Source organism: Qipengyuania sp. Mu-71 (assembly GCF_036867055.1).
GTDB lineage: Bacteria > Pseudomonadota > Alphaproteobacteria > Sphingomonadales > Sphingomonadaceae > Qipengyuania > Qipengyuania profunda.
The window spans coordinates 112,796-335,665 of the sequence record NZ_JBAJHR010000002.1 but is presented as its reverse complement, the minus strand read 5'-3'; the positions used below and the strand labels follow the sequence as shown (position 1 = coordinate 335,665).

At 64.8% G+C, this 222,870-nt stretch carries 227 protein-coding genes and 2 tRNA genes (2 of these 229 only partly in view); 100 read left to right on the top strand and 129 right to left on the bottom strand.

The genetic code is table 11. From position 1 onward, the window contains the following. The 4 genes from V6B15_RS13485 to V6B15_RS13470 all read right to left on the bottom strand — a co-directional run. Positions 1–1,178 carry the 5' portion of an efflux RND transporter periplasmic adaptor subunit gene (locus V6B15_RS13485; protein ID WP_334201617.1) on the bottom strand. 25 nt of this gene lie to the left of the window's left edge, so 1,178 of the gene's 1,203 nt are visible here — the first part of the coding sequence; its start codon is at positions 1,176–1,178; its stop codon lies beyond the left edge, outside the window. Positions 1,179–1,427: 249 nt separating this feature from the next. Continuing rightward, positions 1,428–1,691 carry a GlsB/YeaQ/YmgE family stress response membrane protein gene (locus tag V6B15_RS13480; protein ID WP_253520796.1) on the bottom strand — a complete coding sequence of 88 codons (264 nt, stop codon included), beginning with the start codon at positions 1,689–1,691 and terminating at the stop codon, positions 1,428–1,430. Positions 1,692–1,829: 138 nt separating this feature from the next. Further along, the gene (gene sciP, locus V6B15_RS13475) at positions 1,830–2,129 is read right to left on the bottom strand and encodes a CtrA inhibitor SciP (RefSeq protein ID WP_253520798.1); all 300 of its coding nucleotides are present in this window, start codon (positions 2,127–2,129) and stop codon (positions 1,830–1,832) included. Further along, positions 2,126–2,419 carry a hypothetical protein gene (locus V6B15_RS13470; protein ID WP_334201616.1) on the bottom strand — a complete coding sequence of 98 codons (294 nt, stop codon included), beginning with the start codon at positions 2,417–2,419 and terminating at the stop codon, positions 2,126–2,128. The genes sciP and V6B15_RS13470 overlap by 4 nt, the downstream gene beginning before the upstream one ends. Before the next feature lie 105 nt (positions 2,420–2,524). Here V6B15_RS13470 and mnmA point away from each other — a divergent pair, with 105 nt between their 5' ends. Continuing rightward, a complete protein-coding gene (gene mnmA / locus V6B15_RS13465) occupies positions 2,525–3,679 on the top strand; it encodes a tRNA 2-thiouridine(34) synthase MnmA (RefSeq protein ID WP_334201615.1) in 1,155 nt (384 codons plus the stop codon). Here the strand turns inward: mnmA and V6B15_RS13460 are convergent. Next, the gene (locus V6B15_RS13460; protein WP_334201614.1) at positions 3,676–4,020 is read right to left on the bottom strand and encodes a hypothetical protein; all 345 of its coding nucleotides are present in this window, start codon (positions 4,018–4,020) and stop codon (positions 3,676–3,678) included. The genes mnmA and V6B15_RS13460 overlap by 4 nt on opposite strands. 29 nt (positions 4,021–4,049) lie before the next feature. Between V6B15_RS13460 and V6B15_RS13455 the strand changes: the two genes are divergently transcribed. Next, positions 4,050–5,177, top strand: coding sequence for a serine hydrolase domain-containing protein (locus tag V6B15_RS13455; RefSeq protein WP_334201613.1), 1,128 nt, complete (start codon positions 4,050–4,052; stop codon positions 5,175–5,177). Here the strand turns inward: V6B15_RS13455 and V6B15_RS13450 are convergent. Genes V6B15_RS13450 through pdxH form a run of 3 tightly spaced genes read right to left on the bottom strand, consistent with a single transcriptional unit; the run spans position 5,174 to position 7,508 of the window. After that, positions 5,174–5,971 (bottom strand): PhzF family phenazine biosynthesis protein, encoded by a 798-nt coding sequence (locus V6B15_RS13450; protein WP_334201612.1) that lies wholly within the window; start codon positions 5,969–5,971, stop codon positions 5,174–5,176. The two genes, V6B15_RS13455 and V6B15_RS13450, sit on opposite strands and share 4 nt — an antisense overlap. Next, entirely contained in the window at positions 5,968–6,903 is a 936-nt protein-coding gene (locus tag V6B15_RS13445; protein WP_334201611.1) for a cation diffusion facilitator family transporter, read from the bottom strand. The genes V6B15_RS13450 and V6B15_RS13445 overlap by 4 nt, the downstream gene beginning before the upstream one ends. Beyond that, positions 6,900–7,508, bottom strand: a complete 609-nt coding sequence (gene pdxH, locus V6B15_RS13440) for a pyridoxamine 5'-phosphate oxidase (RefSeq protein ID WP_334201610.1) — start codon at positions 7,506–7,508, stop codon at positions 6,900–6,902. Before pdxH ends, V6B15_RS13445 begins: the two co-directional genes overlap by 4 nt. Before the next feature lie 191 nt (positions 7,509–7,699). Between pdxH and V6B15_RS13435 the strand changes: the two genes are divergently transcribed. The 3 genes from V6B15_RS13435 to fabI are packed head-to-tail and all read left to right on the top strand — an operon-like array spanning position 7,700 to position 10,482. Beyond that, positions 7,700–8,650 carry a DnaJ C-terminal domain-containing protein gene (locus V6B15_RS13435; RefSeq protein ID WP_334201609.1) on the top strand — a complete coding sequence of 317 codons (951 nt, stop codon included), beginning with the start codon at positions 7,700–7,702 and terminating at the stop codon, positions 8,648–8,650. 18 nt (positions 8,651–8,668) lie between these two features. Then, positions 8,669–9,676: a YihY/virulence factor BrkB family protein gene (locus V6B15_RS13430; protein ID WP_253520824.1), complete on the top strand. Its 1,008-nt coding sequence runs from the start codon at positions 8,669–8,671 to the stop codon at positions 9,674–9,676. After that, on the top strand, positions 9,673–10,482 hold the full coding sequence (fabI, locus tag V6B15_RS13425) for an enoyl-ACP reductase FabI (protein ID WP_334201608.1): 810 nt from the start codon (positions 9,673–9,675) through the stop codon (positions 10,480–10,482). Before V6B15_RS13430 ends, fabI begins: the two co-directional genes overlap by 4 nt. Before the next feature lie 26 nt (positions 10,483–10,508). On the opposite strand, the gene wecC is transcribed toward fabI, so the two are convergent. The 10 genes from wecC to V6B15_RS13375 form a co-directional block, all read right to left on the bottom strand. Further along, positions 10,509–11,774 (bottom strand): UDP-N-acetyl-D-mannosamine dehydrogenase, encoded by a 1,266-nt coding sequence (gene wecC, locus V6B15_RS13420; RefSeq protein WP_334201607.1) that lies wholly within the window; start codon positions 11,772–11,774, stop codon positions 10,509–10,511. 92 nt (positions 11,775–11,866) lie between these two features. Then, positions 11,867–12,991, bottom strand: a complete 1,125-nt coding sequence (wecB, locus tag V6B15_RS13415; RefSeq protein WP_334201606.1) for a non-hydrolyzing UDP-N-acetylglucosamine 2-epimerase — start codon at positions 12,989–12,991, stop codon at positions 11,867–11,869. Positions 12,992–13,032: 41 nt separating this feature from the next. Further along, positions 13,033–13,605 carry a hypothetical protein gene (locus tag V6B15_RS13410; protein ID WP_334201605.1) on the bottom strand — a complete coding sequence of 191 codons (573 nt, stop codon included), beginning with the start codon at positions 13,603–13,605 and terminating at the stop codon, positions 13,033–13,035. 91 nt (positions 13,606–13,696) lie between these two features. Then, positions 13,697–14,224 (bottom strand): demethoxyubiquinone hydroxylase family protein, encoded by a 528-nt coding sequence (locus tag V6B15_RS13405; protein ID WP_253520838.1) that lies wholly within the window; start codon positions 14,222–14,224, stop codon positions 13,697–13,699. Further along, the gene (locus tag V6B15_RS13400) at positions 14,221–14,697 is read right to left on the bottom strand and encodes a disulfide bond formation protein B (protein ID WP_334201604.1); all 477 of its coding nucleotides are present in this window, start codon (positions 14,695–14,697) and stop codon (positions 14,221–14,223) included. Before V6B15_RS13400 ends, V6B15_RS13405 begins: the two co-directional genes overlap by 4 nt. Before the next feature lie 16 nt (positions 14,698–14,713). Next, positions 14,714–16,054 carry a S41 family peptidase gene (locus V6B15_RS13395; protein WP_334201603.1) on the bottom strand — a complete coding sequence of 447 codons (1,341 nt, stop codon included), beginning with the start codon at positions 16,052–16,054 and terminating at the stop codon, positions 14,714–14,716. A gap of 105 nt (positions 16,055–16,159) precedes the next feature. Then, a complete protein-coding gene (locus tag V6B15_RS13390) occupies positions 16,160–17,371 on the bottom strand; it encodes a murein hydrolase activator EnvC family protein (protein WP_334201602.1) in 1,212 nt (403 codons plus the stop codon). Positions 17,372–17,389: 18 nt separating this feature from the next. After that, the gene (locus V6B15_RS13385) at positions 17,390–17,812 is read right to left on the bottom strand and encodes a 23S rRNA (pseudouridine(1915)-N(3))-methyltransferase RlmH (protein WP_334201601.1); all 423 of its coding nucleotides are present in this window, start codon (positions 17,810–17,812) and stop codon (positions 17,390–17,392) included. A 209-nt stretch (positions 17,813–18,021) separates the two neighbouring features. Beyond that, a complete protein-coding gene (gene rsfS, locus V6B15_RS13380; protein ID WP_253520848.1) occupies positions 18,022–18,441 on the bottom strand; it encodes a ribosome silencing factor in 420 nt (139 codons plus the stop codon). A 57-nt stretch (positions 18,442–18,498) separates the two neighbouring features. Then, on the bottom strand, positions 18,499–19,161 hold the full coding sequence (locus V6B15_RS13375; protein WP_334201600.1) for a nicotinate-nucleotide adenylyltransferase: 663 nt from the start codon (positions 19,159–19,161) through the stop codon (positions 18,499–18,501). 327 nt (positions 19,162–19,488) lie between these two features. Here V6B15_RS13375 and V6B15_RS13370 point away from each other — a divergent pair, with 327 nt between their 5' ends. Together V6B15_RS13370 and V6B15_RS13365 are read left to right on the top strand one after the other, a co-directional pair. Next, on the top strand, positions 19,489–20,574 hold the full coding sequence (locus tag V6B15_RS13370; protein ID WP_320181222.1) for a M23 family metallopeptidase: 1,086 nt from the start codon (positions 19,489–19,491) through the stop codon (positions 20,572–20,574). A 16-nt stretch (positions 20,575–20,590) separates the two neighbouring features. Continuing rightward, complete coding sequence (locus V6B15_RS13365) at positions 20,591–20,980, top strand: bactofilin family protein (RefSeq protein WP_253520860.1); 390 nt, start codon at positions 20,591–20,593, stop codon at positions 20,978–20,980. A 64-nt stretch (positions 20,981–21,044) separates the two neighbouring features. Here the strand turns inward: V6B15_RS13365 and V6B15_RS13360 are convergent, their stop codons facing one another. The 6 genes from V6B15_RS13360 to V6B15_RS13335 form a co-directional block, all read right to left on the bottom strand. Continuing rightward, entirely contained in the window at positions 21,045–22,718 is a 1,674-nt protein-coding gene (locus V6B15_RS13360) for a long-chain-fatty-acid--CoA ligase (protein ID WP_334201599.1), read from the bottom strand. Between the two features lie 95 nt (positions 22,719–22,813). Then, positions 22,814–23,539, bottom strand: a complete 726-nt coding sequence (locus tag V6B15_RS13355) for a DUF1013 domain-containing protein (RefSeq protein ID WP_334201598.1) — start codon at positions 23,537–23,539, stop codon at positions 22,814–22,816. Between the two features lie 104 nt (positions 23,540–23,643). Further along, positions 23,644–24,717 carry a glycosyltransferase family 4 protein gene (locus V6B15_RS13350; protein ID WP_334201717.1) on the bottom strand — a complete coding sequence of 358 codons (1,074 nt, stop codon included), beginning with the start codon at positions 24,715–24,717 and terminating at the stop codon, positions 23,644–23,646. 5 nt (positions 24,718–24,722) lie between these two features. Beyond that, positions 24,723–25,619, bottom strand: coding sequence for a UDP-2,3-diacylglucosamine diphosphatase (locus V6B15_RS13345; protein WP_334201597.1), 897 nt, complete (start codon positions 25,617–25,619; stop codon positions 24,723–24,725). A 103-nt stretch (positions 25,620–25,722) separates the two neighbouring features. Then, entirely contained in the window at positions 25,723–26,337 is a 615-nt protein-coding gene (locus V6B15_RS13340; RefSeq protein ID WP_320181225.1) for a glutathione S-transferase family protein, read from the bottom strand. Then, on the bottom strand, positions 26,330–27,316 hold the full coding sequence (locus V6B15_RS13335; protein ID WP_334201596.1) for an NAD(P)H-quinone oxidoreductase: 987 nt from the start codon (positions 27,314–27,316) through the stop codon (positions 26,330–26,332). The genes V6B15_RS13340 and V6B15_RS13335 overlap by 8 nt, the downstream gene beginning before the upstream one ends. A gap of 134 nt (positions 27,317–27,450) precedes the next feature. Here V6B15_RS13335 and V6B15_RS13330 point away from each other — a divergent pair, with 134 nt between their 5' ends. The 5 genes from V6B15_RS13330 (at position 27,451) to V6B15_RS13310 (ending at position 33,511) form a co-directional block, all read left to right on the top strand. Then, the gene (locus V6B15_RS13330; RefSeq protein ID WP_334201595.1) at positions 27,451–27,651 is read left to right on the top strand and encodes a DUF1192 domain-containing protein; all 201 of its coding nucleotides are present in this window, start codon (positions 27,451–27,453) and stop codon (positions 27,649–27,651) included. 128 nt (positions 27,652–27,779) lie between these two features. After that, a complete protein-coding gene (gene clpA, locus V6B15_RS13325; protein ID WP_334201594.1) occupies positions 27,780–30,167 on the top strand; it encodes an ATP-dependent Clp protease ATP-binding subunit ClpA in 2,388 nt (795 codons plus the stop codon). A 69-nt stretch (positions 30,168–30,236) separates the two neighbouring features. Next, on the top strand, positions 30,237–31,244 hold the full coding sequence (locus V6B15_RS13320; RefSeq protein WP_334201593.1) for a ligase-associated DNA damage response exonuclease: 1,008 nt from the start codon (positions 30,237–30,239) through the stop codon (positions 31,242–31,244). A 2-nt stretch (positions 31,245–31,246) separates the two neighbouring features. Further along, positions 31,247–32,839 carry a cisplatin damage response ATP-dependent DNA ligase gene (locus tag V6B15_RS13315; RefSeq protein ID WP_334201592.1) on the top strand — a complete coding sequence of 531 codons (1,593 nt, stop codon included), beginning with the start codon at positions 31,247–31,249 and terminating at the stop codon, positions 32,837–32,839. A 30-nt stretch (positions 32,840–32,869) separates the two neighbouring features. Further along, entirely contained in the window at positions 32,870–33,511 is a 642-nt protein-coding gene (locus V6B15_RS13310) for a YoaK family protein (protein ID WP_334201591.1), read from the top strand. Here V6B15_RS13310 and V6B15_RS13305 read toward each other — a convergent pair. The 6 genes from V6B15_RS13305 to V6B15_RS13280 are packed head-to-tail and all read right to left on the bottom strand — an operon-like array spanning position 33,508 to position 38,082. Continuing rightward, on the bottom strand, positions 33,508–33,786 hold the full coding sequence (locus tag V6B15_RS13305; RefSeq protein WP_334201590.1) for a DUF167 domain-containing protein: 279 nt from the start codon (positions 33,784–33,786) through the stop codon (positions 33,508–33,510). The two genes, V6B15_RS13310 and V6B15_RS13305, sit on opposite strands and share 4 nt — an antisense overlap. Next, a complete protein-coding gene (locus V6B15_RS13300) occupies positions 33,767–34,342 on the bottom strand; it encodes a gamma carbonic anhydrase family protein (protein WP_334201589.1) in 576 nt (191 codons plus the stop codon). The genes V6B15_RS13305 and V6B15_RS13300 overlap by 20 nt, the downstream gene beginning before the upstream one ends. After that, complete coding sequence (locus V6B15_RS13295) at positions 34,339–34,896, bottom strand: GNAT family N-acetyltransferase (RefSeq protein WP_334201588.1); 558 nt, start codon at positions 34,894–34,896, stop codon at positions 34,339–34,341. The genes V6B15_RS13300 and V6B15_RS13295 overlap by 4 nt, the downstream gene beginning before the upstream one ends. Beyond that, complete coding sequence (locus V6B15_RS13290; protein WP_334201587.1) at positions 34,889–35,446, bottom strand: GNAT family N-acetyltransferase; 558 nt, start codon at positions 35,444–35,446, stop codon at positions 34,889–34,891. Before V6B15_RS13290 ends, V6B15_RS13295 begins: the two co-directional genes overlap by 8 nt. Beyond that, the gene (hemB, locus tag V6B15_RS13285; RefSeq protein WP_334201586.1) at positions 35,439–36,437 is read right to left on the bottom strand and encodes a porphobilinogen synthase; all 999 of its coding nucleotides are present in this window, start codon (positions 36,435–36,437) and stop codon (positions 35,439–35,441) included. The genes V6B15_RS13290 and hemB overlap by 8 nt, the downstream gene beginning before the upstream one ends. Positions 36,438–36,474: 37 nt before the next feature. Continuing rightward, entirely contained in the window at positions 36,475–38,082 is a 1,608-nt protein-coding gene (locus V6B15_RS13280; protein WP_334201585.1) for a M23 family metallopeptidase, read from the bottom strand. Positions 38,083–38,283: 201 nt separating this feature from the next. Here V6B15_RS13280 and V6B15_RS13275 point away from each other — a divergent pair, with 201 nt between their 5' ends. From V6B15_RS13275 to V6B15_RS13240, 8 genes are all read left to right on the top strand, one after another. Beyond that, entirely contained in the window at positions 38,284–40,788 is a 2,505-nt protein-coding gene (locus V6B15_RS13275) for a helicase-related protein (protein WP_334201584.1), read from the top strand. 13 nt (positions 40,789–40,801) lie between these two features. Then, positions 40,802–41,059 (top strand): RNA-binding S4 domain-containing protein, encoded by a 258-nt coding sequence (locus tag V6B15_RS13270; RefSeq protein WP_253520923.1) that lies wholly within the window; start codon positions 40,802–40,804, stop codon positions 41,057–41,059. 51 nt (positions 41,060–41,110) lie between these two features. Then, positions 41,111–41,449: a ferredoxin FdxA gene (fdxA, locus tag V6B15_RS13265; protein ID WP_253520928.1), complete on the top strand. Its 339-nt coding sequence runs from the start codon at positions 41,111–41,113 to the stop codon at positions 41,447–41,449. Between the two features lie 12 nt (positions 41,450–41,461). Further along, positions 41,462–42,244, top strand: coding sequence for a YihY/virulence factor BrkB family protein (locus tag V6B15_RS13260; protein ID WP_334201583.1), 783 nt, complete (start codon positions 41,462–41,464; stop codon positions 42,242–42,244). Between the two features lie 227 nt (positions 42,245–42,471). Further along, complete coding sequence (locus V6B15_RS13255) at positions 42,472–43,005, top strand: CarD family transcriptional regulator (RefSeq protein WP_050601467.1); 534 nt, start codon at positions 42,472–42,474, stop codon at positions 43,003–43,005. Positions 43,006–43,161: 156 nt separating this feature from the next. Continuing rightward, positions 43,162–43,899, top strand: coding sequence for a head GIN domain-containing protein (locus V6B15_RS13250; protein WP_334201582.1), 738 nt, complete (start codon positions 43,162–43,164; stop codon positions 43,897–43,899). 117 nt (positions 43,900–44,016) lie between these two features. Next, on the top strand, positions 44,017–44,829 hold the full coding sequence (locus V6B15_RS13245; protein WP_334201581.1) for a head GIN domain-containing protein: 813 nt from the start codon (positions 44,017–44,019) through the stop codon (positions 44,827–44,829). A 53-nt stretch (positions 44,830–44,882) separates the two neighbouring features. After that, positions 44,883–45,215, top strand: coding sequence for a hypothetical protein (locus tag V6B15_RS13240; protein WP_334201580.1), 333 nt, complete (start codon positions 44,883–44,885; stop codon positions 45,213–45,215). On the opposite strand, the gene V6B15_RS13235 is transcribed toward V6B15_RS13240, so the two are convergent. Further along, entirely contained in the window at positions 45,212–46,141 is a 930-nt protein-coding gene (locus V6B15_RS13235; RefSeq protein WP_334201579.1) for an L-threonylcarbamoyladenylate synthase, read from the bottom strand. The two genes, V6B15_RS13240 and V6B15_RS13235, sit on opposite strands and share 4 nt — an antisense overlap. Positions 46,142–46,188: 47 nt before the next feature. On the opposite strand from V6B15_RS13235, the gene V6B15_RS13230 reads away from it, so the two are divergent. Then, positions 46,189–47,928 (top strand): acyl-CoA dehydrogenase, encoded by a 1,740-nt coding sequence (locus V6B15_RS13230; protein WP_334201578.1) that lies wholly within the window; start codon positions 46,189–46,191, stop codon positions 47,926–47,928. Position 47,929: 1 nt separating this feature from the next. Here the strand turns inward: V6B15_RS13230 and V6B15_RS13225 are convergent, their stop codons facing one another. Further along, a complete protein-coding gene (locus tag V6B15_RS13225; protein WP_334201577.1) occupies positions 47,930–49,390 on the bottom strand; it encodes a PQQ-dependent sugar dehydrogenase in 1,461 nt (486 codons plus the stop codon). A gap of 76 nt (positions 49,391–49,466) precedes the next feature. On the opposite strand from V6B15_RS13225, the gene V6B15_RS13220 reads away from it, so the two are divergent. Beyond that, a complete protein-coding gene (locus V6B15_RS13220; RefSeq protein ID WP_334201576.1) occupies positions 49,467–49,949 on the top strand; it encodes a GAF domain-containing protein in 483 nt (160 codons plus the stop codon). A 124-nt stretch (positions 49,950–50,073) separates the two neighbouring features. Next, complete coding sequence (locus V6B15_RS13215) at positions 50,074–51,024, top strand: hypothetical protein (protein WP_334201575.1); 951 nt, start codon at positions 50,074–50,076, stop codon at positions 51,022–51,024. Positions 51,025–51,077: 53 nt separating this feature from the next. Here the strand turns inward: V6B15_RS13215 and V6B15_RS13210 are convergent, their stop codons facing one another. Genes V6B15_RS13210 through V6B15_RS13185 form a run of 6 tightly spaced genes read right to left on the bottom strand, consistent with a single transcriptional unit; the run spans position 51,078 to position 56,930 of the window. Continuing rightward, positions 51,078–52,052: a ParB/RepB/Spo0J family partition protein gene (locus tag V6B15_RS13210; RefSeq protein WP_334201574.1), complete on the bottom strand. Its 975-nt coding sequence runs from the start codon at positions 52,050–52,052 to the stop codon at positions 51,078–51,080. Continuing rightward, on the bottom strand, positions 52,049–52,840 hold the full coding sequence (locus V6B15_RS13205; protein WP_334201573.1) for a ParA family protein: 792 nt from the start codon (positions 52,838–52,840) through the stop codon (positions 52,049–52,051). The genes V6B15_RS13210 and V6B15_RS13205 overlap by 4 nt, the downstream gene beginning before the upstream one ends. Further along, positions 52,837–53,472 carry a 16S rRNA (guanine(527)-N(7))-methyltransferase RsmG gene (gene rsmG / locus V6B15_RS13200; RefSeq protein ID WP_442969029.1) on the bottom strand — a complete coding sequence of 212 codons (636 nt, stop codon included), beginning with the start codon at positions 53,470–53,472 and terminating at the stop codon, positions 52,837–52,839. Before rsmG ends, V6B15_RS13205 begins: the two co-directional genes overlap by 4 nt. Beyond that, positions 53,469–55,319: a tRNA uridine-5-carboxymethylaminomethyl(34) synthesis enzyme MnmG gene (gene mnmG / locus V6B15_RS13195; protein WP_334201571.1), complete on the bottom strand. Its 1,851-nt coding sequence runs from the start codon at positions 55,317–55,319 to the stop codon at positions 53,469–53,471. The genes rsmG and mnmG overlap by 4 nt, the downstream gene beginning before the upstream one ends. Positions 55,320–55,379: 60 nt before the next feature. Continuing rightward, positions 55,380–56,651, bottom strand: a complete 1,272-nt coding sequence (mnmE, locus tag V6B15_RS13190; protein ID WP_334201570.1) for a tRNA uridine-5-carboxymethylaminomethyl(34) synthesis GTPase MnmE — start codon at positions 56,649–56,651, stop codon at positions 55,380–55,382. 15 nt (positions 56,652–56,666) lie between these two features. Then, entirely contained in the window at positions 56,667–56,930 is a 264-nt protein-coding gene (locus V6B15_RS13185; RefSeq protein ID WP_320181246.1) for a DUF6489 family protein, read from the bottom strand. 96 nt (positions 56,931–57,026) lie between these two features. Between V6B15_RS13185 and V6B15_RS13180 the strand changes: the two genes are divergently transcribed. From V6B15_RS13180 to V6B15_RS13170, 3 genes are read left to right on the top strand one after another with little or no spacing between them, the layout of a single operon-like run. After that, positions 57,027–57,725, top strand: a complete 699-nt coding sequence (locus tag V6B15_RS13180) for a dienelactone hydrolase family protein (protein WP_334201569.1) — start codon at positions 57,027–57,029, stop codon at positions 57,723–57,725. Beyond that, positions 57,725–59,341 (top strand): FMN-binding glutamate synthase family protein, encoded by a 1,617-nt coding sequence (locus tag V6B15_RS13175; protein WP_334201568.1) that lies wholly within the window; start codon positions 57,725–57,727, stop codon positions 59,339–59,341. The genes V6B15_RS13180 and V6B15_RS13175 overlap by 1 nt, the downstream gene beginning before the upstream one ends. Then, entirely contained in the window at positions 59,338–59,739 is a 402-nt protein-coding gene (locus V6B15_RS13170) for a nuclear transport factor 2 family protein (protein ID WP_334201567.1), read from the top strand. The genes V6B15_RS13175 and V6B15_RS13170 overlap by 4 nt, the downstream gene beginning before the upstream one ends. Here the strand turns inward: V6B15_RS13170 and V6B15_RS13165 are convergent. The 4 genes from V6B15_RS13165 to hemE all read right to left on the bottom strand — a co-directional run bounded on the left by V6B15_RS13165 (position 59,734) and on the right by hemE (position 63,218). After that, a complete protein-coding gene (locus V6B15_RS13165; protein ID WP_334201566.1) occupies positions 59,734–60,255 on the bottom strand; it encodes an AAA family ATPase in 522 nt (173 codons plus the stop codon). The two genes, V6B15_RS13170 and V6B15_RS13165, sit on opposite strands and share 6 nt — an antisense overlap. 13 nt (positions 60,256–60,268) lie before the next feature. Beyond that, complete coding sequence (gene rho / locus V6B15_RS13160; RefSeq protein ID WP_253520987.1) at positions 60,269–61,534, bottom strand: transcription termination factor Rho; 1,266 nt, start codon at positions 61,532–61,534, stop codon at positions 60,269–60,271. Between the two features lie 181 nt (positions 61,535–61,715). Next, on the bottom strand, positions 61,716–62,159 hold the full coding sequence (locus tag V6B15_RS13155) for a CopD family protein (RefSeq protein WP_253520990.1): 444 nt from the start codon (positions 62,157–62,159) through the stop codon (positions 61,716–61,718). Between the two features lie 33 nt (positions 62,160–62,192). Next, entirely contained in the window at positions 62,193–63,218 is a 1,026-nt protein-coding gene (gene hemE / locus V6B15_RS13150) for a uroporphyrinogen decarboxylase (RefSeq protein ID WP_334201565.1), read from the bottom strand. A 377-nt stretch (positions 63,219–63,595) separates the two neighbouring features. Here hemE and V6B15_RS13145 point away from each other — a divergent pair, with 377 nt between their 5' ends. The 9 genes from V6B15_RS13145 (at position 63,596) to V6B15_RS13105 (ending at position 69,512) form a co-directional block, all read left to right on the top strand. Continuing rightward, positions 63,596–64,381 carry a pyruvate, water dikinase regulatory protein gene (locus tag V6B15_RS13145; RefSeq protein ID WP_253523060.1) on the top strand — a complete coding sequence of 262 codons (786 nt, stop codon included), beginning with the start codon at positions 63,596–63,598 and terminating at the stop codon, positions 64,379–64,381. Next, on the top strand, positions 64,378–64,983 hold the full coding sequence (locus tag V6B15_RS13140) for a Maf family protein (protein WP_334201564.1): 606 nt from the start codon (positions 64,378–64,380) through the stop codon (positions 64,981–64,983). Before V6B15_RS13145 ends, V6B15_RS13140 begins: the two co-directional genes overlap by 4 nt. After that, on the top strand, positions 64,980–65,834 hold the full coding sequence (aroE, locus tag V6B15_RS13135) for a shikimate dehydrogenase (protein ID WP_334201563.1): 855 nt from the start codon (positions 64,980–64,982) through the stop codon (positions 65,832–65,834). Before V6B15_RS13140 ends, aroE begins: the two co-directional genes overlap by 4 nt. Continuing rightward, positions 65,831–66,445: a dephospho-CoA kinase gene (gene coaE, locus V6B15_RS13130; protein ID WP_334201562.1), complete on the top strand. Its 615-nt coding sequence runs from the start codon at positions 65,831–65,833 to the stop codon at positions 66,443–66,445. Before aroE ends, coaE begins: the two co-directional genes overlap by 4 nt. Before the next feature lie 41 nt (positions 66,446–66,486). Next, positions 66,487–67,182, top strand: coding sequence for a DNA polymerase III subunit epsilon (dnaQ, locus tag V6B15_RS13125; RefSeq protein ID WP_334201561.1), 696 nt, complete (start codon positions 66,487–66,489; stop codon positions 67,180–67,182). 78 nt (positions 67,183–67,260) lie between these two features. Then, positions 67,261–67,830: a ribosome hibernation-promoting factor, HPF/YfiA family gene (gene hpf, locus V6B15_RS13120; RefSeq protein ID WP_253521007.1), complete on the top strand. Its 570-nt coding sequence runs from the start codon at positions 67,261–67,263 to the stop codon at positions 67,828–67,830. Positions 67,831–67,848: 18 nt separating this feature from the next. Then, positions 67,849–68,313, top strand: a complete 465-nt coding sequence (locus V6B15_RS13115) for a PaaI family thioesterase (protein WP_334201560.1) — start codon at positions 67,849–67,851, stop codon at positions 68,311–68,313. A 5-nt stretch (positions 68,314–68,318) separates the two neighbouring features. Then, positions 68,319–68,654 carry a DUF1491 family protein gene (locus V6B15_RS13110; protein ID WP_334201559.1) on the top strand — a complete coding sequence of 112 codons (336 nt, stop codon included), beginning with the start codon at positions 68,319–68,321 and terminating at the stop codon, positions 68,652–68,654. Positions 68,655–68,855: 201 nt separating this feature from the next. Next, positions 68,856–69,512, top strand: coding sequence for a cell wall hydrolase (locus tag V6B15_RS13105; protein WP_334201558.1), 657 nt, complete (start codon positions 68,856–68,858; stop codon positions 69,510–69,512). A 60-nt stretch (positions 69,513–69,572) separates the two neighbouring features. Here the strand turns inward: V6B15_RS13105 and xth are convergent, their stop codons facing one another. The 3 genes from xth to V6B15_RS13090 form a co-directional block, all read right to left on the bottom strand. Beyond that, complete coding sequence (gene xth, locus V6B15_RS13100; protein WP_334201557.1) at positions 69,573–70,346, bottom strand: exodeoxyribonuclease III; 774 nt, start codon at positions 70,344–70,346, stop codon at positions 69,573–69,575. Between the two features lie 97 nt (positions 70,347–70,443). Further along, on the bottom strand, positions 70,444–70,773 hold the full coding sequence (locus V6B15_RS13095; RefSeq protein WP_334201556.1) for a HesB/IscA family protein: 330 nt from the start codon (positions 70,771–70,773) through the stop codon (positions 70,444–70,446). Between the two features lie 31 nt (positions 70,774–70,804). Continuing rightward, positions 70,805–71,236: a CBS domain-containing protein gene (locus V6B15_RS13090; RefSeq protein ID WP_334201716.1), complete on the bottom strand. Its 432-nt coding sequence runs from the start codon at positions 71,234–71,236 to the stop codon at positions 70,805–70,807. 113 nt (positions 71,237–71,349) lie between these two features. On the opposite strand from V6B15_RS13090, the gene V6B15_RS13085 reads away from it, so the two are divergent. Further along, positions 71,350–71,640: a hypothetical protein gene (locus V6B15_RS13085; RefSeq protein ID WP_253521026.1), complete on the top strand. Its 291-nt coding sequence runs from the start codon at positions 71,350–71,352 to the stop codon at positions 71,638–71,640. Here the strand turns inward: V6B15_RS13085 and V6B15_RS13080 are convergent. From V6B15_RS13080 to V6B15_RS13065, 4 genes are read right to left on the bottom strand one after another with little or no spacing between them, the layout of a single operon-like run. Next, positions 71,637–72,011 (bottom strand): (2Fe-2S) ferredoxin domain-containing protein, encoded by a 375-nt coding sequence (locus V6B15_RS13080; RefSeq protein WP_334201555.1) that lies wholly within the window; start codon positions 72,009–72,011, stop codon positions 71,637–71,639. The genes V6B15_RS13085 and V6B15_RS13080 overlap by 4 nt on opposite strands. 16 nt (positions 72,012–72,027) lie before the next feature. Continuing rightward, positions 72,028–72,495, bottom strand: coding sequence for a DUF2497 domain-containing protein (locus tag V6B15_RS13075; RefSeq protein ID WP_334201715.1), 468 nt, complete (start codon positions 72,493–72,495; stop codon positions 72,028–72,030). Between the two features lie 52 nt (positions 72,496–72,547). Continuing rightward, complete coding sequence (locus tag V6B15_RS13070; RefSeq protein ID WP_320181257.1) at positions 72,548–74,029, bottom strand: TolC family outer membrane protein; 1,482 nt, start codon at positions 74,027–74,029, stop codon at positions 72,548–72,550. Next, the gene (locus tag V6B15_RS13065; RefSeq protein ID WP_334201554.1) at positions 74,030–74,632 is read right to left on the bottom strand and encodes a protein-L-isoaspartate O-methyltransferase family protein; all 603 of its coding nucleotides are present in this window, start codon (positions 74,630–74,632) and stop codon (positions 74,030–74,032) included. It abuts the gene before it with no gap. Between the two features lie 155 nt (positions 74,633–74,787). Between V6B15_RS13065 and V6B15_RS13060 the strand changes: the two genes are divergently transcribed. The 3 genes from V6B15_RS13060 to V6B15_RS13050 all read left to right on the top strand — a co-directional run bounded on the left by V6B15_RS13060 (position 74,788) and on the right by V6B15_RS13050 (position 78,348). Further along, positions 74,788–76,305, top strand: coding sequence for a fumarate hydratase (locus V6B15_RS13060; RefSeq protein ID WP_334201714.1), 1,518 nt, complete (start codon positions 74,788–74,790; stop codon positions 76,303–76,305). 77 nt (positions 76,306–76,382) lie between these two features. After that, positions 76,383–77,606, top strand: coding sequence for a sensor histidine kinase (locus V6B15_RS13055; protein WP_334201553.1), 1,224 nt, complete (start codon positions 76,383–76,385; stop codon positions 77,604–77,606). Beyond that, positions 77,599–78,348 (top strand): LytR/AlgR family response regulator transcription factor, encoded by a 750-nt coding sequence (locus V6B15_RS13050; RefSeq protein ID WP_334201552.1) that lies wholly within the window; start codon positions 77,599–77,601, stop codon positions 78,346–78,348. The genes V6B15_RS13055 and V6B15_RS13050 overlap by 8 nt, the downstream gene beginning before the upstream one ends. 86 nt (positions 78,349–78,434) lie before the next feature. Here V6B15_RS13050 and V6B15_RS13045 read toward each other — a convergent pair whose 3' ends face one another. Beyond that, positions 78,435–78,728 carry a UrcA family protein gene (locus V6B15_RS13045; RefSeq protein ID WP_334201551.1) on the bottom strand — a complete coding sequence of 98 codons (294 nt, stop codon included), beginning with the start codon at positions 78,726–78,728 and terminating at the stop codon, positions 78,435–78,437. 195 nt (positions 78,729–78,923) lie between these two features. Between V6B15_RS13045 and V6B15_RS13040 the strand changes: the two genes are divergently transcribed. The 5 genes from V6B15_RS13040 to V6B15_RS13020 all read left to right on the top strand — a co-directional run bounded on the left by V6B15_RS13040 (position 78,924) and on the right by V6B15_RS13020 (position 81,214). Further along, a complete protein-coding gene (locus V6B15_RS13040) occupies positions 78,924–79,190 on the top strand; it encodes a hypothetical protein (protein WP_334201550.1) in 267 nt (88 codons plus the stop codon). After that, positions 79,163–79,804, top strand: a complete 642-nt coding sequence (locus V6B15_RS13035; RefSeq protein ID WP_334201549.1) for a diacylglycerol/lipid kinase family protein — start codon at positions 79,163–79,165, stop codon at positions 79,802–79,804. The genes V6B15_RS13040 and V6B15_RS13035 overlap by 28 nt, the downstream gene beginning before the upstream one ends. Next, on the top strand, positions 79,762–80,082 hold the full coding sequence (locus tag V6B15_RS13030) for a hypothetical protein (protein ID WP_334201548.1): 321 nt from the start codon (positions 79,762–79,764) through the stop codon (positions 80,080–80,082). Before V6B15_RS13035 ends, V6B15_RS13030 begins: the two co-directional genes overlap by 43 nt. Further along, entirely contained in the window at positions 80,072–80,932 is an 861-nt protein-coding gene (locus V6B15_RS13025; RefSeq protein ID WP_334201547.1) for a metallophosphoesterase family protein, read from the top strand. Before V6B15_RS13030 ends, V6B15_RS13025 begins: the two co-directional genes overlap by 11 nt. Before the next feature lie 84 nt (positions 80,933–81,016). Next, positions 81,017–81,214, top strand: a complete 198-nt coding sequence (locus V6B15_RS13020) for a hypothetical protein (RefSeq protein ID WP_253521046.1) — start codon at positions 81,017–81,019, stop codon at positions 81,212–81,214. Between the two features lie 73 nt (positions 81,215–81,287). On the opposite strand, the gene rpsI is transcribed toward V6B15_RS13020, so the two are convergent. From rpsI to V6B15_RS13000, 4 genes are all read right to left on the bottom strand, one after another. Then, complete coding sequence (rpsI, locus tag V6B15_RS13015; RefSeq protein ID WP_253521048.1) at positions 81,288–81,812, bottom strand: 30S ribosomal protein S9; 525 nt, start codon at positions 81,810–81,812, stop codon at positions 81,288–81,290. Continuing rightward, complete coding sequence (gene rplM, locus V6B15_RS13010) at positions 81,812–82,291, bottom strand: 50S ribosomal protein L13 (protein ID WP_263605618.1); 480 nt, start codon at positions 82,289–82,291, stop codon at positions 81,812–81,814. The genes rpsI and rplM overlap by 1 nt, the downstream gene beginning before the upstream one ends. A 168-nt stretch (positions 82,292–82,459) precedes the next feature. Then, positions 82,460–83,182, bottom strand: coding sequence for a hypothetical protein (locus tag V6B15_RS13005; RefSeq protein ID WP_334201546.1), 723 nt, complete (start codon positions 83,180–83,182; stop codon positions 82,460–82,462). 97 nt (positions 83,183–83,279) lie between these two features. After that, positions 83,280–84,314 (bottom strand): COX15/CtaA family protein, encoded by a 1,035-nt coding sequence (locus tag V6B15_RS13000; protein WP_334201545.1) that lies wholly within the window; start codon positions 84,312–84,314, stop codon positions 83,280–83,282. Between the two features lie 142 nt (positions 84,315–84,456). Here V6B15_RS13000 and V6B15_RS12995 point away from each other — a divergent pair, with 142 nt between their 5' ends. From V6B15_RS12995 to V6B15_RS12985, 3 genes are all read left to right on the top strand, one after another. Beyond that, positions 84,457–84,861, top strand: coding sequence for a MerC domain-containing protein (locus V6B15_RS12995; RefSeq protein WP_253521058.1), 405 nt, complete (start codon positions 84,457–84,459; stop codon positions 84,859–84,861). 9 nt (positions 84,862–84,870) lie between these two features. After that, a complete protein-coding gene (gene thiS / locus V6B15_RS12990; RefSeq protein WP_301298828.1) occupies positions 84,871–85,842 on the top strand; it encodes a sulfur carrier protein ThiS in 972 nt (323 codons plus the stop codon). Between the two features lie 93 nt (positions 85,843–85,935). Beyond that, positions 85,936–86,463, top strand: coding sequence for a hypothetical protein (locus tag V6B15_RS12985; protein WP_334201544.1), 528 nt, complete (start codon positions 85,936–85,938; stop codon positions 86,461–86,463). Between the two features lie 33 nt (positions 86,464–86,496). Here V6B15_RS12985 and V6B15_RS12980 read toward each other — a convergent pair whose 3' ends face one another. From V6B15_RS12980 to V6B15_RS12970, 3 genes are all read right to left on the bottom strand, one after another. Further along, positions 86,497–88,299 (bottom strand): AMP-dependent synthetase/ligase, encoded by a 1,803-nt coding sequence (locus V6B15_RS12980; protein ID WP_334201543.1) that lies wholly within the window; start codon positions 88,297–88,299, stop codon positions 86,497–86,499. A gap of 93 nt (positions 88,300–88,392) precedes the next feature. Further along, entirely contained in the window at positions 88,393–90,108 is a 1,716-nt protein-coding gene (gene ggt, locus V6B15_RS12975; protein ID WP_334201542.1) for a gamma-glutamyltransferase, read from the bottom strand. A 10-nt stretch (positions 90,109–90,118) separates the two neighbouring features. Continuing rightward, positions 90,119–91,147, bottom strand: a complete 1,029-nt coding sequence (locus V6B15_RS12970) for a quinone-dependent dihydroorotate dehydrogenase (protein WP_334201541.1) — start codon at positions 91,145–91,147, stop codon at positions 90,119–90,121. 373 nt (positions 91,148–91,520) lie between these two features. On the opposite strand from V6B15_RS12970, the gene V6B15_RS12965 reads away from it, so the two are divergent. The 9 genes from V6B15_RS12965 (at position 91,521) to V6B15_RS12925 (ending at position 98,520) form a co-directional block, all read left to right on the top strand. Then, positions 91,521–92,420 carry a hypothetical protein gene (locus V6B15_RS12965; RefSeq protein ID WP_334201540.1) on the top strand — a complete coding sequence of 300 codons (900 nt, stop codon included), beginning with the start codon at positions 91,521–91,523 and terminating at the stop codon, positions 92,418–92,420. Between the two features lie 91 nt (positions 92,421–92,511). Further along, a complete protein-coding gene (locus V6B15_RS12960) occupies positions 92,512–92,922 on the top strand; it encodes an SUF system Fe-S cluster assembly regulator (protein ID WP_253521074.1) in 411 nt (136 codons plus the stop codon). Continuing rightward, on the top strand, positions 92,919–94,400 hold the full coding sequence (sufB, locus tag V6B15_RS12955; RefSeq protein ID WP_334201539.1) for a Fe-S cluster assembly protein SufB: 1,482 nt from the start codon (positions 92,919–92,921) through the stop codon (positions 94,398–94,400). The genes V6B15_RS12960 and sufB overlap by 4 nt, the downstream gene beginning before the upstream one ends. Then, the gene (locus V6B15_RS12950; RefSeq protein WP_334201538.1) at positions 94,397–94,924 is read left to right on the top strand and encodes a DUF559 domain-containing protein; all 528 of its coding nucleotides are present in this window, start codon (positions 94,397–94,399) and stop codon (positions 94,922–94,924) included. The genes sufB and V6B15_RS12950 overlap by 4 nt, the downstream gene beginning before the upstream one ends. 1 nt (position 94,925) lies before the next feature. Beyond that, positions 94,926–95,687: a Fe-S cluster assembly ATPase SufC gene (gene sufC / locus V6B15_RS12945; RefSeq protein WP_320181275.1), complete on the top strand. Its 762-nt coding sequence runs from the start codon at positions 94,926–94,928 to the stop codon at positions 95,685–95,687. Then, positions 95,680–96,438 (top strand): SufD family Fe-S cluster assembly protein, encoded by a 759-nt coding sequence (locus tag V6B15_RS12940; RefSeq protein ID WP_334201537.1) that lies wholly within the window; start codon positions 95,680–95,682, stop codon positions 96,436–96,438. The genes sufC and V6B15_RS12940 overlap by 8 nt, the downstream gene beginning before the upstream one ends. Before the next feature lie 53 nt (positions 96,439–96,491). Then, positions 96,492–97,664, top strand: coding sequence for a cysteine desulfurase (locus V6B15_RS12935; RefSeq protein ID WP_334201713.1), 1,173 nt, complete (start codon positions 96,492–96,494; stop codon positions 97,662–97,664). Further along, on the top strand, positions 97,661–98,161 hold the full coding sequence (locus tag V6B15_RS12930) for an SUF system Fe-S cluster assembly protein (RefSeq protein WP_320181277.1): 501 nt from the start codon (positions 97,661–97,663) through the stop codon (positions 98,159–98,161). Before V6B15_RS12935 ends, V6B15_RS12930 begins: the two co-directional genes overlap by 4 nt. Beyond that, complete coding sequence (locus tag V6B15_RS12925; protein ID WP_334201536.1) at positions 98,161–98,520, top strand: HesB/IscA family protein; 360 nt, start codon at positions 98,161–98,163, stop codon at positions 98,518–98,520. Before V6B15_RS12930 ends, V6B15_RS12925 begins: the two co-directional genes overlap by 1 nt. 18 nt (positions 98,521–98,538) lie before the next feature. Here V6B15_RS12925 and V6B15_RS12920 read toward each other — a convergent pair whose 3' ends face one another. The 3 genes from V6B15_RS12920 to V6B15_RS12910 form a co-directional block, all read right to left on the bottom strand. Then, positions 98,539–99,468 carry a hypothetical protein gene (locus V6B15_RS12920; RefSeq protein ID WP_334201535.1) on the bottom strand — a complete coding sequence of 310 codons (930 nt, stop codon included), beginning with the start codon at positions 99,466–99,468 and terminating at the stop codon, positions 98,539–98,541. A 61-nt stretch (positions 99,469–99,529) separates the two neighbouring features. Beyond that, a complete protein-coding gene (locus tag V6B15_RS12915) occupies positions 99,530–99,952 on the bottom strand; it encodes a hypothetical protein (protein WP_334201534.1) in 423 nt (140 codons plus the stop codon). Beyond that, positions 99,945–100,637 carry an EI24 domain-containing protein gene (locus tag V6B15_RS12910; protein ID WP_334201533.1) on the bottom strand — a complete coding sequence of 231 codons (693 nt, stop codon included), beginning with the start codon at positions 100,635–100,637 and terminating at the stop codon, positions 99,945–99,947. The genes V6B15_RS12915 and V6B15_RS12910 overlap by 8 nt, the downstream gene beginning before the upstream one ends. Positions 100,638–100,749: 112 nt before the next feature. Here V6B15_RS12910 and V6B15_RS12905 point away from each other — a divergent pair, with 112 nt between their 5' ends. Continuing rightward, positions 100,750–101,745 carry an adenosine kinase gene (locus V6B15_RS12905; RefSeq protein WP_334201532.1) on the top strand — a complete coding sequence of 332 codons (996 nt, stop codon included), beginning with the start codon at positions 100,750–100,752 and terminating at the stop codon, positions 101,743–101,745. 164 nt (positions 101,746–101,909) lie between these two features. On the opposite strand, the gene V6B15_RS12900 is transcribed toward V6B15_RS12905, so the two are convergent. Together V6B15_RS12900 and purD are read right to left on the bottom strand one after the other, a co-directional pair. After that, entirely contained in the window at positions 101,910–103,058 is a 1,149-nt protein-coding gene (locus tag V6B15_RS12900) for a tetratricopeptide repeat protein (protein WP_334201531.1), read from the bottom strand. 47 nt (positions 103,059–103,105) lie between these two features. Further along, the gene (gene purD / locus V6B15_RS12895; RefSeq protein ID WP_334201530.1) at positions 103,106–104,380 is read right to left on the bottom strand and encodes a phosphoribosylamine--glycine ligase; all 1,275 of its coding nucleotides are present in this window, start codon (positions 104,378–104,380) and stop codon (positions 103,106–103,108) included. Between purD and xseA the strand changes: the two genes are divergently transcribed. The 4 genes from xseA to V6B15_RS12875 all read left to right on the top strand — a co-directional run bounded on the left by xseA (position 104,379) and on the right by V6B15_RS12875 (position 108,014). Further along, positions 104,379–105,836 (top strand): exodeoxyribonuclease VII large subunit, encoded by a 1,458-nt coding sequence (gene xseA / locus V6B15_RS12890; protein ID WP_334201529.1) that lies wholly within the window; start codon positions 104,379–104,381, stop codon positions 105,834–105,836. The two genes, purD and xseA, sit on opposite strands and share 2 nt — an antisense overlap. 24 nt (positions 105,837–105,860) lie before the next feature. Then, entirely contained in the window at positions 105,861–106,070 is a 210-nt protein-coding gene (locus V6B15_RS12885) for a DUF2093 domain-containing protein (protein ID WP_253521116.1), read from the top strand. Positions 106,071–106,237: 167 nt separating this feature from the next. Further along, positions 106,238–106,990 (top strand): M23 family metallopeptidase, encoded by a 753-nt coding sequence (locus V6B15_RS12880; RefSeq protein ID WP_334201528.1) that lies wholly within the window; start codon positions 106,238–106,240, stop codon positions 106,988–106,990. A gap of 43 nt (positions 106,991–107,033) precedes the next feature. Further along, a complete protein-coding gene (locus tag V6B15_RS12875; protein ID WP_334201527.1) occupies positions 107,034–108,014 on the top strand; it encodes an esterase-like activity of phytase family protein in 981 nt (326 codons plus the stop codon). 56 nt (positions 108,015–108,070) lie between these two features. On the opposite strand, the gene rpmB is transcribed toward V6B15_RS12875, so the two are convergent. Then, positions 108,071–108,361: a 50S ribosomal protein L28 gene (rpmB, locus tag V6B15_RS12870; protein ID WP_334201526.1), complete on the bottom strand. Its 291-nt coding sequence runs from the start codon at positions 108,359–108,361 to the stop codon at positions 108,071–108,073. 157 nt (positions 108,362–108,518) lie between these two features. Between rpmB and V6B15_RS12865 the strand changes: the two genes are divergently transcribed. Continuing rightward, positions 108,519–108,974: a nucleoside deaminase gene (locus V6B15_RS12865; protein ID WP_334201525.1), complete on the top strand. Its 456-nt coding sequence runs from the start codon at positions 108,519–108,521 to the stop codon at positions 108,972–108,974. 127 nt (positions 108,975–109,101) lie between these two features. Here V6B15_RS12865 and V6B15_RS12860 read toward each other — a convergent pair whose 3' ends face one another. The 6 genes from V6B15_RS12860 to V6B15_RS12835 form a co-directional block, all read right to left on the bottom strand. Then, complete coding sequence (locus V6B15_RS12860) at positions 109,102–109,815, bottom strand: ribonuclease T2 family protein (protein WP_334201524.1); 714 nt, start codon at positions 109,813–109,815, stop codon at positions 109,102–109,104. Beyond that, positions 109,802–110,236, bottom strand: a complete 435-nt coding sequence (locus V6B15_RS12855; RefSeq protein WP_253521126.1) for a hypothetical protein — start codon at positions 110,234–110,236, stop codon at positions 109,802–109,804. The genes V6B15_RS12860 and V6B15_RS12855 overlap by 14 nt, the downstream gene beginning before the upstream one ends. A gap of 90 nt (positions 110,237–110,326) precedes the next feature. Further along, the gene (locus V6B15_RS12850; RefSeq protein WP_334201523.1) at positions 110,327–110,752 is read right to left on the bottom strand and encodes a hypothetical protein; all 426 of its coding nucleotides are present in this window, start codon (positions 110,750–110,752) and stop codon (positions 110,327–110,329) included. Between the two features lie 43 nt (positions 110,753–110,795). Beyond that, positions 110,796–111,656, bottom strand: coding sequence for a carboxylating nicotinate-nucleotide diphosphorylase (gene nadC, locus V6B15_RS12845; RefSeq protein ID WP_334201522.1), 861 nt, complete (start codon positions 111,654–111,656; stop codon positions 110,796–110,798). A gap of 96 nt (positions 111,657–111,752) precedes the next feature. Next, positions 111,753–112,550, bottom strand: coding sequence for a LytR/AlgR family response regulator transcription factor (locus V6B15_RS12840; protein WP_253521134.1), 798 nt, complete (start codon positions 112,548–112,550; stop codon positions 111,753–111,755). After that, a complete protein-coding gene (locus V6B15_RS12835; RefSeq protein ID WP_253521136.1) occupies positions 112,547–113,779 on the bottom strand; it encodes a sensor histidine kinase in 1,233 nt (410 codons plus the stop codon). Before V6B15_RS12835 ends, V6B15_RS12840 begins: the two co-directional genes overlap by 4 nt. 82 nt (positions 113,780–113,861) lie before the next feature. On the opposite strand from V6B15_RS12835, the gene V6B15_RS12830 reads away from it, so the two are divergent. Further along, positions 113,862–114,473 (top strand): HD domain-containing protein, encoded by a 612-nt coding sequence (locus V6B15_RS12830; protein ID WP_334201521.1) that lies wholly within the window; start codon positions 113,862–113,864, stop codon positions 114,471–114,473. A 4-nt stretch (positions 114,474–114,477) separates the two neighbouring features. Here the strand turns inward: V6B15_RS12830 and V6B15_RS12825 are convergent, their stop codons facing one another. The 9 genes from V6B15_RS12825 to V6B15_RS12785 form a co-directional block, all read right to left on the bottom strand. Continuing rightward, positions 114,478–115,164: a DsbA family protein gene (locus tag V6B15_RS12825; protein WP_334201520.1), complete on the bottom strand. Its 687-nt coding sequence runs from the start codon at positions 115,162–115,164 to the stop codon at positions 114,478–114,480. Positions 115,165–115,181: 17 nt separating this feature from the next. Continuing rightward, positions 115,182–116,561 (bottom strand): M48 family metalloprotease, encoded by a 1,380-nt coding sequence (locus V6B15_RS12820; protein WP_334201519.1) that lies wholly within the window; start codon positions 116,559–116,561, stop codon positions 115,182–115,184. 11 nt (positions 116,562–116,572) lie between these two features. After that, positions 116,573–117,475, bottom strand: a complete 903-nt coding sequence (locus tag V6B15_RS12815) for an alpha/beta hydrolase (RefSeq protein WP_334201518.1) — start codon at positions 117,473–117,475, stop codon at positions 116,573–116,575. An 8-nt stretch (positions 117,476–117,483) separates the two neighbouring features. Further along, complete coding sequence (locus V6B15_RS12810) at positions 117,484–118,587, bottom strand: phosphatase domain-containing protein (protein ID WP_334201517.1); 1,104 nt, start codon at positions 118,585–118,587, stop codon at positions 117,484–117,486. A gap of 60 nt (positions 118,588–118,647) precedes the next feature. Further along, the gene (locus tag V6B15_RS12805) at positions 118,648–120,654 is read right to left on the bottom strand and encodes a hypothetical protein (protein ID WP_334201516.1); all 2,007 of its coding nucleotides are present in this window, start codon (positions 120,652–120,654) and stop codon (positions 118,648–118,650) included. Positions 120,655–120,756: 102 nt separating this feature from the next. Continuing rightward, the gene (locus tag V6B15_RS12800) at positions 120,757–121,113 is read right to left on the bottom strand and encodes a DUF2141 domain-containing protein (protein ID WP_334201515.1); all 357 of its coding nucleotides are present in this window, start codon (positions 121,111–121,113) and stop codon (positions 120,757–120,759) included. A 95-nt stretch (positions 121,114–121,208) separates the two neighbouring features. Next, positions 121,209–121,925 carry a sterol desaturase family protein gene (locus V6B15_RS12795; protein ID WP_334201712.1) on the bottom strand — a complete coding sequence of 239 codons (717 nt, stop codon included), beginning with the start codon at positions 121,923–121,925 and terminating at the stop codon, positions 121,209–121,211. Between the two features lie 49 nt (positions 121,926–121,974). After that, complete coding sequence (locus V6B15_RS12790; protein ID WP_334201514.1) at positions 121,975–122,454, bottom strand: MmcB family DNA repair protein; 480 nt, start codon at positions 122,452–122,454, stop codon at positions 121,975–121,977. Between the two features lie 94 nt (positions 122,455–122,548). Further along, entirely contained in the window at positions 122,549–122,947 is a 399-nt protein-coding gene (locus V6B15_RS12785; protein WP_253521161.1) for a hypothetical protein, read from the bottom strand. A gap of 296 nt (positions 122,948–123,243) precedes the next feature. On the opposite strand from V6B15_RS12785, the gene V6B15_RS12780 reads away from it, so the two are divergent. Beyond that, a tRNA-Arg gene (locus V6B15_RS12780) sits at positions 123,244–123,320 on the top strand. 479 nt (positions 123,321–123,799) lie between these two features. Here the strand turns inward: V6B15_RS12780 and V6B15_RS12775 are convergent. From V6B15_RS12775 to V6B15_RS12730, 10 genes are all read right to left on the bottom strand, one after another. Next, a complete protein-coding gene (locus tag V6B15_RS12775) occupies positions 123,800–126,946 on the bottom strand; it encodes a type I restriction endonuclease subunit R (protein WP_334201513.1) in 3,147 nt (1,048 codons plus the stop codon). After that, positions 126,943–127,632: an abortive infection family protein gene (locus tag V6B15_RS12770; protein ID WP_334201512.1), complete on the bottom strand. Its 690-nt coding sequence runs from the start codon at positions 127,630–127,632 to the stop codon at positions 126,943–126,945. Before V6B15_RS12770 ends, V6B15_RS12775 begins: the two co-directional genes overlap by 4 nt. A gap of 12 nt (positions 127,633–127,644) precedes the next feature. Beyond that, complete coding sequence (locus V6B15_RS12765) at positions 127,645–128,949, bottom strand: restriction endonuclease subunit S (protein WP_334201511.1); 1,305 nt, start codon at positions 128,947–128,949, stop codon at positions 127,645–127,647. Continuing rightward, positions 128,949–129,788 (bottom strand): ORF6N domain-containing protein, encoded by an 840-nt coding sequence (locus V6B15_RS12760; RefSeq protein WP_334201510.1) that lies wholly within the window; start codon positions 129,786–129,788, stop codon positions 128,949–128,951. The genes V6B15_RS12765 and V6B15_RS12760 overlap by 1 nt, the downstream gene beginning before the upstream one ends. Beyond that, positions 129,778–131,388: a type I restriction-modification system subunit M gene (locus V6B15_RS12755; RefSeq protein ID WP_334201509.1), complete on the bottom strand. Its 1,611-nt coding sequence runs from the start codon at positions 131,386–131,388 to the stop codon at positions 129,778–129,780. Before V6B15_RS12755 ends, V6B15_RS12760 begins: the two co-directional genes overlap by 11 nt. A 230-nt stretch (positions 131,389–131,618) precedes the next feature. Further along, on the bottom strand, positions 131,619–131,873 hold the full coding sequence (locus V6B15_RS12750; RefSeq protein ID WP_334201508.1) for a helix-turn-helix domain-containing protein: 255 nt from the start codon (positions 131,871–131,873) through the stop codon (positions 131,619–131,621). Between the two features lie 637 nt (positions 131,874–132,510). Further along, a complete protein-coding gene (locus V6B15_RS12745) occupies positions 132,511–133,440 on the bottom strand; it encodes a HEPN domain-containing protein (protein ID WP_334201507.1) in 930 nt (309 codons plus the stop codon). A 362-nt stretch (positions 133,441–133,802) separates the two neighbouring features. Then, positions 133,803–135,173 (bottom strand): tyrosine-type recombinase/integrase, encoded by a 1,371-nt coding sequence (locus tag V6B15_RS12740; protein WP_334201711.1) that lies wholly within the window; start codon positions 135,171–135,173, stop codon positions 133,803–133,805. A gap of 301 nt (positions 135,174–135,474) precedes the next feature. Then, positions 135,475–136,554 (bottom strand): copper resistance protein B, encoded by a 1,080-nt coding sequence (locus V6B15_RS12735; protein ID WP_334201506.1) that lies wholly within the window; start codon positions 136,552–136,554, stop codon positions 135,475–135,477. Then, positions 136,551–138,242 (bottom strand): copper resistance system multicopper oxidase, encoded by a 1,692-nt coding sequence (locus tag V6B15_RS12730; RefSeq protein ID WP_334201505.1) that lies wholly within the window; start codon positions 138,240–138,242, stop codon positions 136,551–136,553. The genes V6B15_RS12735 and V6B15_RS12730 overlap by 4 nt, the downstream gene beginning before the upstream one ends. 80 nt (positions 138,243–138,322) lie before the next feature. On the opposite strand from V6B15_RS12730, the gene V6B15_RS12725 reads away from it, so the two are divergent. Continuing rightward, positions 138,323–138,592, top strand: a complete 270-nt coding sequence (locus V6B15_RS12725; protein WP_253521168.1) for a metal-sensitive transcriptional regulator — start codon at positions 138,323–138,325, stop codon at positions 138,590–138,592. 144 nt (positions 138,593–138,736) lie between these two features. Here the strand turns inward: V6B15_RS12725 and V6B15_RS12720 are convergent, their stop codons facing one another. From V6B15_RS12720 to V6B15_RS12680, 9 genes are all read right to left on the bottom strand, one after another. Then, positions 138,737–140,035, bottom strand: a complete 1,299-nt coding sequence (locus tag V6B15_RS12720) for a sugar MFS transporter (RefSeq protein ID WP_334201504.1) — start codon at positions 140,033–140,035, stop codon at positions 138,737–138,739. A gap of 111 nt (positions 140,036–140,146) precedes the next feature. After that, a complete protein-coding gene (locus tag V6B15_RS12715; RefSeq protein ID WP_334201503.1) occupies positions 140,147–142,531 on the bottom strand; it encodes a glycoside hydrolase family 3 protein in 2,385 nt (794 codons plus the stop codon). Between the two features lie 78 nt (positions 142,532–142,609). Next, positions 142,610–143,809: an MFS transporter gene (locus V6B15_RS12710; protein ID WP_334201502.1), complete on the bottom strand. Its 1,200-nt coding sequence runs from the start codon at positions 143,807–143,809 to the stop codon at positions 142,610–142,612. Then, a complete protein-coding gene (locus V6B15_RS12705; RefSeq protein ID WP_334201501.1) occupies positions 143,806–144,867 on the bottom strand; it encodes a LacI family DNA-binding transcriptional regulator in 1,062 nt (353 codons plus the stop codon). Before V6B15_RS12705 ends, V6B15_RS12710 begins: the two co-directional genes overlap by 4 nt. Positions 144,868–144,932: 65 nt before the next feature. Next, positions 144,933–146,435, bottom strand: coding sequence for a tryptophan halogenase family protein (locus V6B15_RS12700; RefSeq protein ID WP_334201500.1), 1,503 nt, complete (start codon positions 146,433–146,435; stop codon positions 144,933–144,935). Continuing rightward, positions 146,432–147,463 (bottom strand): cupin-like domain-containing protein, encoded by a 1,032-nt coding sequence (locus tag V6B15_RS12695; RefSeq protein WP_334201499.1) that lies wholly within the window; start codon positions 147,461–147,463, stop codon positions 146,432–146,434. The genes V6B15_RS12700 and V6B15_RS12695 overlap by 4 nt, the downstream gene beginning before the upstream one ends. Beyond that, entirely contained in the window at positions 147,456–148,175 is a 720-nt protein-coding gene (locus tag V6B15_RS12690; protein ID WP_334201498.1) for a SapC family protein, read from the bottom strand. The genes V6B15_RS12695 and V6B15_RS12690 overlap by 8 nt, the downstream gene beginning before the upstream one ends. A 2-nt stretch (positions 148,176–148,177) precedes the next feature. Next, positions 148,178–149,728 (bottom strand): tryptophan halogenase family protein, encoded by a 1,551-nt coding sequence (locus tag V6B15_RS12685; protein WP_334201497.1) that lies wholly within the window; start codon positions 149,726–149,728, stop codon positions 148,178–148,180. Between the two features lie 112 nt (positions 149,729–149,840). Next, positions 149,841–152,867, bottom strand: a complete 3,027-nt coding sequence (locus V6B15_RS12680; protein ID WP_334201496.1) for a TonB-dependent receptor — start codon at positions 152,865–152,867, stop codon at positions 149,841–149,843. Between the two features lie 507 nt (positions 152,868–153,374). Between V6B15_RS12680 and V6B15_RS12675 the strand changes: the two genes are divergently transcribed. Next, entirely contained in the window at positions 153,375–154,412 is a 1,038-nt protein-coding gene (locus V6B15_RS12675) for a diacylglycerol/lipid kinase family protein (RefSeq protein WP_334201495.1), read from the top strand. Then, positions 154,409–155,305, top strand: a complete 897-nt coding sequence (locus tag V6B15_RS12670; protein WP_334201494.1) for a hypothetical protein — start codon at positions 154,409–154,411, stop codon at positions 155,303–155,305. Before V6B15_RS12675 ends, V6B15_RS12670 begins: the two co-directional genes overlap by 4 nt. On the opposite strand, the gene V6B15_RS12665 is transcribed toward V6B15_RS12670, so the two are convergent. Next, entirely contained in the window at positions 155,296–155,793 is a 498-nt protein-coding gene (locus tag V6B15_RS12665; protein WP_334201493.1) for a DUF2141 domain-containing protein, read from the bottom strand. The genes V6B15_RS12670 and V6B15_RS12665 overlap by 10 nt on opposite strands. Before the next feature lie 273 nt (positions 155,794–156,066). On the opposite strand from V6B15_RS12665, the gene rpe reads away from it, so the two are divergent. From rpe to V6B15_RS12620, 9 genes are all read left to right on the top strand, one after another. Then, a complete protein-coding gene (gene rpe, locus V6B15_RS12660; RefSeq protein ID WP_334201492.1) occupies positions 156,067–156,729 on the top strand; it encodes a ribulose-phosphate 3-epimerase in 663 nt (220 codons plus the stop codon). Further along, entirely contained in the window at positions 156,726–158,588 is a 1,863-nt protein-coding gene (locus V6B15_RS12655; RefSeq protein WP_334201491.1) for a heparinase II/III family protein, read from the top strand. The genes rpe and V6B15_RS12655 overlap by 4 nt, the downstream gene beginning before the upstream one ends. A 6-nt stretch (positions 158,589–158,594) precedes the next feature. Then, positions 158,595–160,181, top strand: coding sequence for a bifunctional phosphoribosylaminoimidazolecarboxamide formyltransferase/IMP cyclohydrolase (purH, locus tag V6B15_RS12650; protein ID WP_334201490.1), 1,587 nt, complete (start codon positions 158,595–158,597; stop codon positions 160,179–160,181). Positions 160,182–160,304: 123 nt separating this feature from the next. Next, positions 160,305–160,436, top strand: a complete 132-nt coding sequence (locus tag V6B15_RS12645; protein WP_301298842.1) for a hypothetical protein — start codon at positions 160,305–160,307, stop codon at positions 160,434–160,436. After that, positions 160,436–161,116 carry a peptide-methionine (S)-S-oxide reductase MsrA gene (msrA, locus tag V6B15_RS12640; protein WP_334201489.1) on the top strand — a complete coding sequence of 227 codons (681 nt, stop codon included), beginning with the start codon at positions 160,436–160,438 and terminating at the stop codon, positions 161,114–161,116. The genes V6B15_RS12645 and msrA overlap by 1 nt, the downstream gene beginning before the upstream one ends. A 37-nt stretch (positions 161,117–161,153) precedes the next feature. Further along, a complete protein-coding gene (locus V6B15_RS12635) occupies positions 161,154–161,621 on the top strand; it encodes a Fur family transcriptional regulator (RefSeq protein WP_320181340.1) in 468 nt (155 codons plus the stop codon). A gap of 79 nt (positions 161,622–161,700) precedes the next feature. Further along, entirely contained in the window at positions 161,701–163,623 is a 1,923-nt protein-coding gene (dxs, locus tag V6B15_RS12630; protein WP_334201488.1) for a 1-deoxy-D-xylulose-5-phosphate synthase, read from the top strand. 149 nt (positions 163,624–163,772) lie between these two features. Beyond that, on the top strand, positions 163,773–164,570 hold the full coding sequence (locus tag V6B15_RS12625) for a crotonase/enoyl-CoA hydratase family protein (protein WP_334201487.1): 798 nt from the start codon (positions 163,773–163,775) through the stop codon (positions 164,568–164,570). Positions 164,571–164,643: 73 nt separating this feature from the next. Beyond that, positions 164,644–165,417, top strand: coding sequence for a hypothetical protein (locus V6B15_RS12620; RefSeq protein ID WP_334201486.1), 774 nt, complete (start codon positions 164,644–164,646; stop codon positions 165,415–165,417). A gap of 7 nt (positions 165,418–165,424) precedes the next feature. On the opposite strand, the gene V6B15_RS12615 is transcribed toward V6B15_RS12620, so the two are convergent. The 5 genes from V6B15_RS12615 to V6B15_RS12595 all read right to left on the bottom strand — a co-directional run bounded on the left by V6B15_RS12615 (position 165,425) and on the right by V6B15_RS12595 (position 171,054). Beyond that, positions 165,425–166,108, bottom strand: a complete 684-nt coding sequence (locus V6B15_RS12615; RefSeq protein WP_334201485.1) for an NnrU family protein — start codon at positions 166,106–166,108, stop codon at positions 165,425–165,427. A 78-nt stretch (positions 166,109–166,186) separates the two neighbouring features. Beyond that, the gene (locus V6B15_RS12610; protein ID WP_334201484.1) at positions 166,187–166,690 is read right to left on the bottom strand and encodes an FKBP-type peptidyl-prolyl cis-trans isomerase; all 504 of its coding nucleotides are present in this window, start codon (positions 166,688–166,690) and stop codon (positions 166,187–166,189) included. A gap of 4 nt (positions 166,691–166,694) precedes the next feature. Next, positions 166,695–167,987, bottom strand: a complete 1,293-nt coding sequence (locus V6B15_RS12605; protein ID WP_334201483.1) for an amidohydrolase family protein — start codon at positions 167,985–167,987, stop codon at positions 166,695–166,697. Next, positions 167,984–169,363, bottom strand: a complete 1,380-nt coding sequence (locus V6B15_RS12600; RefSeq protein WP_334201482.1) for an amidohydrolase — start codon at positions 169,361–169,363, stop codon at positions 167,984–167,986. Before V6B15_RS12600 ends, V6B15_RS12605 begins: the two co-directional genes overlap by 4 nt. 107 nt (positions 169,364–169,470) lie before the next feature. Next, a complete protein-coding gene (locus V6B15_RS12595; protein WP_320181347.1) occupies positions 169,471–171,054 on the bottom strand; it encodes a peptide MFS transporter in 1,584 nt (527 codons plus the stop codon). 202 nt (positions 171,055–171,256) lie between these two features. Between V6B15_RS12595 and V6B15_RS12590 the strand changes: the two genes are divergently transcribed. From V6B15_RS12590 to V6B15_RS12575, 4 genes are all read left to right on the top strand, one after another. Further along, entirely contained in the window at positions 171,257–171,598 is a 342-nt protein-coding gene (locus tag V6B15_RS12590) for a GntR family transcriptional regulator (protein ID WP_334201481.1), read from the top strand. Positions 171,599–171,646: 48 nt separating this feature from the next. Further along, positions 171,647–172,027 (top strand): integration host factor subunit beta, encoded by a 381-nt coding sequence (locus V6B15_RS12585; RefSeq protein ID WP_263607306.1) that lies wholly within the window; start codon positions 171,647–171,649, stop codon positions 172,025–172,027. 68 nt (positions 172,028–172,095) lie between these two features. Next, positions 172,096–172,180 (top strand) — tRNA-Leu (locus V6B15_RS12580). A 172-nt stretch (positions 172,181–172,352) separates the two neighbouring features. After that, a complete protein-coding gene (locus tag V6B15_RS12575) occupies positions 172,353–172,985 on the top strand; it encodes a PilZ domain-containing protein (protein WP_253521228.1) in 633 nt (210 codons plus the stop codon). A gap of 34 nt (positions 172,986–173,019) precedes the next feature. Here V6B15_RS12575 and msrB read toward each other — a convergent pair whose 3' ends face one another. The 4 genes from msrB to V6B15_RS12555 all read right to left on the bottom strand — a co-directional run bounded on the left by msrB (position 173,020) and on the right by V6B15_RS12555 (position 177,265). Beyond that, positions 173,020–173,517: a peptide-methionine (R)-S-oxide reductase MsrB gene (gene msrB, locus V6B15_RS12570; protein WP_334201480.1), complete on the bottom strand. Its 498-nt coding sequence runs from the start codon at positions 173,515–173,517 to the stop codon at positions 173,020–173,022. Between the two features lie 82 nt (positions 173,518–173,599). Next, complete coding sequence (locus tag V6B15_RS12565) at positions 173,600–174,940, bottom strand: cytochrome P450 (RefSeq protein ID WP_334201479.1); 1,341 nt, start codon at positions 174,938–174,940, stop codon at positions 173,600–173,602. Positions 174,941–175,076: 136 nt separating this feature from the next. Then, on the bottom strand, positions 175,077–176,288 hold the full coding sequence (locus tag V6B15_RS12560) for an ABC transporter permease (protein WP_334201478.1): 1,212 nt from the start codon (positions 176,286–176,288) through the stop codon (positions 175,077–175,079). Then, positions 176,285–177,265, bottom strand: coding sequence for an ABC transporter ATP-binding protein (locus V6B15_RS12555; RefSeq protein WP_334201477.1), 981 nt, complete (start codon positions 177,263–177,265; stop codon positions 176,285–176,287). Before V6B15_RS12555 ends, V6B15_RS12560 begins: the two co-directional genes overlap by 4 nt. A 66-nt stretch (positions 177,266–177,331) precedes the next feature. On the opposite strand from V6B15_RS12555, the gene queG reads away from it, so the two are divergent. Further along, entirely contained in the window at positions 177,332–178,372 is a 1,041-nt protein-coding gene (queG, locus tag V6B15_RS12550; protein ID WP_334201476.1) for a tRNA epoxyqueuosine(34) reductase QueG, read from the top strand. On the opposite strand, the gene V6B15_RS12545 is transcribed toward queG, so the two are convergent. The 11 genes from V6B15_RS12545 to V6B15_RS12495 form a co-directional block, all read right to left on the bottom strand. Beyond that, complete coding sequence (locus V6B15_RS12545; protein ID WP_334201475.1) at positions 178,369–179,502, bottom strand: CaiB/BaiF CoA transferase family protein; 1,134 nt, start codon at positions 179,500–179,502, stop codon at positions 178,369–178,371. The two genes, queG and V6B15_RS12545, sit on opposite strands and share 4 nt — an antisense overlap. 23 nt (positions 179,503–179,525) lie before the next feature. Then, positions 179,526–180,752: an NAD(P)/FAD-dependent oxidoreductase gene (locus tag V6B15_RS12540; RefSeq protein ID WP_334201474.1), complete on the bottom strand. Its 1,227-nt coding sequence runs from the start codon at positions 180,750–180,752 to the stop codon at positions 179,526–179,528. A gap of 70 nt (positions 180,753–180,822) precedes the next feature. After that, on the bottom strand, positions 180,823–185,511 hold the full coding sequence (locus V6B15_RS12535; protein WP_334201473.1) for an NAD-glutamate dehydrogenase domain-containing protein: 4,689 nt from the start codon (positions 185,509–185,511) through the stop codon (positions 180,823–180,825). 176 nt (positions 185,512–185,687) lie between these two features. After that, on the bottom strand, positions 185,688–186,665 hold the full coding sequence (locus V6B15_RS12530) for an LLM class flavin-dependent oxidoreductase (RefSeq protein WP_334201472.1): 978 nt from the start codon (positions 186,663–186,665) through the stop codon (positions 185,688–185,690). Next, the gene (locus tag V6B15_RS12525; RefSeq protein WP_334201471.1) at positions 186,662–187,501 is read right to left on the bottom strand and encodes a tetratricopeptide repeat protein; all 840 of its coding nucleotides are present in this window, start codon (positions 187,499–187,501) and stop codon (positions 186,662–186,664) included. Before V6B15_RS12525 ends, V6B15_RS12530 begins: the two co-directional genes overlap by 4 nt. Then, complete coding sequence (locus tag V6B15_RS12520) at positions 187,498–188,241, bottom strand: alpha/beta hydrolase (RefSeq protein ID WP_334201470.1); 744 nt, start codon at positions 188,239–188,241, stop codon at positions 187,498–187,500. Before V6B15_RS12520 ends, V6B15_RS12525 begins: the two co-directional genes overlap by 4 nt. A gap of 40 nt (positions 188,242–188,281) precedes the next feature. Next, on the bottom strand, positions 188,282–189,358 hold the full coding sequence (locus tag V6B15_RS12515; RefSeq protein WP_334201469.1) for a M48 family metallopeptidase: 1,077 nt from the start codon (positions 189,356–189,358) through the stop codon (positions 188,282–188,284). Positions 189,359–189,362: 4 nt separating this feature from the next. Continuing rightward, the gene (locus V6B15_RS12510; RefSeq protein ID WP_334201468.1) at positions 189,363–190,454 is read right to left on the bottom strand and encodes a YjgN family protein; all 1,092 of its coding nucleotides are present in this window, start codon (positions 190,452–190,454) and stop codon (positions 189,363–189,365) included. Positions 190,455–190,524: 70 nt separating this feature from the next. Continuing rightward, positions 190,525–190,719 carry a helix-turn-helix transcriptional regulator gene (locus V6B15_RS12505; RefSeq protein ID WP_253521272.1) on the bottom strand — a complete coding sequence of 65 codons (195 nt, stop codon included), beginning with the start codon at positions 190,717–190,719 and terminating at the stop codon, positions 190,525–190,527. Continuing rightward, positions 190,716–191,294, bottom strand: coding sequence for a hypothetical protein (locus tag V6B15_RS12500; RefSeq protein ID WP_334201467.1), 579 nt, complete (start codon positions 191,292–191,294; stop codon positions 190,716–190,718). Before V6B15_RS12500 ends, V6B15_RS12505 begins: the two co-directional genes overlap by 4 nt. Next, on the bottom strand, positions 191,291–191,470 hold the full coding sequence (locus V6B15_RS12495) for a hypothetical protein (protein ID WP_334201466.1): 180 nt from the start codon (positions 191,468–191,470) through the stop codon (positions 191,291–191,293). The genes V6B15_RS12500 and V6B15_RS12495 overlap by 4 nt, the downstream gene beginning before the upstream one ends. Positions 191,471–191,629: 159 nt before the next feature. On the opposite strand from V6B15_RS12495, the gene V6B15_RS12490 reads away from it, so the two are divergent. The 4 genes from V6B15_RS12490 (at position 191,630) to V6B15_RS12475 (ending at position 196,291) form a co-directional block, all read left to right on the top strand. Beyond that, entirely contained in the window at positions 191,630–193,291 is a 1,662-nt protein-coding gene (locus V6B15_RS12490; protein ID WP_334201465.1) for an alkaline phosphatase D family protein, read from the top strand. Between the two features lie 233 nt (positions 193,292–193,524). Then, entirely contained in the window at positions 193,525–195,534 is a 2,010-nt protein-coding gene (thrS, locus tag V6B15_RS12485) for a threonine--tRNA ligase (RefSeq protein WP_334201464.1), read from the top strand. A gap of 14 nt (positions 195,535–195,548) precedes the next feature. Then, positions 195,549–196,064: a sulfite exporter TauE/SafE family protein gene (locus V6B15_RS12480; RefSeq protein ID WP_334201463.1), complete on the top strand. Its 516-nt coding sequence runs from the start codon at positions 195,549–195,551 to the stop codon at positions 196,062–196,064. Then, a complete protein-coding gene (locus tag V6B15_RS12475) occupies positions 196,064–196,291 on the top strand; it encodes a hypothetical protein (RefSeq protein ID WP_334201462.1) in 228 nt (75 codons plus the stop codon). Before V6B15_RS12480 ends, V6B15_RS12475 begins: the two co-directional genes overlap by 1 nt. A gap of 4 nt (positions 196,292–196,295) precedes the next feature. Here V6B15_RS12475 and V6B15_RS12470 read toward each other — a convergent pair whose 3' ends face one another. Genes V6B15_RS12470 through V6B15_RS12460 form a run of 3 tightly spaced genes read right to left on the bottom strand, consistent with a single transcriptional unit; the run spans position 196,296 to position 199,181 of the window. Beyond that, complete coding sequence (locus tag V6B15_RS12470; RefSeq protein ID WP_334201461.1) at positions 196,296–196,424, bottom strand: hypothetical protein; 129 nt, start codon at positions 196,422–196,424, stop codon at positions 196,296–196,298. A gap of 35 nt (positions 196,425–196,459) precedes the next feature. Further along, the gene (locus V6B15_RS12465) at positions 196,460–197,452 is read right to left on the bottom strand and encodes an agmatine deiminase family protein (RefSeq protein ID WP_334201460.1); all 993 of its coding nucleotides are present in this window, start codon (positions 197,450–197,452) and stop codon (positions 196,460–196,462) included. 25 nt (positions 197,453–197,477) lie between these two features. Continuing rightward, positions 197,478–199,181: a M28 family metallopeptidase gene (locus tag V6B15_RS12460; RefSeq protein WP_334201459.1), complete on the bottom strand. Its 1,704-nt coding sequence runs from the start codon at positions 199,179–199,181 to the stop codon at positions 197,478–197,480. A 106-nt stretch (positions 199,182–199,287) separates the two neighbouring features. On the opposite strand from V6B15_RS12460, the gene glnE reads away from it, so the two are divergent. The 5 genes from glnE to V6B15_RS12435 all read left to right on the top strand — a co-directional run bounded on the left by glnE (position 199,288) and on the right by V6B15_RS12435 (position 206,675). Then, the gene (gene glnE, locus V6B15_RS12455) at positions 199,288–201,969 is read left to right on the top strand and encodes a bifunctional [glutamate--ammonia ligase]-adenylyl-L-tyrosine phosphorylase/[glutamate--ammonia-ligase] adenylyltransferase (protein ID WP_334201458.1); all 2,682 of its coding nucleotides are present in this window, start codon (positions 199,288–199,290) and stop codon (positions 201,967–201,969) included. Then, positions 201,966–202,439: a peroxiredoxin gene (locus V6B15_RS12450; protein WP_334201457.1), complete on the top strand. Its 474-nt coding sequence runs from the start codon at positions 201,966–201,968 to the stop codon at positions 202,437–202,439. The genes glnE and V6B15_RS12450 overlap by 4 nt, the downstream gene beginning before the upstream one ends. Before the next feature lie 555 nt (positions 202,440–202,994). After that, the gene (locus tag V6B15_RS12445) at positions 202,995–203,672 is read left to right on the top strand and encodes a M23 family metallopeptidase (protein WP_334201456.1); all 678 of its coding nucleotides are present in this window, start codon (positions 202,995–202,997) and stop codon (positions 203,670–203,672) included. Positions 203,673–203,826: 154 nt separating this feature from the next. After that, positions 203,827–205,374, top strand: coding sequence for an acyl-CoA synthetase (locus V6B15_RS12440; RefSeq protein WP_334201455.1), 1,548 nt, complete (start codon positions 203,827–203,829; stop codon positions 205,372–205,374). Further along, the gene (locus V6B15_RS12435; RefSeq protein WP_334201710.1) at positions 205,374–206,675 is read left to right on the top strand and encodes a cytochrome P450; all 1,302 of its coding nucleotides are present in this window, start codon (positions 205,374–205,376) and stop codon (positions 206,673–206,675) included. Before V6B15_RS12440 ends, V6B15_RS12435 begins: the two co-directional genes overlap by 1 nt. Before the next feature lie 415 nt (positions 206,676–207,090). Here the strand turns inward: V6B15_RS12435 and V6B15_RS12430 are convergent, their stop codons facing one another. Then, entirely contained in the window at positions 207,091–207,981 is an 891-nt protein-coding gene (locus tag V6B15_RS12430; RefSeq protein ID WP_050601594.1) for a UTP--glucose-1-phosphate uridylyltransferase, read from the bottom strand. Positions 207,982–208,120: 139 nt separating this feature from the next. On the opposite strand from V6B15_RS12430, the gene murA reads away from it, so the two are divergent. Both murA and V6B15_RS12420 read left to right on the top strand, forming a co-directional pair. Continuing rightward, positions 208,121–209,404: a UDP-N-acetylglucosamine 1-carboxyvinyltransferase gene (gene murA / locus V6B15_RS12425; protein WP_334201454.1), complete on the top strand. Its 1,284-nt coding sequence runs from the start codon at positions 208,121–208,123 to the stop codon at positions 209,402–209,404. Positions 209,405–209,466: 62 nt separating this feature from the next. Next, a complete protein-coding gene (locus V6B15_RS12420; RefSeq protein WP_253521320.1) occupies positions 209,467–209,688 on the top strand; it encodes a hypothetical protein in 222 nt (73 codons plus the stop codon). On the opposite strand, the gene V6B15_RS12415 is transcribed toward V6B15_RS12420, so the two are convergent. Further along, positions 209,689–209,967 (bottom strand): ribbon-helix-helix domain-containing protein, encoded by a 279-nt coding sequence (locus V6B15_RS12415; protein ID WP_318173607.1) that lies wholly within the window; start codon positions 209,965–209,967, stop codon positions 209,689–209,691. Positions 209,968–210,054: 87 nt separating this feature from the next. Between V6B15_RS12415 and V6B15_RS12410 the strand changes: the two genes are divergently transcribed. Continuing rightward, positions 210,055–210,780 carry a helix-turn-helix domain-containing protein gene (locus V6B15_RS12410; protein ID WP_334201453.1) on the top strand — a complete coding sequence of 242 codons (726 nt, stop codon included), beginning with the start codon at positions 210,055–210,057 and terminating at the stop codon, positions 210,778–210,780. 42 nt (positions 210,781–210,822) lie between these two features. Here the strand turns inward: V6B15_RS12410 and phbB are convergent, their stop codons facing one another. Together phbB and V6B15_RS12400 are read right to left on the bottom strand one after the other, a co-directional pair. Beyond that, on the bottom strand, positions 210,823–211,548 hold the full coding sequence (gene phbB, locus V6B15_RS12405; protein WP_253521329.1) for an acetoacetyl-CoA reductase: 726 nt from the start codon (positions 211,546–211,548) through the stop codon (positions 210,823–210,825). Between the two features lie 120 nt (positions 211,549–211,668). Continuing rightward, on the bottom strand, positions 211,669–212,433 hold the full coding sequence (locus V6B15_RS12400) for a hypothetical protein (RefSeq protein WP_334201452.1): 765 nt from the start codon (positions 212,431–212,433) through the stop codon (positions 211,669–211,671). Between the two features lie 335 nt (positions 212,434–212,768). Here V6B15_RS12400 and V6B15_RS12395 point away from each other — a divergent pair, with 335 nt between their 5' ends. The 4 genes from V6B15_RS12395 (at position 212,769) to holA (ending at position 217,346) form a co-directional block, all read left to right on the top strand. After that, positions 212,769–213,218 (top strand): DUF3576 domain-containing protein, encoded by a 450-nt coding sequence (locus V6B15_RS12395; RefSeq protein WP_253521337.1) that lies wholly within the window; start codon positions 212,769–212,771, stop codon positions 213,216–213,218. A gap of 62 nt (positions 213,219–213,280) precedes the next feature. Continuing rightward, on the top strand, positions 213,281–215,803 hold the full coding sequence (gene leuS / locus V6B15_RS12390; RefSeq protein WP_334201451.1) for a leucine--tRNA ligase: 2,523 nt from the start codon (positions 213,281–213,283) through the stop codon (positions 215,801–215,803). Further along, complete coding sequence (lptE, locus tag V6B15_RS12385) at positions 215,803–216,303, top strand: LPS assembly lipoprotein LptE (protein ID WP_334201450.1); 501 nt, start codon at positions 215,803–215,805, stop codon at positions 216,301–216,303. Before leuS ends, lptE begins: the two co-directional genes overlap by 1 nt. Further along, entirely contained in the window at positions 216,300–217,346 is a 1,047-nt protein-coding gene (gene holA, locus V6B15_RS12380) for a DNA polymerase III subunit delta (RefSeq protein ID WP_334201449.1), read from the top strand. Before lptE ends, holA begins: the two co-directional genes overlap by 4 nt. Positions 217,347–217,353: 7 nt before the next feature. On the opposite strand, the gene V6B15_RS12375 is transcribed toward holA, so the two are convergent. From V6B15_RS12375 to V6B15_RS12365, 3 genes are read right to left on the bottom strand one after another with little or no spacing between them, the layout of a single operon-like run. Then, positions 217,354–217,902 (bottom strand): LptA/OstA family protein, encoded by a 549-nt coding sequence (locus V6B15_RS12375; protein ID WP_334201448.1) that lies wholly within the window; start codon positions 217,900–217,902, stop codon positions 217,354–217,356. Beyond that, positions 217,902–218,570: an LPS export ABC transporter periplasmic protein LptC gene (locus V6B15_RS12370; RefSeq protein ID WP_334201447.1), complete on the bottom strand. Its 669-nt coding sequence runs from the start codon at positions 218,568–218,570 to the stop codon at positions 217,902–217,904. The genes V6B15_RS12375 and V6B15_RS12370 overlap by 1 nt, the downstream gene beginning before the upstream one ends. Positions 218,571–218,594: 24 nt before the next feature. Then, positions 218,595–219,212, bottom strand: a complete 618-nt coding sequence (locus tag V6B15_RS12365) for a ribonuclease D (protein WP_334201446.1) — start codon at positions 219,210–219,212, stop codon at positions 218,595–218,597. Between the two features lie 79 nt (positions 219,213–219,291). Here V6B15_RS12365 and ung point away from each other — a divergent pair, with 79 nt between their 5' ends. Together ung and V6B15_RS12355 are read left to right on the top strand one after the other, a co-directional pair. Further along, positions 219,292–219,975 carry a uracil-DNA glycosylase gene (gene ung, locus V6B15_RS12360; protein ID WP_334201445.1) on the top strand — a complete coding sequence of 228 codons (684 nt, stop codon included), beginning with the start codon at positions 219,292–219,294 and terminating at the stop codon, positions 219,973–219,975. Between the two features lie 58 nt (positions 219,976–220,033). Beyond that, complete coding sequence (locus tag V6B15_RS12355; RefSeq protein WP_334201444.1) at positions 220,034–221,515, top strand: serine hydrolase domain-containing protein; 1,482 nt, start codon at positions 220,034–220,036, stop codon at positions 221,513–221,515. Between the two features lies 1 nt (position 221,516). On the opposite strand, the gene V6B15_RS12350 is transcribed toward V6B15_RS12355, so the two are convergent. After that, on the bottom strand, positions 221,517–222,296 hold the full coding sequence (locus tag V6B15_RS12350) for an SDR family NAD(P)-dependent oxidoreductase (RefSeq protein ID WP_334201443.1): 780 nt from the start codon (positions 222,294–222,296) through the stop codon (positions 221,517–221,519). Between the two features lie 86 nt (positions 222,297–222,382). On the opposite strand from V6B15_RS12350, the gene V6B15_RS12345 reads away from it, so the two are divergent. Next, positions 222,383–222,870, top strand: partial view of an enoyl-CoA hydratase gene (locus tag V6B15_RS12345; protein ID WP_334201442.1) — the 5' portion only. It continues 295 nt past the right edge of the window; only the first 488 of its 783 coding nucleotides appear in the window; the start codon lies at positions 222,383–222,385; the stop codon falls past the right edge of the window.

Below are 222,870 nucleotides of genomic sequence, written 5' to 3'. Positions count from 1 at the left end.
TTGACCGTCTCACCCTCGGTGAGGAAGCCGCCAGCGCGCAGTACGACGCGCTCCGAACCGGTCAGGCCCTCGGCGATGACGATACCCTGCGAGGTGACCGTCCCCGTAACAACCGGTCGCCGCTCGGCCTTGTCTTCGCCGTTGACGATCAGGACATAGGCGCCTTCCCCATCCGACAGCACCGCGCTTTCGGGCAGGATCGGGGCAACGACCGTGCCGCTGGCGATGGTCGCGGTGGCGAAACCGCCCGGACGCAGACCCTCGGCATAGGAAAGCGCGATACGCGCCGTGCCCTGACGGTCCTGCTCGTCGATGGTCGGCGAGATTTGCCAGACCTGCCCGGTAAAGAGCTTGTCGGTGCCGACGGGACGAATCTTCGCACTGGTTCCGACCGAAATCGAACTCAGCGAATCCTCATTGAGGCGCGCGAGCAGTTCCATCTCGCCGCCGCGGGCAATGCGGAACAGTGCCGGTGACCCTGCGCTGACCGTCTGACCGGGCTCGACATTGCGCTCGAGCACATAACCCGATGCCGGGGCGAGGATGTTGAGGCGGGCATTGCGTGCGCGCAGTTCGCCGAGCTGCGCCTGCGCCACGCGGACGCGGGCGACGGCGGCATCGCGGGTCGCGGTCAGGCGATCGACATCGGCGGTGGAGACAAAGCCGCGCTCGACCAGTTGCAGCGCGCGATCGAGATTGGCCTGCGCCAGATCGGCATCGGCCTGGGCGACCTGGATCTGCGCGCCGGCGCTCTGGACCTGTTGCGACTGGACCGACTGGTCGATACTCGCCAGCACCTGGCCCTGGCGCACCCAGTCGCCCGCATCGACCGGAACCGAAACGACGCGGCCGCCTTCGCCGACGACACCGACGGGCATTTCGCGGCGCGCGGACAACGTGCCGGTGGCGGTGATCTGTCCCTCGACCGTGGTCCGGCCGGGAGTGATGACCGTGACAGTCGGCGCCTGGGCGTTTTCGTCGCCTGCGGGCGTGGCGGTGCCATTGCTGCGCATGACGAAGAAAGCGGCGATGGCGAGACCGAGCACGAGAAGGCCGGCGATGACCAGCACCTTGCGGCGGTCCGAACGGCGCTTGGACTCGTACTCCTCCGCGTCGGGATCGAAACCGACCGCGATCGGATCGCCCTTTTCGGCCGTCACTCTAGTCTCGTAATTCATGTCGTACCCTGCCCCAGATGCGCTGCGAACAAGCAGTGTGTTACATTGCTATATCACTTAGCGCAAGAATTTCGAACTGAGGCGATAGACCGCGGCCCGCGTTAGGGCAATTGAGGGTTCGACCGGGAGCACCCACGGGTGGACGAATGTCGCCCTGACACCACAGCCCGTATGGTGGCCGGAACCCGGACAAACGAAGGGCGGAGCGTCCTGCGACGCCCCGCCCAACGAAATCAGATGTTCGGTCGCTTAGCGAACGCGGCCGCGCTGGACCATGTTGGCGATACCGAGCAGCACGATGGCGCCAAGCAGCGACATCAGCAGACCCGGGACGCTGAATTCGGTCAGCGTCGAGCCGACGCCGATCAGCGAACCGATGAACTTGCCGATGAACGAGCCGACGATACCGACAATGATATTCCAGAAGATGCCCATCGAGGCATCGCGGTTCATGACCAGGCTGGCGAGCCAGCCGATGATCCCGCCGACGATAATAGCGATAATCCAAGCCATTCTAATTCCTCCTGCTTTACTCTCACATTGCGTCTTCTAACGGACCAGTGCGACGAGCGGTTCCCCGAAATTGCTGTCGAGGATGAACTTGGAGCGTAAGGCTTGTCAAATTGTTGCCCCGCCGCGGCGGGGAGAGGATCAGTATTTGAGCTGGCGTTCGTAGAGGTCGCGATAGTGCTGGATACGCGTGACGCGCAGGCCCTGCATGCCCGAGCGGTCGACCGCGCGCTGCCACGAGGCGAACTCCTCGAGGCTCAGCGAATAGCGCTCGAGCACTTCGTCGATCGTCAGCAGACCGCCATTGACCGCCGCCACGACCTCGGCCTTGCGGCGAACCACCCAGCGCTTCGTTTTGGGCGAAGGCAGGTCGTCAATGGTCAACGGCTCCCCGAGGGGGCCGATCACCTGTGCAGGGCGGATATCCTGGTTTTCGATCATTCTTTCTCTCTATCGCCATGCACCGCGTCGTTTGCGGCGTCCCCACGACTTAAACGCGCGGCTTTGCCATCGCTTAAAGCAGCATGGTTAACGATCCGTTTACTTTCGTCGCTGTTTTCCCGGCGCGCTTCACCAAAGGCGTTGAAGCCGCCCTCGACCTTGCCGAGTTCGTCTCGCATATCGCGAGTCGCGGCGAGCTTGGCGACCAGATCGGTCCAGCGAAACTGGTGCAGATCCGTGCTTTCACGCTGTTGGTGAACGGGATTTTCGTTGGTGCGGCCCTCGAACATGAGCTTGTGGATAACGGCCCATAGTAAACGTTCGGTGAAACATCGCCTGCGGCCGGTGCGCCGGGCTACTGGTGGCCAGCCCCCAAGGCGTGTATGGGGCGCGCCATGCTTGCTACCGAAACCCTTTCGCCGGACCAGGCTGCCGCATTGTTCGACCTGCCGCGACCGGCAGCCGAATGCCGCATCGTCGTCGCCATGTCGGGCGGCGTCGACAGCTCGGTCGTCGCCGCGCTGGCTGCGCGCACGGGCGCCGAAGTGATCGGCATCACGCTGCAGCTCTATGATTATGGCGCCGCCACCGGACGCAAGGGCGCGTGCTGCGCCGGCGACGATATCCAGGATGCGCGCGCGGTCGCCGAACGACTGGGCATCGCGCATTACGTCCACGACCACGAAAGCGCGTTTCGCGAGGAAGTGGTCGAAACCTTCGCCGACGATTACCTCGCCGGGCGCACGCCGGTGCCCTGCATCCGCTGCAACATGGGTCCCAAGTTCACCGATCTGCTGGACATGGCGCGCGAGCTGGGCGCGGATTGCCTTGCCACCGGCCATTATGTTCGCCGCGTCGAGGGGCCTGCGGGCGCGGAACTGCACCGCGCCGCCGACCCCGCGCGCGACCAGTCCTATTTCCTCTACGCCACGACCGAGGACCAACTCGACTTCCTGCGCTTCCCGCTGGGGGGCATGCCCAAGGCCGATGTTCGCGTGCTCGCCGAAGGCGCGGGGCTGCGCAATGCCGCCAAGCCCGACAGCCAGGACATCTGCTTCGTGCCCGATGGCGATTACGCAGGCATCGTACGCAAGCTCCGTCCTGAAGGCGCGCGGCCCGGGGCTATCGTCCATGCGGCGACCGGCGAAACGCTCGGCGAGCATAAGGGCGTGATCCACTTCACCGTCGGCCAGCGCCGCGGCCTCGATATCGGCGGGCAGCCCGAACCGCTCTATGTTGTAGGCATCGATGCCGACGGCGCGCGGGTGCTGGTGGGGCCCAAGCGGATGCTTGCCGTTTCCGCCGCAACGATCATCGAGACCAACCGTATCGGCCCGCTGCCCGACGTACCGCTTTCGGCCAAGGTCCGCAGCCTTGCCAAGCCGGTGCCGATTACGCTCGAGGGGCCGCTGGGTGACGGCGCAACGACTACGATCCGCTTCGCTGCGCCAGAGTTCGGCGTCGCGCCAGGACAGGCGGCGGTCATCTATGCCGGCGAACGGGTCGTCGGCGGCGGCTGGATCGAAGCGACCGAGCGGGTTACCGCCTAGCCTTCCCACTCCTGCAATACGCAGCCATAGCCTTCGCGGAAGCTGGCGGTGTCAGACGCGACGAAGGGGATCGAGGCGGTCACACTTTTCGCCGCCGCATTCTCGCTGAGCGAAATAAGCTCCATCCCTTCCAGCTTGTCCTTGGCGCAATCGTCGAGGCTGCGCCCGGCGACGAAGCGACAGGAACAGCCGACCCGCGCTGCATAGGCGGAGCCGACGCCGCCGGTTTTGCGCAGGCCATCGCCCCAGGCGAACCAGGCGACGCCGAGCAGGATGGCGACCAGCGGGACCAGCCACAGCCAGCGGCGCGAAAAGCGGGAGCGTGTTTTGGCCGTTGCCAAGCGGGATTCCTTCGTGCGAGTGACGCCGCATGATCATGCGGCCCGCCTCCCTTATCGCGCTTGCCCTCGCCACCTCAAGCCTTGCGTCCTGCGGCTCCCCCGGTCCGGCGGAGGAGCCTCCGCTGAGCGAGGAAGCGCTCGCCGCGGTGACCGAGGACCCGGGCGCGCCGACCCGCGCATTGGCGCGCGCAGCAGACGAATTGTTCATGCTCGACGGGCTGGGCGAAACCCGCGCTTTGGTTGTCTATCACGGCGGCGCATTGGCGGTGGAACGCTATGCCCCCGGCTATGACAAGGACACGCGCTTCGTCAGCTGGTCGATGGCCAAGACGGTTACCGCGGTGATGATCGGCATGCTGGTCGCCGACGGACAATTGCGGCTCGACGCGCCCGCCCCCGTGCCGCGCTGGGAGCGGACGGGCGATCCGCGCGCCGAGATCACCCTGCGGCACCTGCTGCAGATGCGCAGCGGGCTCGAACATTCCGAAGCGAGCGACCCGCCCTATGAGAGCGGCGAGGTCCGCATGCTCTTCCTCGACGGGCGCGACGACATGGCCGATTACGCCACCGCGCAGCCGCTCGAGGCGGAGCCGGGCGCGCAGTTCGAATATTCCTCCAACACCACCGTGATCCTCGCCGATATCGCCGCACGGGCGCTGACCGACAGCACCGACCCCGATGTCCGGCGCAAGGCGGTGGCAGATTATCTCGACGCGCGCCTGTTCGCGCCGCTCGGAATGACCTCGGTGGTGCCCGAATTCGACCGCGCCGGCACATTGATCGGCGGGAGCCTGATCCACGCCACCGCGCGCGACTGGGCCAAGCTCGGCGAATTGCTGCGCAACAAGGGCTCCTATCGCGGCGAACAGCTGGTTCCGCGCGCATGGGTCGAAGAGATGGTCGAACCCAGCCCCCAGAGCCCGCATTACGGACTGCAGACCTGGCTCAACCGCCCGACCGGGGAAGACCAGCACCCGCTGTTTCCCAACCGGGCGCCGCAAAGCGCGTTCTCGATGATCGGGCATATGGGCCAATATGTCTTCGTCTCACCGACACAGAAGCTGACCGTGGTCCGGCTGGGCCATTCGAATGCCGATGAACGCCGCGCCATGCTCCAGCAGCTTGCCGACGTGGTCGAACTTTACCCCGAAACCTAGGGCAGGAAGAACCGGCCCTCGACCACGGTCACGCAGTGGCCCGACAAAACCGCGCGCTCGCCATCGCGGCGGCAAACCGCCTGCCCGCCGCGCCGCGACGCCTGACAGGCTGTGAAGCTGCCGCGCCCGAGCCGCTCGGTCCAGAAATGCGTCAGCACGGCATGCGCCGAGCCGGTGAAGCTGTCTTCATCGACGCCCGCGCCGGGCACGAACACGCGGCTGACCACATCGGTATCGCTGCCGGGTGCGGTGCAGATGAACTGGTCGTTCCCAAGCGCCCCCAGCGCGCGCAGATCGGGATCGAGCGCACGTACAGCATCCTCGCTGGCGAACAGATAGACCCCGTAGCCATCGGGATGGAGCCAGACCTCCTGCGGCTGCGCTCCGAGCAGTTGGACGGCTTCGGCCCACTCGCCCGGCTCGGTCCGGATCAGCGGTAAAGCAAGCTCGTACCCCGCCTCAGCCCGCGCCACGTCGAGCATGCCCGCCCGCCGCGTGCGAAAACGTACCCGCTCGCCGCCATCGCGCGCCAGCAGCACATGGCCGCTGGCGAGCGTCGCATGGCCGCATAGCCTTACTTCCTCGGCCGGCGTGAACCAGCGCAGCTCCCAGTCGGCTTCGCCGCTGGCATCGCGGACGCAGAAGGCGGTTTCGGCGAAATTGTTCTCACCCGCGATAGCGAGCAGCAGATCGTCTTCGAACCAGTCGTCGAGCGGCATCACCGCGGCCTGGTTGCCGCCGAAGGCGCGGTGGGTGAAGGCATCGACATGCCAATAGGGCAGCGCGCGGCTCATGCGTCCTTGTCGAGCTTGGCGAACTCATTGTCCTCGACCAGCGGATTGTCGGGTTCGTCGACATGGCCTTCGGGGTCGATGTGGATCAGCAATTCGGTTCCGGGGAACTGGCGCCGCAAGTCATCTTCGACCCGATCGGTGATCGCATGCGCTTCCTCGATCGTCATCCTTGGCGGCAGGTCGACATGGAACTGGACGAAGTCGCGATTGCCGCTGGTGCGCGTGCGCAGATCGTGAAGGTTGGAAAGCTCGGGATGGCGCGCGGCCGCCTCGACGAAAGCCAGCCGCCTGTCCTCGGGCCATTCGCGGTCCATCAGGTCATCGACCGCGTCACTCGCCCCGCGCCATGCGCCCCAGCCGAGCCACGCCGCAATGGCGAGTCCGAACAGCGGATCGGCCATGCCGATACCCGCATATTGATCGAGCACCAGCGCGAGGATCACTGCCAGATTGAGCAACAGGTCGGACTTGTAATGCAAATGATCGGTCTGGATCGCGAGGCTGCGCGTCCGGCGCATCACGTAACTTTGCCAGCCGAGCAGCGCGAAGGTCAGCACAATGGCGACAAGCGACACCCCGATGCCTTCCGCCGCCGCGGCAGTGTCGCCACCGCCCGCCAGCTGCGTCACCGCGCGCGCCGCGATGCCGAAGGCCGACAGGACGATGAGCATGATCTGGAAGATCGCCGCCAGCGCCTCTGCCTTGCCGTGCCCGAAGCGGTGGTCCTCGTCGGCGGGCATCGACGCGATCCACACGCCGATCAGCGTGGCGAGGCTGGCGATCAGGTCGAGCGCCGAATCGGCAAGGCTGCCGAGCATGGCGGTCGAACCGGTGCGCCAGCTCGCCCAGCTCTTGAGCGCAACCAGCACCAGCGCGACCGTGATCGACGCCATCGCCGCCGAGCGGGCCAGCCGGGCGCTTCTGTCGCTCATGGGTAGAGCAGCGTGTTCGACCACGCATCCTCAGCGCTCTCGCGCGCAAACAGCCGGCGGTCGTGAAGGCGGTATTCGCGGTCGCGCCAGAATTCGATCCGGCGCGGGCTTAGGCGAAACCCCGTCCAATGCGGCGGACGCGGAATGTCGCCTTCGGGATAGCGCTCCTCGAGCGCGGCGACCCGGTCGAGATAGAGCTGGCGGTCGAGCAGTGGACGCGACTGGTCGCTTGCCGCCGAGCCGATCTGCGACACGCGCGGGCGCGAATGGAAGTAGCTGTCGGCTTCCGCTTCGCTCACTTCCTCGAGCGGGCCTTCGATGCGGATCTGGCGGCGCAGGCTTTTCCAGTGGAACAGCAGCGCCGCGCGCATGTTGGCGCGGATCTGCTCGCCCTTGTGGCTTTCTGCATTGGTGTAGAACACGAAGCCCTCGGCGCTATGGCCCTTGAGCAGCACCATGCGGACCGACGGGAAGCCATCGGGCGACGCCGTCGCCAGCGCCATCGCATTGGCATCGTTGGGCTCGCTCTCGCGCGCCTCGGCGAACCACACTTCGAACAGCGCGAAAGGATCGCTGGGCGGGATCGCGCTCTGATCGGTTTCCATCGGGGCTTTCCTACAATCTGGAACACATGGAACAGGGTTCAGGAGCAAAACGCGGCGCGGCCCGTTTTTGCCCGGAAACGACTGCAAGGAGGACCGAATTGCCATTCATCAGCCGTCCCCTATCGCCAATGCGCGCGGTAGGAAACCGCCCGCGCTTGCACCACGCCGCTGTTGTGCCTAGCTAACACGCCATGGCCGATCCCTATTCCATCCTTGGCGTCCCGCGCAATGCGTCCGAAAAGGACATCAAGAGCGCCTATCGCACGCTCGCCAAGGAACTGCATCCCGACCGTAACAAGGACAACCCCAACGCTTCGGAGCGCTTCAGCCAGGCGACCAATGCCTATGACCTGCTGTCCGACAAGGATAAGCGCGCCCAATTCGACCGCGGCGAAATCGATGCCGACGGTAATCCCGCCAATCCCTTTGCAGGCATGGGCGGTGGCGGCGGTTTCCGCCCCAATGGCGGCCAGCGCGGGTTTCGCACCGAGGACATGCAAGGCTTCGGCGGCGAAGAAGTTGATCTGGGCGATATCTTCGAGGGCCTGTTTGGTGGCCGCGGCCCGCAGGCGCGCTCTGGCGGCAGCCCGTTCGGCGGTGCGCAGCATCGCCGCCCGCCCCAGAAAGGCGCAGACATCGCCTACAAGCTGCGCGTTCCTTTTATCGATGCGGCCACGCTCAAGGACCAGCGAATCACGCTGTCCGACGGCAAGACGATCGACCTCAAGCTGCCCAAGGGGGTCGAGGACGGCACGCAGATGCGGCTCAAGGGCAAGGGCGAGCGGGGCCCCGGCGGCGCCGGCGACGGGCTCGTCACCATCGCGATCGACCGGCATGCGCTCTATCGCCGCGAAGGCGACGATGTGCGCTTCGACCTGCCGATCACGCTCGACGAGGCCGTGAATGGCGGCAAGGTCCGCGTCCCCACGGTCGACGGACCGGTGATGATGACCATCAAGCCCGGCACGCATGGCGGCACCGTCCTGCGCCTCAAAGGCAAGGGCTTTTCACGCAAGAACGGCACCCGCGGCGACCAATTGGTGACGCTTGAAATCCAGCTGCCCGACGATCTCGACGAGCTTGCCAAGCGGCTCGAGGGGTGGAAGGACGAGAGCGATCCGCGGAGCAAGCTCGGGGTTTAGTCCTTGTCGCCACAACCCATGCCGGAAGGCCAGGAACGCGAGATTCACTCGCTCTCCCCCGAACAGCGGCGGAAGGAGGCGCGCGATCTGCGCGGCCGCATCCAGCGGCACATGGGCCCCGGCACACGGGGCTGGGAAATCACCAAGCGGACCATTGTCGGCACTTATAACGATGGCTTCATCCACGCAGGCAACCTCGCCTATCTGTCGATGCTGGCGATCTTCCCCTTCTTCATCCTCGGTGCGGCGGTTTTCTCCGCCATCGGCGAGGAAGCCGAACGCGCGGCGACGATCAATGCGGTGCTCTACGCGCTGCCCCCGATGGTAGGTAATGTGATCGAACCCGTCGCGCGCGATGTGATCGAGGCGCGCAGCGGCTGGCTGCTGTGGGTCGGTGCGCTGATCGGGCTATGGACGGTGGGCAGCCTGGTCGAAACCATCCGCGACATCCTGCGCCGCGCCTATGGCACGCATGCCACGCAGGCCTTCTGGAAATACCGCCTGCTGTCGTCGGGGGTGATCCTCGCCGCGGTTTTCCTGCTGTTGCTCAGCCTGATCGCGCAATTCCTGATCGGCACCGCCCAGGAGGTTATCGAAGCCTATTTCCCGCAGCTGATCGACCGCGTCTCCGACTTGCGCCTGACGCGGATCGTCCCCGCGTTGGGCCTGTTCGGCTCGCTCTACCTGATCTTCTATTCGCTTACCCCGTCGAAATACCGCCGCCAGCGCTATCCCAAATGGCCCGGCGTATTGCTGACGACGCTGTGGTGGATCGCGGTGACCACGATCATGCCGGCAGTGCTGCGCAATTTCTTCTCCTACGATCTCACCTATGGCGGGCTTGCCGGCGTGATGATCGTGTTGTTCTTTTTCTGGCTTGTGGGGCTCGGGGTGGTTATCGGCGCAGAGCTGAACGCGGCGCTGGCCGAAACGCCCGAAGAGGAATTGTGCCAGGTGAGTGAGGCCGACGATGCGCGTCGGGCAGCGCTGGCGCGGGAAATGGCAGAAGAGGAGCACGCTGCATGAGCGGGTTGATGGCAGGTAAACGCGGGCTGATCATGGGCCTCGCCAACGACAAGTCGCTGGCCTGGGGGATCGCCAAGCAACTCGGCGCGCATGGGGCCGAACTGGCCTTTTCCTATCAGGGCGAGGCGCTCAAGAAGCGGGTCGGCCCTCTGGCGCAGCAGCTTGGCAGCGATTTCCTGATCGAATGCGACGTGTCGGACATGGACGCGCTCGACCGCGCCTTCGACACGCTCAAATCGCGCTGGGAGACGATCGACTTCGTCGTCCATGCGATCGGCTTCTCGGACAAGAACGAGCTGCGCGGGAAGTATGTCGACACCAGCCTCGACAACTTCCTGATGACGATGAACATCTCCGCCTATTCGCTGGTCGCGGTGGCCAAGCGCGCGCGCGCGATGATGCCCGAGGGCGGATCGATCCTGACACTGACCTATTACGGGGCCGAGAAGGTCATTCCGCATTACAACGTGATGGGCGTGGCCAAGGCGGCGCTGGAAACCAGCGTGAAATATCTCGCCAACGACCTCGGCCCCGAGAACATCCGCGTCAACGCGCTCAGCGCGGGCCCGGTCAAGACGCTCGCGGCGAGCGGGATCGGCGATTTCCGCTACATCCTCAAATGGAACGAGCTCAATTCGCCGCTGCGGCGCAATATCACGATCGACGATGTCGGCGGCTCGGGGCTCTATTTGCTGTCCGACCTGTCATCGGGCGTGACCGGCGAGACGCACCATGTCGACGGCGGTTATCACGTGGTCGGGATGAAGCAGGAAGACGCCCCCGACATCGCGCTCGACAAGGCCTGAGCTAGAGGCCGATCTCGGGGGCCTGATCAGGCGACGTCGGGCCAGATCCCGCGCGTGTCGTAGACCGCCTTGCCGGCGCGTTCCTCGGGCGGGATGACCTTGAAGACATCGTGATCGACCAGCGTGACCAGCACGCCGCATTCTTCCAGCGCAGTGTCGATATCGACCAGTTCGGCGCCCGTGCCCTCAAACTCGGGCGGCAGTTCGCCCGCATAGGGTTCTACCACCTGCACACGCTCGCCGAACTCGCGCGCAAGCGAGGCAGCGACATAACGCGCCGGGCTTTCGCGGAAATCGTCGATATTCGCTTTGAAGGCGAGGCCGAGGCAGGCGACCTTCGCCTGCGGATTGGCCTGCGCCAGCGCCTTCGCGCGGCTAAGCACATGGTGCATCTTGGCATCGTTCGTCTCGCGTGCCTGACGGATGATTTTCGCCTCGTCGGGCGCGCCATGGACGATGAACCACGGGTCGACCGCGATACAGTGCCCGCCCACGCCGGGGCCGGGGGTGAGGATATTGACGCGCGGGTGACGATTGGCGAGGCGGATCACCTCCCACACATCCAGCCCCTGCCGGTCGGCGATCATCGAAAGCTCGTTGGCAAAGGCGATATTGACGTCGCGGAAGGCGTTCTCGACCAGCTTGGTCATTTCGGCACTGCGTACATCGGTGGTGACGCACTCGCCCTTCACGAAACGCTTGTAGAAGGCGAGCGCCTTGCGCGCGCAGCGCGGGGTGATGCCCCCGATCGAGCGGTCGTTATGCGTCAGTTCCTCGAGGATCTTCCCCGGCAGCACGCGTTCGGGACAATAGGCGATGCTCACATCGGGCTGCCCATCGGTCAGGCCCGGCATGGCAAGATCGGGGCGCTTCGCGGCGATCGCGTCGCGTATCGCCTCGGTCGTTCCGACCGGTGAGGTCGATTCGAGAATGACCGTGTCACCCTTCTTGAGCACGTCGGCGACCTGCTCGGCGGCGGCCATGACATAGGATGTGTCGGGCGTATGCTGCCCGTCCTTCGCGAAAGGTGTGGGCACCGCGATTACGAAGACATCCGCGGGCGCGACCTTGGTCGAGGCCTTGAGCAGACCGCGCTGGACCACTGCCTGCACCAGCCCGTCGAGATCGACCTCCTCGATATGGATTTCGCCGCGGTTGATCGTGTCGACGACGCTTTGCGCCACATCGACACCATGCACCGGGCAGCCCGCGCGCGCGATAATCGCGGCCGTAGGCAAGCCGATATAGCCGAGACCGATGACGCAGACGTCGGGCTTGGTGTCACCACGCATGAATGTGTTTCCCTGAACCTTTGGGCTACGAAGCTAGCGGCGGTCGGTAAATTTTACAGTAACGATAAAGCGCGCGCCGGCAGCGGGACGGATCACGCCTCGGCGAGCAGATCGGCGATCCGCGCCGCCGAATGCCCATCGCCGAACGGGTTATGCGCGCGCGCCATCGCGGCATAGGCGGCCTCGTCGTCGAGCAGGCGAGTGGTTTCGCGCACGATCGCATCGGCATCGGTGCCGACCAGCTTCGCGGTGCCTGCCGCAACGCCTTCGGGGCGCTCGGTCGTCTCGCGCATGACCAGCACCGGCTTGCCCAGTGCGGGCGCCTCTTCCTGCACTCCGCCGCTGTCAGTGAGCATCAAATGGCTGATGTCGAGCAGCCGGGCGAAATGCGGATAGTCGAGCGGCTCGATCAGCGCGACATTGTCCAGCCCGGCAAGCCGCGCGTTCATCACCGCGCGGACGTTGGGGTTGAGATGGACCGGAAAGATGATCGCGACATCGTCGCGCGCGGCAAGCCGCTGCACGGCGGCCGCGATATTCTCCATCCCCTCGCCGAAGTTCTCGCGCCGGTGGCTGGTCATGCCGATGATACGCTTGCCCGCAAAGCGCGCTTCGAGCTCGGCCAAACCAGCCGCCAGCGCCGGCTGCTCGCTCACCCGCTGCGTCACCCAGCGCAGGGCATCGATCACGGTGTTGCCGGTGACATGCACGCTGGCCTCCGCGACATTCTCACGCAGCAGCGCGTCGCGCGCGGTTTGGGTCGGGGCGCAATGCAGCGCGGCGAAGCTGCCGACAACGCGGCGGTTCACCTCTTCGGGCCAGGGATGATGGATGTCGCCGCTGCGTAGCCCGGCCTCGACATGGCACACGGGTATCTTGCGGTAATAGGCGGCGATCGCCCCCGCCATCACGGTGGTCGTATCGCCCTGGACCACGACCCAGTCGGGCCGTTCCGCGTCCAGCACCTTGCCGATTTCGACCAGCGCGCGCGCAGTCAGCGCATCGAGCGTCTGCCCGGGAGTCATCAGGTCGAGATCGTGATCGGGCACGATCCCGGCAATCTCGAGCACCTGGTCGAGCATTTCGCGATGCTGCGCCGAAATGCACACGCGGCTGTCGAACCGCTTGTCTGCGGCCAGCGCATGCACCAGCGGGAACAGCTTAATCGCTTCGGGACGGGTCCCGAACACGGTGAGGATCTTGCGGCGCGAACTCATACCCGCCTGCCTAGCGACAAATCGCCGACCGGCGCCAGAGCTTAGCGCGGTTCGGCGGCGCTGTCGGGCTGCGGCAGCGCTTCTTCACCCGGGACCTCGGCGGCGCGTTCGCGTTCGAGCCGTTCCATATATTCGCGCTCGATCATCTCGACCCGCTCCTGCTCGGCGGCGGCGTCCTCGTCGATGGTCGCGAGGCGCTTGGCGCGCTCGGCGGCGATGATCTCGCCGAAGCGGATGCCCGCATCATTGGCCTTGTCGGCATAGGCGGCGTTGATCATTTCCTGCGTACAGCCGGTAAAGCCGCCTGCACCGGTGGGTGAGCACGACATGGTGCCGAAAGCGCCCGCCATCTCGAAGCGTTCGACGCGTTCGGCCCATGACTGGTTTTCGGGGCTGTCGGAAAAGCGCAGGTTCTCGGGAATGCGATAGCGCTCGTTCTCGGCCTTGCGGGCGCAGACGACGATCTGGTCGTCCGTGCTTTCGGGGCATTCGTCATCGCCATAGATGATCACCATGTTGTAATTGTCTTCGGCCGTATCGACGCTGTCCTGTGCTTGCGCGCCCATGGGGACGGCAAGTGCCAGGCTGGCGATGGCAAGCAACGGTTTCGACATGATGGTCCTCTCGGCGAATGGGTACAGGGCCACTAGGCGCCCCGTGGGGTGAACTTTTGCTGAAGCGCGTGCGCGGGCCTCCAGGCGCGCGTCACACGCGCTCCGAAATACGGATCGCCGCGCGGCAGCCCAGGCGAATAACGCCCGACAGCAGCGGATAGGCGGGCGCACGCTCGGCCCCGGCGGCCAGCGCGGCGTCGCGGTGCTCGCGCTCGTCCTCGCGGAATTCCTCGATCATCGCGGCGAGCTCGGGATCCTCGCCGCTGTCCTGCAGCTGGTCGAGCTGGCGCGAATAGTGATCGTCGATCTCGGTCTCGACCGCGGCGGTGCAGGCCATGGCCGCTTCGGGCCCGATCAGCGCGGTCACCGCGCCAAGCGCGAAGCCGGCGCGGTCCCAGAACGGTTGCAGCGCGGTCGGACGCACGCTGCGGCGCGCCATCAGCGCATCGAACTTGGCGCGGTGGCCGGCTTCCTGCTCCGCCATGCCCGCGATTTCCGCCGAATGCGGGCCGCGGTCGCCCATTACGGCGAGTTGGCCGGCATAGATCCGCGTCGCACCGAATTCGCCTGCCTGGTCGACGCGGATCATCCGCGCAATATGATCGGGTACCTTGGTCATGCCCGGCGATCCTTCACCAACAGCGCGAAGATTGCCAGCCCCGTGGCGGTCGAAATCAGGAAATTGAAGCCTGCAAGACTGACCCCGAGCAGCGTCCAGGCGGGTTCGTCGCAGCGCACCAGCGGGGTGTTCATGATGTCTTCGAGCGCATTGCCGCTGCTGCCCGAGGTGATCGCGGCGCAGGAGGTGATCCCCTCCCACCAGCCATATTCGACCCCGGCATGAAACAGACCGATCACGCCCGAGACCAGGATCGCCAGCGCGGCGGCACCGGTCCACAAGCGCTGCGGCGGGGTCGCGTATGCGAGCAGGGCAAGGCCCACGGCGGCGAAATGCGGCCAGCGCTGCCACCAGCACATTTCGCACGGGTAAAGCCCGAAGCCATATTGCGAGACATAGGCCCCGCCCAGCAGCAGGGCCGGCACGGCGAGCGCCAGGGCGCGGGCGAGGCGGGCGTGCTGCGAAAGGCTCATAGCGCGGCGCTCTATCCTATTTCGCGCGAGCGGCAATGCTCTTGGGGCTCGTGCGGCGCAGCGTTTCGAGCGCGTAATAGAGCTGGAAATCCTCGATGCCCTTGTCCTTCAGCTCTTCCGCCGTCTGGAGGAAGCGCGGATCGGCGCGCGAATCCTTCTCGACCGCATCGTCGTCGAGCCCGATCTCGTTGATCAGGTGACCGCGCAGATCCGATTCGCGCATCTGGAACTTGGCCCGCTTGGCCAGGTCTGGGTCGGAGAGCTGCGGCACTGCGATGTCGGGAGTGATCCCGCCTTCCTGCACCGAATGGCCCGAGGGCGTGTAATAGCGCGCGGTGGTCAGCTTGAGCGCTGCATCACGGCCCAGCGGCAGCAGCGACTGGACGCTGCCCTTGCCGAAGCTACGCTCGCCCATGACCACGCCTCGGCGGTGGTCCTGGATCGCCCCGGCCACGATTTCGGAGGCCGAGGCGGAGCCTGCGTCGATCAGCACGACGATCGGCAGCCCGGCGGCAATATCCCCGCGGAACACGGTCTCGGCGTCATAGGCGATGTTCTCACCCCGCGCGCGGCCGCGCTGCGACACGATACGGCCTTCGGTGAGGAACAGGTCGGACAATGCCACCGCCTCGTCGAGCGAGCCGCCGGGGTTCGAGCGCAAATCGAGCACCAGCCCGCTGAGGCGGCCGGTGGCCTGGCTCTTGAGGTCTTCCCACGCGGCGAAGACATCGCTGCCGACGTCGCGCGAGAACTCGTTGATCATGATGTGGCCGACATTGCCCTCGTGCAGTTCCCAGGTGACCGGTTCGAGCTCGATGACGCCGCGCGTCACACTCACATCGAAGGGTTCGTCGCGGCCGGGGCGGAAGATCGTCAGTTCGATTGCGGTGCCTTCGCGTCCGCGCATCTGCGCCACCGATTCGTCGAGCGTCTGGCCCACGATCAGGCGGCCATCGAGGTGGGTGATGAAGTCGCCGGCCTTGATGCCCATCTTGTCCGCCGGGCTGCCGCGGAAGGGCGAAATGACCTTCACCGCGCCGTCTTCGGCCACGACCGACAGGCCGAGCCCCGAGTAATTCCCGTCGATCATCGTCTCGAGCCGCTGCAGATCGCTGCCGTCGAGATAGCCCGAATGCGGATCGAGCGCGGTCAGCATGCCATCGATCATGCCACGCATCAGCGTCTCGTCATCGACCGGCTCGACATAGCTCGCTTTGATCCGCTGGTAGACCGCAAGGACCTTGGCGAATTCGGGACCCGCGCGGCCATCCACCTGCGCCAGGGTGGCGGTTGTCGCGGGGATCAGCGCGACGGCGGTCACGAGAGCAGCCGAACGGGCGAGGGCGGCGAATTTCATCGGCAAGAAGACTCCTTTGCGGGCGCATAACCTATGGTGTGCGACCGCTTAATGCTAGCTGAGCATGGTTGGTGCCCGTCAGGAAAGCGGTTTTCGACCGGCGGCCTAGCGCAAGTGGTCGAGCGGGTTAACCGGTTCGCCGCCCTGCCGCAGCTCGAGCGTGACCTCGCCGCGCTGTCCCGGCGCGACCCCGAGCGGCGAGCCCGCGGCAACCGCCTGCCCGACTGCGACATCGAGCGTGCCCAGCCCGGTAACAAGGCTGGTCCAGCCATTGGCATGTTCGACGATCACAATCCGGCCATAGCCGCGATAGGGCCCGGCAAAGGCGATTCGTCCCGCACCGGGGGCGACGACCTGCGCGCGCGGCCGCGCGGCGAGCGCGATTCCCGCCTGCCGCTGGCCGCTGGTGCCCGCTTCGCCGAAACCCGCGGTAATCTCGCCCGCGACCGGCAGTTGGTACTGGCGCGGTGGCTGGGTGGCGCTGGGGATCGGGCTCGGGGTTGCGGCGAGGCGCGCGGAAGCGGGATCGGCGGGGCGGGGCAGGGGACCGGGCAAGGCGGCCAGCTGGGCGCGCAGCGATCCCGCCGCTTCGAGCCGTCCGACGAGCTGGTCGAGATCGAGCGCCTGTTCGGCCAGCACCAGCGCGCGTTGCGCTTCGCGGTCCGCCCCACCCGCCGCCTGGCGCGCCTTGAGCCGTTCCTGCTCGGCGAGCGCGACCAATTGCTTGCGCCGCCCGACGAGTACCGTTTCGCTTTCGCGGCGATCGGAAACCGCGGCGCGCGCTTCGGTTTCGAGCGTCCTGGCGCGGTCGAGATCGCCGCGCAGCGAGCTGGTTCGCTCGCGCACCAGCGGGATCGTGCTGGCAAGGACCGCGCGGGTATAGACCAGATCGCGCAGCGACCCGGGTTGCAGCGCCGACAGCGCGAGCGGGCGTCGCGACATCGACTGCAAGGCGCCGGTCAGCCGGACCAGCGGGGTCCGGCGCGCTGCCAAGCGGCGGTCGAGCATGCGGCGTTCGCGATTGGCCAGCGCCAGCCGGGCTTCGGCCGCGGCGATACCGGCCTCAGCCTGCTGCACGCGTGCCGCTAGCGCCGCCGCCGCGCTACGCGCTTTTTCCGAAGCTTCGCGCGAGCGCGCGGCCTGCTGCTCGAGGCGTTCCCCGCGGGCCCGCGCATTGCGCTGCTGCACGCGCGCGGCATCGAGCTGGGCACGGGCATCCTCGGCGCTTCCGAGCGGGGTCGGCGCCTGCGCGATCGCCGGCAGCCACAGCAGGCCTGCGGAAAGCGTAACGGCAAGGGCGGCGAGACGGCGGCTCATCGGGGCATTTCTGCCCGATCAATTGCTGCGATGATAGGGGTGGCCCGCGATAATCGTCGTCGCGCGATAGAGTTGTTCGGCCAGCATCGCGCGCGCCAGCAGGTGCGGCCAGGTCGCCGAGCCGAAGGCAAGCAGCAGATCGGCTTCGGCGCGGTCTTCCGCCGCATGTCCGTCCGCCGCGCCGAGCATGAAGCGGCATTCGCGCATGCCATCGTCGCGCCAACGTCCAAGGATCGCGGCGAGCTGTTCGGAGGAGAGGTCCTTGCCGCGCTCGTCGAGCAGCACGGTTTTGACCGGTGTCAGCGGATCGGGAATGCGCCCGCCGGTTTCGGGCAGTTCGGTGAATTTGACCGGCCAGGTCAGCCGCTTCTCATACCGCGCGACCAGGTCCGCCTCGGGCGAGCGAGCGATCTTTCCGCGGGCGATGATATGGAGGAGCATTGCGTGTTGGTCTCAAGTTCCTGCGGCGCAGTTATCAGCCCAACCCGCTAGGCGGATGCTCCGGGCCTATCGGCCCATCAGTAGCGGTGTGGGCCACCAGTCCGGGCCGGAGGAGGCCCGGCTAGGGCGACCGCCCGCCCGCAGGGGCCCGCAGCGCAGCGCGGAACAGCCCCGAGGGCGCTCGTGCGGAGGCGCGAGCGGAAAGCCGGCTAAGCCGTGCCGGCGACCGGCGGGGCATCTCCGAACGCCCACATGCGCTCGAGATTGTAGAAGCTGCGCACTTCAGGGCGGAACAGGTGGACGACGACGTCGCCCGCATCGAGCAGCACCCAATCGGCTGCGGGAAGCCCTTCGAGCTTCACCGGGCCAAAGCCGGCCTGCTTGACCTTCTCGGCCAGTTTCTGCGCCATTGCGGCGACCTGGCGGGTCGAGCGGCCCGAGGCGATCACCATGTGATCGGCAATCGAGCTCTTGCCCTCGAGATCGATGGTCACGACCTCCTGTGCCTGGTCGTCGTCAAGCTGCTGCAGCACCAACTTGAGCAGTGGATCGGTGGTCGCGTCAGCCAAGTCGATGACCTGTGCCGATGCGGGTCCGGACGAAGCCGGATGGGTTTGCGCCTGAGTCATAGGCGGATGCGTTACTCCTGAATTGAGAGGCTTGGGCCATGGAAGGGACAACGCGCATCATGGCGCGGTGGTTTCCTCCCCCGACGGTATTAAGCGATGCGTCAACTGGTCCCTCGGAGGCGGTCCGGCGAAGCGTAAGGCCCAGTCGGGATCGCCGCGGCGGATTGCCGTGGCCGATCGTTCGTCGGGATCGAAACGCAATGTCACCAGTGCCGGTGCGCTCCATTCGCCCCTGTTCACAAAGCTGGACAATGGCACCGAAAAGCGCCGCAGCCAGGCCATCGCGGGGCTTGCGAGGGCAGCAGCATCATAGCCGGGCCGCGCGATGACTGCAATCGGCATCCTGCGCGCAATGTCGCGCCAGGCCTTCCAGCGGTGGAATTGCGCCAGATTGTCCGCTCCCATCAGCCACACGAAGTCGTGCTTGGAATAGCGTCGGGTGAGCGCACCGAGCGTATCGACCGTGTACCGCGTGCCAAGTTCGCGCTCGATCGCGGTGACGCGGATCGGGGCGCGCCGCGCCTGCACCATCGCCGAACGCACGCGCGCGGTGAGCGGCGCCATGCCCGCCTGCGGCTTGAGCGGGTTCCCAGGCGACACCATCCACCAGACCTCGTCGAGCTCGAGTGCGCGCTGCACGAACAGCGAAATTCGCCGATGGCCGCCATGCGCCGGGTTGAAGCTGCCGCCGAGCAGACCGATTCGCCGCTTGCCGCGCATCAGATTCGGGGCTCGGGAAATTTGTCGTATTTATACAATGACTTGCTGGGCGCAGCCGAAGGAAATCGTAAGCTATTGGTAAACCACACTTTAATCTCTGACCTTCGGTCCGAGCCAAAATTTAGCGAGCGCTCAAACGACTCGTCCCACCGATGCTTCGACTCGTAGATTCTACGGGAACCGCGATTCGATTTCACAAGCAACCTTTGTTAGCTGTCTCAATGGGACATAAGAGACCATAAGGGACGGGTCGTTTTGAGCAATAACAATGCCAGCATTGGCTTGGGGGATCGCTTACGCAGCTGGTTTCCCGATCGCGAATTTTTCATGCGGTCGGAAGGCCAGGTTCGCTTCATCACCATTTCATCGAAGGTCCAGATGACCGCCGCAGCGGTATCGCTGACGGCGCTGATCGTCTGGGCGGCATCGATGGCGGGCGCGGGTTGGTCGCAATATCGCGCCACCGCCGACCGCCTGTCGCTGCTCGACCGCGAGGCGAAGGTCGCCACCGCGACCGAACGGGTGAACGCCTATCGCAGCGATATCGATGCGGTCGCCACCGATCTGGCCAAGCGCCAGGAATTCATCGAGGACATGGTCGCTTCGCTGCCCGAAGACGTGAAGACCGCGGCCAGCACGAGCGATTCCGCTGGCGAGGCAAGCGAGACGATCAGCAAGGTCAGCCTATCGATCCCCGAAGCCAGCGCGCTGGCGAAGATCGAAGCGCGCCAGCTGGTGTTCGTCGAAGGCCTGACCCGCTATGCCGACGCGCGCGCCCAGCGTGCCACCGTCGCGCTCAAGACGCTCGGCCTCGACCCCGCCAGCATGATGCGCAACGCCGACCGCAGCGCGATGGGTGGTCCGCTCGAGAATCTCGTCACCGATGCCGATGGCGGGATCGATCCGCGCTTCGAACGGCTCGGCCTGTCGATTGCCCGCATGGCCGCACTCGAGCGGGGTCTCGAAGGGGTCCCGCAAGTTGCGCCCGCACGCACCGATATGATTTCGAGCGGCTTCGGCTATCGCCGCGACCCGTTCACCCGCCGCGGCGCAATGCACAAGGGTCTCGATTTCCGGGGTGCCGTCGGCACGCCGATCCAGGCTGCATCGGCCGGCCGCGTCAGCTTCGTCGGCTGGAAGGGCGGTTATGGCAAGACGGTCGAGATCTCGCATGGCAACGGGCTGATGACGCGCTATGCGCATATGTCGCGGTTCGACGCCAAGCCCGGCCAGCGCGTCGCGGCGGGCGAGACAATCGGGGCGATCGGCAATACGGGTCGCTCGACCGGCGCGCACCTCCATTTCGAGGTGCGGATCAACAATCGCGCGGTGAACCCGCGTACCTTCCTGGAGACCGCTCCCAATGTTCTCGAAGAAATCCGGCGAGCTCCCCAGCTCGCCTCAGGCCAGTAATTCGGGACGCGAGCGTATGGCCAGCAAAAGCAATTCCACCTTCTCGGTCCTGGGATCGGACCTCACGATCACCGGCGATATCGAGGCCTCGGCCGATCTCCACATCGACGGGTCGGTCGAAGGCGACATCGCCTGTTCCTCGCTCGTGCAGGGCGAGGAAAGCCGCGTGAAAGGCGCGATCAAGGCCGAAACCGCGCGGCTAGCCGGAACGGTCGACGGATCGATTACCGCGCGCGAGCTGGTCATTCTCAAGACCGCCCGAATCACCGGCGATGTCTTTTATGACGCGCTGACCATCGAACAGGGCGCGCAGGTCGAAGGCCGATTCGCGCATCGCGACGCCAAGGCCAAGGCGCCCGGGCTGACGCAGCCGGCGACCAAGCCGGAGCTCGCCGTAGCCGGCTGAGCCAATCCATTTCGGAGGGGAGGAGGGCCGCTTGCGCATGACGCATGCGGCCTTCTCTTTTTGGCTAGTCGAGCACTTCGGCGCGCAGCGCCTTGCGGTCGAGCTTGCCGATCATAGTCTTGGGCAGATCCTCACGGATGATAACAGCATCGGCGCGCTCGTGCTTGCCCACGCGCGCGTTGAGCCATTGCTTGAGCTGTTCGCCGCTCGCGTCATGACCCGCCTTGAGCGTCACATAGGCCACCGGCATTTCGCCGTGATAGGCATCGGGACGGCCGATCACCAGCGCCTCCTTCACCGCCTCATGCTCGAGCAGAACGTCCTCGACCTGGCTCGGGAAGACCTTGAAGCCGCCGACCGCGATCATGTCCTTGATCCGGTCGACGATCTCGAGAAATCCATCGGTATCCACGGTCGCTACATCGCCCGTGCGCAGCCAGGTCTTGCCGAGATGTTCGACGAAAATGTCCTTGGACGCCTCGGGACGGTTCCAATAGCCCCGCATGACCTGCGGACCATGGAGCGCGAGTTCGCCCGGTTCGCCATCGGGCGCGATGATTGCCGGGTCTTCCTTGTCGAGCAGCAGTACTTCGGTCTGCATGATGACCTGGCCGATGGTGCCGGGCTTGCGCGTCCCTTCATAGGGGTTGGCCGAGACCACCCCCGCACTCTCGGTCAGGCCATAGCCTTCGACCAGCCGGACGCCGGTGTCCGCCTCGAATTGCTCGCGTAGTGGGCCGGGCAGCGGCGCGCCGCCCGAAATGCACACTTTGAGTGTCGAGAAATCGGTCTTGGCGAGATCGGGATGGTCGAGCAATGCCTGGAACATCGTCGGCACGCCGGGGAATCCCGTGGCGCCATATCGCGCGATCGTCTGCAGCACCTGTCCTGCCTCGAACCGCGGGACCATGGCGATCGACGCGCCGGTCAGCACCGCATGGTTGAGCAGCGCGGTATTGGCGAAGACATGGAAGAACGGCAGCGCGCCGAGGAAGACCTCTCCCGTCGGGTTGCCGAAGGGGTTGAGTCCTGCGGTCTGCTGCGCATTGATCGACAGATTCGCATGGGTGAGCATGGCGCCCTTGGGTGTGCCGGTCGTGCCCCCGGTATATTGCAGCAGTGCAAGACCCTGCGGATCGATTGCGGGCAGTTCGCCCGGGTTCCGCTCGCCGCTCTCCAAGAAGCCGCGCCACGGCAGGATCGATGGGCCGTAGGCTACCTTGGCGATCTTGCTGCGCGCGAGCACGCGCATCGCCAGACCCTTGAGCGTGGGCAGCATCTGGGGAAGCGAACTTACGACCAGCGTTTCGAGCGCGGAGCCGTGCAGCACTTTTTCCGCGGTGGCGTAAAGCTCGGGCACATCGACCGTGACCAGCAGCCGGGTCCCCGAATCGGCGACCTGCTGCTCGAGCTCCTCGACCGAATAGAGCGGCGAGAAATTGACCACCACGGCCCCCGCCATCATCGCCCCGTAATAGGCGGCGACATAGCTCGGGACATTGGGCAGGAAGAGCCCGACCCGGTCGCCCTCGGCGATTCCCCGCGCCCGAAGGGCATGGGCAAAGGCCTGCGCATCGCTAAGCAGCTCGCGATAGGGGTAGGTGCGACCGAGGAAATGCAGCAGCGGCGCATCGGGCGAGGCCTGCGCCGTCCGCGAGAACATGGCGGGCAGCGCCAGCGCTTCGAAATGCGTATCCCATGGCACCGGGTGGTGGTTCGGCAGCTTGCTTACATCCATGTCAGTAGCATGGCCTCTCTCGCTTCAAAGGCAAGCAAAAAGGCGGGAAAAGCCATAGCCTTCCCCGCCTTCCGGAATTTTATGCGCCGACAGGATCAGGCCTGGTCGGGTTCCGCAGTCTCGCCCGCGTCTTCGGCAGCGCGCTTGGCTTCGAGCCAGGCGGCGGCTTCGGCTTCCTGCACGGCTTCTGCAGCAGCCTTTTCATTGGCCTGGCGCTCGGCCCGCAGCTCCTCGATCAGCTTCTCGCGATCGCTGCCGCCGGTGGTTTCGACCGGTGCGGCTTCGTCTTCGATGCCGGCCTTCTTCGCTGCCTTGGCGACGACCGCGTCGAGTTCGCGCTGCGAACACAGGCCGAGCGTCACCGGATCCTTGGGCTGGATGTTCTGGATGTTCCAGTGGCTGCGCTCACGGATCGCGGTGATCGTGTTGCGCGTGGTGCCGATCAGCTTGCCGATCTGCGCATCCGAAATCTCCGGATGGTTGCGCAGGATCCAGGCGATGCCATCGGGCTTGTCCTGGCGCTTCGAGACCGGCGTGTAGCGCGGCCCCTTGGTGCGGCTGACCGCAACCGGGGCGCGCTGCATCTTGAGCCGGTAATCGTTGTCCGCCTGTCCTTTTTCGATCTCCTCCTGCGTCAGCTCGCCCGAGTGGACGGGGTCGCGGCCGGTATATTTGCTGCCCGTGAGATCGTCCGCCATGGCCTGCACTTCGAGGATATGAAGGCCGCAAAACTCGGCGATCTGTTCGAACGACAGGCCGGTGTTATCGACCAGCCAGGTGGCGGTCGCATGCGGCATCAGCGGTTTGGGTTGGTCGGCCATTGAAATGCCTTTTCTCGTCTTACGAAAATAGAAGGCCGCCCCTCGCGGGACGGCCGTTATCGTGCCGATGTAGGGGAGAGCGCCGGATTCGGCAAGCGAAAGCCTCAGGCCGCGGGAAGCTGCTCCGCCTCGAAAGCCGCGAGCCCGCTGAGGAACTGTCCCGTCGCGGCGGCCCAGCTGAAGCTTGCGCCATACCGGGCACAGGCGGCACGGTTGCAGAAAAGTGCCGCACCGATCGCGCGGGCGAGTTCCTCACCCAATGCGCCGACCGCGCTGGTCACGATATCGCGCGGTCCGGCAACCGGATAGGCGGCGACCGGAGTCCCGCAGGCCAGCGCCTCGATCATAACCAGCCCGAAAGTGTCGGTCCTGCTCGGGAAGACGAAGACATCCGCCCCGGCATAGCACCCCGCCAGATCGCGCCCCGAACGCCGCCCCAGAAAGTGCGCTTCGGGATATTTCGCGCGCAGCGATGCCAGCGACGGTCCGTCGCCGACGACGACCTTGCTGCCGGGATAGTCGGCTTCGAGGAACGCCTCGACGTTCTTTTCAACCGCGACCCGGCCGACATAGAGCTGGATCGGGCGCGGCAGATCGGCAAATTCGGGCGGTGGCGGTGCATCGGGCGTAAAGCAGGCGAGATCGACCCCGCGGCTCCAGCGGTGCAGCTGGGTCAGTCCATGCGCGCGCAATTCCTCGCTGATGCTCTCGGTCGCCACCAGCACGCGTTTGGCGGGGCGGTGGAACCACTGGATATACCGCCAGAACCATGCGGCAGGCAGATGCGTGCGCTTGGCGAGATAGTCGGGAAACTGCGTGTGATAGGCGGTGGTGAAGCGGATATCGTGTTTTGCACAATAGCGGCGTGCCGTCATGCCGAGCGGACCCTCGGTGGCGATGTGGATCGCCTCGGGCGAAAACGCGCGCAGGCGGTTCGCCACCGCGCCCGGGACGGCTAGCGCCAGCCGGATTTCGGGATAGGTCGGACAGGGCACGCTGGCGAATTCGTCGGGCGAGACGACCAGCACATCGTGCCCCTGTTCGCGCAAGTGATCGCAAGTCGTGGTGAGCGTGCGGACGACGCCATTCATCTGTGGCAGCCATGCGTCGGTGACGATCGCAATCCGGTGCGGCGCGCTCGGCTGAACCTCGCAGATCTGGGCGCGCGCGCCGGACATCGAACTCACGCGGCCTCCGGGACCGATGGCGCGGCCACTGACTGCTCGGCTTCGCGCCGGGCAATCTCATCGGGCCAGTGGAGGATTTCCATGGTCCCGTCGAAATGCTCGACCAGCGCGTTACAACCCTCGACCCAGTCGCCGTCGTTCCAATATTCGATCTGCTTGCCATCATGGTCGAAGGTGCGGAATTCGGCGGTATGGATATGGCCGCAGACCACGCCATCGACACCCCGTTCGGCCGCGGCACGGGCGACAACTTCCTCGTATTTCGAAATGAACTCGACCGCGTTCTTGACCTTGTGCTTGGCGGCCTTCGAGATCGACCAATAGGGCAGGCCCAGCCGCTTGCGCGCGCCGGCCACCCAATTGTTGAGCTTCATCATCACATGGTAGAGCGCGTCGCCGACGAAGGCGAGCCAGCGGTGCGCCAGCATGATGGTGTCGAATTCGTCGCCATGCAGCACCATCAGGCGGCGCCCGTCGGCAGTATCGTGGAATGCCGCGCGCATGATCTCGACCCCGCCCAGGTTCATCCCGCTGAACGGGCGGACCATTTCGTCGTGATTGCCGGGAATATAGACGATCCGCGTACCGCGCTTGGCACGCTTGAGGATGCGCCAGACGATATCGTTGTGTTCCGGGGGCCAGTAGACCTTCTTCTTCAACCGCCAGCCATCGATGATGTCGCCGACGAGATACATCGTCTCGCTATCGGTGTGGTCGAGGAAATCGATCAGCAGTTCGTGATTGCAGCCCCTGGTGCCGAGATGGACATCGCTGATCCAGATCGTGCGAAACTCGCGCCGCTTGCCGATCGTGCGTTCGGGCACGCTCGGTTTGATCGACGGAAAACTGGCGACCTTGTGGACGGCATCGAAGTCGGTGGGCAGATCATTCATGGGCCGGGCTCCCCTGATGAGTATCAGGGCCAGCCATGGCGATGGATTGTTACGAGCGATTCACATTGCCGTTACGGATCGGCGACATTGCGACACTTTGGGTTCACCCCATGGGGATGAAATCGGGGAGCTGCGACACCCGTTCGATCCAGCGTTCGACCGCCGGATAGTCGCCCAGCCCGAAGCCGCCTTCGTCCGCCACATGGGTATAGGCGAACAGCGCGATATCGGCGAGCGAGACGCTATCGCCCACAAACCAGTCGTGCCCGGCAAGATGGCCGTCCATCAGCGACAGCGCCTCGCAGCCGGCGATCCGCTTGGCCATCATCTGCGCCTTCTGCTGCGGTGAAAGCTGCGCGCTACCGATGAAATGCAGCCAGAAGCGCATCGTCGCGATGTTGGGCTCATGGCTGTATTGTTCGAAGAACATCCAGCGCAGCATATCCGCCTGGTCGAAGCTGTCCTGCGGGATCAGTGCGCTGCCCGAGGCGAGATACCAGCAGGCGGCATTGCTTTCGGGCAGGAAGCGGTTGCCGATCTGCAGCACGGGGATGCGCCCGTTCGGATTGACCCGCTCGAGGAAGTCGGGCGTGCGCGTTTCCCCGGCGATGATATCGTATTGCCGGGTTGCGAGCGGCAGGCCGAGCAGCGCGGCGGTGAGCTTGATCTTGTAGCAATTGCCGCTGCGCGGATCCTCGTGGAGCGTGACCTCAGTCACCGGCTACCTCGAGCACGATCTTGCCGATATGATCGCCCGCCTCCATCCGCGCATGCGCGGCACTCGCATCGGCAAGCGCGAAGGTCTGGTCCATCACCGGTGCGATCGTGCCATCCTCGAACAGGGGCCAGGCATGGTTGTAGATCTCGTCGGCGAGCAGCGCCTTGAAATCGTCCGAGCGCGGCCGCAGCGTCGAGCCGGTCAGCGCCAGCCGCTTGCGCATGACCGTGGCCATGTTGATTTCGGCCTTGAGCCCGCCGAGCACGGCGATGGTTACATGCCGCCCGTCATCGGCCAGACATTCGATATTGCGCGCGACGTAATCGCCCGAAACCATGTCGAGCACGACGTTGACACCCTGACCGCCGGTGAAGGTCTTTACCTCCTCGACGAAGTCCTGCGTCATGTAATTGATCGCCAGATCCGCCCCCAGATCGCGGATCGCCTGACATTTCTCTTCGCTTCCCGCGGTCGCGATCACGGTGATGTCGAAGGCCTTGGCCAGCTGGATCGCCATGGTCCCGATCCCGCTGGTGCCGCCATGAACCAGCAGCGTGTCGCCGTTCCCGGCCCAGCCGCGCTCGAACACATTGTGCCACACGGTGAACAGCGTTTCGGGGACTGCCGCGGCGACTTCCATCGTCATCGCCTTGGGCACGCGCAGGCAATGCGCCGAATGTGCCAGGCAGTATTCGGCATAGCCACCACCCGACACGAGCGCGCAGACGCGCCTGCCCAGCATTTCGGGCGGCGCGCCCTTGCCGATCGCCACTACGGTGCCCGATACTTCGAGGCCCGGGACCGGCGAGGCGCCGGGTGGCGGCGGATAATAGCCCTGCCGCTGGATCACGTCGGGCCGGTTGACCCCGGCGTAAGCGACACGGATCAGCACCTGGTTCTCGCCCGGTTGGGGCACGGGCAACTGCTCGGACCGCAATACCTCGGGTCCGCCGGGCTTGTCGAAACCCGTCGCTGACATCGTTTTCGGCAAATCTGCTGCCACTCGCGCCCCCATCGCCATTGTTCCCTGCGTGTCGTCCCTGCCACGCTCGGCCGTGCAATACCGCGCTGCCCCGTTGACAGCAACCACACAGAATTGCGACATTGGTCCCAATGGATGACGATGCCCGTCCGCGCCCGCGAGGCGACGCCGCGAGCCTGCTTATGGCCGAGGACCTCGGCCCCTATTCGCAAGATGAACTGGCGGTGCGGATCGCACTGCTCGAAGCCGAGATCGACCGGGTCGAGAAACACCGCAGCTCGGCTGCCGCGCATCGCAATGCCGCCGAGGCATTGTTCGGGCGAAAGGAATAGTTGGTGATGCGGGGGCTGAAAATATTGCCCTGCGCACCCATATCCGGCGAGCATACAGCATTGGCTAACCTTCGGCCCATAGGCTGTCCCGTATTCGCCCCGTGCGAATCCCATGAGAAAGACATCTGATGCCCAGCTTTGCCGCCAATCTCGAAAAGACCCTCCACGCCGCACTCACCGATGCGGGCGAGCGCCGGCACGAATATGCGACGCTCGAACACCTGCTGCTCGCACTGATCGACGACGAGGATGGCGCGCAAGTGATGTCGGCCTGCGGGGTCGACCTTGGCGAGCTGACCGCGGTGGTGAAGCAGTATCTCGAACAGGAATACCAGTCGCTGCAATCGGACGAAACCGCCGACCCGCAGCCGACCGCGGGGTTCCAGCGGGTGATCCAGCGCGCAATCCTGCATGTCCAGTCGAGCGGCAAGGATACGGTGACCGGCGCCAATGTGCTGGTCGCGCTGTTTTCCGAACGCGACAGCTATGCGGTCTATTTCCTCCAGCAGCAGGACATGAGCCGGCTCGACGCGGTGAGCTTCATCAGCCACGGCATCGGCAAGGGCGGCAAGCAGGTCGAAAGCCGTCCTTCGCAGGGCGCCGAAGAAGGCGAGGCGCAGAGCGAGGACAAGGCCGCCGAGAAGGGCAAGAAGGAAACCGCGCTCGACCAGTTCACCGTCAATCTCAACAAGAAGGCCGAAGATGGCCGGATCGATCCGCTGATCGGCCGCGGGCCCGAGGTCGACCGGACGGTCCAGATCCTGTGCCGCCGGAGCAAGAACAACCCGCTTTATGTCGGTGATCCCGGCGTCGGGAAAACCGCGATTGCGGAAGGTCTTGCGCGCAAGATCGTCGAAGGCGAAGTGCCCGAAGTGCTGCAGGACGCGGTGATCTATTCGCTCGACATGGGCGCGCTGCTTGCCGGGACGCGCTATCGCGGCGATTTCGAGGAGCGGCTGAAGCAGGTCGTGAACGAGCTCGAAGGCATGCCCGATGCGATCCTGTTCATCGACGAAATTCACACGGTCATCGGCGCAGGCGCGACCAGTGGCGGGGCGATGGATGCGTCGAACCTGCTCAAGCCGGCGCTGAGCTCGGGTGCGATCCGCTGCATCGGCTCGACCACCTACAAGGAGTTCCGCAACCACTTCGAGAAGGACCGCGCGCTGCTGCGCCGCTTCCAGAAGATCGATGTGAACGAGCCCACGATCGAGGACACGATCAAGATCCTCAAGGGGTTGAAGACCGCGTTCCAGGACCACCACAAGGTGACCTACACGGTCGACGCGCTCAAGACCGCGGTCGAGCTTTCGGCGCGCTACATCAACGACCGCAAGCTGCCCGACAAGGCGATCGACGTGATCGACGAGGTCGGCGCGATGCAGATGCTGGTCCCGCCCAGCCGCCGCAAGAAGAAGATCACCGCACGCGAGATCGAGGCGGTGATCGCGACCATGGCGCGCATCCCGCCCAAATCGGTATCGAAGGACGACAAGAGGGCGCTCGAAAATCTCGACCGCGACCTGCGACGCGTCGTCTTCGGGCAGGATGCGGCGGTCAAGAAGCTGTCGACCGCGATGAAGCTGTCGCGCGCGGGCCTGCGCGATCCGGACAAGCCGATCGGCTCGTTCCTGTTCAGCGGCCCGACCGGTGTCGGCAAGACCGAGGTCGCACGCCAGCTCGCCAGCATCATGGGGATCGAGCTCAAGCGCTTCGACATGTCCGAATATATGGAGCGTCACAGCGTTTCACGCCTGATCGGCGCACCTCCGGGCTATGTCGGTTACGACCAGGGCGGGCTGCTGACCGATGCGGTGGACCAGAACCCGCATTGCGTACTGCTGCTCGACGAGATCGAGAAAGCGCATCCCGACCTGTTCAATATCCTGCTGCAGGTCATGGATAATGGCCGGTTGACCGACCACCACGGCAAGACGGTCGATTTCCGCAATGTCGTGCTGATCATGACCACCAATGCGGGCGCGGCCGACATGGCAAGCCAGGGAATCGGCTTTGGCGACGTGTCGAAGGAAGATGCGAGCGAGGAAGCGGTGAAACGCATGTTCACCCCCGAGTTCCGCAACCGCCTCGATGCGGTGGTGCCCTTCGCCTATCTGGGCCGGGATACCGTTGCGCGCGTGGTCGACAAGTTCATCCTCCAGCTCGAATTGCAGCTGGCCGAACAGAATGTCGATATCCAGTTCGACCAGGACGCCCGCGCATGGCTGGCGGACAAGGGCTACGACCGCCTCTATGGCGCGCGTCCGATGGGCCGCCTGATCCAGGAAAAGATCAAGCAGCCGCTCGCCGAGGAACTGTTGTTCGGCAAGCTGGCCGATGGCGGCGAGGTTTCGGTGACGATGAAGGACGCCAAGCCGAGCTTCGAGCTGACCCCTGCCCCGCCCAAGGCCAAGCGCAAGGCGCCGCCGCGCAAGAAGGCAGCGGAAAAGAAGGCACCGGCGAGCAAGAAACCGGCGGCCGATGCCAGCGAAAGCACCGACGAGAGCGAAAGCTGAGCGGCAGGGAAAACCACTTCGAGGGGGCGCCACCGGGAACGGTTGGCGCCCCTTTCGTTTGAATCGGGGATGGCTGCAGCCCCCTTCTCCTGGATCAAACCCGAACCGCACGGTATCCATGTCGTCCCCGCTGAATGCTGGATCGACCCCAGCCGCGCGGTCGACCGCGCCCTGGTCACGCATGGCCATGCCGATCATGCGCGCGGTGGCCATGGCCAGACCGTGGCCACCCCCGCCACGCTGGCGATCATGGAGTTGCGCTACGCAACTAAGGAGGGCGCTACTCCGGTCGAATATGGCGAGACGATCAGTCTGCCGGGCGGGGTGGATGCGACCTATATCCCCGCCGGTCATGTGCTCGGCAGTGCGCAGATCCTGCTCGAGCATGCGGGTGAGCGCGTGGTGGTAACCGGCGATTACAAACGCCGAGCCGATCCCACCTGCCCCCCGTTCCAGGTCACCCCCTGCGATATCTTCATCACCGAGGCGACCTTCGGGCTGCCGGTGTTTTGCCACCCCCCGATCGAGGAAGAAATGGCCAAGCTGCTCGAACGGCTCGCCGCGCATCCCGATCGCTGCGTGCTGGTCGGCGCCTATGCGCTGGGCAAGGCGCAGCGGGTCATCGCCGAGCTACGCCGCGCGGGCCATATGGACCCGATCTACCTGCATGGCGCGATGGAGAAGATGTGCCGGCTCTATGAAGAGCACGGCGTGGATCTCGGCGAACTGCGGCTGGTCGCGGATTACACGAAGGAAGACATGCGCGGTGCGGTGGTGGTCAGCCCGCCATCGGCGCTCAACGACCGCTGGAGCCGCCGCCTGCCCGATCCGATCACCGCGATGGCGAGCGGCTGGATGCGCGTGCGCCAGCGTGCCCGGCAGCGCAATGTCGAGCTGCCGCTGGTGATTTCCGATCACGCCGACTGGGGCGAATTGACGCGCACGATCAGGGAAGTCGATGCCGCGGAAAACTGGATCACCCACGGGCGCGAGGATGCGCTGCTGCGCTGGTGCCAGCTCAACCAGCGCCGTGCGCGGGCGCTGGCGATGGTGGGATATGAGGATGAGGACGACTAGCGGTGGAGGAGTTTGCCGCCCTGATCGACGCGCTCGTCTACACCCGCAGTCGCAACGAGAAGCTGCGGCTGATCGCGGAATATCTGCGCGCGACGCCCGATCCGGATCGCGGCTGGGCGCTGGCGGCGCTGGCCGACGGGCTCGACTTCCCCGCGGTCAAAAGCTCTACCATCCGCAATCTGCTTAAGGACCGGGTCGATCCGGTGCTGTGGACGCTGAGCCGCGACTTCGTCGGCGACACCGCGGAAACCGCGAGCCTGCTGTGGCCCGCACCCGATCAGGCGCCATCGCCGCCCACGGTTAGCGAAGCGGTCGAGCAGCTCGCCGCAATGAACCGCAAGAGCGTGCTTACCGAATTGCCCCGGCTGCTCGATCGGCTCGACGCGTCGGGCCGCTATGCGCTGCTGAAACTGGCGACCGGGGGAATGCGCATCGGGGTCTCCAGCCGCCTCGCCAAGACTGCGTTTGCGCAGGCTTTCGCGGTCTCGGTCGACGAGGTGGAAGAGTATTGGCACGGGCTCGACGCGCCCTATGACGCGCTGTTCGGCTGGGCCGCGCGCGGCGAGGCGCCGCCCGATATCACCAATCTGCCGACCTTCCGCCCCTTCATGCTCGCACATCCGCTCGAGGAGACCACGGTCGATCTGGCGGACTATGCCGCCGAGTGGAAGTGGGACGGCATTCGCGTACAACTGGTCCGCGCGGGCGAGGAAACCCGTGTCTACTCGCGTTCGGGCGACGATATTTCGGCGACCTTTCCCGAGCTGCTCGATGCGCTGCCCTTCCCCGCAGTGCTCGATGGCGAACTGCTGGTGCGCGGTTCGGCGCAGGGCGGCGAGGAAGGCGGAGCGGCAAGTTTCAACGCGCTGCAGCAGCGGCTGGGGCGCAAGACCGTCAGCAAGAAGATGCTGCAGGACTATCCGGCCTTCGTGCGACTTTACGACACGCTGCTGATCGAGGGTGAGGATGTGCGCACCCTCGCATGGAGCGAGCGCCGCGACCGCCTCGAAGCGCTGATGTCGCGACTACCCGACAGCCATTTCGATATCAGCAAGGTGGTGCCGGCGAGCGATTTCGAGCATCTCGCACAGATCCGCGAAGGCAGCCGCGACGATGCGATCGAAGGGCTGATGCTCAAGCGCAAGGACAGCCCCTATATCGCCGGGCGGCGCGTCGGCTATTGGTATAAGTGGAAGCGCGACCCGCTGCTGGTTGATTGCGTGCTGATGTATGCGCAGCGCGGATCGGGCAAGCGGTCGAGCTTCTTTTCCGATTACACCTTCGGCTGCTGGGATGGCGATCCCGACCGGGGCGCCGATCTGCTGCCCGTGGGCAAGGCCTATTCGGGCTTTACCGACGAGGAGCTGAAAAAGATCGACCGCCACGTGCGGCAAAATACGATCAACCGTTTCGGACCGGTGCGCGAAACCGAGAAGACACTGGTATTCGAAGTCGCATTCGACAGCGTGCACGAAAGCAAACGGCACAAATCGGGTCTCGCGATGCGGTTTCCGCGCATCCACCGCATCCGCTGGGACAAGCCGCCGCATGAAGCGGATCGGATCGAGGCCCTGCGCGCGCTCATCCGGGATTGAATTCTCCGCACCAGTCCGCATGGTGCTGCGATGCAACGCTACGATCGCAGCCGCCAGAAACTCGCCGTGGGGCTGGCATTCCTCGCCGGCCAGGTCGATGCCATCGGTTTCGTGGTTGCGGGCGGCTATTTCACCTCTTTCATGTCGGGCAATACGACGCGGCTGGGCGTCGAGCTGGTCGCCGAACGCGCGCTGGCGTGGATCCCGATCCTCGTCATCGCCTGCTTTATCGGGGGCGTGATCGCCGGTGCGCTGGTCGCGTTTGGCCGACAGGGACAGCATAAGCGCATCCTGCTCGCCATGGTCACCGCGATGCTCGGGGTGGCCACGCTGGCGCTGGCGCACGCCCACGACATGGCCTTCCTCGCGCTCGCCGCCGCGGCGATGGGGGTCGCCAATAACGTCTTTTCGCGCGAGGGCGAGGTGACCGTCGGGGTGACGTATATGACCGGGGCGCTGGTGCGCTCGGGCCAGGGGGTGGCAGCGCGCATCCTTGGCCGCTCCAGTAAAGCCATGCGCGGTTATCCGACGCTGTGGCTGGCGCTGGCGGTGGGCGCGGTAGGCGGGGCCTGCCTCTATGCGGTTGACCCGCTTGTCGCCGCGGGAGCAGCGGCGGGCCTTGCACTGCTGCTGTTCGCCTTTGCGGTCAGCATCGAGACACGCGCCGCCTAAGGATCGAGCTGGAGCACCTTCTCACGCGAAGTCGCGCCGCGCACAATCCGACAGCGTGACGTCACGACCCCAAGAGCGCGCGCCACCAGTTTCGCGACTGCGGTATTGGCCGCCCCATCGCTGGGCCTGGCGCGTACCTTTACCAGCACCCGGCCCTCTTCCACGCTGATCGCTTCGGTCCGGGCGCCGGGCGTCACGCGGAGACGTAGCTGGTCGCCGGCCACCAGGTCCCATAGCGCTGCGGGGTCGGGCAGGTCAGCCTTGGGCCGCGGCATCGACGACCGCAGCCGCGTGATGTTTGGCATTTTCGGCATAATGCGCGACGCCCATCCGCATGCCGGCGATGGCGGCATCGTCGAGATCGCGCATCTTGCGCGCCGGCCGGCCGCCCCACAATTCGCGCGCGGCCATCACCTTGCCCTCGGTCAGCATGGCACCAGCGGCGAGCATCGCATCCGAACCGATCACCGCCTTGTTCATCGCAATGGCGCCAAGGCCGACGAAGCCGCGATCCTCGATGGTGCAGCCATGGACCATCGCCATATGGCCGACCAATACGTCGTCACCGATGATGAGCGGCGAACCGCCCGGGTCGCCGGGGCGCTCGGGGTCGCAATGGCATACGCTACCATCCTGGATGTTCGACCGCTCGCCAATCACGATCCGGCTCACGTCGGCGCGCAGGACGCAATTGTACCACACCGAGCTGTCGGCCCCGATCTCGACATTGCCGATGATCGTGCAGCCGGGCGCGACAAAGGCGCTATCGTGGATGCGCGGCGTGTGCCCGTGGATCGGGATGATGGTGACACCAGGGCGGCTCGCGGTCATTGGCTGCTCTCCCATTGTTCTTGCGTGAGCGAATACTGGATCGTCGGATTGTCTTCCGCGGGGAAGGCAGGGTCTGCGAAATCGAGATCCTCGCGGCGGACCATGCCGAGCTTTTGCATCAGTTTCCAGCTTCCGCCATTGGCGTGGCTGGTCAGCGCCACGACGTGCGGCGCCGCGATGCGTGTGAAGGCCCAGTCGAGCACCGCGCGCATCGCCTCTTCGGCATAGCCGCGCCGCCAGCGATCCTCGCGCACCAGCCAGCCGATCTCGTGATCGCCGACATTGGGCGCCAGCGGGTTGTCGACGCGCTTGATCCCGCAATGCCCGACCATCTCGCCGCTCGCCTTTTCGATCATGAACAGGAAGCTGAAGCCCTCGCGCGCATACATCGCCATGGCCTTGGCGTGCTTGGCCTCGATCTCGTGCAATTCCTTGACGCCCCCAAGCCGCGCCATCACCGACGGCGTATTGAGCAGGCGATCCTGCTCGATAGCGTCGCCTTCCTCGATCGTGCGCAGGATCAGCCGGTCGGTTTCGGCGATGATATCAGCCACGATGGGCTGTCCAGGATGCGCGATCGGCCGAATAGATGATGATGACCGGGTCCTCCTTGTCGAACTCCGCATTGTCGAAATCGAGATCCTCGCGGCGGCGCATTCCCAGCCGCTCCATCAACCCCCAGCTGGCCGTGTTGCGCTGAACCGTCATGGCGATCACCTCTTCCGCATCGAACCGGTCGAAGGCAAGATCGAGCGAGGCGGTAGCCGCCTCTTTCGCATAGCCCCTGCCCCAGGCGTCTTCGCGCAGCCGCCAGCCCACTTCCATCATGCCGAGCGGCCCGCCCGCCTGATTGGAACGCTTGAGACCGCAGAAACCGAGGATCGCGCCATCGCCGCTGCGCTCGACGCACCAGAAGGTGTGGCCATGCTCGCGTTCGTAGGAGAGCAGGCGCTGCTGCGCCGCATCGCGCTTCGCACCATCGCAAACTCCGCCCAGCCAGCGCATGACGCCGGGCGTATTGGTCCCCTCCCAGAAGAGCGGCCAGTCTTCCTCACGCCAGTCGCGCAGGATCAACCGGTCGGTCTCGTGGCGAAACTCAGCCATTGAGCAATTGGGCGGCGCGCGGAGCGTGATAGGTCAGCACCCCGCTGCATCCGGCGCGCTTGAAGGCAAGCAGCTTTTCCATCAGCAACGCATCACGGTCGCCGACCCCGGCGGCCGCGCCGACCTCGATCAGCGCATATTCCCCGCTGACTTGATAGGCGAACACCGGCACGCCGAATTCCTGCTTGGCGCGCCAGATGATGTCGAGATAGGCGAGGCCCGGCTTGACCATCACGCTGTCGGCGCCCTCGGCGATGTCGAAAGCGATTTCGCGCAGCGCCTCGTCGCCATTGGCGGGGTCCATCTGGTAGCTTTTCTTGTCGCCCTTGAGCAGGCCGCCCGAGCCCACCGCGTCGCGGAACGGGCCGTAGAAGGCCGAGGCGTATTTGGCCGCATAGGCCATGATCTGGACATTGGGATGCTGGTTCATTTCCAGCGCCATGCGGATCGCCTTCACGCGGCCATCCATCATGTCGGACGGGGCGATGATATCGGCCCCCGCAGCGGCCTGGTTGACCGCCTGGTCGACCAGCACCGCTACTGTATCGTCATTGACGACATAGCCGGCCTCGTCGAGCAGCCCGTCCTGGCCGTGGCTGGTATAGGGATCGAGCGCGACATCGGTGAGGATGCCGATATCGTTGCCGCAGGCATCGCGGACCGCCTTGATCGCGCGGCACATCAGATTGTCGGGATTGAGCGCCTCGGCCCCGTCATCGCTGCGCCGATCGGGCTGCGTGTTGGGGAACAGCGCGATGCAGGGGATGCCCAGATCGACCGCCTCCTTCGCGCGTTTGGCGATATGGTCGACCGACCAGCGCGACACGCCCGGCAGGCTGGCGACCGGCTCCTCGACACCGGAACCATCAGTGACGAACAGCGGCCAGATCAGGTCTGACGGGGTGAGCACGGTTTCGCGGTGCATCGCGCGGCTCCACCCGCTCGAACGGGTACGGCGCAGGCGCGTGGCGGGATAGTGGGCATTGGTCATTGCAGCGCAATGCCGCAAGCGCGCGCGGGGCGCAATCTCAGCTCCGCTTGGGTGGGGCCAGCTTGTCGATCTCGCGGACGGGTTCGGTAGCGGCGACCTCGGCCGCGGTCTGCTCGAGTTCGGACAAAGCCGCGCCCGGTTCGACCGTTTTGATCCGCGCCAGCGCGTTCTTGAAGCGCCGCAATTCGGCACCGGCGAGCTGTGCGCGGGTGACATACTGAACCGAAGAGGGATCGATCGCGCGCCCGTTGCGGTACATTTCGTAATGCAGGTGCGGGCCGGTGGAGAGGCCGGTCGAACCGACATAGCCGATGACCTGCCCGCGCCGAACGCTCTGACCGCGGTTCACCGCGACGCGGCTCATGTGGCAATAGCGCGTGTCGAGCGAGGCATCGTGCCGCAGGCGCACCGCGTTACCGCAGCCACCCATCCGCCCAGCGCCGGTCACACGTCCATCGGTCACCGCCACGATCGGGGTGCCATGGCGCGCCTTGAAATCGAGGCCCGAATGCATCCGGCGATAGCCGAGGATCGGATGGCGCCGCATGCCGAAGCGCGAGGTGGTGCGGCCCGGAACGGGGGCCATCAGCCCGCCGCGCTGTTCGCTGACACCCGAGGCTTCGTAGAATTCGCCGTCTGTGCCCCAGCGCATCAGCTGCACGCGCGGCTGTTCGCCCCGGTCGAGCCCGGCATAGAGCAATTGCCCCGCCTGCCGTTCGCCGGTGGCGGCGCGGCGATGCGCGACGACGAAATCGAACGTGTCGCCCGCGCGTATATCGCGGTCGAGATTCACATATTGACCGAGCGTCTTGAGATAGGCCTGAACTGCACTCGCCGGGGCACCAGCGGCGCGGGCCGAGCGATAAAGGCTGTCGCCCACCGTACCGCGAATACGCAAAGGGGTATCGTCGACGCGGATGACCTTCTTGGTCAGTGACAGGTCGGCCCCTTCGTCGAACCGGCCGATATCGAGTTCGAGATCGAACCGGGCGCGGAAAGCGATCGATTCGAGCGGACGGGGCGCGCCCGGTGCAGGACGGCGGCCGAGCACGATGTCGAACGTCGTGCCGGGCTCGAGGTCGCTCAGCGCGGTCGCGCCCGCGACCAGTTCGGCAACGCGCAGGCTATCGTCGCGGCCCACGCCCGCACGGCGCAACATGCGTTCGAAGCTGTCGCCCTTGGCGAGTGTCGCGACCATATCCAGCGTCGGGCGCTCGGGCGCACCGGCGAGCGGTTCGACCAGCGCGGTCGCCCCCATATGCCGGCCGCTGTCCGCACCAAGGGCGAGCGGCAGGATCATCTGGCTGCGGTATTCGTCGCGCACCGCGTCGTCGATATGCGCGGGAGCGGCGGCTTCGAGCGGGGCGAAGCTTGGCCAGAAGGCCAGCGCCGCAGCGGTCAGGCCGACGAAGGTGCCCAGCCCGCGCAGCCAGCGCTTGCTGCCGATCTCGCTACCGAGGTCGGGCGCGAGATCGAGCTTTGCAATGCGGTGCGACAGGCGTTCGCGCGCATCGGTCCAGGAATAGGCAGGCACGGATGCGGCGGAAAGGATCTGGTCATGCGCAAGCGCGGCAGCGGGCTGACCCGGTCCGCCAGTTGCGTGCGGCCGGTCGCTCTCTTCCGAATCTGCATGGGACGTATACACGTCGCGTGTCCCTTCTATCTGGCCGCCCCGGCGGGGAAGCGAGCGGCCCGACCCGTGATGGTGGTCGTCTGCCCGCTTTGCCTGCCGAAACAAAGTAAAGGGCCGCTTAATTTGCGGCCATGCGAGTCCGGAACGGGATGAATTGAATCCTCGGCGCGGCGAGTGGTTGCCCTTGCGTTCGCGCGCTGCCACCTAGGGCGCGTGCAGGATAGCGCGATCAAGGCGGTCCTCGGGCCCACCAATACCGGCAAGACGCATCTGGCGATCGAGCGCATGGTCGCGCATTCGAGCGGATGCATGGGCTTTCCGCTGCGGTTGCTCGCGCGTGAGGTCTACGACCGGGTACGTGCGATCAAGGGCGATGCGGCAGTCGCGCTGATTACGGGCGAAGAACGCGTCGAGCCCAAGGGCGCGCGCTATATGTGCTGCACCGCCGAAGCCATGCCGCGCGACGGTGCAGGGGCCGCGTTCGTGGCCTTGGACGAAGCGCAGATCGGTGCCGACCGCGAGCGCGGCCATATCTTCACCGATCGGCTGCTCAACACGCGCGGCCGCGAGGAAACCATGCTGCTGGGCGCGGCCACGCTCGAGCCGCTGGTGCGCCAACTGATCCCCGAGGCCGAGATCTCCGATCGCCCGCGGTTCTCGACGCTCACGCATATCGGACCGCGCAAGCTGTCGCGGCTGCCGCCGCGCAGCGCCATCGTCGCCTTCAGCGCCGAGCAGGTTTACGCCGTGGCCGAAATGCTGCGGCGGTTCCGCGGCGGCGCGGCGGTGGTGATGGGCGCACTCAGCCCCGAAACGCGCAACAAGCAGGTCGCGCTCTTCCAGAATGGCGAGGTCGATTACATCGTCGCCACCGACGCCATCGGGATGGGGCTCAATCTCGATGTGAACCATGTCGCCTTCGCCGGGCTGAGCAAGTTCGATGGCGTGCGGATGCGCCGCCTGCTGCCAGCCGAGATGGCGCAGATCGCCGGGCGTGCGGGCCGCCACCAGCGTGACGGGACCTTCGGTACGCTGGCGGGCACGACCAAGCATGGTGATGCGCCCGAGTTCACCGAGGAAGAGGTCTACGCGATCGAGGAGCATCGCTTCGCGCCGCTGACGCATCTGTACTGGCGCGAGCCCGAGCCGCGCTTTGCCTCGCTCGCCGCACTGATCGCCGATCTCGAGGCCCCGCCCGAGGACCCCGCGCTACGGCTCGCACCGCAGGCGATCGATCTCGCCACGCTCAAGCGCCTGGCCGAGGAACCCGTGGCCGCCAATGTGCGCGGCGCGGGGATGGTGCGGCGGTTCTGGGAAGCCTGCTCGCTGCCCGACTTCCGCCAGCGCGGGCCCGATGTCCATGCGCGCTTCGTCGCGCGGCTGTGGCAGGACCTTGGCGAAGGCTATCTGGGGGCGGATTATGTCGCAGCACGGATCAGCGAACTCGACAATATGGCCGGGGACATCGATACGCTGCAGGGGCGGATCGCGGCGATTCGCAGCTGGGCCTATATTTGCCAGCGGCCCGACTGGGTGCTGGCGCGTGACGAAATGGCGTCCCGAGCGCGGGGCGTAGAGGCCAAATTGTCGGATGCGCTCCATGCGCGGCTGACCGAGAGATTCGTAAACCGGAGGACAGCAATCCTGATGAAGTCGTTAGGGCAGGATGCAGGCATGTTGCCGATCGAGATGAGTGACGATGGCGCGGTGACGGTCGAGGGCGAGGTGCTCGGTCATGTCGCCGGGCTGCGCTTTACCGTCGATCCTTCCGCGCGGCAGGAAGACCGGCGGATGCTGCTTGCCGCAGCGGAGAAAGCGCTGCCGCGGCTGCTTGGCGAGAAAGCCGTGGCGCTGGCCGAATCGGATTTCGGCGAGGTCGAGCTGACGCGCGGGGCAATCCGCTGGCGCGGACAGGAGCTGGCGAAGCTCGAGCACCGCGATGGCAGCGTGACGCCGCTGCTGGTGCCGTCGCGTGAGGTGGCCGCGCTGCCCGATGCGGCGCGGGCCACGCTGCTCGCCGCGCTCGAGGGATGGCTCGCGCAGAAGCTGAGCCCGCTCGAGCCGCTCGAAAAATTGCATCATGCCGCGAGCAATCCCGAGGCGGGATCGCAAGCGCGCGCGCTGCTGCTCAATCTCATCGCCGGGCATGGCTATGTTACCCGCGAGCAGGCGGGGATCGAGCACCTGCCCAAGGAAATGCGACCCTTCCTGCGCAAGATCGGGGTCACTTTCGGCGCGCTCGATATTTTTGCCCCGGCACTGCTCAAGCCTGCGCCGCGCCAATTGCTCCATGCACTTGGCCTCGACCGGCGTCCGGTGCAGGACGCGATGCTGCCGGTCCTTCCCGACACGAAAAAGCTCCCTTCGGGCTACCGCCATGCCGGGAGCCAGGCGATCCGGATCGATCTGGTCGAGAAGATTCTACGTGCCGCTCACGAAACGCGCGCGAAGGCGCATGCCAAGGATCGCAAGCGCAAATTCGTGCTCGACCTGGCATTGCCGATCTCGATTGGCCTCGAAGAAGGAAATATTTCCCGCTTGCTCGGTACTGCCGGGTTCCGGGTGCAAAAAGCCCGCCCGCTGGCCGAGGGGCAATTCGGCCCGCCGCGGCCCGACCGGTGGGAATGGCGTCCCTCGCGCCGCAAGCAGGAACGGCAGAAACCCGCGCAGCCGCGCGAAGGCAGCGCCTTCGCCGCGCTTGCAGATCTGGTCCGTTAATGGCGCGCTGCGAGTGAGGATCGACCGGCTGCTGTGCTATTTGCGCTTCGTGCGCACACGCAGTGCCGCACATCGACTCGTCGAGGAAGGCCACATCCGGCGCAATGGCGAGCGGGTCACCCGCTGTTCGCGCGACATTGCCGAGGGCGATATTCTCACGCTGCCGCTTGGCGACAGGGTCCGCCTGATCGAAATCCGCACGCTCCCCGAACGGCGTGGCCCCCCGCGCGAAGCCGAAGCCTGTTATCGGGACCTTGACCCGCAAGGATAATCCGCCCTAGCAGCGCGGGAAAGAGTATCACTTCGAGGGAATACGCTACCCATGACCTATGTCGTCACCGATGACTGCATCAAGTGCAAGTACACCGACTGCGTCGAGGTCTGCCCGGTCGACTGCTTCTACGAGGGCGAGAACATGCTCGTCATCAATCCCAGCGAATGCATCGATTGCGGCGTGTGCGAACCCGAATGTCCGGCCGAGGCGATTCTGCCCGATACCGAGGATGGGCTCGAGAAATGGCTCGAGCTGAACACCAAGTTCAGCGCCGAATGGCCGAACATCACCCAGTCGAAGGAACCGCCCGCCGAGGCCGACGAGCACAAGGGCGAAGAAGGCAAGTTCGACAAGTACTTCTCGCCCGAGCCCGGCGAGGGCGATTGATCGCGCCGACGCGTGCTCGCTGATTTGAAGGCGGCCTGGCAGGCCGGCGACACCGACAATATCGGCATACTGGCAGCGGGAATCGCGCATTATGCGCTGCTCGCGCTGGTGCCTACGCTGGGTGCCCTCGTCCTCGGATATGGCCTGTTCGCCGATCCGAAAACGGTGGCTGCGCATGTCGACTTGCTCGCCGGGAGGCTTCCCGCCGCTGCCGCCGAACTGATCGGCGGTCAGCTGGAAAGCGTTGCCCAAGGCGCGTCCGGAGCCAAGGGCCTCGGCCTGCTCGCTTCACTTGCGATCGCGCTGTTCGGTGCCCGCAATGGCGCGCGCTCCCTAATGACCGGGATCAATATTGCTTACGGCACCAATGGCACGCGCGGCTTCGTGAAGGGAAACCTGGTCGCGCTGGCGCTCACTGCAGCGGGCCTTTGCGGCTTTATTCTGGCGGCTATCGGGAGCGCGGCGCTGGCTGGGATCGGCGGATTTTTCGGCGGTCTTGTCAGCCTCGCTTTTCTGTTGGCGATCGCAATTCTCGGCGGTGGCCTGTTGTACCGCTTTGCCCCGAACGGCCCCGCCCCGGCATGGTCGGCAATCTGGCCGGGCGCGATGGCTTTCGCGGTCCTCTGGCTCATCGCAACCGCGGCGTTCGGTTTCTATGCGGCGAATTTCGGCAGCTATAACGCCACTTACGGCGCGCTGGGTGCGGTTCTCGCGTTGATCACCTGGTTCTGGGCCACCGGTTTCCTGCTGCTCTTCGGGGCCGAACTGACCGCACTCCGCAACCGCCGCCCCTAGGTGCCGACGGAACCTTTTACCGCAGACTCGCAATATTGCGTCGGCTGTGCTATATAATGCAACAACTGAGCCGGTTTGCTCCCGGCCAGGTGTGCGAATTGAAAGGGCAGGCCACCAGCAACGTCAGCTTCGGTCCCAGACCGCACTCCCTTATGCGGGGCTGCGGCCAAGGGGTTCCTTGACGCTGCTGTTTCCTAACGGCCAAGCCCGACGAAAGGAAAGATTGCATGGCAAGCAAGGCTGATGCCTTCGACGTTGGCGATTACGTTGTTTACCCCAAGCACGGCGTTGGCCGTGTGATCGAACTGCAGAGCGAGGAAATCGCCGGTATGCAGCTCGATCTCTATGTCCTCCGCTTCGAGAAGGAGCGCATGACGCTCCGCGTTCCGGTGAACAAGGTCGAATCGATCGGCATGCGTAAGCTGTCGAGCGACAAGACCCTGAAGGAAGCCATGGAAACGCTGAAGGGCAAGCCCAAGGTCAAGCGGACCATGTGGAGCCGCCGCGCCCAGGAATACGAAGCGAAGATCAATTCGGGCGAAATCGTCCTGATCGCCGAGGTCACACGCGACCTGTTCCGCCCGGACGACCAGCCCGAGCAGAGCTATTCCGAACGCCAGATCTTCGAAGCCGCCTCGAGCCGCCTCGCGCGCGAACTCGCCGCGATGGAGAAGACCGACGAGCCGACCGCGCTCGAAAAAATTCTCGACGTGCTGCGCGAACATGCGCCGCAATATTACGAGAACACCGAAGACGCGTAAACGCGACGCTTCACGAATACGCAAGAGGGGGTGCCGCCGGGCGCCCCCTTTTTCGTTTCAGCGGTAATCCATCAAGCGACTACAACTGTCGACGAACGTGCTCGACATGGCAGGGCGAAGGTGGGAGCGTGGCGTCCAGTAATTCGGAGAACCGCCATGTTTCGTATCATCGCCGCCTGCACGCTCGGCCTCGCGGCCGTCACCGCCCTTCCCGCCAGCCCGGCCATGGCCGATAAGTCGTGGCGCTCCAGCCTGGACGATGCCGAGCCGATCCCGAACTCATGGACCGCGACCGGACGCTTTGCGCAAGTCACGCTCGCAGGGAGCGACGAGGTTATCGTCACCCGCGGCGACCGCTGGCAGATTCGCGCAAGTGGGAGCCCGGCCGTGATCGCCGACCTGCGTTTCGAGGTCGAGGATGGCAATCTGCTGATCGGTCGTCGCTGGCGCCGTACGCCGGTCGCAGGTGTGGCCCGGATCGAGGTGGTCGCCCCCGATGTGGAAGCGGTCACACTGGCCGGATCGGGCATGCTGCGGGTCGACGCGATGAAGGGCGATGAGGTCGATGTCACCGTGGCCGGATCGGGTACGCTCGATATCGGACGGGTCGACGCCACCCGCTTGTCCGCGACGATCGCGGGGTCGGGTGATCTCGAAGTGGCGGGCCGCGCCGATCGCGGCCGAATCACCATCGCCGGTAGCGGCGGGATCGATGGCCGCCAGCTACAGGTAGGCGGTGCGAGCGTTTCGATCGCCGGGTCGGGCGATGCCCGTTTCCGCGCCAACGGCCGCGTTTCCGCCAGTATCGTCGGCAGCGGCCATGCGATGGTTACCGGTACCACCGACTGCACCCAGAGCCGCATGGGGTCGGGCCATCTGACCTGCACACGCTGACCCACCGTCGGGGCGACAACTGGCGCGCCTGCCGCGTCTCCGCAACCCTTTCCCTTGATGAAGAGGTGTCACTGTATTATATGGGCAATACGGACTGGCACAGGAAAGGACATCACCGTGACGATCCATCGAATTCTCAAGTGCTTCGCCCCGCTTGCCGCGCTCGCCGGAGCAGCCCTTCTCGCCGGCTGCGATGGCATGAATATCAAGATTGGCGACAGCGAGGGCGTGCCGCTCGCCGAGCTCGACATGAGCGGCCCCGCGCCGACCGAACTGGTTCTGGCCGGCCCCGATCGGGTCATCGTCACCGAAGGCGATGAGCTCGACATTACCGTCTCGGGCGACGATGCCGCAATCGAAGCGCTGCGGTTCTCGCTCGACGACGATTCGCTCGGTATCAGCCGCGAAAGCGATAGCTGGCGCGACAGGGGCGTCGCCACCGTGCGCGTGACCATGCCCAGCCTTACCGCGATGGTTCTCGCCGGGTCGGGTGATATCGAGGCAGCGTCGATGAGCGACGAGGCCAATGTCACCATCGCCGGCTCGGGCACCGCCAAAATCGTACGGATGGACGCGCGCTCGCTTGATCTTACCATTGCCGGATCGGGTGATTTCGAAGCCGCCGGCAGCGTCGGCGGGCTCGATATGACCATCGCCGGTTCGGGCCGAGCGCGCATGGCGGACCTCCAGGTCGGCAATGCCGAAATTTCGGTCGCCGGTTCGGGCGATGCCGAATTCTCCTCCGACGGGGCGGTCGAGGCCAATATCATGGGTTCGGGCACGATTACCGTGAACGGCCGCGCCGACTGCACCGTCAGTGCGATGGGCTCGGGCAAGCTCAATTGCCGCGAAGTCCGCGCTGCGGACAGTGCTCCCGAGGCACCGCGCGCTCCCGACGGTCCGGAAGCGCCCGAGGCACCCGAGGCGTAGTTCATCGACGGGTTAGCGATTATGGGCTAGGCGGCGCGGCGAAAGGAATTTCCATGCACCGCCTAGCCCTTCTGATCCTCCTGCCCGCCAGCGTGATGCTACCCGGCTGTCTTGCCAAGGCCGTGGTCGACGTCGCGACGGCGCCGGTGAAGGCGGTGAGCAAGGGGGTCGACCTTGCCACCACGAGCCAGTCCGAAGCCGACGAGAAGCGTGGCCGCGAAATCCGGCGGCGCGAGCAGCGTCTGTCGAAGCTGGAACGGGATTACGAGAAACAGCTCGATCAATGCGAAGACGGCATTCGCCGCGCCTGCGACGAGGCGCGCGACACCTATGCCGAGATGCAGCAGATCATCCCGACGCTCCCCTACGAGCCCGCAGACGATTAATCGGGCGGCGTCGCCGCGCGGCGCAGCCGGTCGTTGATCGCGATGCCGATCCCTGTTTGTGGGACGGGGGCAATGGCAATGCGCGGCTTGTCCGAGCGGGCGCCTTCGTGAAGGCAGGCGTAGAGACGCGCTGCCGCCTGCGTCAGATCGCCGCTGTCCGACAGAGTGCAGTCGCCGCCAATCGCGCCGAAACCAATCCAGAACTCGTCTGGCGCAACTTCTGAGGCCATCAGACGCACCGGCTTTCCCGGTGCGTAATGGCTGGCGAGCTGGCCCGGCGCTTCGATCGAGCCTGCGTTCGCAGCCGCTAGCCCGAGATCGATCGGACCCGGGCGCAGAATTTCCACCGAGCCATCGCTGCGCACCGCTGCGATGGTGGACTCCAGCCCCCTGTCACAGTCCCCCCCGTCGAGGACCGCTTCGATCCGGCCTCCGAGCGAGGCCAGAACATGCGTCGGCGAGGTAGGACTGATGAAACCGCTTCGATTCGCAGAAGGAGCGGCAAGCGGAAGACCGACCGCATCGAGCAGACCGCGCATGACCGGGTGCGAGGGCATCCGCAGCGCCAGCGTATCCAGTCCCGCCGTCACCGCGTCGGACAGGTCGGCAGCACGGCGGCGCGGCAGCACCAGCGTGAGCGGGCCGGGCCAGTGCTGCTCCGCCAGGCGTTCGGCGACGGGCGAGAATTCGGCGAGGGCACGCGCTTGCGCCAGCGATGCCACATGGACGATCAGGGGATTGTAGCTCGGCCGCCCCTTGGCCGCGTAGATCTTGGCGACCGCATCGTCGCTATCGGCGCGGGCAGCGAGGCCATAGACCGTCTCGGTCGGCACGGCGACAAGCCCACCATCACGCAGGATTTTCGCGGCGCGCGCGATGCCACCTTCCTCGACGTGAAGCGTTTCCGTAGCGTATTTGCCGCTCATGCCCGCGCGCTATATCTGCCTGCGCACAAAGCCAAGAGGATACCACCGTGACCTATACCCCCGCCACGCAGGACCAGCTGCTTGCCATCCGCGTCAATGCCGGCATCGAGGAGCTTGCCCAGTCCGAAAAGTTCGCCGCCGCAGAACCCGATATGGTCGAGGCGATCGTCGGCGGGATCGGCGAATTCGCGGCCGGCGAATGGGCCCCGCTCAACCGCGTGGGCGACCTCGAAGGCGCCAAGCTCGAGAACGGCGTGGTGCGCCTGCCCGCGGGCTTTGCCGAGGCCTATGAACATTATGTCGAGCAGGGCTGGAATGCGATTTCGGGCCCGGTGGAATTCGGCGGTCAGGGGCTGCCCTTCACACTCTCGTGCAATGTGCTCGAAAACCTCGGCACCGCGAACATGGCCTTCAACCTGCTTCCCATGCTGAGTGTCGGGTCGATCGAATCGCTCGAACATCACGGCTCGAAGGAGCTGCAGGAGAAATACCTGCCCAAGCTGGTCAGCGGCGAATGGTCGGGCACGATGAATCTGACCGAACCGCAGGCGGGCTCCGATGTTGGCGCGCTGCGGACGACGGCGCAGCCGATTACCGAGGGTGAGCATGCGGGCAAGTACCGCATCAAGGGCCAGAAGATCTACATCACCTGGGGTGAGCACGAACTGGCGAAGAACATCATCCACCTCGTCCTTGCGCGGCTGCCCGATGCGCCCGAGGGGACACGCGGCATCTCGTTGTTCATCGTGCCAAAATATCATGTGAAGGACGATGGCACCCCCGGGGAGCGCAACGATCTGCGCTGCGTCAGCATAGAACACAAGCTGGGCATCAACGCCTCGCCCACCTGCGTGATGAGCTACGGCGACAATGGCGAGTGTATCGGCGAGCTGGTCGGCGCGGAGAACCGCGGGTTGATGGCGATGTTCACGATGATGAACAATGCCCGCATCAATGTCGGCAACCAGGGCGTCCAGATCGGCGAGAGGGCCACCCAGCAGGCGCTCGACTTTGCCAGGGAGCGCATCCAGTCCGCGCGCGCCGGCTCACCCGACAAGGCACCCGTATCGATCATCGAGCACCCCGATGTGCGGCGTATGTTGCTACGGATGAAGGCGCTGACCGAAGGCGCGCGGGCGCTGCTTTATTATACTGCGGGCCAGGTCGACCGGGGCACGCTGGGCGACGCGGCTGCGGGGGCGCGCGGCGAAGTGCTGACTCCGCTGATCAAGGCGTGGGGGACCGATATCGGCATCGAAGTCGCCAGCCTCGGCGTGCAGGTCCATGGCGGCATGGGCTTCGTCGAGGAAACCGGCGCCGCGCAGCATTGGCGCGATTCGCGCATCGCTCCGATCTATGAAGGCACCAATGGCATCCAGGCTGCCGATCTCGTCACCCGCAAACTCGGGCTCAAAGGGGGCGAAGCGCTCACCGGGGTAATCGCCGATGTGGCGCGCGAAGCCGCAGACGAACCCGCGCTTGCCTCGCTCGCTACCGATTGCGCTGCAGTGGCACAATGGATGCGCGAGGATGCCAGCCTCGACGATCGGCTCGCGGGTTCGGTGCCGTTCTGCACCATGCTCGCCGTGGCGGTGGCCGGGGCGCAGCTGGTGCGACAGTTACGCGCGGTCGAAGGCGGCGCTGCCCCCGGACTTGCTGCCACGAAGGCGGCCAGCGTGCGCTTTTTCCTCGACCGCATCGTCCCCGAAGCCGCGGGCCTCAAGAGCGCCGCTATGGCCGGCGGAGAGGCGCTTTACGCGCTCTCGGCCGACCAACTCGTGGGCTGACTTATTCCGCGGTTACCCGCCGCGCATAATCATCCTCGCCGAAGGTCGCTTGCTGCCCGCGCAATTCGCGCTGCGGGGGCAGGCGGTCGCCGGTCACCCGTTCGATGCCCTGCTGCGCATCGGCACCGGGAGCGAAGACGCGCCAGATAATCCCGGCAGTATCGTCCGAAACCAGCAGCGATCCGTCGCCTGCCCATTCGACCCAGGTCGGGCGTCCGCGTGTCGTGCCGTCGTCCTGCAGGAAGCCCGTGAGCACGGGTACCGGCTTACCAACCGGATTGCCGCGCTCGTCAAAGGGGACATAGACCACGTCGTAGCCCGAGGGCGGTTTGCGATTCCACGAGCCATGACGGGCGATCAATGCGCCACTGGCGAAGTTCTCACCCAATTTGGCGCCTTCGCGGCTGAAAACGAAACCCAGCGCAGCGACATGCGGTCCAAGCGCATATTCGGGCGTCCGCACATAGCTGATGGCCTGCGGGATCGGGTATTTGACCCGGCGATCGAAATTGTCGCCATAGTAGACCCAGGGCCAGCCATAATGCGCACCGACGGGGACGTTGGTCAGGTAATCGGGCACCAGATCCGAGCCGAGCATGTCGCGTTCGTTGACGGTGGTCCAAAGTTCCCCCGACCAGGGGCTGAAATCGAGGCCATTGGCGTTGCGCAGACCCGCAGCGAAGACACGCTGGCGGCCGGTTTCGAGATTGATTTCCCAGATCAGCGCGCGGCCTTCTTCGATCTCGAGCCCGTCCTCACCGATATTCGATTTGGAGCCGACTGCCGCATAAAGGCGGTTGCCATCGGGATGGAGCGCGAGATTGCGCATCCAGTGGCCGGTACCCTCGGCGAGATCGGCGATCTTGCGGCCTTCGCCGGTCACCTGGGTCGCGCCGAGTTCGTAATCGAATGCCAGCACTTCATCGTGATTGGCGACATAGAGCGTGTCGTCGCCCCAGGCGAGGCCCGAGGGCGAATCGAGATCGTCGCGCAGGACGAACCGGCCTTCGGCCACCCCGTCGCCGTCGCTATCACGAAGCAGGACTAGCTGGTTGGCGCTATCGCCGCCCGCGCCCGCCTTGCGGAACAGGAAGCCGGCGATGAGGTCGCGCAGCCAATTGCTCTCGCCGCCGCCGAGTTTGGGAGATTGGGTCAGCGAGACCAGGATATCGCCATTGGGCAGCGCCTGCAGCGTGCGCGGATGGTCGAGACCATCGGCGAACCGCGTGACCGCAAGGCCTTCGGCAGCGGTCGGGACTTCATCCTCGGCCCATCCCACCGGTTCGGCGATGGCAACCGTCGGGAAGCTTTCGGCTTCGGGCTCGTCGAGCGTGGGATCGGTGCCCACGGTCTCCTCGAAAGCGACATCGGCGGTATCGCCCCGGGTGAAGAAATAACCGGCGACCAAAACCACCAGCAGGATGACGAGGAGCGCGATGCCCAGCTTCTTGAGGATTCCCATGGCGCGGGGATAAGCGAGCCTTGCTGCGGGAGCAATGGCCCTTGCAGCGCGGCGCGCGCACGCTACATCGCGCGCCATGTTCGATTTCCGCCCCGATCCAGCGACGCCCAAGCCCGAAGCCTATCGCCAGCTGCTCGATGCGGCCGAAGCGCTGACTGCGGGCGAGCCCGATGCAGTCGCCAATATGGCCAATATCGCCGCGCTGGTGTGGGATTTCCTGCCCGATTTGAACTGGTCCGGCTTCTACCGGGTCATCGGCGACGAGCTGGTGCTTGGCCCCTTCATGGGACGCCCCGCCTGCATCCGTATTCCGATGGGCCAAGGGGTCTGCGGGGCAGCGGCGCGCGACGGTAGGACGCAGCTCGTCGAAGACGTGCATGCATTCCCCGGCCATATCGCCTGCGATTCGGTCACCAATTCCGAACTGGTGGTCCCGGTGCTGCGGGACGGGGCAACCGTCGCGGTGATCGATCTCGACAGCCCCGCCAAGGCCCGGTTCGACCGCGACGATGCCAATGGTGTCGAGGCGTTGGCCCGCATGCTCGCAGACCGTATCTAAACTCCGCCGCCCCATTGCGGCACAGACGCAGGGGCAGCTTTTGCGCTCCGCAGGAGGGATGCTAAACAGGGCGCTAACGAAAGCGGCGCGGCGTGATCCCGAGTCGCCTGAAGGAGCCCCTGCTATGATCGCCCGCACCGCCCTTGCCCTGACCGCTTCCTCCTTGGCGTTTACGTCAGGTGCAGCTCTGGCGCAGGAAACCATGTCCTATGAGACCGGTCAGTACGAATATGCGCAGGCACTGCCCGAGCTCGACGACGATGTGGTGACAGAAACCGTTACGAGCGAGCCCACCGGTGCGGCGCGCGTCATTCCTGCGCGGCAGGCCCCCCCGGTGTTCGTCAGCAAGCCGACGATCCAGTCGATCGATCCCTCGGCTCCGGTCTATTATACCTATGAAGCGCCGAGCAGCGAAGCAGTCCCCGCCGCGCGGACGATCGCTGCACGGGGAACCGCCGCTACCGTGGTGCCGATCCAGCCGACCTATATCTACGTCCAGCAAATGCCGCAGGTGGTCTATAGTTACCCGGCACCGGTCAGCTATGCCGCGCCGACCGCGGGCGGCGCAGCGCGGGTGATTTATCCCGCCGGCGCTCCGGCCCAGACTGTTCCCGCCGAGTATGGTTATGGCGCCGCGCCGGCGCAGCTTCCCCTTGGGTCGCAAGTCGTTGCCTTCGATCGCAATGCATGGCTCGAGGAATGCCGCGCGCGGCTCGACACTTACGAGACGGACAGCGACCGCGGTGAGATTATCGGCGCGCTGGTGGGCGGTGCGGCGGGCGGTTTGCTGAGTAACCGGATCGCAGGACGCGGGAATCGCATGGCGGGTACCCTGATCGGTGCGGGTGCTGGCGCACTGGCCGGGATGGCCGCGGGTGACGCGATCGAGGACGGCAGTCGCCGCCGGACGAACAGCCAGGGCCAATGTCAGGCCTATCTCGACGATTACATGCAGCAGGCGATGGCTAGCGCAGGAACCGTCCAGTACAATCAGGCGGGGCAGTATATGCTGATGCCGGTGACGGTCACCGTGCCGCAACGCGCGGTCTATCCCGACGGCAGCCCCGCCAACTAGGCCCTTGCCGCTCTCCGTTCGGGCAAGGCTTCATACCTACGGGACTTAGCCCATTAGATATCGCCGCCCGTAAGCCTCTGACAAATAAGGTCTAACTGGTCGAGCGTGCGGAACCGGATAGTCACGCTTCCGGTATTGGGCGTCGCGTCGGTAGAGATCTTTACCGGCATCCCGAGAAATTCCTCGAGATGGCTCTGGACCGCCGCGATATCGGCATTGCCCCCTGTCTCGGGCCTGTCTCCCGATCCGCTCTCGGTCGTTTGCCGGGCGCGCGGCTTGCGGGTGAGCGCTTCCATCTCGCGAACAGAAAGACCTTCGGAAACCGCCTTCCTCGCCAGTTCGGTCGCCTCTTCGCGGCCGATCAAAGCGCGCGCGTGGCCCATCGACAACGAACCCTCGGCGAGAAACGCCAAGATCGTATCGGGCAGCGCGAGGAGGCGCTGGAAATTGGCCACGTGGCTGCGCGATTTGTCGACCAGCTTGGCGATCTCGGCCTGGGTCATACCCTCGTCATCGGAGAGTTTCTGATAAGCACGCGCTTCCTCGACCGGGTTGAGGTCCTCGCGCTGGAGGTTCTCGATAAGCGCGAGCGCCATCACCTCGCGCTGGTCCAGTTCACGCACCAGCGCCGGAATTTCGTGCAATCGCGCCTTCTGCGCCGCCCGCCAGCGCCGTTCACCCGCGACCAAACGGTACCGTCCCCCGCCCAGCGGAGAGACAATGATGGGCTGGATCACGCCGCGCGACGCGATCGACGACGCGAGCGATTCGAGCGCGTCCTCGTCAAAACGGCTCCGCGGCTGACCGGGCAGCGGCTCGATATCCGCCACGGGGATCGAGGCGAGGCCCTCGGTCGGCGCCGAGCGCGGTTCGGAATGGTCCGCCGGCGAACTGCCGCCGGAGCCGCTATCCTGCCGAACGAGCGGTTCTTCGCGGCGCGTCTCTCCCAGCAAGGCGCCAAGTCCCTTGCCGAGCTTCTTCTTGCGGTCGATCGGTTTTGCTCCGGTATTCGATGCGGTTTCGCTCATGCCGCCTTCCTCTTTTCGGGTAGTCGTCCGATCAGCTCGCGCGCGAGACCGATATAGGCGCGGCTGCCCGAGCAGTTGTGGTCATAGACCAGCGCGGGCATGCCGTGACTGGGCGCCTCGGAAAGCCGCACATTGCGCGGAATCACGCTGTCGAAGACGAGCTTGCCCAGGCAGTCGCGCACATCGTCGGCAACCTGATCGGTCAGGCGATTGCGGCGGTCGAACATGGTCAGAACGACACCCACGATGCCCAGATCGGTGTTGAAACCCTGCTGCACGCGCTCAACCGTCTGGAGTAGCTGGCTGAGGCCTTCCAGTGCGAAAAACTCGCATTGCAGCGGTACCAGAAGCGTGTCGGCTGCGCAGAGCGCGTTGAGCGTCAGCAGTCCGAGCGACGGCGGGCAATCGATGAAGCAGACTTCGTATCCGGCGAAACTACCCCGTTCCTGCGCCGACAGCGCGTTGCGGAGGCGTGCGGTGCGATCGACCACCGACACCAGCTCGACTTCGGCGCCCGATAGATCCTGCGTTGCGGGCACGATATCGAGACCCGGGATGTCGGTCGGCTGTGCACATTCCGCCAAAGTGGCTTGGTCGAGCAGCAAATCGTAGCTGGTGTTTTCACGGTCGGCAGCCGCGATACCCAGGCCGGTCGATGCGTTTCCCTGCGGATCGAGGTCGATCAGCAGCGTCTTCCAGCCCGTGGCAGCCATCGCCGTGGCGATGTTGATCGCGGTGGTCGTCTTGCCCACCCCGCCCTTCTGGTTGGCAATTGCGATCGTGATCATGCTTTTGCGCTCCACTTGCCGCGTCCGACGATGATTCCCGCTTCGGAATCGGTGTGCGATTGTTCCACGTGAAACATTGCGCGGCGATTCTTGGGCAGGTCGCTGACTTCTTGCGCTGCCGAACGCCCTTTGGGCAACACCCAGCAGGTGCTCCTTGTGGAGAAGCGCGCCGATAATGCGAGCAGGCGGTCGAGCGGTGCAAAGGCGCGCGCGGATATCACGCCGGCATCGAATACCTCGACATTCTCCAGCCTGGTGCCCTCTATCCGGCAGTTTTCAAGGCCCATCAGGCTCACAGCCCGCGAAAGCCATTCGACCCGGCGCTTGCGGGATTCCACCAGAACCACCGGCATATCGGGTTTCATCGCGGCGATAACGAGCCCGGGGAAACCCGCCCCGCTTCCGAGATCCAGCCATGGCTGTGAGGCGGAAGGAGTGTCCCATAGTCCCAGCAATTGCGCCGAATCGGCAATATGCCGCTGCCAGATCTTCGAAAGCGTAGGTTTGGCGACCAGATTCTGCTGCTGGTTTTCGACCGGAAGTGCCTGCGCCAGGCGGTCGAGGCGCTTCATGACCTCCTCGTCGCACATACTGGCGACAAAAGCGTGCGCCTCGCTTTCAGATGAGATCATGCGGCGCGGTCCAGCTTACGCGCATGCACCAGCAGCGCAGCCAGCGCCGCCGGAGTGATCCCGCGGATGCGCCCCGCCGCCGCCAGCGATTCGGGACGGGCAAGCGACAGGCGCTCGATCATCTCATTCGAGAGGCCCGGGACCTCGGCGAAGGGGAAGTCACGCGGCAGGTGCTGCGCCTCGCTGCTGCGCAGATCGGCGAGTTCGGCGCGCTGGCGGGCGAGATAGGGCGCATAAAACGCATCCTCGGCCATCTCGACCGCAAGCGAATCGGCCGGATCGACACCCTCCATCCAGGGCGCCAGCGTTTCGAGAGTGGCATGACCGCCGCCGAGCCATTCCGCGGCCGGACGCGGACCGGCGTCACGTTTCACGTGAAACCCTGCGTCCGAAAGGACCCTGGAGTGGATAGGCTCGGCAAAACGCGCTGCATAACACTCTCGCCGTTCCTCGCGCTGGGCATACCATTGCGCCCGCCCTTCCCCGACCAGACCGCAGGCGATCCCCAAAGGCGTCAGCCGGGTGTCGGCATTGCTTGCGCGCAAGCGCAGGCGGTATTCGGCCCGCGAGGTCAGCATGCGATACGGCTCGGTGATCCCCTGCAGCGTGAGATCGTCGAGCATGACGGCGATATAGGAATTCGCCCGATCGAGCGGCGCGGGTGCAACTCCCAGCACTCTCGATGCGGCATGCATTCCCGCCATCAGTCCCTGCGCCGCGGCCTCTTCGTATCCCGTCGTCCCGTTGATCTGTCCGGCGCAATATAGGCCCGGGATAGCACCCAGTTCCAGCCCCGAGCTGAGCGCGCGCGGATCGATATGATCGTACTCCACCGCATAGCCGGGAACCGCCATTTCGACACGGCCCAAGCCATCCATCTCGCGCAGCATGGCGAGCTGGACATCGACCGGGAGCGAGGTGGAAATCCCGTTGGGATAAACCAGCGCGGTGTCCAGCCCTTCGGGTTCGAGGAAGACCTGATGCCCTTCGCGATCGCCAAAACGGTGGATCTTGTCTTCGATCGACGGACAGTACCGCGGTCCGGCGGCACCGATTGCGCCGGAGAATAACGGCGACCGGTCGAGATTGGCGCGGATAATGTCGTGCGCGCGCTCGTTGGTCCGCGTGATGGCGCAGAATACTTGCGGATTGCATCGCTCGCTAGTGAGCGAGCTCATCGTCCAGGCTTCGCGGTCGGACGGCTGTTCCTCGAGCGTGGCCCAGTCGATGGTGCGCCCGTCGAGGCGCGGCGGCGTACCGGTTTTGAGCCGCCCCATCGGCAGGTCTGCCTCGCGCAATTGGGCGGCAAGCCGATGCGCTGCCCCCTCGCCGATCCGGCCACCTTCGAAACGCTCTTCGCCCCGGTAGAGAATACCGCCGAGAAATGTCCCGGTGCACAGGACAATGGCCTTCGCACCAAGAGCAGTGCCGTCCGCCAGTTCCAGCCCCGCGACACGATTTCCGGCGAACCGGAGCGCGGCCACCTCGCCTGCAATCAGATCGAGCCGCGGCTGCGCTTTGACGATCGACTGCACCGCATCATGGAACAGCCGGCGATCTGCCTGCACACGCGGGCCCCAGACGGCACTCCCCTTCGAGCGGTTGAGCATCCGGTAGTGGATTGCGGCGGCGTCTGCTGAGCGCCCGATGACACCATCCAGCGCATCGACCTCGCGCACCAGATGGCCCTTACCCAGCCCGCCAATCGCCGGATTGCAGCTCATCGCGCCGATTTTATCGAGGTCGAGGCTTACCAGACCCGTGCGCGCGCCCATTCGGGCGGCCGCGCAGGCCGCCTCGACACCGGCGTGACCGCCGCCGACTACAAGGACATCGAAGGTTTGCATTGGAGGCGCGCCTTAGCCTTCGCCCAGACTCGCGTCAAAGTGCATGCTTCACGTGAAACACTACTTGCCGATGCAAAAGCGGCCAAACAGCGCATCGAGCATCTCCTCGGTCGAATCGCGACCCACCAGCCGATCGAGCGCGCGTCTCGCGCTGCGCAGGTTCTCCGCTGCCACGAGCAGATCGCCCGAAACTTCCACTGCTTCCAGATGTTCGGCTGCGGCGAGGGCCCATTGCTTCTGCCGGCGGTTGAACCCGACCTGGTCGACAGGCGGAAGCGCCTCCTTGCCTAAGGCCACCAGACGTTCGAGCAACTCGCCAATTCCGGCACCGGTTACAGCCGATACTTTCAGACCCTCCGCGCCGTGGCAGCTCTCAAGATCGCTTTTCGAAGTGATCTGGATCGACCCGGTGGGCGCCTGGCCGGGTTCCCCCAGCCACAGGACGATCTGCCCCTCGTCCACCGCGCGGCGTGCGCGGGCGATGCCGATCTCCTCGATCATGCCCGCCCCTTCCTCGCGTATACCCGCCGTATCGACGAGGACGAACGGCACCCCGCCGATCGCAATCGGCCGTTCCAGCACATCGCGCGTCGTCCCCGCCTCAGCGGTCACGATAGCCGCCTCGTCGGCCAGCAACGCATTGAAAAGTGATGATTTACCTGCATTCGGTGGTCCGGCGAGGACGACGCGAATGCCGTCGCGCAGGCGTTCAGCCGCGGGCTGCCCGGCAATCCGCCGCATCTCTACCGCAAGATCGCCAATTTCTCCTTCAAAGGATGCCGGCAAACCCGCCACATCATCCTCGTCGGCGAAATCGATCACCGCTTCCACCGAGGCCGCGAGACCAAGTATCTGCTCGCGCCAGCTCTCGATCTGGCGGGATAGTGCGCCGCCCGCCGAAAGCAGCGCCCCCTTGCGCTGCAAGTCGGTTTCAGCTGCAAGTAGATCCGCAAGCCCCTCGGCCTCGGCGAGGTCGATCCGGCCATTGCTGAAAGCCCGGCGGGTAAACTCACCCGGCTCCGCTTCGCGCAGGCCTTCCATGCGCCCGAGAGCAGCCGCGATCGCGGCTACGACCGCGCGGCCGCCATGGCAGTGAATTTCGGCCAGATCCTCGCCCGTGGCAGTAGCAGGCCCGGGAAACCACAGCACTAGGGCGACATCGAGCGGCTCACCCGCACAATCGCGCAAGGTCCGCACGCGCGGCGAGCGCGCCGGGGGGAGATCGCCCGCCAGCGCGGCAAGCGCATCGCCCGCCCCCGGTCCGCTTATCCGGATGACACCGATCGCCGCCGGCGGTGCCCCGCTCGACAGGGCGAAAATCGTATCTTCCATCGCGCGCGGGCGCTCCTAGTCGTCGGCGGGCGTCTTGTCCGGCGAAGACGAGCGCGAGGCATTGGTGCCTTCCATGAAACTCTGGAACAGCTTGAAGCCCGCCTGCCCCATCGGCGCAAGCTGCTTGGCGTATTCCTGCAGTTGTTCGTTGTTGTTCACACCCTTCATCGCCTTGGACATCATGTCGACATAGACCGCATTCGCCTTGCCGACATCGGGAAGGCCCATGAAGGTCCGCGCCTCATCGGGCGTGCAATCGATTTCGATATGGACCTTCATCGCGCTTCCTCCGTTATGGCTTGCAAGGCCCTATCTGGGTCCGCATCACGCGTCATGCAAGCATAAGACACCAATCGAAGCGAGGGAGCCCCGTCCATGAGCGAAACCGTCACCATCTCCACCCTGTCCGGCAACGAGACGTTCGCCGCCTACGTCGCGCGTCCGGCGAAGACGCCCAAGGCCGCCATTCTCGTGATCCAGGAGATCTTCGGCGTGAATGCGGGCATTCGCCGCAAATGCGACAAGCTGGCCGAGGAAGGCTATCTCGCGGTCGCGCCCGACCTGTTCTGGCGGCTCGAGCCCGGGGTCGAGCTCGACCCCGACGTCGAGCCCGAATTCCAGCGCGCGCTCGATCTTATGGGCAAGTTCAACCAGGACCAGGGCATCCGCGATATCGAGGCCACGATCCACCATATCCGCCGCGAGGAGGGTGTGCCCAAGGTCGGCTGCGTCGGATACTGCCTCGGCGGCCGCCTCGCCTTTATGACCGCCGCGCGCACCGATGTGGACGCCAGCGTCGGCTATTACGGCGTGGGGATCGACGGCCTGCTCGACGAGAAGCATGCCATCGCGCATCCGCTGATGCTGCATATCCCGACCGAAGACGGGTTCGTCGACAAGGAAACGCAAAAGGCCATGCATGCCGGGCTGGACGACCATCCAAAGGTCACGCTCCACGATTACGAGGGGCTCGATCACGGCTTTGCCACCGAATTCGGCAAGCGGCGGTCGGACGAGGCCGCGCAACTGGCCGATAGCCGCAGTGCGGAGTTCTTCGCCAAGCACCTCGGCTGATGCAGAACAAGGCGCATATCCGCAGTTCCTCCGAACTGTTCATGCGGTTCGGGCCCACGCTGGTGGTGGCGCTGCTGACCGCGCTGTTTATTACGGTCGACTGGCTGCGCTGGGGGCTGGTTTTCACCGTGCCGCTGCTGCTGCTGGCGGTCTATGATTTCTTCCAGCGGCGGCATACGCTGTGGCGCAATTATCCGCTGCTCGCGCATGTCCGTTGGATCATGGAGGATTTGCGCCCCTATGCGCGTGCCTATCTGGTCGAGGGCGATCTGGAAGGACGCCCCTTCAACCACCAGCAGCGCGCGCTGGTCTATGCTAGGGCCAAGGGCCAGCTCGATTCGCATCCTTTCGGGACCGAGTTGGACGTCTATTCGGACGAGTATGAATGGCTCGCCCATTCCATGGCACCCAATGCCCAGGCACCCTCCGAATGGCGCGTGGATGTCGGCAGCAGGCAATGCACCCGGCCCTATTCCGCGTCCGTGCTCAACATCTCGGCGATGAGCTTCGGCTCCTTGTCGGCCAATGCGATCATGGCACTCAACAAGGGAGCGGCTGCGGGGAATTTCTACCACGATACCGGCGAAGGCGGCATCTCGCGCTATCACCGCTCGCATGGCGGCGACCTCGTCTGGGAAATCGGCAGCGGTTATTTCGGCTGCCGGACCGAGGACGGCGCGTTCGATCCCGACCGCTTTGCCGAAAGCGCCCGCGGCGAACAGGTCAAGATGGTCGAGATCAAGCTCAGCCAGGGCGCCAAGCCCGGCCATGGCGGGGTCCTGCCCGGCAGCAAGGTGACCGAAGAGATCGCCGCAGCGCGCGGGGTCCCGGTGGGGAGCGATTGCATCTCGCCCCCCGCGCATTCCACCTTCTCGACCCCGATCCAGATGCTCGAATGGGCCGCACAGCTGCGTGAACTGTCGGGCGGCAAGCCGGTGGGGATCAAATTATGCGTCGGCAAGCCGCATGAGGTCTTCGCACTGATGAAGGCCATGCACGAGACGGGCATCACGCTCGATTACATCGTCGTCGACGGTGCCGAAGGGGGCACTGGGGCCGCTCCGGTCGAATTCTCCAACCGCGTCGGAATGCCGCTGCGCGAGGGGCTTATCCTCATGCGCAATGCGCTGGTCGGCAGCGGACTGAAGCCTGAGGTCAAATTAGTTGCTGCGGGCATGGTGCATTCGGGGGCGGGAATGGCAATGAATTTCGGACTGGGCGCCGACTGGTGCAATGCCGGACGCGCCTTCATGTTCGCGCTGGGCTGCGTTCAGTCGATGAAATGCCATAACGACATGTGTCCGACCGGCGTGGCGACGCAGGACGCGACGCGGCAACGGGGTCTGGTACCGATGGAAAAGGCCGAACGTGTCGCGCGCTTCCAGCGCCACACGCTGCATTCCTTCCGTGAAATGATCGTTGCGATGGGGCTCGACAATCCGTGGCAGATTACGCCGGCGCATATCTCCGAGCGCCAGAACAGCGCCCAGTCGGACAGCCTCGACCACATCCATCGCTTCCTCGAGCCCGGCCAGTTGCTCGACTCCCCCGAAAGCACGCCCTATGCCAAGGCTTGGGCCGCCGCACGGGCGGATACATTTGCGGAGGCAGTATGACAGCGGAACAGGGTTTGAAGCGCTGGCACGAGGTGGTCGAAAACGGCAATTCGCCCGAAGCGTTGGCGGCGATCATCCACGAGGACGCGGTGTTTCATTCGCCCGTCGTCCACACGCCGCAGCGCGGCCGCCCGATCGTGGTGGCCTATCTGTCCGCCGCAGGACAGACGCTCGGCAACGACAGCTTCGAATATGTCCGCGAACTGGTCGACGGCGAGAATGCGATGATCGAGTTCAAGACCGAGATGGACGGTATCGAGGTCAATGGCATCGACCTCATCCGCTTCGATGAAGACGGCATGATCGTCGACTTCAAGGTCATGGTGCGGCCGCTAAAGGCCGTGAACAAGGTCTGGGAGCAGATGGGCGCCATGCTCGAGCGCATGAAGGCGTCATAGGCGCGCGAGAATGAACGATGCGCGCTCCTCGGCGGAGACCAGGGGCAGGTCGATCAACGCATAGCCATGGTCGCGCCAGGCCCCGCACACGGCCCGGTCGCTGGCAATGGCTTCCTGCCAATCCTGGATCCGCTCATCATCGGGCGTGTAGATCGCGCGCCACGGCGGCGCGCGAAAGATCGGCCCGTCGAAACGATATTCCTCGCAGGCCCGCGCAATCGCGTCAGAAACGGGGAGTCCCTCGACCCGCAGGAAACCGGCAATATCGGGGAAGCCGCGGTCGAACACGACCGGTCCGTCGGCCTGCGTCTTGTCCCACGCCGCCAGTTGCGCCGAGAGCATTGCATTGGCGAAGGCGAGCGGATTCTCTTCGCGCAGCGCCATGCCGCCTGCAGATCTGAGGATCGTACGCGCGACTTCCTCGACCGTGGCCACGCCGCGGCGCGAAAGCTCGGCCAGCAGCGTGGACTTGCCCGCCCCGGGAGCCCCCGTGATGGCGGCTCTCTGGACGGGCATCGCGCGCGAACCCTTACTGGTTCATCGTCGCGAAGAAGTCTTCGTTGGTCTTGGAATCCTTCATCTTGTCGAGCAGGAATTCCATCGCGTCGATCGTCCCCATCTGCATGAGGATACGGCGCAGGACCCACATCTTCGAGAGCTTGTCCTTCTCGACCAGCAGCTCTTCCTTGCGGGTGCCGCTCTTGCCCACATCGAGCGCAGGGAAGATGCGCTTGTCGGCGACCTTGCGGTCGAGCACGATTTCGCTGTTGCCGGTGCCCTTGAACTCTTCGAAAATCACTTCGTCCATGCGGCTGCCGGTATCGATCAGCGCGGTGGCGATGATCGACAGCGAGCCGCCCTCCTCGATGTTACGCGCCGCGCCGAAGAAACGCTTGGGACGCTGCAGCGCATTGGCATCGACACCGCCGGTCAGCACCTTGCCCGAGCTGGGCACCACGGTGTTGTAGGCGCGGCCGAGGCGGGTGATCGAATCGAGCAGGATCACGACATCCCGCTTGTGCTCGACCAGGCGCTTGGCCTTCTCGATCACCATTTCGGCGACCTGCACATGGCGGTTGGCGGGCTCGTCGAAGGTCGAGGAGATAACCTCGCCCTTCACGCTGCGCTGCATGTCGGTGACTTCCTCGGGGCGCTCGTCGACGAGCAGCACCAGCAGGAAGACCTCGGGATGGTTGTCGGTGATCGCCTTGGCGATATTCTGCAGCAGCACGGTCTTACCCGTACGCGGCGGGGCGACGATCAGCGCGCGCTGACCCTTGCCCTGCGGGCTGATGATGTCGATCACCCGCGCCGACTTGTCCTTGACCGTCGGGTCGAGCGTGTCGAGCGACAGCTTCTCGTCCGGATACAGCGGCGTGAGATTGTCGAAATTGGTCCGGTGGCGAACTGCGTCGGGATCGTCGAAATTGACCTTGTAGAGCGTCGTCAGCGCAAAATAGCGCTCGCCTTCGCGCGGAGCGCGGATCTCGCCCTCGACCGTGTCGCCGGTACGCAGGCCCCATTTGCGGACCTGGTTGGGCGAAACATAGATATCGTCGGGGCCGGCAAGATAGTTCGCCTCGGGGCTGCGCAGGAAGCCGAAACCGTCCTGCAGCACCTCGATGGTGCCGATCCCCATGATCTTTTCTTCGTATTCTTCGTCTTCGGCGAGTTCGCGCAAAATGCAGAACATCAGGTCCTGCCGCCGCATGGTCGAGGCACCCTCGACCCCCAGCTCTTCGGCCATCGCGACCAGGTCTGCCGGGGTTTTCTCTTTCAAGTCCTTGAGATGCATAAATTTTACTCGGTAATCGGTTGGATGGCCGGCAGGTCGGTGGGTCCTTCGACACGCGCAGGACTGGGCTTGGGGAAAGCAGACCCGGTCCCGTCTGTGCGCGGGACCTGTAGCCGGTAGGTGGGATGCAATTACGGCGGCGCTGCGGGGCCGTCAATCGGCAATGCGACGGGCCGATCGCTCAGAAGGGTTTGACGATCACCAGTACGACGATGATCGCCAGCGCGATCCCGGGAAATTCGCCCCAGATGCGCAGCTGCTTCTCGGTCATCGGGCGTTCCCCCGCGACCATCTTTTTCGACCGCGCAACCATGATCCCGTGAAACGCGGTCAGCAGGAGGACGAACAGCAGCTTGGCATGGAACCAGCCCTGATCCCATGCGCCGATGGTCATTGCCAACAACAGCCCGAGCACCCACACGACGATCAGGCTGGGGGTCAGGATGACCTTGCGTAGCAGGCCCATCCGTTTGCCCCACAGACCCGCTTCCGCGGACCCTTCGGTCGCCGGGTGCAGGTAGATCATCTGGCGCGGCAGCATGAACAGCCCCGCCATCCAGAACACCATGAAAATGATGTGCCCGGCCTTGAGCCACAGATAGGTCATCGCCAATACGTCCTGCATCGCCGGGTTATGTAGGCTGCGCGCACGCCTGCGTCACCCCTTGAAACCGCGCACCGTGGCGAGCAAGCGCTCGACATGCGCGATTGGCGTCCGGCGGTCGATCCCGTGACCGAGATTGAAGACATGCGGGCGGTCGGCAAAACATTCGAGGATGTAACGCGCACGCTGTTCCAGCCGATCGCTTCCCGCAAGCAGCAGCAGTGGGTCGAAATTCCCCTGGACCGGCATGTCGCGGGGCAATTCGCGGGCCGCCCATGCGGGATCGACCGTCTCGTCCACGCCGACAGCCTCCACGCCCGTCTCGCGGGCATAGGCGGGCAGTTTCTCGCCTGCACCCTTGGGAAATCCGATGATCGGGGTTGTGGGGTGACGTTCGCGAAGGGCCGCGACGATCCGCGCATTGGGCGCAATCACCAAACGCTCGAATTCATCGGGGGCCAGGCTTCCTGCCCAGCTGTCGAACAATTGGACCGCTTCGGCGCCCGCCTCGATCTGGCCGGAGAGATAGCTGATCGTCTCGCTGGTGATGGCTTCGAGAATGGCGTCGAGCTTGGCCGGATCGCGATAAGCCATCGCGCGCGCCTCGTGCTGGTCGCGGCTGCCTTCGCCCGCCACCATGTAGGTCGCCACCGTCCATGGGCTGCCGGCAAAGCCAAGCATGGTCACCTCATCGGACAACCGCTCGCGGCATAGCCGCACGGTCTCGTAGATCGGCTCGTAGCGACTTTTGTCAGGCGTCAGCCCCGCCAGCGCGGCATCGACCAGCGGGGGTGATAGCTTCGGCCCCTCGCCCGCGAGAAACTCGAGATGCTGCCCCAGCGCATGCGGGACGATCAGGATATCGGAAAACAGGATCGCCCCGTCGAAGCCGAAGCGGTCGATCGGCTGCAAGGTGATCTCGCAGGCCGCTTCGCTGTCATAGGCCAATGCGAGGAATCCGCCCTTTTCGGCGCGTAAAGCCCCGTATTCGGGCAAATAGCGACCCGCCTGGCGCATGAGCCAGAGAGGCACGCGATCGGTACGTTTGCCGTTCAACGTATCGAGCAGGAGACCGGGCATCGCTGAGTCCAATCTAATAAATAATAGTATTTCTAAAGAGGTTGTAGGTGTCTGTTGGCCCTGTGGATTTCAGGGATAAGTGGCCCCTGCCCGATTTCTCCCGCGCTGCAAAGGGTCGAGGCCGGTTGCCGACTCGCCGCCGGCTGTGAGTCGAGTCAAACTTATCCCTGCTATGCCCACCCCTGCGCAAAACTCGGATTTGGTGTGCGGGAATCGGCCCGTGAAGGACTCGTTCCGGGGAGCCTTTTTGCTCCCGAACTTGTCGCCAGCTTTCTCCCGTGGTTTATGCCCCCGTTCTCCACAGGCCGCAGGACCTCGCCATCGCCAACCGCGTCCATCTCCATCTGCTGTCCGATTCCACCGGCGAAACGCTCGAAATGCTCGCCAAGGCGGCGCTTGCGCAATTCGAGGATGCCGATGTCATACGGCATTTCTGGCCGATGGTCCGCAGCCGCCAGCATCTCGAGCGGATCCTGCCCGAACTCAAGGACAATCCGGGCCTCGTCCTGTTCACGCTGGTCAATCCGGATACGCGCAACCGGCTGGAGGAAGCCTGCACCCAGCTGGGCCTGCCCGCGGTCCCCATTCTCGACCGCGTGACCGAAGCGCTCGAAAAAGCGCTGGGCCAGGAAGCGCATGGCCGGCCGGGGCGCCAGCACGCGATGGACCAGGCCTATTTCAACCGGGTCGAGGCGATCCAGTTCACCATCGCGCATGACGACGGGATCGGCTGGGAAGAATGGGAAGAGGCCGATATCCTGCTGGCGGGCGTGTCGCGCAGTTCGAAAACCCCGACGAGCATCTATCTTGCCAATCGCGGTTACAAGGTCGCCAATATCCCGCTGGTGGTCGAAAGCCCGCCGCCGCCCAAGCTGTTCGAACTCAAGCACCCGATGATCGTCGGCCTGACCACCGCGCCCGAACGGCTGGTGCAGATCCGCCGCAACCGCCTGCTTACGCTCAACGAAGAACGCGAGACCGATTATGTCGATGGCGAGCGGGTCAAGGGCGAGGTCAAGTTTGCCCGGCGGATGTTCGCCGACAATGGCTGGGCGGTGATCGACGTGACGCGCCGCTCGATCGAGGAAACCGCCGCCGCGGTAATCCGCTTGTATAACGAGCGTTCGGCAAGTGGCAGCTCGCAGGGATCCAAACCGATATGAGTGACCTTGGTGGTAGCGGGATCGTGCTCGCCTCGAACAGCGCGTCGCGCAAGGCGATGCTGGAGGCGGCCGGGATTGCTTTCGAAGCCGAAGGTGCCGCGGTCGACGAACGCGCGCTCGAAGCCGAGATGGAGGGCGCCGAGCCTGCCGAGATCGCGCAGGCGCTGGCCGCGGCTAAGGCGGCAGCCCTGTCTGCCGCGCGACCCGATGCGCTGGTGCTGGGTTCGGATTCGCTGGTCGAAGTCGACGGCAGGCGCTTCGACAAACCGGCCAGCCGCGACAATGCGGCCGAACATTTGCGGTTCTTCTCGGGCAAGACAATGACCCTGCAGAGCGCAGCGGCGCTTGCGCGCGGGGGGCAGATCGTCTGGGTCGGCTCCGATTTTGCGCGGCTGCGCGTACGCGACCTCAGCGAGGACTTCATCGCCGCCTATCTCGACGCCGAATGGCCCGCGGTGTCCTATTGCGTCGGCGTGTTCCGTATCGAGGGGCCCGGGGTGCAATTGTTCGAGAGCATTGCGGGCGACCAGTTTACCGTGCTTGGTATGCCCCTGCTGCAAGTCCTCGATGCGCTGCGCGGCGAAGGGGCGCTCGCTTCGTGACCGACTATGTCGAAGTGATCGGCGATCCGATCGCCCAGTCTAAATCGCCCGTCGTCCACGGGCTGTGGATCGAGAAGCTCGGGCTCGATGCGGAATACCGTGCCACGCGTGTCGAAGCTGCGGGGCTGGAGCACTATCTCGCCGCGCGCCGCGAGGACCCCGCCTGGCGCGGATGCAATGTCACCATGCCGCACAAGCAGGCCATCATGCCGCTGCTCGACCGGCTCGAACCGCTGGCGAAGCGCGTCGGTGCGGTCAATACGGTCGTCAAGGCCCCCGATGGCAGGCTGGTCGGACGCAATACCGATGTTGCCGGGTTTCTCGAGCCGCTGGCGCAGCGGCTTGGCGAGCAGCACTATTTCCGCATGGCGCGCGTCCTGGGCACTGGCGGTGCCGCGCGCGCGATCGTGTCCGGGCTGGCGCGCGAAGGGTTCCGCATCGTGCTTGCCGGTCGCAATACCGACAAGGCGCGCGCGCTGCTGGAGGAACTCGATCCCGACGGCGAACACCATGTCGCGCCGCTCGACCATTTCGCGCAGGCAACCGATTTTGCCTTCGACGATCGCGAGGGCTGCTGCGACCTGATCGTCAACGCCTCGCCGCTTGGCATGCGCGGGCAACCTGCCCTCGCGTTCGACTGGAGCCATGCGCCGCCGGGTTCGATCGCCTATGATATCGTTACCGATCCGGTCGCTACGCCATTTCTGGAGAATGCCCGCGCCGCCGGGTTCCGGACCATCGACGGGTTCGCCATGCTGATCGGCCAGGCAGCGGCGGCGTTCGAACATTTCTTCGGTGTGGCCCCGCCCCGTGAATACGATTCCACGCTGCACGAAAAGCTGGCAGCATGACCCGCCCGCTGATCGTCGGCCTCACCGGGTCCATCGGCATGGGCAAGTCGACCGTCGCTGCGATGTTCGAGGCGGCGGGCGTGCCGGTATTCGATGCCGATGCCGAGGTGCGCGCGATGCAGGGCCCCGGGGGTGCGCTGGTTCCGGCAATCGAAGCCGCCTTTCCGGGGAGTACCGGTGCGGGCGGCGTTTCGCGCGAGAAACTCGGTGCGCTGGTGTTCGGCAATCCGCAGGAATTGGCGCGGCTCGAAGCGATCGTCCATCCCGCGGTGGCGGCGCAGCGCGAGGCATTCCTGATCGAACATGCCGGCGCGCCGCTGGTGGTGTTCGATATCCCGCTGTTGTTCGAGAAAGGCGGCGCCGAAGCGGTCGACCGCGTGGTGGTCGTCTCCGCCCCCGCCGAAGCCCAACGCCGGCGCGTGCTGGCCCGCCCCGGAATGACCGAGGAAAAGTTCGCGCATATCCTCGAACTGCAGACCCCCGATTCGGAAAAACGCGCGCGCGCCGACCATATCATCGACACCGGGACTTCGGTCGAAGAGACCGAAGACGAGGTCCTCGCGCTGATCGCGGAACTGCGCGGCGCCGGACCCGCGCGCCAATCGCTGTAACCCCCTTGTAATCTGGCCCCGCGGGGCCGATAGGAGTGGTGATGCGCGAGATCGTGTTCGATACCGAAACCACCGGCCTAGACCCCAAGACCGGGGACCGGATGGTCGAGATCGGCTGCATCGAGATGGTCAATCTCGTTCCGACCGGCGCGAGCTACCACGCTTACTTCAATCCGGAACGTGACATGCCCTCGGGCGCCGAGGCCGTACATGGCCTGTCGGCGGCATTCCTGTCGGACAAACCGCTGTTTCGGCACCTCGCCGCAGAACTGCTCGAATTTATCGGCGATTCGCCACTGGTGGCGCATAATGCCGGGTTCGATTTCGGGTTTCTCAATACCGAATTGTCGCTGTGCGAACTGGCCCCCATATGCACCAGCCGGATGGTCGATACCGTCGCCTTGGCGCGCAAGCGGCATCCGGGGGCCAAGCTCTCGCTCGACGCGCTGTGCTCGCGCTACGGGATCGATCGCAGCCACCGCGTCAAGCACGGTGCGCTGCTCGATGCCGAACTGCTGGCGCAGGTCTATGTCGAGCTCAAGGGTGGGCGGCAGATCGGCCTCGAACTGGCGGCCGAGGTCGCCTCCGCTGGGCTCGTCCAAACCGCCGATTTACCCGCCGTGCGCCAGGCCCCGTCGGGGCCGCGCCGTCAACCGCGCCCACACCATGCCAGCGCTGCGGAACTGGCGCGGCATCGCGAATTCATGACCGGGATCGAGAATCCCCTGTGGGGCTAATGTCCGGTATGGCGGAAACCGGCGGACGGGCCGGGGAGTTGGAACCGCACGGGGGACGGTAAAGGAGAAAATAACAAGATGGATATTCGTGTTTCCGGCCACCAGATCGACACCGGCACAGCGCTGCAGGAGCATGTCGGCGATCGATTGAACTCCATCGTCGACAAGTATTTCAACCGCGCCATCTCCTCGCATGTCACCTTCGGCAAGGGGTCGGGCGGCGCGTTCACCTCCGATATCGTCACACATGTCATGCAGGGCCTGATCCTCAAGGGTCATGCCGAAGCGCATGACGTCCACCAGGCCTTCGATGCCGCGGCGAGCAAGATCGAAAAGCAGCTGCGCCGTTACAAGCGCCGGATCAACGACCGCCACGAACAGGCCGCCCATGCAGTGCGCGAGGCCGAGGCCGCCTATACGATCCTCGGCGCGCCCGAACCCGACAATGACGAGGAACTGACCGCTGACAGCCCGCCGGTGATCGCCGAGACCAAGGCGATGATCCCCGAATGCAGCGTGGCCGATGCAGTGATGCTGCTCGACCTCCAGAACACCAATGGGCTGTTGTTCAAAAATGCGGGCAGCGGCGCGCATAATATGGTCTATCGCCGTCACGACGGTTCGATCGGCTGGGTCGAACCGCGCTAGGAACGACGGAGAGTAGCAATGACCGGGGCCGCAACCAGCGGGGCTGAGCGCCATCATCGGGCGCTCGAAAGCCTCTATGCCTCGGCGCCGGTCAATGCGCTGTTTCCCTCACGGCTGGAAATTACCGGCGAGGGCACCTCACGGATCACCTTCGACGTGACCGAAGAGGTCTATCATGCTGCCGGTGCGGCGCATGGCACGATCTATTTCAAGATGCTCGACGATGCCGGTTTCTATGCTGCGAACACCTTCGTCACCGACCGTTTCCTGCTGACGACCTCGTTCAACCTGCATTTCACCAAGCCGGTGCGGGTGGGGCAGGTGGTCGCCGAAGGGCGCTGGGTGAGCGGGCGCAAGCGCGTGTTCGTCGCCGAATCGCGGCTGGTCGATGACGAGGGCGACGAAATCGGCCGCGGAACGGGGACCTTCATGCGCTCGCATATCCCGCTGTCGAGCCTCCCCGGCTATCTTACCGAAAGCTGAGCATAGTGAACGCGCGCCTGCCTGCCCATGTCGAGGTTTCGGGCCTGATCCGCGCGGTCGAAGGGTCGGGCGGTTTTGGCATGGTTCTTCAGAAGGGGGAGAAAGACGCGGGTACCCTGCTGGTATTAACCACGCAAAGCGGCAGGAATACCCGCTTGTGGGAGCGTATGCCCCAGCTCGATGGTTCGCGCGCATTCGTCTGCACGCGCACGCAAGACAATGAAAACACAAGAGAATTGGACGAATACGTGACCAAGCGCCGGCGTTCGGACCCCGATTGCTGGGTTATCGAGCTGGATATCGAAAATGCAGAACGGTTCGTCGCAGGGGCGTCGGGTTAACTTGACTTAATATCAATTGCGACTATTTGCCCGCCAGCTTCGATGCGCAGGCGGCGTTAGGACGGCAATGGGGTCGACACGCTAGCACGCAGACGGGGGGTGGCCGGCAGGCCCGTATCGGATCCAAGTTTCAGGACGCCATCAACGCGCCATGGATCCCAGCCTGCGTCAGACCGCCAACCGCTTAGTTGTCAGTGAAAAATGGTATTCAAGACTACCGGGTTTACCGCGGTCATCGCGGCAATCGCCTTTACTACTTTTGCGGGAGCCGAAGGTTCCGGCGCCAACGCCCAGGTTGCGGCGCAAGCAACCGCAGACATCACCACCGAGGCACAGCTCACTGAAGAAGTGGTGCCCGTCTTCGTCGAGAAGGAAGTGGTGCAGGAGCTTCCCGCAGCGGAAGCCGTATCAAACAATTCCGCCGACGCGGCACCGCAGGCAGACAGCCTGCGCGAGCTCGTCGCCGCCATGCCCGCTGGCAGCCAGCTTTCCGACGAACTCCAGTGCCTCGCCGGGGCGGTCTATTTCGAATCGCGCGGCGAACCGCTCGACGGCCAGCTGGCGGTTGCGCAGGTGATCATCAACCGCGCCGAAGACCGCCGTTTCCCGTCGAGCTATTGCAGCGTCGTCTACCAGCGCGCGCAATTCTCCTTCGTCAAACATGGCCGTATGCCGCGGATCAAGACCGGCTCGCGCGCCTGGCAGCGTGCGCATGCCATTGCCCGCATCGCCCACCGCGGGCTGTGGGACAGCGAAGCAAGCGATGCGCTGTACTTCCACGCGAACTACGTCCGGCCCAGCTGGAGCCGCCGCAAGGTAGCGCTTGCGACGATCGACACGCACGTCTTCTACCGCTGAGGCAAGTCAATTTGGAAAGGGGCCTTCGCGCGAGCGGGGCCCCTTTTCGATTCGCACCGGCTAGTCGCGCACGTCGACCCAGACCGGAGCATGATCGCTGGCCTTCTCGCGCCCGCGATGCTCCTTGTCCACGCCCGCTGCCTGCAACCGTACGGCTAGCTCGGGGGACAGCAGCAGGTGATCGATGCGGAACCCGTGGTCGCGCTGCCATGCGCCCGCCTGATAGTCCCAATAGGTCCACACGCCCCCGCGCGGATTGAGCGTATCGAGCGCGTCGGTCCAGCCATCGCCCAGCAGCCGAGCATAGGCATCGCGCGATTCGGGCTGCATCAGCGCGTCGCTCGCCATCGCGCGCACCGACCAGACATCCTTGTCTTCGGGGATGACATTGTAATCGCCGACCAGCGCGGTCGGGATTTCCTGCGCCCACAGCGTGGCCGCATGCGCGCGCAGCCGCTTCATCCAGGCCAGCTTGTAATCGAATTTCGGCCCCGGTTGCGGGTTGCCATTGGGCAGGTAGATCGACGCCACGCGGACGCCGTTCACGTCCGCCTCGAGATAGCGTGATTGTTCGTCTTCGGGATCGCCGGGCAGGCCGCGCTGGGTCTCCAGCGGTTCAACCCCGTCGGCGAGGATAGCGACGCCGTTGAAGCTTTTCTGACCATGCCAGATGGCCTTGTAGCCGATGCTCTCGAACTCCTCGGCGGGGAAGCCTTCGTCCATCGTCTTGATTTCCTGCAGGCAGGCGACGGTGGGCCGGGTTTCCTCGAGCCATTCTATCAGACGCGGCAGGCGCGCCTTGATCCCGTTGATGTTGAAGCTGGCGATACGCATGCGGGCGTTCTTATGGCCTCGGCAGGCGGTTGGCCAGCGCCAAGCCCCGTGCCTTCGCTGCGGTGCGTGAAGGGCCGGTCCGGCCCCTGCAGGATGTCTAGATGCCGAAGCTCGACCCGCAACCGCAGCCTGCCGCGGCCTGCGGGTTTTCAACGCGGAAGGCCGCGCCGCCCAGCGATTCGACGAAATCGACGGTGCTACCCGCGACGAGATCGAGGCTGACAGGATCGACGAGCAGCTTGACCCCGTCCTTCTCGCTGATCGCATCGTCGCTTTCAGCCGCATCGGCGAGGCCGAACTTGTACTGGAAGCCCGAACAACCGCCCCCCTCGACCGAGAGGCGGAGGATGGCCGGCTTGGCCTGCTTCTCGGCGATCGCGGCGATACGGGCCACCGCGGCATCGGTGAGGGTGGGGGAATTGATCATGCCAGCGATGTAGGGAGGCGCGAGCCCAGTCTCAAGCGGTCTGGATGTAAGCGCGCATGGCTTCAGCCTCGTGTTCGATCTCGTCGAGCCGCGCCTTGACCAGATCGCCGATCGAAATGAAGCCGCACATCGCCTCGCCTTCGACCACCGGCAAGTGGCGGATCCGCCGCCGGGTCATCAGCGCCAGCGCTTCGAGCACCGAGGTCGTGCGCTGCACGGTGATTGCGGGCGCGGTCATGACCTCGCCCAGCGGCCGTGACAGGCAGGCATCGCCTTCATCGGCCAGGCGATAGATTACGTCGCGTTCGGAAAAAATCCCGACCACCTTCCCGGCTTCGACCACCGGGACCGCGCCGATACGCTTCGAGGCCAGCAGCGCAACCGCTTCGCGTACGGGCGTATCGACATTGCAGGAGATGATCTCGGAGTTCGCCCGCCCTTCGATCAGACTGCCGATTTCCATGCGCCATCTCCACCGCTTTGCTGCTGCCAGAATGCCATCTTCACCTGCAAAAAGCGAATCGTCCAGCACCCCGGCGTTGAAACTGGTGCGCAGGCCCGCCATGTGCGCTGGCGATGGCGCATAAATCTCCCTTGGACGATCCCGAAAGCGCGGCCTTTGCCTGGGCGCGCTATCGGCGGATCATGCGCTTCATGTTCCTGCTGACGGTCGGCGTGGTCGCGATTGCGATGGCACTGCTGTACCGCCACGGCGCCGAGGAAGTGTCGATCCACTTCTACATCGCCGTCGCGCTCGGCGTCGGCTTTACCATGCTGCTGACCAGCGCGCTGATGGGACTGGTGTTCCTGTCCTCGGGAACCGGCCATGACGAAGCCATCGAAGACCCGCTCCGCGACGACGACTAGTCGGCTGGTCTGAGACGGTATTCCTCGACCGGTACGCCGCCGATCAGATGACGCTGGATGATCGCCTCGAGTACCTCGGGGTGGCACGAATGGTACCACACGTTATCGGGCCAGACGACCGCGATGGGCCCCGCCTCGCATACCTGCAGGCAATCGGCCTTGGTCCGTTGGATGGTCCCCTCGCGGCCCACCAGTCCGAGTTCCTTCAGCCGGCGCTTGAGGTAGTTCCACGCCTGCTTGCCTTCGTCGCGGCGGCAGCACTTCTGCTTCTCGGAGATGCCACACAGGAAGATCTGCCGTTCGGCAATGGCGCCGCCGGTCTTGGCCAGCGCTTGCTCGGCCTTGCGCAGGGCTTTCAGTTTTGCAGTCAAATGTACCGCGGCAGGCTCAGCTGCGCTTGCCCGCAATCCGTGCAATCTCGGCCTTGACCAGATCCTCGACCATGCCGGGCAGGTTGTCGTCGAGCCATTGGGCCAGCATCGGGCGCAGCATTTCGCGCGTCAGGCCCTCGAGCGAGGTCTCACCCGAACGCACGATCTGCGGCTGCTTGCCGGGTTTGGCGAGCATGGCGAGCGCGGCGAAATTCTGGCTCATCGCCGCGCGCGTGTCGCCCCGGGTGAGCGCATCGTCTTCGGCTTCGTCCTCGTCCCGCTCGTCATCGAGGGCGATTTCCTCGGCGAGTTCGAGCACTTCGTCGGCTTCTTCGGAATCGGCGGGTTCGGCAAGGCTTTCGCGCATCGTGGCAGCCGTGCGCCGACGGCGTTCGAGGATCGCGCCTTCGCGATTGTCGCGTGCGATCACCTTTTTGATCGAGTCGAGAATTTCCTCGACCGAAGGTTCACCCGTTTGCTGCATCGTCACTCAAGCCCCTGTTGGCGAATCGGTACGTCCCGATTCGGTACAGCGCTCAATAGCCTGATTCGGTTCCCGTTTCATCCTCTCCCGGAACACTGGCGTCGGGTGTCGCGACATCGACAGTGCTCGTGGCGCCGGCGACGGGTTCGGGATCGCGGTCCCAATCCCACACACGGCCCTTCACGCGCTCGTAATTGGCTGCGGGATCATAGAGTACGCCCTCGCCCAGGAACCCAAGGTCGCGCGCTTCGGCGCGGCCCATCGCGGCCAGCAGGCTGAAGCCAGCGACATAGGCGTTGCGGCGCGCCGTCACCAACTGCGCTTGCGCGCTGAGCAGTTCCTGTTCGGCATTGAGCACATCGAGTATCTGGCGGCTGCCGATCGAGTTCTCCGCGCGCACGCCTTCGAGGCTGAGCGTGGCGGCCTCTACCGCGATCTGGCTGCTTTCGATCACGGCCAGCGATGCCTGCCAGCTCGACCAGGCCGCGCGTACCTGGGCGATGGTTTCGCGTTCGGCGGCAATGACCTGTTCGAGCGCTGCGGTCTCGCGGGCCTGCGCCTGCCGCTGGCGTGCGGCGGGAAGCCCGCCCTGGAATATGGGAATGCTGAGGTTCACTCCCGCATTGGCCGTCGTTTCTTCCTGCGTAATGCCGGGAGCGCCCCCGGCCAGCGTGTCGAAGTAATCGGTATAGGTCGCGCCCGCGAACAGCGACACGCGCGGCAGCCGACCGGCGCCTGCGACCTCGGTGTCGAACCCCGCGGCATCTGCGCGTTCCATCGCCGCCAGCAGGTCGGGATTGTTGGCCAGCGCCGTATCGACGGCCGTGGCCACATCGGTCGGCAGGTTGGGCAGCGGCGGCGGCGCCTGCAGATCCTCGGGCGCATCGCCCACCAGCCGGATGTAGGTTTCGCGGGCATTGATCAGGTTCGCCTGCGCATTGCGCAGATCGCCCTGCGCCAGCGCCAGCCGCGATTGCGACTGGGCAACATCGGTACGGGTAAGGTCGCCGATTTCGAACCGGTCGCTCGTTGCCTGGAGATTGACCGTCAGGAATTCGACCTGGTTGGCGGTGAGCGCGACCAGCGCCTGCGTGCGCAGCACGTCCATGTAAGCGGCCACGACCTGACTGAAAATTGCGCTCTCGGTCGCGCGCAAATCGTTCTGCCCCGCCGCGACGCGTTCTTCCGCCGCCTTGACCGCGTTCCTGACCGCCCCGCCGGCATAAACCGGAACGGTCAGCTCGGGACCGATCTGGAGGGTCCGGTCGGGCGAAGTGAAGCTGTTGGGCGACTTCTTGATGAACTCGATATAGGTGCCGGAGGCATTCACGCTGGGAATGCCGGGGGCTTCCTGGATCTGGACGTTTTCGTCATTCGCCCGCTGGTTGGCGCGCGCGGCGAGCAGCGTGGGATTGTACAGATAGGCGTTGGTCAGCGCCTCCTGCAGCGTATCGGCCTGCGCCGGAACAGCGAGAGCCAGCGCGCTTGCGCCCGCCCCCAGAACCCAGAACTGTGCTACCCCTCCGCGACGCATTCAGAAACTCCAGCTTTGCGGCCGGTCGAATGCGCCAAGCCGCGGGATACCCATTTCGGCAAGCGGGATCAGCGCCAGCGCGCTCCCCGATTTACGGCCGGTGGCGAGGCGGGTGACGCCGCGCTCGACCATGCCGGTTACGATCCGTCCGCCCTCGGCAACCAGCTTGGCCAGCGCTGCGGGCGCATGTTCGATGGCCCCGTCGACCAGCACCAGCGTGTAATCGCCGCGCTTGGCGCCATTGGCCGCCTTCTCGGGCGTGACGGTGTCGAGCTTGCCGACCAGCGGTTCGACCAGCGCGGGCAGGTAGCCGCTGCCGCCATCGATCACCAGCACGCGGTCATCCATGCTGGGCCGGGCTTCGGCGAGCATGGCACCATGAAACAGCGGGGCGGGCAGGAACCCGCCGCTTTCGAGCCGGATCGCGCGGTCCATATAGGCGATCGACTTGGCCCCCTCGGGCACGAAATCCTCGCGCGCGATGCTCGACATGCGCTCGAGCACGAAGCCGTCGTTGACACCGCTGGTGCGCAGCTGGCTGTCGATCATCGCCTTGCGGGCGGCCGTGTAGTCGGGGCGGGTGGTGGTCAGGGTCATGGTCATTTCCGCGAGCTGTATTACATCAATAACACGCTTATGCAAGCTCCGGTTGCCTTAGGCGTATGGCCTCTCCGGGCCAAGCGCTTTGACCGATGGCGGCAAACCTGACTATCGGGGAGCGCAAATCTGCAACATGGGAATTTGCGGCGATGAGCGACATGACCGTCATCAGTGAAAACGACCTGATCGAGAGCGTTGCCGACGCGCTCCAGTATATCTCCTATTACCATCCGATGGACTATATCCGTGCGCTGGGCGAGGCCTATGAGGCCGAGAAGGGCCCCGCCGCCAAGGATGCGATTGCGCAGATCCTCACCAACAGCCGGATGTGCGCCGAGGGGCACCGCCCGCTGTGCCAGGACACCGGGATCGTCAACGTCTTCGTCAAATGGGGCATGAACTGCCGGCTCGACAGCACGCGGTCGTTGCAGGAGGTCGTCGACGAGGGGGTGCGCCGCGCCTACAACCATCCCGACAACAAGCTGCGCGCCTCGATCCTTGCCGATCCCGCCTTCACCCGGCGCAACACGCGCGACAATACGCCTTGCGTCCTGTCGGTCGAGATGGTGCCCGGCAGCACGGTGGATATTGACGTCGCCGCCAAGGGCGGGGGCAGCGAGAACAAGTCCAAGTTCAAGATGATGAACCCGAGCGACAATATCGTCGACTGGGTGCTCGAACAGATTCCCTCGATGGGTGCAGGTTGGTGCCCGCCGGGAATGCTGGGCATCGGCATTGGCGGCACCGCGGAGCATTGCGTGAAGCTGGCGAAGCAGAGCCTGATGGATCCGATCGACATGGGCCAGCTCAAGCAGCGCGGCGCGCAGAGCGATATCGAGCAATTGCGCATCGATATCTTCGATGCGGTCAATGCCATGGGCGTCGGTGCGCAGGGTCTTGGCGGACTGGCGACGGTCCTCGACGTGAAAATACTCGATGCGCCCTGCCATGCCGCCGGCAAGCCCGTGGCGATGATTCCCAACTGCGCTGCCACGCGCCACGCGCATTTCACGCTCGATGGTTCGGGTCCGGCCTATCTCGAGCCGCCCAAGCTGGACGATTATCCGCAAGTGACCTGGCAACCCGACAGCGCTGCCCGGCGTGTCGATCTCGACGCGCTGACGCCGGCGGAAGTGGAAAGCTGGAACCATGGCGACCGCCTGCTGCTGTCGGGCAAGATGCTGACCGGCCGCGATGCCGCTCACAAACGCATCAAGGACATGCTCGAAGCGGGCGAGGAACTACCGGTCGAGTTCAAGGGGCGCGCGATATATTATGTCGGTCCGGTCGACCCAGTAATGGGCGAAGTCGTCGGTCCGGCAGGCCCCACCACCGCCACGCGGATGGACAAGTTCACCGATATGATGCTCGACCTCGGGCTGCTCGCGATGATCGGCAAGGCCGAGCGCGGCCACGATGCGGTCGAAGTAATCAGCCGGTTCAAGGTCGCCTACCTCATGGCGACCGGCGGGGCGGCCTATCTCGTCAGCCGCGCGATCAAGGGCGCTGAGGTGGTGGCTTTCGAGGATCTGGGGATGGAAGCGATCTACGAATTCGAGGTCCAGGACATGCCCGTAACGGTCGCGGTCGATGCGGCCGGCAACAATGTCCACACGCTCGCGCCTGCCGAATGGCGACGCCGCATTGCTGCTGGAAATCTCGAACCTGCGGAATAACGGCCGCTCGACCAACCGCAGAGCCTGTTCGACCGCCGCGCTGGCATTTGCGGGCGCGAAGGGGCACATCGCAAACCGTGCCAATCGATGAACGCCAGATGAATCCCGAAAGCGAGCGCCTGTCCGGCAAGGTCGTCCTCGCCTCCATGGTGGGGGTGTGGCTGTGCTATTTCCTCCTGATCACCTTGCGCGGCGTGGTCGTCGGGCTCGAGTTCCAGGATGAGCTGCTATGGCGGCGCGCATTGGTTTGCGTTGTCGGCGTGGCCATGACCGGGCTTCTTTGGCTCGTCCTGCGGGTGGTCGAGAACCGGTCGCTTGGCATCAAGATTGCGGTCACGCTGGTTGTCGCGATGCCCGGTGCGATCATGATCGCCCAAGCGAACCGCTGGATATTCAGTTCGATCGAAGCCAAGGTCGAGGAGCAGATGGGCAAAGAGCGCGGTATTGCCCTGCGCCGCGACGATGCCGGCAATCTCCTCATCGACCTGCCCCGCACGAAGATGGGCGAAGATGTCGAGCAGGCCGAAGAGGCCGTTCCGCAAAGCGTGCTTATCTCGCCCGCTCCGACCGCACTCGACCAGTGGAAGATGACCTTCGACTTCGCGATCGGACGCTATTTCATCCTGCTGGCCTGGGCGTCGCTGTTTCTTGCCCTGCTGGCCGGTGCGCAGGCACGCGCGGCCGAGCGGCGCGGCGAACGCTTCCGCACGGCGGCCAAGGCGGCGGAACTGCGATCGCTGCGCTATCAGGTCAATCCGCACTTCCTGTTCAACACGCTCAATTCGCTGTCGGCGCTGGTGATGACCGGTAAGGCGGACCGGGCCGAACAGATGATCCAGACGATTTCGCGCTTCTATCGCCACAGCTTGGCGGACCATCCGACCGGCGACGTCAGCCTCGAGGACGAGATCGACCTGCAGGAGCACTATCTCGCAATCGAAGCGGTGCGTTTCCCCGAACGGCTGAGGATAAAGGTCGACTTGCCGCCCGAACTGGCCAGATATCAGGTGCCGGGGATGATCCTCCAGCCGCTGGTCGAGAATTCGGTCAAATATGGGGTATCCGCATCGCGCAAGCCGGTGACGATCACGATCGCCGCGCGCGAGGAATATGGCCGGCTGGTCCTGACCGTGAGCGACGATGGACCCGGCACCGCAGGCGAACATGGCTTCGGCATCGGTCTCGCCAATGTCCGCGACCGGCTCGAAGCGCGCTTCGGCAATAGCGCGACGATCGTTTCGGGGCCCGCGCTTACCGGCTATGAAACCGAATTGAGACTACCGATGGTGAAACATGGCTGAGGAAGTGGGCGAGACGCTCAAGACCCTGATCGTCGATGACGAACCGCTGGCGGTGGAACGGATGCAGGTCATCTGTTCGAAAATTCCCCAACTGCGCGTCGTCGGGACGGCAAGCGACGGAGCGCAGGCGTTGCGCCTAGTCGATGCGTTGCAGCCCGATCTGATCCTGCTCGACATGACCATGCCCGAAGTCGATGGTATTTCGGTAGCCAAGTCACTGGCGCAAAAGGCGGAGCGCCCGGCGGTGGTCTTCGTCACCGCACATGACAATTACGCGGTCGAGGCCTTCGATCTCGATGCGGTCGATTACGTGCTCAAACCGGTCAAACCCGAACGGCTCGAACGCGCGGTATCGCGCGCCATCGCCCGGCGCGGTGACGGTGAAGCGTCCGAAAGCGCGTGGCTCGAGGAACTGTGGATCCCGCACCGCTCCGAGCTCATCCGCATCGCCACTTCCGAAGTTGGCCAGATCGATGCCGAGCGCGATTATGTCCGCCTGCATGTCGGCGCAGATGACGCAGCGCGGACCTATCTGTTGCTGCAGACCATCGCCGGGCTCGAAAAGCGGCTGGATCCTTCGCGATTCATCCGCATCCATCGCTCGACGATCCTGCGCAAGGATCGCATCACCGGCCTGCGGCACGATGGGCTCGGCGTGTGGTCGGTCGAACTCGAGGATGGCGAGGCGCTGCGCATCGGTCGGACCTATCTGCCCAAGGTCAAGGCGATGGCGGGCCGCTAGAGCCCGTCACATTTGAAACGCATAAAAAAGGACCCCGACCGGGGGACTGCAACCGGCCGGGGTCCGAAGTCGGGCAGGCTGATGTATCAGCCGCCCATGGCCTGTTCGTCGACACGGGCCGCGACTTGCTCGCCTGCCTGTGCCTTGGCCATTTCGTAACATTCGCGCGCGGCGCGGTCGGGCAGTCGGGTGCCCGTGCGCGCTGCGCCGTAGCCGCAGACTTCGCGTGCGACGCGATCGATGCGCTGCGACAACTCCTTCTGGCCGGCGACGGTGCTCAGGTTGAGATCGCTGTAGGTCACATTGACATTTTCGGCCTGCGCGACGGTTGCGGTGAGTGCGAGGCCGGCGGCGGCGAGCGTGGCAAGGGTCTTGTTCATAGTTCCATCTCCAGGTTTGCGGCGGACCCCGATCAATTGAGGGGGAGAGGCCCGCCGCACCAACTGTATTACATGGCTACATCTGTAATCACACGCGGGCTTCGACGGATGGCGAGGGCAATGGACGGGCGCTGCAAAACGACCGACCAATGGCATTTGGCAATCGGCAGGCGACGGGCGTAGGACGCTCGTCTTATGTTGCTGAGCATCCTCTTCATCCTCGGGATAATAAATTTCGCGGTCCACAAGGCGGTTCTCGAGTCGAACCACCCACTGCTCGACACGCTGCCGGCCGCCTTTCGCGCGGACGGCGGGCGCGTTTCGCTGGCGTTCGAGTTTTTCGTGCTGCTGATGGCGATGCTGCTGGTGGCGCACGAATGGCCGGCTGCGGCCTGGGGGTATGCGATCTACAGCCTGCTTAATGGCACGACCGCATGGCTGTTGCTGAATGGCCGGATCTGAGCGCGGGAACCGCAGACGCGATCTGGCGCTTGAACGACATGGCTCCGCGGAAAACATGGCTGATCGTCAATTCGCGCAGCGGCAGCAATAGCGAAGCCGCACTGGTCGCGCTTGAACGCTCGCTCGCCGAATACGGCATGCCCGCCGAGAAGACGATCGCCTTTCCTGCCGAGGAACTTCCTAACCGCACCGTGTTGCAGGACGCGGATGTAGACCGTCTGATCGTCTTCACCGGAGACGGTACCCTGAATGCAGTAATCGAGGCGGTGACGGGCTGGAGCGGCGAAGTGCTGGTCCTGCCGGGGGGGACAATGAACCTTCTGAGCGCCCGGCTTCACGGGGCCGATACCGAATATGACGCTATCCTCGAGCGCATCGCCAGTGGCGCGTTTCGGCCCGTCCGTCCGAAAATGGCCTGCTGCCTGCGGGAAGGGCCCATGCCGGTGTCCTGGTCGGGCCCGGAACCGCCTGGGCCGAGGTACGCGAAGCGATGCGCGACTTCGATGTTGCCGGCCTTGCTCAGGGCGCCGGCGAGGCACTGGCCGAAACGACGGGCGGGTCGCGCGTACGGATGGTCGAACCGGCGATCGGCCAGGACGATGGCTATCCGCTGATCGAGCTGACCCCGAGCCACCGCGGCATGCAGGTCGATGGCTACCGGATCGAAAACGCCGGAGAATTCCTCCAGCAAAGCTGGGCGTTGTTGCGGCGCAGTTTCCGCGACGGCCCGCATGAGCGGCTCGGCCTGCTCGATCGGCTGGTGATCGAGAACTGCGCGGGCGAGCCGGTCGAAGTGCTTATCGACGGCGAACCGGCCACTTTGGAAACGCGGGCCGAATTCACGGTGGAAGACTGCCCGGTCGATCTGCTAGCGACCGCGCATGGCTTCTGACATCCGCCGGATATTCCATCTTTCCGACATCCATTTCGGGCTCGAAAACAACCGCGCGCTCGATTGGGTGAAGCAGGAGATTGCCGAAAAGCGCCCCGACGCGGTGGCGATTACCGGCGACCTCACCATGCGCGCACGGCACCGCGAATTCGCGGCTGCGACGCATTGGATCAATGAACTCGATGCCCCCGTTACCGTGGAGGTAGGCAATCACGACCTGCCCTATTTCAACCTCATCGAACGCTTCTTTGAGCCGTACAAGCGGTTTCACGGGATGAAGGAGAAGGTCGAAAAGGAACTCGACCTCGGTGCGCTGGCGATCGTCCCGCTCAAGACTGCCGTGCGGATGCAGCCGCGTCTCAACTGGTCGAAGGGCTGGGTGAGCCAGCGCTCGCTCGACCGGTGCCTGGCCGCGCTCGATGCGCTGCCCAAAGGAACGCGCGCACTGGTGGCCGTCCATCATCCCTTGCGCGAAGTCGGCACGCAGGGGACCGCGCTGACCAAGCATGGCGACCGCGCGCTGCGCGAGCTCGCTAGGCGCAAGGTCGAGGGCGTCCTCTCGGGTCATGTCCATGACGCGTTCGATATCATGGAAGACACGAGCGAGGGTCCGGTGCGGATGATCGGTGCGGGCACTCTGTCGCAGCGCACGCGCTCGACCCCGCCGAGTTTCAACGAGATCACCTGGGACGGGGCGCAGCTAACCGTGTGCGTGCGCAATCTTCAGCATGTCGAAACATCCGATATGCAGATCGACGACGTGCCGGAAAACGCGCTGCCGCCACGGGGACCGGGAGAGGCCGTCGCACCGGTGCGTCAAATTCCGCGGACCGATCCGCCGGTGCATTAACCAGCCCGGCTAAGCAATTTCGGCACCGGTCCAACAATGATCTGACCCTATCCTCTGCGGCGATTGACCGGAGGAAGCAGAGTTATGGAACTCGTAAAGGCAATGCCCCTGGGCGCCGTTCTGACCCTCGTGGTGGCGCTGGCGATCGGTTCCCAAGGATCGAAAGGCGGCCAACTCCAGATTTTCCGCGCCGAGATTTACCAGTTCGACCTGTGGTGGTCGTGGCCGCTGTTCCTCGGCGGAACCGCGCTGGCCTGGGGCATCATGCTGCTCCAGCGCTGAGGGCGCTACAAACGAAGAAGGGCGGCTCCTCGCGGAACCGCCCTCCTTGGTGATCTGATAGATCGTTTCGCGTTTAGCGCTTCGAGAACTGGAAGCTACGGCGGGCCTTGGCGCGGCCGTACTTCTTACGCTCGACAACACGGCTGTCGCGGGTCAGGAAGCCTGCCGCCTTGACCGTGCTGCGCAGCGCGGGCTCGTATTTGGTGAGCGCCTGCGAAATGCCGTGCTTGACCGCACCGGCCTGGCCCGAGAGGCCGCCGCCGCGCACGGTGGCGACAACGTCGTACTGTTCCTGGCGCTCGGTGATGGCGAAAGGCTGGTCGATGATCAGGCGCAGCGTCGGACGTGCGAAATACACTTCCTGGTCTTTGCCGTTGACAGTGACCTTGCCGCTGCCGGGCTTGAGCCAGACGCGCGCAGTGGCGTCCTTGCGGCGACCGGTAGCGTAGGCACGGCCCTGCTTGTCGAGCTCCTGCTCGCGCAGCGGAACCTGGGCGGTTTCAGCGATCTGGGCTGCGTCGCCCTCGGGCGCGTCACCGGCGATGTCCTTCAGATCGGCGAGATCCGAGACGGTTTCGTTCTTGGTTTCGTCGACCATTATGCGACAACCTTGTTCTTGCGGTTCATCGAGGCAACGTCGAGCTTTTCGGGCTTCTGGCCGTCATAGGGATGCTCGGTGCCGGCGAATACGTGCAGCGCGCGCATCTGCGCACGGCCAAGCGGGCCACGCGGGATCATGCGCTCGACAGCCTTTTCGAGCACGCGCTCGGGAAACTTGCCTTCCAGCACCTTGGCCGGAGTGGTTTCCTTGATGCCGCCGGGGTGGCCGGTATGCTTGTAATAGATCTTGTCGTTAAGCTTCTTGCCGGTGAACTTCACCTTGTCCGCGTTGATCACGACGACATGGTCGCCGCAATCGACATGCGGGGTGTAGCTCGGCTTGTGCTTGCCGCGCAGGTGGTTGGCGATGATCGCCGCGACACGACCGACGACGAGATTCTCGGCGTCGATGATGTGCCACTTCTTTTCGACCTCGGCCGGCTTGATCGACCGGGTGGTCTTCGTAAGAGCCTTCATGGCTGGTTTCCGTTCCTAGTGTTCGTGCCATGCCCGTGGGGGCATCGGCGCCAATCGGCGAATCCATGCGAATGAACCCGCGAAGCGCGCGGCAAATGGCGCTGGATGGCCTGTCAGTCAAGCGTTTCTGCGCATCTTGCGTGGGGTAAAATACAACCCCAACGAATTTCAGGCAAGCGAAAGGCTCCAGGTTTCGCGCGAAAGCCGCACATCTTCGGCAATGCGGGTAGTGATCCGGCGCTCGAACCGCTCGAGCAGTCCGCCCGTCGTCGCGCTGGCCTCAAGCTCGACCGAGAACTCACCCGTCAGCCCGCCGGGCAGCGGCAGTTCCCGCGAATCGCGGGCTTCACCGGTCACGGGAAAAAACAGGTCCGGCGGAGTGGTGCCGATAATCGTTCCGGCAGTCTTGGCAAGCTGGGCGAGATAGAGCTTCGCTTCCTGCATCTCGGCGGCGGACTTGCCCGATTGCTCAAGCACCCCGATCGCTGCCTGCACTGCGGCCGCGGTGCCCTCCGTATTCACCGGCTGGCTCCCGACCATCCGTCCGCGGCTATCCAGACGCGCGGGGAAGGGCCCGGGCGAGCGGCGGTCGCGTTCGACTGCGGCAATGGGCTCGAGCACTGCAGGCGCGTCAACCGTACAGGAGACCTGTTCGCCCGTAACGCGGGTTTGCCCGGCGATGCTTTCAAACTGTCCCTTCCATTCGCGGGTCACCAGCAGCGATGCTCCGCGGGCCAGGCCGCGTTCCAGCTCCCGGCGCAGCAGGAACGGGCGGGTCGGGATGCTTATGGAACGGCTCGCCGCCCATACGGCGGTCGGGTGGCCGAGGACGGGCAGGATCGCTGCCAGACCGAAAAGCCTCAGCACGCCGCGCCTGTTATCCGCCTTCATCGCCCACCCCCGATACCAGCAGTATTACGGGGCTTCGAACGGCGCGCAAGCTCTCGCGCCGTGCGCGGCCGGAAGCCTCGAGGTCGCGGGAGCCAGGTCAGGCCGCGTGGGTCTTTCGCCCCAGCACATGCGCACCCCAGGCGAAGCTCGCGACCAGCAGCGCGCCGACGATCTGGTGCGCAACGGCCACCCATAGCGCGACGCCCGTCCATACGGTCGCGATCCCGAGTACGATCTGCGTTCCGAAGGCGATATGGATCGCCACCGAGGCGCGGCGCATGAGCGGCTTTACCCTGCGCGCCATGACGATCAGCGCAGCGACCGCCGCCCAGGCCCACCAGCGGTGCAGGAAGTGGACCAGGTAGAGATCGTGGGTCACGGCGCGAAGGAAACCGCCACTGGTGTCATACTCCGGCACCAGCCCACCCTGCATCAGCGGCCAGCTATCGGAGGCGAGCCCCGCATTGAGTCCCGCGACCCACGCGCCGAGCAGCAGTTGAACGAAAAGGATTGCGCCCACCCAGCTCGCGGTGACGGTCCAGCGCGCGGGACCACCGCTGCCAGCGGCCAGGCGGCGAAGATCGAGCGCGGTCCAGACCAACCCGCCGAGCGTGAACAGCGCGGTCAGCAAATGAATCGAAAGCCAGAAATGGCTCACATCGGTCATTGTCCCGGCGAGCCCGCTGCGGACCATGAACCAGCCGAAGACGCCCTGCAGCCCGCCCAGCGCAAGCAGCGCAACCAGCCGCCACTTGTAGCCCTGCGGGATCGCGTCGCGGATCCAGAACCATGCCAGGGGCAGGGCAAAGGCCAGCCCGATCAACCGGCCAAGCAGCCGGTGAAACCACTCCCAGAAGAAGATGAACTTGAAAGCCGCAAGGTCCATTCCTGCAGGGCCGGTCACGTTCCGATACTCGCCCGTGGCCTTATAGAGTTCGAATTCGGCCTGCCACGCGCTGTCCGACAAGGGGGGGATGGCCCCGGTGATCGGTTTCCACTGGGCGATCGACAACCCGCTCTCGGTCAGCCGGGTGATCCCGCCCACGGCCACCATCACCACGACCATGACGGCGACGATCATCAGCCAGTTGGCCAGCGCGATCGGCCGCGCCTGCTTGCTCTTCTCGGACATGGCATCGTCTGTGGTTTGCAGGCGCGGCTGGCGCAAGTGCAAATCGGGCAAGCGGCAGCCCGGTTGCCGCAACCGACGCGATGCGACCGTCACCCGCCGGTTTTGCTTGCAAGAAGATACACCATAACATATCTGGCCTCGCATGTTGCAACGTGCCATCTCGCCGATTCGTCGGAGGCTCGACCGGGCGGGGATCCTGCTCTCGGGTGCATGTGCGATCCATTGCCTGCTTTCGATTGTCCTGGTGTCAGGTCTCGGCCTTGGCGGGGAGCTGTTCCTTTCGCCCGATATCCACCGTGCGGGGCTGCTCATCGCCACGCTGATCGCAGGCGTCGCGATCGGCTGGGGCGCCTTGCGTCACCGTGTTGCAGCCCCCTTTGTGGTCGCAATGACCGGGCTGACCTTCATGGGCGCGGCGCTGGCCGTACCGCATGGCGTGAAGGAAGCGGTGCTGACCATCATTGGCGTCGCGCTGGTATCGCTGGGGCACATCCTCAACCTGCGCCATGTGCATTCCGCGGCTTGCAAGGAGCGCGCGGGCGACTAAGTCGGGCGCATGATTGCCCTGACCGTCAATGGCGAGACCCGCCGTACTGCCGCCGCCACTATCGCCGATCTCGTGCGCGAACTTGAACTCGACCCGGCGAAGGTCGCGGTCGAGCACAATGGCACCATCGCCCCGCGCAGCGAACTTGGCCAGCATCCCATCAGCGATGGCGATACGCTGGAAATCGTCCATTTCGTCGGCGGCGGCCAGGACGATGATAGCTGGACCGTTGCCGGACGGACTTTCCGCAGCCGGCTAATCGTCGGCACCGGCAAATATCGCGATTTCGAACAGAATGCGGCAGCACTCGAAGCCTCGGGTGCGGAAATCGTCACCGTGGCGGTGCGCCGGGTCAATGTCAGCGATCCCAATGCGCCCATGCTGACCGATTACATCGATCCCAAGAAAGTCACTTACCTGCCCAATACGGCGGGCTGCTTCACCGCGGACGAGGCGATCCGCACGCTACGGCTGGCGCGCGAAGCGGGCGGCTGGGATCTCGTCAAGCTGGAGGTGCTCGGCGAAGCGCGCACGCTCTATCCCGATATGCGCGAGACATTGGTCGCGACCGAGACGCTGGCCAAGGAAGGCTTCCTGCCGATGGTCTACTGCGTCGACGACCCGATTGCGGCCAAGCAGCTCGAGGATGCAGGCGCGGTCGCAGTCATGCCGCTGGGCGCGCCGATCGGCTCGGGGCTCGGTATCCAGAACCGCGTCACAATCCGGCTGATCAAGGAAGGCGCCAGCGTGCCCGTACTGGTCGATGCCGGGGTCGGCACCGCTTCGGATGCTGCTGTCGCCATGGAACTGGGCTGCGACGGGGTGTTGATGAACACAGCCATCGCCGAGGCCAAGGACCCGCTCCGCATGGCGCGCGCAATGAAGCTGGCCGTGGAGGCCGGGCGCGATGCCTATCTCGCCGGCCGGATGGGGACGCGCAAATATGCCGACCCCAGCAGCCCGTTGGCGGGGCTGATCTAACACAGGGGCGAGTCCCGGAGGCTGCGCCGGGGTGCGGAAAAAATATTAACCATCTTCGGAGATAGTCGGCCTCGTGACAGGGGAGTGCCGATCATGGCCGTTACGGGTACCGCATCACTGACCATTGCCGAAATGCGCGAATTCGCCGGGCTGACCGCCGCCGAGCAGCGCTATATCCGCCGCAGTCTCGATATCGGGCTGGGACGCTGCGATGCCTTTCGCATCTGGGGGCGCAACCCGGGCGAGAACGCCGCGATCCGCAGCCAGTATGTCGCCTATCAGGAGCTGAAGGCGCTGCGCCAGTCGATCCCCGAACACTCGGGCTTCGACAGTGTCGAGGGCTTTGTCGGCAAGCTGACCCGCGTTGCCGCTTTCGATCTGGCGCAGGAGCGGATCGACAGCTTTTCCGCCTTTCGCTTTCTCTATGAACGGCTGATCTCCGCCGCCGCACGGCCGTGGCTGCCCAGCGCCTTTTGCGCCGCCGCCGCCCTGCCGCAGATCCGCCCCGATCGCCGCAAGATGCTGCTCCAGAGCCTGAGCGAAGCTGCCGCGACCGCCCCCGGCTGGAGCGACCGTGCGCCAAGTTTCTTCCCGGAATATATCGAGGAAGCGGTCGCCTAGGCCCTCTTCACGCCACCGCTACAGTCCGCGGTCCTAGCTGCGGTACAGCTTCGCCAGATGGTCGCCGTAGCGATCGCGGATCTTGTGGCGGCGGATCTTCATCGAGGGGGTCATTTCCTCGTTTTCGATCGTGAACGGCTCGTCGGCAAAGGCGAACTGGCGTACCTTTTCGACCACCGATAGATCCTTGTTCACCCGGTCGATCGCGGCGCGCACCGCGTTGCGATACTCGGGCAGTTCCTGCAATTGCTTGCAGTCGAACTGTTTCCCCTGCGCACGGCACCATTCAAGCGTCCATTCGGCATCGGGGACGATCAGGCCGACGATATAGGGCTTGCGGTCGCCCGCCACCATCGCCTGGCCGATCTCGGGTTGCAGCGTCAGCATGCCCTCGACCTTCTGCGGGGCGATGTTGTCGCCCTTGTCGTTGACGATCATGTCCTTCTTGCGGTCAGTGATGACGATCCGGCCCCGGTCGTCGAGGTGGCCGATATCGCCGGTATGCAGCCAGCCGTCCTGGATCGTGCGCTGGGTCTCGCTTTCGTTCTGCCAATAGCCATGCATGACGAGTTCGCCGCGCACGAGGACTTCGCCGTCGTCGGCAATCTTCAATTCGACACCGCGCATTGCCGGACCGACCGAATGCATCGCGATCCCCGCTGCCGGGCGATTGCAGCTGATCACCGGACCGGCTTCGGTCTGCCCGTAACCCTGCAACATCGTCAGCCCCATGGCTTCGAAGAAGATGCCGACTTCGGGGTTGAGCGGCGCACCGCCCGATACCATCGCCTTGATCCTGCCGCCGAACCGCTGGCGGATTTTGGGCCGCAGCAGGCGTGCGACCGCCAGATCCTTGAGCTTGTCGCCGAACTTGGGCTGGCCCGCGGCGCGACGTTCGCCGACCTCCAGCGCAGTGTTCATCAGCTTCTCGGCAAGGCCGCCCTGCTTGTGGACCTGCTTCATGATCCGCGTGCGCAGCACTTCGAACAGCCGCGGGACCACGACCATGATGGTCGGCCGCGTTTCCTCGATATTGCTGGCGAGCTTTTCGAGGCCCTCGGAATAAAAAATCTGCGCGCCGACGCTGATCGGGAGGAACTGCCCGCCGGTATGCTCATAGGCGTGGCTGAGCGGCAGGAAGGAAAGGAACCGCTCGTCCTGCACGATGCCGAAATCCTCGATCAGGATTTCCGCGGCGCCCGCGGCATTGCACAGGATTGCGCCATGGTGCTGCAGCACCCCGCGCGGGGCCCCGCCGGTGCCGCTGGTGTAGATGATGCACGCCGTATCGCCGCGTCCGACCTTTGCCATCCGCTCGGTCACCGCCTTGCGCGCCGCCGCGGCATCACCCTCGAGCATCTTGTCCCACATATGGAAGGTGAAGCTGCCCGATTGCTGGCGATGGAGATCGTCGATGCCGATAACATGTTCGGCAATGCCCGAGGCCTGCAAGGCACCATGCAGCGGCCGGAGCAGCTTCTCGGTCGACACGATCACCGCCTTGGCCCCCGAATTGTCGAGGATGTGGACGTGGTCGCGCTCGGTATTGGTGATGTAGGCCGGCACGGTGATGCAGCCTGCAGCCATTACCGCGAGGTCGGCGATGCACCATTCGGGGCGGTTCTCGGATACGAGGCACACGCGGTCGCCTTCCTTGAGGCCCAGTCTGCGCAAATTTTCCGCAAGGAGGCAGACCCGTTCCGCGGTTTCACGCCAGCTGATCGTCTGCCAGCTGCCATCCTTCTTCGCCCCGAGGAAGGGCAAGTCGCCCTTCTCGTCCGCGCGTTTGAGGAAGAGTTCGACGAGATTGTTGGCGGAATCGATGTCCGACAGCACGGCAGGCTCCTCAGCGATCTTGTTCTTGTTGTAACCCAGTTCTTGGCGAGGACTTAGGCTGCCTCCCGCCACACGGCAAGCGACCCGGCGGGGTCACGGTATCTCGATCTGTCCGGCAAGCCGCGGATCGCGCGCGCTGACCCAGCCCGATGGGCCACGCAGGACCGCGCCGCCCTTGACCGGCGCCTCGCGGACCAGCACGTCGGTGTGGCCCAGCGCCTCGAAGGCCGAGGCCTGCTCTTCGAGCCAGGTGCCTTGCTCGAGCAGGAGGCGGTCGCCGAAGGCCATGATGAAGGGAAGGCCAAGTATCTCTTCCGTCGACAGGCCGAAGTCGATCGCTCCGATGATGCTGCGCGCGGTCTGTACCGGGATGGTGCTGCCACCTGCTGCGCCGACCGCGAGGAAGGGTTCGCCCGTCGGATCCCAGACCACCACCGGCGCCATCGAACTGCGCGGGCGCTTGCCCCCTTCGACCCGGTTCGCGACCAGTCTGCCGTCGACGGTTGGCGAGCGGCTGAAATCGGTCAGCTCGTTATTGAGGAAAAAGCCGCCTGCCATCAGGCCGGACCCGAAAGCCCCCTCGATGGTCGAGGTATAGCTGATCATGGTGCGCTCGGCATCGACCACGGCGAAATGCGAGGTGCCGTGTTCCTCGGGCTCATCGCCATCGGCCAGCGCTGCCGGTGCGCCAGCAGGGACGCCGGCGGCGACTTCGGAAAGCGTGCTCCCCTCGCCGATCAGCGCGCTGCGCGCGGCGAGATAGCCGGGCTCGACCAGCCCCGCGACCGGTACCGAAACGTAATCGCTATCCGCCAGGTAAAGTTCGCGATCGGCATAGGCGAGCCGCTGCGATTCGACGAACAGATGCCAGGTGACCGGATTGCGCAGGCCCAGTTCGGCAAGGTCGAACCGTTCGAGCTGGCCGAGCATCTGTAGCACCGCGACACCGCCCGAAGTGGGCGGGCCCATCGTGCACACGCGATAAGCGCGATAGGTGCCGCACACGGCGTCGCGCAGCTTGGCTTCGTAACCAGTGATGTCCGCATAGGTCATCGCCCTTTCGCGCGGCGTGTCTGCCGCGACGGTCGCGGCGATTTCGCGCGCCAGAGATCCGCTGTAGAACGCCGATGGTCCCGCCGCAGCGATGGTCTCGAAGGTCTGCGCCAGCCGCTCGTTGGCGACCCGCGTGCCGACCGGCAGCGGATTACCCTGCGCATCGAAGAACAGCGCCCGTGCCTCGGCAGTATACGCCGAGCGGTTCCTTGCGCTCTCGAGCATGCCGTTGAGGCGCGCATTCATGTCGAAGCCTTCGCGGGCCAGGCGGATGGCGGGTTCGAACAGCTCGGCCCAGGCCAGCGTGCCATGCGCGGCATGTGCCTTGGCCGCCAGCGCGATACTACCCGGGACCCCCACCGAAAGCCCGCTGCGTACCGACTCGCCGCGCGGGGGCAGCGTGCCGTCTTCGTTGAAGAACCATTCGGGTGTGGCGCCTGCCGGGGCGGTTTCGCGGCCGTCGAATGTGCCTACCGTGCCATCGGCGCCGCCCCGGACCATGAAGCCGCCGCCGCCGATCCCCGAGCTTTGCGGTTCGACGACGGTCAGCGCCAGCATCACGGCGATCGCGGCATCGGTCGCACTCCCGCCGCGCGCGAGCATAGCTTCGCCCGCCGCCTGCGCGCGCGGATCCGCTGCCGAGACCGCACCCGCGAAGGTCGGAACCGGTTCGGCGGGCGAAGAAGCGAGAGGCGGGGTGGCGGAACAGCCGACGAGCGAGAGCGCCAGCAGCGAAGCGGAGAAGACCTTGTTCATCGCGGCGACGCTATTCACTTCCGACCGCTTCGGCAATCGAAGCGAAACCATCAAGTCGCATAAGCTCTTCGAGCCCGCGCAGGATCCGCCGCGGCAGGCCCGGCCCGCCGTAAACCATCGCGCTGTAGAGCTGGACCAAGCTCGCGCCTGCCCGGATACGCGCCCAGGCGTCCTCCGCGCTGGCAATTCCGCCCACCCCGACCAGTGGAATCGACCCGCCGGTGGCCGTGCGGAAGTCGCGCAATCGCTGCTGTGCGAGATCACGCAGGGGCGCGCCCGACAATCCGCCCGCCTCGCCTGCGTGGGGCGAAGCCAGCTGGGGGCGAGAGATGGTCGTATTCGAGACGATCAGCGCGCCCAGCTGCCGCTCGATCGCGATTCGCGCGATCGCGTCGATATCTGCCGGTTCGAGGTCGGGTGCCACTTTGAGAAACACCGGGGGCCCGCTGGGCCCGCGCGCCTCGATGACCGCGTCGAGCAGTCCTGCCAGCGCACTCTCGTCCTGCAAGGCGCGCAGGCCGGGCGTGTTCGGGCTGGAGATGTTGACCGCGAGATATGAGGCCAGCGGCGCCATGATGCGCGTCATCGTCACATAATCGGCGATGCGGTCCTCGCTGTCCTTATTGGCACCCACATTGACCCCGACGATGCCCGGGCGGCGCGCGCGGCGCTGCAACCGGTCGCGCGCCACTTCTGCGCCGCCATTGTTGAAGCCCATCCGGTTGATGACGGCGCGATCCTCGACCAGGCGGAACAGGCGCGGCTTGGGATTGCCAGCCTGGGGGCGCGGGGTAATCGAGCCGACCTCGGCAAAACCGAAGCCAAGGCCGAGCAATTGGTCGGGGACCTCGGCATCCTTGTCGAAGCCGGCTGCCATGCCGAGCGGATTAGGAAAGGTCAGCCCAGCGACATCGATCGCCAGCGGACCGGTCTGCGCCGGGCGCATGCGCGGAGCAAGGGTCAGCGCCCTGACCGTCAAGCGATGGGCGCGTTCGGGGTCGAGCGCGAAGAGGGCGGGGCGGGCCAGATCGAACAACATGCCGCGCGCCATGCCGTGCCGGCCACGCGCTGTCGAGCCGTGAAGCGTCCATCCGGTAGACCTGCGTTCGCGCGGAAAACGAAGAAAAATTCTGTCAGCCCACGGGCTGTCGCTTGCATACAATCAATTGATACAGACTCGGCGTAACACGCTCTTGCGACCCGAAGGGCTCGGAGCGATTTTGCAACGAGTTCTCGACTTCAAAGGGGGGGGACCTTGAGGGGTCGCCCCCTTTTTTTCTACCTACGCCCATCTGCCTGACGAACATTTGTTCTCGGCAGCATTGCGATCATGGTAAATTTGGCGTATTTTTACAATTCTTTGGCCGAAGTAGGGACGGAACAGGGGTTTGTCGGGTCTGCCAGGTGACGATGTGTCACACTCTTTCGAGTTCGTAGCGGCGCCGCCGGATCTCGCGCCCTATCTCAACTCGCTCTATATCTGGCGCAGCCCGGATGATCGGCTGGATGATGTTCTGCCCGCCTATTCGGGGCAGATGGTCGTTTTCGGGCGCGGCGTGGGCCGGATGCAGTTCGACGGCGGCGAAGTAGCCGAAACCAGCGATGCCTTCTTCCTTGCGCCGCTGTGCCAGGCGCGCAATTTCAGCGTCAGTGGGCCGGCGACCCTGTTCGGCGTCTCGCTCAATTTCCGCGGCTGGGCGGCCCTGTCGAGCCTGTCGGTGCACGATTACCACGATTGTTTCCTGCAACCCGAAATGGTCCTCGATGATTCGCCCGCGCAGGCCTTTGCCGCGCTGGGTGGGCGCTGGCGGGCAGGCGAACTGGGGGATCGGGAATTGCTCGACGCGATGACCGATGTCGTCCGGCGCGGGCTGTCGAAACTTCCCGAACAGCACCTGACGGTGATCGACCGGACGCTCGAATGGCTGTCGAGCTCGTTCAAGCCCGAATTGGAAGAGCTGTACGAACAGCTGCCCTATTCGAAACGCCAGGCACAGCGGCTGGTGGCGCAATTCTTCGGCCAATCGCCCGTGCGGCTGGTGCGCCGCTATCGGGCGGTGCGCGCCGCTACCTTGCTGGCGATGCCGCAATTGCCCGAAGAGATCGAAGCCGAGATCCGCGAGGCGTTTTACGACCAGGCGCATCTCATCAAGGAAATCCGCTTCTTCACCGGGCGCACCCCCAAGCGGCTCCAGCCAGCGGCGGGTTCGCCGATCAACGACATGCTCGGCCCCGATGGCTATGGCTCGGTCAATCTGTTCGGCTCGGGCGAAGCGGAACAGCTCGGCCGCAGCCCGCTCCACGACGCCTGAATGCTAACGACTCGCAACTAGGTCTTTCCCGTTGAAATGGGGGAGCTTGGCTCCTAATTGGCCAATCGGAACGAATTGGTCCGATTTAACTATGCGCCTGTCAAACCTTGCTGATTATGCCGTCGTCGCCATGTGCGCCGCATCGCGTCATTGCGGTGGGGGCAAGACGAGCGCGGCCGAACTGGCGGCGGAGACCGGCCTCCCGGTGCCCACGGTGCAGAAGCTGGTAAGCAAGCTGTCGGCCGCGGGTCTGCTGCGGTCGAGCCGCGGCGCCGGCGGCGGGCTGCAACTGGCACGCCCGGCCGCGGCGATCACCGTCGCCGATATCGTCGAGGCGGTTGAAGGACCAATCGCGCTGACCGCCTGCGTCGAGGGCGTCCAGTGTTCGGTCGAGCATGATTGCTCGGTCAAACCGCACTGGCCGGTCGTGAACGAAGCGGTGCGCGGCGCGCTGGCGGCGATCCCGCTGACCCAGCTGGCACGGACAAGAGAGATTGCATGAGCGAAGAATTGGACATCCAGGACCGCGAAGCGCGCGAAGCTGCCGAAAAGGCCGCCGAGTACGAACACGGCTGGTCGTCGGACATCGAGACCGAGTTTGCCGAAAAGGGCCTGACCGAGGACACGGTCCGCTTCATCAGCGCCAAGAAGGGCGAGCCCGAATGGATGCTCGACTGGCGGCTGAAGGCGTTCCGCCTGTGGCAGGAGATGGTGGAGCCCGACTGGGCGAAGATCGGCTATCCGGCGATCGATTACCAGAACGCCTATTACTACGCGGCGCCGAAGAAGAAGGTCGAACTCGAGTCGCTCGATGAACTCGACCCCGAGATCAAGCGCGTTTACGACAAGCTCGGCATCCCGCTCGGCGAGCAGGAAGTGCTGGCCGGCGTGAAGGGCGCCAAGAAGGTGGCCGTCGATGCCGTGTTCGACAGTGTCAGCGTTGCCACCAGTTTCCGCGAGGAGCTGAAGCTGGTGGGCGTCATTTTCCTGTCGATCAGCGAAGCGATTCGCGAATATCCCGACATGGTGCGCAAATGGCTCGGCAAGATCGTCCCGCAGCACGACAATTACTTTGCGACCTTGAACAGCGCGGTCTTCTCGGACGGCACCTTCGTCTATGTGCCCGAAGGCGTGCGCTGCCCGATGGAGCTCAGCACCTATTTCCGTATCAATGCAGAGAACACCGGCCAGTTCGAACGCACGCTGATCATTGCCGAGAAGGGCAGCTATGTCAGCTACCTCGAAGGCTGCACCGCGCCGATGCGCGACGAGAACCAGCTTCATGCCGCCGTGGTCGAGCTGGTCGCGCTCGAAGACGCCGAGATCAAATATTCGACCGTGCAGAACTGGTATCCCGGCAATGCCGAGGGCAAGGGCGGGATCTACAATTTCGTCACCAAGCGCGGCCTGTGCCAGGGCGCGCGCAGCAAGATCAGCTGGACGCAGGTCGAAACCGGCAGTGCGGTGACATGGAAATATCCCAGCTGCGTGCTCAACGGCGAAGACAGCGTGGGCGAATTCTACTCGGTCGCGGTGACCAACAATTACCAGCAGGCCGATACCGGTACCAAGATGATCCACAACGGCAAGGGCAGCCGCTCGACGATCATCTCGAAGGGAATCTCCGCCGGCAAGTCGAACAATACCTATCGTGGCATGGTCCGCGTGGCCGCCAACGCTGATGGGGTGCGCAATCGCACCGAATGCGATTCGCTGCTGATCGGCGACCAGTCGGGTGCGCACACCGTGCCCTATATCGAGGTGAAGAACCCCAGCGCGCAGATCGAGCATGAGGCGACCACCAGCAAGATCAGCGACGACCAGATGTTCTATGCCCAGCAGCGCGGCTTGGATGACGAGGAAGCGATGGCGCTGATCGTCAACGGTTTCGCCAAGGACGTGCTGAAGGAATTGCCGATGGAATTCGCCGTCGAAGCGCAGAAGCTGCTGGCGATCTCGCTCGAGGGGAGCGTGGGGTGACCGAACGCAAGACCCTCCAGATCCGCACGCCTTCGGCGGACGATGCCGCTCCCGCGCTCAAGAAAAAGGGCCGCGGCTGGGAAATCTCCGAGAAGCGGCTCGACAAGATCCACGAACACGCGCGCCATTTGCGGCGGCATGCGACTCCGGCGCACAAGGCGCTGGCCGCGCGTTTCGCCAAGGAAGACTTCGGCAAGTTCAAATTCACCCGCCACACCGTGGTCGGCTCGGCGATTCTCGATTTCGTGTCCCACCCGCTCGGGCTGGCGGTCGCGATCGACGAGGAAGGCCAGAACGACACGCTGGCCAAGCGCCGCGACAAGAGCCTTGCTGCGGTTGGCATGGAAGTGCTGCGGCTGCCCGCAGCGACGATCCTCGACGATGTCGAAGCGGCGATGCAGCCGATCTTCGCCGCGATGAATGCGCGCTACCGCGACAAGGAAAGCGCACGCCGCGAACACCAATCGAAATACGGCCCGACTCCTCGGCGCACCCGCCCGGTCCGTCGCGACGACAGGAAGTAATATGCTGAAAATCCACAATCTCCACGCCGAAATCGACGGCAAGACAATCCTCAACGGGCTGACACTCGAAATCCCCGCGGGCGAGGTTCATGCGATCATGGGCCCCAATGGTGCGGGCAAGTCGACCCTGGCCTATGTGCTGGGCGGACGGCCGGGCTACGAGGTGACCGAAGGTTCGGTCGAATTTATGGGACAGGATTTGCTCGCGCTGGAACCGCATGAACGCGCCGCTGCCGGCCTGTTCCTCGGCTTCCAGTACCCGGTCGAGATTCCCGGAGTCTCGAATCTGCAGTTCCTGCGCGAAGCGCTGAATTCGCAGCGCCGGGCGCGGGGTGAAGAACCGCTGACCGGCGGCGAATTCCTCAAGCTGGCCAAGGACAAGGCGGCGCTGCTCAAGCTCGACCCCGAAATGCTCAAGCGGCATGTCAATGTCGGCTTCTCGGGCGGCGAGAAGAAGCGAGCCGAAATGGTCCAGATGGGCATTCTCGACCCGCAATTCGCAGTGCTCGACGAAACCGATAGCGGTCTCGACATCGATGCGCTGCGCGTGGTCGGTGATGGCATCAACGCGATCATGCGCGATCCGGCCAAGGGCGTTCTGCTGATCACGCACTACCAGCGCCTGCTCGAAGTGGTGAAGCCCGACAAGGTATCGATCCTGTCGCAGGGCCGTATCGTCCGGACCGGTGGCCCCGAACTGGCCGTAGAGCTTGAAAACGAAGGCTATGATGCGATCATGTCCGCCGAGACTGCGCATGCCTGAGGCAGCCGAACTCCCCACCCGCCGCGATGAAGCGTGGCGTTATTCCGCGGTCGAACGGCTTCAGGGCGAAGCGCTCGACGACTGGCGCACGATCGATGTCGCCGCCGGCGAGACCGTTCACGAAACGCTCCTGATTGCCGATGGCGGCGACACCAGGCCGACCGAACTGCACCGGTGGCGCGTGACCGTGCGCGAAGGCGCGACCTGCGAGATCTTCGCGGTGCTTGCCGCGGCCGAATATGCCCGGCTCGAAATCGAGGTGACGCTGCACAAGGGCGCGCATTTCGAATTGGGCGGGATCACCGTCGGCGGCCGCGAAACCGTGCGGGAATTCGTCACCCGCACGATCCATGCCGAACCCGAGGCGACCAGCAACCAGACCGTTCGCGCGGTTCACTGGGGCCACGGCACGGGCAATTTCCTCGGCAATATCGATGTTGTGCGCGATGCGCAGAAGACCGATGCGGCGCAGGACTTCAAGGGGCTGCTGCTCGAGAAGGGCGCAACCGTGAACGCGGTGCCGCAGCTCGAAATCTTTGCCGATGATGTCAAATGCGCGCATGGCGCCAGCGTTGGCCAGCTCGATGAAACCGCGCGTTTCTACATGGCTGCACGCGGAGTTTCGCCCGATCTTGCCCGGCGCCTGCTGGTCCAGGCCTTCCTCGGTGACGCGCTGGTCGCGCTCGAGGATGACGAAAAGCGCGAGGCGATGCTGAAGGTCGCGCTCGACAAGGTCGACCGGGCGCTGTGAGCGAGGCTGCCACCCTTTTGCGCCCCAACGACATCAGGGCCGAATTCCCCGGCATGGTGACGGGCGATGGCCAGCCGTGGCATTATCTCGATACCGCCGCGACGGCGCAGAAGCCGCAAGCGGTGATCGATGCGATGACCCGCGCGCTGGGCGCAGATTACGCCACCGTCCACCGCGGGGTCTATGGCCGCAGCGCGCAGATGACGCTTGGCTACGAAGCCGCGCGTCGCCGCGTCGCCGCTTACATGGGCGCTGCCAGCGAACACGAAGTGGTGTTCGTGCGCGGCGCGACCGAGGCGATCAACCTCGTCGCGGCGAGCTGGGGCATGACCCATATCGGCGAAGGCGACCGCATCGTCCTCTCCACGCTCGAGCATCATTCGAATATCGTGCCCTGGCAGATGGTCGCCGAACGCACCGGTGCGCAGATCGACGTCTGCCCGCTGACCGAGGATGGCCGGATCGATCTGGGCGCGCTCGAAGCGCTGCTGACTCCGCGCACCAAGCTGGTCGCGCTGGCGCATGTCTCGAATGTGCTGGGCAGCGTGCTCGATGCCCGCGCCGCAGCCGATCTGGCGCATTCGGTGGGAGCGAAACTGCTGCTCGACGGGTGCCAGGCGGCGCCGCGCATGGCGCTCGACATGGCCGCGCTCGATTGCGATTTCTACGCCTTCTCGGGCCACAAGCTCTACGGTCCGACCGGGGTCGGCGTGCTGTGGGCGCGCGAGGACATCCTCGATGCCATGCCCCCGTGGCAGGGCGGCGGGGCGATGATCGACCGCGTCACCTTCGACAAGACCACCTATGCGCCGCCGCCGCAGCGGTTCGAAGCGGGCACACCGATGATCACCGAGGCGATCGCGCTGCATGCGGCGATCGACTATGTCGCCGCGCTTGGTCCCGATCGCCTGTTTGCGCATGAGGCCGCGCTCGCCAGGCAATTGCGCGACGCATTGCGCACACTCAATTCGGTGACGCTGTTCGGCCCCGAAGAAAGCGCCGGCATCGTCAGTTTCGCGATCGAGGGGGTTCACCCGCACGATCTCGGCACCATATTGGACGAAGAGAATGTCGCGATCCGGGCCGGGCACCATTGTGCACAGCCGCTGATGGACCATCTCGGCGTCCCCGCCACCGCCCGTGCCAGCTTCGGGCTCTACTCGGACGAAAGCGACATCGCTGCGCTGATGCGCGGCATCGAACGGACTCAGAGGATCTTCGGATGAACGACGATCAGAACAGTGATTTCATTGCCGCGCCCTCCCCTGCGGATGCGCTGGCTACCAAGCCGCCGCGCGCCCGTGTCGAGGACGCGGTCGATGCAGAAGAAACGCCGCGCGCCACCATGGAGCGCAAGCGCGACTATCTCGAAGGCTTCCTGCAGAAAAAGCCCGAAAACGTGCCCACAGGCGCGCCGGGCGGTGATCTCTACGAAGCGGTGATCGCTGCGCTCAAGGAAATCTTCGACCCGGAAATCCCGGTCAATATCTACGATCTGGGCCTGATCTACGGCGTCGAGGTCGATGACGAGAGCGATGTGACCGTCACCATGACGCTGACGACGCCACATTGCCCGGTGGCCGAAACCATGCCCGGCGAAGTCGAATTGCGCGCCGCCAGCGTGCCCGGCGTTCGCGATGCCGAGGTGAATCTGGTGTGGGACCCGCCCTGGGGCCCGGACAAGATGACCGACGAAGCCCGCCTCGAACTGGGGATGCTGTGATGAGCGATACCAAGACCCGCACCGCGCCCAAGGCGGCGGTCGTCCTGACCAAGGCCGCCGAACAGCGCGTCGCCGATCTGATGGCCAAGGCGCCCGAAGACGCCATCGGGGTCAAGTTGTCAACCCCGCGGCGGGGCTGCTCGGGCCTCGCCTACTCGGTCGATTATGTCACCGAGGAAGCCAAGTTCGACGAGAAGATCGAGACCCCCGGCGGGCTGTTCTTCATCGACAGCGCCAGCGTGCTCTACCTGATCGGGAGCACGATGGACTGGGTGGAGGACGATTTCACCGCGGGCTTCGTGTTCGAAAATCCCAACGCCAAGGGGGCGTGTGGCTGCGGCGAAAGCTTCATGGTCTAGCCGCCCACGATCGGCTGGTTACTCCTCGGCGAGAAAGTCGAGCAGCGCGCGCTCGTATTCGTCGACCCGGCCATCCGCATCGATCCGCGCGTCGAGCCATTCGCGCTCGCTATGCGTCACCTCATGCGCCGCGGCTACCCCCTCGGCACGCGTCGGCGCTTCTTCCTTGCGTCCGAACACCTTGCCGAATGCGTTGGGCGAAGCCTTGGCCATCCGGCCGAGAAACCCGCCCACGCTGCTGCGCGTATCGGTCATGAAGGCCTGCAGCTCGGCGGCGCGCTCGCGGCTGATCTGCGCATCGGGATTGCTGTAGCCCTGCAGGTAGTTGGCGATGCCCTGGACGAACAATTGCTTCCATTCAGGCGCATTGTCACCGCCCAGCGTCGCGTCCTTGAGGCGGAACAGCATGTCGGCTTCCTTGCGCCCGACGGCTGCGGGGCGTTCACTGGCAGGCGCGAAGATCGCGCGGCGCAGCAGCCGGGCCTCGGTCGCGTTGACATTGCCCGCTTCGAGCGTGCCGCCGTCGCGCGTTGGCCCGGTGCCCTCGAGCGCGGCGAGCTCCATTTGCGAGGTCGCGTAATCCTTGAGCGCTGCCGGCACGTTCTGCGCGCGTTCGAAAACGCGCACCAGCAGCTCGATTTCGGCCATGCTGCCGAACTGCCCGTCGGCATCGATCTGCATCATCAGCCAGCTGGCATTTTCGGGATCGACATAGCCTGTAGGGGCGCGCTGGTTGATGACATATTCGCCCAGCGCCTCGACGAAGAAATCGACCCATTCGGCGCTCTTTGTCGTCAGTTCGCGGTTGAGCGCGAAGATCGCTTCGGCTTCGGCCTGCGAAATCCGCCCGTCGGGCCATGCCTCGCGCCGCAGCGTCAGCACTTCCTCGGGGGTGATGACCCCATCCGCGCCGACTCTCTTGGCCAATTCGCCGAAATGCACGCTCATCTGGACCAGCTCCCGTAAAATCCTGGTCCGGCAAGCCTATCCCGGCTTGCTTAAGACGCGGTTAGCGGCGCAGTGCGCGCACGCAGGCGGCGCGGTCTACGTCGAGGCCGTCGCTGGCACGGCGGGCATCGACATAGGTGGCGCTCGGTTCGCCGCGCGGCTCGAGCGGGTAGAGATAGACATCGAGCACGCAGGCCTCGCCGACGAATTGCAGCTTCTTGGCATCGCCTTCCTTCACGGTCAGCCGCGGGGCACCGAACAGATTGGCGAGCGCGGTTTCATTGCGTCCGATCACGCTCTCCAGCCCGGGCACATTCATCACGCGCGGTGCGCGGAACGAGGGGGTGGCGGGCGCGACGCGCACCTCTTGCGGCGGCGGTGTGGCTCCGGGACGCGCGGCCGGAGCACCCGAAGGACCGGGCGCAACGGGTACGGTGGTGCAGGCTCCGAGCAGGGGCAACAGCAGCAGGGCGAACTTACGCATCGAGGTCTTTCTCACGGGCGCGGTGAACGAGGTGGGTGGCGCAGGCAGCGCCCATTATCGGGGCAAGGAGGTTGAGGAAAGGTATCGCGAGCAGCGCCACCACCACGCCGCCGAGCAGGAAACGCGTGAGTGCGCCGATCGGGGCCAGCTCGGCCGGATCGGCGCGGTGCCGCAGCCACACCATGTCGTGCAGTTCGCGCCCGACGAGATAGGCGTTGACCGTCCAGAAGACCGCCGCCGCGCCAATCCCCGTGACCAGCAAGAGACCTGCGATCGGCAGCGCCGCGGCATTGGCGAGCACGGTGCGCAGGAGCGAGCGCAGCGCATTGCCGACTTCTTCGGCGAGTGGCAGGTCGCGCAGGCTGTAGCGCGCCTGCGGATAATGCCGCGCCTCGACCGCGCGCACCACATCCTCGGCGAAGAACTGCAGCACGAACAGCGCCACCACCCGGAACAGGAACCAGCCGGCCAGGATCATCCCCAGCGCCGCGAGCAGCGCGCCCAGGCCCGAGGTGTCGGCGCTGGTCACACTGTCGATCGCGCGTTCGACCACGAGATAGAGCCCCGCGCCGCCAGCCGCGAAGATCGCCAAAGTCAGCAGCGCGGTCTTGCCCAGCACCCTGAGAATAGCCGGATCGCCAAGCTGACCGGCGGCAAGGGCAAGGGCACGGGGAAGCGACATCATCGGAGCCGGGGGATGCGCGCCGATATGGGGCAAGTCAACGCCGCCCTTGGCCAAACCCCGACGAGCCGCTAACCGCGCCCGACACACCGATTATCCCCTCCCCGGAGTACCCATGACCGAACCCCGTTACGACGTAATCGCCATCGGCAATGCCATCGTCGATGTGATGGCCCCCTGCGAAGAAGAGCTGATCGCCGAACTCGACCTCAACAAGGGCGGGATGACGCTGGTCGACGAAGACGGCGCCCGGCGGCTGTACGAGGCGATGGGGCCGGCGAAGGAGATTTCCGGGGGCTCGGCCGCCAATACGCTCGCGGGCATGTCCGCGCTGGGGGCGCAATGCGCATTCGTCGGGCAGGTCGCGACCGACCAGCTGGGCGACGTCTTCAGCCACGATATCCGTGCGGTGGGGATCGATTTCGACACGCCGGCGCGCGAAGGCCAGCCCTCGACCGCGCGCTGCCTCATCTTCGTCACCCCTGATGGCGAGCGGACGATGAACACCTTCCTCGGGGCAAGCCAGTTCCTCCCCCCCGCCGCGCTCGACGACGAACTGATCGCCAGCGCGGGCATCCTCTATCTCGAAGGGTATCTGTGGGACCCGGAAGAACCGCGCCGCGCAATGCGCCGCGCGATCGAGGTGGCACGCAATGCGTGCCGCAAGGTCGCCTTCACTGCCAGCGAGAGCTTCGTCATCGACCGCCATGGGGACGATTTTCGCGCGCTGATCGAGGAAGGGCAGATCGACATTCTCTTCGTTAATGAAAGCGAACTGGCGACGCTGACCGGCGAAGAGGATTTCGAGGCAGGGCTCGCCATGCTGCAGGACAAGGTCCCCGTGCTGGTTGCTACGCGCAGCGCCAAGGGCGCCGTAGGCATTGCCAATGGCGCGCGCGCCGAGGTTGCCGCCGAACCGATCGACAAGGTCGTCGACACCACCGGCGCGGGCGATCTCTTCGCGGCGGGCTTCCTCACCGGTCATGCGCGCGGCGAAACCCTCGAAACCTGCCTGCGCATGGGCGCCATCTGCGCCGCCGAAATCATCTCACACTACGGCGCGCGCAGCGAAGCGGACCTCAAGGCGCTGGTTGCCGATAAGCTGGGCTAAGCAATCCGGCGGGCCCTCGCACCGCGCCGGCTTCCGAGTCGGGGCGGTGCTTCTCGCGGCAAGTCGCGCTGCGTTAAAGTTGAGCGAGGCACAGCCGAACGCCCGAGATGCCCTAGTGGTCTGAGATACACATCGGTGTCAGTCCGAATGAGGCTGGCGTCCCGCTAGTTTCCGGCTTCAAGCGCAATCGATCGGTCGTCATCATCGCGCGCAAGGTCGTTCTCGCCGATCTCCCAATATGCATCTGCGCGTAGGCGAAGAGCGAAATAGTCATCCGGATCGATCTCCAATGCTTGGGATAGATAATCGATAGATTCCCGGTGTTTCTGCCTATTACGAGCAAGAACTGCCTTGCCATGCAGTACAACGACCCACCCGGGCTGGTTCTTGCCCACCCGGTGGAAATCATTTTGCGCATTTAGCTCGTCATCCATCCAAGCATAGGCGAGGCCGCGATTGGCAAGCGCGTAAGGATGATCCGGAACGCGGTTGTGCAAGAGCGTGAAATCCTCGACAGCCTCTTCAAACCGACCGAGATCGAGGTTTGCGAGGCCTCTCTCTAGGTAAGCTCTGTCATTCTCTGGCCGAATGGCAAGGGAGGCATTCAGATCTTCGATTGCGTTTGGCAAGTCACGCAACTCGCGGTGAATAAGTGCACGGTTGAAAAGCGCATAAGAGTCACCAGGCTCAAGCTCGATCGCTTTGGAATAGTCCAGCAAGGCGAGGTGATTATTGCCGAGCCGGTGATGGACGCGGCCTCGATCTCCGAGCAAGTCCGCCCGCTTTTCAACGTCGAGATCGTGATCGGCCAGCATCGCGTTGCAGGTCGCCACGGCTTCGAAGAGTTCCTCCTCGTCGCCATTATAGTCGCACGCAGGTTTGGTGTTGCCGTAGACTATTCCAAGGGAACCGACAGTGAGCGCCAATCCGATGGCGCCGTTCCAGATGAGCGACGCCCAATATCGCCTGGGTTGTTCGGCCCGCGAGTAGGATCTGGATGATCCGCGAATGAGCGGGCGGATCTCGCCATTCCGCCAGCCTGGGACCACAGTCCCCAAGGCATAGCTGCCTACAGCTCCGAGCAAGGCGGGTGCCAGCCATTCGGATCGGGCGAAATCCTCCGCCCACTCAGTGAAGGCAAACCCACCGATGGCTAGCAATCCCGTCAGAGAAGCCAAGCAGAACAGCAAGTGGCGCCCGGACTTCCAGCTCAAGTCTTCCGGCGGTAGTGTAATATCACGCGGTGTCAGGCCGTGGGTGAAATAGCGCCAGACATATGCCGCGGGTGCAAGGGCGGAAACGGCCAGAGGCAAGGCAATCCAAGCCTGTGGAGGTATAGCATCCACGATCACAAACCGAATTACCCGCGTTCCCGCCGCACCTCACGTTGGCCGATGTCGCGGCGGCAGAAGCCGTCGGGGAAGGTGATCGCGTCGACCGCTTCATAGGCTTTTGCCTGCGCTTCGGTCGCGCTTGCTCCGCGCGCGGTGACGTTGAGCACGCGGCCGCCGCTGCTGGTCAGCGTCTCGCCTTCGAGTTTCGTGCCGGCGTGGAAGACCTTGGCGCCGGCGGCCTCGGCCTCGCCCAGATCGATCGTGCCGCCCTTCCTGGGCGTGCCGGGATAGCCGTCCGCCGCCATCACCACGGTCAGCGCGAAATCGCTGGATAGCACCGGTTCGGCGATGTCGCCCAACCGTCCTTGCGCGCAGGCCTGCATCAGTTCGACGAGATCGCTTTCGAGCCGCATCATCAGCACCTGGCATTCAGGGTCGCCGAAGCGCGCATTGTATTCGATCAGCTGCGGGCCGTCTTTGGTCAGCATCAGCCCGGCATAGAGCACACCCGAATAGGGCGTACCCTCGGCGGCCATGGTGCGCACGGTCGGCTCGACGATCTCGCGCATGACCTGGGCCTGTAGCGCTTCGCTCAGCACCGGGGCGGGCGAATAGGCGCCCATGCCGCCGGTGTTTGGTCCGGTATCGCCTGCGCCCACGCGCTTGTGATCCTGAGCGGTGCCGATGGGGACGATCGCGGTGCCATCGGTCAGCGCGAAGAAGCTGGCTTCCTCGCCCATCAGGAACTGCTCGATTACCACTTCGCTGCCCGCGCTGCCGAACTTGCCGTCGAACATTTCGTCGAGCGCATGCTGCGCCTCTTCGCGCGTTTCGGCGATGACCACGCCTTTGCCCGCGGCAAGACCGTCGGCCTTGAGCACGAAGGGCGGGTCGAACTTCTTGAGCGCGCCCCAGGCCGCTTCGAGCGAGGTGCAGCGCTCGTAGCGGGCGGTGGGGATATTGGCGCGGCGGCACAATTCCTTGGTGAAGCCCTTGCTGCCTTCGAGCTGCGCGGCTTCGCGTGAAGGGCCGAAGGTGTCGATCCCCGCGGCGCGCAAGCTATCTGCCAGCCCATCGACCAGCGGGGCTTCGGGACCGATCACGACGAGACCGATGTCGTTCTTGCGCACGAATTCGACCACCGCCTCGTGGTCCCCCGCGTCGAGCGCGATGCATTCGGCATGTTGTGCGATGCCCGGGTTGCCCGGTGCCGCCCACAGCTTGTCGCACAGCGGCGATTGCGCCAGTTTCCACGCTAACGCATGTTCACGCCCGCCCGACCCGAGCAAAAGGATATTCATGGCCGACCACTTCCCGTCCACTGCAGATGATGCGAGCTTGGTAGCGAAGGGCCGCACGGGCGACAACGCCGAGCCGTTGACGGTGAGCGAAATATCCCAGGCGCTCAAACGCACGGTCGAGGACCGCTTCGGCTTCGTCCGCCTGCGCGGCGAGCTTTCGGGCGTGAAGCGCGCTGCCAGCGGGCATCTGTATTGCGCGCTCAAGGACGAAAAGGCGGTGATTGACGGGGTGATGTGGCGCGGCAATACCGAGCGTCTGCCCTTCGCTCCCGAAGACGGGCTCGAAGTGGTCGCTTCGGGCAAGCTCACCACCTATCCGGGCCGCTCGAAGTACCAGATCGTGATCGAGCGGATGGAACTGGCGGGCGAAGGTGCGCTGCTGGCGCTGCTCGAGAAGACCCGCGCGCGGCTGGCGGCGGAAGGGCTGTTCGATGCCGGGCGCAAACAGCCGCTCCCCTTCCTGCCGCGCACCATCGGTGTGGTCACCTCGCCCACCGGCGCGGTGATTCGCGATATCCTCCACCGGCTGGCGGATCGTTTTCCCACCCGCGTCGTGGTCTGGCCCGTGCTGGTGCAGGGGCAGGGCGCAGCCGCGCAGGTCGCGGGCGCAGTGCGCGGCTTCGCCGCCATGCCCGAAGGCCACCCTGATCGCCCCGACCTCGTCATCGTCGCGCGCGGCGGCGGGTCGATCGAGGATCTGTGGAGCTTCAACGAGGAAGAGGTGGTGCGCGCCATCGCCGACTGCCCGATCCCGACAATGAGCGCGGTCGGGCACGAGACCGATACCACGCTGGCAGATTATGCTGCCGACCGCCGTGCGCCGACGCCCACCGCCGCGGCCGAGATCGCCGTGCCGGTGCGCGCCGAGCTCGCGGCAACCTTGAAGGATTTCGAAGGGCGCAAGGAACGCGCGATCCTGCGCCCGGTGCAGCTGGGGCGCGAGCGGCTGGAAGCACGCGTCCAGCGCCTGCCGACCCGCGAGGCCTTGCTGCAACCACAGGCCCAGCGGCTCGACGATCTGGCCGAGCGCCTGCGCCGCGGCCTGCGCGATCGCGCGGCGCAGGGGCGCGAGCGGCTTGGCAATCTGCGACTGTCGCCCGCCGCGCTTGACCGCAATCTGCGCGAGGCCCGCCGCGCACTGGCGGGGCAGAAGCTGGTGCCTGCGCTGGTCGAACGTCCGCTGGCCGAGCGGCGCGAGCGGCTGGCCGCGCTGGCACGGCTGGCCGAGCAGCTTCATCCCGACCGCCCCCTGGCACGCGGCTATGTGCGCGTCACCGGACCCGACGGGCGGACCATCACCGACCGGGCGGCGGCGGCGCAGGAGGCGTCACTTACGCTCAAGTTTCGCGACGGTGAGCTCGAAGTGGGTACCGGCGGCGATACCCCGCCTCCCGCGCCGCGTCGCAAACCGCGCAAATCCGGAACCCCGCCGAAGCAGGATGATTTGTTCGGTTAGGCCGGACCTGCTAGGAATTGCACCATGCTGATGAACAAAAATTCGGGCCCGCCGAAAGGCGAGGCGAAGCTGCAATACGGCCCTTCCGGCTTTCGCGTGCTACGCGCGGGCAACCATGTCTTTTGCGCGATGAGCGGGGTGCCGATCCCGCTCGACGAGCTGCGCTATTGGTCGGTCCAGCACCAGGAAGCCTATGCCAGCGCCCAGCTCGCGACCGAGCGACTGGCCCCGTGAACTGGATGCGGGTCGCGCCGCTCCTGCTTCTCGGAACCGCATGCGTTCCCGCCGCCACGCCGGAGCCCGCTCCGCCATCGCGGACGACCGAAGTGGTGCAGCCGGTCCGCGCTACGCCGACGCCAGGTCCGACGCCTACGGTCACGCCGACTCCCTCACGCCCTGCGGTGTTCACCTTCGATGGCGCGCTCGAACAGGGCGGCTGGATAAGGGGCACGGTTCCCGGCGGTACCAGCGAAGCCATGCTCGGCGAGGAGGAGCTGGCGTTCGACGATGAGGGCCGGTTCTTCGCCGCCTTCGACCGCGATGCCCCCGCTGCGATGACGCTGACTGCCAAACTGGTTCACGGGGGCACGATCGATAGCCCGCTGGCGATCGCGCCACGCGGCTGGGACATCGAGCACGTCAATGTGGCTCGGCGAACGGGCGGTTCGTCGGCATCCTTCATGCGGCGCCGCCAACCCGAACTTGATGCGATCTGGAATGCCCGGCTGGAAGAAACCAGGGCGCAAGGCTGGCGGCAGGACTTCGTCTGGCCGGTCAAGGGGCGCATTTCGGGCCGGTTCGGGTCGCAGCGTATCTATCGCGGCGAACCGGGCAGCTATCACTCGGGGATCGATATCGCCACCGGCGGTGCCGGCACCCCCTATGTCGCCCCCGCCGATGGCGTGGTGGTGCTCGCAGCGGATGATTTCAGCCTCGAGGGCAAGCTGCTGATCATCGACCACGGACAGGGGCTCAACAGCGCCTTTCTGCACAGCGCGCGGCTCTACGTAGGCGAGGGCGATATGGTCCGGCAGGGCCAGCATATCGGCGACATCGGCTCATCCGGCCGCGCCACCGGCCCCCATCTCCACTGGAGCCTCAAATGGCGCAATGCGCGACTCGACCCGTTGTTGTTCACCGGACCGATGCGCTGAGCGCTTGACGCGCGCAGTGTGGCGAACAAGAGGGCCGACATCCATGCGCCGCTCGCGTCTTCTCCTTGCCGTCCTGCTGGCTGGCATGATCGCTCCTGGCACGTGGCTACGCACGCCTGAACCCCCGCGCGACTTGCGGCGGCTGGCCACAGCCACTGCCATCGCATTCGAATCGACCCGCACGGGCCCCTTCACCCTTGCGGGTGCATGGGAAATGACCGGTCACCGCAAACAGTTCGGCGGCTTCTCGGCATTGGTAACGCTTGATGGAGATCGCTTCCTGGCGGGCAGCGACACTGGGCGCAGGCTCGTGTTCGAACGCCCCGATCGCAGCACCTTGCCCGGCGTGCTCGAGCGTTTCGGAGACGATCAGGCGGGCGGGAAGGAAGGACGCGATCTCGAATCCCTCGCGATCGATCCCGATAGCGGGACCGTCTGGGGCGGCTATGAATTTCGCAAATCGATCATTCGCTTCCATGCTGATTTGAGGGTCGACGAGGAAGTAAGTCCGCCACTGATGCGTGACTGGGGCGGAAATTCGGGGGCCGAGGCACTGGTCCGTTTTGCCGATGGCCGGTTCCTGGTGATCGAGGAGCGTCCTCTGCGCTGGCGCGAGTCGCGCCATGTCGCGCTCCTTTTCGCCACCGATCCTATCGACGATGCCGATCCCGAAAGCGTGCGCGTGGACATCCCGGGGGGCTACCGGCCCGTCGATGCCACGCCGCTGGAGGACGGGCGGGCGCTGATTCTGCTGCGCCGCATTGCCCTGGGCATTCCGCCCGGATTCGAAACCGCGATTGCGGCAATCGATATCGACCGGCGCACTGCAGACGGCAGGATCCCTGCCCGCCTGCTGGCCGAATTCGGTACTGCGATCCCGCAGGACAATTACGAAGGAATGACCATCACCGACGATGCCGACGGACGGCATGTCTGGCTGATCTCGGACGACAACTTCATGGCGCTGCAGCGGACACTGCTGCTCAAATTGCGCTGGGACCAACGCGAAAAGGCGCGCGAGTAGCCTCGCGCGCCTTTCGATCCAGCGTAGATACCCTGGCGCCGAAGCGCCTTGACGGCTTACGCGGTAGCGAGATTCGCCTTCTTCAGCTCGCGCTTCACCTTGAGCGCGTTGGCCGAGAGCTTCTCGTCGCTGGTCTTGAGCAGCCAGTTGTCGAGACCGCCATTGTGCTCGACCGAACGCAGACCCTGGGTCGATACGCGGAACTTGAAGCTGCGATCGAGCTTCTCGCTCATCAGCGTCACGTTCTGCAGGTTCGGCAGAAAGACCCGCTTGGTCTTGTTGTTGGCGTGGCTCACATTGTGACCGACCTGGCGGCCCTTGCCGGTGAGTTCGCAAATGCGCGACATGATACGTCTCTCGTTCAAATGGCTGGGCGAGTTCCCTTGGCCGCTGCTGCGGGGCGGGGGCTCGTGTTTGTCCCGGAAAGCGGCGCGCATAGCGGCGAGCTTGCGAATCGTCAAGCACGTTGCACCCGCGCCCACCGGGGGCTAGCGCCTTGCCGATATGGCCAGTTGGACCCTTCCGCAACCCATGGAGCGCGCGCTCGAGCTTGCCGCGCAGTCTGCTGCAGCGGGCGAAGTGCCCGTCGGCGCCGTGATAACCCGCGGCGGGGAGATCCTGGCGGAAGCGCACAACGCCCCGCGTGAAACGCGAGACCCCACAGCCCATGCCGAAGTGCTCGCGATCCGCCGCGCGGCCGGAGCGCTGGGCGAGGAGCGGCTGACCGATTGCGAATTGTGGGTGACGCTGGAGCCCTGCGCGATGTGCGCGGGCGCGATCGTCCACGCGCGGATCGGCAAGCTCTATTACGCCGCCAGCGACCCTAAGGGCGGCGCGGTCGAACACGGCGCGCGCGTACTCGATCATCCACAATGCCTGCACCGGCCTGAGGTCTACGCGGGCATGGGAGAAGCGCGCGCGGCAGAACTCTTGCGCGCGTTTTTCAGCGACCGGCGGTGATCTGAAGGCAGCTATCCTTCGTCTGAAATCGACCGGATGAGGACTCTCTTGGCGACGTGGGTCGTCCGAATGTAGGAGCCGCTCCGATTGCCCTCGACCGTTGAAGGCAGCCGCAAAGCGAAACTCGCTAGAGGCCCCGCCAGATCTTCGCGGGGGCTTCATCGCGTGCGCCAAAGCGGGTGCGATCGCAGGCTTTCGGCATGAAGCGCTTGTCGTAACACAGCCGCAATTCTTCCAGCCAGCCGCGCGCGTTGAGCTTTACTCCCACCGCTTCATGCACCCAGCCGCGATTGGCATCGACAAAGCGCGTGCGGATGGTGCCTGCAGTCAGATCGTCCTCGCGGCTGACGCGGTCGTAATCGGGGATGCGCAGCCCCTCCCACAGAATGCGGGTGACCTTGAAGTAAGTCGCGGGGTTCTGGGCCATGCAACTGCCGTGCTTGGCCCATTGGCGCGCGATCAGCGCTGCGGAGGGCGAGATGCACATATTGGCAGCGGCCTCGCGCGGTCGCGGTTGTCGCTGGGCGGAGCACCATTGCGGCCAGCTACGCCCGCTGTCGGGCCACAATCCGTGCACCACGAGGCCGAACATCCCCGCCCGCCCGCTGCATTGGCGCGCATGGCGCGGCTGCCCCTTGCGCGGCTTGCAGAATTCGGGGCTCCAGCTCAGCGCCAGCGTATAGCCGGTGACCGGGAGCGGACGCGGTGCTGCATCGGGCCGGACTTGTGGTACCTGCACCGTGCGCGGGAGGTTGCATTGATAGTGCTGCGCCGCCAGCGGGGGGGCATGGGCCAGCATGCCGGCGAGCGTCAGTAGCGACAGCCGCCTAAGGAGCGACACGGTCGCGGGGATCTTCCGCAAACCACTGCCGTGCGTCGGCACGAAACAGCACGATCACGGCCGCCCCCGCCACCAGGCTTGCCGCAAGGTCGACAAAACCGGCGAGGTGCGGCCCCAGCGCCGCGAAGGCGAGATAGTTCTGGAACAGGGCGTAGAGCACGACCAGCGCCAGTAGGTAGCGCACCATCCCCATGCGCAAGAGCGAAATGGTGGCCCAGACGATGCTGGCGAGCAGTGCAAAAATGAACAGCGACGCGATCACCATCCAGATTGCCATGCCCCGTGCGCCGCCGCCCTCGCCGCCAAAATCGATAAGCGCGCGTTCCTCGAGGTTTCCGAAACTCAGCACCGCCGAGACGAGCACCAGCAGTGCCGCAAGCGGGAACAACACATCGAACAGTTTGATCGAACCTGGTTTCACCCCAATTTCCCCTTAGAAACCCCGCAAAAGCCGGAATGGATGTATTACATTGCGGCGCGTATAGCGACCGCCGCGTGCGAAAAGGCGGACCTATTCGGCTCCGTTTCCGCCCTTCTTTTCGGCAAACCACGCGGTGGCATCGGGCTGGAAAAGAAACCAGATGGCCAGGACCGTCATCACCGTGCTGACGAGCCCCCAGACCATCGTCGCGTCGAAGTTGGTGACGATGGCGACCCCCGAGGTCACTACCGACCACGCGGTGAGGACGACAAGCAGCCACTTGGCCAGCCCGATCCGCAGGACGGAGATCATGAACCACAGCGCGAGGCTGATCGCGATGCCGAACAATACACCCGCGATCAATACGCCCGCGCCCATGTCGGCATAGCCCTGGCCTGCCAAATCGGCTTCTGTGAGGCTGGCGATCGCGCCATAATTGAGCGCCACCCCGAGCAATCCGATCGCGACCGATCCGAGATAGAGCCAGTCGAACTTCCTGATTGATGCCGGTTTCATGCGACCCCCTCGCTATGTTCCTGAAGCGCAGGAATATCCGAATTTACAGCGGCGTAAAGTCCAGACCGATATCGGCGGCGGGCGCACTCTGCGTTAGGCGCCCGACCGAGACGTAATCGACCCCGGTGGCGGCCTTGGCGCGGATCGTCTCGAGGTTGATTCCGCCGCTGGCTTCGGTCGGCACGCGTCCGGCGACCAGCGCCACCGCTTCGCGCAAGGTCGGCGGTTCCATATTGTCGAGCAGCAGGCGAGTCGCCCCGGCGGCAAGCGCGGGCTCGATCTGGTCGATCCGGTCGACCTCGCAGATGATTTCCTCCACCCCGGCCGCGACCGCGCGGCGTACCGCCTCGCCCACCGATCCGGCAACGAGGACATGATTGTCCTTGATCATCGCCGCATCCCACAGGCCCATGCGGTGGTTCGCCGCGCCGCCCATGCGCACCGCGTATTTTTCCAGATGACGCAGGCCGGGGATGGTCTTGCGCGTATCGAGCAGAGTGCAGTCGGGATTGTCCATCGCCGCGACATAGCCTGCGACCATGGTCGCGATGCCCGAGAGGTGCTGCACGGTGTTGAGCGCGCTGCGCTCGGCAGTGAGCATAGCGCGGGCATTGCCTTCGAGATGCATCAGATCGGTGCCCGCGGGAACCTGGTAGCCTTCCTCGACGAGGATATCGATCTGCATGTCCGGGTCGAGCGCGCGGAAGAAGGCGGCGGCAATCGGCAGACCGGCGACATGGATCGCATCGCGCGTGTCCATGGCCCCGGCAAACCGCGCCTCGGCGGGGATGACGCTCTCGCTGGTGACATCGCGGCCGCCGCCCGGCAGCCCATCGCCAAGATCCTCGGCCAGCGTTTCGCGCACGAACCGGTCGAGCTCGAAGCCGGGAAGGGTGATAGTCATGAAATCGCTCCTGAAACGGGCCGGATGAGGCGCTGGTGCTCGACGCGGCTCTGCGCGGCACCGGGCGTGCTCACGCCAAGGCGTGTGCGCCGATCCTCAGTGCACGAACCGGGCGACGACATCGCGATAGCTGCGGCTCACCTTCACCTCGGCGCCCGAATCGAGCACGAGGAAACATTCGCCATTGGTATGCGGTTTCACCTGCCGCACCTGGTCGAGATTGACGATGGTCGAGCGATGCACGCGCTGGAACTTGCGCGGGTCGAGCCGGCGTTCGAGATCCTTCATCGTCTCGCGCAGGATCAGCGAATTGTCGCCGGTGTAGATGCACATGTAATCGCCCGCGGCCTCAATATGCTCGATCGTTTCGACCTCGACGCGGAAAATCTGGCCGCGGTCCTTGATGTTAATGAGCTTCTCGAACCGGCTGGCCGCCTCGGCATCCTCGCCCGCGAGCGTTTCGGCGGCTTCGGGGGCGACTTCGGAAAGCACGCTCTTCAGCTTCTCCGCCTCTTCGGTCGATTTCTTCTCGGCCAGACGCTGGCGCACGCGCTCGATCGTATCGGCCAGCTTGTCCTCGTCGACCGGCTTCATCAGGTAATTGACGGCATTCGCCTCGAACGCGCGGATCGCGTGTTCCTGGAATGCGGTTACGAAGACGAACAGCGGCGGGTCGATCTCCATCACCCCCTGGACGACCGAGAAGCCGTCAAAGCCGGGCATCTGGATATCGAGGAAGACGAGGTCGGGTTTCTGCGTCTTGATGGCGCGGATCGCCTCGCGGCCGTTCTGGCAGGTGCCGATGATCTCGACGTCCTCGAACGGTTCGAGCCGCAGCTGGAGGCCCTGGATGGCGAGCTTTTCGTCGTCGACTAGAAGGGTCCGGATGGTCATGTCGTCTGGGGTGCTTTCGAGGGTGAGTGTGTAGGTACAACGGCCGGGGAAGCCGCGGGTTTCTTAAGCGGGGCCGCCTGCGCGGGTGCGGCTTGCGCCGCGCTTAACGCGGGGTCCTCTTCGCTTTCGAAGGGTAATTCGATGAGCACGGAAAAGCCGCCGCTTTCGGGGGAGCGGATTTCGAAGCGATGTTCCTCGCCATAGGCTTGCGCCAGCCGGTCGCGAATATTGGCGAGGCCGACTCCGGTCGAATCGCGGCGCGCATGCGTCGGGCGGACCGCGGGCAGGCCGGCCTCGATATTGTTCATCGTCATGCCCGGACCCGTGTCCGACACGGTTACGCGCAGCCGCGGGCCGACGATCTGCGCGACGATGAAGATATCCGCGCCTTCCTCCTGCGGGCTGACGCCATATTTGATCGCGTTTTCGACCAATGGCTGAAGCAGCATGGCGGGCAGCCGCGCGCTGGCCGCCTCGGGCTCGACGCGAAAGCTCGAGCGCAGCCGTTCCTCGAAGCGCATCTGCTCGATCCCGAGATAGAGCTGCAGTGTCTCGACCTCCTGCGCCACCGTTACCTTGCCGCCCGGCTGCGTCACCAGCGTGTGGCGCAGGAAGCTTGACAGGCGCGTAAGCATGGCATTGGCGGTCTCGCTCTGCTTGAGCAGGACCAGCGTGCTGATCGAATTGAGCGTGTTGAACAGGAAATGCGGATTGAGCTGGTAGCGCAGCATGGCCAGCTGCGCGCTGGTCGCCTGCGCTTCGAGCCGTTCGAGCCGGTCGGCCTGCTCCTCGACCTGGAGGAAGAAATTGATCGCGTAATAGAGCGCCGACCACGCACCGAGCAGCGTCAGGTCGAAGAAATAGATGCCCACGAACAGATTGGCGAAGCTGGTATTCGACGACGCTGCGCCCGCCACGTCGAGCACCCAGCTGTCGATGAAGGCGTAGATGCCCACCGCGAGGACCAGCACCATCGCAGTCGCACCCCAGGTCACGATCGGGCGCTGGCGGATCAGCTTGCCATAGACCACTGCGAGGATCAGGCTGAGCGAAAAGCCGGTGATCGTGGCAATCAGGATGATGACCAGCCGGTCGGGCGGTTGGCCATTGGCCAGCGCGGACATGACGCGCAGCATCGTTGCCCCGCCCCAGCCGGCCAGCTGGAGGTTCCAGAACGCCTGGTTCTTGTTGGCGAAGAACGGCGTTGGGCGAATGGGCAAGACTGCCATGGGCCATGCCCTCTAGCGCAATTGCGACGAACTGCGCCAGTCGCTACAGTGTCAGCGACAGCCGAAGCGAGGGAGAGACGCGATGGGCGTGCAGGAAAATATCGAACATCCGGAAGCCGAACGCGCCAAGTTCCGCGAAATGCGCGAGGGCACGGCAGAGGACTGGGCGATCATCGGCGGCGAGTATCGCGCCTTCGCCAAGGGCCTGCCCGATCGCGTTCTCGACCACCTCAAGCTGCTCCATGGCGATTTCGGCGGCTTCCCGGTCGACCGGCTCGAACATTCGCTGCAGACCGCGACTCGCGCGCATCGCGACGGACGGGGCGAGCAATATGTGGTCATGGCGCTGCTGCACGATATCGGCGATACCCTGGGCAGCTATAACCACCCCGAAGTGGCCGCCTCGATCATCAAGCCCTTCGTCACCGACGAAATCCACTGGATCTGCCAGAACCACGGCGCTTTCCAAGGCTATTACTATTTCCACTTCCTCGGGATGGACCAGAACGCACGCGACAAGTTCGCCGACCACCCGCATTTCGAGGCGTGCCGGACCTTCTGCGAGAAATACGATCAGGCCGCCTTCGACCCCGCCTATGAGAGCGAACCGCTCGAATTCTTCGAACCGATGGTCCGCCGGGTGATGGAACGACCGCTCGCCTCGATGTACGCCAAGGCAATGGAAGCGGAGTGAGCGCCTAGCCCTCGGCTGCGAGCGCGTCGGCCAGGCGCTGCTCGGGCACCAGCCCCTGGATGACCTCGTCCCCCGCAATCCAGCTGGGTGTTCCGGTGAATTGCAGCGAGCGGGCGAAGGCCATGTTGCGTGCGAGTTCGCCGGTGGCCGCGTCGGATGCAGCGAATTCTTCCGCGGCGGCTATGTCGAGCCCCGCGATCTGCGCCGCGCGGGCGACATTCGCCTCGCTCGGCGGACCCTGGTCGAACATCGCGTGGTAGAAGGCGGGGTATTTCCCCTGCGCCGCGGCAGCCAGCGCCATACGTGCAGCCTGTTCGCTGCCGTCGAAGATCGGCCATTCGCGGACCACCACCTTCAATTCGGGGTCGGCGGCGATCAAGCGGTCGATCCCGGCGATCGACTGGCGGCAATAGGTGCAGCCATAATCGGTGAATTTGACCAGCACCCTCGTGCCTTGAGGATTGCCCAGAACCGCGCCCTGGAAAGGCTCTTTCACTTCACCCGAGACCTGCGCCAGCCGGTCCTCGGCTTCGCTGCGCTGATAGGCTTCGGACATTTCGGGAAGGATCTGCGGATTGGCGAGCAAATAATCGCGCGTATGGCCATGCCCCAGCCCCGAGAGCGACCACAGGCCGGCCCCGGCGAAGCCGAACACCAGCGCGATCAGCGCGGTCAGCAGGTTGTTTTTCATCAGATCCCTCGGTTTTCTCAGCCCGGTGCGCAATTACGCCCGCGCTCCATTTCGCATTGCCGCTCGAGCAATGCACGCGCTTGCATGCCGATGTCCTGCGCGCGGATCCAGTCGGGCGTGCCACGGTCGAGACCGCCCTCGGCAGCCTGCGCGCTGCGTAGCGCCAGGCCGTACTGGCCGCTCATCACCTGCTGTTCGGCAGTCGCCAGGCGCGCGCGCGCCGTGTCGCCGCGCGCGGCATAGACCACGCCGAGCTGGTACCAGGCGAAGGGATTGCGCCGGTCGCGCCCCACCGCGGCGCGCAGCACGCGTTCGGCCTCTTCGTAATTGTCGCGGTCTTCGGTGGCGATCAGCGCATGGCCGAACAGGCTGGCGATCAGCGGTTCGGAATTGGTCAGCGCAGTCGCGCGGCGCAGCGGCTCGAGCGATTCCTCGGGCCGTCCCGATTCGAGCAAGACCTGCCCCTTGAGCTCGAGAAAGTACGGATCGTCCGGGTCGATGGCGAGCAGCTGATCGGTCGCGCCGAGCGCGAGGTCCACCCGCGCATTCTGGTGATAGGCATAGGCGCGTGCATAGAGCGCGGGGACCGTCGCATCGGTTTCGGGATAGCCGCGCAAGGTGGCCGAGGGCTTGGCAAGATAGCCGACGAGCTTGGCTTTCACGCGCTCGAAATTGGCCTGGTTGCGCGCATCGCGCGGACGTTCCCAGGCAGGGTCCTTTTCATAAACCTCGCGCAGCGCAGCGATGCGATCGCCCGACAGCGGATGGGTGCGGTAGAACCCCGCTTCGTCGCTCTGGCTATAGCCGTAACGATACTCCTGGTTGAGCAGCTTGCCGAAGAAGGCCAGCGAACCGCGCCCCGAAATCCCTGACTTCGAAAGATACTCCGCCCCGGCGAAATCGGCGGACGATTCCTGCGTCCGGCTGAAGGCCAGGAACTTGCCCATGGCGGCCTGCTGCCCCGCCATCATGATGCCCATTGCGGCATCACCCGCGCCCGCCAGTGCGGCGCCGATTCCGGCGATCATCGACAGCAGCGATATCTTCGTCGCAGCGGCGGCGCCCTCGCCATAGCGGAGGATGTGGCCCCCGGTGATATGGCCGAGCTCGTGCGCGATCACGCCCTGGACTTCCTCGGCACTATCGGCGGCATCGATCAGTCCCGAATGGATATAGACCGCCTGGCCGCCTGCGACGAAGGCGTTGATCGACGGATCATTGATCAGGATGATTTCGACATTGTCGGGTTCGAGCCCGGCCGCCTCGATCAGCGGCGCGGAAATCTCGTCGAGGAATGCCTCGGTCTCGGCATCGCGCAGGATGCTTTGCGCGGCGACCGGCTGCGCCGCGAGCATGGCCGCAGCAAGGAAGGCAATGAGGCGGGTGAGCAGGCGCATCGGCGCGTAGCCTAAGGCCTTTCGGCCTGAACCGGAACTGAAAGATCGGTCACCCGCCGCGCGAAGGCGAGGATCGCGTCGTCGACATCGCGCGACCCGCGCCAGGGACTCGCCAGCGAGATCAGCGGCGCATTGTGATTGAAGCCCGCGTGAAAGCGCGTTTCGACCGCGCTGCCCGCTTGGTCCAGCGCCGCTGCCAGCGCGCGGGTGTTGCGCGGTTTGACCAGCGTGTCGTCCTCGCCATGGATCAGCAGCATGGGCGGGGCCCCGGCGCGCACATGATTGACCGGCTGGGTCTCGCTGCCCGCGCCGACCGAGCCGAATGCTTCGCGGCTCGATGGTTTGTCATAGGGGAAGAAGTCGTAGGGCCCCGCGAGGCCGACTGCGCCGCGGAGACTGACGCCGCTGCCCGCGAGCCATTTCTCCTCCAGCGCGACCTGCACGACATTATAGGCCCCCGCCGAATGCCCGGCGACGACGATGCGCGTCGGATCACCGCCAAATTGCGACGCCAGCCGCGCGGTTTCGCGGATTGCCGCAGCGGTATCTTCGAGCATGGCGGGGTAGCGCCCGTCCTCGGCGAGGCGGTAACCTGCCAGCGCGACAACGAAGCCTTCGGGTGCCAGCGCGCGGGCGATAAAATTGTAATCGTCCGGATCGCCCCAGCTCCAGCTGCCGCCATGGACGAAGATAAGGATCGGGAGCGGCGCGCCGACCCCCGCAGGTGTGTAGATGCGCAGCTTCTGCGCGGGATGTGCGCCGTAAAGCCCACTCGATACCAGCGTCACGCCGCGTGACCCGCCGGTTACCCGGTCGATCCCGTCGAGCACGGCCGGACCGTTGCTGCGGACCGCCCATAGGAAGGCGCCGCCTGCGAGCAGGAGGACGACTACCAGTCCGAGCAGGATTTTCATAGTGCGCCTCATGCCAGTTCCGGGTCCGTTGCTTCGACCGTATCGACGATCGCCTTGGCCTCATCATCGGCGAGTAGGCCGATCGAGGCGAGGAAATTGTGCCCGGTATCGTAGCTGTTTCCGTGCCATAATGGCACTTTTGTTGCCTCGAGATTGGCCTTCGCGGTTAGTTCGTCGTAGGTCATCCGCTCGCCGACCTTGCGAATGAAGATCGCACGGACCCGGCCCGGGTTCTCCAGCGCGACATCGGCAAAGGCGGTCAGGTCGCCCTGGCTGTCATCGCCGATCAGCGCGAACTTCATGTCTGGGTAGGTTGCGAGAATGCCATCGATAGCAGCACGCTTGTGCGCGCCGTGGCTGGACGAGCCGAAGGTCTCGCGGTTGAGGCCCCAGTCACGCAGCGTGATCGGGCCCAGTGGCAGGCCGCGCCCGCGGATATAGGTCACGAGATAGCTGAACAGGTTCCACGGGCTCGACGAGACATAGAAGAACGGGCGGTGGGTGGCCGGCTGGCGTGTCCCGGCATGGCCGCTGCCATCGGCCAGCACCTCGCCGCCGCCGAGCGCGTTGTAGAATACATCCGCCCCGGGTACGAGAATCCGCTCGGCCGGCATCTCCATGAGCATGCGCCGCCAGTTGCGCAGCACGGCGCGAAAATCGCCGGTGATCCCGGTTTCGATGATGGTGTCGTCAATGTCCGAAATCACCGCGAGGCCGGTGTCGTCTCCCGGCGCGAGGACATGCGCATCGAGGCACTGCTCCGCGCCATTGGCCTGCCAGTGGATGACCACCGTCTCCCACGCGGGGTGCACATCATATTCCCACTCGGGATCGAGCCGGATATCGAAATGGACGAAGCCCTCGCCATCGGTCAGCCCCTGGTGGCGCTGGCTTGCCTCGCCGGGCCGCGCAATTTCGAGCTCGACCGGGAACTCGCCGACCTCGTGGCTGGCGAACTGCCCCAGCATGGTTTTCGCCGCGCGCCATTTGCCGCGTTTCTCGAACTTGCCCACGCGGGATCGCAAGGCCCGCGCGGTAAGGCGCAGGCGGCTGCGGTTCCGATAACCGAAGTAGGGCTGGATACGGACGGGCGCGGTAGGCAGAAACGGCATCGCCCCCGCGCTAGCCGGTGCAGCGCGGGGGCGACAAGCCTTTTGGCCGGAGCGGGTTTTCTAGCCGAGCAGCTTGCGCGCGGCGCGTTCGACCAGCGGCACATCCTCGGGCACTTCGCCGATCACTTCCACGTCGCCGTCGGGCGTGCGGCGGACCATGACCAGCGCGAATTCGGCGCCGTCCTCGTCCAGCTCGTCGATCGACAGCGAGTCGAGCGCGCGCAGCTTGCGTGCAAGACTGGCGCGGACCGCCTTCTTGTCATCGACCGGCTTGCCCTGCTCTTCCTTGCGGAGGCGGCGTTCCTCCTGGACCACGCCCTTCAGCCCGCCTTCGGCCTCGCGCAGGAAAGTGGCGAGCGTGCCGCGTTCGACACCCACGCGGTGCGCATGCGTCAGCACGGCGGCGTATTCGGTGAGGCGGGTCTTATCGTAATCGGCGCCGAAGACGAGCTTGACCACCGGGGTCATCGGCGCGCGGTCCTGATAGGTCAGGCTGTTGCTGGCCAGCAGTTCGTCGAATTCGGCAGGGTTGTGCTGCGCCTCGAGGCTGAAATCATAGGCGCGGCCGACCGCGGCATACAGCGTCTTGCGACTGCGATCTTCGGTGCTCTGCGCGGCCTGCGCCATTTCACGCGCTGCGGCGAGGCTGTCGTAAAGGCCTTCGGGGGTGACCCTATCCTCCTCGACCGGCGCTTCGGCCTGACCCTCGTCGCGAGGCCACTCTTCCGCAGCGTAGGCGATGGCTTCGTCGAGCGGCGCGGTGGGTACATCCGGCTCGTCGTATAGCGGTTGGTCCTCGAATGCCGGCTCGAAATCGTCCACTTCTCCGCCAGCGACGATGGCGAATTCGGTGTCGTCTTCCTCGGGTTCTCCCTCGTCCGTCTCGGCCATCGGCTTGAGCCAGTGCCCAGCGGGAGCCTCGTAGGCGGTGGGCATGGGCGGCGGGAGCGCCGCGTCTTCGCAGTGGAAGGGTTGTGATATGGGCGGCGCGGCCTCGTCGCCCGTCAGGTCGACGCTCTTCTTGGCCCGCTCACCGCGGCTTACCAGCGAGATCAGGCTGCTCGACGTCTCTTCATCGGCCAGTGGATTGACGACATCGGCAACATCGTCCTCACCTTCTTCCTCTTCGTCCCATTCGGGCAGGCCGTAATCGGCGGCGGTCTTGATGCTGTTGTCGAACTCGGGGCCATCGTCGCCCAGCCCCATGTCGTCGGCAATCGGGCTGCCCAGCGGATTGCCGAGCGCATCGAGGCGCGGGCCGGACGGAGCGGGGCGGGCGCTTGCTTCCACCGCTACCTCTTCGGGTTCGTCATCGAGCGTACCGAATGCGGGCTGCGGCAATGCACCGTGTCCATGGCTTTCCATCATCTCTGCGTTCCCGAGTTCGAGCACGTCTTCGCCATATTCGGCGCGCGCATTGGTCGTCAGCGTTTCGGCGGTTTCGACGGTGTTGCCGTAGTCCGGTGCGCTCCCGAGCGACTGGTCGATGGCAAGCAAGAGCTCGTCGGCGGTCTGCTGGTCGGCCATTTCCTTCCAGTTGATCACGCCGTAGATGAAATCGATCGTCTGGTTGTTGCTCGAATAGGGCAACAGGATCCCGCGATAGAGCACCGGTACGCCGCTCGCATCGATGAATTCGGCCTCGAAGCCGATCGGCGCCTGGTTGGCGAGGATCTGCATGTAATGGTCGGTGATCCGGCTCAGTACCGAACGTCCGGGTACTTGCGACAGCAGCGCGGGTCCGCCGTCGAAATCGCATTCATACGCCAGTTCGGCGCCGACGAAGCGGACCATTGGGTCGTCGACATTGTCAGCCAGGTCGAGCAACACCGAATAGGGGCCGAAATCGCCCAGCTGTTCGGGGTGGAGGTCGGCAATATGTGGGAAGTCGAGATCACCGAGCAGGCTGGCCCAGTGGTTGTAGGCGCGCACCTGCATGCGGCGCTCGTCCTGTCCGACCGGCGAGGGCGGCGGATCGAGCTCGGCGTCGGACTCCTCGACATAGTCGTCGTCGAAGTCCTCCTCCGCATCGCGCGAGCCGAAATAGCCGCCTAGCCTGTCAATCACTGCGTAGTCCCCGCATTTTACTCATTCTGCAGGGGTATGCGGCGCGCGTGGTAAACATATCGTAAAGCGTATTGCCTGCGGATATGACCAGCGCGCGGGACCTCAAAGCATGTAGCGCATCCGGATGGTGAACCCGCGATCTTCCGCGCCGATATCGACGGCCGCGTCGGCGAAACTGGGCGGGCCCATGCGCACCTTGGCATCGCGCGAGAAGCCGAAGCCTTCACGCGGCATCATGCCCAGCGCGCGGTCGGCCTTGCCATTGGCGTTCTCGTCATGAAGCAGCGCAACGGCATAGCGCCCGGGTTTGACGTTGGTGAAGGTGAAGGACACGCTGCCATCATGCGCCGGCGCGGTTGCCCCATGCGCCCCGGGCACGCCGCGGCAGCGCGGAAACTGGTCTTCGTCGGTGGTCATGCAGGCGCGCACCACGCCCTTGGCATTGCGCAGTTCAGTCACCGTTACGGTAATCGTCGCGCCGGTTTTGGGCGGCGGCGGTGTCGCGGCTGCCAGCGCTGCACCCAGCGGCAGCAGCGCGAGCGCCGCCCTACGGTTCAGGCGTTGGGGCTGAGCCCGCGATCCGTGCCGCACAAGCGATCCCAGAAGCGGAAATAGAGGCCGTAATTGCATCTGTACTCTTCATGATGACGCTGGTGGTGGCTGGCGGTTATCAGCCAGCCGCCTAACGCCGAGTGAACCAGCCGGCGGGGAAACATCTCCCAGCCCATGTGATTGGTGACGCCCATCACCGTCATCACCAGCAATACCAGGCCGAGCATGGCGACATGGATCGGGATGAGGAAGACCAGTGCGGGGATCACCACCGCTCCGGTAATCGCCTCCCATGGATGGAAGCTCATTGCCGCCCAAGCGGTCGGCGGGCGGCTGGCATGATGGACGGCATGCATTGTGCGAAAACACGCGGGCCGGTGCATCAGCCGGTGGGTCCAGTAGAACCATGTGTCATGCGCCAGCAGGAACAGCAGCGGCGCGAGCGGCAGGTACCACAGCGGATAGTCGCTCCACCCGGTATAGATCTGCGTCCAGCCGCGCTCCTGCCACCCCCAGGCGACCACGCCCGCGGGAATGCCGTAAATCGCCGCCGAGGCCAGCGACCAGCCGATTTCCCGGCGAATCTGCGGTCCGAGCCTGGCGTGATAACCGGGCCGCACGCGCTGCGTGATTGCAGCGAAGATTCCGCTCGCGGCGAGATAGCGCAGCGCCACGATCGCAGTCATTGCGAGGACGGAGAGGAGGATGGCGGCCCACATCATCTGCAGACCTTAGTCTGCCGCAGGCCGAGGGGGAACAGGCGAAGTGCTAGTCGGGTGTGCCCCAGGGCGCGCATTGCGGGTCCAGCCCAACGGTCGCGCGGCGCAGTGCAGTACGCGCCAGCCGTTCGACCTCGACCTTGCGGCGCGGGGCGGCCAGCGGGTGGAGCGGCGCAGGGCGGATGATCTCGCCGTCATAGCCATCGGCAACGATGATGCCGCAGCAATCGGGGCGATAGCCTTCGCCTTCCAGCGGGCTGCGATCGAGCCCCGGCGGCACACCCCAGTAGAAGCGGTCGCAATAGTCGAGATAGTCGGGCCATTTCCCGTCACTCAGCAGATCGCCGCGCTGGACCTTGATCTCGACGATAACCACGCGGCCCTTCGGATCGATACCCATCAGGTCCGCCCGCCGGCCGTTCCGCAGCGGCATTTCCGCGAGGCACCAGATGTCGTTGCGAGCAAAAAGTCGGGCAATGCCGCGTGCGACAACTGCCGCCGTTTCCGCTGTGGTTACCGAATCCGTCATGCCCCCGAACTGGAACAGAGAGCGAACATGGTCAAGGGTCTATGTGCTGAGCCGGCTATCCGGCAGCGCAGTCGATACTGGCGGGGCGGAGCGTTCAGCCAGCGTCGATGAGGTCGAGGATAGCCGTCCGCGCGGTGTGGAACTCGCGCCACAGCGTCAGCGCGGCAGCCGTCGTATCCTGGCCCTGCGCCGTGAGCGACAGCAGCGCGCGCAAACCGGGCTGCATCACGGCGGCGAGGTCTTCGATCCCGTGTGCCACCATTTCATAGTGCCAGCCACCCTGCTCGGCCGCGCGGTGCGGCAGCTGCTCGATTTCGGGTGTCAGCGACTCGCGCCCGAGCTGGGCCAGATTGCCCACTGCAGCAGCCGCTTCGTGCACCGCTTCCCACTGGGCCGCGAGAATGCCGATATTGGGCGCCGCACGCGGTCCCGTATCGGCGGGCGGCAGCATGGTGGCGTGGGCCAGGTCGAATTCGTGGGGCATCGCGCTCATGACCGTGGAAGGTACGAAGCCAGTCTTGCGAAAAGCCTAACGCGCGCATCGCGAACAACGCGTTCGTTTTAAGGCTGGCGAGCGCGACCACGCTTTGCTAAGCGCCCCGCTCGCCGCAAGGCATGGGAAGCACCCGTAGCTCAGCTGGATAGAGCGCTGCCCTCCGAAGGCAGGTGTCAAGCCGGTTTTGGCGAATTGTTTTGAAGGAAAAGATAAGAGTTTCAGATGCTTAAATGATTGCGCAGGATTGGGTTCACATTGCAATTCTTTCCGCGTAAGCATCGCGTAAGCACAAAGCACCCGTAGCTCAGCTGGATAGAGCGTCGCCCTCCGAAGGCGAAGGCCACTGGTTCGAATCCAGTCGGGTGCACCAGCTTTTCTGATCATTGACCGTTCGAGAGTCGTTAGATGCCTGTCCGCTTTTAGCGTGCACAGGTATTTTTTGACGGCTGGAATTGGGGTGGATTGCGGTCAGTCCGCTTGTGGCGCTGGGGGGGCGATCCTTGGACATTGCATCAAGCTGCTTTTCAATCGTGGAAACACGATTCTCTGGGAGGCACTGCTTGAAGCGGCCTGTGACAAACTGAAATCGCAATAGCTGGGTTTTGATCCTGATCAGCGGTTTCGTCTGCCAAAGCCGCCCTTTTATCCCACATTCGTTGTGAAACCGATGTTTGTGGGAAAAGTTATTGCTGCGGCAGTCATTCAATCCGTTTCTACCGACCAAGCTCGCGCCTCGAACGAACCAAGCTCAACCTGCTGAATTACCGTTGTGCATTTACGTTGTGGTCCTGTGTCAGGCGAAAGAGGGGGAAGAGGCATTTCCCGCTGCGCCGACCGCTCTAGCCCTCACTAAATTGCCCAGTCCGCTGCTATTACGTTTGCTTGGTCAAGGACGAGATCAACTGCGGCTCTTTGAAGGTCGGGAGGATATCCATATTTGGCGAGCAACCTCCGAACCTCGATACGCATTCGAGCACGGACGCTCTCTTTCTGCGTCCAATCCACTGTGACCGACTGCCGAATTGTGTTGACTAGAGCCTGAGCAAGAATGCGAAGCTCGTCATGTTTCATTAGCTCTTTTGCAGAACCGTTCTCAGCCAACGCATCATAGAACGCCAGCTCTTCTTGGTTAAGCCCGAGATCGGTACCCCGCTTTCCTGCTGCTGCCACATCGCGAGCAAGCGCGATGAGTTCATCAATCACTTGGAGGCTGTCTACAGCGCGGTTGTGATATCGGGTCAGAACATCATCGAGTCTATCACTCAATTTGCGTGCCTCTATGACGTTAACGCGCTCGCGCGATTTGATGTTTCCTTCAAGCAACCGACGCAGTGTTTCGACCGCCAAATTGGGCTGATTGGACTCTTTGACTTGTAGCAAAAAATCGTCGGAAAGGATGGCGAGATCAGGCTTTTCCAATCCTGCCGCACCAAACACATCTAAAATGCCATCAGCCATAACGGCTTGCGACAAAAGCTGCTTAATCTGCCGCTCGATTTTCTGGCGACCGCGTCCACTTTTCCCAGTCGTGTACTTGACCAGATTGGCGCGTAGCGCGACGATCAAAGCGACTTTCTGCTTCTCGTCTGCGGCACGTTCATCCCCTGCGGCTAACGCAAATGCGGTCTCCATTTTTGTCGCTGTTTCGATAAACTCGGCTCTTCGATCAAGCTTCAAAATTTCTTCAAGACATACCTTGAGTATAGTCAGCCGCGCTCCAGGATCGGCATCGAAAAAGCTTTCCCAGGGTGCCGAGCCCAACAATGCGATTGCGCTTTCCAGTTCCCTCCGGAGCTGCCTAATCACCTCGTCCATGTCGACCTTAACCTGATCTCGGTCGCGAGCACTGTACTGCGCCAACGCAGAACGAAGTTCAGCACCGATACCAAGATAATCGACGATCAATCCGCCGGGTTTCTCCCCAAAGACGCGATTGACGCGGGCTATAGCCTGCATAAGACCATGCCCCTGCATCGGCTTGTCGATATAAAGCGTGTGCAGAGCGGGCGCATCGAATCCCGTCAGCCACATGTCCCGAACAATGACGATGTCGAAACCCGAATCGGGCTTTTTGAATCGGTCCGCCAAAGTCTCCCGTCTTGCTTTGGATCGGATGTGCGGTTGCATCAGCTGTGGGTCGGAATTGCTACCGGTCATGATGACCTTGATCTTGCCTGAAAGGTCGTCATGCGGATCAGGAGAAACCCAGCCGGGGCGCAAAGCGGAAATGGCTTCATGAAGTTCTACTGCGACTTGGCGGCTGATAGTTACAATCATCCCCTTGCCGCCGCCCATCGCCTCCTGCCGACGTTCAAAGTGTGTCACAATATCATTCGCAATCGCATCAATTCGCTCAGGTGCACCAACCACTTCTTCAAACCGGCTGAGCTTCCCCTTGATGCGTTCAGCGGCTGCGGTATCGTCACCCTCGACCAGCTCGTCAGCCAACGCGTCCAGTTTGGCTCTCTGATCCTCGTCCAACTGCAATTGAAGCTTGGCCAGTCGTGCCGTGTAGTGAATCGGAACGGTAGCTTTATCGACCACCGATTGGGTCATATCGTAGGTGTCGATCACATCCCCAAAAACCGCTTCGGTGCTGCGGTCTCGTTCGTCGATAGGAGTTCCCGTGAAGCCTACGAAGGTGGCGTTGGGTAGTGCTTGTCGAAGGTATTCAGCAAAGCCGACTTCCTCAACGATTTCTTCTCCTCGCGTCACAAAACGGCGATTCAAACCATATTGTGAGCGATGCGCTTCGTCGGCGATGACAACGACGTTGCGACGGTCCGTGAGTAACGGATGTTCGCCGTCCTCTCCGCGAAACCGCTGGATTGTCGTGAAAACCAAACCCCCGATATCGACGGTGAGCAGCTCACGGACCTGTTTGACTGTTTCCGCACTGTGAGGCGTACCTCGTACGACCGTCCCATGCGCAGAAAACGTCTTGAAAAGTTGGTCGTCGAGATCATTCCGATCCGTGACCATGACAATCGTGGGGTTACGTAGTTCCTTCGACAATTGAAGCTGCCGAACGAAAAAGAGCATGGTCAGTGATTTGCCCGAGCCCTGTGTATGCCACACCACTCCACCGCGTCGTTCGCCGCCCTCACCGGCGGCGTCAATCGTCGAAGCGAGCGCGCGGAGGACGGCGTGATATTGATGATAACCGGCAATCTTTTTGGATCGGACAACACCATCTGCAATTTCGAATGCTGTGAAGTCAGTTGCCAAATCGAGGAGGCGTTCTGGGGCGAGTGCTCCCCGGATCAGAACCTCAAGTTCGGCGTGACCGATATCATCCTTGAGATCACCGTCGATAGTCCGCCAAGGGGCGAAGCGGTCAATTCCAGCTGTCAGTGAGCCTATGCGTGCTTCCATGCCGTCAGAAATGACCAACGCTGCGTTAAAGCGGAACAGCTCGGGCACCTTATTCTTGTAGTTTTGGAGCTGCGTGAATGCTTTTTCCAAGGTTGCGTTTTCGTCGGTGGGGTTCTTCAGTTCAAGCACGCAAAGCGGAAGACCATTTACGAACATAACGATGTCAGGGCGCACCGTTTCTCGATCACCCTGCACGACGAATTGGTTGGCCGCGACGAATCTATTGTTGTCGAGATTGGCGCGGTCGAGCAGGCGCATCGCTATCGTCTTTGTCTCGCCATTTTCGTTCACTTCGATCGGCACGCCTGATACCAGCCATGGGTGGAACGCGCGGTTGTTCTCCAAAAGGTCTTGGCTCGGAGTCGATTGAATGGCGGTCAAAGCCGCGCTGATCATACGCGAGTCCGCGTCCGGATTCAGCGTAGCGAGGGCAGAGCGCAGTTCGCCTTCAAGTATGGTTTGGCGGTAGTCAGTGCGCGAGCCCATGGGCCCATCTGGCGCAAGGTAGTCGCCTGGCAACACTCGCCAACCTGTTATGTCGAGCCAGCTCATTGCCGCCAGCTCAACCGCGCCCTCGTTGACGCTATGATGGCCGCCGCTCCCGCCTTCTGGGTAGGTCATGCTGCCTCGCTGTCCTTAATTAGGTCATCCGAGGCCAGACGCCATTCGTCGCGCGCAGCTTCGTATTGCGTGGGATCAAGGCGGAATAGCGCAGTACTCGGAGTGAAAACCGATCCAGCGATCTCAACGAGCGCATATTCACTGTCGAGGCTTTCGTTGAAGTCCGGTTCATCATCGTAGAAGGGACCGAGTGTGGCACGGTTTTGTTCGTTTGGTCGGCTCCATGCCGTATCAAGCAAAAAAGATACCAGAGCGTCGCATAGTCCTCCGAGCATGTAGGCGTGCTGTCGCTCCAATGTTGGCAGGTCGAGCGCACCACCATGCCGCATTCCAGAAATATTGCTTAACTCGGCAAGAGCTGAAGCCGCGCCGTTCATTGATCCGAGCAGCGCCTTGAGTTGCTTCTCTATTTTCTCGGCGTCAGGATGCCCATCGAGTGCCAAGTCGAGTGCTTTTATGATGGCTCGGTTCTTCTGCGGGAAGCTATCTTTTTCACCAAAAACGATTTTCAAAGGTCCTGCCACCGAACCATGAGCAGCCTCAAACATGGTTCGGACATGGCTGAGACTCGTCAACGGCAGTCGCTCAATGCTTTGCTCCAATGCCTCGATATGCAGCATGAGCGAACCCGCGCGCTCAGGATGACGTTCGATCAGTTCACGAAGGCGCTGGAGTTGATAGGCCATATCAGAAAGTTCTCATGCGGCGGCAACTGCATCAACGGCACTGGCAATACGCACCTCACCAGATATCAGCTTAGGAAGAAGGTTGTCTCTTAGCTCTGTCAATGAACGTGCTTCAGCATGACTCACCGCAATCGGCGCAATGAAGCTTTCGGCTAACTTCTCAAATGTTTGCATCAAAGGGCTTGGACCGATGGCGCATCGTTGCCGACCCATATGCTTCCAATCGGCTCTGGGCATCCGCGTTCCTGTTGCAGCACCGCTAGCAGATGCTACAAATTGCTCGTCGTTAAACGCCAAATAGAAATAAAAGCGTCGATCAGCCTCCAAAGCTCGGAACACGAATATGTCGGAAGAACAGATGCCGTCGATGGGAGCTATGACGACTTTATGAAAATAAGGCCGGAGTTTTCCAAACAGCAAATCATCTTTTGAGAACCGCGTCTTTAAGCTGTTTACATCGGATGCGTTTCCCCAAGCCGCCAGTCCTAGCTGCCGCTTGGGCATACTATCCAATCCAACATAGGGAGTAGATGGATCAAGCTCGCTAGGTTCCACGCCATCTCGGATCAATTCGGCGATTTCATTGGCTTGTTTAATCTGCCATCCTTCTGGCAATCCGTCATCGCCGAACCGGTTTGGAAAAAGGTCTGCGAGATCGGTAGGGAGACCTGGGTCGATACCTTTTGCTTTTGCTTGGACAGGATCAAAATCGACAAACCAGCTCCGAAAAAGCGATTGAGCTGTCTCTTCCAGCGTTGCGGCCATTTTGACTGCGAGCGCAATGCGTTCCTGGATTGGCTGCAAGACCTCAACGATACGCAGTTGTTCGGCAATATCAGGCAACTGAACCAGAATATCACCCAAATCGCGCTTGGTAACGTGCCCAAGTCCAGTGGTCTGCTTGTTCGCTGCGATCGCTTGAAAGTTTGGTTGAAGGTAGAGCATGAGGAAGTGAAGGAAATCGGGATCAACGGCTTCCTTTGCCACTACTCGAAAAATATGCTGGTTCAGCCAAGCATCGCCCTGCGACCAAATGAACGTGCCGATCGATGTCTCCGGCTGACCAGACCAGCAAAACAGAAGATCTCCATCTGCGAGCCTGACTCGTGGATCGTAGTCTGCTTGGGTTCGTTTTGTTGAGTCTGAAATGCCGTTCTTAATCTCAGCGATCTTTACGACTGGAAGGCCATCGGTAGAAAAATCGATATTCTTGAATGCCAGTCCATTAAACCAGTCGGCGAGTTCGATTAGCGGCACGGGATCAGTACCAAAATCAAATGCCGGGGCATATAGTTCCGCGGGAGCATCACCAGCCATCACGCATCCCCCAGTTCTTTGAGAACCTGCATGAACTCCTCGACGTCGCCCGTTTCGCGCGCGCGCTCAGCGGCGAGCACAAAACGCAATTCCCGTGCCGTAGCCGCGAGCAATTTCATTCGCGCCTCAGCGCTAGCGCTTGGGGTCGCTCCGCGTATTGCATCGTGCTCGGCGATCAGCTTGGCGATTTCGGCTGCGATCTTGTCATTACCGGCTCCCGGCTTTTTCAGCCATTCCTTCACGAAACCCACGCCTTCGGCGATGATCTCTCTGCCTTCGTCACGCAAAGTTGTGCCTTCGCGTGGGTTGACGATAGTCGCAAGCGCGCGGTCGATCAGTGTTTCGCCCTTTTGAAGCGATCCACTCAATGCCGCGCCGCCGTGAGGCGTAAGAGCGTTTCCATCTATGACTGACTTTGTGTTGCGACCATTAGTAAGCGCGATCTGATTTCGCCGCGCCTCTACGAAGACTCTAACGATATAGCGTGAGGCGGCGATGGCTTGCGGAGATTTGACGACGGTCGCTGCCATCACCACTCCGTGCTCAGTGAACATTGTCGGCGGTTTCCTCCGCCCTCCATGGCCACCGCTTGATGTCACATTTTGTGATTTCAAGTCGGCAAATTCTTCGGCGGTCAACTGGAAGGCGAAGTCGTCGCCGAACTTATCGCCATTGCGCCGCACTTGCTGGTTCAAGGCGCGGGTTTCGATTCCAAACCGGGCTGCGAGATCAGAGTCCATTATTACCGGCTCGCCCCGATAATGATACACCGGCGGCTGCTGTGCGTCCGTACTTGAAATCACATCCTGTGATGTCGAACCAGACTTGTCACCAGCCATAACCGACCTTGGTAAGCTGAGTGCGGATTTCGAGATCCAGCTCGGCGCCTTCTTCCATCTGCGATTTCAATGTGCTCGTGAGGCGCTGCATTTTGTCGGCGAATGGCTCAGCATCCTCCTCGCGCGCTTCTGTCCCGACATAGCGCCCCGGTGTAAGCACGTGACTCTGTTTCGCGATCTCTTCGTTGCTAACCGATTTGGAGAAGCCTGCCACATCCTCGTATTGGTCGCCTTTCTCACGCCAAGCATGGTAAGCGTCAGCGACCAATGCGATATCGTCGTCAGTCAATTCCTTTAGGGTCCGCGTTTTCATCGTGCCGAGGCTCCGGGCATCAATGAAAAGCGTTTCACCACGGCGATCGCGCAGCTTCTTATCCTTGACCAATCCGTTCGACTTGTCGCGCGCGACGAACCAGAGGCAGACCGGAATTTGCGTTGTCGAGAAAAGCTGGCCAGGTAGAGCCACTATGCAGTCGATCAAATCTTTCTCGATCAGCTCGCGCCGAATGTCGCCTTCGCCTGATTGTTGGCTCGATAACGAACCATTGGCCAATACAAACCCAGCAATGCCACTAGGCGCGAGGTGATGGATAAAATGTTGCACCCAGGCGAAGTTGGCATTGCTCGCCGGGGGCTTACCAAACCTCCAGCGATTATCATTCTCGAGACGATCACGCCCCCAATCGCTGTCATTGAACGGCGGATTGGCAAGAATATAATCGGCTTTCAAGCCCGGATGGAGGTCTTCATGAAAGGTGTCGGCCCACTTAGAACCAAGGTTGGCCTCGATACCTCGGATCGCTAGATTCATCTTAGCGAGCCGCCACGTCGTCGGATTCGATTCCTGCCCGTAAACGGAGATATCATTCCGTTTACCGTTGTGCGCTTCGACAAATTGCTCGGATTGCACGAACATACCACCGGACCCGCAACAAGCGTCGTATACGCGACCCTTGAAAGGTTCGATCATGGCCACAAGGAGCCGGACGACACAACCCGCGGTGTAATACTGGCCACCGCGCTTGCCCTCCGCGATAGCGAATTGGCCCAGAAAATACTCATAGACTCGGCCAAGTACGTCCTGACCATTATGCTCATCGCGGAATGCGAGATTCGAGAAGAGGTTGACCACCTCGCCGAGCTTGGTCTGATCGAGTTCGGGCCGAGCGTAGTTCTTCGTCAGAACGCCTTTGAGTGTTGGGTTCTCAGTCTCAATCGCGAGCATCGCCTTGTCGATCAGCGCACCGATCGTCGGGTCTGTACTCGTCGCATTCGCCTTAAGGAAATCCCACCGCGCATGTTCCGGCACCCAAAACACACTCTCAGAGGTGTACCAATCACGTTCCTCTGCAAACATGGAATTTTCAGGATCAGAGAGCGCCTCCGCTTGTCGTTCAGTGAAGCGATCCGAAATATATTTGAGAAAGATTAAACCAAGGGCAACATGTTTATACTCTGCGGCATCCATATTACCACGCAACTTGTCCGCAGCAGCCCAGAGCGGTGCTTCAAAAGATTCAGTACTTGCTGCCTTCTTTGCAACTTCTTTTCTTGGTCGTCCCCGCGCCATGTCATTCCCTGCAAAATTTCGCTTCCTCATACGATAGCAGCTTACAAAAGCAATTGCTTACGCAATCATGAGCCTTTGCAGTTGCGCCTTCAATCTGCCGCACAGACAACAAGCGATGCACATCAACACTAACTGGGCTCCGTAATCGGTCGGATAAGCTCGTCGCTTTCATTTTGGTATGGGTTACTGTGCACTGCCCACCCGGCTCCATCGGGCAGGCGCTGTCAGAAAAAACATAGTGCCGAAATCGAGACGCAGCTTCATTCAATCGAACCTTCGGGCTGACGATCGCCATTGCGCCTGCGCTCGACAAGGCTTCGCAAACTCTCGGTCAGCACGAGCGTCGAACTACCCAGCTTGACGATTTCGATCTCCTTGTTCGAGATCAGGACATACAGCGTGCTACGACTGATCCCGAGATAGCGGCAGGCATGCGGCACACGCAAAGAGATTGGCTCGATAACGGGGAGTTTGTGTTGCTCGCGAAGATGCTCTGTTGTGACTGCTGACGGCATGCTGGTCGATCCTTTCATCTGCCGGGTGATGACGGACCGACCTGGGGGACATAGAGGGGAGCAAGTCAGGCCCGCCATCGACCTGGATTATCGATCAACCAAGACCACTTTCGCCACATGACGTTTGTACGCTGGAGCCGCCGTTTTTGCGATACCGCCACGACAGGCGCGGACAGTTGGCCCAATCGTACAGTCAGATGTGCGCTTGCATGCTCACGGACAGTCCGATCGGGAAGCTTGAGAAGGGCACAAAGGCGTGATCGCAGGACCGCCGTCGCATCCTGCGCTGAAATCGAACGCAATTTTGATGGGACCGCCAGCTTGCGATATTGGGAGCCGTCGCATATTTCTAAGCAAAACCAGCTACATACCACCCGACCGACGGCGGTGCTTTTATCTCGCCCTCCTTTCCTCCCATCAAAATTCGCCCGATTCTGCCGCCTTTCTGAAAATAGCGATTCCAACACTCAGGATGACCTTGAGAGGCTCGTAAAACGCATCACAATTCTTGCAGCCAGACTGCAACGCAACTGCCGCCGCGCTGCGTCTCTGTCACACTTGGGGTGATGGAAAAGGATCAAAAAGCTGTCAGCGACGCTGCGATTGAGCGTGCGGTCAGACGCGCCCAATGCGCGAGTTAGCGTGTGCCGCTTGCGTCGCTCTTGAGCTCTTCAAGCCGCTCCAAACACAGCTCATGCACGACGCGGCCTAGCTCCTCGACTTGCTTACCGAGCCATTCGAGCTCTTCTTTGGTGATGCGGTAGTGCTTCGAATAGCGTGCCTTGACGTAGGCTTCCTTGAGCTTCTCGAAGCGCGCTCGGTCGGCCCGCGTGTCGCGCGGCCAGACATAGGTGAGGCGTGCATCGATCCGCTCGGCTTGGGTGCGCAGGAAGCCGAGATTGTGCACGTGCGGCGTGTAGAAGGTGCAGACCAGCAGCACGCAGTGGTATAAGCTCTCGGTCGCTTGATGCATTAGAAACGCAGCTTCTTTGAAAAACTCCTGATCCACCGCATCTTGCGTAAGCTTGAACTTGCGCATCGATGACTTGAACCACTCATCGAAGTACTCCTGCGCCATACAGAGCGCCTGCTCGGTCGTCTTGGGTTTGGGCGTGTGTAGTTCGGAGTCGTCGGATTGATAAAGCGCGACCCCATCCTGTTTCACGTCCATGAAGAAGTAGCGCCCATGCGCGAGGCCGTCGTTCACCTCTTGCAGCGTGTGAACGATGAAATTCACTGGCGTGTGGAGCGTCTTGGTCACGCCGTATTCGCGCATCAGCCGCTCATCGAGTTTGGCCCAGTATTTCACTCGGTCCGTCAGTCTGCTGTCATTGACGATCACCAACAGGTCATAATCTGACTGATAGCCTTTGGCCGTGTGCGGCTCATCTACCCAGGTTCCCCGCGCATAACTGCCGTAGAGGATCACTTTGAGAATGCGCCCGGCCTTCTTCCACTCATGCTTAGCCAGCGCGAAGGCATCATCAAATTCTTCGAAGATCAACTGCACCACGCGCTCAAGCTCGCGCTGCTTTTGCGGGGGCAGATGATCGAGGTCGGTCTTCATCGCTCAATCTCTAGCAAGCACATGAGATTCTTGCACCTGCCAAGTCGCGAGGCGCGCTGCGACGGCGCACCCCAAAGCGCTGAGGAGCCGCGCGCTGGCGGTTCGCGTTAGCAACAATCCGACAGGATTGTTTGTTAGCATAGTTAAGGGGCTCGCTATCCCAGCGTTTCTGCGGGTTTGAGGGCTGTTTCGGTTCCCGATAGTCCGAATTTTCGGTTCCTGATCGTCCGAGTCCAGCGGTTCCTGATAGTCCGAAGGGTCCACAGCTTTATCCACAGGGTTAGCCATCCCCATTTCTGGGGAGGGGGCTTGAATCGCGTTTACAGTAGGAGTGTGCTGGAAGGTTTGCATCGGAACCTGCTTCATGATCCGGCTGCACGCTCGGCGATAAATTCGCTCACGGCGCTCTTTCGTGCAGTGCGGTCCAGCGCAAAGCTGCCTCGCTGGAAGTTCGTGCCATTGAGCAAAGCGCTGACATACCCCGCAATCATATCGGCAGCAGTGATAAGCGTAGCGTCCAAGACGTGGATATACCTGCTTGTGATCGATCCTTTGGCGTGCCCCAAAAGCGCAGCAATGGTGATCTCGGTAAATCCAAGATCATTGCCAATGCTTGCAAAGCTGTGACGCAGAACGTGGGCCGTGACCCCCTCCAATGGAGAGCCCTTAAACAAGGCTTCCCAGTGGTTTGGGAAGCCGCCGAAAGCATTGTCTTCGCCATACCCTGGGAACACGTAGCTACCCGTAGCAGTCTGGCGCTGTGCCTCGAGAAATTCGACAACAGGCAGGCCTATGGGCCGGATCGATCTGCCTTCCTTGCTTTCGGAAAGCCGTAGGCAACTACCATCCAGGTCCACGTCGCACCATTTGAGATTGATAATCTCGCCGCGCCTGCATCCGGTCAAAGCGATCTGGCGAATGATGTCCGTTGTCGGCCAGAATTTTTCTTGTGCCTGCGCGTCTCCCAGCATGCTTCCGAGAATGCCGTACTCGACTTCGGTCAAACGCCGCTCGCGAACCTTGTATTTCGGCTTCTTGATGCCGTGCGCGGGATTGTGGTCGATGATCCCCAGATCAATGGCGTATGAGAGTATTCCTCCAATGAGGCCAAGAGTCCGGGTGGCAGTGCCAGGACCGCCCCTCACGATGGACTTTCCCCGCAGCTTCTTGGTTTTGACGATGATCCGCGACCGACCCGCCATGATGTCGCGCATAATCTTGACCATATCAGCTCTGGTAAGGTCTTTGACGCGCCGGGTTCCGATCAGCGGAATGATGTGTCTCTTGATCCGACCGATATCGGTATCGATGGTCGATTGCTTCTTCGGTCGCCCTCCTTTGCCGAGAATCAGGCCATCATCGAGGTCCTGAATGTAGCGCTTGCAGAGGTCCTTCATCGTGATCGCACGATGATCTTCAAGGCGCTCCTCTGCCGGATCGTCGCCTCCCGCGACACGTCCCAACTGAGCCTTCGCTTCGCGGCGGGCCAGTTCCGCTGTCCACACGCCGTGCAGCCCAAGCGTAAGCCGTCTAGCCCGCCCTCTTTGGCGATACTGAATTACGTAGCTGCGCTTGCCCGACCGGTATACTCGGAGCCCAAAACCGGGTAGCTCTTCATCCCAGATGATATAGTCTTTTGCCTGAGACTTGGCTGCCTCGACGGTGCGCTTCGTTAATTTGACCACGGCGATCTCCGTTTCCAGAGCCCCGTTTTTGAGTAACTGTGGTGTCATCACTCGGAGGAAAACCGGGGCGTAGATTTGGGTACGCCAGCGAAATCCGAGTTCAATCTAAATCTATATAAAACAGTAGTTTAGAGTAGTATTTCGTAGTCTGGCGTACCCGTTCTGTACCGGCTCCGAAGGCAGAGGCCACAGGTTCGAATCCTGTCGGGTGCACCATTCGCGGCCGGTTCCTGGCGGGACAACCTCACCGTGACCCCAACCGCCATCCTGATCTGACGTCCGCCCAGAATTGTGGTGGGCTTGAGATGGGAGTCTCTCTTCCGAAGACGTTGAGGACCGGCGTGGGTAGCTAGAACCATGCTCGCAGGCCGATGACGGCCTTCACACCATCCGGGTCTCGTCCGTCCGCCCGAGCAATGTCGGCGGTCTCGCCCAGCTTCGCTTCGTATTCGATCCCGATATAGGGCGCGAATTCGCGCAGGATCTCGTATCGCAGGCGTAGTCCCGGCTCTACCCTGGTAATCCCGGAGCCGACTTCGCGCTCCGGAATGTCCTGCGCGGCAAAACCCGCCTCGATGCGCGGTTGCAGGATCAGGCGCTGGGTGATCTTCTGATCGTATTCGGCCCCGACCCGCGCGGTCAGATCGCCGCGGTCCGACAGGAACAGCGACCCGTCGAGATGGACCATGTAGGGCGCGAGGCCCTGCAGACCGACCACGAGATGCGTGAGGCTGTCGGGCTCGAGGTCGAGCCGCACGCCCGCCTGCAGATCGAAGAACGGGCTGATCGCGCGGCTGTAGAGCGCCTGAATTTCGGCATCCTCCAATGCGCCGCCGAATTCACCCTCGCCTTCGGTCTTGAGCACGAAGCGATCGATGTCGCCGCCATACCAGGCTTGTGCATCCCACACATAGCCGTCTTCGCCGCCATCGGTTGCGATCCGCGCTTCCAGCCGCTCGACCAGAATCGTGCCGGTGGTCATGCCGCCGTTTTCGCGTGCCAGTTGCGTGCGTGCGGGGGCCATTGCGTCGCGGCCCCAGATTGCATCGGCCGCATATCGCGGGCCTTCCAGTGCGCGAGGCGGGATGGCATCTTCAGCTGCGGCCCCGGGTGCGGCCTTGTCCGTCATCGCGGCATGCGCTCCATGGTCCATGCCCGCCATGCCCGCCATGGGTGCGTCGTCGTCGGTGCGCTCGTTCGGCGGGCATTGCTCGGGTGGAAGATGCCCCATCGCGCAATGATCGATCTCGGGTTCCGGCGAGGGTTCCTGCTCAATCTTGGGCGGGCATTTTTCGGGCGGCAGGTGGCCCATCGCACAGTGATCCATCTCGGACTGCGCGGCAGGCTTCGCGTCGTGCGCCGAATGGTCCTGCGCAGCCAGCGGCGTAGCCGCCACCATCGCCCCGGCAAGCACTGCAACGCGCATCATGATGCGCCTCCCTCGGGGAATGGCCGCACTGTCACCACTTGCATCATTCCTGCGTGCATGTGGTAGAGCAGGTGGCAGTGGAAGGCCCAGTCGCCCGGCTCGTTCGCGGTCAGGTCGAAGGTCGCGGTGCCACCGGGCTGGACGATGACGGTGTGCTTCAACGGCTGATGCATATGGTCCGCGCCATTGACCAGCTCGAAGAAATGGCCGTGCAGGTGGATAGGGTGCGCCATCATGGTCTGGTTGACCAGTTTCACCCGGACCCGCTCGTCATAGCCGAAGCGGATCGGGTCGTCGGTGACGGCGGTGAATTTCTTGCCGTCGAACGACCACATGTAGCGTTCCATATTGCCGGTAAGATGGATTTCCATCTCGCGGTCTATGCTGCGATGCGGGTTCATCCGCCTGGCCTTGAGATCGGTGTAGCGCAGCACGCGGTGGCCGACCCCGTCGAGGCCGAGGCCGGGGAAATCCATGCGGTCCATCGGCATCGGTGCGATCATGTCCACGCCCGGCCCGACCTCGACATCATCGGGAACGAGCGACTTGTCCCGCATCGAGTGGTCCATGCCTTGCATTCCGTTCATTCCGGAATGGTCCATCATGCCCATATCGGCCATCGTCAGCGTCGGGATTTCCCGCAGCGGCGGCGCGGTGGCGATATGACCCTGGTGGCTCGTCAGGCTGGAGATCCCCATCCCGCTGCGGTCCATCGCCTCGGCCACGATCGCGTGGCTCCCGTCCGGCGGGGTCACGATCACATCATAGGTCTCGGCGACGCCGATCTGGAATTCGTCCACCTGCACTGCGTCCACATCCTGCCCGTCGGCTGCGATGACGGTGATCGGCACACCGGGAATTCGAACGTTGAAGAAGGTCATCGCCGATCCGTTGATGACCCGGAGCCGCACGCGCTCGCCCGGGGCGAAGGCCAGTTGCAAATCGTCCTGCGGGCCGTGCCCGTTGATGAGGAAGGTATAGGCGGTGCCCGTCACGTCGGAAATGTCGCGCGGGTTCATCCGCATCTGCCCCCACATGCGCCGCATTTCGCCCGGCATGTCGCCTTCGGTCGCGGTCTGCATCTGGCGCTGGAAGTAATGCTCGCCGACCTTCAGCTTGCGCATGATCTCGTGCGGATGCAGCGGCGTGAACTCGGACAGCAACACCACGTAATCGCGGTCGTAGCGCGGATCCGGTTCCGCACTCTCGATGATGATCGGGCCGTAATGCCCAGCCTGTTCCTGCAGGCCCGAGTGCGAGTGCCACCAATAAGTGCCGCTCTGGCGGATCGGGAATTCGTAGGTGAAGGTCTCGCCCGGCTTGATGCCGGGGAAGCTGACGCCGGGCACCCCGTCGAACTGGAACGGCACGAGCAGGCCGTGCCAGTGGATCGAGCTGTCCTCGTCCAGATTGTTCGTCACATGCAGCCGCGCGGTCTGGCCTTCGCGCAGGCGCACCAGTGGCCCCGGCACGGTGCCGTTTACGGCGAAGGCGTGGCCCGAGCGGCCGCTAGCCGTGAAATGATGGTTGCCAATGGCAAGCGCAATGTCCTCGCCCCCCACTTCGCCGAAGCCGTTGCGCGCGTGCGTCAGCGACGCGCCGCGGGCCCAGGCGGGCATCGGAAGCGCGCTGGCAGCAGCCAGGGCAGCGGTGCTGCGGATTAGATGTCGTCGGGAAAGCGAGGGCATTGGGGAGCCTTGCAAAAGATTGATCCGTCGATGCCGGCTATATATACCCCCATGGGGTATGACAATCGGACACTTGGGCCATGGCTGACGCAAAGACCGCAAAAATCAATCGGCTGAACCGGATCGCGGGGCAGGTGCGCGGTCTCGCGCAGATGATCGAGGATGACCGGTACTGCATGGATATTCTCCATCAGTTGCAGGCGGTAAAATCCGCGCTCGCCAAGGTGGAAACGCAGATTCTGAAGGATCATGCCGCCTGCTGCGTAGCCGAAGCCATCGCCAGCGGTGACGAGGCCGACCAGCGCGAAAAGTTCGAGGAACTGGTGGACCTGTTCGCCAAGCGGCGTTGACCGTCACGCCGCGTCTCGGGTGGGCGCGGACGAATCCGCTGACGGCGGTCACCTTGCGACCGGGTTCGGAGCGCCTATTGCATCTGCCCGGGATGGACGCCCAGGCCGATGTCGTGCCCTCGAGCCATTCCCGACCGCCAAGTCCTAGCTGGCGGGCTTCCTTGCAAAGACGCCAAACCCGGCGATGATTGCATAGCAGATGATCGGGATGATCATCGCGACGGCCAGATCCCCGCCCGTGGCATCGGCCACGACGCCGTAGACAAGCGGGACGATAGCGCCGCCGCAGATCGCCACGTTGATGATGCCCGAACCGTCGGCTGCGCGCGGACCCAGTTTTTCGCAAGCGAGCGAGAAGATCGTCGGGAACATGATCGAGTTCATCAGACCCACGGCGAGCAAGCTGTAAGCGGCGATGGAACCGCTGCTGGTGGTCGAGATTACGATCAGTGCAATGGCGCCAGCGGCGTTGAAGGCAAGGATCTTGCCCGGGCTGAAGAGGCGCAGGAACACCGATCCGATGAACCGGCCGATCATCGCGCCGCCCCAATACAGGCCGATCATCCAGCCGATCACGCTTTCGGGCTGACCCAGAACGCGTTCTCCGGACAGGTAATTGATAACGACCGAGCCGATCGACACTTCGGCGCCGACGTAAAGGAAGATGCACAGCGCGCCATAGCCGAAGCGGCCGCGCTTCAGCAGGTCGAGCCCGGCGAGCCCTTCGGAGGCGTCGTGCGTTTCGCCCTGCAGGCGGTTGCGGAACAGCCAGACCGCGAGAGCGACCAGCGCAATCAGCGCTGCCAGGCCGAGATAACCCTGCCAGATCGCCTCGCTTTCCGCCTGGCGATAGGCCTGGAGGTCGGCGCCGGACAATTGGTCGGCGCTGATCGTGGCCAGGCTGCCAAGGATGAGCGCCGCCCCGACGATCGGGAAAATGGTTGTGCCGAGCGAATTGAACGCCTGCGCAAAGGTCAGCCGGCTGTGCGTGGTGCTGGGCGGGCCGAGCAGGCTGATCAGCGGGTTCGCGACGACCTGGACGATCACCACACCGCTGGCGAGGACGAACAGCGCGAACAGGAAGATCGCATAGGTCGCCGTCTGGCTGGCCGGGATGAACAGCAGGCAGCCCGCCATCATGGTGAGCAGGCCCGCGACCGCGCCGCGCATGTAGCCGATCTTCTTGACCAGTTTCGCGCCCGGTATGCCGATGATCGCATAGGCGGCGAAGAAGCAGAACTGGACCAGCATCGCCTCGGTCCAGTTGAGCGTGAACAGTTCCTTCAGCTTGGGGATGATCACGTCGTTGAGCGACGTGATGCCGCCGAAGATGAAAAACAGGCCGAATACGAAATACTGCAGGCCCGGTGCGTCGACTGGGGGCCTGTCGTCCTCGATTGAACCGGAGATTGCGCTCGTTGCAGCGTCGGGTGCCAGTGCCATGTCAGTTGTCCTCCCAAGACCCGGTGCGACCCTGGTGGGGCCCGGTTTGTATTCTATGGCTCCCGGTGTCAGGCGCGTGCCGCCTTACGCCGGGAGTTTGAACCGGTCTGCTCAGAACGAACAGTCGGTTCCGTCTGCAAATTCCTCGCGCACGATGGTCCCGATGCTCAGCGCGAAAGCGCCTTGCGATGCGAAGGTCAGCGTCGGGCCGAGATCGGTGGTGCAAGCGCCGGTGATGATCATCTCCCGCCAGCTCTTGCCCGCTGCGACTGCCAGCTGCTGCGTGATGTCGAGCGGTTCACCCGAACCGACCGCGAGCGTCACGGGAGCCTGGGGCCGGTCGGTGACTGCGTAGAGGATGCGGTAGCCGTAGCCGCTGTTGCCGCCGCCCTGCGACAGTTCGAGCGTGGCGCCCGGCGCGAAGGTTACGCTGCGCGCATCTTCCTGCGCGCTCCGGTCGAGGCCCAGGGCGGTGATCCCGCCCGCTTCGCCGCGCAGATTGTCGAGCTTGCCGCTCGCGGTATTGGCCAGCACCCCGTCGGCGAGGCGGCCGTTGACATACCAGTCGAGCGCGGGCCCCTGTTCGAGCGGAGCGCAATTCTCGTCGAGCTTGCGCAGCGGCGCGGTGTCCGCCAGCGACCGGCCGTAGCCGACCGGGAAAAGCGCGCCTTCGGGGCCGTTGAGCGGGCCATAATCGCAGCGTTCGGGCCAGCTGAAGCCGAGTTTGCCCGTGGCCGGCACCGCGCCAGTGAGGACATCGGCAACACCCGCGCCCTCACTGCCCGGAAGCCAGCTGGCGACAAAGGCGTCGGCGAGGTTGAGTTCGCGGTTCATCCACATCGGGCGGCCCGACAGGAACACGGCGACCGTGGGTACGCCTTCGGCCGCGAACTTGCGCAGCAGGCCGAGCCCCTCTTCGTCGGAAAAGCCGAGGTGTTTCCGGTCGCCGGCGAATTCCGCATAGGGTTCTTCGCCGAAGACCACGATCGCGGCGTCGGGTTTGGCGGCATAGGTGCCATCGACCGACAGCGTCGCGCTGCCGCCGCGCGCTTCGGCAGCGTCCTTGAGGCCCTGCCAGATCGAGGTCGCGCCGGGGAAATGTTCTGCGTTCGCGAGTTCAAGCCCGCCCTGCCAGGTGAGCGTCCATCCGCCCGCGGCCTGCGCGATGCTGTCGGCCGCGCTCCCGGCGACGAGGATGTCGGCGCCTTCGGCCAGCGGCAGCACGCCGTCGTTCTTCAGCAGGACCTGCGATTTGGCGACCGCTTCGCGGGCGATCGCGCGGTGCCCGGGCGAGCCCAGCAAATGGTATTCGCCGGCATTGGGCCGCGCGGACGGCTGGACGAATTCGTCCAGCAGGCCGGCGCGCATCTTGACGCGGAGGATACGGCTGACCGCTTCGTCGAGGACCGGCACCGGGATGGTTCCGTCCCGGACCTGGGTGAGCAGCGTATCGTACAGGCCCTTCCAGTCGTCGGGCACCATGTAGATGTCGAGCCCGGCGAGCAGCGATTGGGGGCAATCGGTATTGGTGCAGCCGGCAACCTGGCCGTGGCCGTTCCAGTCGCCGACCACGAGTCCGTCGAAGCCCAGCTCGCCGCGCAGGACATCGGTAAGCAGCATCTTGTTGCCATGCATCTTGACGCCGTTGATCGAATTGAAGCTGGCCATGATCGCTTCGACGCCCGCATCGATCGTCGCGGGGTAGGGGGCGGCATGGATCACCTTCAGCGCTTCGATGTCCCCGGTGACCTCGCCTTGGTCGACCCCCTGGTCGGTCCCGCCATCGCCAAAGAAATGCTTGGCGGTGGCGATGACGTGCCCGGCGCCGAGACGGTCGGCGTCGCCCTTGCGCCCCTGCAGACCTTCGACGAGCGCGGCGCCAAGGGGGGCGACGATGGCGGGATCTTCGGAATAGCTTTCATAGGTCCGGCCCCAGCGGTCGTCGCGGGCGACAGCGACGGTGGGCGAGAAATTCCAGTCGATTCCGGTCACCTCGATCTCGACGGCGGTCGCTTTGCCAATCCGGCGGACGAGATCGGGGTCGCGCGCCGCGCCCAGGCCGATGTTGTGCGGAAAGATGGTCGCCCGCACGACATTGGTGTGGCCGTGCACCGCGTCGGTGCCCCACATGGTCGGGATGACGGGTTCTCCGCCTGTCAGCGGCGCCACTGAGGCGAGATACATTTCGTCGGCATGGCGAAGCCATTGCGAAGCGGGGGCGAATTCATCGCCATAGGGGCCGCGGTTTCCGCCATTGAGATAGCTGCCGAAGCGATAGCGGCGCATGTCGTCCGCAGTGAAGGATCCGATCTGCGGCTGGATCAGCTGCGCGACCTTGCGCTCGAGGCTCATCCGCGCGACGAGATCGGCAATGCGCGCATCTTCATCGGCGATGGGCGCGGTTGGCGCCGGCGGTGCGCTCGCGGCAGGGGCGGGAACCGTGGTGCATCCCGCCAGCCCGATTGCTGCAGCCGTCGCCAGTAAAAACGCTCTCATTCCAGCCATCCCTCCCGCTCCCTTGTTCAAATGAGAACGTTATCAATCGGGCTGGGGTGCCACGCGTATGCGGTAAAATCAAGCGGCGTTTTCACCGCGCAGCCTGGTTGCCAGCAGGAGCGTTGCCAGCGCAGCGAGCCCGGCAAGAACCCAGAAGAGCCCGCTGAAACCGAACACCGGGACCATGGCCAGCGTCAGCCATGGCATGATCAGGCTGGGCACCGTGTTGGTGAGGTTGAAAAAGCCGAGATCGCGGCCGCGCCGTGCAGGCTTGGGAAGAAACCTCAGCGTCTGGCTGGAATGCAGCGCCAGGAACACGCTGGTCGACAGGCCGAAGACGACATAGCCGAAAAGCGCCCCGGCAAGCCCCTCGGACAGGGCCATGATGGCGAGGCCGATGCTGCCGATCCCCGAACCCAGCACCAGCGGCAGGATCGGACGGCTGCGGACATCGGACCAGCGGCCTGCAAGCAGGGCCAGCGGCACCGACAGGCCGAGCACGAGCGCGAAGATACGCGCGGTGCCACTGTCGCCGAAATCCGGCTTGATCCCCGATATCCATACCAGCAGGTAGGCGAACATGGTCGCTTCGGCGATCTGGACGAGCAACCGGGCGAGCCACATCCGGGCGACCATGTCGCGGGCCGCCCGGCGATGTCCATGCGGGCTCGCCGGCTTGTCCGCCATCAGGTGCGGCATCGGCCGCGGACGGCCGAACACCACCACCGGCAGCACCATCAGCACGACCAGTCCCGCGACGAGACCCAGGCGCAGGTCCGATCCGGCCAGCCCCGGGATGGTCACGAATGCCCCCGACAGCGCACCCAGCGTCGGCGCGAAGGCCAGGAGGCCGCCGAGAAAGCCTTTCTGATTGTCGGGCACGACATCGCCGGCCCAGGCGGCCAACGGCGCGAGCATCATGTTCACCGCCAATTGCCACGCGACGATCGCGATCAGCAGCTGGGTCCGGTCCTGCGCAAGGGGCACGCACAGCAGCAGCAGGCTCGACGAGAGCATCCCGGCGACGATCCACGGTTTGCGCCGGCGCGTCACATCGCTCAGCCAGCCGAAGCCGATATTGGCACAACTCGCGGCGATCGCCCCGGCGAAGGCGGCGTAAGCCAGCAGATCGATCGTGCCCGCGCCGGCCATTTCGCTGGCCCTGAGGGGAAGCAGCAGAGTGAGGAACGGAACGTAGGATACCGCGCCGCCGGCCACCGCGAGCGCGTAAAGCCACAGGAACCGGCGCGATTGGGTTATGCCCGCGTCCCGGCTCAAGTGCGGGAACGCGTGGGCGCGCGGGCCGTGGAGGCGCGGACGATCAGCTCGCCTTCGACCACCACCGGCGCCTGGGGCGCGCCATGCTTGTTGAAATCGATCAGCAATTCGACCGCCCGTGCGGCGGTGCGCGCAATCGGCTGGTCGACGGCAGTGAGCGACGGCGTGGCGAAGCGCACGATGGGTGTGTTGTCGAAACTGACGATCGACAGATCGCGCGGGACGTCGAGGCCGCGTTCCTTGGCCACATCGAGCGCTGCGAGAGCCATCTGGTCGCTGCTGGCGATGATCGCCGTCGGGGGATTTTCGCGGTCGAGCAATGCCTGCGCTGCGGCAAGCCCGCTTTCAAAGCCGAAATCGCCCTGTTCGAGCAGGTCTTCGCAATCGAGCTCGGCATTCCCCATCGCTTCGCGCCAACCATCGGTGCGCCAGCCCGCGAGGCTGTATTCGTCCGGCCCCGCGATAAAGCCGATGCGCATGTGGCCGAGTTCGATAAGATGGTCGGTGGCTTTGCCCGCGAGCAGCTCGTCGCCCATGGTCATGGCGATGCCCGGACCGTCCTCTTTCGAGCCGATGCGCGCAAACGGAATGCCGTTTTCGGCCAGCAATCCGGTAATCTGCGGATTTTCCGAATGCGGCGGTGTGACGATAACGCCGTCGGGCTGCAAAGCCGCGATCGCCGCGCCGAGTTCGCGCTCCACATGGTCGCTATGCGTATCGATCAGTTCGAAGATCATCCGGTAGCCGCGTTCGGCCGCGGTCAGCATGCCGCCGAGCAGCATCTGGTCGACCCAGTCGCGGCCATCGCGGGCTCGCCAATCGGCAATCGTGCGGTCGCGGTCGTTGATCGCCAGGATCAGGTAGGACCGCGATCCGCTCATCCGCTGCGCCGCGATCGAGGGGACATATCCCAGCTTGTCGATGCTCGCCTGAACGCGCTCCTTCATGGCCGGGCGTACGTTCGGTTCCTTGTTGATGACGCGGCTGACCGTCTGCAGGGAAACCCCCGCATCGGCTGCGACGTGCTTGATGGTCACTGACTGGCGCCGCCGGCCCATGGAATAGCTAACCCCCCGAAACTCAGACCGTGCTAATACGAACCGGCCGGGCATTGAACCCCGGTCTAGGCTGCCTGGGCGGTTTTTGCCCCGCAGTATTGCGCGACATAGGCATGGTGGTCGGGCAGGTTGGCAACGGTGCGGGCCACTTTCTCGCGCAGCGTCTGGAGGAAATGCGCCAGCTCTTCGTCGGTCATCTTCTTGGCGACCGGGTGGAAGGCGCGCGGCATGATCCCCTGGCCCAGCATGACCTGGATCCAGCTGTTCTCGACGAACAGTTCCTCGTTCTTGCGGAACACCCGCCCGGTTTCGCGGAACAGTTCGATCTTCTGCGTCAGGCTGTCGGGAATATCCATCGTTGCGCACTGACGCCAGAACGGGCTGTCGCGCCGCTCGGTGGCCTTGTAGTGCAGGATCAGGAAGTCGCGGACCTGGATCATGTCGGTCAGCTGCTGGTCGTTGAATTCGGCAATGTCGCGCTCGCTCACATCGCCTGCCGGCATCATCCGCAAGAGCCGGATGACCGCCCGCTGGATCAGGTGGATGCTCGTCGATTCAAGCGGCTCCAGGAAGCCGGACGACAGACCGATGGCGATGCAGTTGCGGTGCCATTGCTTGCGCCGCGCGCCGGTGGTGAAGGGGATTGCGCGCGGCTCGCTGATCGGCTTGCCTTCGAGCGTCGACATCAGGCGATCATGCGCGGCGTCCTGCGACAGGTAGCGGCTGCAATAGACGATGCCGTTTCCGCCCCGGTGCTGCAGCGGAATGCGCCATTGCCATCCCGCATCATGCGCGATCGCGCGGGTGTAGGGCACCGGGGGGGCGGCCAGTTCGGTCTGCACCGCGATGGCGCTGTCGCAGGGCAGATAATGCGACCAGTCGTCATAGCCGACATGCAGCGCGCCTTCGATCAGCAGCGCGCGGAAACCGGTGCAATCCACGAACAGATCGCCTTCGAGGCGAGTTCCGTCCTCTAGGCCGATCGCCGCGATATTGCCGGTCTCGCCATCGATATCGACCTGGCCGATCTTGCCCTCGACGCGCTTCGCCCCGGCCTGTTCGGCGATGCGGCGCAGATAGGCGGCATATGCGGTCGCGTTCAGGTGATAGGCATAGTTGAGGCCGTTTTCGGGCAAATGGGCGAATTTCTGGGCGTAGGCGGCGACAAGCTCGAGGCAATATTCGTCGTAACTGACCGTATGGCCGCGTTCGCGCCCTTCGGCCCAGAAATGCTGGAAGCCGGCCGACCAGTGGTCGCGCCCGGTGTTGCCGAAGGAATGGAAGTATTTTTCGCCGTCGCGTTTCCAGTTCTCGAATTCGATGCCGAGTTTGAAGGTGGCCTGCGTTTCCCGCATGAAATCGGCTTCGCTTATGCCGATCAGGCGGTTGAACAGCACCAGCGGCGGGATGGTAGCCTCGCCGACCCCGACGGTGCCGATGGCATCGCTTTCGACCAGCGTCAGATCGATCGCATCGCCCATGGTGTGGGCGATGGCTGCGGCAGCCATCCAGCCCGCGGTGCCGCCGCCGGCCACGACGATGCGCCGGGGTTTGAAATCGCTTCTCATCGGTTCAGTGTCCTCAGCAGGAAGGTGCGAATGCGGCTGGCGGTTTCGGCGGTAAGCGGCGCGAGTATGCCGCACGCCGGTTCGGGAATATGCTCGGTCACCTCGGGCGGATTCTCGAACACGTAGTGATCGAACAGCTGCCGCCAAAAGGCCCGCTCTTCCTGCGGCAGATCGCGCAGCGCCCATATCGCGTGGTTGAGCGCGTCCTGGGGCTGCCCCAGAAAACCCGGCGTGTCGCGCCACCAGTAATTCACCAAGACATTGAAGGCCTCCAGCCCTTCGACATGGTGCCACCACATCGACGGGATGTAGATCGCATCGCCCGGCTCGAGTTCGGCGACCCGGGCATGCGCCATCGCCTCGGCGAAACGGGGGAATGCTGCCAGGTCCGGATCGTGGAAGTCGACCAGGCTGACCGCGCGGCCCGCGGGCGTGTTTTCCAGCGGACCGATATAGAGATTGCGGAACTGTTCGGGCGGGAACACCGTGAAGCGCCGCCGGCCGACGGCGCAACAGGCGAGATTGCGCGGAAAATCATTATGCGCCGCGACGCGCGTATCCGTGCCGATCCAGATGCTTTCGCGCGGATCGCGGCCGCGGACCGGGGAGGGGTTTTCATCGGCCAGGCCGTCGAAGAACAGCTTCATATCGACCGAGGTGAGGTAGATTGCCGGCGCGTCCGCGCGGCCTTCATTGTCGTCGAAGCCGCGGAAGATATCCGCCAGTTTCCCGCGCGCCTGCCGGAAATTCATGGCGAAATCGTCTTCGTAGAACAGCCGGCCGTCGCGCCCCGGCTGGCCGATCGTCACTTCGAACGGCACGGGATGCGCCTTGCCCAGCAGGTAGGACCGCGCCGCGCGCGGCGAATCGAGGCCAGCCGCAACCAGTGGCCAGTCGTTCACCAGGCCGCGCACCACGAATGGCGCGCTGGCCTCGTCGAGCAGCGCCGAAAGCGCGGCAAAATCCGCAGCTTCGCGCACTTCGACCGGTTTCATCTGCGCGAAGATCGAAGGATCGGCTTCAGCCACGGGCCTCCCGCCTGTTCTTGCGCTCGACCAGCTCGCTAAGGTTCGACAGCGACGCCACCGCCATGAAGATCGGCATAAGGTGGCCGTCGGCGTGAAGCGCGCCAAGCGCATCGCCGTCGAGTTGCTGCAGCTTGTCTTCATTGATCATGTGGAAGCCGACGAGCGTGTTCTTGGCGCCATTCGCCAGCGTAACCTCGAAGCTGAACGGTTCGAGCAATTCGTACCGTTCGAGCGCCGCGATAAACGCGGCGCTGTCTTCATAGCCGACATGCAAATCGCCCAGCTGCGCCGAGATCTGTTCCACGTAAGGCGTCGGCCGGCCGAATTCGTCGAACAGCCGTATGCCTTCGCCATCGGCCGAAATGCGCGGGTGATCCATATCGATATGGACGGTGGGCTCGTGGCTTTCATCTACCGGGCGCCCGACGAGGAACGGCTGGATCGCCATCGACAGCGGCCGATAGGCGGCATCCCATTCGCTGCCTTCGAGAAACAGGTTTTCGCCGTTCTCGAACCCGAGCAGGGCAAGCGCATTGAACCGCCCGCCATCGTTATCTCGCCGAAAGACGATCGGGTAATGGACTTGGACTTGCCGGAATTCATTCGGAACGACGAGCGCGGCCATCGCGGCATCGCCGAACTGCGCGCCAGCACCGGTATGCACGCGCAGCGCGGCATGGTCCGAATTGTTGAGGGTTTGGTGATTGCTCATGGTCAGGCGATTGCTCCCTGCGCGCCGCGGTCGGCCTCGGCCGCGCGCAATGTATCGAGATAGGTTCGGTTGGACGGCAGCGCAGCGGCGAGCGCGCGGCTGCGTTCGGACACTTCGGCAAGCCGGCGCAGCGCATCGGGTTCGGGCGCCGGCCGCGCGGCGCTGGGCAGGGGAAAGCCCATTCCGTACAGGACATATTGCTGGCTGAAGGCGGAAAAGATCTCGTCCACCTGGGGGAAGTCCGCCGCGGAAGGCGGGTGATCGCGCCAGAGTTCGAGTTGGCCTGCGAGCGTCTCCGGGATCGTGGCTGGATCGCGCTGCGCCTGCCAATAGGGTTCGCCGCGCTTGCTGAGCACGTAGTGCAGCTTGAGGAAGTCAACGATCCGGTCCCAGCGATAGCGGAACAGGGCGTTGAACCGGTCCGCCAGCCTCGGCAGCGCGGAGCGGCTGTGCGGATAGGCATCGGCAAGCGCCTTCAACGACAATTCGATCAGCACTATGGCCGATGCTTCGAGCGGTTCAATGAACCCGGCGGACAGGCCTACGGCAAGACAGTTACCGCGCCAGAACTGTTCGCGATGGCCGGTCGCAAACTGCAGCTTCCGCGGCGCGAGTGCCCCCGGATCGGCACCGGGCACCTTGGCCGTGATATAGTCGGCGAGAATTGCCTCGGCCTCTTCGTCGGACAGGAAGCGCGAGGAATATACGCAGCCGATGCCGCGGCGCGTGGGCAGGCCGATGTCCCACAGCCAGCCGGCCTTGTGCGCGGTGCCAACCGTCTGCGATGCGATGGCGCTGCCGGGCGCGACCGGAACCTGCATGGCCAGCGCGCGATCGTTGAACGAGACATCCGACCGGTCGCGCCATCCAACGCCAAGCTCGTCGCCGATCAGCCGGGCTGCCATGCCGGTGCAGTCGATAAAGAAATCGCCCTCCACCGTATCGCCGCCGCGCAGCATGAGTTTGGCAAGGAGGCCGTCTTCGCCGCGTTCGACGCCTGTTACATGGGCGCGAACGTGCTTCACGCCCAGATGGGCAGTACCATGTTCGGCGAGCAGCGCCCCGAGCTTGCCTGCATCGAGATGGTAGCCGTAATTGAGCGCGCCCGTAAAAGCCGGCATGGCACGCTGGCGCGGCGCCAGGTCGCGATCGCAAACCGCGATCTGCGGCGTCACGGCCCCGGCAAAGGAAGCCGCCTTCCCGTGCTGTGCGGACCAGGCGAAGAGGATGTCCGCCATCGGCCCGGACGCCGGCGGGGTGAAGGGATGATAATAACTGTCATCGGCCGACCCATCTACCCAGCCATCGAACCGCGATCCCTGCTTGAACGAGGCGTCGCAGGCGCTGAGGAAACGGGCTTCGTCGATCCCGATCGCGGCGAGCGTCTCGCGCAGTGTCGGCCAGCTGCCTTCACCGACGCCGATGGTCGGGATATCGGGTGCCTCGACGAGTGTCACGTCGAGCTCGGGCCGTCGGGCCGCAAGCAGGCAGGCGGACAGCCAGCCAGCCGTCCCGCCGCCCACGATCACCAACCTGTTGAACTCGGACCTCATCGATCGGACGTCCATACCCTCTCATCACACAGGATACAAAACGAGCCGCACTGCGCGGGCAGTGCGGCTCGCTTGCCCGAATATCGGCCGGACCTGCGGGTCCGGATTGCAGTTACCAGGTAAAGCGGACGCCGCCGGCATAGCGGGCATAGCCCGGGGCGGCGAAGTATACTGCCTGGTCGGCACGCATGTGGCCCTTGCGGTCCGCATTGGTCACATTGATGCCCTCGGCGAAGACCGAGATGCCGTTGGCGAACTCGTAGCTCGCGCTGACATCGAACTGGCCGTACTCCTCGGTGAAGAACGGATCGGTCCCGAAGCCCGACAGGAACTCGTCGCGCCAGTTGTAGGCGACACGCGCCTGGAACCCGCCCTTGTCGTAGTAGAGCACTGCGTTGGCACTGTCGCTTACGCCGGTCACCGCGAACTGCGGCTCGGGGTCGAAGCCCGGACGCAGCAGGTCGTATTCGGTGTTCGAATTCACGATCGTGTAGTTCAGGATGACGCCGAAGCCGGTATCCCAGAAGCTATGGGTGATCGCGAATTCCCAACCGGAAAGAGTCGCGCTCTGGTCGCTGTTGCCCGGCTGGCTGATGTTGAAGATCAGCAAGGGATCGCCGGGCTGGGCAAGGATGCCGACCGGCATGCCGCCCGCATCATAGTCGACGGCGTCCGGATAATTGGCAACGACGTAGTCGAGGATCGAAGCGCCCGGATTGGCCGCGTCCGGTGCGAAGGGCGCATTGCTTCCCTGCTGCGCAACGGCCTCCCGGAAGATCGCGCCCGCGCTCGGATCGCGCAGGTCGAATGCCGAGGACTGACGGATCGAGTTGCCGATGAAGTTCGACACCTTCTTGTTGAAGTAGCCGACCGAGAGGTAACTGGCCGGGGCGTAGTACCACTCGGCCGACAGGTCGATATTCTTCGACTTGTAGGGAAGCAGGCCCGGGTTGCCCGAGAAGCCGGTGCTGCCACCACTCACACGCGCCGGCGAATTGACTGTGAGACCACCGTCGAGGTTGTTGTAGGCCGGACGGGTGATGGTGTGGCTGTACGATGCGCGCAGCACCACGTCCTGGATTGGCGTCATGTCGAAATCGATCGCCGGGAGCCAGTTGTCGTAGCTGCCCTTGAGCGTCGTGAAGACCGTATCCGACGGGTTTGAATCGACAATCGCAATTTCGTTGAACGATACGAGCGATGCGCCGTCCGGCGACGGCACGAGGGCCGAACTCGAGACGTCGGTCGCCTCGTAGCGCAGGCCGAGGCGCAAATGAGCCTCATCGGCCAGAATATCGAAGGCGTGGATGGTCTGGAGGTAGGGGGCGATCGTACGCTCATTGAGCAAGCGGTCGACAGTATACTCGGCCAGACAACCCTCTCCGGTCGGGGTCCCGACCCAGGGAGTCGTACAGACGCCGATCTCGCGGTCCAGCAGGTCGATCAGCGAGACCGTGTCAACCTTGAAGTAGTTCGGAATGACCGCCGGATCTTCCGATCCTTCCATGCCTGCAAGGTCGTCCGGCAGGTCCTGCAGCGTGTACAGGCCGTCGGGCGTATCTTCTGCGCTCAGCGTGCCGCCCCAGCTGTCGGTCTGAAGGAAGCCGTAGGCCGAACGAACCTTGTTGTCAGTATAGGTTACCCCGAAATCGAGGCTTTCGATAAAGCCGTCGTCGAAGTCCTTGCCGCCCGACAGGCGCACTTCGTTGATCCGGTCCTTCATGTAGGCCGTACGGAAGGCGTTGCCGGAAGGCCGGATGTTCGACGCGTCGATTTCGGAACCCGGATACATCTGCACGGAGATGACCGGCATGTCGCTGGTGAAGTCGATACGCTGATTCTGGACACCGAAGATTGCGCTGCCAACAGCGATGTTGCTGCCGAAGGGCGAGGTCGGTTCGGATTCCGCAGTCGAATGGTGCGCGTCGAGTTCGAAGCGCCATCCGCTCGGGTGGTTCCATTGCAGGTTTCCGCCCAGCGAGTGGTTGGTGTTGCGGTTGGCGGCAACGGCACCAGTAATCGCGAGGTCCTTGCCCGGGCCGAAGTCCTCGGCGTAGAAGTTCGGGCCGGCCACCGGGTCATCGGTCCAACTGCTGGCGGTCGCGCCGTGATTGAACCAGACCCCGATGCTGTTGGTTTCCGCATCGATGGTGTTCTGCGAAAAGGTGTAGTCGACGGTTGCGGTAAACTGGTCGGACGGGCTGAACTGCAGCACCGCCTGACCATTGATACGCTCCCGGTCGATGTTGGTGAAATCGTAACCGGCGTTCTGCGGCGTCTGGTAGATATCGTCCGGACCCGGGCGGTTTTCCACGGCTCCGGTCGTCGGCAGCGAACCCCAGCTCGAGGAATCGCTGCCCAGATACCCTTCGCGCCAGCCCGCGTTGAACTGGGCGAGCGACGCCTTGCGGCGCTGGTACGAACCGCTCAGCAGGATGCCGAAGGTGTCATCGGCAAAGGTCTTGCTGATGACACCCGATATCTCGGGTGTGATTTCGGTATCTTCGAACGTGTGGTCGAGAACGCCTTTGACGCCGATCGAGCCCTGGAATCCGGGCCGATCGAGCGGACGCGGGGTTTTCACATTGATGACCGAGCCGATGCCGCCGGAGGGAAGTGTCGCACGCCCCGACTTGTAGACTTCGACGCCCGCAATGCCTTCCGAGGCAAGGTTGGCGAAATCGAATGAGCGCGACGCAGGCGCTTCGCAGCATGAGCCAAGACCCGATGCCGGCATCTGGCGGCCATTGAGGAGTACGAGGTTAAAGTCCGGCCCGAAGCCGCGAACGGTGACCTTCGAGCCTTCGCCGCTTTCGCGATCGATCGACACGCCGGTAATGCGCTGCAACGATTCGGCGAGATTGGTGTCAGGGAACTTGCCGATGTCCTCGGCACTAATGGCATCGACCACACCGACCGCATCGCGCTTGATGTTCATCGCGTCCTGTAGGCTGGCCCGGATGCCCGAAACGATAATGACGTTGCCGCCATCGTCAGCCGCGACTTCCTGCGCAGTCTCGGAAGGCTGAGCACCTGTCCCGACATCCTGTGCAGCGGCAGTCGATGCCGTCGCCCCCAGCGTCAGGATCGACGCGCCCGCCATGAAACGCGCGAGTGATTGTTTGTTGCCGAACTTCATTTTCCCTCCCTCTCCTGCGAAGCGCCGTCAGCGCGCGCAGGCTTCTTGATTTTGATCGAGGATATATATGTTAACGTTCACTTGGTCAATCGCGGCTGGAATTGGCTGGTCACAAAAATGCATGAGTGCGGCGAAAATGTTGCAGTTGGCGCATGTTATCCGGGTGGCGCCGCCGACCACGGCTTTACGAGCGTAGGAGGATTGGGCCCCGCTCCTCCGATATCGTTTGGACCCTGGCGAAGACTGCATGCGTCGGGGCGGCAATCTCCAGGTCCGAGCCGATACGTGGATGCGGCGGAGTGCGTTTCCGCGCGGTCCCCTCTTGGCCCCAATGGTGCCAGCAAGTGCTTGCCGTAGCGTTGCGGCGTGGTTCAGCGCAGCGCCACAATTGCCCGGGCAAGTGTAGCCTTTTGCGCACGTGCGGCCAAGAATCGGGCGCGCCACTATTACAATTTGGCGAAAATGCCCTAGGTAGGCGCCGCAGGGGGCGATTAAGGCACAAGGTTGATGGACCGGGTAATCTACAACTTCGACAGCCTGCCCCAGCGGCACGGCTTGGCGTCGGCCCCCAAGCGCCGTTCGATTTACCGCGCCCGCCGTACGCCGGAGCCGCGGGTCGGGATCATCTATAATCCGCGCAGCCATCGCAACCACGGGCAGGATCTTGCCTGCAGCGGTGCGGACAGCATCATGGTCGCACAGCCGCGCACGCGGGATGAGATCGCCCATGCCCTTGCCGGGTTTGCGCGCGACGGTATCGATTTTCTTGTTATCAATGGCGGTGACGGCACCGTGCGCGATGTGCTCACGATGGGCCAGACCGTATTTGCCGATCGCTGGCCCGCGATCGCGGTGCTGCCCAAGGGCAAGACAAATGCGCTCAACGTCGACCTTGGCGCGCCGGCCGATTGGTCGCTCGAAGGCGCACTTGCGGCTTATGCCTCGGGCCGGCAGATCATCCGCCGCCCGCTTGCGGTCAGCCGCGATGATCACGACGATCCGGCCATGCTCGGCTTCATTTTTGGCGCAGGCGCTTTCACGCTTGGTATCGAGGCGGGACAGGATGCGCATTCGCTGGGCTTCTTCAACAGCCTCGCTGTGGGCGCGACCAGCGCCTGGGGCGTGATCCAGGGTCTGTTCGGTAGCAATCGCAACAAATGGCGCCGCGGCACGCCGATGCAGCTCACCTACCTCCCTTCGGGCAAGCCCGTTCCGCGCTCGGCGCATGGCGATCCTGCACGGCGTAGCGTGCTGCTCGCCTCGACGCTCGAACGCATGCCGATGGGTATCGAGCTGTTCGGCATGCCGCGAGCGGGCCTCAAGTTCGCTCTGCTCGACCATCCGCTGCGGGGCCTTCTGGCCGCGCTGCCCGTCATCCTGATGGGCTGGAGACCGCGCTGGCTGGCCAAGGCCGGTCTCCACCAGCTGGAGGCCGATGCGCTGGCGATCGACGTGGCCGAACCGGTGATTCTCGACGGCGAGGCCTTCCCCCCGGGGCGCTATCGCGTCGCACAGGGGCCGGAACTCACCTTCATCAGCGCGTGAGCGGCGCGCTCGCGCAGCGCATCGCAAGCGCACTCGACCGCCCGGTGCGGGACGAGGTGGCTGCCTTCGCGCGCCGCTTAGGCGAAGACGCCGGGGCCCTTGCAGTGCTGTTTTACGGCTCGAACCTGCGGACCGGCTCGCTCGAGGGCGTGCTCGATTTCTATGTCCTGCTGCCCGGCCCCCAGCGCGAGAAAATCTGGCCGCGCGTCAGCTACCGCGAATGGGACCATGCTGGCGAGCGATTGCGCGCCAAGATCGCGACGATGTCGCTGGCGCAGTTCGACAGCGCCGCGCGCGGGGAATCGCGCGATACGACGATCTGGGCGCGCTTCGTCCAGCCTTCGGCACTGGTCTGGGCGGCAGACGACGGTGCGCGGGGGCGAGTGTTGGCGGCGCTCGGTGGGGCGGCGACCACTGCAGGCCGCCTGGCGGCTGCTGTCGGACCCGAAGAAGGGGCGGCGGAGGCCTATTGGCGCGCGCTGTTCCGCGCGACCTACCAGGCCGAGTTCCGCGTCGAGAAACCCGGGCGGGAAAACTCCATCCTCGAGGTCAATGCGGCGCATTTCGATGGGCTGTTGCCGCTGGCGTGGGAGGCGGCGGAGATCGCCTTTTCGCGCGACGGTGCGACCTTGCGGCCGAATCTGTCCGATGATCGCCGCCGCCGCATCCTCGCGTGGTGGCGCCGCCGCGCACGCCTGGGCAAACCGCTCAATTTGCTGCGGCTGGCCAAGGCGACCACCACTTTCGACGGGGCGGCGGATTATGCGGCGTGGAAGCTCCACCGCCACACCGGCATAGCGCTGGAGGTGACGCCTTTCCGGGCTAGGCATCCGCTGCTCGCGGCCCCCGGCGCGCTGCTCGAGCTATGGCGCAAACGCCGCGCTCAGCGGTAGCGCATCCGGATCGAGATGCTTTCGACGCCAGGGCCAACCTCGAACGCGGTCTTCTTGTAGCTCGGCTTGCCGAGGTTGAAGATGTTGATGCTGGGATTGTTCGACATTGCCCCGCCATCGGCGAAGATGTCGGTGCTGCCATTGCCATTGATGTCGTGGCGCACCGCGATCGCATAGGTTCCGGGGCGCGGCAGCGGCATGCAGAACGACATCGAGCCCGCCTTCGCGGGGGCTTCCATGCGGTAGATCCACTTGCCCTTCTCGAGCCAGTCTTCCTTCGTCCCGCGATAGCTCTGGACGCGGATGGTGCCCTTGCTTTCCTTGATATCGGTAATGGTCACGCGCACGGCGGGGCCGGCGCCGGCGGCGCATTTGGCGGCGTCATTGGTGATCTTCTGGCGGTATTGCGCCTCGGCCGGGGCGGGGGCGGCGAGTGTCGCAAAGGCAAGCGCCGCGATACCGGCGGTGGCGAAAGTCGTCCGTTTCATAAAGGTAATCCGTCTTCAACTGGGTCGATGCGGCGCCTCGGCGCCGGGTGTGAAGGGCCTGTCGCCCCTCGTTATGGCCTGGTGTTTACCAGACCGCGCTGAATTACGGCTGAATTTCGCACCTGCGGGATGTCCGTAAGCGAATCCGGGCCCATCCAGGCGCGCGCAAATGCACGGCCCATGTGGAAAAGGCCCTCCCGCTCGCTTGTTAACCCTCGTTTCGCGCGCGTAGGGCTGGCCAAGGCTCACCCGCGACCAAGGCCCCCAGCCCGCATGACCATTCCGCTTATCTCGCCTTCGATCCTGTCTGCCGACTTCGCTGCGCTGGGTGAGGAAGTGCGTGCCATCGATGCCGCCGGAGCCGACTGGATCCATGTCGATGTGATGGACGGGCACTACGTGCCCAATATCACCATTGGCCCGGCGGTGGTGAAGGCGCTGCGGCCGCATACCGACAAGCCGTTCGACGTCCATCTGATGATCGAGCCGATCGATCCCTATCTCGAAGCCTTCGCCGAAGCCGGGGCGGACATCATCACTGTCCATCCCGAGGCGGGGCCGCATATCCACCGCACGCTGCAAGCGATCACCGCGCTGGGCAAGAAGGCGGGCGTGGTGCTCAACCCGGGCACCAGCCTCGAAGCGCTCGACTATATCCTCGAGGACGTCGATCTGGTGCTGGTGATGAGCGTCAATCCCGGTTTCGGCGGGCAGAGCTTTATCCATTCGCAGCTGCGCAAGGTCGAGGCGATCCGTGAGCGGATCGAGAAGCTGGGCAAGCCGATCCACCTCGAGGTCGATGGCGGCGTCAATGCCGAGACCGCGCGGCTGTGCGTCGATGCGGGCGCCGATGTGCTGGTCGCGGGCTCGGCCACCTTCAAGGGCGGGCCCGGGAAGTATGCGGCCAATATCGCAGCGCTGAAGGGGCAGGCGTGAACCACGGCGCGCGCACCCTTCTGCGCGAGGATCGCGGCGCCTCCGACGACAGTGCAGCACCCGCGCTGCCCCTCACCGGCATGGCCGAACCGCTGGTCGACCGCAGCCCGCCCGGCAGGCCCGACGCGGTGCCGCTCGAACCGGCGCGTGCGCTGGTCCTCACCGATTTCCAGCCGCCGCGCGCGGGCCCCGTCGATAGCCTCGTGCGCTGGGCCTATCGGCTCGGCGTGCCCAATTCGGTGCTTGCGGCGCCGCTGCGCAAGCCTGCCGCGCCGCGCTTGCTCGCCACCGTGGTCAGCCCGCTGCAGGGCGAACGCGCCGCGGGCATGGCTTTGCGCGCCGGCCAGTTCCTCGTCCACGGGCTCAAGGTGCCGGTCGACAAGCTCGATTTCGCCAGCAATGCGCCGCTGACCCCGCCCGTGCAGCGCGCGGTGCAGGGGTTTGGCTGGTTGCGCGATCTGGACGCCTGCGCCCCGCGCGAGGAATGCGCCGCGATCGGCGAGAAACTGCTCGCACGCTGGCTCAAGGCCAATCCTGTCCCCGCCAAGGGCCCCGCCTGGACGGTCGAACATGCCGGGCTGCGGCTGCTTGCATGGCTGGTTCATGCGCCCTTGCTGCTCGGCGGCGATGCACGGCTGCGCGCCCGCGCGCTCGGGGCGATGGAAGCGACGGCGCGCTTTCTCGACCGGCAGGTCGCGGGGGCCGAGGACCGCCTTGGCCAGGTGGCCGGCTGGTGCGCGCTGGTTGCGGCCGGACTGCTGCTGCCCGATGGTCGCCCGCGCCGCCTGTTCGGCGAGGCGGGGCTGCTGCGCGCCCTGGGCGAATTGGTCGCCGAAGATGGCGGCGTGCTCTCCCGCAGTCCGCTGGCGCAGGGCGAGGCGATCGCGCTGCTGGTCGATCTGCGCGCCTGCTACGCCGCGGTGAACCGCGAACCGCCGCCTGCGCTTGAGACGATGCTCGGTCTGCTTGTACCGCCACTCCTGACGCTGCGGATGGGCGACCGGGGTCTGGGCAGCTGGCAGGGGGCGGGTGCGACTTCCGCTGCGCGCGTCGATGCATTGATAACGGCGAGCGGGATTCGCGCGCGGCCGGGCAAGGAAAGCCGCCACTGGGGCTACCAGCGCGTCGATGCGGGCAAGGCCACGCTGGTGCTCGACGCCGCGCCGCCGCCACGCGCCCGCCACGCGCGCTATGGCTGTGCCTCCACGCTGGCCTTCGAGCTGTCGCATGGCGACCAGCGCATCATCGTCAATTGCGGCGGTGCCGAACTGGCGGGCGGGCTGGTGCCCGTGCGGATCGAGCAGGGACTGCGCGGCAGCGCGGCGCATTCCACGCTGGTGCTCGACGACGCCAATTCGACCGCTGTCCTGATCAAGGGGCAGATCGGCAAGGGCGTCGAGGAAGTCGATATCGCGCGGACCGCGGTCAAGCAGAAGGGACGCGATGCCGCGCGGCTGGAGGCTTCGCACAATGGTTATGCGGCGCGCTATGGCCTGATCCACCGGCGCACCCTGTTGCTCGGGGCGGACGGTAGCGGGCTGTCGGGTGAAGACGTGCTCGAACCCTCGGGGCGGCAGGGCAAGCGCGGCAAGATCAGCTTCGCGATCCGTTTCCATCTCGGCCACGGCATCGAAGCCGGGCTGGCGGACGACCGGCGCGGTGCGGGGCTTGCGCTGCCCGATGGTAGCTACTGGCAATTCCGCCTCGGAGGCGATAGCGGCGAAGCGCATATCGCGATCGAGGACAGCCTCTGGGTCGACGGGCAGGGCCGCCCGCGCGCGACGAAGCAGCTGGTCGTCGAAGGACTGACATCGCGCAGCGGGGGACGCTTCCCCTGGCTGCTCAAACGCATGGGGTGATTTTACGTGGCTGACGTGGCGATCAAACGGGCACTGCTTTCGGTGTCCGACAAGAGCGGCTTGGTGGAACTGGGCACGGCGCTGGCCGGACGCGGCGTGGAGCTGGTTTCGACCGGCGGCACCGCCAAGGCGCTGCGCGAGGCGGGGCTCGACGTGCGCGACGTGTCCGATCTCACCGGCTTTCCCGAAATGATGGACGGGCGGGTCAAGACGCTCCACCCGATGGTCCATGGCGGCCTGCTCGCCGTGCGCAACAATCCCGAACACGCGGCGGCGATGGAAGCCCATGCGATCGGCGCGATCGACCTCGTGGTCGTCAATCTCTATCCCTTCGAGGCGACCGTGGCAAAGGGTGCCGAGCGCGACGAGATCATCGAGAATATTGATATCGGCGGGCCGAGCATGGTCCGCAGCGCAGCCAAGAACCACCAGTTCGTCACCATTGTCACCGACCCGGCGGATTACCCTGCGCTATTGGGCGAACTCGAAGCATCGGGCGCGACCTCGCTCGACTTCCGCCGCCAATGCGCGGCCAAGGCCTTCGCGGCCACCGCTGCCTATGATTCGATGATCAGCCAGTGGTTCGCTTTCGCGGACCAGCGGCAGCTCTTCCCCGACTTTCTCGCAATCAACGGCAAGGCTCCCGTCGAGCTGCGCTATGGCGAGAACCCGCACCAGCAGGCGGCGCTCTACACGCCGGTCGGTCCGCATGCCCGGGGCATCGCCCAGGCCGAGCAGCTGCAGGGCAAGGCGCTGAGCTACAACAACTACAACGATGCCGATGCCGCGCTGGAACTGTGCGCCGAATTCGCCGGCGGCGAACCTGCGGTGGTTATCGTCAAGCATGCGAACCCCTGCGGCGTCGCGCAGGCCGCGACATTGCTCGAGGCGTGGAACGACGCGCTCGCCTGCGACAGCGTGTCGGCCTTTGGCGGCATCGTCGCGGTGAACACCGAACTCGATGGCGCAACCGCAGCGGCGATCTGCGAAATCTTCACCGAAGTCGTGATTGCCCCTGCGGTCAGCGATGCGGCGCGAGAGGCGTTTGCCAAGAAGAAGAACCTGCGCCTGCTGGTTACCGGCGACCTCCCCGATCCCCGCCGCGGCGGGCTGGCAGTCAAGCCGATCACCGGCGGCCTGCTGGTCCAGACGCGCGACAATGGCGCGATCACCGAAGCCGATCTCAAGGTGGTCACCCAGCGCGAGCCCACCGAACAGGAATTGCGGGATTGCCTGTTCGCCTGGACCGTCGCGCGGCACGTCAAATCGAACGCCATCGTCTATGCCAAGGACGGCGCGACTGCAGGCATCGGGGCGGGCCAGATGAACCGCCGCGATTCCTCACGCATTGCCGCGATGAAGGCAGCCGAGGCGGCGGAGAGCTACGGCTGGGAGCAGAGTCGCACTGTCGGTAGCGCGGTCGCTTCCGACGCCTTCTTCCCCTTTGCCGATGGCCTGCTGGCCGCCGCCGAAGCGGGCGCGAGCGCGATCATCCAGCCGGGCGGATCGATCCGCGATGACGAGGTGATCGCCGCCGCCGACGAACGGGGCCTCGCCATGGTCTTCACCGGGATGCGCCACTTCCGGCACTGAGTCCGGGCGGCTTCTTGGTCAGCGTTCGACGAGCGAAGCTGAACATCCGACGACGGGCGTATTAAGCCGGTTGCAAGAGGTGCGGGTGTAACCATCTGGGCGAGACATACGAAAGAAGCCCCTATGAGCCTGTTCACTCCCGACCTCTATCGCAATTTCGGCATCGGTTTCGGTGTCGGCGCCGTTGCTGTTCTACTGACCAATGGCAGCGAATGGCTCGCCGCCGTGCCGCAGTTGGTCGCTTCGATCCTGTAATGAACCTGCGCGCCGCCCTTGCTGCCGCCACGCTGGCGCTGGGGGCTTCTGCCTGTCAGCAACCGGCACTGGCGGCGGAACAGGCGGTCGCGGCGCCCAAAGCACAGCGCGTTGCCAAGGAAGGACCGGGGCTCAAGACCGCGATCTTCGCAGGCGGCTGCTTCTGGGGTGTCGAGGGCGTTTTCAGCCATGTGAAGGGCGTGACCAGCGCGGTTTCCGGCTATCATGGCGGGACCGAGCGGCAGGCCAGCTACAAGCTCGTCTCCAGCGGCATCACCGATCACGCCGAGGCCGTGAAGGTCACCTATGATCCCAAGGTCATCCGCTATGACCAGCTTCTGCGGATCTATTTCTCGGTGGTCGCCGATCCGACCCAGCAGAACCGGCAGGGCCCGGACCGCGGCGCACACTACCGCGGGGCCATCGTCCCCATGTCAGCCGAGCAGAACACCGTCGCCAAGGCCTATATCGCGCAACTGACCGCCGCAAAGCTGTGGAACCGCCCGATCGTCACGCAGATCGAACGCGCGCAGGCCTTCTATCCGGCCGAAAGCTACCACCAGGACTTCATGCTCAAGAACCCGCGCCACAGCTATATCGTGCGCTGGGATGTGCCCAAGGTGAAGGCGCTCAAGGCGATGTATCCGGGTGTCTACTCGGCGAGCTTCCGGCGCGACTAACTTGCGATAGGCGCTTGGCGCGCCTACCTCTTCGCGCATGGCCAGACATGCGCATGCACACACCGAACACGAAGGCGACGACCTCATCGAGGCGGCCCGTCACACGTTGACCGACAATGGCGAGCAATGGACCGGCATGCGTCAGTCGGTGTTCGAGGAACTTGCCCGCCACGACAAGCCGGCCAGCGCCTATGACATTGCCGACAATCTCTCGCAAAGCCGCGGCAAGCGGGTGGCGCCCAACAGCGTCTACCGGATCCTCGACCTGTTCGTGCGGACCAATCTCGCCAACCGGATCGAGAGCGCCAATGCCTATCTGGTCAACACCCATCCGGGGTGCCGCCACGACTGTATCTTCCTGATCTGCGACGATTGCGGCAAGGCCACGCATATCGACGACGACCGTGTCACCGGCGCGCTGCGCGTAGCGGGGCAGGACGCGGGCTTCACCGATGTCCGCCCGGTGGTCGAACTGCGCGGGCTATGCGACGATTGCGCCCGCTGAGGCGCGCCGCCAAACCGTTCATTTGCGGCGATAAAGCGTTCATCGACAGTTGCGTTTCGCGAGTGTAGAGCTTGTCCGCATGACAAGTCGCCCCAAGACCCCCCTCCTCGATACGGTCAATACACCCGACGATCTGCGCAAGCTGGGCAAGGACCAGCTCCGCCAGCTGTCCGACGAATTGCGCGCCGAGATGATCGACGCCGTCGGTACCACCGGGGGCCATCTGGGATCGGGACTGGGCGTGGTCGAGCTGACCACCGCGATCCATTACGTGTTCGACACGCCGCAGGACAAGCTGGTGTGGGATGTCGGCCACCAATGCTATCCGCACAAGATCCTCACCGGGCGCCGCGATCGCATCCGCACGCTGCGCCAGGGCGGCGGGCTGAGCGGGTTCACCAAGCGCAGCGAAAGCGAATACGATCCGTTTGGCGCGGCGCATAGCTCGACCTCGATCAGCGCGGCGCTGGGCTTCGCCATGGCCAACAAGATGCAGGACCGGGCCGGGCGCGGGATCGCGGTGATCGGCGATGGCGCGATGAGCGCGGGCATGGCTTATGAAGCGATGAACAATGCCGAACAGGCGGGCAACCGGCTGGTCGTCATCCTCAATGACAACGACATGTCGATCGCGCCGCCGGTGGGCGGCCTGTCCGCCTATCTCGCGCGGATGGTGTCGAGCAGCGAATATCTCGGCCTGCGTTCGATGGCGTCGAAACTCGCCAAGAAGCTCGGCCGCCGCGTCTGGGGCGGGCTGGAAAAGGCCGAGGAATACGCGCGCGGCATGGCGACCGGCGGCACGCTGTTCGAGGAACTCGGCTTCTATTATGTCGGCCCGATCGACGGGCACAATCTCGACCACCTCATCCCGGTGCTCGAAAATGTCCGCGACAGCGAACAGGGCCCGGTGCTGATCCATGTCGTGACGCAGAAGGGCAAGGGCTATGCCCCGGCCGAAAACAGCGCCGACAAGTATCACGGGGTCGCCAAGTTCGACGTCGTCACTGGCGAACAGAAGAAATCCAAGGGCGGCCCACCCGCCTATCAGAACGTCTTTGGCGAAACGCTGGCAAAGCTCGCTGATAGCGACCCGCGCATCTGTGCCATCACCGCCGCCATGCCCAGCGGCACCGGCGTCGACAAATTCGCGCAGGCGCATCCTGGCAGGGCCTTCGACGTCGGCATCGCCGAACAGCACGGGGTGACCTTTGCCGCAGGCCTCGCTGCCGAGGGCATGCGCCCCTTTGCCGCGATCTATTCGACTTTCCTCCAGCGCGCCTACGATCAGGTGGTGCACGATGTGGCGATCCAGAACCTGCCCGTGCGTTTCGCGATCGACCGCGCCGGTCTGGTCGGCGCGGATGGTTGCACGCATGCCGGCAGCTTCGACATCACCTATCTCGCGACGCTGCCCAATTTCGTCGTCATGGCCGCCGCCGACGAGGCCGAACTGGCCGCGATGACCTATACTGCAGCCGAGTATGACGACGGGCCGATCGCCTTCCGCTACCCGCGCGGTGCGGGGACGGGCGTGGAGATTCCCGAGAAACTGGAAAAGCTTGCCATCGGCAAGGGCCGGATCGTGCGCGACGGCACCAAGGTCGCGATCCTGTCGCTCGGCGCACGGCTGGAGGAGGCCAAGAAAGCCGCCGACCAGCTCGAGGCCAAGGGCCTGTCGACGACCGTCGCCGACATGCGGTTCGCCAAACCGCTCGACACGGGCTTGATCGAGAAGCTGATGCGCAGCCACGAAGTGGTGGTCACGGTCGAGGAAGGCGCCGTGGGCGGCCTTGGCGCGCATGTCCTGACCTTCGCCAGCGACACGGGCCTGACCGATGCCGGGCTCAAGGTGCGCACCATGCGCCTGCCCGATACTTTCCAGGACCAGAACGATCCGATGAAGCAGTATGACGAGGCTGGGCTGAATGCCCCGCAGATCGTCGACACCGTGCTCGCAGCATTGCGCCACAACAGCACCGGAGTGGAAGAAGCGCGCGCCTGACCGGCGGTTTGGGGCGGCCTCTTCTCCCAGCCTGATCCTTCCCCTGCCGGGAAGCGAAAAAATCGCGGACATCATACGATGCAAGCTGGGTGCTAACTCTTTCGCAGCGCCGCCGGGAGTGGCAGGACGGTCGGTGAAAGAGAGGCCGCATGACCCTGCTGACTACCGACACGTCAAATCACGTCACGACACTGACCCTCAACCGTCCCGACACGATGAACCCGCTTGGGGCCAAGGGCGATGGGGATGCCTTCGCCGCTGCCTGCGATGCGATCAATGCCGATATGGATGTGCGCTGCGTCATCCTGACGGGCGCGGGGCGCGCGTTCAGCGCGGGCGGCGATATCAAGGCGATGAAGGAGCGGACCGGGACCTTCGGCGGGACTGCGCCCGAGATATCCGACGGCTATCGTAACAACATCCACAAGGTGCTGCGCGCGCTCTACGGTCTGCGCGTACCGCTGATCGCTGCGGTCAACGGGCCGGCGATCGGGCTTGGCTGCGACCTTGCCTGCCTCGCCGATATGCGTATCGCGAGCGACCGCGCGAAATTCGGCGTCACTTTCCTCAAGCTCGGGATCATCCCCGGCGATGGCGGGACCTGGATCCTGCCGCGTATTATCGGCGAGGCGCGCGCTTCCGAACTCTTCTACACCGGCGACGTTATCGACGCGGCCACCGCGCGCGACTGGGGCCTCGTGAGCCGCGTGGTCGAGGGCGAGGCGCTGATGGACGAGGCGCACGCGCTCGCGGCCAGGGTTGCCGCCATGCCCCCGCATGCGCTGCGACATGCCAAGAACCTGATGCGGCAGGGGCGGTCGGTGACCTATGACACCGCGCTCGAAATGGCGGCAAACACGCAGGCGCTGATGCATCTGACCCAGGACCACATGGAAGGGGTGGATGCGCTGATCGAGAAGCGCGCCGCCAAATTCACGGGCGACTGACGCGGCGAAGCACCCGCCCGATGCTTGCCTGTTGCGGTAAAATCGGAGAGACTTTGCCCGCGAGGGGGATAGCATGCCCGTAGGAGTGCTCGAAGTCATCGTCTGGACCTGCGTCGGCCTGTTCGTCGGCGTCGTCCTGCTCGGGTTCGCCGCGCTGGTCGGCTGGTGGCACCCACGCGACGAGGAAACGGGCAAATGGCTCAAGCGCTCGGTCGTCTTCCCGCTGGTCGGCGGCGTGGTCGGCTTCGCGACCCTGGAGTTCGGTAGCGGACGCGATACGCCGCTTCCGCCCGAACCGAGCCCGACCGTATCACCGACGGTGTCGCCTTCACCGTTCCTGCCGACCGGCACACCCACGCCGACGCCCCGCCCCACGCCGACGGGAACACCTACGCCCCCCGATCCCGGTCCGCTGGCTGAGGCGTGTACCGTTTCGGTCCCGCAGTCGCTGACCATCTGGGCAGACGAGCAACTGGGTGAGCCCCCTGCCTTCACCTGCGCGGGCCGCCAGCCATATCCGACCTGCCTCGACCCGCTGCGCCAGCGTTCGCGCCCTGAAATATCGTCGGCGGCGGCGCGTGAGTGCGGCGATGCGCTGGCCGCTTTCCGCCGTGAATATGTCGCCCCCGTCTATGGCGCAAAGGCCACCTATCAGGTCAATCTCGACACTGCCGAAGCCGCCTTGCGGCTGCGTACCTCGGATGAGGCGGTGGAGCGATATGACTACGTCACTGCCGAAATCAGCCGGATGAACGGACGCGAGTGGGATGGGTTCGTCGCCATCGACCGCCAGTCGCGGGAGGACATGCGCGCCTGCCAGGACGAGCGGCGCTGCCTCGACGAATAGCCGCCGGTCAGAGCCAGCGCCATATTCCGGCGGGAATACCGTTGGCGTGGATGTGGCCATAGGTCGCGGCGAGCCAGATGATGAACCCGCCGATCCAGGCAATCCCTCCCGCCCTCGCCAGCCCGCCGAAGCGCGGCCAATAGCTGGTCCGTTCTTCCCATCCGGTCCAAGCGTCGCCCATTTGGCTTTCCTTCTTGCGGTCCTGCAAATGCGCACCGAGCAGCGCCAGCAGGCCGATTGCGGCTGCGAGAATAATTTGGCGCGGGGTCGGGCTGAGCAGGACATGCGTCGCGGCCCACAGCGCGATCGACCACATCATCGGGTGACGCGTGACGTGGAAGACGCCGTGGGGGTCTTGCGCCGCATGCGCCGCCGCGCGCGGATCGGGCAGCGCGGGATTTCGCTGGAACGACCCCGCCAGCAGGACCGAAGCAATCAGCATGATCACGGTGGCAATCGCCCATAGGACGTCACCCGATCCGTTCCACAAGGGGACCCCTCCCGGTCCGACCGCCCGAAACGCCATCGCCGCCCAGACGAATGTCGCCAGCGCGACCAGCGAATAGAGCGCGCGAAAGCCATTCTCGCCCAGCGCGCCGACCAGCGGGCCGCGCAGCGGGTGCGACAGCGCAAAATGCATCCCGACAAAGGCGAGTGAAGCAGCGAGCAGCGAAACCAAGGCCTGATCCATGATCGACTCCCATGTTTACAGCGTCAACATGGATAGCAGAAGCGGTACGCGAAGCAAGCGGCATTCGCAGTGGCTGGATTATGCGGCGGGTTCGATCCCGAGCAGCTGGACGGTGAACAGCAGCGTCGCACCGCCGGGGATCGGCCCCTTGCCGCCTGGCCCATAGGCGAGGTCGGCGGGCGCGGCGATCTCGATCGTGTCGCCCACGCCCATTTCGGGGATCGCCATCTGCCACGCCTTGATCAGCCGGCCCAATGGGAAAGTCGCCGGTTCGCCGCGGTCGAAACTGCTGTCGAAGGTCTCGCCATCGAGGAAGGTTCCCGCGTAATGCACGGTCACCGTGTCCTCCACGCGCGGCTTGTCGCTGCTGCCTGCATAGTCGACATAGCGCCACTTGAGCCCGCCCGGCATCGCGCGCCAGCCGTCCTCATGCGACAGGCCGGCGAGATAGGCCTGTTGCGCATTCATCCAGGCGATGTCCTGCGACCGGTCGGGCGGCGTATCCTGTGCGGATAACGCATGGAAGCCGACTGCGGCGGCGGCCGCGCCCAGCGCCAGCAGGGTGGTACGCGTTTCCTTCACCGGCCTACCAGTCGTAGCCCTTGGGAAGATCGCTCTCGTCAAGATCGCGATAGCGCTCCTTGAGACGGCTCTGGTGGTTGTCCAGCGGCTGCTCCACGCCGTCGATGAACACCTTGACCGGCATCGAACCCACTTGGAGCGGATCGCCGTCCCAGATCACCAGGTCGCCCATCGCACCCGGGGCGAGCACCCCGGCCTCGCCGCCCATGCCGCTGATGCTGGCGGGCACCGAGGTGATCGCCGCAAAGGCCTGGCCCCAGCTCAAACCGTCGGCCCCGGGCACGCGGGTGAGCGCCACGAGATTGCCCGCGTACTGGTTGAGGTTGCGCGGGTTCTCCATCGCGGCGGCGTTGAGCGCGACCTTGACTCCGGCTTTCACCATCCGCCCGATATTGCTCTGCGTTGCCGCCAGCTCCTCGAAATTGGCAGGCAGATCGTCGAGTCCGTCGGCGATGACAGGCACGCCGGCTGCAGCGATCTCGCGGGCGACGAGCCAGCCTTCGCTGGCGCCAACGAGCACGAGGTCGAGCCGCGGGAATTCACTCTTAAGCGCAAGCGTGCTGCGGATGTCGGAAGCGCGCTCCACATAGACGTAAAGCGGCTGTTCACCGCGGACGACCGGGGCCAGTGCCGCCGCGTCGAACCGGGTGAGCAGGACCTCGTCGCTGCGGATGTCGGCGCTGGTGGCCGCGCGGTTGGCGCTCGCCTCGCGCAGCGCGGCGCGCAGCAGCGTGTGCGTGGCGACGCGGCTGCCGCCCGCGATCCGCCCGCCATATTCGCCGAGCGCCACGACCTGGAAGGCGCGCGGCCGCGTAACCGCGTCGGGATCGGCCCCCAGATCGATCACCGCGCCCTGCCCGCCGAAGATCGAGCTCGAGGGCAGTGTGACCGTGGCGGCGCGGGTGATGCCCGAAGCGCGGTGCACGAGGATGTGCTGCGAGGAAGGATTGATCACCGGAGCCACATCGAGCGCCGCGCTGAACGGCGCCCCGCCGGCGCGTGTGTCGTTCGATTCGCTCACCGCGCCGACGTCCCACAGGCCGAGGCTGGTAATAGTCGCGAAGATGCCCGGGGTAACCCAGGCACCGTTCGCGTCAATCGCGGGCAGGTTGCTGGCGGGCGTACCGCTGCCGATCGCGGAGACCTTGCCGTTCTCGATCACGACATAACCGCTCTCGATCGGTTCGCTGCCATCGCCCGAGGCGACAGTGGCGTTGGTCACGACGAAGCTCTGCGCGGCGGCAGGCGCGGCAACGGCGATGGCGGCGGAGGCGAGAAGCGTTGCAAGAGCCTTCATTTCACGTCTCCTTCACCGGGCTGGCCGAGCTCGAAATCGCTCACCGGGCGGCGCTTGCGGTCCATTGCGTCGAACATCAGCGCGCCGTCGACCCAGACCTTTTCGGGCCGCGAATAGACCGACAGCGGATCGCCGTTCCACAGCACGACGTCGGCCATCTTTCCGGCCTCGAGGCTGCCGGTCATCTCGGCGATGCCCATGGCCTTGGCGGCGTTGTAGGTGAACCAGCCGACCACTTCGGCATCGGGAATGTCGATCCCCAGCCGAAGCCCGGCGGCCTGCGCCTTGGCCGCTTCCTGGTTGAGCCGCTGGATGCCGTTCTCGTCGTCGGAGTGGATCACCACGCAGGCATCCGCCTGGCGCAGCAGCGCCGCGTTTTCGAGGATGCCGTCATAGGCTTCCATCTTGAAGCCGTACCAGTCCGCCCAGATCGCGCTGCAGACGTCGTTTTCGCGCAGCAGGTCGCCGATCTTGTAGGCTTCGACCGCGTGGTGGAAGGCGGTGACCTTGTAGCCCATCTCCTTGGCCATATCCATCACCAGCGCCATTTCGTCGGCGCGGTAGCAATGGTTGTGGACGAGGATCTCGCCGTCGAGCACGCCCTTGAGCGTTTCCTTGCCCAGATCGCGCTTCTTGCCGTCATAGGCCTCCGCATCGAGCCACATCTGCCGGTTGACCGCGAAATTGCCCATGCGGGTGGAGGGCGCGCGGCCCTTGCCGCCGTAGACGCGTTTGGGGTTCTCGCCGCAGGCCATCTTCATGCCGTAGGGCGCGCCGGGGAACTTCATCCCCTGCACGGTCCGCGCGGAAACGTTCTTCAGCGTCACCGAGCGGCCGCCGGTCAGGTTCGCCGAACCCGGCAGGATCTGCAGGCTGGTGACGCCGCCATTGGCCAGCGCGCGGGTGAAGCCCGGGTCCTGCGGCCAAACCGAATGTTCGGCCCAGACTTCGGGCGTCATCGGGCTGGTTGCTTCATTGCCGTCCGAATGCGCCTGCACGCTGGGGGTGGGATAGTCGCCCAGGTGCGAATGGATGTCTATCACCCCCGGGGTGACGAACTTGCCGCTGCCATCGATCCGATCGTAGCCCTCGGTGGCCAGCGAGGCATCGCCGACGGCAACGACCTTGCCGTCGCGGAACAGCACGGTGCCGTTGTCGATCCGGCCGCCGCGGCCGTCGTACACGGTCGCGCCGATCAGCGCCGTCGGACGGCCGGGATAGGGGGTGTAGGTCGAGGGGAAGGGGGCATTGCCATCCTTGCCAACCGGCGCGGTCCAATCCTTGGTAGAGGCCGAGGCCAAGCCGTCGCCCCCGGTGGTGGAACATCCGGCAACCGCAAATGCGGCCGCGCAGGCGAGCAAGGTATATTTCTTCATGGAACCCCCAATGCAGTCGGGCCGGAGCATCGCTGCCCCGGCCCGCGCGGTCAATTGCATTTTGTCGGCGCTATCAAGCAGTTCGCAGATTGGCACCGGATAGCGGATCAGCCCAACGGGCGTGTTTCCGGATGGATACCGGCGCCCTGCGGTTCGCCCGGACCCTCGCTCTGGCCGAGCAGGTCGTCGCCGACATCGTCGTCCTGAAGCGTATCGAGATGCATGAGCTTCTTGATCAGCGGGCTGATGACCATCACGCCGACACCGATCGCGATCGCATACCAGCCGACGGTCGAATAGACGTCCAGCACGACCTGCTTGCCCGCTTCCTCGCCCACGCCTTCGGCACCGGTGGCCGAGGCGATCAGGCCGGCGGCGAAGTTGCCGGTGGCCGAAGCGAAGAACCAGGTGCCCATGATCAGCGACGCCATATGTGACGGCGCCAGACGGTTCATGGCCGAGAGGCCGACCGGTGACAGGCACAGCTCGCCGGTGGTGTGCAGCAGGTAGATCAGGAAGATGAACAGCACGGGCACGGCTGCGTCCATGCCGACCGACTGCGCGCCCCATACGAGGACGAGGAAGCCAAGGCCGACCTGGACGACACCCAGGCCGAACTTGAGCGGGGCGCTGGGTTCCATCCCCTTGCGGCCTAGCGTTTGCCAGGTAACCGCAAACACCGGGGCGAGCAGGATGATGTAGATCGCATTGATCGACTGGAAGGTCGATGCCGGCACGCCGCCGCGATCGACATGGCGATCGGTGAACAGGTTGAGGCTCGAGCCCGCCTGTTCGAACAGCGCCCAGAAGACGATCGAGGTCAAGATCAGGAACATCGCTGCGAAAATGCGGTCGCGTTCTTCGCTGGGCAGCTTCACCACCGCAGTGAACAGCACGTAAAGCACCAGCGACCCACCGAAGAGGCCGAGCACGTAGCCGACCATGTCCTGATACTGGATCGCAAGCCAGCAGACGCCGACCAGTGCGATGCCCACGCCGTACATCGACCATTCGGTCTTCTTGGCAAGCTGCTTGGGCGGTTCGCCGCGGCCGAGCAGCAGCGGCTTGCCCCAGACGAACACGACCAGACCGGCCAGCATGCCGATCCCTGCAAGACCGAAGCCATAGGCCCAGCCATAGGTCTCGCCGATATAGCCGCACAGCAGCGAACCGATCGCGGCGCCGAGGTTAATCCCCATGTAGAAGATGGTGTAGGCCGCATCGCGGCGCGTATCGGTGCGCGGATAGAGCTGGCCGACAATCACCGAGATATTCGCCTTGAGGAAGCCCGAGCCGACGATGATCAGCGCCAGTGCCAGCCAGAAAACGTAGACGATCGGGTTGTTCTCCGTCCCCGCGGCGGGATCGCCTTCGAAGGCCATGAAGAAATGGCCCAGCGTCAGCAGGACCGCGCCGAACAGCACCGCCTTCCTCTGCCCGAGATACTTGTCGGCGAGATAGCCGCCGACCACCGGGGTGATGTACACCAAGGCGGTATAGGCGCCGTAGATGATGCCCGCATCGCTGTCCGAAAACAGCCAGTGCTTAGTCAGGTAGAAGATCAGCAGGGCGCGCATCCCGTAATAGGAAAAACGCTCCCACATCTCGGCGAAGAACAGGACGAACAGTCCCTTGGGGTGGCCCAGGAATGTTCCTGCCGAATCCCCGTCAACCGGTTGTGTTGTGGCCATGCGTGGCAAACCTCTTGTAGTGTTCAGGAAGCCGCACACAGGGCTTCCTCCCCGAAGAAGCGGGCACCCTAACGGCTTGCGCGCTCATGTGAAGCATTAGTTACACTCGTGACCGGCTGGTTCGCGAATGGCGGTTTGGCCGGGAACCTTGCGCGCTCCGGTGTATTATGGCACTGATGCAGTCAGCTTCGGGGAACACGTGATGCGTAACCAGTCCAAGCCGGTCTATCTCAAGCTGCGTGACATGATCGCAGCGGCGATTATCGATGGACGCTATGCCGAAGGCGACATGCTGCCCTCGGTCCGCGCGCTGGCTGCCGAGCAGGGCGCCAATCCGTTAACCGTCGCCAAGGCTTACCAGCAGTTCCAGAACGACGGCCTGGTCGAAGTCCAGCGCGGGGTCGGCATGTATGTCGTCGACGGCGCGGCCGAGCGCCTGCGCCGGTCGGAACGCGACGCTTTCCTGCGCGAGGAATGGCCCGAGATCAGGGCGCGGATGAACCGCCTCGGCGTCTCGGCCAGCGAACTGCTTGCCGAAGCCTGAGGGCCGGGCTGAAATTTACAGCTGTGAACTTGCGGGCAACCGCGGCTTCTGCCACAACCAGCGGATTGGAATCGGGCAAGAAAGCATGATTTCGGTGGGGCGCGTGGTAATAACCCATTTGTGGCCGAGTGGGCCAGGAGACGCCAAATGATCCGATCCGAACTTCTTGCTGCCCTTGCCCAGGATAATCCCGAGCTGCGGGCCGAAGAGGTCGAACAGGTCGTGGACGTCTTCTTCGAAGAAATTGCCCAGCGCCTGAGCGAAGGCGGACGCGTCGAACTACGCGGGTTCGGCGCCTTTTCCACGCGTGAGCGCGAAGCACGCAAGGGCCGCAACCCGCGCACCGGGGAAACGGTCGATGTGCCCGCCAAGCGCGTGCCCTATTTCAAGCCCGGCAAGGATATGCGTCGCCGTCTCAACGACGACTGACGTTTCCCTATAGCTCAAGATCGATGATTGCCCGCCCGCCGGGCAGCGATTAGGGCTGCTTGCCGCAGGCGGGTGTGGCGGAATGGTAGACGCCGGGGACTTAAAATCCCCTGTCCTTTGGACGTGTGGGTTCGAGTCCCACCACCCGCACCAACGCTGTCGCATCCCTTTCGATGAACCAAGCGCGCCCTTCCGCGAATAATTCGCAAAGGCCTTATCTCCGCGTTAACCCCTAGCGTTATATTAGGGGCCTTCAAAGGATCGCTGGGCCAGGGAACCGTGGCAGACAAGCCGTAGCTGCGGGTACCTGGAGAATTTAGGGGCGATGGAATTTACCACCGAACTCTACATGGACGATAACGCTTCCTCGACCGGACCCGAACAGCGCGCTGCGCCGCGCTTCATCTCGCTTATCCGCGCGGCGAAACTGGTGTGCGGACAGGGCGAGTTCGTCTGCGTTATCCGTGATGTCTCGGCGACCGGCGTATCCGTGCGCACCTTCCATCGCTTGCCGACCGATGCGGCGATCGCGCTCGAATTGCAGAACGGTGAAACCTACGAGCTGGAACTGGTCCGCTCCGAGGGCTTCGAGGCGAGCTATCGTTTCGTCACCCCGATCGCGGTCGAACAGCTGATCCAGGAAGATTGGGGTTACCCCAAGCGCCAGCTGCGTCTCAACATCATGCTTCCGCTTGTGGTTTCCGCGCTGACGGGCCGGGGCAAGGCGGTCACGCTCAATGTCTCGCAGCAGGGCGCGCGGATCGAATGCGACCACGTCTTCTCGATCGACCAGCGCGTGACGATTTCCTGCGACCAATTGCCCGACATCCGCTGCACGGTGCGCTGGCGCAAGGATGCCAACTACGGACTGGTGTTCGAAGATACCTTTACGCTGGCCGATTTCGCCAAGCTGGCCGCCAAGGTGCAATGCCCCGCGCTGCTGCAGGACCAGAGGTAATACGCGTCGGTCTCACGCGAAGCCTTGCTCTTATCTAGCCGGCGACGAAATCCATCGCGGCGCCGTTGATGCAATGGCGCTTGCCGGTCGGCTTGGGGCCATCGTTGAAGATATGGCCCAGATGCCCGCCGCAATCGGCGCAATGCACTTCGGTGCGCGGATAGCCGATCTTGTAATCGGTGGCGGTGCCGACCGCGCCCGTGTCGATGGCTTGCCAGAAGCTGGGCCAGCCGGTTTTTGAATCGTATTTGGCCCTTGAGCTGTAAAGCGCATTGCCGCAGCCCGCGCAGGTGAAGGTACCCGCGCGCTGTTCGTCATTGAGCCGCGAGGAATAGGGCCGTTCCGTCCCCGCCTCGCGCAGGATCGCGAATTCCTGTTTGCTGAGCCGCTGGCGCCATTCGGCGGCCGTGTACTTAACCCGAAAATCCTTCGCCTCAGCCGCGCCAGAGCCGCACGCAGCCAGTCCCGCGAAGCTCGCAGAGGCACCGATCCAGCCAAGCAGGCGGCGGCGATCGAGGGACGGGTCGGTCATCGGGTGCGGTCTCATGGCGTGGAGGAATAGCCCCCCACGCCTGAACCTACGCTTGAACCGCGCGACGGGTCACCGCCCGCAGTCAGAACTGGGTGACCTCGACCTCGAGCTTGCGGAAGCCGTGGACGAAATTCGCCCGCACGCGCTCGATATCGCCCGCGACATGCACGCGGATGCGGCGCTTGTGCATTTCCTCGAGCAGGATCCGCAGCTGGAGCTCGGCCAGGCGCGCGCCGACGCAGCGGTGGATGCCATAACCGAAAGCGATGTGGCGGCGGGCATTCTCGCGCATCAGGTCGAGCTTGTCGGGATTCTCGAACACTTCCTCGTCGCGATTGGCCGAGAGATACCAGAGCACGACCTTGTCGCCCTTCTTGATCGTCTGGCCGAACACTTCGGTATCCTCGGTGCAGGTGCGCCGCATATGCGCCAGCGGGGTCTGCATGCGGAGCATTTCCTGGACCGCATTGGGGATCACGTCGGGGTTCTGTTCGAACAGCTTGCGCTGCTCGGGGTTCTTGTCGAGCTGATAGACGAAGCCGCTCATCGAATTGCGCGTTGTGTCGTTGCCGCCCACGATCAGCAGGATCAGATTGCCCATGAATTCCTGCGGGCTCATCTGGTTCATCGCTTCGGAATGGATCATCATCGAGATGAGATCGTCGCCCGGTTCCTTGTCATGCGTACGCTCGATCCACAGCGACTGGAAATAGGCCGCCATCTCGTTGAGGAAGCCCCAGCGCATCTCGTCGAGATCGCGCACGGTGGCGAGCTCGGTATCGCCCGCCCAATCGGACCAGAAGGTCAGCAGGCGGCGGTCTTCCCAGGGGAAACCGAACAGGATCGCGAGCATGCCCGTGGTCAGCTCGATCGAGACCTTGTCGACCCAGTCGAACACTTCGCCGCGCGGCAGGCTGTCGAGCAGTTCGCCGGTGCGCTGGCGGATCTCGCCTTCCATCTCGGCCATGCCGCTGGGCGTGAACTTGGGCGCGACGGTGCGCCGCTGGCCGGTGTGCTGCGGGCGGTCCATGGCGATGAACATCGGCAGCTCGCGCCGCTCCTCGATGCCCGCCTCGGCGAGTTCCTCATCGGTCAGCCGGTTGAGGATGGTGATCCCGCCATGCTCCCAGCTGGACGAAAAGGTGTCGGGCAGTGCTTCGATATGCTGGATTGCCTTGTGGCCGACCACTGCCCAATAGGGGCCGAAGGGGCTCTCGGGGATGTAATGCAGCGGTCCGGCTTCGCGCATCTCCTTGAAGATCGGCTGCCAGGTGTTCTCGGAATAGATGTCGCTGCGGCTGACATCCCATTTGTGCGGGTGGCTGAGGCGTTCCTCGGGGTGCTCCGCAAAATGCTTTTTCAGCGCTTCATGCGCTCTGGGTTCGGTACGGCATTGGGGGCGTTCGATTGCAGCAGTGGCCATGTCTCTCTCCTCGCGGGAGCGACTCCATCCGCCGCTCTCCCTTCTATGCGGCCCATCCTGCCTTAACTGACACGTGTGTCAATAGTGCGTTGCAAATCGCCACCCAACGAGGCCGTCCGTCCGGGGGTGCGAAGTCTTACGCGGGTTCGGTCCCGCCGACATGCCCCTTCACCGCGCGTCCGCCGCGGCCCGATTTCATCACCCGGCGGCGGAAGATCATCGCCCCGAAGCGGACGAACAGGATCACGCACAGTGCCTGCCAGCCAAGCGCGAGCGCATGCGGCCACAGCGCGTCCGACTGCGCCGCACGCGCCAGCATGGCGAAGGGCGAGGACAGCGGGAAAATCGCGGCGAACAGCTCCATCGGCGAACCGGGGCGAGTGATCGAGGACGCGGCGAGGAAAAACACCAGCAGCTGCGCCATGGTGACGGGCATCGACAGCGTCTGCACCTCGCGCACGGTCGTCGCCATCCCGCCAATGGTCAGGAACAGCGAGCCGAGCAGCAGATAGCCCATCGCGAAATAGACAATCCCGAACAGCAGGAACAGCGGCCAACCCAGCGCGGGTTCGGGCAGCTGCGGCAATGCGCTACCGGCCAGCAGGCCGATCGCCGCGCCCGCTGTGGCCCACACTGCAATACCCACCAGGCTGATGCCCAGCATGGCGGCCAGCTTGCCGAGGAACACCGCGTCCATCGGGATGGCAGCGGCGAGCACTTCGATGATCTTGTTGGCCTTTTCCTCGACGAGGTTGGAGAGCACCATGCCCGCCAGCAGCATCATCAGCAGGAACAGCAGCAGCTGCCCCGCCTGCGCGGTACGGATACGGTCGCTGCGCTGCGCGGCGACACTGGTCGCGACCGGGCGCGCGGTAACTTCCGGATAGGCGGTTGCGGTCCCCCTGCCGGCATCGGCGGCGATCAGCGCGATGGGTCCGCTCCAATAGTCTATCGCGTCTGCCGGCGCAGTCAGCGCGGGCGCGGCCACCGTGCCGCTGATCACCGCGGTATAGTTTTTGCCCGGCTCGCGCAGAATCTGTTCGGGCGAGGCTGCGCTGGCGCTCGACTGGAGTTCGGGGAGCGCCATGCCGATCTGCGGGGCGAGCCGCGCGCGTGCCGCGATCATCGCCTGCGTGTCGGCTTCGGCCATGGCCACCGCGATAACGCGGGTATTGGCGTCGCGCTGCACTTGTCCGCCGATCCCGCCTGCCAGCGCTCCGATAACGATCGGGAACAGCGGGCCCAGTAGGAAGAAGAAGAATGCGCGGCTGAACAGGATCGCGTGGAAATCGCGCTTGGCCACGACGCGCGCGGCTTCGAACAGCGACAGGCGGGTGGTGTCGGTCATCGCGGCGCTCCTGCGGCCTGGTCTTCCTCGAGTGCGCGGGCCGCCGCTTCGCCGGCAATCTCGACGAAGGCATCGTGCAGTCCGGCGCGCTCGATCGACAGCGACAGGATACCGGCTTCGCCATCGATCAGCTGCTTGAGCAAGGCTTCGATCCCCGTCTCGGGAACGGGGAAGAACCAGAAATGGCTGCCATCCGCCTTGGCATTATGGCGGGCATCCGCGGGGAGCGCCGCGCGCCAGGCGCCGTCGCGCTGGCGCGTCTCGAGCCGGACCTGCGCGGGGATGCGGTCGCGTGCGGCATCGACCGACCCGGCATAGGGGACCTTGCCCCCGGCAATGATCGCGACCTCGTCGCATAGCCGCTCGGCGTGGTGGATGACATGCGTCGAGAAGATCACCGTGGTGCCATTGTCCGCCAGCTCGCGGATCATCACTTCGAGCTTGCCCTGGTTGATCGCATCGAGCCCGCTGAAGGGCTCGTCGAACACGACCAGACGCGGGCGGTGGACCAGCGTGCCGAGCAATTGCACCGTCTGCGCCATGCCCTTCGACAGCTGGCGGATCTGCCGGTCGACCGCATGGCCAAGGCCGTGGCGTTCGAGCAATTCGCGCCCGCGCGCCTTGCCTTCGGCGGTCGGCAAACCGCGCAGGGCGCCCATGAAGGCGATCGCCTCGTCGCATTTCATTGCCGGGTAGAGGCCGCGTTCCTCGGGCAGGTAACCGATCAGCTTGGCGACCTCGTGCGGGCGGTCGTTACCGAACACGCGGCGTACGCCCTGGTCGGGATCGATAATGCCCAGCAGCATGCGCAAGGTCGTGGTCTTGCCCGCGCCATTGGGGCCGAGAATGCCGTAGATCGCGCCTTCGGGCACGGCGATGTCGACGCCGTCGACCGCCAGAGTGCCGTCGAAGCGCTTGACCAGCCCGTGGGCCTCGATAGCGAGCGGGCGCTGGTCGCCAGCCGGGGGTCGCGTCATGGAGCCTGTCTCGGTAAGCATGCGCGCATGAGTAGTGGCTGGCAGTGAACGGGAGCACCCGCAAGCGTGGTTAATGCAGGATTGCAGGCGGAATTGCGCGCCGAGGCCCTCAGGCTGGGTTTCGTCGCCTGCGGATTTGCGTCTGCTGCGCCCGACCCGCAGCGCGCCGCGCGGCTCGAGCACTATCTGGGCGAAGGGCGGCACGGCGCGATGGACTGGATGGATGCGCGCAAACAGCAGCGCGCCTCGCCGCAAGGACTATGGCCCGAAGCCAATAGCGTGATCGCGCTGGGCATGAGCTATGCGCCCGATGTGGACCCGCTGGCGCTTGCCGACGCGCCGGAGAAAGCGCGCGTTTCGGTCTATGCGCAAGGGCGCGATTATCACGACGTGGTCAAGAAGGCGCTGAAAGCGCTGGCGCGGTGGCTGATCGCGCGCGAACCGACAAGCGAACTCAAGGTCTTCGTCGATACGGCGCCGGTGATGGAGAAGCCGCTGGGGGAGGCGGCCGGGATCGGCTGGCAGGGCAAGCACACCAATCTGGTCAGCCGGTCGCATGGCAGCTGGCTGTTTCTCGGCGCGATCTATTCGACGCTCGAATTCGCGCCCGACCTCTCGCATCCCGATCGCTGCGGCCAGTGCCGCGCGTGCCAGGATGCCTGCCCCACCGACGCCTTCCCCGCGCCCTACCAGCTCGATGCGCGGCGCTGCATTTCCTACCTCACGATCGAGCACAAGGGGCCGATCCCCGAGGAGTTTCGCGAGGCGCTGGGCAATCGCATCTATGGCTGCGACGATTGCCTCGCGGTCTGCCCATGGAACAAGTTCGCCGATACGGCGCACCGGCACCTCAAGCTGGCGCCGCGCGAAGATCTGGCCGCTCCCGACCTGGCTGCCTTCCTGACCTTTGACGATGCGGGTTTCAGGCAGTTCTTCTCGGGCTCGCCGATCAAGCGGGTTGGGCGCAACCGCTTCGTGCGCAATTGCCTTTACGCGGCAGGGAATAGCGGTTCGGCAGCTCTCGCTCCGCTGGTCGAGGGGCTGCGCGGCGATCCCGATCCCGCGGTTTCCGAAGCGGCCGATTGGGCTGCGGCAAGGCTCGCCTAGCCCTCGCGATAATTCCGGTCATGCTCGCCCAGCAGCGGGGCGGGTGACGGATCGGGCGCTTCCCAGGCGGAAAAGCGCGACGGTTCGCGCATCTCGACCAGCGTGCCCTCGGTGGGGTGTTCGCGCCGCATGAAAAAGCCCGACGCTTCAAGATGAGGCTCCTGCGCCATGTCGGCCATGTCGCGCACCGGCATCGCGGGGATCGCATTGGCGTGCATCAGCGCGACCAGTTCGTCGGTCGCGAAACCGGCGGTCAGTTCGGCGATGCGGGCATAGAGTTCGGCCTGCCCCGCAATCAGCCCTTCGAGAGTGGCGAAGCGCTCTTCGCGCGCGAAAGCCTCGTCGCCCATCAGCGCGATCACCTTGGTGAAATGGTCGAGCCGGTAAGGCACGATGCTGACATATCCGTCGCGGGTCGGAAACGGCTGGCGATTGGGATCGACCTGGCGGCCATAGCAGGGCGGGCCGACGGGCGGATCGAAAGTGTTCCCGCCGAGGTGCTCCTTGAGCATGAAGCTGCTGAAGGCCTCGAACATCGGCACTTCGACATGCTGGCCTTGCCCCGTGCGCAGGCGGTGTACCACGGCGGCCATCACCGCATAGGCGGCGTGCAGCCCGGCGACCTTGTCGGCGATCAGCGATGGCAGGTAGCGCGGGCGCTCGTTGCCGTCTGCGCGTGGCAGCAGGGTGGTGGTGCCGCTGGCCGCCTGAATCACGTCGTCATAGGCCTGCAGCCCGGCATAGGGCCCGCCCGAGCCGAAGCCGACGCAATGCGCATAGATGATGTCGGGAGCGAGCGCGCGCACGCTGTCGTAATCGAATCCGAGCCGCTCGATCGCTTCGGCGCGGACATTGTGGATGAAGATGTCGGCATCGGCGAGCAGGTCGCGCAGGATCGCGCGGTCGGCCTCCTGCTTGAGATCGAGCACGAGCGACTGCTTGCCGCGATTGAGCGCGATGTATCCCGGCCCCATCGCCTTGCTGTGCGCGGAGGGCGCGCCATAGCGGAACACGTCGCCGCCGGGGGCCTCGACCTTGATCACCTCGGCCCCGAAATCAGCAAGGATCTGCGTGCAATAGGGCCCGAAGACCACCGAGGTCATGTCGATCACGCGAAGCCCTTCGAGCATCGCACGACCGTCCCCGGCTGCAATCACAGCATGTCCTTGAGCGGCACTGCGCTGTCGGCAAGCACTTCGGGATCCACTTCCGCGCGCGCCATCACCAGCTTGCGGCCCTGCACGTAATCCTTGGTGTTGTTGACGCAGTCGAGCGCGATCACCACGCCTTCGCGCAGATAGACCACGCTGAACTTCTTGTCCGCCGGATCGCCGCGCAGCACGGTGGCATCATAGCCGATCGATATGCCGACGGTCTGCAGGCGCAGGTCATACTGGTTCGACCAGAACCACGGGACCGCATCATAGGCCTGCTTGTCGCCCATGATCGCCTTGGCCGCGATCGTCGCCATGTCATTGGCATTCTGCACCGATTCGAGGCGGATGACCTTGTTGTCGGCATAGGGGTTGGCGTGGCTGGCGCAGTCGCCGATGGCATAGATGTTGTCGAGCGTGGTGCGCCCGTACGCGTCGACATCGACTCCGTTCGAACCCGCTGCCCCCGCAGCGATCAGCGGCCCCACAGACGGCACGATGCCGATCCCCGCGATGATCACATCGCAGGCGATCGTTTCCCCGCTGTCGGTCATCACGCCGGTGACGCGGCCGTTTTCGCCGGTGATCGTCTCGACCGCAGTAGACAGCCGCAGATCGACGCCCTGTTCGCGGTGGTAGACAGCGTAGAATTCGGACAATTCGGGGCCCGCGACCCGCGCCAGAACGCGATCGAGCACTTCGACCACGGTGACCTGGCAATTGAGCTTGCGGAGCACCGCTGCTGCCTCGAGACCGATATAGCCCGCGCCGACGATCACTGCGCGCTTGGCCCCGGCGGCGAGTTCTTCCCTTAGCGTATCGACGTCGCGCCGCGTGCGGACGTAGTGGATGCCGGCATTGTCGCTACCCGGGCACGACATGCGGCGGGCATCGCCGCCGGCAGCCCAGATCAGTTTGCGATAGGTAATCCGCGTGTCGTCGGACAGGCCCAGCTCGCGCGCGACCGGGTCGACCTCGTTGACGTTGCGGCCGAGGCGCAGCTCGATGTCCTTGTCGGCCCAGAATTGTTCGGGGCGTATCTGGATACGCTCGAACGGCTTCTCGCCCGCAAGATATTCCTTCGAGAGCGGGGGGCGTTCGTAGGGCGGATTGCGATCGCGGCTGACGATGAGGATCGAACCCTCATGGCCGTTCTGCCGCAATGCGATGGCGGCCTGGGCCCCGCCATGCCCCGAGCCCACGATGACGATATCGAAATGTTCCATCGCCGCGCTGGCTGGCGCGAAAACGCCAGCCGGTCAAGCCCAGCCGGTCATGCCCGGGTCGGGTGTAGTGCTAGCGGCCGAGCAGGTTGCGCGCCATGCTCGCGACCTGCGCCAGCATGGCCGGCGCGACCGGCGACTGGCCCTGCGCCCGCGCAACCATGCTGCGGAACCCGCGCACCGCGACGGCCTGTTCCTCGGCCCATTTGGCAACCGCGGCGGGCATGTCCTGCTTGGCATCCTTGCGCCGCGCCAGCCGCCGCAGCAGTTCGAGCCGCATCTGCTGGAAATCGCGCGCAAGGCCCGAAACCAGCAGGCGCTCCCACACATCCGAAGGGCTCATCAGCGCGGCGGTCGACTGCGCCCAATCGAGACCGAGCCGGCGGCCGATATCGGTGAAGGCCTCGGTCAGCCCGATCGGGGCGATGCCCGTCTCGCTGGCCAGCTTGGCGAGGCCCACGGCGCCGTCGAGATCGTAGAGATGCGCGACGCGCGCGGCGAGCGCTTCGGGCGCCCCGGCGGCGATGAGATGGTCGCACAGGCGATCGGATTGCTGGCGCGATTCGGTGCTCAGCAATTCGGTGGTGGCGCCCGCGAGCTTGGCGACTGCCTTGCCGATATCGCCCACCAGCGCGCTCGGATCGACGTGGCCGGAAGAGGTGCGCAGCACGTCCGAAATCAGATTTCCCGCTGCCGCGGCGATCCGGTCGAACAGCATCAGCCGGGCGCTTTCGGGCATCGCTGTGGCATCGATAGACGCCCACAGGTCGGGCAGGTCGAACAGATGTTCGGCAGCGACGAAGGCCGCGGCCACTTCATCCAGCTCGACGCCTTCCTCTTCGGCCAGTTCGAAGGGATGGATCATCCCCATGCGGTTTACGATGCGGTTGGCGAGCTTGGTCGCGACGATCTCGCGCCGCAATTGGTGGCCCGCGATCTGCGTCTTGTACTTCTTGCGCATCGGCGCGGGAAAGGCTTCGAACAGCGTTTCCTCGAGCAGCGCATCGTCGGCGAGGCTGCCGCGCTCGATGGCATCCTGGAGCACCAGCTTGGACGAGGACAGCAGCACGGCCAGTTCGGGCCGGGTCAGGCCGGCGCCATCGGCCGCGCGCCGTTGCAGCGTCTGGTCGTCGGCCAGCCCCTCGGTCCGGCGGTCGAGATTGCCGCCCGCCTCGAGCGTCTGGATGATATGTTGCTGCGAGGCCATTGCGCGGGCTCCGCCGACTTCGGCGATCGACAGTGCCAGCGCCTGCAAACGATTGTCCTCGAGCACGATCCGCCCGACCTCGTCGGTCATCGATTCGAGCAGCGCGACACGCTTGGGCTCGCTGAGCTTGCCCGCGCGCTTGGCGGCGGCCAGCGCGATCTTGATATTTACCTCATTGTCCGAACAATCGACGCCCGCCGAATTGTCGATGAAGTCGGTGTTCGAGCGTCCGCCGCCATGCGCGAATTCGATCCGGCCGGCCTGCGTGATGCCGAGATTGGCGCCCTCGCCGATGACCTTGGCGCGGACTTCCTTTGCATCCACGCGCAGCGCGTCGTTGGCCGGGTCGCCGACCTGGACGTTATTCTCCTGCGACGCCTTGATATAGGTGCCGATGCCGCCGAACCAGATGAGGTCGACCGGCGCCTTCAGGATCGCCGAGATCAGCGCATCGGGCTCGATCGTGCCCTGCTCGATGCCCAGCTTCGCCTGCATCGCCTTGGACAGCTTGATGCTTTTGGCGTCGCGCGCGAAGACCCCGCCGCCCTTGGAAATCAGCGCGCTGTCGTAATCCTCCCAGCTCGAGCGGGGGAGCGCAAACAGGCGCTGACGCTCGTCCCAGCTGGCGGCCGGGTCGGGATTGGGATCGAAGAAGATGTGGCGATGGTCGAAGGCGGCGACCAGCTTGATCGCCCTGGACAGCAGCATCCCGTTACCGAACACATCGCCCGACATGTCGCCGCAGCCGACGACTTCGACGGGCTCGCTCTGCACATCGACGCCCATTTCGAGAAAGTGGCGTTGTACGCTGACCCAGGCACCCTTGGCGGTAATGCCCATGGCCTTGTGGTCGTAGCCTTTCGAGCCGCCGCTCGCGAAAGCGTCGTCGAGCCAGAAATCCTTCGCTTCGGCGATCGCATTGGCAACATCGGAGAAGGTGGCGGTGCCCTTGTCGGCGGCGACCACGAAATAGGGGTCCTCGCCATCGGTGATGACCACGTTTTCCGGGTGGACGACCTTGTCGTCGACGATGTTGTCCGTGACCGACAGCAGCGTGCGGATAAAGGTTTCGTAGCTGGCGCGCCCCTCCGCCGCCCAGGCCTCGCGGTCGAGCGCCGGATTGGGCAGCTGCTTGGGATAGAAACCGCCCTTCGCGCCGGTCGGCACGATCACTGCGTTCTTGACCCGCTGCGCTTTCATCAGGCCGAGGATCTCGGTGCGGAAATCGTCGCGCCGGTCGGACCAGCGCAGGCCGCCGCGGGCGACGGGGCCGCTGCGCAGATGGATGCCCTCGACCCGGCGCGAATAGACGAAGATTTCGCGATAGGGGATCGGCTTGGGCAGGTTGGGGACCTTGGCCGAGTTGATCTTGAAGGCCAGCGCTTCGGCCGCCGCGGGGGCGAAGGCGTTGGTGCGCAGGATCGCGTCGATCAGCGAATTGTAGAGCCTGAGCAGACGGTCGTCATTGATCGCCTTGACCTTGGCCAGGCCGCGCTTGATTGCGGCGCGCGCATCCTCGACTGCCTTGTCGCGTCCCGTACCGAAATCGGGATCGTGACGCGCAGTGAACAGCGCGATCAGCGCGCGGGTCACGTCGGGCGCCGCAGCCAGCGCATCGACCACGGTGTAGATGGTGAAGCCCATGCCGGCCTGCCGCAAATAGCGGTAGAAGGCGCGCAGCCAGTTCGCCTCGCGCGCCGACAGGCCCGCTTCGGGAACCAGCCGGTTGAAGGGGTCGTTCTCCGCTTCGCTGTTGAGGACCGCGCTGACGGCTTCCTCGATCGCATCGGACCGGTCGATCAGCGCTTTGGGATCGGCACCCGGCTTCAGGTCGAGCAGGAAATCGTGAATCGTCCCCAAGCGGCCCTCGTCGAGCACGGTGGGCATTTCGGACCGGACGTAGAAACCGAAATCTTCCAGTGCTGGCACGCCTTCGGACAGCGGCAGGCTGCCTTCGGACTGGTAGAGCTTGAGTCGCAGGCACCCCTGTACCTCGCGGTCGCAGAAATACATCCGCGCACCGCGCACCACTTCCTCGCTTTCAAGGCTCGCACCGAGTTCGTGCAGTCGCGCGATGTCGAGCGCTGCCTCGCGCGGGCCATAGCGGCCGCGGAATCCGGTGGGGAAATGGTCGGCGAAGCGCATGGCGAGGCCCGCCGCGCGGCTGGGTTCCTCGATCGCGCCAAGCTCGGCCTCAACCGCTTCGCTCCAGCCGCGCAGCAGCGTCTGCATCTGCTCCTCGAGCTGCGCCTGGTCGGGGGCCTGGTCGCCATCGCGAATATCGAAAACGAAGCGGATGGTGGCGAGATTGCCGCCTTCGACCTCGAGGCTCCAGTCGAGCAGCCGCGCCGAGGCGGCTTCCTCGAGCAGCGTCTGGATTTCCAGCCGCACCTGTGTCGCGACCATGTCGCGCGGCAGCCAGACGAAGGCGAAGAGGTGGCGCGCCAGCGGCGCCTCGACCAGCGCGAGGCGCGGGCGCGGGCGATCGACCAGGCTCATCATCGTCGTCGCGACGCGTTCGACGTCTTCTTCGGAGAAGCCGATCAGCAGATCGTGCGGGAGCGTGGTCAGCGCATGGACCAGCGCCTTGCCGGCATGGCCGGTGTCGTCGAACCCGTGACGGCTGCGCAGCGTATCGAGCTGGCGGCGCAGGCGCGGCACGCTGCGCGGCGGCGCGGCGAGCGCGGCGCTGGTCCAGACCCCGGCATGGACCGAGAGCGCGACCGGCTTGCCCTGCTCCTCGATCGGCACGATCAGCAGGTCGAGCGGGACGCGGCGATGCACGTTGCTGAGGTGGTTGGCCTTGATGATCAGCGGTCGGCGCTGGTCGGTGCCCGCTTCGAACCAGGCGAAAGCGCGTTCGTAGGAGGCTTCGGCGAGCAGCACTTGCGCGCTGCGGCGGCAGATGCCCAGCTCGTTCTCCTGGCGCCCGTCGCGGTGACGGGTGACGTGACCCAGCTGGGTCAACATGCCCGAATTGAGCCAGTCGAGCAGTTCGGCCCCTTCATCGTCGGTTGCCGCGATCCGCTTTGCATCGCTCGCCATGGCCTCCTGCAGCGCGGGCCAGTCGGTGACTGCCGCGCGCACGTCGGCAAGCGTTTCCTTGAGCGTTTCCTGCAACTGGCGGCGGGTCTTGGCATCGACCCGCGCGGCCTCGATGTAGATCATCGATTCCCAATAGGCCTCGTCCGGATCGCCTTCGGGGATGCCGGTCAGCCGTCCGTTCTTGTCGCGCTCGACCGGGATGACCGGGTGGACCAGCCGGTCGATCGACAGTCCCAGAGCGGCAATCGTCGCGGCGACCGAATCGACCAGGAAGGGCATATCGTCATTGACGATCGCGATGCGCGTGAGGCGGCGTTCGTCGCTGACGCTTTCGATCGACATGGCCGAACGCCCAAGCGTACGCTGGACGGCCAGCTGCCCGACGAATTGCGCGGCGTCGCCCAGCTGCGCCTTGTCGAACGGCGTATCGCCGCTGAGCAGCGACAGGCGCATTCTCTCGGTGATCGCATTCTGGAGGGTTTTCGGAAGGACGGCAGTTGTCGAACCCATAAGGGGCCTCTCTCCTTGCGGCGCATGATCGTTTCCGCGCCGCGAAATATCCGAGTCGTGTGCGCCACGACCTGCGCGCCGCGCCTAGGCCCGTTGCAGGCGGGCTGCAAGGTGCTGTGCGTGCAAAAGTGCAATCGTATGCGCGCCATCATGCGGCCCGCCGACGCTACGGCACGCTAGTCCGTCAGGACATCCATCGCGAGTTCCAGCGCCCGGCAACGCGCCGCGGGATCGAACATGCTCCCGCCGAAGACGATCTCGTCGGCCCCGGTCCGTTGGACAAAGGCACGTACGGCCCTAGCCGCCTGTTCCGGGGTGCCGATCGCGCTGGCCTGGCCGATATGCGCAAGCATGGCCTGCGCTTGCGGCGGCAGGCTGGCGCGATAGCCGCGGACCGGCGGCGGAAGCTTGCCCGGCGTGCCCGTGCGCAGCGCGACGAAGGCCTGCAATTGCGAGCTGGCGAGATATTCGGCCTCGTCTTCGGTATCGGCGACGAACAGGTTCATCGCCGCCATCACATGCGGCGCGGGACAGGCTTCGGAGGGCTGGAAATCGCGCCGGTAGAGTTCGAGCGCGCCATCGAGATGATCGGGGGCAAAGTGGCTGGCAAAGGCGTAGGGCAGGCCCAGCTTGGCGGCGAGCTGGGCGCCGAACAGGCTCGACCCAAGCATCCAGAATTCGGGCTGCGCGCCAAGGCCCGGGGTCGGATGGATCGCGGTTTCGCCCGCCATCAGCGCCATCAGCTCGACGACGTCCTGCGGGAACATCTCGGCGGCGCGATGCAGATCCTTGCGCAAGGCACGCTGCAATTCGGGCCCCGCTCCGGGCGCCCGGCCAAGCCCGAGGTCGATCCGCCCGGGAAACAGCGCATCGAGCGTGCCGAACTGTTCGGCGATCTGGAACGGCGTGTGGTTGGGCAGCATGATCCCGCCCGACCCGATCCGGATGGTCGAGGTGGCATTGCCAATATGCGCCAGCACGACTGCAGTCGCCCCGCCGGCAATCCCGGCCATGGCATGGTGCTCGGCCACCCAGAAACGCTTGCAGCCGGCCTTCTCGGCGGTTTGCGCGAGCATGGTCACGGCATCGAACGCCTCTCCCAGCGTGCCGCCCTCGCGGACGGGGACGAGATCGAGCACGGAGAAATCGGTCATGATGCGAGCTGCTCCAGATAGGTCCGCGCCCGGGTGGCCTCGGTGCTTTGCGGCGCGACCAGCAGCACCGATTCGAAACTGCGCCGGGCTTCCTCGTCACGCCCCGACAGCGCGGCGATCACACCCGCCTCGAGCCCGACTGCGGGGTCCTGCGGCGAAAGCAGGGCAGCCTGCGCGATCTGTTCGCGCGCTTCGCCAAGACGTTCGAGCCGCCGCGAGAGCGTGGCCGAAAGCAGCCATGCGCGGGCATTGGCAGGATCCGCTCCGCGTGCGCCGGCCAGCGCAGCCACCGCGTCCTCGTTGCGGCCCATGGCAACCAGAGCGCGTGCGCGGTCGACCGACACGCTCCCCAGAAGCGGCGTATCGGCGGCATCGGTGGCGTAATTCACCGCGCGGGTGAAGGCGATTTCGGCGATGGCGGGATTGCCCTGCGCCATGGCCGCATTGCCCGACATGGCCGAAAGCCGCGCCTGGTAGGCCGGGGCACCGGGAGGAACTTCGCCAGCGGCCAGATCGAAGGCGCGCTGGGCTTCAGCGAAATCGTCCAGCCGGACGAGCGCGAGGCCGAGGCAATGCGCCGATTGGGCCAGCTCGAGCTGGTTCGCGGCGGTCTCGCGCCAGGCCTGCGCCATATCGCTGGCGGCTTCGGCATCATCGGCGGCGAGCGTTACGCATTCGGCCAGCTTGCTGCCCGAGGTGCCCGTGGTGCCGACGGGTGCAGCCGCACGCTCGCGTGGCGGGCGATCGCGTAATTCCTCGGGTAGGCCGGGGAAGGCGTTGGCGCCAGGGTTAGGGCCGACCTGCAGGATCAGCAGGGCGATGGCGGAGGCAATCATACAGGGCCTTTCGAAAGCGCGTCGACAATGCGCAGCAGCAGGGCGATGTCCTGCTCGCGCGACAGGCGGTGGTCGCCGTCCTTTACCAGTGTGACCTGTACATCATCCGAACGCAGCGCGGCGGCGAGCCGCAGGCTGATGTCCCACGGCACATCCGGATCGCGCTGCCCATGGATCAGCCGCACGGGTGCGGTGATGGGAATCTCGCCGCCGAGCAGGAGCTGCGCCTGCCCGTCGCTGAAGAAGCCCGGGTGCAGCGGTGTGGGTTCGGGCCCGTAAGGGTTCTCGTCGTAGATGGTCTCGCCCGCGAGCAGCTTCGCCTTATCGGCATCCGACCGTCCCCAGTCGGTGAAATCGGGGGCCGGGGCGAGGCCCACCAGCCCGGCCAATTGCCCGCCAAGCGTTTGTCCGACGGACAGCATCAGCCAGCCGCCCATGGAAGACCCGATGACGATTACCGGTCCCTCGATCAGCGCATCGACCAGCGCGAGCACCTCATCGCGCCAGCGCGAGAGCGTGCCGTCGGCAAAGTCCCCCTCGCTCGCGCCGCAGCCCGAATAGTCGAACAGCAGGCACGCTTGCCCCCGCGCCCGTGCCCATTCGAACACGGCGGTCGCCTTGCCGCCCGCCATGTCGGACATATAGCCCGGCAGGAAGACCAGCGCGGGTCCGGTGCCGGGCGTAAAGCGATAGGCGATGCGCTTGCCGCCGGGCATGACATGGAACTGGATATCGCTCATTTGCGCATGCTGTTCACGCGACCGCGCGCGATTGCAAGGGTCAGAAGAAGCCGAACTCCTCGACATCGGGATCCTGCGCGCACATCGATTTGAGCGCGGCGAATTCCGCTTCGGTCAGCACCGGGGGATAGTCCGCGTCCTCTTCTGCCGCCGCGCGATAGGCCTCGGCGCGCTCGCCCGAGGACGGGTGGCTGGCCAGCCATCCGATCACGGCGGGGGCATCCTCGCTATCGCCCCGGCTCTCGGCCATGCGTTCGAAGAATCCGGCTGCGCCCATGGGCGAGATATTGCTTTGGGCCATGCGTGCGCGGGCATAGTCGTCCGCCTCGCGTTCGGCATCGCGCGAATAGCCCATCGCGGCGAGACCGAAGACGCCGTTGGTGACGCCCGAATCGGCACCCGCCAGCAGGATCGACAGGCCGAACTGGCGCAGCAGCGCGGTCATCACATGGCGTTCGCGGACATGGCCGACCTCGTGGGCGAGCACACCGGCCAGCTCCTCGGGGCTGTCGGCCTGCTGGACCAGCCCGTCGAACAGCATGACCTGCCCACCGGGCAGCGCGACCGCATTGACCATGGCCATATTGGCAACGCCTGCGCGCACCTTTTCCTCGGCGGGATCAACCTTGGCGAGCAGCTTGGCGAGCGCCGCATCGCCCGCTGGCGTATGACAGATACGACCGCCGAAATCGCCGACCATCGCCTCGCCGATCTGGCGTTCCCACCCGGGCGGGATGCGCGGGCCGAGCCAGTCGGGTGCGGTCAGGAACAGCGCCACCGCCGCGGCGCTGGCTACGCCGAATATCGCCGCCGCCTTGCCCAGTCCGAGCCTGTCGACCCAGGCGCCGTAATCGCTTTTCGCGGGGAGCTGCGCGGCGAGGCCCGCGGGGATCTCCTTGGGCAGGATCAGGCGGAAATCGGGCACGCTGGCGCGGTGATAGACGCGCTGTTCGGGACGGATTTCGCCGAAGCGCAGGTCGGCGGCGTCGAATTCGTCGCGCGCTTCTGGCCCCACCAGCGTGAACCCGCCGCGCCCGTCCCAGCTCAGCGTCCCGCTATGGCGCACCGCATTGGTGCCATCGTACCATTGGGCGGCAGTCTGGAACGCGTCTTCCATCGGCTCAGATCGCGCCCATGTCGAAGGCGTCGAGCAGGCCCTCGCCATGCTTCGCGGTGCGGGTCTCCGACTGGGTCAGCTCGTCGAGCAGGATCTCGCCGCTCGCCTCGAGATGCGTCATGAAGAACTTCCAGTGGCGATAGGACAGGAAGACCAGCCCGATCCCGAAGGTAAAGACGACCAGCAGCGCATCGACTACCAGCAGTTTCACCCAATCCAGCGTCGAGGCCGTGAACGTGAAGTGCAGGTCGCGCCAGCGGGTTGCGCCGACCACTTCGCGGTAGAACTTGGCGAAGAATGCCACCGCGATCAGGCCGAGGCCGAAGTAAAAGAACAGCACCAGGGCGAAGATGCCGATCATCCCGCCGAGCGCGCGGCCTTCCTCGCCGCCGACACCATAACCCGCGAGCATTCCCATGCCGGCCATGATGATCCCACCGGCAAAGAGGACGAAGGGGGTCAGATAGAACAGCAGATAGCGCGCGAAGACATTGCCCGCTTCGGCATCGGCCTCGAACGCGTAGGGGCCGAAGCTCATCTTGCTCCACCGTTCGTTCCACAGGCTGGTCATCGACCAGGGCAGCAGCAGGCCGGCCGGGATCCAGCCGACTGCGGTCTTCCACATATATGACAGGCCGAACAGGAAGCCGGCGGTGTCGCTGCCCCCGCGAATGCCGCGCCAGCGGGTGCGCGAAAGGCGGTAGCGCAGCGCGCGGAAACGGGCGACGCCCAGCAGGTAGAAGATCGCCAGCGCCGCGAATGCCGAAAGCGCAATGCCGAGCGATTCGTACCCGCGCGCGACCAGCGCCTGCGCAACGAAGCTCAACCCGAAATAGGGAATGCCGAACAGGACGAAGACCATGACGAAACCGATGAACAGCTCCATTCCGGTGCCTGCCCATTCGAGATTTTCGTCGACGAAGCGCGTGCGCGACCACAGATAGCGGCGCTCTCGCGCGGTGGCCCAGAAGCGGTAAATGCCCAGCGTGACGATCGTCAGCAGCAGGTTCGGCAAGGCGATCTTGGCGAAATCGCGCCAGTTTCCTTCAAAGACGAAGGCGCTGTCGGCCCCGTCCATCGCGTGCGACCCATGCATAAGTAACGACCCCTGTGAATATATCGCGCAAGGGTCGGGGATCGCCGCTGCCGTGTCAATCGGTGAGCCGCTATTCTTCGCGCAGGAAGATTTCTTCTATCGCCAGCCCGAAAACATCGGCGATCCGGAAAGCGAGCGGGAGCGACGGATCGTAGCGCCCGGTCTCGACCGCATTGACACTCTGGCGCGACACTTCGAGCCGGGCGGCGAGGTCCTGCTGGCTCCAGTCGCGTTCGGCGCGCAGGACCTTGAGGCGATTCTTCATGCGCCGCGCACCTTCTGCCACAATTGCGCGAGACCCAAGCCGATCGCCCAGACGGGTAGTACCCACCACGCCCAGATATGGGGCACCAGTTCGAACATCTCGAGGAAGCCCCAGAAGATGCCCAGCGCGAGCACCAGGCCGAGCGCAACCAGCGCTGCCATGATCGTGCGATAGCGCAGATATTCGTCCTGTTCCTCGGCGAGGTAGCGCACCATCGCCCAGATAATGCCGAAGGTCGGGAGCGTCGGCAGGAGCGAGATGGCGAAGACCGCCGGATCGGACAGCTCGTAGCGGTCCCACAGCGTTATCGCTATGCCGAGGCCGAGGACGTAGCCGAAGCTGCTGAACACGATCCGCCGGTTGTACGAAGCCATCGCCTGGCTGGTGCAGCCATCCGCACCGCGCCGGGCCAGCGGGAAGAGCAGGAAGGTCGCCGCGGCCAGCAGAATGAAGCCGACGGGCGATTCGATCGCCCCGCTCAGTTTCAGCGCCGCGATGACGGCGGTGCTGAGGAAGTAGAGCGCGACCCAGCGTCCCGGCGACTTGAGCAGCCAAGGCCCGCCGGTGCCGCTCATGCGCGGACATTCATGCTGCAACCGCACGAGCCGGTGCGCGCGATATGGATGGCCGCGAGGGCCGGAAAGAGAATCACGCTGAACTGCGCAAATTCTTCTGGGACGATGTCGAAGATGGCGAGCACCGCAGTCGCGATGATTGCGCCGGCGAACAGGAGGGGGGTCTTGAGTGACATGGCAATGGTCCTTTCCGTGATGTAAAGTCTGTTTGTCACGATTCGCGTGTGGTGTCAAGCCTGCTTTCCAAACAGTCGTGCGTGCTTGTCGCTTTGGGAAATGGCTTGTCACCACACCGTCATCGGGCGCAGGCAGGGGGCCGGAAGAGGAGAATTCGAATGTTCGCGACCGAACCGCCTGCCGCTGCCCCGCTATCCGCACTCGACCGCCGTTCGCTGCTCAAGACCGGCATCCTCGGGCTGGGGGTGGCCGGCGCCCCTCTCGCTGCGCAGCCGGGGGGCAAGGGGTTCAGCCACGGTGTCGCCAGCGGCGAACCGGCAGCCGAGCGTGTGCTGTTGTGGACCCGTTTCGTCGGCACGCAGGACACCGCGCTCGAATTCGAGGTCAGCGAAATGCTCGACTTTTCGCGCGTCGCGGCCGGAGGCTCGATCACCGCACGCGCGGAGAACGACTGGTGCTGCAAGGCCTGGGCCGAAGGGCTCGAGCCAAGCCGCTGGTACTATTACCGCTTCACTGCGCCCGACGGATCGCATTCGGACGTCGGCCGCACGAAGACGCTGCCCGTCGGCGCGACCGACAAGTTTCGCATGGCGGTGTTCTCCTGTTCGAACCTCGGTTTCGGCTGGTTCAATGCCTATGCGCATGCGGCCGCCGATGGCGATTTCGACTGCGCGCTGCACCTTGGCGACTATTTCTACGAATACGGCCCCGGCACCTATCCCTCGAACGAAGAGACGCAATCGGGGCGCGTGCTGTTTCCGGCGCGCGAGATCGTCAGCCTCGCCGATTACCGGCTGCGCTATGCGACCTATCGCCGCGATCCGGACCTGCGCCGCCTGCACCAGCTGTTCCCGATGATCGCCGGCTGGGACGATCACGAGAGCGCGAATGATTCGTGGGAGGGCGGCGCGCAAAACCACCAGAGCGAGACCGAGGGCGAATGGTCGGTGCGCAAGGCCGCCGCGGCCAAGGCCTACCGCGAATGGATGCCCGTGTCGGACGAGCCATGGGCCGCCTATGAAGTGGGCGACCTCGCGACGCTCTACCGGCTCGAAACGCGGCTGACCGCCCGCGCCGAGCAGTTTTCCTATGGCGACATATTGTCGGGCCAGACGACCCCCGAGGAGGCGATGGCCGCGCTCGTTGCGTTCCGCGAGGGCGACTACCGCGATGGCAGCCGCGAATTGCTTGGGATGAAGCAGCAGGCCTGGCTGACCGAAGGTCTCAAGCGCTCGGCATCGGCGGGCAAGCCGTGGCAGGTGCTGGTGCAGCAGGTGCTGATGGGCAATCTGGCTACGGCGCCGCGGCTGACCGAAGGGCTGCCGGCAGACCTGCCCGCCTATATCCGCCAGCGCATCCTGGCCGGGGCGATGGCCGGCCGCGCCGAATTGCCGCTCAACATGGATGCGTGGGACGGATACCCCGCCGCGCGCGAACGGGTGTTCGAGGCTGCCCTCGACGCCAATGCGAATCTCATCAGCCTGGCGGGCGACACGCATAATGCCTGGGCTTTCGATCTCGATCATGCCGGGGAGAAGGTCGGCGTCGAATTCGGTGTGCAGGGGGTGACCTCCCCGGGACTCGAAAGCTATGCCTCCTACCTCCCGGTCGATGTCCTCGAACGCGAGACGGTTGCGCATAATCGCCAGCTCAAGTGGATGGACGGATCGCGCCGCGGATACATGGCGGTGGAGCTCACCCCGGCCAACGCATCGAGCGAGTTCCGCTTCGTTTCCAGCGTGCGCGAGAAGGGCGCCGGGGTGAACGATACCCGCCGCGTTTCGACGCAGGCGGGAAGCCGCGCGCTCGATATGGGTTGAGAAACCCGCGGCCTGCACCTAATATGCAGGTCATGCCTAACGCGCGCATCACGACGACGACTACCACCACCCCGGGTAACCGGGGGCGGTCGGTCGCGGTCTGATCCGCGCCGCCGCCGCCCGGTTTCGGGCGGCATGGCGTTTCCTCCCGAAACCGGATTTTGCGCAAACGCCGCTTCAAGCGCGCGCGCCCTTGTGCCATGGGCGGCGCAATCAAACGGACGACGAATGACATGACGGAACTGCTCAAGATCAGCCTGCCCGACGGTTCGGTGCGCGAAATGGAAGAAGGCTCGACGCCGGCCGACGTCGCCGCAGCGATCGGGCCGGGCCTCGCCAAGGCGGCGATTGCTGCGCGCGTCGATGGCGAATTGCGCGACATCAACCGCCCCTTCGAGGGCGATGCCGAGCTGGCGCTGGTAACCGCGCGCGACGAAGAGGATGCGCTCGAACTGGCACGGCACGATTTCGCGCATGTGCTCGCCGAAGCGGTGCAGGCGCTGTGGCCGGGCACGCAGATCACCTTCGGTCCCGCGACCGACGACGGCTTTTATTACGATGTGAAAGCGCCCGAGAGCCGCGACCCTTTCAGCATGGACGACCTGTCCGCGATCGAGGAAGAGATGCGGCGGATCATCAAGGCCGACAAGCCGCTGCGGCGCGAGGTCTGGAGCCGCCAGCAGCTGATCGAGAAGTGGGAAGCCGAGGGCGAAACCTTCAAGGCCGAATGGGCGAAGGAACTGCCCGAGGACGAGGAGCTGACGGTCTACTGGTCGGGCGAGGACTGGCTCGACATGTGCCGCGGGCCGCACCTGCCGAGCACGGGCAAGCTCGATCCGCAGGCGTTCAAGCTGATGCGGGTGGCGGGTGCCTATTGGCGCGGCGATCAGAAGAATGCGCAGCTCACGCGGATCTACGGCACCGGCTGGCTCAACAAGAAGCAGCTCAACGCGCATCTTACGCGGCTGGAAGAAGCGGCCAAGCGCGACCACCGCAAGCTGGGCCGCGAGATGGACCTGTTCCACCTGCAGGAAGAGGCGCATGGCAGTGTCTTCTGGCACCCCAAGGGCTACCGTATCTGGCGCGAGCTCGAAGCCTATATGCGCCGTAAGATGGATGGCGCCGGCTATCGCGAGATCAAGACGCCGCAGCTGATGGACGTGCGCCAGTGGGAGCAATCGGGTCACTGGGGCAAATATGCCGAGAACATGTTCGCGGTGCCCGACATGGTGCCCGAGGTCGACGACAGCGGTGCGGGTGCGCATCCCAGCGTCGCCAAGGACGCCGACTGGATGGCGATCAAGCCGATGAACTGCCCCGCGCATGTGCTGGTCTTCAAGCAGGGCATCACCTCCTATCGCGACCTGCCGATCCGGCTGGGCGAGATGGGCTGCTGCCACCGCAACGAACCGCATGGGGCGCTTCATGGCCTCATGCGCGTGCGTCAGTTCACGCAGGACGATGCGCATATCTTCTGCACCGAGGACCAGGTCGTCGAGGAAGTGCGCGCCTTCTGCAGCCTCGCCGCCGAGGTCTACAAGGACTTCGGCTTCAGCTTCGCGATCAAGCTGGCGCTGCGGCCCGAGAAGCGTCTGGGTTCGGATGCGGACTGGGACAAGGCCGAGCAGGAACTGCGCGATGCGGTCGAGGAAGCCGGCATGATGAGCGAGGAGTTCGGCTGGGAAGAACTGGAAGGCGAAGGCGCCTTCTATGCGCCCAAGCTCGAATGGCACCTCACCGATGCGATCGGGCGGACCTGGCAGGTCGGCACGATCCAGGGTGACCGCGTGCTGCCCGATCGGCTCGATGCGACCTATATCGGTGAGGATGGCGACAAGCACCGCCCGGTCATGCTGCACCGTGCGATCTTCGGCAGCTACGAACGCTTCATCGGTATCCTGATCGAACATTTCGCCGGGCGCCTGCCCGTCTGGCTCGCCCCGGTGCAGGCGGTGGTCGCGACGATCGTGTCCGACGCCGACGAGTATGCGAAAGAAGCGGTCGCCAAGCTCGAGGCCGCGGGCATCCGCGTCGAGAGCGACCTGCGCAACGAGAAGATCAACTACAAGGTGCGCGAGCACAGCCTCGCCAAGGTCCCGCACCTGCTGGTTGTGGGCAATCGCGAAGCCGAGGAAGGCACTGTGGCGGTCCGTACGCTGGGCGAGAAGGACCAGCGCGTGATGAGCCTTGACGACGCGATCGCCATGCTGCGCAGCGAAGCCACGCCGCCCGACCTGCGCTAGAAGGACCGCACGCGATGGATCTGCTGGCGGCCTATGCGCCGTGGCAATTGGCGGCGGCGCTTGCGGCGGCCTTCGGCTCGGCCTTCGTGCGCGGCCTGACCGGTTTCGGCATGGCGATCCTGCTGGTGCCGATCCTCGCGCTGGCATTGCCGCCGGTGGAGGCGGTGCTGCTGGCAAATTTCCTCTCGCTCTTTATCGGACTGAGCGAGGTCCGCCGGCTGGTGCGCGGGGCGGAGCGCTCGGCGTGGCGCATATCCCTCCTCGTGGTGCTGGTTACCCCACTCGGCCTGCTGGCGCTGGCCGCGACGAGCGATGACCTAGCGCGCTTCCTGATCGCGATGATTGCGCTGTCCGCCTTCTTCGCCATCCTCCTGCCGCGCCGGGCGGACACCGAGCCGGGGCATCTGGCCACCGGCGGGGTGGGCGTGCTGAGCGGGCTGATGACGGGCTATGCCGGAATGCCCGGCCCGCCGGTCGTGCCTTATTATGTCGGGCGGCCATCCCGCGCGAGACGGCCAAGGCCTCGATGATGCTGATCTTCACCATTGCGGCAGGCGCGGGCCTGGTTTCGGGCGCCGCACTGGGAATTCTCGCTTGGCGCTTGCCGCTGCTGGCGGCGTTGCTGTTCCCCGCCGTATTGCTGGGCAATTGGCTGGGGGATCGCGCTGCGGGGCAGATCGGGGACGCGCTGTGGCGCGCGGTCGTCAGCGTGATTTTGGGCGGGGCTGCGCTCGCGGCGCTGCTGCGGCTGCTCTAGGCGATCAGAACGGCAGCACCGGTCCGGCGAGGACCAGCGCAAGGCCGCAGCCACCGACGATCAGCGCGCGCGCGATATCGACCACCGACTGGGCGGGGGGCTGCGTGCGGGAGAGAGCGGTGGGCTTGACCATGACCGCCATTCTCGGCTGCAATAGCTAATGAAAGGTTAAGGCTGCCATCCGGCCGCGGGCATCTGCTGGCTGGCGCAATGGAACCCGCCCCCGCCCGCAAGCACGGCATCGCCCGGCAGGCCGATCGTTGCGCGGTCGGGGAATAGTTCGGCCACGGCTGCCACGCCTTCGGCATCATGCGGGCTGCCGAAGGTCGGCACAACGACGAGATGGCTGGTGATCGCGAAATTGGCGTAGCTCGCGGGTTCGACATGGTCGCCGCTGGTGACCAGCCCGGGCGAGGGGATCTGCTTCACGGTCACGCCCACTGCTTCGGCGCGCGCCTTGGCATCGGCGTAGATCGCGGCATTGGGATCGTCCTTGCCGGTGGCGCGCGGCAAACACAGCGTGTTGGGCGCCACGAAGCGCGCGAGATTGTCGACATGGCCATCGGTGTGGTCGTTGATCAGCCCTTCGCCGAGCCACAGCACGCGCGTGAAACCGAGATCGCGCCGCAACCGGGCCTCGATCTCTTCGCGCGACAGCTGCGGGTTGCGATTCGGATTGAGCAGGCACTGTTCGGTCGTGACCACCAGCCCCGTGCCGTCGCCGTCGATCGCCCCGCCTTCGAGGATCCAGTCCGCCACGTCGAGTGGTAGCCCCGCATCCGCGGCGAGTTGGGCGCCGACCGTCTGGTCGCCGTCCATCAGATATTTGCCGCCCCAGCCGTTGAAACCGAACCGCCGCGCAGCGCGGTTGCCCGATCCGTCGCACAGCACCAGCGGACCCGTGTCGCGCAGCCAGACATCGCCGTAGTTGCGCCGTTCGAGCGTGACGGCGCCCGAAACCAGCTGGCGCGCGCGTGCCTCGTTGGCGGCGTCGCGGACCAGCAGGCGGACCTCCTGTCCGCTCTCGGCCACTGCATTGGCGAAGGCCGCGATCTGCTCCTGCGCGCGCGGGAGCACTGCGGGCCATTCGTCGGCGTCATGCGGAAACCCGATCCACAGCCAGTCCTGCGGTGCCCATTCGGGCGGCATGCGCAACGTCATGGACCGGTTCTCCCGCTCGGCAGGCTCAGGCGGCGCAGCCAGCGCCTTCGGCGGCGCAATCCTCGTCGCGCGTGCCCTTGAACTCGTCGCCCTCGTTCCAGTTGGGCCAGCTGGTCGAATCGGCCAGCATGCGCCCGATGCGGTAGAACAGCGCGAGATCGCTCATCACGCCCGACCAGTTCCAGTTCGGATCGTATTCGTCCTTGGGCCCGTGATAGCGGTTTTCGCGATAATCGGCGGCCACGGCGGCGCCCGCTTCGGTTCCTCCCTCGATCAGGTCCTCACCGCCATCGAGATACAGCATCGGCACGCCGCGCTTGGCGAAGGCGAAATGGTCCGAACGATAGTAATAGCCCGCTTCGGGGTTGGGGTTGGGCGTGGTGACGCGGTCATCGTTCATCAGCGCCTTGTCGAGGAACAGGTCGAGCTGCGACTTGCCCGGTCCGACCACGGTCACGTCCTTCGCCGCGCCCGCCATCAGGAAGGCATCCATGTTGATCCCCCCAACCGTCCGGTTGAGCGGAAACACCGGATTGGCGGCGTAATAGTCCGCGCCCAGCAGGCCCGATTCCTCGGCGGTCACCGCAAGGAAGACGAGGCTACGCTTGGCCGGACCGGCCTTGGCATGCGCTTCGGCCAATGCGACCAGCGCGGCGGTGCCGGTGGCGTTGTCGACCGCGCCATTGCAGATGTCGTCGCCATCGGGTGCCGGCGTACAGCGGCCGAGATGGTCCCAGTGCGCGGTGTGCATCACATATTCGTCTGCGCGCTCGCTGCCCGGCAGCATCCCGATCACGTTCTGCGAGGCGAAGGTGCGGATATCGTTGCGGAAGCTGGTCGAGGCGGTGAGACCAAGCGGGACCGCGGTAAAGTCTTTCTCACGCGCGGCGGCCGACAGTTCGCCGAGGTCCTTGCCCGCGGCGCCGAAGATATTCTCCGCGACCGCTTTCTGCACCCAGCCGTTCAACTGCGTCATCGGCGGCGGATTGTCGCCGCGCGAAGCATAGGCCTGCGGGCCCGACCAGCTGCTTTCGACCACGTTCCAGCCATAGGCCGCCGGCGCGGTGTCGTGGATGATGATCGCACCCGCCGCGCCCTGGCGGCTGGCTTCCTCGTATTTATAGGTCCAGCGGCCATAGAAGGTCATCGCCTTGCCGTTGAACGGACCCTCGAGCGTTTCCGCGCCGAAATCGGGATCGTTGACGAGGATGACCGCCGTCTTGCCTGCCATGTCGAGCCCGGCATAGTCGTTCCAGCCCTTCTCGGGGGCGTTGATGCCATAGCCGACGAAGACCAGTTCGCTGTCCTCGAGCGTGGTCTGGACATCCTCGCGATAGGTCACTCCGACCCAGTCGCTGGCATAGGCCAGTTCCATCGCCTCGCCTTCGCCGCCCGCAATCGTCAGCGGGGCGTAATTCTTGCCGGTGATCTCGACCAGCGGGACATCCTGCACCCAGCTGCCGTTATTGCCCGGCTCGAGGCCTGCCTTCTCGAATTCCTCGATCAGATAGGCGACGGTCTTTTCCTCGCCCGGCGTACCCGGCGCACGGCCTTCGAATTCGTCCGAGGACAGCCGCTCGGTGACCCGCTTCATCGTTTCTTCGGACAGCGTGCCGTCGGCGACTTCGGGCAGGTCGAGCCCGGCGTCCGCGCCTGCATCGGGGTCCAGCCCCATGTCGCAGGCGGACAGCACCAGCGCCGCGCTCGCGGCAAGGATGAAGCGTTTCATCGCGGAGGTTCCTCTTCTCACATCTCGCATTGCGCGCGCTTGTGTCAGCATGGCGGGACGAGGGCAAGCTTGCGCGGGCGCGCAGGCGGCGGCAGGGATGCCGGCGATGGCTGCCGACTGGACCTCCGCTCTCAACCGCGCCCGCGACCATGCGCCCTTCCTTGCGCGCGCGCTGGAGCGCCGACCCGACTTGGCCCGGATGCTGGCCGAGGGCGCGGGCGAAGAGGCGCTGCTGGCGGCCAAGCAGGTCACGGAAGCCGATGTGGCAACGGCGCTGCGACGCGAACGCTTGGGTCTGGCGCTGGTCTTGGCGGTGGGCGACCTCGCGGGGGCCTTCGATCTCGAGAAGGTCATGCGCGAGCTGTCGACCTTTGCCGACCGCGCGCTGCATGCGGCGCTCGCGGCGGCGATTCGCAAGCGCATGCCCGATGCCGAGCCTGCGGGAATGATCGGCCTCGCGCTTGGCAAGCATGGGGCGGGCGAGCTCAACTATTCCTCCGACATCGACCCCATCCTGCTCTACGAGCCCGAGCAGCTACCACGGCGCGAGCGGGACGAACCGGGCGAGGCGGCCCAGCGCTATGCGCGCGAAACGGTGCGGCTGCTGTCGGATGTCACCAGCGAAGGCTACGTCTTCCGGGTCGATCTGCGCCTGCGTCCGGCAGCCGAAGTCAGTCCGCTGGCGATCTCGCTCGACTCGGCCATCACGCATTACGAAAGTTCGGCGCTGGCGTGGGAGCGCGCGGCGTTCATTCGTGCGCGGGCCTGTGCGGGCGACATCGGTGCAGGCGAGGCGTTCCTCGACCATATCCGCCCCTTCGTCTGGCGCCGCAGCCTCGACTTCGGCGCGATCGACGAGGTGCGCCGTCTGACCCACCGCATCCGCGACGAACAGCGCGGGCCCCGCTCGCCCGAGCCGGACTATAACCTCAAGCTGGGGCGCGGCGGTATTCGCGAGATCGAATTCTTCGCCCAGACGCATCAGTTGATCCATGGCGGGCGCGACCCCTCGCTGCGGGTCCGCGGAACGCGCGCGGCGCTCGATGCGCTAGCCGCGACCGGCCGGATATCCTCGGCGGATGCGCAAGCGCTGGGTCAAAGCTACGACGGTCTGCGGACGATCGAGCACCGGCTGCAGATGGTCGGCGACAAGCAGACGCATACGCTCCCTGCGGGGGAAGCGCTGGACACGGCCGCGCGGCTGCACGGACTGGATGGCGGCGCCGCGCTGATTGCGCTGGTGGAGGATCTCGCCCGCCCGGTCGCCGAACGGTTCGGTGCCCTGCTTGACGAGGACCGGATATCGGTCCCCAAGAGCGCGCCGCATGTCGTGGCGGACACCGGCGCCGCGCCCGACATCCCGGTCGAACTGGTCGAACGCATGAGCCAGTGGACCGGGGGGCGGTATCCGGCGCTGCGCAGCACCGCCGCGCTCAGCGCCTTCGAAGCGATCCGCCCCGACCTGCTGTCCTCGATCGCGGATTCGCCCGATCCCGCGGCTGCCGCAGTGCGCTGGGAAAGTCTGATCGCGCGCCTGCCCAGCGCGATCAACCTGTTCCGCCTGCTCGAAGCGCGCCCCGGCCTGTTTGCGCTGATTGCCGATTGCCTGACGCTCGCGCCGCCGCTGGCCGAGGATTTGGCGCAGCGCCCCGAACTGCTCGACGCGCTGATCGACCGTACAGCGCTCGACCTGCCGGGCAGTGTTGCCGAGCTCGCAGCGCACATGGGCCGGCGAGAACGCGGCGACGATTACGAGATGCAGCTCGACCGGCTGCGCGTGGTCACAGGCGAGACCCGCTTTGCGCTCGCCGTGCAACTGGTGGAGGCGGCGCATGATCCGCTGGCCATCGCTGCCGGGCTGGCGCGGACGGCAGAGGCCGCCTTGCAGGTCGCGGTAGCGGCGGCCGAGGAGGAGTTTGCCGCAAAGCATGGCCGGATCGCGGGCAGCGAGCTGGTCGTGGTCGGGCTGGGGCGGCTGGGCGGCGGGGTGCTGACTCATGCGTCCGATCTCGACATCGTCTACCTCTTCACCGGGACGCATGAAGGCGAATCGGATGGCGAGCGACCGCTTGGCGCAACGCTCTATTTTAATCGTCTCGCCCAGCGGGTTACCGCCGCGCTCAGTGTTCCGACCGCGCAGGGCGCGCTTTACGAAGTCGACACGAGGCTGCGACCGCAGGGCAATCAGGGACCGCTTGCGGCCAGCGTGGAGAGCTTTGCGCGCTACCAGCGCGAGGATGCCTGGACGTGGGAACATATGGCGCTCACCCGCGCACGGGTGCTGGTGGGGAGCGCTGCCGCGCGTGCCGAGGTCGGCGAATTGGTGACGTCGATCCTGTGCCGCGAACGCGATCCCGCTGGCCTGCGCAAAGACGTGCTCACGATGCGCGGCGAGATGGCGGCGCACAAATCGGCCAAGGGACCGCTCGATGCCAAGCTGCTGCGCGGCGGTCTCGTCGATATCGAATTCCTGGTGCACTACCTGCAATTGCGCGATCGTGCGGCGCTGGGGCCCGATCTTGGCCCGGTCATCGGCAAGCTCGTCGCCGCCGGAAAGCTTCCGCCGACGCTCGCCGATGCGCACCGCTTGATGACGCGGCTGCTGGTCGGTACGCGGCTGCTCGCGCCCGACCTGGCCCGCCCCAATCCCGCGGCCGCGGCGCTGCTGGCGCGGCAGAGCGGGTGCGGCGACTATGCGGACCTGACGCATTGCCTGCGTGCGGCGCGCCACGATGTTGCCGCGGCATGGCAGGATGTGTTCGGCGAAACCCTGGAGATGGACGAATGACCAAGACCTATGGCGAAGGCGATGCCTTTCCCGATTTCACCATGGAAACGCCTGATGGCGGCACGCTGACGAAGGCCGACCTGGCGGGAAAGAAGGCGGTGATCTTCTTCTATCCCAAGGACAACACCCCGGGCTGCACCACCGAGGCGAAGGATTTCTCCGCGCTCAAGCCCGAGTTCGACAAGGCGGGCGCGGCGCTGCTCGGGGTCAGCAAGGATTCGGCCAAGAAGCACCAGAACTTCATCGCCAAGCACGATCTCACCGTCGCGCTGGCAACCGACGCGGCCGAAGGCGGGCTTTCGGATACGCTCGGCGTATGGGGCGAGAAGCAGATGTATGGGAAAACCTTCATGGGGATGATCCGCTCGACCTATCTGCTCGACGAGAAGGGCCGGATCCTGCGCGTCTGGCCGAAGGTGAAGGTCAAGGGCCATGCGGAAGAGGTGCTCGCGGCGGTCCGCGGCGGCTGACGTGTCTCCTCGCCAGCATCGGTCTGCCGCGCTGGATTCAGGCGGCTGTCGGTGCGTGGCGCGCTGAACCGAGGGGCGGCAGCCCTCCGCCACGCTACGGCGCGCGAGGGCAGGTGATCCGGTGCGCAATGCGATTCGCCCGGCGAAGCGAAAAGCGGCCTACGAGGGCGCATGAAGCGCTAAGTCCATGAATCCACGGCACATATTCTCAAACGAATCATTGACCGGGCAATCGCCATTATTGCGTTCGGCCCGAAGCATTTTCACGGCCCTGGAACGCCGTTCAGGGGTAACCTACAGAAAATAAAGCGAAAAATCGCCGGGGCCGGGTCTCTTGGGAGTGGCAGGGGTAGCGGTAAACGACTCAACGCGTTTCGCAGGCAACCTGCCGCGCGGTTCCTGCGCAGCTATTGCTTGATTAACTTTTCTGCCGATAACCCAAACTCACAAGAAGCCGGGGGGTTCCGGCGCAGACTGAAAAGGGCGGAAACGGCCGGGACGCCGGGATCGCCAAAAATCGAACAGGCGCGCAAAGCGCCGGATGGACGGGTTAGCATGATCACCAAGCGCACTTCGCTTGTTCTCGCATTGATGGCTGGTTTCGGCATTGCCGCCGCTCCGGCCCATGCGCAGGAAACCAACGCCGCGGCCGCTGTCGGCGCGATCGACATGAGCAAGGTCACCGCACCCGCCCAGGCTGGCGACGACGCGCAGTTCCAGCAGCTGTTCGCCAAGTGGGACGAACTCGATCGTACGACCCCGGCCGCTGCCCGGGTTTCGGTCCCTTCGCGCATGCCGCTCGACGACACGCGGCTCACCAGCGATTACGGCATGCGGACCCACCCCGTGCTCGGCGGTCGCCGCAGCCACAAGGGTGTCGACCTGTCCGCGCCGACCGGTACGCCGATCTATGCAACTGCGGATGGTTACATCAGCAAGGCGGAATGGTTCTCGAGCTACGGCAAATATGTCTCGATCGAACACGGCGCGAACCTGCAGACCCGCTTCGCGCATATGTCGGATATCGCCGTGACTGCGGGGACCCGCGTCAAGAAGGGCGACATCATCGGCTACGTCGGCTCGACCGGCCGTTCGACCGGCCCGCACCTGCATTATGAAGTCCGCATCGACGGCAAGGCGGTCAACCCGGTTCCCTATATGGTCGAATCGGAAGCACAGCGCGCTTTCGCGCTCGCCACCGGCCAGGGCGGCCAGGGTGACGGCGAAGAATAAGATTTTAGCCCTTCAAGGGTCGCAAAAGAGGCGGTGGGAGCGATCCTGCCGCCTTTTTTCTTGCCCATGCGAGAGGCTTAGGTAGGTTTCTTCTCGAAACTGGACGAGTCCGCGGCAGAACGCCGGACCGGCAGACAGGAGAGAGAAGCCCATCATGCACCCCATTACCCATGCGCAGACGCGCCCCGACCATCCCGCGATGATCATGGCGGGCAGCGGCCAGACCGTGACCTTCGCGGAAATGGACGCCTATGCGAACCGCTTTGCGCAGTTGCTGCGGGCACGCGGGCTCAAGCGCGGCGACCATTTCGCAGTGCTGATGGAAAACAACGTCCATTACCTGCAAGCGGTGTGGGGGTCGCAGCGTGCGGGCACGATGATGGTGCCGATCTCGACCCGGCTGACCGCGCCCGAGATCTGCTACATCCTCAAGGATGCGGGAGCCAAGTTCCTGCTCACCAGCACGCGCTATGCCGAGGCAATCGAGGGCATCCGCGACGAATGCGCCGACCTGCCGCTGCTGATCGTCGATGGCGAGGGCGAGGAAGATTACGAAGCCGCGCTCGCCGCGCAGCCTGCCGAGCCGATCGCCGACCAGGCGCCGGGCCAGTACATGCTCTATTCCTCGGGCACCACCGGACGGCCCAAGGGGGTCAAGCCGGCGCCGCCCGAGGATGACGACATCCTCGCGACCAATCCGCTGATGGGCCTCGCGGTGATGGGCGCCGGCATGCCCGCCGATGGCAGCATGGTCTATCTCTCGCCCGCGCCGCTCTATCATGCCGCGCCGATTGGCTGGTGCACCACCGCGCAGCGGCTCGGCGGCACGGTCGTGGTGATGGAGAAGTTCGATCCCGAGCACGCGCTCGAGACGATCGAGAAATACAAGATCACCGACAGCCAGTGGGTGCCGACGCATTTCGTCCGCATGCTCAAGCTCGATCCCGAGGTGCGCACGCGCTACGACCTCTCCAGCCACCAGCGCGCGCTGCACGCCGCCGCGCCATGCCCAGTGCCGATCAAGCGCGAGATGATCGAATGGTGGGGACCGATCATCAACGAGTATTACGCCGGCTCCGAAGGCGTCGGCATGACGCTGATCAAGGCCGAGGACTGGCTGACCCATCCCGGCAGCGTCGGCAAGGCGATCCACGGCACGCTGCATGTCTGCGATGCCGAGGGGGAAGAGGTCCCCGCGGGCCAGGACGGATTGCTCTATTTCGAGAACGATCTCATCCCGACCTATCACAACGATCCCGAGAAAACGCGCGAAGCGATGCATCCCAAGGGCTGGATGACGCTGGGCGATATCGGCCATGTCGACGAGGACGGCTTCCTCTACCTCACCGATCGCAAGAGCCACATGATCATCTCGGGCGGGGTCAACATCTACCCGCAGGAGATCGAGAACCTGCTCGTGACGCATGACAAGGTGATGGACGCCGCGGTGATCGGCGCGCCCTGTCCCGATTTCGGCGAGAAGGTGGTCGCGGTGGTGCAGCCGATCGACATGGCCGAGGCGGGCGATGCGCTCGAGGCCGAATTGCGCGATTTCCTCGCTCCCAGCCTGTCCAAGACCAAGATGCCCAAGCTGTTCGACTTCCGCGCCCAGCTTCCGCGCGAGGCCAATGGCAAGCTGTACAAGCGCGAATTGCGCGACGAATTCCAGAAGGCGGCCGAACAGCAGACGGAGCAGGCGTGATGGCGGCGCAGGACCGGCCCCGGCTCGATCCGGCCATCGCCCGCGCGGTGATCGATCCGCAGAGCTATGCCGAATGGGACGGCCTGCTCGACACGTTCGACCGCCTGCGCGAGGATACCCCTGTCGCCTGGGTCGAGCCGGCCGACGATGCGGTCCACCCGCCGTTCTGGCTGGTCACGCGCTATGACGATGTGATGCGCATGTCGAAGGACAATGCGACCTTCCTCAACAACCCGCACAGCGTCGTCTTCAGCCTGACCGAGGGGATCGAGTTCGCCAAGGCGCTCACCGGCGGCAGCGAACACATGGTTGCCAGCCTCGTCACCTTCGATGCGCCGGTTCACATGAAGTACCGCAAGCTGACGCAGGAATGGTTCATGCCCAAGAACCTGCGCGGCGTGGAGGACGAGATCCGTGGCATCGCGCATGCCGCGGTCGACCGGCTGCTGGCAGGCGGCGGCGAGGCGGATTTCGTGAAGACCGTATCGGCGCCCTATCCGCTGCATGTGGTGATGCAGATCCTCGGCGTGCCCGAGGAAGACGAACCGCGCATGCTGACGCTCACGCAGCAGATGTTCGGCGGTAGCGACGAGGACCTCAACCAGTCGGGGATGAAGGACCTCCCGCCCGAGGCGATCACCCAGCTGGTGGCCGGCGCGGTCAAGGACTTCGAGGCCTATTTCGCCAAGCTCACTGCGCAGCGCCGGGCGAACCCCACCGCCGATGTCGCCAGCACCATCGCCAATGCGGTGGTCGACGGCGAACCGCTCAACGACCGCGACATGATGGGCTATTACATCATCCTTGCCGCGGCGGGGCACGACACCACCAGCGCCAGCACCGCGGGCGCGATGCTCGCACTGGCGCAGGATGCCGAGCAATGGGCGCGCGTACGCGCCGACCGCAGCTTGCTGCCCGGCATCGTCGAGGAAGCGATCCGCTGGACCACGCCGGTGCAGCACTTCATGCGCACTGCGGCCCAGGACACCGAGGTCGGCGGGCAGGCCATCGCCAAGGGCGACTGGCTGATGATGAACTATGTCGCCGCCAATCACGATCCGGCGCATTTCGACGACCCGCGCCGCTTCGACGCCGCGCGCAGCCCCAACCGCCACCTCGCCTTCGGCGCGGGCGCGCACCAGTGCCTCGGCCTGCATCTCGCCCGGCTCGAGATGCGCATCCTGTTCGAAGTGCTGCTCGACCGGATCGAGACGGTCGAACTGGCGGGCGAGCCCGCGCGGTCCAAATCGACCTTCGTCGGCGGGCTCAAGACGCTGCCGCTGCGCTTTACTGCGGCCTGACCGGCCGCACGGCGACCTGCGCCGCGCTGGACCGGCAATCGCGCAGTGAGAAAGCGTGACCTTCCGCTGCCTGCCGCCGCGAAGTGTGGGTACACGGGGTCGGTGCCGCGTCTGACTGTGACCTTCCGACCACCCAGTTCTGTGACCGCAAGCCGTCTCTGGCGACGGAACGCCCTTTGGTGAGGGTATGAAAGGGAGAGGAAAGAACGCAGCACCGGACGAAGGCTACCAAACGCCGGCGGTGTAGGAAAATCGCCCAGCCACGCAGTATGGGGCCCGGCGCTCCTGGCCGCCCGGCAGTCGCGCCGATAGCTGCGGCCCTCCAGTTCAAAGAGAGGGCGCGTAAAACCCCCGAACCAGGTTCAGGGTGACGATATCGCTCGAACGGCGGCTGCCGATGCGGCGGACCGGAAGCCTACTCCGCCAGCAATCGCTGCGCCATCGCGCGCACCTCGGCGCCCATGTCTTCGCGTTCGAGCGCCAGCGCCAGCGTCGCCTCGACGAAGCCGGTCTTGCTGCCGCAGTCGAAGCGGCGGCCGGCGAAGGTGGCGGCGTGGAAGGGCTGGTTGCCGATCATTTTCGCCATGGCGTCGGTCAGCTGGATTTCCCCGCCCGCGCCCTTGCCCTGGTCCTTGAGCACGCCCATCACTTCGGGCTGGAGGATGTAGCGGCCCGAGATGATCTTGTTCGACGGCGCCTCGTCGACCGGGGGTTTTTCGACCAGCCCGGTCACCTCGGTCAGCGTCTCGGACAGCTGGGCGCCCGGCGCGATGACGCCATAGCTCGACACTTCGTCATGCGGCACTTCGAGCACCGAGATCAGGTTGCCGCCGACCTCTTCATAGGCTTCGACCATCTGCTTCATGCAGCCGGTGCCGCCGCCCTTGGCCGCGACCATCAGCTCGTCGGGCAGGAGGATGGCGAAGGGATCGTCGCCGACGATCGCGCGCGCGCACCAGATCGCATGGCCCAGCCCCAGCGGCACCTGCTGGCGCACGGTAATGATATCGCCCGGCGTGGCGCGGGTGGGTTCGAGCACCGAGAGGTCCTTGCCGCGCTCTGCCATGGTGGTTTCGAGTTCGAAGGCGACGTCGAAATGCTCGACGATCGCGGTCTTGCCGCGGCCGGTGACGAAGATGATCTGCTCGATCCCCGCCTCGCGCGCCTCGTCCACCGCATACTGGATCAGCGGACGGTCGACGATCGGCAGCAATTCCTTGGGGATCGCCTTGGTCGCGGGGAGAAAGCGGGTTCCGAGACCGGCGACGGGAAACACCGCCTTCTTGATCGGTTTACGGGCTGACATCTGTGTTGCTCCTGCCTGTTTGCGCGGCCAATTTCGCGCGGGGGCGCACGCGATCGGCCGACGATACATCCGCTGGCGCGGCGCTGCGACGCTATCGTGACGCTTGCCAGCATGACGCGCGAGGGTAAAGCACGGTTCCATGGACAAACTGATCATTCGCGGCGGTAACCGCCTGTCGGGGACCATCCCCATTTCGGGCGCCAAGAACGCCGCGCTGACGCTGATACCCTGCGCGTTGCTGACCGAAGAGGCGCTGACGCTACGCAATTTGCCGCGGCTGGCGGATATCGACGGCTTCCAGCACTTGATGACGCAGTTCGGCGTCAGCCATACAATCCCCGGCAAGCGGCCCGAGGACTTCGGCCGCAATGTCACGCTCGAGGCGATGCGGATCACCAGTTCGGTCGCGCCCTACGATCTGGTGCGCAAGATGCGCGCCTCGATCCTCGTGCTCGGCCCGCTGCTCGCGCGCACCGGCGAGGCGACCGTATCGCTGCCCGGCGGCTGCGCGATCGGCAACCGTCCGATCGACCTCCACCTCAAGGCGCTCGAAGCCTTCGGCGCGCATATCGAACTGGCGCAGGGCTATGTGAAGGCGATGGCGCCCGACGGCGGGCTGCCCGGCGGCGAGTTCGACTTCCCCGTGGTCTCGGTCGGCGCGACCGAGAATGCGTTGATGGCGGCGGTGCTGTGCAAGGGCACCAGCCGGCTGGTCAACGCCGCGCGCGAGCCCGAGATCGTCGATCTGTGCAATTTGCTCACCGCGATGGGCGCGGAAATCGACGGGATCGGCACCTCCGAACTGACGATCCATGGCGTGCGCAAGCTGCACGGCGCAACCTACCGCGTGATGCCCGACCGGATCGAGGCGGGCTCCTATGCCTGCGCGGCGGCGATCACCGGCGGCGAAGTGCGGCTCGAGGGCGCGGATGCGGGCGACATGGGCTCGACGCTGCACGCTTTGCGCAACATCGGGGTCGAGATCGAGAGCGACAAGCACGGCATCGACGTGGCCGCGAACGGGCCGCTCAAGGCGCATAACCTCACCACCGCGCCTTTCCCGGGGCTGGCGACCGACATGCAGGCGCAGCTGATGAGCCTGCTGACCCGCGCCGAGGGCACCAGCGTGCTCAAGGAAACGATCTTCGAGAACCGCTTCATGCATGTGCCCGAACTGGCGCGGATGGGCGCGGATATCGAAACCGAGGGCCGCACGGCGATCGTGCGCGGTCCGGTGGACCTCACCGGCGCGGAAGTGATGGCGACCGATCTGCGCGCCTCGATGAGCCTGGTGATTGCGGGGCTTGCCGCGGCAGGCGAGACCACCGTGCGCCGTCTCTACCACCTCGACCGCGGTTATGAGCGGCTGGAAGAGAAGCTCCAGCTGGTCGGCGCAGATGTCGAACGGGTGGGCGACGAATGAGCGCTGGCTGACGGACCTTTCCGGCGATCCGCGCGTTGGGTCGCCAAGGAAGGAGTTCTCATATGTTACTCAAGCTCATGGCGCTCGGCGGTATCGGATATGCCGGTTATCGCTATCTCGAAAAGAACAAGTCCAAGGCGGCGTTTGCCGACAACCAGGGCGATGCATCGATCCGCGACGCAGGTCCCGAATCGATGCGCGACAAGCCCGACGGGACCTGGACCAAGGCCGACGAGGAAAGCGACGAAAGCTTTCCCGCGAGCGATCCGCCCGCAAATTACTGATCAGGCGGTTTGAACTGCCGAAGGGGCGGTTGGCGCAAGCCAGCCGCCCTTTTCATAGGTGACCAGCCAGATGCGAATCGCACCCGCCAGTCCCGGCGGGGTTTCGGCGCGGATTCGTTCGGCGTCGATCTGCGCGACCAGCGCGTTGATCGACTGGTTGCGCATCCGCGCCGCGGTGGTGAGCTTGTCCCAGAACAGCGGTTCGAGGCTGATCGAGGTACGGTGTCCGTCGATGCGGACCGAGTATTTCTTGGGGGGGTGGTAAGGGGGCATTTCCATAGGCCGCGCGCCCTACAACGCTCGGGCCGGGGCCGATACGATTTTTTTGGGGTGTGCGGTGAACCGTGCCGCGCCTAGGTTTCGGGCATGGCTGACGGCTATGACGCGCTTACCGAAAAGGAGAAGGAAACGCTGCGCCTGATGGCGCGGGGGCACGATGCCAAGTCGGCCGCGAACGCGCTATCGCGGTCGGTACACACGATCAACGAGCGGCTGCGCGCGGCGCGGCGGAAGCTGGCGGTCACCAGCAGCCGCGAGGCGGCACGGCTGGTGCTCGACCGCGAAGGCGGGCCCCACGAAAATCTTGCGGACAAGGATTTGGGGGGAGACCCGCGTGCCGGTTCGGATGATCAACCGGGCCGCAGGCGCAAGGGTGCCTGGCTAATCGGAGGAATCTGCATGTCCGTACTGACCGCAGCGCTGCTGCTCTTCACGCCCCTCGCCTCCGATGGCGGGAGCTCTCCCGATGCCGAAACCGCGGCGCGCGACGCAGCGGTCGAGTCTGCCGCGCGAAGCTGGCTCGCGCTTGGCGATGCCGGAAACTGGCAGGCGAGCTACGATGCGGCAGGCGATGGTTTCCGCTCGGCAAACAGCGTTGCGGGATGGGCCGCGGCGTCGGAGCAGGCCCGGGTTCCGCTGGGGGCCGTCGTTGCGCGCAATCTGGCGACGATCCGCTACCTCAACGCGCCGCCGCACGGCTATCAGGAAGTCACCTTCCATACGCGCTTCGCCAACAAGCCCGATGCGGTGGAGACGGTCACGCTGGTGAAGGAAGACGGCCAGTGGAAGGTCGTCGGTATCCTGATCGACTGAATCGACCGGGCACCGGGGGGGCGCCGGCAGCCCCCGTGGCCATCAATACATGTGCTGGCCGCCGTTGATGCTCATCGTCGAGCCGGTCACGAATGCGGCATGTTCGGAGCACAGGAAGCTGACCCCGCGGGCGATCTCGCTGGCTTTGCCGAGTCGCCCGACGGGGATCTTGGCGACGATCTTCTCGAGCACCGGTTCGGGGACGGCGGCGACCATGTCGGTGTCGATATAGCCCGGCGCGATCGCGTTGACGGTGATCCCGAAGCGCGCGCCTTCCTGCGCCAGCGCCTTGGTGAAGCCGTGGATCCCGCTTTTGGCGGCGGCGTAGTTGACCTGGCCATATTGTCCGGCCTGGCCATTGATCGACCCGATGTTGACGATGCGGCCCCAGCCGCGTTCCTTCATCCCCGCAAAGGTGGCCTTGGCGGTGTTGAAACAGCCGCCCAGATTGGTGCGCATGACCGCGTCCCAGTCCGCGTAGCTCATCTTGAGCAGCGTGCCGTCGCGGGTGATCCCGGCATTGTTGACCACCACGTCGATCGGGCCATGCTGCTCGGCGATGCTTGCGCAGGCCGCCTCGACAGCCTCGGGGTCGCCGACGTCGAACTTGCTCGTGGGGATGCCGGTTTCTTCGGTGAAGCGCTGGGCGGCTTCGTCATTGCCGGCGTAATTGGCGATCACGGTAAAACCGCGCTCGTCGCGCAGGCGTTCGCAGACTGCGCGGCCGATCCCGCGCGTGCCCCCGGTTACAATAGCCACCCGTGACATAGTCGATTCTCCCCCGCATTCCCTAGCGTTGCGGCGAGCCTAGGCCAGCGACGTGGCGCACGCCAAGCCCCAACGCCCAAGCGGCGCTGCGGTGCAATCGTATTTTTGGGTGGGGTTTGCTTAGAAGCTGACGCGCGTGCCGACGTAGACGGCCTGGTCGTCCTCGAGCCCGTCGGTCAGCGGTGCAAGCCGGTTGTTGTCTTTCGACAGACGGACACCGGCGGTCACGTTGAGATTGCCGACCACGCGGTAGGAGGTGCTGAGATCGACGCTCTGGTTGCCCGCGCCTTCGAGCGTGCGCGGCGAGCGGCCGGCCTTGTCTTCCTTCTCGAGCGCGAGGCGCGAATCGAAGCGGCCCGGCTTGGCGGGCTTGTCGCCCTTGTCGAGGGCGTAGCTGGCGAGGTCGGGCATGCCCATGTCGCGCAGGCCGACCGAAACGGTCGCCGGCTTGGCGGGCTGGGCGAAGCTCTGATAGCCGCGCGCCACACCCAGATTGTAGCTGGTCTGGCTGATTGCGAGCACGCGTTCGCGGCTGTCGGCGGTGCCGGCCGAATCGATCGCGCTGCGGACCGAGATCGCGCGGGCCATGGCGTCGTCGACGCGGACCGCGACGGTCACCGTGCGGTCCTTGGTCAGCACCGGCTTGTTCGCCGGGGTGAAACGCAATCCGTCTTCACCCATCACGGCGGCGACGCGCGCAGCAAGCTGCGGATCGACCTTGGCCGGGGTAAAGCGCAGATAGGATACGGTTTCGGGAACCTCCGCTGCCGCGCTGGTCTGCACCACGGCGAGACCGGCGGCGGGTATCGCCAGCGACAGACCGGCAACAGCCAGCGCCGCGGGTACGAACCGCGCCTTGCCCTGACTTTTCACCGAACGTGCCATCGCGAACGAGCTTCCCTTGTTTCTCCGGACTAAAGGCAGAACCGCCCTGAACGGTTCCTGACTTTTACGCCCTGGCGGGGCGAGTCCCTTGTTTGTGACAGCCAAGGTAGCACTCGCGCACCCGATGGCCAGCTTTTCCACAGCGGTTCCGCGCGATTAGCGAAAAGTGTTGCGCAGTGTCCACAAGCACTTGGCAGAAGGTGCGCAGGCCGCGCGCATGGATTAAGCCCGCATTCACGCACGCAAGGCTGTGTGAGGCCCCGATGGCCTATGCCTTGCTCCCAAGCGTGCAGGCCTTATAGAGCCAAGCAATCTGCAGGATACCAAGGATCGACATGAGCGCTTTCGCAACCATTCGCCGCCCCGCAACCATCGCCGTTGCGACCGCCGCCTCGCTGGGCCTCGCGGCATGCGGTGGCGGGCGTGAGCGGCCGCAGGCGGACATTGCCGCGGCGCAGGTCACCACCATCGGGGTCAATTCCTACCTCTGGCGCGCCTCGCTCGATGCGGTGAGCTTTGCTCCGCTGCTCCAGGCCGACAGCAATGGCGGCGTGATCGTGACCGACTGGTATGCCAATCCGAGCAATCCGGGCGAGCGGGTCAAGATGACCGTCACCATCCTCGATTCCGATCTGCGCGCCGATGCGCTGCGCGTGGCAGCCAGCCGCCAGGTCAACCAGTCGGGCACCTGGGTCGATGCCCCGGTCCAGGCGGCGACCGTGCAGAAACTGGAAGACATCATCCTGACCAAGGCCCGCGAGCTGCGCCGCGAAGCGGTCAGCTGATCGCGGGGGCGGAGCCTTAAAGCGCCTTCCCATAGCCGGTAAAATCCGTAAACGCCGCTCGCATGAGCAGCGAAACCCGTTTCGATCCCGCCAGCGCCGATGCGCGCTGGCAAAGCGCGTGGGACCAGGCGCAGACTTTCCGCGCGGATAGCGATTCCCCCAAGCCCAAGAGCTACGTGCTCGAGATGTTTCCCTATCCTTCGGGGCGCATCCATATCGGCCATGTGCGCAATTACACGATGGGCGACGTGCTGGCGCGCTACAAGAAGGCGGTGGGCCACGAAGTGCTGCATCCGATGGGCTGGGACGCCTTCGGCATGCCCGCCGAAAACGCGGCGATGGAAAAGGGCGTCCACCCGGGCGGCTGGACCCGCGACAATATCGAACACATGAAGGCGCAGCTGAAGCGTCTCGGCTTCGCGCTGGACTGGTCGCGGGAATTGGCGACCTGCGAACCCGATTATTACGGGCACGAGCAGGCGCTGTTCATCGATCTCTACGAAGCGGGCCTCGTCTATCGCAAGGAGAGCGAGGTCAATTGGGACCCGGTCGATATGACCGTGCTCGCCAATGAGCAGGTGATCGACGGCAAGGGCTGGCGCAGCGGCGCCGAGGTCGAGAAACGCAAGCTGAGCCAGTGGTTCCTCAAGATCACCGACTTCGCCGAGGAATTGCTCGAAGGGCTCGGCAGCCTCGAGAACTGGCCCGACAAGGTCCGGCTGATGCAGGAGAACTGGATCGGCAAGTCGACAGGGCTGGAATTCAGTTTCGACCTGTCGAATGGCGACACGCTGCCGGTCTATACCACGCGGCCCGACACCATCTTCGGCGCGAGTTTCGTCGCGGTCGCACCGGATCATCCGCTGGCGCAAGCCGTGGCGGCACAGAACTGCGATGCGGCGAAGTTCATCGCATTGTGCAAGCGAGGCGGGACGACCGCGGCGGAGTTGGAAACGGCAGAGAAGCTCGGCTTCGATACCGGGATAGGGGCGAAGCACCCTTTCACGCAGCAGCACCTGCCCGTCTATATCGCGAACTTCGTGCTGATGGATTACGGCACCGGCGCGATCATGGCGGTGCCGGGCCACGACCAGCGCGATTTCGAATTCGCCACCAAATACGGCCTGCCGATCCCCCGGGTCGTCGCGCCGAGCGCCGATCAGGCGAACAAACCTTTCGACGGCGAGGCCGAGGCGGGTGAGGGCGTGCTGGTCAATTCGGACTTCCTCGACGGGATGGAAGTCGAGGACGCCAAGCGCGCAATCATCGCGCGCATCGAGGAACAGGGCCGGGGGACAGGCAAGACCGTCTGGCGCCTGCGCGACTGGGGCGTGTCGCGCCAGCGTTACTGGGGCACGCCGATCCCCTTCATCCATTGCGATGCCTGCGGTGTCGTGCCAGCGCCCAAGGACAGCCTGCCGATCACGCTGCCCGAGGATGTCGATTTCCGGACCCCGGGCAATCCGCTGCTGCGCCATCCGACATGGAAACATGTCGACTGCCCCAAATGCGGCGCAGGCGCGACACGCGAAACCGATACGCTCGACACTTTCGTCGACAGTTCGTGGTATTTCCTGCGCTTCGCCAGCCAGCCCGCGGACAAGCCGTTCGACAAGGACGAGATCGCCAAATGGCTGCCGGTCGAGCAGTATATCGGCGGGATCGAGCACGCGATCCTGCACCTGCTCTATGCCCGGTTCTGGACCCGCGCGCTGGCGCATATGGGCCAGATCGACGTGACCGAACCCTTTGCCTCGCTGTTTACGCAAGGCATGGTCACGCATGAGACCTACAGCCGCAAGGACGGGAGCAAGACACTCTACTTCGCGCCGGACGAGATCAGCCGCGAAGCCGAACGCGCGCTGCTCAAGGTGGATGGCGGCGCGGTCGAGATCGGCCGCGTCATCAAGATGTCGAAGTCGAAGAAGAACGTCGTCGATCCCGATACGATCATCGACACCTATGGCGCCGACGCAGTGCGCTGGTTCATGCTGTCCGACAGCCCGCCCGAACGCGACCTGCCGTGGTCCGAGGCGGGGATCGAGGGTTGCTCGCGCTTCGTGCACCGTCTGTGGCGCCTGTTCGCCGCCCATGACGCCGGGGCCGAAGGCGAGGACAAGCCGCTGCTGCGCAAGATGCACCAGACGGTCGCCGCGGTCGCCGAGGACATCGAATCACTGGGTTTCAACAAGGCGGTGGCGCGGATCTACGAACTGACCGGAGCGGTCGAGAAGGCGCAGCCTTCTGCCAGCCGGACGGCCGCGATCCGCACACTGGTGCAACTGGTCGCGCCGATGATGCCGCATCTGGCCGAGGAGGCCTGGGCGTCGCTGGGCGCCGGCGGCCTGGTGGCCGATGCCGCCTGGCCCGCAGTCGATCCCGCGCTGCTGGTCGAGGACGAGGTCACCATCGCGGTCCAGCACAAGGGCAAGCTGCGCGACACGCTGACCGCGCCCAAGGGCGCTTCGAAGGAAGATCTCGAAGCGATGGCGCTGGCGTCGGAAAAGGTGCAGCGCTCGCTCGACGGGGCGGAAATCCGCAAGGTCATTGTGGTGCCCGACAGATTGGTGAATATCGTCACCTGATGCGCATCGTCCTCGCCTGCCTCGCCCTCTGCACGCTCTCGGCCTGCGGCCTGTCGCCCATGTATGCGGGCGGCGGCAGCGGCGCGGTCGCGCAATCCATGGCCGCGATCGAGGTCGCGCCGATCGAAGGGCGTGCCGGCTGGCTCGTGCGCAGCGCCCTCGAGGAACGCTTCGGCGCAGCAGGCACGGTGAGCCCGCAATACCGGATCGATGTCCGGCTCGACGACCAGCTCGAAGGGCTCGCGGTGCTGCGCGACGATACGATCAGCCGCGAACGGCGGACGCTGCGCGCGCGCTATCAGCTGGTCGATCTCGCCACTGGCGAAATCCTGCTCGATGCGACCGATGGCTCGGATGCCGGGATCGATGTGGTGTCGAGCGAATATGCGGTCATCGCCGCTGAACAGACCGCGCTGCAGAACCTGTCGCAGGATCTTGCGCAGCGGATGGTGACGCGGATCGCGCTGGCCTTGCGGCGGCAGGGCGACACGGCACAGTGAAGCTCAGCAACCGCGATTTCGCGGCCAAGGGACGCAGCGCCGCCCAGGGCTGCGGCATTTTCTTTTTCTGCGGACAGGACGAAGCGGGCGCCAGTGCGGCGGCCAACGACCTCGTGACCTGGCTGCCCGAACCGGGCGAACGCGTCGAAATGTCGGGTGCCGAGCTGCGCGGCGATCCCGCGCGGCTGGGCGATGAGGCACGGACCAATTCGCTGTTCGGCGACCAGCGGCATATCTGGGTGCGGGCCAACGGCGACGAGGCGCATGAAGCGCTCAAGGTGCTGGTCGAAACCAGCGAAGCGGGCGGCGGCGAGGCCTGCCCGGTCATCGTCGTCGCCACCTCGGCCACCGACAAGTCGCGCTCGGCCAAGCTGCTCGAAAAGCGCAAGGATGCGCTGGTGGCGATGTTCTATCCGCCCGACCTGCAATCGGTCACCCGCAGCGTGCGCGGCCTCGCCGACGGGGCGGGCGTGCGGCTGGGCGGCGATCTGGCCGAACGGATCGCACGCGCGGCCAATCTCGACGTGCGGCTGGCGAAAAGCGAGGTGGAGAAACTCGCGCTCTATCTCGATGCCAGCGCGCAAAGCCCGCAAAGCGCGACCGCGGAGGATATCGACGCGATCGGCGCGGCAAGCGAGGACGATGGCTTCACCCCGCTGGTCAATGCGGTGATGGGCGGACAAGCGCCCAAGGTCGCGGTCGAACTGGCGCGGATGAAATTGCTCGGGCTCAATCCGGTGGGCGTGTTGCTCGCCTTCGAGCGGCGCGCGGCGCAGCTGGCGCGGATCGCCGCGGCGCTCGGTTCGCGGTCGTTCGGCGATCTGGATCGGGGCGAGGAGGCGCGGCTGGGTATCTTCTTCAAGGAAAAGCGCGATATCGGGCAGCAGCTCGCGCTGTGGCGGCACGGCGACAAGCTCGACCGGCTGACGCAGCGCCTCGTCGGGCTCCACCGCGAATTGCTGACCAACAGCCAGGCCGCCGAATTGCTGCTGGCGCAGGGCCTTGCCGATATTGCGCGCGTGGCCGGCGCGCGGGGGCGCTAGCCGCAGCTCAGCCTTCGGGGACCGAGAAGGTCCCGGTGACCCGGCCGCCCGACTGGCCTTCGCCCGTAACCGAGGACGATCCGCTGGCACGCCCGTCGACGCTCGACACGCCCGAGGCGAGATCGATCACCAACCGTCCGCCATTGAGCGTATCGCCGCCGCGGTTGAGCCGGACATTGCCCGCCATGGTGATGATGCGGCGATTGAAGTCATAAACAGCGGTATCGCCGCGCGCGCGTTCGTTGCCGCGGGTTACATTGACCCCGCCGGTGGCCATGATGCGCTGGATCTTGAGTGTGCCGGCATCCGAGTAGCTGACGATGGTCCGCGCCGCATTGAGGTTGAGCCCGGCCTGGGTGATCGCGACATTGCCCGACAGAACGACGCGGTTTTCGCGGTCCTGCAGCTCGATCCGGTCGGCGGCATAGGACACGGGCGCATCCGAATTGTGCCCCGCGATCGACTGCGCGGAGAGCTGCATTCCGGCAAAGGCGACCGCCGTGACCGCGAACGAACCGATGCCCCAGCGGGCGATGGTGGGGAGCAGGGGCTTCATTACGGCATCCTCAGCTTTCCGGGCTCCATGCGCAGCCGCGCATTGCCCGACAGGGTTATGGTGCGCGCCGACAGATCGGCGGTCAAACGGTCGGCGCTGAAGGTCCCGGCGGGAATTTCCCCCTCAACGCCCCCCGCACCGACCAGCAGCTTGTTGGCGAGGTCGACCGAGACGCCGCGCGCCAGCATGCGATAGCCATCGGCGGCCTGCATGCGCATCGGCCCGGTGATCGAAACCACTTCCTTGTCGATGTCATATTGCCCGGCTTCGGCGCTCAGCCGCGCGGGGCCATCGTCGAGCAAGAGCCGCGCGACCAGATCGTCCATCCGCACGAGTCCTTCCGCGCTCGAGCGCTGGACCGCCTCGCCCGCGGTCAGCGAAAACGGGCGGTTCTGGTTGTCGGCCCCGCGATAGAGCGCATTGTCGACGCGCAGGCGTTCAGAGATGATCGCCACCTTGTTGCGGTCGAGCAGGAAGCTGATCTCGCCGCGCGGCGAGAGCGGGGTGATGACCATCAAGGCCGCCAGCACGCCGACAGCCATTGGCAACGCGCGCGCAAGGAAAGCGACGAGGCGATCATGCGCCCCGCCGGGCTCGGCCCAGTGCTGGCGCTCGTGGCGCCGCTCCTGGGCTTCTGCCGTTTCGATCCTGCGTTGCCGGAATGCCATGCGTGTCGCCTGCCCGCGTGATCCTTACATGTGGCTGAAGATGTCGTGCTCGGCCCAGCCCGCCACGTCGAGCCGCGCGCGGGTGGGGAGGAAGTCGAAGCAGGCCTGCGCCAGTTCGGTGCGGCCCTCGCGCGCCAGCCGGCGGTCGAGCTCGTCCTTCATCCGGTGGAGGTAGCGCACGTCGCTCGCAGCGTATTCGCGCTGCGCGTCGTTGAGTTCGGGGCCGCCCCAGTCGCTCGACTGCTGCGCCTTGGAGATGCTTTCGCCGAGCAATTCCTCGACCAGCATCTTGAGCCCATGACGGTCGGTATAGGTGCGCACCAGTTTGCTGGCGATTTTGGTGCAATAGCAGGGCGTCGCTTCCACCCCGAGGTAATACTCGATCGCGGCGAGGTCGAAGCGTGCGAAATGGAACAGCTTGAGCCGTGCGGGATCGGCCAGCACCGCCTTGAGATTGGGCGCGTCGTAATCGCTGTCGGGCGCAAAGCGCACGAGATGCTCGTCGCCCTTGCCGTCGCTGATCTGGACGACGCACAGCCGGTCGCGGATCGTGACGAGACCCATGGTTTCGGTATCGACGGCCACGGGGCCATCGGCGAGGACGCCTGCGGGGAGGTCTTCTTCGTGGAAATGCACTGCCATGCGCGCGGCCTTAGGCCGATTGGGGATTGGTGGGAAGGGGTGCTGGCGAGGCGCGTCCGGGCGGCTTAGTCCTCTCCCTATGGCGACCGACACGATCCCCGAAAGCTGGCAGGCCGCGCTGGGCCCGGTGCTGGCGACCCCGCAGGCGCGGCAATTGGGCGGATTCCTGGTCGAGGAAGAGCGCGCGGGCAAACCGGTCTATCCGCCGCGCGGCGGCCGCCTGGCGGCGCTCGAACTGACCCCGCTCGACGCGGTGAAGGTCGTGATCCTCGGGCAGGATCCCTATCATGGGCCGGGGCAGGCGATGGGCCTGTGCTTCGCAGTGCCCGAAGGGGTGAAGGTCCCGCCAAGCCTCGTGAACATCTACAAGGAGCTGGAAGCCGACCTCGGCATCGCGCGCCCCGCGCATGGCGATCTGAGCAAATGGGCGCGGCAGGGCGTGCTGCTGCTCAACAACACGCTGACGGTCGAGGGCGGCAAAGCGGGCAGCCATGCAAAGCGCGGCTGGGGTGCGATCACCGATGCCTGCGTGGCGGCAGTGGCGGCGCGCGAGGAGCCCGCGGTGTTCATCCTGTGGGGCAGCCATGCGCAGGCCAAGGCGCAGCGGATCGAGCACTTGCGCAATCCACGCCATTGCGTGATCGAGAGCCCGCACCCCAGCCCGCTGTCGGCGCATCGGGGATTTTTCGGCTCGCGTCCGTTCAGCCGGACCAATGCCTTCCTTGCCGAACACGGCCGCACTCCGATCGACTGGGCGGTGTGACTTGCCATCGCCCCGCGCCTGTACGAGACTTGGCGCAAGCGACAGGGGGACCATGGCGATGAAGGCGATATTCAAGGCAGGCGCGGCGCTGGCCGTACTGGGAATGGTGGTTCCGGCGCAGGCTCGCACTGGCGGCGATCACCATGCCGAAGCGGGCACCCCCGATGCCGCCCGGGCCGAGGCGCTGGCCGAAGCGATGCGCGCGGCCGAGCTATGGGTCGAAGGCCAGCGGCAATATCGCAATATCCCCGCGGTCTCCGCCGCAGTGGCGCAGGGCGACCGGACCGTCTGGGCGCGCGGCTTCGGCACCACCGACCGCGCGCGCCAGATGCCCGCGAGTGCCGACACGATCTATTCGATCTGTTCGATTTCCAAGCTGTTCACCGCGGTCGCGCTGATGCAGCAGTGGGAGCAGGGCAAGGTCGCGCTCGACACGCCGATCGCGCATTATCTGCCCTGGGCCACGCTGGCGGACGATCCGCGTGACAGCGTGCCGGTGACCCTGCGCGGCGCGCTGACCCATTCTGCCGGGCTGCCGCGCGAATCGGACTATCCCTATTGGACCGGGCCCGACTATCCCTTCCCCAGCCAGTCCGAGGTCCGCGCGAAGATCGGCTCGCAGGCGCCGCTCTATCCTGCCTCGACCACCTGGCAATATTCGAACCTCGGCCTGACGCTGGTCGGCGAAACGGTCGAGGCGGTAAGCGGCCAACGCTTCGCCGACTACGTGACCGCAAACATCCTCGATCCGCTTGGCCTGGAGGATACGCGGCCCGGGCTTCCCGGCGCGCTGTATGGCGGGCAGCTGGCGGTCGGCTGGGGCGCGCTGACGGCGCAGGGCACGCGCCCGCAGATCGACCTGTTCGATCCGGCGGGGATCACGCCTGCCGCCGGGTTCAGCGCCAGCGTCGCCGATCTGGCCAAATTCGCCAGCTGGACCTTCCGCCTGGCGAAATCGGGCGAGGCCGAAGTCCTGCGCGCCTCGACGCTGCGCGAGATGCAGCGGGTCCATTATATCTCGCCCGATTGGGAAACCAGCTGGGGGCTTGGTTTCGCGGTGCGCCGGGAAGGCGACACGACGGTGGTTGGCCATGGCGGTTCCTGTCCCGGCTATCGCAGCTCGCTGATGATCGCGCCGAGCGAGGAAATGGCGGTTGCGGTCGCGATGAACGCGATGGATGATCCGGGCGCGCTTGCCTATGGCATCGCCGCGCTGATCAAGGCGCGGGGCGGGGCCAAGCCCTTTGCCGCGGTCGAGGGCGTCGATCTGGCCGACTATGCCGGGGTCTATGACGGGCAGCCCTGGAGCGCGGACTATATGCTGATCCCTTGGGCGGGCGGGCTGACCTGGCTCGCCGCCGATGCGGATGAACCGGCGAAGGCGATGTGGCGGCTCAAACCGCTGGGCGGCGACCGGTTCCGCGTCGTCACCGACACCGGCGAAGAACGCGACGAAGTCGTCTTCGAACGGGACCGCGCGGGCAATATCCACGCGGTCCACCAGCACTCCAATTCCTCGCGCCGGCTGCGCGGGCTTTAGCTCAGAAGATCGAATAGCCCCCGTCGATCACCACCGAATCGCCGGTATGGAAACGGCTGGCATCGCTCGCGAAATAGACCGCGATGCCCGCAAAGTCCTCGCCCTCGCCCCAGCGGCGCATCGGCACGCGGCCGATCGCTTTCTCGTTGAAGGCGTCCCAGTTCTGCAGCCGCTCGGTCATGTCGGTGGCGATCCAGCCCGGCAGGACGGCATTGGCACGGATACCGTAGCGCGCGAGTTCAACCGCGGTGCCGCGGACCATCGCCAGCACGCCCGCCTTGGTCGCAGCATAAGCCTGGTTCTGCGGCGCGCCGTGGATTGCCGACACGCTCGAGGTGACCAGCAGCGAACCGCCCGTGTCGCCGCTCTCCGCGCGCGCGACCATGTGCTTGCTCGCCTCGCGGAAGGTCCAGAACACCGCATCGAGATTGACCGCGGTGACCTTGCGCCACTGCTCGGTCGTCTGCTCGATCAGCGGCGCGCCCCCGCCGACGCCGGCATTGGCGATGCAGCTGTCGATCCGGCCAAGGCGTGACAGGCTTTCGGCCATGGCATCGACCACTGCCTGTTCATCGGCGACATCGACCTCCAGCGCCTCCACGCGCGTACCATGCGCTTTGAGGCGTTCGAGCGCGGCGGCGTTCTTGTCCGCATTGCGTCCCCAGATCGCGATGTCGGCGCCGGCTGCCGCAAGCCCTTCGGCCATGCCCAGCCCGATCCCGCCATTACCGCCGGTTATCACTGCCGCCTTGCCCGTCAGGTCGAAGGGTTTGAAAGCCATAGTCCTAATCTCCTCTCGCTCCGCTGCCAGTGAAGGGCAGCAGGGGAAAGATTGCAAGATGCAACTTGTTCGCTAGGCTGCCTGGCATGACCGACCTTGTCCTGACCGAGATCGCCGACGGGATCGCCACCGTTACCCTGAACCGCCCCGAAGCGATGAACGCGCTGTCGAAAGCGCTGCGCCACCGGCTCTATGCGGTGATGACCGCACTCGATGCCGATGAAGCCGTGCGCGCGGTGATCCTGACCGGCGCGGGCACACGGGCCTTCACCGCCGGGCTCGACCTCAAGGAATTGGGGGCGGAAGAAGGTGCGCTGGGGGCGGCCAATGCCGCAGGGGCGGATGAAAACCCGGTCAAGGCGATCGAGAGCTGCCGCAAGCCGGTGATCGGCGCGATCAATGGCGTCGCGATTACCGGCGGGTTCGAAGTCGCGCTGGCCTGCGACGTGCTGATCGCCAGCAGCAATGCCCGCTTCGCCGACACGCATGCGCGCGTCGGGATCGTGCCGGGATGGGGGTTGTCGCAGAAACTGTCGCGCATCATCGGGATCAGCCGGGCGAAGGAATTGAGCTT

Excerpts from the sequence above, each read along its gene's own strand:
- V6B15_RS12395 (WP_253521337.1), top strand. The coding sequence starts at position 212,769 with ATGAGCGCTTTCGCAACCATTCGCCGCCCCGCAACCATCGCCGTTGCG.
- V6B15_RS12820 (WP_334201519.1), bottom strand. The coding sequence starts at position 116,561 with ATGCGCCTGCTCACCCGCCTCATTGCCTTCCTTGCTGCGGCCATGCTC.
- V6B15_RS13410 (WP_334201605.1), bottom strand. The coding sequence starts at position 13,605 with ATGTCGAAACCGTTGCTTGCCATCGCCAGCCTGGCACTTGCCGTCCCC.
- V6B15_RS12960 (WP_253521074.1), top strand. The coding sequence starts at position 92,512 with ATGCGCCTGTCAAACCTTGCTGATTATGCCGTCGTCGCCATGTGCGCC.
- V6B15_RS12790 (WP_334201514.1), bottom strand. The coding sequence starts at position 122,454 with ATGACGGATTCGGTAACCACAGCGGAAACGGCGGCAGTTGTCGCACGC.
- V6B15_RS12470 (WP_334201461.1), bottom strand. The coding sequence starts at position 196,424 with ATGGTCAAGCCCACCGCTCTCTCCCGCACGCAGCCCCCCGCCCAGTCG.
- V6B15_RS13090 (WP_334201716.1), bottom strand. The coding sequence starts at position 71,236 with ATGGAAATCGGCAGTCTGATCGAAGGGCGGGCGAACTCCGAGATCATC.
- V6B15_RS12680 (WP_334201496.1), bottom strand. The coding sequence starts at position 152,867 with ATGAAGTTCGGCAACAAACAATCACTCGCGCGTTTCATGGCGGGCGCG.
- sufC (WP_320181275.1), top strand. The coding sequence starts at position 94,926 with ATGCTGAAAATCCACAATCTCCACGCCGAAATCGACGGCAAGACAATC.
- V6B15_RS12440 (WP_334201455.1), top strand. The coding sequence starts at position 203,827 with ATGCACCCCATTACCCATGCGCAGACGCGCCCCGACCATCCCGCGATG.
- V6B15_RS13175 (WP_334201568.1), top strand. The coding sequence starts at position 57,725 with ATGCAGAACAAGGCGCATATCCGCAGTTCCTCCGAACTGTTCATGCGG.
- V6B15_RS12935 (WP_334201713.1), top strand. The coding sequence starts at position 96,492 with ATGGTGACGGGCGATGGCCAGCCGTGGCATTATCTCGATACCGCCGCG.
- V6B15_RS12665 (WP_334201493.1), bottom strand. The coding sequence starts at position 155,793 with ATGAAACGGACGACTTTCGCCACCGCCGGTATCGCGGCGCTTGCCTTT.
- V6B15_RS12725 (WP_253521168.1), top strand. The coding sequence starts at position 138,323 with ATGGCTGACGCAAAGACCGCAAAAATCAATCGGCTGAACCGGATCGCG.
- V6B15_RS12430 (WP_050601594.1), bottom strand. The coding sequence starts at position 207,981 with ATGTCAGCCCGTAAACCGATCAAGAAGGCGGTGTTTCCCGTCGCCGGT.
- V6B15_RS12920 (WP_334201535.1), bottom strand. The coding sequence starts at position 99,468 with ATGAGCGTGCATTTCGGCGAATTGGCCAAGAGAGTCGGCGCGGATGGG.
- V6B15_RS13320 (WP_334201593.1), top strand. The coding sequence starts at position 30,237 with ATGGCTGCAGCCCCCTTCTCCTGGATCAAACCCGAACCGCACGGTATC.
- xseA (WP_334201529.1), top strand. The coding sequence starts at position 104,379 with ATGGCCGACCACTTCCCGTCCACTGCAGATGATGCGAGCTTGGTAGCG.
- rsfS (WP_253520848.1), bottom strand. The coding sequence starts at position 18,441 with ATGACTCAGGCGCAAACCCATCCGGCTTCGTCCGGACCCGCATCGGCA.
- V6B15_RS12500 (WP_334201467.1), bottom strand. The coding sequence starts at position 191,294 with ATGAGCGGCACCGGCGGGCCTTGGCTGCTCAAGTCGCCGGGACGCTGG.
- V6B15_RS12420 (WP_253521320.1), top strand. The coding sequence starts at position 209,467 with ATGTTACTCAAGCTCATGGCGCTCGGCGGTATCGGATATGCCGGTTAT.
- V6B15_RS13365 (WP_253520860.1), top strand. The coding sequence starts at position 20,591 with ATGGCCAGCAAAAGCAATTCCACCTTCTCGGTCCTGGGATCGGACCTC.
- V6B15_RS12605 (WP_334201483.1), bottom strand. The coding sequence starts at position 167,987 with ATGAAGGCTCTTGCAACGCTTCTCGCCTCCGCCGCCATCGCCGTTGCC.
- V6B15_RS13350 (WP_334201717.1), bottom strand. The coding sequence starts at position 24,717 with ATGTCCGGCGCGCGCGCCCAGATCTGCGAGGTTCAGCCGAGCGCGCCG.
- V6B15_RS13400 (WP_334201604.1), bottom strand. The coding sequence starts at position 14,697 with ATGAGCCTTTCGCAGCACGCCCGCCTCGCCCGCGCCCTGGCGCTCGCC.
- V6B15_RS13355 (WP_334201598.1), bottom strand. The coding sequence starts at position 23,539 with ATGGCCGACCAACCCAAACCGCTGATGCCGCATGCGACCGCCACCTGG.
- V6B15_RS13025 (WP_334201547.1), top strand. The coding sequence starts at position 80,072 with ATGGCTTCTGACATCCGCCGGATATTCCATCTTTCCGACATCCATTTC.
- V6B15_RS12480 (WP_334201463.1), top strand. The coding sequence starts at position 195,549 with ATGGATCTGCTGGCGGCCTATGCGCCGTGGCAATTGGCGGCGGCGCTT.
- V6B15_RS12745 (WP_334201507.1), bottom strand. The coding sequence starts at position 133,440 with ATGAAGACCGACCTCGATCATCTGCCCCCGCAAAAGCAGCGCGAGCTT.
- V6B15_RS12825 (WP_334201520.1), bottom strand. The coding sequence starts at position 115,164 with ATGAAAAACAACCTGCTGACCGCGCTGATCGCGCTGGTGTTCGGCTTC.
- V6B15_RS12565 (WP_334201479.1), bottom strand. The coding sequence starts at position 174,940 with ATGGCCACTGCTGCAATCGAACGCCCCCAATGCCGTACCGAACCCAGA.
- V6B15_RS13335 (WP_334201596.1), bottom strand. The coding sequence starts at position 27,316 with ATGTCAGCGACGGGTTTCGACAAGCCCGGCGGACCCGAGGTATTGCGG.
- coaE (WP_334201562.1), top strand. The coding sequence starts at position 65,831 with ATGACCCGCCCGCTGATCGTCGGCCTCACCGGGTCCATCGGCATGGGC.
- V6B15_RS13140 (WP_334201564.1), top strand. The coding sequence starts at position 64,378 with ATGAGTGACCTTGGTGGTAGCGGGATCGTGCTCGCCTCGAACAGCGCG.
- V6B15_RS12915 (WP_334201534.1), bottom strand. The coding sequence starts at position 99,952 with ATGCGTAAGTTCGCCCTGCTGCTGTTGCCCCTGCTCGGAGCCTGCACC.
- V6B15_RS12735 (WP_334201506.1), bottom strand. The coding sequence starts at position 136,554 with ATGATGCGCGTTGCAGTGCTTGCCGGGGCGATGGTGGCGGCTACGCCG.
- V6B15_RS12675 (WP_334201495.1), top strand. The coding sequence starts at position 153,375 with ATGGACCGGGTAATCTACAACTTCGACAGCCTGCCCCAGCGGCACGGC.
- V6B15_RS12450 (WP_334201457.1), top strand. The coding sequence starts at position 201,966 with ATGACCAAGACCTATGGCGAAGGCGATGCCTTTCCCGATTTCACCATG.
- thrS (WP_334201464.1), top strand. The coding sequence starts at position 193,525 with ATGACGGAACTGCTCAAGATCAGCCTGCCCGACGGTTCGGTGCGCGAA.
- V6B15_RS13030 (WP_334201548.1), top strand. The coding sequence starts at position 79,762 with ATGGTCGAACCGGCGATCGGCCAGGACGATGGCTATCCGCTGATCGAG.
- V6B15_RS12555 (WP_334201477.1), bottom strand. The coding sequence starts at position 177,265 with ATGACGCGACCCCCGGCTGGCGACCAGCGCCCGCTCGCTATCGAGGCC.
- V6B15_RS12445 (WP_334201456.1), top strand. The coding sequence starts at position 202,995 with ATGATCACCAAGCGCACTTCGCTTGTTCTCGCATTGATGGCTGGTTTC.
- V6B15_RS12625 (WP_334201487.1), top strand. The coding sequence starts at position 163,773 with ATGACCCTGCTGACTACCGACACGTCAAATCACGTCACGACACTGACC.
- V6B15_RS13050 (WP_334201552.1), top strand. The coding sequence starts at position 77,599 with ATGGCTGAGGAAGTGGGCGAGACGCTCAAGACCCTGATCGTCGATGAC.
- V6B15_RS12885 (WP_253521116.1), top strand. The coding sequence starts at position 105,861 with ATGCTGATGAACAAAAATTCGGGCCCGCCGAAAGGCGAGGCGAAGCTG.
- ung (WP_334201445.1), top strand. The coding sequence starts at position 219,292 with ATGGCGACCGACACGATCCCCGAAAGCTGGCAGGCCGCGCTGGGCCCG.
- V6B15_RS13155 (WP_253520990.1), bottom strand. The coding sequence starts at position 62,159 with ATGCAGGACGTATTGGCGATGACCTATCTGTGGCTCAAGGCCGGGCAC.
- V6B15_RS13205 (WP_334201573.1), bottom strand. The coding sequence starts at position 52,840 with ATGATCACGATCGCAATTGCCAACCAGAAGGGCGGGGTGGGCAAGACG.
- V6B15_RS13065 (WP_334201554.1), bottom strand. The coding sequence starts at position 74,632 with ATGACCATGACCCTGACCACCACCCGCCCCGACTACACGGCCGCCCGC.
- V6B15_RS13455 (WP_334201613.1), top strand. The coding sequence starts at position 4,050 with ATGATCATGCGGCCCGCCTCCCTTATCGCGCTTGCCCTCGCCACCTCA.
- V6B15_RS13005 (WP_334201546.1), bottom strand. The coding sequence starts at position 83,182 with ATGAAGGCGGATAACAGGCGCGGCGTGCTGAGGCTTTTCGGTCTGGCA.
- V6B15_RS13470 (WP_334201616.1), bottom strand. The coding sequence starts at position 2,419 with ATGTTCGAGGGCCGCACCAACGAAAATCCCGTTCACCAACAGCGTGAA.
- V6B15_RS12970 (WP_334201541.1), bottom strand. The coding sequence starts at position 91,147 with ATGTTGTTCGATCTGGCCCGCCCCGCCCTCTTCGCGCTCGACCCCGAA.
- V6B15_RS12830 (WP_334201521.1), top strand. The coding sequence starts at position 113,862 with ATGGGCGTGCAGGAAAATATCGAACATCCGGAAGCCGAACGCGCCAAG.
- V6B15_RS12490 (WP_334201465.1), top strand. The coding sequence starts at position 191,630 with ATGTTCGCGACCGAACCGCCTGCCGCTGCCCCGCTATCCGCACTCGAC.
- murA (WP_334201454.1), top strand. The coding sequence starts at position 208,121 with ATGGACAAACTGATCATTCGCGGCGGTAACCGCCTGTCGGGGACCATC.
- V6B15_RS12850 (WP_334201523.1), bottom strand. The coding sequence starts at position 110,752 with ATGAAACCGGCATCAATCAGGAAGTTCGACTGGCTCTATCTCGGATCG.
- V6B15_RS13105 (WP_334201558.1), top strand. The coding sequence starts at position 68,856 with ATGGTATTCAAGACTACCGGGTTTACCGCGGTCATCGCGGCAATCGCC.
- V6B15_RS13180 (WP_334201569.1), top strand. The coding sequence starts at position 57,027 with ATGAGCGAAACCGTCACCATCTCCACCCTGTCCGGCAACGAGACGTTC.
- mnmG (WP_334201571.1), bottom strand. The coding sequence starts at position 55,319 with ATGCAAACCTTCGATGTCCTTGTAGTCGGCGGCGGTCACGCCGGTGTC.
- V6B15_RS12525 (WP_334201471.1), bottom strand. The coding sequence starts at position 187,501 with ATGATTGCCTCCGCCATCGCCCTGCTGATCCTGCAGGTCGGCCCTAAC.
- V6B15_RS12810 (WP_334201517.1), bottom strand. The coding sequence starts at position 118,587 with ATGCCGTTTCTGCCTACCGCGCCCGTCCGTATCCAGCCCTACTTCGGT.
- V6B15_RS12375 (WP_334201448.1), bottom strand. The coding sequence starts at position 217,902 with ATGAAGCCCCTGCTCCCCACCATCGCCCGCTGGGGCATCGGTTCGTTC.
- V6B15_RS13185 (WP_320181246.1), bottom strand. The coding sequence starts at position 56,930 with ATGAAGGTCCATATCGAAATCGATTGCACGCCCGATGAGGCGCGGACC.
- V6B15_RS12760 (WP_334201510.1), bottom strand. The coding sequence starts at position 129,788 with ATGGCTGGTGACAAGTCTGGTTCGACATCACAGGATGTGATTTCAAGT.
- V6B15_RS13430 (WP_253520824.1), top strand. The coding sequence starts at position 8,669 with ATGCCGGAAGGCCAGGAACGCGAGATTCACTCGCTCTCCCCCGAACAG.
- V6B15_RS12835 (WP_253521136.1), bottom strand. The coding sequence starts at position 113,779 with ATGGCAGTCTTGCCCATTCGCCCAACGCCGTTCTTCGCCAACAAGAAC.
- V6B15_RS12415 (WP_318173607.1), bottom strand. The coding sequence starts at position 209,967 with ATGGAAATGCCCCCTTACCACCCCCCCAAGAAATACTCGGTCCGCATC.
- V6B15_RS12595 (WP_320181347.1), bottom strand. The coding sequence starts at position 171,054 with ATGGCCACAACACAACCGGTTGACGGGGATTCGGCAGGAACATTCCTG.
- V6B15_RS13450 (WP_334201612.1), bottom strand. The coding sequence starts at position 5,971 with ATGAGCCGCGCGCTGCCCTATTGGCATGTCGATGCCTTCACCCACCGC.
- lptE (WP_334201450.1), top strand. The coding sequence starts at position 215,803 with ATGCGCATCGTCCTCGCCTGCCTCGCCCTCTGCACGCTCTCGGCCTGC.
- V6B15_RS12635 (WP_320181340.1), top strand. The coding sequence starts at position 161,154 with ATGGCCAGACATGCGCATGCACACACCGAACACGAAGGCGACGACCTC.
- V6B15_RS13290 (WP_334201587.1), bottom strand. The coding sequence starts at position 35,446 with ATGGCTGAGTTTCGCCACGAGACCGACCGGTTGATCCTGCGCGACTGG.
- fdxA (WP_253520928.1), top strand. The coding sequence starts at position 41,111 with ATGACCTATGTCGTCACCGATGACTGCATCAAGTGCAAGTACACCGAC.
- fabI (WP_334201608.1), top strand. The coding sequence starts at position 9,673 with ATGAGCGGGTTGATGGCAGGTAAACGCGGGCTGATCATGGGCCTCGCC.
- leuS (WP_334201451.1), top strand. The coding sequence starts at position 213,281 with ATGAGCAGCGAAACCCGTTTCGATCCCGCCAGCGCCGATGCGCGCTGG.
- V6B15_RS12700 (WP_334201500.1), bottom strand. The coding sequence starts at position 146,435 with ATGAGAAGCGATTTCAAACCCCGGCGCATCGTCGTGGCCGGCGGCGGC.
- V6B15_RS13395 (WP_334201603.1), bottom strand. The coding sequence starts at position 16,054 with ATGAAATTCGCCGCCCTCGCCCGTTCGGCTGCTCTCGTGACCGCCGTC.
- V6B15_RS12495 (WP_334201466.1), bottom strand. The coding sequence starts at position 191,470 with ATGTCACTCAAGACCCCCCTCCTGTTCGCCGGCGCAATCATCGCGACT.
- V6B15_RS12530 (WP_334201472.1), bottom strand. The coding sequence starts at position 186,665 with ATGACCGATTTCTCCGTGCTCGATCTCGTCCCCGTCCGCGAGGGCGGC.
- rpmB (WP_334201526.1), bottom strand. The coding sequence starts at position 108,361 with ATGTCGCGCATTTGCGAACTCACCGGCAAGGGCCGCCAGGTCGGTCAC.
- phbB (WP_253521329.1), bottom strand. The coding sequence starts at position 211,548 with ATGTCACGGGTGGCTATTGTAACCGGGGGCACGCGCGGGATCGGCCGC.
- V6B15_RS12365 (WP_334201446.1), bottom strand. The coding sequence starts at position 219,212 with ATGGCAGTGCATTTCCACGAAGAAGACCTCCCCGCAGGCGTCCTCGCC.
- hpf (WP_253521007.1), top strand. The coding sequence starts at position 67,261 with ATGGATATTCGTGTTTCCGGCCACCAGATCGACACCGGCACAGCGCTG.
- V6B15_RS13375 (WP_334201600.1), bottom strand. The coding sequence starts at position 19,161 with ATGCGCGGCAAGCGGCGAATCGGTCTGCTCGGCGGCAGCTTCAACCCG.
- V6B15_RS12620 (WP_334201486.1), top strand. The coding sequence starts at position 164,644 with ATGCCCGTAGGAGTGCTCGAAGTCATCGTCTGGACCTGCGTCGGCCTG.
- V6B15_RS12510 (WP_334201468.1), bottom strand. The coding sequence starts at position 190,454 with ATGCATGGGTCGCACGCGATGGACGGGGCCGACAGCGCCTTCGTCTTT.
- V6B15_RS12755 (WP_334201509.1), bottom strand. The coding sequence starts at position 131,388 with ATGAGGAAGCGAAATTTTGCAGGGAATGACATGGCGCGGGGACGACCA.
- V6B15_RS12540 (WP_334201474.1), bottom strand. The coding sequence starts at position 180,752 with ATGGAACATTTCGATATCGTCATCGTGGGCTCGGGGCATGGCGGGGCC.
- rplM (WP_263605618.1), bottom strand. The coding sequence starts at position 82,291 with ATGAAGGCTCTTACGAAGACCACCCGGTCGATCAAGCCGGCCGAGGTC.
- V6B15_RS12865 (WP_334201525.1), top strand. The coding sequence starts at position 108,519 with ATGGCCAGTTGGACCCTTCCGCAACCCATGGAGCGCGCGCTCGAGCTT.
- dxs (WP_334201488.1), top strand. The coding sequence starts at position 161,701 with ATGACAAGTCGCCCCAAGACCCCCCTCCTCGATACGGTCAATACACCC.
- hemE (WP_334201565.1), bottom strand. The coding sequence starts at position 63,218 with ATGCCCGGTCTCCTGCTCGATACGTTGAACGGCAAACGTACCGATCGC.
- V6B15_RS12465 (WP_334201460.1), bottom strand. The coding sequence starts at position 197,452 with ATGACGTTGCGCATGCCGCCCGAATGGGCACCGCAGGACTGGCTGTGG.
- V6B15_RS12995 (WP_253521058.1), top strand. The coding sequence starts at position 84,457 with ATGTTGCAACGTGCCATCTCGCCGATTCGTCGGAGGCTCGACCGGGCG.
- V6B15_RS13085 (WP_253521026.1), top strand. The coding sequence starts at position 71,350 with ATGGCGCATAAATCTCCCTTGGACGATCCCGAAAGCGCGGCCTTTGCC.
- wecC (WP_334201607.1), bottom strand. The coding sequence starts at position 11,774 with ATGCGTGGTGACACCAAGCCCGACGTCTGCGTCATCGGTCTCGGCTAT.
- V6B15_RS12400 (WP_334201452.1), bottom strand. The coding sequence starts at position 212,433 with ATGGCACGTTCGGTGAAAAGTCAGGGCAAGGCGCGGTTCGTACCCGCG.
- V6B15_RS12645 (WP_301298842.1), top strand. The coding sequence starts at position 160,305 with ATGAGCCTGTTCACTCCCGACCTCTATCGCAATTTCGGCATCGGTTTC.
- V6B15_RS13145 (WP_253523060.1), top strand. The coding sequence starts at position 63,596 with ATGCTCGCCAAGGCGGCGCTTGCGCAATTCGAGGATGCCGATGTCATA.
- V6B15_RS13435 (WP_334201609.1), top strand. The coding sequence starts at position 7,700 with ATGGCCGATCCCTATTCCATCCTTGGCGTCCCGCGCAATGCGTCCGAA.
- V6B15_RS12350 (WP_334201443.1), bottom strand. The coding sequence starts at position 222,296 with ATGGCTTTCAAACCCTTCGACCTGACGGGCAAGGCGGCAGTGATAACC.
- V6B15_RS13225 (WP_334201577.1), bottom strand. The coding sequence starts at position 49,390 with ATGGGAATCCTCAAGAAGCTGGGCATCGCGCTCCTCGTCATCCTGCTG.
- V6B15_RS12475 (WP_334201462.1), top strand. The coding sequence starts at position 196,064 with ATGCTGATCTTCACCATTGCGGCAGGCGCGGGCCTGGTTTCGGGCGCC.
- V6B15_RS13255 (WP_050601467.1), top strand. The coding sequence starts at position 42,472 with ATGGCAAGCAAGGCTGATGCCTTCGACGTTGGCGATTACGTTGTTTAC.
- V6B15_RS12720 (WP_334201504.1), bottom strand. The coding sequence starts at position 140,035 with ATGGCACTGGCACCCGACGCTGCAACGAGCGCAATCTCCGGTTCAATC.
- clpA (WP_334201594.1), top strand. The coding sequence starts at position 27,780 with ATGCCCAGCTTTGCCGCCAATCTCGAAAAGACCCTCCACGCCGCACTC.
- V6B15_RS12515 (WP_334201469.1), bottom strand. The coding sequence starts at position 189,358 with ATGGAAGACGCGTTCCAGACTGCCGCCCAATGGTACGATGGCACCAAT.
- V6B15_RS12590 (WP_334201481.1), top strand. The coding sequence starts at position 171,257 with ATGCGTAACCAGTCCAAGCCGGTCTATCTCAAGCTGCGTGACATGATC.
- V6B15_RS13000 (WP_334201545.1), bottom strand. The coding sequence starts at position 84,314 with ATGTCCGAGAAGAGCAAGCAGGCGCGGCCGATCGCGCTGGCCAACTGG.
- V6B15_RS12925 (WP_334201536.1), top strand. The coding sequence starts at position 98,161 with ATGAGCGATACCAAGACCCGCACCGCGCCCAAGGCGGCGGTCGTCCTG.
- V6B15_RS13385 (WP_334201601.1), bottom strand. The coding sequence starts at position 17,812 with ATGCTCCTCCATATCATCGCCCGCGGAAAGATCGCTCGCTCGCCCGAG.
- V6B15_RS12575 (WP_253521228.1), top strand. The coding sequence starts at position 172,353 with ATGGAATTTACCACCGAACTCTACATGGACGATAACGCTTCCTCGACC.
- V6B15_RS13045 (WP_334201551.1), bottom strand. The coding sequence starts at position 78,728 with ATGAACAAGACCCTTGCCACGCTCGCCGCCGCCGGCCTCGCACTCACC.
- V6B15_RS12370 (WP_334201447.1), bottom strand. The coding sequence starts at position 218,570 with ATGGCATTCCGGCAACGCAGGATCGAAACGGCAGAAGCCCAGGAGCGG.
- V6B15_RS12770 (WP_334201512.1), bottom strand. The coding sequence starts at position 127,632 with ATGGCCTATCAACTCCAGCGCCTTCGTGAACTGATCGAACGTCATCCT.
- V6B15_RS13305 (WP_334201590.1), bottom strand. The coding sequence starts at position 33,786 with ATGCCGCGGCCCAAGGCTGACCTGCCCGACCCCGCAGCGCTATGGGAC.
- V6B15_RS12615 (WP_334201485.1), bottom strand. The coding sequence starts at position 166,108 with ATGGATCAGGCCTTGGTTTCGCTGCTCGCTGCTTCACTCGCCTTTGTC.
- V6B15_RS13405 (WP_253520838.1), bottom strand. The coding sequence starts at position 14,224 with ATGACCAAGGTACCCGATCATATTGCGCGGATGATCCGCGTCGACCAG.
- V6B15_RS13215 (WP_334201575.1), top strand. The coding sequence starts at position 50,074 with ATGATCGCCCGCACCGCCCTTGCCCTGACCGCTTCCTCCTTGGCGTTT.
- V6B15_RS13310 (WP_334201591.1), top strand. The coding sequence starts at position 32,870 with ATGCAACGCTACGATCGCAGCCGCCAGAAACTCGCCGTGGGGCTGGCA.
- V6B15_RS12410 (WP_334201453.1), top strand. The coding sequence starts at position 210,055 with ATGGCTGACGGCTATGACGCGCTTACCGAAAAGGAGAAGGAAACGCTG.
- V6B15_RS13115 (WP_334201560.1), top strand. The coding sequence starts at position 67,849 with ATGACCGGGGCCGCAACCAGCGGGGCTGAGCGCCATCATCGGGCGCTC.
- V6B15_RS13070 (WP_320181257.1), bottom strand. The coding sequence starts at position 74,029 with ATGCGTCGCGGAGGGGTAGCACAGTTCTGGGTTCTGGGGGCGGGCGCA.
- V6B15_RS12840 (WP_253521134.1), bottom strand. The coding sequence starts at position 112,550 with ATGACCATCCGGACCCTTCTAGTCGACGACGAAAAGCTCGCCATCCAG.
- V6B15_RS12815 (WP_334201518.1), bottom strand. The coding sequence starts at position 117,475 with ATGAAAATCCTGCTCGGACTGGTAGTCGTCCTCCTGCTCGCAGGCGGC.
- V6B15_RS12765 (WP_334201511.1), bottom strand. The coding sequence starts at position 128,949 with ATGGCTGGTGATGCTCCCGCGGAACTATATGCCCCGGCATTTGATTTT.
- V6B15_RS13165 (WP_334201566.1), bottom strand. The coding sequence starts at position 60,255 with ATGCCCGTCCAGAGAGCCGCCATCACGGGGGCTCCCGGGGCGGGCAAG.
- V6B15_RS12775 (WP_334201513.1), bottom strand. The coding sequence starts at position 126,946 with ATGACCTACCCAGAAGGCGGGAGCGGCGGCCATCATAGCGTCAACGAG.
- V6B15_RS13240 (WP_334201580.1), top strand. The coding sequence starts at position 44,883 with ATGCACCGCCTAGCCCTTCTGATCCTCCTGCCCGCCAGCGTGATGCTA.
- V6B15_RS13035 (WP_334201549.1), top strand. The coding sequence starts at position 79,163 with ATGGCTGTTGCTGAATGGCCGGATCTGAGCGCGGGAACCGCAGACGCG.
- V6B15_RS12535 (WP_334201473.1), bottom strand. The coding sequence starts at position 185,511 with ATGGGTTCGACAACTGCCGTCCTTCCGAAAACCCTCCAGAATGCGATC.
- V6B15_RS13210 (WP_334201574.1), bottom strand. The coding sequence starts at position 52,052 with ATGAGCGAAACCGCATCGAATACCGGAGCAAAACCGATCGACCGCAAG.
- V6B15_RS13345 (WP_334201597.1), bottom strand. The coding sequence starts at position 25,619 with ATGAATGATCTGCCCACCGACTTCGATGCCGTCCACAAGGTCGCCAGT.
- V6B15_RS13095 (WP_334201556.1), bottom strand. The coding sequence starts at position 70,773 with ATGATCAATTCCCCCACCCTCACCGATGCCGCGGTGGCCCGTATCGCC.
- ggt (WP_334201542.1), bottom strand. The coding sequence starts at position 90,108 with ATGAACAAGGTCTTCTCCGCTTCGCTGCTGGCGCTCTCGCTCGTCGGC.
- mnmA (WP_334201615.1), top strand. The coding sequence starts at position 2,525 with ATGCTTGCTACCGAAACCCTTTCGCCGGACCAGGCTGCCGCATTGTTC.
- msrA (WP_334201489.1), top strand. The coding sequence starts at position 160,436 with ATGAACCTGCGCGCCGCCCTTGCTGCCGCCACGCTGGCGCTGGGGGCT.
- rho (WP_253520987.1), bottom strand. The coding sequence starts at position 61,534 with ATGCATCTCAAGGACTTGAAAGAGAAAACCCCGGCAGACCTGGTCGCG.
- V6B15_RS12545 (WP_334201475.1), bottom strand. The coding sequence starts at position 179,502 with ATGCTCGAAGGGCTTCGCGTGATCGACATGACCTCGGTGGTCTTCGGG.
- V6B15_RS12520 (WP_334201470.1), bottom strand. The coding sequence starts at position 188,241 with ATGAGCGATATCCAGTTCCATGTCATGCCCGGCGGCAAGCGCATCGCC.
- V6B15_RS13170 (WP_334201567.1), top strand. The coding sequence starts at position 59,338 with ATGACAGCGGAACAGGGTTTGAAGCGCTGGCACGAGGTGGTCGAAAAC.
- rpe (WP_334201492.1), top strand. The coding sequence starts at position 156,067 with ATGACCATTCCGCTTATCTCGCCTTCGATCCTGTCTGCCGACTTCGCT.
- V6B15_RS13060 (WP_334201714.1), top strand. The coding sequence starts at position 74,788 with ATGACCGTCATCAGTGAAAACGACCTGATCGAGAGCGTTGCCGACGCG.
- V6B15_RS13075 (WP_334201715.1), bottom strand. The coding sequence starts at position 72,495 with ATGCAGCAAACGGGTGAACCTTCGGTCGAGGAAATTCTCGACTCGATC.
- rpsI (WP_253521048.1), bottom strand. The coding sequence starts at position 81,812 with ATGGTCGACGAAACCAAGAACGAAACCGTCTCGGATCTCGCCGATCTG.
- V6B15_RS12905 (WP_334201532.1), top strand. The coding sequence starts at position 100,750 with ATGACCGAACCCCGTTACGACGTAATCGCCATCGGCAATGCCATCGTC.
- V6B15_RS12685 (WP_334201497.1), bottom strand. The coding sequence starts at position 149,728 with ATGAGGTCCGAGTTCAACAGGTTGGTGATCGTGGGCGGCGGGACGGCT.
- msrB (WP_334201480.1), bottom strand. The coding sequence starts at position 173,517 with ATGACCGACCCGTCCCTCGATCGCCGCCGCCTGCTTGGCTGGATCGGT.
- V6B15_RS13020 (WP_253521046.1), top strand. The coding sequence starts at position 81,017 with ATGGAACTCGTAAAGGCAATGCCCCTGGGCGCCGTTCTGACCCTCGTG.
- V6B15_RS12600 (WP_334201482.1), bottom strand. The coding sequence starts at position 169,363 with ATGAAGAAATATACCTTGCTCGCCTGCGCGGCCGCATTTGCGGTTGCC.
- V6B15_RS12930 (WP_320181277.1), top strand. The coding sequence starts at position 97,661 with ATGAACGACGATCAGAACAGTGATTTCATTGCCGCGCCCTCCCCTGCG.
- V6B15_RS12730 (WP_334201505.1), bottom strand. The coding sequence starts at position 138,242 with ATGCCCTCGCTTTCCCGACGACATCTAATCCGCAGCACCGCTGCCCTG.
- V6B15_RS13370 (WP_320181222.1), top strand. The coding sequence starts at position 19,489 with ATGCGGTCGGAAGGCCAGGTTCGCTTCATCACCATTTCATCGAAGGTC.
- nadC (WP_334201522.1), bottom strand. The coding sequence starts at position 111,656 with ATGACTATCACCCTTCCCGGCTTCGAGCTCGACCGGTTCGTGCGCGAA.
- V6B15_RS12690 (WP_334201498.1), bottom strand. The coding sequence starts at position 148,175 with ATGAGCAATCACCAAACCCTCAACAATTCGGACCATGCCGCGCTGCGC.
- V6B15_RS13390 (WP_334201602.1), bottom strand. The coding sequence starts at position 17,371 with ATGAGCCGCCGTCTCGCCGCCCTTGCCGTTACGCTTTCCGCAGGCCTG.
- V6B15_RS12355 (WP_334201444.1), top strand. The coding sequence starts at position 220,034 with ATGAAGGCGATATTCAAGGCAGGCGCGGCGCTGGCCGTACTGGGAATG.
- V6B15_RS13480 (WP_253520796.1), bottom strand. The coding sequence starts at position 1,691 with ATGGCTTGGATTATCGCTATTATCGTCGGCGGGATCATCGGCTGGCTC.
- V6B15_RS13220 (WP_334201576.1), top strand. The coding sequence starts at position 49,467 with ATGTTCGATTTCCGCCCCGATCCAGCGACGCCCAAGCCCGAAGCCTAT.
- V6B15_RS12460 (WP_334201459.1), bottom strand. The coding sequence starts at position 199,181 with ATGAAACGCTTCATCCTTGCCGCGAGCGCGGCGCTGGTGCTGTCCGCC.
- pdxH (WP_334201610.1), bottom strand. The coding sequence starts at position 7,508 with ATGGAAACCGATCAGAGCGCGATCCCGCCCAGCGATCCTTTCGCGCTG.
- wecB (WP_334201606.1), bottom strand. The coding sequence starts at position 12,991 with ATGAGTTCGCGCCGCAAGATCCTCACCGTGTTCGGGACCCGTCCCGAA.
- V6B15_RS12505 (WP_253521272.1), bottom strand. The coding sequence starts at position 190,719 with ATGAAGAATCGCCTCAAGGTCCTGCGCGCCGAACGCGACTGGAGCCAG.
- V6B15_RS13250 (WP_334201582.1), top strand. The coding sequence starts at position 43,162 with ATGTTTCGTATCATCGCCGCCTGCACGCTCGGCCTCGCGGCCGTCACC.
- V6B15_RS13360 (WP_334201599.1), bottom strand. The coding sequence starts at position 22,718 with ATGGATGTAAGCAAGCTGCCGAACCACCACCCGGTGCCATGGGATACG.
- hemB (WP_334201586.1), bottom strand. The coding sequence starts at position 36,437 with ATGACCAATGCCCACTATCCCGCCACGCGCCTGCGCCGTACCCGTTCG.
- V6B15_RS12875 (WP_334201527.1), top strand. The coding sequence starts at position 107,034 with ATGCGCCGCTCGCGTCTTCTCCTTGCCGTCCTGCTGGCTGGCATGATC.
- V6B15_RS12435 (WP_334201710.1), top strand. The coding sequence starts at position 205,374 with ATGGCGGCGCAGGACCGGCCCCGGCTCGATCCGGCCATCGCCCGCGCG.
- V6B15_RS13300 (WP_334201589.1), bottom strand. The coding sequence starts at position 34,342 with ATGACCGCGAGCCGCCCTGGTGTCACCATCATCCCGATCCACGGGCAC.
- V6B15_RS12910 (WP_334201533.1), bottom strand. The coding sequence starts at position 100,637 with ATGATGTCGCTTCCCCGTGCCCTTGCCCTTGCCGCCGGTCAGCTTGGC.
- V6B15_RS12705 (WP_334201501.1), bottom strand. The coding sequence starts at position 144,867 with ATGGGCCGGCGGCGCCAGTCAGTGACCATCAAGCACGTCGCAGCCGAT.
- V6B15_RS12740 (WP_334201711.1), bottom strand. The coding sequence starts at position 135,173 with ATGACACCACAGTTACTCAAAAACGGGGCTCTGGAAACGGAGATCGCC.
- sufB (WP_334201539.1), top strand. The coding sequence starts at position 92,919 with ATGAGCGAAGAATTGGACATCCAGGACCGCGAAGCGCGCGAAGCTGCC.
- V6B15_RS12785 (WP_253521161.1), bottom strand. The coding sequence starts at position 122,947 with ATGAGCGCGATGCCCCACGAATTCGACCTGGCCCACGCCACCATGCTG.
- V6B15_RS12795 (WP_334201712.1), bottom strand. The coding sequence starts at position 121,925 with ATGTGGGCCGCCATCCTCCTCTCCGTCCTCGCAATGACTGCGATCGTG.
- V6B15_RS13040 (WP_334201550.1), top strand. The coding sequence starts at position 78,924 with ATGTTGCTGAGCATCCTCTTCATCCTCGGGATAATAAATTTCGCGGTC.
- V6B15_RS13445 (WP_334201611.1), bottom strand. The coding sequence starts at position 6,903 with ATGAGCGACAGAAGCGCCCGGCTGGCCCGCTCGGCGGCGATGGCGTCG.
- mnmE (WP_334201570.1), bottom strand. The coding sequence starts at position 56,651 with ATGGAAGATACGATTTTCGCCCTGTCGAGCGGGGCACCGCCGGCGGCG.
- purD (WP_334201530.1), bottom strand. The coding sequence starts at position 104,380 with ATGAATATCCTTTTGCTCGGGTCGGGCGGGCGTGAACATGCGTTAGCG.
- V6B15_RS12560 (WP_334201478.1), bottom strand. The coding sequence starts at position 176,288 with ATGACCGACACCACCCGCCTGTCGCTGTTCGAAGCCGCGCGCGTCGTG.
- rsmG (WP_442969029.1), bottom strand. The coding sequence starts at position 53,472 with ATGATCTCATCTGAAAGCGAGGCGCACGCTTTTGTCGCCAGTATGTGC.
- xth (WP_334201557.1), bottom strand. The coding sequence starts at position 70,346 with ATGCGTATCGCCAGCTTCAACATCAACGGGATCAAGGCGCGCCTGCCG.
- sciP (WP_253520798.1), bottom strand. The coding sequence starts at position 2,129 with ATGATCGAAAACCAGGATATCCGCCCTGCACAGGTGATCGGCCCCCTC.
- V6B15_RS12940 (WP_334201537.1), top strand. The coding sequence starts at position 95,680 with ATGCCTGAGGCAGCCGAACTCCCCACCCGCCGCGATGAAGCGTGGCGT.
- thiS (WP_301298828.1), top strand. The coding sequence starts at position 84,871 with ATGATTGCCCTGACCGTCAATGGCGAGACCCGCCGTACTGCCGCCGCC.
- V6B15_RS12985 (WP_334201544.1), top strand. The coding sequence starts at position 85,936 with ATGGCCGTTACGGGTACCGCATCACTGACCATTGCCGAAATGCGCGAA.
- dnaQ (WP_334201561.1), top strand. The coding sequence starts at position 66,487 with ATGCGCGAGATCGTGTTCGATACCGAAACCACCGGCCTAGACCCCAAG.
- V6B15_RS13235 (WP_334201579.1), bottom strand. The coding sequence starts at position 46,141 with ATGAGCGGCAAATACGCTACGGAAACGCTTCACGTCGAGGAAGGTGGC.
- glnE (WP_334201458.1), top strand. The coding sequence starts at position 199,288 with ATGGCTGCCGACTGGACCTCCGCTCTCAACCGCGCCCGCGACCATGCG.
- V6B15_RS13330 (WP_334201595.1), top strand. The coding sequence starts at position 27,451 with ATGGATGACGATGCCCGTCCGCGCCCGCGAGGCGACGCCGCGAGCCTG.
- V6B15_RS12715 (WP_334201503.1), bottom strand. The coding sequence starts at position 142,531 with ATGAGAGCGTTTTTACTGGCGACGGCTGCAGCAATCGGGCTGGCGGGA.
- V6B15_RS12750 (WP_334201508.1), bottom strand. The coding sequence starts at position 131,873 with ATGCCGTCAGCAGTCACAACAGAGCATCTTCGCGAGCAACACAAACTC.